This is a genomic window from Neisseria musculi, from assembly GCF_014297595.2.
Lineage (GTDB): Bacteria > Pseudomonadota > Gammaproteobacteria > Burkholderiales > Neisseriaceae > Neisseria > Neisseria musculi.
Map to the genome: position 1 here is coordinate 1,875,770 of NZ_CP060414.2, position 230,686 is coordinate 2,106,455.

The window sequence follows — 230,686 nt, forward strand, 5'->3', positions numbered from 1 at the left end:
ATCATTTCAGCGAAAACAAAAGCGGTATGGTATAAAAAGTATAAACAACCCAACCTTTTCCAACACTGATAGTAAGTGGATCCGCTTCATTTCCGTTACAGCACTGCTGTGCCTTGCCGTACTGCCCCCGGTGCCTGCGGCTTACTGATTACATACCGAAAATCAAAGCGGATCCACTACATATTCCTGCCGCAGTGAAAGCGGTTTTATTTCGATGGCAAGCCGCTTTTTAGAAATAAAGCCCTGCCCGTTACCTTCAGACGGCCGTCTGAAAAATATTTTTAACAAAATACCGCTTTAAGGGCTTGAATTTACCGCACGCAGCCCTATTTTGCCTTCCGTTCAAAGCAAAATACTGCGCACAATCTCGGCGCGCCGTATTTTTTTCTCAACAGCCTTATATTCAGGCATTTGTTTTTATTATCTATTTGGAGCATATACATGACTATCCGCCCCCTGCACGACCGTGTAGTCGTCAAACGCTTGGAAGCTGAAGAAAAAACCGCATCAGGCATCGTTTTGCCGGGTGCAGCCGCTGAAAAACCCGATATGGGAGAAGTTATCGCCGTCGGTGCCGGCAAAATCGGCCGCGACGGCAACCGCCGTCCGCTCGATGTAAAAGTCGGCGACAGAATCATCTTCGGCAAATACAGCGGCCAAACCGTGAAAGCCGATGGCGAAGAGCTGTTGGTGATGCGCGAAGAAGATATCTTCGGCATTGTCGAATAAAAGACAAAAGGCCGTCTGAAAACATTTTTCAAACGGCCGGTAACAGCCTATTTTAATTAATTAACGGAGTATTAGATTATGGCAGCAAAAGACGTACAGTTCGGCAATGAAGTCCGCCAAAAAATGATTAAAGGCGTAAATGTATTGGCCGATGCAGTAAAAGTAACCTTAGGCCCCAAAGGCCGCAACGTTGTGCTCGACCGCGCCTTCGGCGGCCCGCACATCACCAAAGACGGCGTAACCGTGGCCAAAGAAGTCGAACTGAAAGACAAATTTGAAAACATGGGCGCGCAAATGGTGAAAGAAGTCGCCTCCAAAACCAATGATGTAGCCGGTGACGGCACCACCACCGCCACTGTTTTGGCGCAGGCCATCGTAGCCGAAGGCATGAAATACGTTACTGCAGGCATGAATCCCACCGACCTGAAACGCGGTATCGACAAAGCCGTTACCGCTTTGGTGGAAGAGCTGAAAAACATTTCCAAACCATGCGACACTTCAAAAGAAATCGCCCAGGTAGGCTCTATTTCCGCCAACTCTGACGAGCAGGTGGGTGCCATTATCGCCGAAGCCATGGAAAAAGTGGGCAAAGAGGGTGTGATTACCGTTGAAGACGGCAAATCTCTCGAAAACGAGCTTGATGTCGTAGAAGGTATGCAGTTTGACCGCGGCTACCTCTCCCCCTACTTCATCACCGAGCCCGAGAAACAAATCGCTGCCCTCGACAACCCTTTCGTATTGCTGTTCGACAAAAAAATCAGCAACATACGCGACCTGCTGCCTGTTTTGGAGCAGATTGCCAAAACCAGCCGCCCGCTGCTGATTATTGCCGAAGACGTGGAAGGCGAAGCATTGGCCACCTTGGTGGTAAACAACCTGCGCGGTATTCTGAAAACCGTAGCCGTTAAAGCCCCCGGCTTCGGCGACCGCCGCAAAGCCATGCTGCAAGACATCGCCATTCTCACCGGCGGCACCGTGATTGCCGAAGAAGTCGGCCTGTCTTTGGAGAAAGCCACGTTGGAAGACTTGGGCCAAGCCAAGCGCATCGAAATCGGCAAAGAAAACACCACCATTATCGACGGCTTCGGCGATGCCGCTCTGATTGAAGGCCGGGTGGCCGAAATCCGCCAGCAGATCGAAACCGCTACCAGCGATTACGACAAAGAAAAACTGCAAGAGCGTGTGGCCAAACTGGCCGGCGGCGTGGCTGTGATTAAAGTGGGCGCGGCTACCGAAGTGGAAATGAAAGAGAAAAAAGACCGCGTTGATGATGCTCTGCACGCAACCCGTGCCGCAGTGGAAGAAGGCATTGTAGCCGGCGGCGGCGTAGCACTGCTGCGTGCCCGTGCGGCCTTGTCTAAAGTGGAAACTTCCAATACCGACCAAGACGCAGGTGTTCAAATCGTATTGCGCGCTGTAGAATCCCCGCTGCGTCAAATCGTGAAAAACGCCGGCGGCGAGCCGAGCGTGGTGGTGAACAAAGTGCTGGAAGGCAAAGGCAACTACGGCTACAACGCCGGCAACGACACCTACGGCGATATGCTGGAGATGGGCGTGCTGGATCCTGCCAAAGTTACCCGTTCGGCGCTGCAACACGCCGCTTCTATTGCCGGCCTGATGCTGACTACCGACTGCATGATTGCCGAAACCCCCGAAGACAAACCTGCCGCACCCGATATGGGCGGCATGGGCGGTATGGGCGGCATGGGCATGATGTAAGGCCGTCTGAAAATATAGAGTGGCACTATTCAAACACCCGTACGGCACAAACCGTGCGGGTGTTTTTCATGAAACCACACAGAATGGGGTAAGGTAGTAGAGCCGAAGGCAGGGCAGCCGGCCAATCCACTCAAATCAATATCAAGCAATCAGCCTGCACAGATGACAATACACACAAACAGCACAACAAACCGGCAAACTTTAAGCAGGCGACACACCACGGCTCTATTGCCGTTCCGGCTGCTCCGTTGCCTTGGTGCTCTTACATGGTTTTGCTATATTGCCGAACAGGTGTGGATAACAAGGTCTTGGTAATAAGATTCAAAAACTCAGGCCGTCTGAAAATTTTCAGACGGCCTTTGGCTTATATTTGTCTGTTGTAATATCGATAAGCCTCATCCATATTATCAAACCGGTACAGATGCCCGGCTTCCAGCACCATTGCATTATCGCAATACTGTTTCATCGCGCCCGGGCTGTGCGACACCAAAATAATCGAACGGTCATGCCGTTTTTCAAACAGTTCGTAACGGCATTTTTCGGAAAAACGCGAGTCACCCACGGCAATTACTTCGTCAATCAGATAACAATCGAACTCTACCGCCAGCGACAGTGCAAACGCCAACCGCGCTTTCATGCCTGAAGAATAGCGCTTTACCGGCTCATAAAGATATTGGCCCAACTCTGAAAACTCTTCAGTAAATGCTTTCACATAAGCCATATCGGCATGATAAATGCGGCAGATAAAGCGCAAATTATCCATGCCGGTGAGGCTGCCTTGGAAAGCGCCGCTGAATGCCAAAGGCCATGAAACACTCATGCTGCGCCTGATCTCGCCTTTAGTCGGCGGTTCTACACCGCTCATTAAGCGGATTAATGTGGATTTTCCTGCACCATTGCGGCCGAGAATGCCGATTTTCTCACCCTTTGCCAATGAAAAATTGATGTCGCTCAATACAGTCCGCATTCCGTTGCGGGTTTGATACTGCTTGTAAACATGTTTGATGGAAATCATTGCGGCTCAACCCCTTTGCTGAACTTGTCCACCATTGCCAAGCCTATCAGCAATAATGCCAAATCACACAACAGCAGATACCACGGGTTTTCCATCGTTACTGCCCCGCTGCCGAAATAGCCGTGGCGGAACATTTCCGAACCGTGCACCATCGGAACCCACAAAGCGTATTCCTGAATCTGCTGCGGCAGCGAAGATACAAAAAAGAAAGCGCCCGAAAGCGGCAGCATCACGAAACTCGCCGTATTCCACAGTTTTCCTACCGCATCAAATTTAAAGGCAACAGAACACATCACTAAACCCAACCCCAAGGCAAACAGAGCCATCAGCATCCACGCAAGCAGCATATAGAAAATGTCGGCAGGCATTTCAACCCAGCCTATCATCACCAACACGGCCACCATCACGATTTGCGCCACCGTGGCTCCCGCCGCCTCAAGCAATACCCGCGCAAAAATCGTATCCAACACCCGCACGTTGCGGTGATACAGCAGGCTTGCATTGGCCGAAATGGCACCGATGGCACGGTTGGAAGCATTGCGCCACATCATAGCCATCGGATAGCCTGTGAGCGCAAACGCCACAATATTCAATGCAGAAATCTCATCTGCACGCAGAAATTTCCACATCGACACGATAAATGCCGTCATCAGCATCGGTTCGACAAACAGCCATAAAAAACCGATGTTGCTGCGCCCGTAACGGGTGATGATTTCGCGCATCAAAAGCGCGCCGATTACCCGCCCTTGAATAACCAGCGATTCTTTAAATGAAGTTTCTTGCAGGGCTTTCATCAGTTTTTATGCTCTCTCACACTGGCTGCAAGCAGGCTGATAATGCCGTAAAGCATCAAACCGATAAAAAAAGTAGCAATGATGTTGTAAACACGGTGGGGTTTCAATGCCATATCGGGGCGGCTCGGCTGCGACACCACTTCGAGATAAAGCTGCTTGCGGTCGGCTTCCGCCTTGGCACTCTCCAGTGAGGCAATGGCCGCAGCCAGTTGTTTCTCGGCCAGCTCGTTTTCTAAAAACAAACGTTGGTAAGCGGCCGCCTGGGCAGTAATCGAATTGCCCGAGCCGCCTGAAATCATCTGCATTTGCTGTTTGATTTCCCGCTTCAGGCTCTTTTCACGCGCCTGCAAGCCCGGAATCTGAGGGTTTTCAGGAGTTACCGCACGCACTTGGTCAAGCTGGGTTTGAATCACAATCAGCTCATCCTGCAATTTAGACACCAAACCCATCTGCGCCTCTGATTGCGCTTTCAAATCAAAAATACCGTTTTGGGTACGGTAAACCGCCATCTCTCCTGCCGCTTCTTTAACCCGCTCTTCCGCCACGGCCACATTGTGCTCCGCTTGGGCGATTGTGTCTTTGCGCGCCCGCTCATTGAGCCTGTTAATCAGCTCTTCACCCCGATTCAGCAACGCCGCATTGATTTTTTGAGAGTCTCCGGCATCAAACGACTCCACACTCAAAGTAGAAATACCTGAAACGGCATCAAACGCAATATTAACCTTGCCTTTATAATATTGGTAAAAAGCCTCATGGGCACTGTATAAGCCAAACCCGTTGAAACGGCTGAAAATATCGCCTTTATCTTCATAAAACGAACGCACCGGAATAGCTTTTTCCAAAGCTGAAAGTGCCGATCTCGAGCTCATGTATTCACGCACGGTATAAGTGTCGTCCTGCGCACGCGAAAACCCTGCATTCTGCAACAGCGCCCCCAAACCGCCAGACGAAGCCTGATGGCTTGGCGAGCGTACCACAAAACTTGATTCAGACACATAACGGTCTGAAGCCCAGACCGAAAAATAAACCAGCGAACAAACCGTTGGAAGAATCACCGTAACCCAAAACAGCCTGCTGATTTTTTTCACCCGAAACCTTTTCCCTTGCTGCAGCATATCCGCCGCACAGACCGCCTTAGCAGCTGTTGCCTGTTTCACTTCTGCCGACACTTGAGTATTTTCCGTATCCACTTTTTGCTCAGACATTTTCACGCTTTCCGGTTAATTACCCAAATCATTAATGCTGTTCACACTACTGACAATCGGCGAGAATACAAATTGCAAAAATTTCTGAAGCTCTGCCACCGGCGCATTCGACACATACACAATATCTTTATCCCGCATCGAAAAACGCTGCATCCAAAACAGCGAGTTGGCATCTAAAAGATTGACACGGTAAACTGTCGGCACTTCCATTTCTGAAGCGTAGCCTTTACCCAACCATTTATCCTGCTCTCCCTTCGGCAGCGCAGAAACAGGCTGATAGCGGAACACAAACACTCCCTCCGGATTCGAACGCCGATCCTGCAAACCACCCACCACACCGATGGCCTCACCCAAATTCATGCCCTTGGCCGAAAACTGCACCTGCTGGTTGCGTCCCAACGCGCCCAAAGCCGTAAAACTCAAAGGCTTGGAAAGCAGGGTCAGCACATCCCCCGGGCGCAAGACAATATTTTGCCCCGCCTCTGCCGTAACGGTTTCCAATGCAGCCGTGCGCACTATACCGCCGCGCGTAAGCTGCACCGAAATATCCTGCACGCCGCTATCGGTACCGCCAACTGCCGCCACCGCATCCAAAACCCGCTCCCGGTGCCCGGTGAGCGGCATACGGATACTGCGACCGGCACGGATTACCGTTACATTACTCGAATTATTCTGCGCCACACGCACCATTGCCTGAGGCTGGTTGGCCATTTTTTTCAGACGGCCTACAATTTCCCTGCGTATCCTGTCCGGCGTTTTACCGCTCACCGCCACATCGCCCAAAAACGGCACAGACACCCTGCCCCGCGTGTCCACAATCTGCGGCGGCAGGCTTACTGTTTGAGCCGAACCCGAGCCCACAGAGTTCAATGCCCCGCCAAACAGCACCGCAGGCGCTGCTTCCCACAGCGTAATTTCCAGCACATCCCCCTCCCCCACCGCATCGGCAAAACCCGAATGGCGCGTTGCCAAATCAGCCAGCGACTGCCCTCTGCCTGCCGCATACAGTGTGGAAATTACCCGCTCGTCCACATCAACCACAGCAACATCAGGCACTGCCGCCTGGCGGCTTTGATTTTGCAAACTTATCACCTTGGTTTGATTCGGCCCTGAAGTAGGCAAAGCACCACACCCTAAAAGCAGCAATAGAATGCATCCGGCCGGCAACTGGAAACGCGTCATCAACAAACTTTCTCTATACAAATAGCCAAAAACAACAAATAGCCAAAAACAGACCAACACTTTTTATCGGAGTGTTGCGTATTGCAGCCAAATATTACTGCCTGCAATACGCAAAGCGGAGTTATTTTAACAAAACAAACCAAACAAACTCAAAAAAAAAAAAAAAAAAACAATTTTTTTCAAAAACTCACAAACTGAGTTATAATCCCTAGCAATTCAAAAACATATGACAAAGTTCTACCCGTGTAATACGAAAGGCTGTGCCGTGCAAAAAAACAATAACGCCGATAATAGTGCTCTGACATTGACAACATTCAACGATTCATTTGCTTTTAATCCCATAGCGGTATCCCCTCCCCCCGCACGTGCTAAAAAACTGCTGATTGTATTCGGCACCCGGCCGGAGGCTATCAAAATGGCCCCTTTAATTGAAGGTTTGAAAAAAAGAAAGGCAGATTTCCGTGTTTGCGTAACTGCCCAACACCGCCAGATGCTCGACCAAGTGCTTGACTTGTTTGAAATCATACCCGATTATGATTTGGACATTATGAGCAGCAAACAAACATTATCTACTGTAAATTCTGCTATTTTAGAAAAAATCCAGCCTATCTTAGACGACTACAAACCCGATGTTGTTTTTGTACACGGCGATACTGCCACCACCTTGGCAACTGCTTTAGCCGCCTATTACAACCAAATCGATATCGCCCATATCGAGGCAGGTTTGCGCACCAACGATATTTATTCCCCCTGGCCCGAAGAAGGAAACCGCAAACTTACCGGCGCTATCGCCAAATATCATTTCGCGCCCACCGAAAGCACCAAAAACAATCTGTTTCGTGAAGGCGTTCCCCTCTCAAGCATATATGTAACCGGAAATACCGTTATCGATGCCCTGTTTCTTACCTGCTGCAAAATCGACAGCAATAAAGAATTGATGCAGCAATATGCAGAGCGTTTCTCTTTTTTAGGCAGCGGTAAAATCATTTTGATTACCGGCCACCGAAGGGAAAATTTCGGAGAAGGTTTTGAAAACATCTGCCAAGCGGTTTCCAAACTGGCAGATCAACACACTGATGTGCAATTCGTTTACCCCGTGCACCTGAATCCCAATGTGCGTGAGCCCGTAAACCGCCTGCTTAGCGGCAAACACAACGTCCATCTGATAGAGCCTTTGGACTATTTGGCTTTTGTTTATCTGATGAGAATGTCGTATCTGATTCTTACCGATTCCGGCGGTATTCAAGAAGAAGCCCCTTCTTTAGGCAAACCTGTACTGGTGATGCGCGATACAACAGAACGCCCCGAGGCAGTGGCGGCAGGTACCGTTAAATTGGTCGGCACATCTCAAGAAGTGATTATCGAGCAAGTAAACCGGCTGCTTGCCGACTCTGCCGAATACGCAAAAATGGCCGATGCACATAACCCTTATGGCAACGGAACAGCTGCGGATCAGATTTTGTCGGTATTTACCCAACCGGCAGAAACCGAACAACAACTTGCCATTTAACGAGGAAAGCGCAATGCAACCTTTTCAAACTATTTCCGTTATCGGTTTGGGCTACATCGGCCTGCCCACTGCGGCTGCTTTTGCCGGCCACGGCGTAAAAGTTATCGGCGTAGATATCAACCAGCATGCAGTAGATACGATTAATCAAGGAAAAATCCACATTGTCGAGCCCGATTTGGACACTGCCGTGCACCAATGCGTCAGCAGCGGCACACTCAAAGCCACCTTATCCCCCGAGCCTGCCGAAGCATTTTTAATCGCCGTACCCACTCCGTTTAAAGGCAACAATTACGAACCTGATTTAAGCTATATCGAAGCCGCCTGCAACGCCATCGCTCCTGTTTTGAAAAAAGGCGACTTAGTGATTTTAGAATCCACCTCTCCCGTTGGCGCCACCGAACAAATGTCCGGCTGGCTGGCCGCAGAACGCCCGGATTTAAGTTTTCCCCAACAAAAAGGTGAAGACTCCGATATCCGAATCGCCCACTGCCCCGAGCGCGTACTCCCCGGCCAAGTGATGCGGGAATTGATTGAAAACGACCGCATTATCGGCGGCATGACTTCTAAATGTTCGGAACAAGCCGCAGCCTTATATAAAATTTTTGTAAAAGGCAGCTGCATTATCACCAATGCCCGCACGGCCGAAATGTGCAAACTGACCGAAAACTCGTTCCGAGATGTAAACATCGCCTTTGCCAACGAGCTTTCCATTATCTGCGACAAACTGGATATCAACGTGTGGGAATTGATCTCACTGGCCAACCACCACCCCCGCGTCAATATTCTGCAACCGGGCTGCGGCGTAGGCGGTCATTGTATCGCCGTTGATCCGTGGTTTATCGTGAATAAAACACCCGACCTGGCCAAACTCATCCACACCGCGCGTTTGGTAAACGATGGCAAGCCCGAATGGGTTATCAACAAAATCAACAACGCAGTAATTGAAGCCTTGCAGAAAAACCCCGGCAAAACCATAGCCGACATCAAAATTGCCTGCATGGGATTGGCATTCAAACCCGATATCGATGATTTGCGCGAAAGCCCTGCCTTAAAGATTACCGAGCAACTGGCCGAGAAATACCCCAATCAGATTTTGGCCGTCGAACCAAACGTTGAAACCCTGCCTGCCAAACTTGCGGCCAAAAACATCCGCCACACCAAACTGGACAAAGCATTGGCAGAAGCCGATGTTTTAGTGGTTTTGGTTGACCATAAAGAATTTAAAAACATTCAGACGGCCTCTGTAGATTCCGTGGTGGTTGATACTAAAGGTATTTGGTAGATTTTTGCCAATCGCAACATGCCAAACTCAGATTACCGCCAATCAAGCGATACCGGTATCCCTTGCCGCCGGAACCGCACGCCCTATTAAAGTTGCAGACAATAAAATAAAAATTATTCTAATGTTTAATAAATAGAATAATGCCGAGCCAGCCATATGAATAAAATAAATTTAGATGATTTGAAACGTTATTTCCAACAGGAAAATATACAGCTCGATGATGAACAGCTTGAGAAAACCATAAAATGGCTTGCAAAGTTTTCAGACGGCGTTCAAACAGATCAAGAAAAAAAAATCCATCAGCTGCAAGACGAGCTGTATCATTTGCGTATCGAAAAAAGCAAATACCAACTGCTGGTAACCCAACGTTTTCAAGACAGGCATAACCAAACGATTGCTTATCAATTCGGCCGTCTGATACTGGATTTTTTTAAAAACCCCATCCGCAACTTTATTACCCCCAATGCCCTATTGTCGATTTACATACAACATTTAAATCGCAAAGCGAGAAAAAATCCACTCAGCTCTTTTGAGCAAAAATGTAAAAAATGGTTTGGACACCTGGATGCTCCGAAACCGATAGATAATACATTTGAAGCTTTAATACACCCCGCTGCTTCCCTATTGAAACAACAGGATATTGCGGCAACAGTATCAACAACCGGCATACCGGCTGCACAACGCAAAATACTGAAACGCAATTTTGCCCACAAAAAAGCCAAAGAACTTAAAGTTGCCATTATTTTAGACGAATTCAGTTTCAACTCCTTTAAAGACGAATTTACGCCACTGATTATTACTCCGAATAATTGGAAAATCGTTTTTGCACAGCAAAAGCCCGACTTATTTTTCTGCGAATCTGCTTGGAGCGGCACAGACAGCGTAACCAGACCTTGGAAAGGAAAAATCTATGCCAGTGTGAATTTTCCAAAAGAAAACCGTAACGAATTGCTCGAAATCTTAGATTATTGCCATACTCACGGTATCCCGACCATATTTTGGAATAAAGAAGACCCGGCTCATTATTCCGACCGTATTCACGACTTTGTGAAAACGGCCTGCCTTTTCGACTTTGTTTTTACAACCGCCCAAGAATGTGTAGAGCAATACAAACAGGAATACGGTCTTGAGAATGTGTATGCGCTACCGTTTGCAACCAATCCGGCCATTTTCAACCCTATAGATAACCCTCAAACGCCCCGTACGGAAAAAATGGTGTTTGCAGGGAGCTGGTATGCGAACCATATCAATCGTTCCCAAACAATGCACCAACTGTTTGACAATTTAATCGACAGCGGCTACGAATTGGAGTTTTACAACCGTTACTACGGCAACGATGACCCAAACCATTTAATCCCCGAACAATATCGTCAGTATGAAAAGCCGAACGTTCCCAATGAAGAAACTGCCCGGCTATACAAATCCAGCCTGTTCGGCTTGAATCTGAATACGGTAACCGACTCCGAAACCATGTTTGCCCGGCGCGTTTTCGAGCTCATGTCCAGCAACACATTAGTCGTGTCCAACCATTCCAAAGGAATGGAAAAGATGTTTGGCAGCAATGTGGTTTTTCTAGACTCTGAACCCGGCCGTCTGAAAACCTTAAATCAAGAAGAAATCGAGCGGATAAGGGAAGAAAACCTCAATAATGTTTTAGCAAACCACACTTATCAAAAACGGTTTGAAAATATTTTGAATACCGTGGGTATTATTTATAACCAAGAGCAAGAAAAAGTTACTCTAACGGTAAAAATATCAGATGCAAGGCAATTGCAGGAAGAAATCCGCATATTCAAGCAGAAATTTGGCGGCGATAAATACCGTCTGCTTGCAATCTTGACAGATGCCATTTCCGATTTAGACGCAGCAGAGCTTTACTCAACATTCAATTATCAGAAAATCAATATTTTGGCAGAGTCTTATGTTTACCGCTACGGAAATGAGCATTCTCAATATTTGGAAACCCCATATTTTGCTTTAACCGACAGCTTGGAAAACTTACAACATGCTTTTATTGAAAAAGCACTATTACACAGCAGCTATATTCAAGACAATTATATTGCACTTACAGCCCATAAAAAACAAAAATATATATTTGAATCCAAAATGAAAATGAACCATATTTTTGCATCCGCACAAAAATTCACCGAAGCCATAACTCATTTCGGCCAAACAATGGATTACCCTATTTACTATATCAGCAAACAGGAGAATGAATGATGGATATCAGTATTATCATTCCTTGTTACAATGCTATCGGAAAAATAGAAGCATGTATTGCCTCCCTAAAGCAAATTGATTATCCCGACTCACAATATGAAATTATTTTTGTAGATGATTGCTCCAAAGACGGCACGTTGGCATACCTGAATGAGCAGGCGGCACAACATCCTAATTGGAAAATATTGCAAATGAGCCAAAATAGCGGCTCCCCTTCCGAACCCCGTAATCTCGGTGTTTCTCATGCCTTAGGTGAATACATTTTTTTTCTTGATTGTGATGATGAAATTTTTAGTGATACATTAGCTGTACATATACAGGCCTCACAGCAGAAAAATGCAGATATTGTACGCGGCTATCTTATTGTCAATGATGGTAACAAACGTTTTCCTGCCAATCGGATTTTAGAAAACCTCGATAGCCTGAATAAACGTGAAATCATTGAAACCATTATCCGCAAACAAAGTACAACCGTACCCAGCCTGATTAAACACAGCCTGCTGAAAAAGCATCAGATTACATGGCGTTCCGATCTCAAGATGGGGGAGGATACAATTTATTTGGCCGATGTATTATCTGTTGCGGATAATGTTATTTATATCGATCATCCAACATTTATTTATAACAAAAAAATTAATGAAGAAGCCTCTTCAACGCAGAGTTATGGTTCCCGCGAGCTAAAAAACCATTTAACCGTTTGGCAAACAGCCCAAGAGAAGCTCGCAAAGCAGGGCGTAGATTATTATGCAGTCCGCCTGCAAGTCGGTTTACAAACTGCAATCCAATCCATAATAGCCTATAACCGTTTTGACATTAGCAAAAAAGACTTTGCCGAACTTTCAGACTTTATCAATAAAAACAAAAAATTAATTGAAAGTTTCAACTACAATAAACGAGTTAAAGATATATTAAAAGAAATCTACCATAAAAACTATTTAGGTTTTCTTGAAGCAATCAAACTCAGAATGGTCGTAGCAGGTTATGACTTGAAATTTATCACCCCCGTTTTACCAAAATTGAAACAATACTACCAAATCCGCATAGACGAATGGGCAGGACACAACTCACACGATGAACAATACAGTGAAAACTGCCTAAAATGGGCTGAAATCATCTTCTGCGAATGGATGCTGGGTAACGCGGTATGGTATAGCCAACGGATTAAAGAAAACCAAAAACTTTTTATCCGTATGCACCGTTTTGAACTGACAACTCCTTGGTTCAAACAAATAGACTTTACAAGAGTCAACCGCGTGTTTGCAGTATCACTATATTTCTTTGAAAAATTGATAGAATATACCCGTATTCCCCGATCGCAAGCCTGCCTGCTGCCCAATTATTTAAACAGCAATGATTATGATCGTTCTGAAAATGAAGAAAAGCTCTTCAATCTCGGGATTATCGGCACCCTACCCTCTCGGAAAGGTTATCTGAATGCATTAAAATTATTGAATAATCTTGTGCAAAAAAATAAAAAATACCGTTTATACGTTTACGGAAAAATGCCTGAAGAATTGCCTTGGATAAAAAACAATCCAGAAGAAATGGCTTATTTTAATGAGTGTAAACAATTTATTAAACAAAACAATCTAAGCCAACACGTTATCATTAAAGGTTGGGTAAATGTTAAAACAGAATTAAAAAATATCGGTTTTATTCTATCCACCAGTGATAATGAAAAGATCCCGGAAAGCTTTCATATTGCTCCGGCAGATGGCTTTTCTGCAGGAAACCAAGGCGTATTATTGAATTGGAATGGCGCAGAATATATCTATCCCCCCAAATATATATTCGACTCACTTGAGCTCATGGCAGAACATATTTATGCCCAAAATACATTAAATAAATTCAACTGCTACAATCAACAAGGTTTAGAACTTATTCAAGATCGTTACTCCGTAGAGGCCTTTGTCAAGCAGCTTCGGCGACAGTTCCACATTTCTGCAACCTTGTTCCCGACTGCACCGGCACCAAAAGAGGAAGATGCAGTAAATCGTAACTGCCTTATAGAAATTAACAACCACAAGCTTACTTCCGAAGGTATTGTTATCGAATTGCCGAAAGAAGCGCAAAGCAACTGTAAATTAATCTTGGAATACCGCCTAAAGCTTTCTGCCAACACCAAAGTTAATGCCGCTTTAGTTGCCCTTAAATCAGCCAATACAGAACCTGTACCGGGATTTAAGCCGTCTGATCTTAAAGAAATCGGTCTGTACAAATATCTGAATACAACGGTCAGCGGACAAAGCCATTTTTTAGAAATAACATTATCTAAAGCCAACATAGTTGAGCAATTAAAATTAATTTTATGGCACAAAGATGCAGATATTGAATTAATAAATATTAATTTAATAAAACTTTAACTAATCAGTAGAGGTTGATATGTATTTTATTGGACAAACCAGATTTAGTTTATACATTCCGGGAAGCAATGCTTGGAATGTTTCTAATTTTACAGAAGAAGAATACATTGCCCATCTGTTTTCAGATGAGCGCATGTCTGTTAGAGTAAATATTTTTTCTGAAATATCAATACCTTTAATGAATAAAATGAGAAAGCAATACGATTTCCGTCATATTGTCTCTTATTCGTCAATCTTACCTCAAAAATGGAAAAATATACTATTTAATTTGCAGAAAAAATATCCTTTTCTGTATTTATGTGAAGTAGATTCGAAAAATGAAAACCCTTTATATTCAATTTTAAAAGGAAAGGAAAGTGGGGCAGTAGCTTTCTTTCGTTTAGATGATGACGATCTGCTATCTATAAACTATCTAGATAATTTAGCAAAATATAATAAATCAGCCTATAAAAACATGGCCGTTTCCTTTGGAAAAGGTATTGCTGCCCTCTATAAACAAAATAATTATATGGATTTTAGAAATGTCGTGCAACAGTATCCCTCTATGGGACAGGCCTATATAGGTTACTGGTCTGGTAAAAATTTAGAACTACCTCCAATGTATAGCCATCATAATTTAGATCAAAATATTCCTGTTATTGTAGACTCTGCAAATATAATGTATTTGCAAACGTATCACGAACAACAAGACTCTAACTATCGCTTCTCGAAAGCAACAAATATTCAAGAGGCTACTGTTGAAGCAGAGTTATCAAAATATCCAAAAAATAAAAATTCCGAACAACTAATAGCTTGTTTCCCTGTATTGGATATGAATATTAGAGAATTTTCAGATAAGAAAACATCTTATTTTTCTATATCCAATCTAGAAATATCCAAAAAAGATACATTGATAGCTATTCAGAAGAATAAAGATAAATGTTTATTTGAATTAGAATATGAAATTATTCTATCCAAACAATTGACCTCTCCCAAAGCTATAGTATTCTCTTTCAAATTTGATCAGAATGTAACAGTTCAATCAGGATTAACTTTTTCATCCTATAATGATATCGGTTGGTTTAAATATATTTGTGGATCTAATGGCACCGCCAATGGAACATTATCATTTATCTTGGACAAACCGGCACAGCTTACTGATTTTAGAATAATAATATGGGACGATAGATTTAAATCAATATCTATAAAATCTATTTCCATTTCTTAACTTTAAAGGCTATCTTAAATATCAAATGCATCCTACCTTTTTATTAAAGATAGATAAGTCAAGAAAATTATACTATGCTTTAAGATTGCCTGAAGATTCCAAAAATTCACGAATGGTTTTTTATTCTTCATAGTCAATGATTTAGCTAGACAAGAGAAAATTACACATTTTAAAAATAGTTTATGGAATTGAAATGAATAAATTATTTATTTTAGGATCGTGTGTCAGTAGGGATGCTTTCGCATTAGAGGAAGGAAATGTATACCACATAGTCTCTTATTTGGCTCGAACCTCTTTTGCCGGCACCTTCCACCATCAGCCTGTTAAAGATATAGACTTATCAAAAATACCATCTTCGTTTCAACAGAGAATGGTAGAAAACGATTTATCGAAACAAACTGCCCATGCCTTAACGCATAACGAATTTGATTGGCTGATTATTGATTTGATTGACGAACGTTTTAATATTTTCGTATCCGACAACGAAGAAGTATTTACACTCTCCCCGGAGTTTTCCAACAATTGTATCTTCGATAAACCCGGCAAGGTGCTTACTCCTAACAGCGATGAATTTCTTGAGCGTTGGAAAAAGGGGTGGGACAACTTTATCGATTTGGCAAAAAAACATCAATTTTTGCATAAAATTATTTTAAATAAGGTATTTTGGACTAACCAAACCAGCTCCGGCGGACAGGTTGTTTCAGATTTATACCAATCTTGGATTGATGAAAACAACCGCTGGTTACAAGAGCTTTACTCCCATATAGAAAAAACAGGGGGCATCAAGATATTGGAATACCCCCAAGAGCTGTTTAAAGCAGATTCCGACCATAAATGGGGTGTTCAGCCTTATCACTATGCCAAGCCGCTGTATCTGTATCTTTTGAACTATCTAGGCCGTCTGAAAACCTACCGGAAGGCGCTGGAAGACAATATTGTCCACACCGATTACCTGCCGCTGTTCATGGATACACTACCCATCAAAAGAAACCATTCAGCTTATCAGCCTTTGGTTTTTATAGGAGGAAACCAAAGCTACACGGTCAGCATCAAGATTACTCTCGCAGGAAACAAGCAGGCAGGGGAAAAAGATTTACTGCATACGCTGAAATACGAACCGGAAGAAACCGAGTGGTATGCCGGGCAAAAATACACCCTTTCCGCTGTAAAAGATATCGGCTATTTCAAGTATATCGCCACCCAAGCTTATACCGTTTATGAACGTGAAATCAGATTCTGCATACCCGCCGGTGCGCGTGCCGTTTTTTCCATTCAAGAATTTTATTCTAAAGGAAAAAATATAATCTTAGAAGCAGAGATCAACAAGGCCGGCAAATGAACATCTATTTAATCAGCGATAGCTTAACCCAAACATCTCTACAAAAAGAAGATATATCACTAAGCAGCAGTTGGTTTTCCCTCCGCAAAAACAACGGCTCGGTATTATTGGTCGAGTCTGCATGGAACGGCCGAAAAAACCGCTGGAAGTTCAAAATCGCCTCCTATCCCGACCATCCCAAACGCAGCAACGAAAAACTGGTGCGTTTGGTTCAGACCGCAAAAGATAAGGGGATTTCCACCGTTTTTTGGAATAAAGAAGATTCGGTTCATTTCGACCGCTTTATCGATTCTGCCAAACATTTCGACCATATTTTTACCGTGGATGAAAATTGTGTGGAGCGGTATCGGGAGGTTGTGCCTGCCTCAACCACGGTTGATGTAGCGATGTTTCCCGTCCAACCCCGTATCCATAACTATCAAGGGTTTAACTTTCGGCAGGTGGAAGCAAATTTTGTCGGCAGCTTCAGCAGGCATATTCACAACAAACGCCGCGAACGCCAGGAAATGCTGTTTTCTGCGGCTTTGAAGGCGGGTTTGCCGGTTACGGTTTTCGACCGAAATTCAAACAGAAAATCAAGAAACTACCGTTACCCTGAGCAGGAATTCGGCCTGAAAATCATGCCGGCTTTAGATTATGCCCAAACCGCCGATATCTACCGCCGTTTTGCAGTGTCGCTGAATGTAAACACCATTGAAGACTCACCCACTATGTTTTCACGGCGGGTAGTGGAAATTCTGGCCTGCGGCGGCATTTTGGTTTCCACCCCCGGCATAGCGATGGACAGGCTGTTTAAAGATTATTGCCATATCGTGAACCATGAAGATGAAGCGGCAGCTTTATTTGAACGTTTGAAACACGGGCCGTCTGAACATGATTTGGAAATGGCCAAGGCCGGGGCAGACTTTGTGTTAAACCATTTCACTTGGCGGAAATTTTTAGAAAAAATCCAATCTGTTATCCACTCAACAAAATAAAATGCTTTTCTCAAGTTTCGGGCTTTGGCGCCAACAAAAAACACTGCGCGCCCTCCTTCACCCTGCCGGGCAGGCTGGCGGAGAGGTTCTATTGTGGGGCAGAAAACATACCCGGCGGGAATATTGGATACGCTCGGTGTTGAAAAAAAACGTTATTTATCTTGAAGACGGCTTTCTGCGCTCGCTCGGCTTGGGCGTGGAAGGTTGGCCGCCGTTTTCTATGGTGGCAGACGATTTGGGCATCTATTACGACACCACCCGCCCCTCCCGCTTGGAGGCGTTGATTTTGGCAGCGGATCAGATGCCGTCTGAAACATTGGCCGATGCCCCAAAAGCGGCAGAATTAATCGTTGCCCACGGTTTGTCGAAATATAACCATGCGCCTGATTTTTCTTGGGATGTGTTTCAGGCCGAGCATTCCGATACCGCGTGCGTACCTGAATCCGCGTATGGCAAATCAAGCGGGGCAGAGACAAAGCGGGATACTCAGGTCAAGCCCGAGTATAACGGAAATAAACATCTCAGGCCGTCTGAAAAAGAAATCGTGCTGGTTATCGACCAAACCTACGGCGATATGGCGGTGCAATACGGTGCAGCCGATGCGCAAACCTTTGCGCAAATGTTTCAGACGGCCTCAGCCGAAAATCCCGATGCTGAAATTTGGGTGAAAACCCACCCCGATGTGTTAAACGGCAAAAAACGCGGCTACCTCACCGATTTGCCGCAAGCGCAAAACGTGCGCCTGCTGGCGGCCGATGTCAGCCCGCTCTCACTGCTCGCGCAAGTGGATAAAGTGTATTGCGTAACTTCGCAGATGGGCTTCGAGGCCTTGCTGCTGGGCAAACCGGTGGCAGTGTTCGGGCTGCCCTGGTATGCCGGCTGGGGCGTTTCAGACGACCGCCATGCGGGCGTGAAAACCCTGCAGCAGCAGAACCGCCGCGCCCCGCGCACGCTGATGCAGCTTTTTGCCGCAGCCTATCTGCAATACAGCCGCTATCTCAATCCCAACACGGGCGAAGCAGGCACGGTGTTTGACGTTATCGGCCATTTGGCCGCCGAGCGCCGCCGCAACGAAAAACTGCGCGGCAATCTTTACTGCGTGGGCGTGTCGCTGTGGAAACGGGCGGTGATGAAACCGTTTTTCCATGCTCCCGCCTGCCGCCTGCATTTTGTTTCATCGCTGAAAAAACTGCGCGAAATGCCGCTGCCTGCCGATGCGCGGCTGTTGGTGTGGGGCTGCGGCAGGCAGGAGCTGCTGGATTTTGCCGCCGAACGCGGCCTGCCCGTGCTGCATATGGAAGACGGCTTTATCCGCTCGGTGGGCTTGGGCTCGAATCTGGTGCCGCCGCTCTCGCTGGTTTGCGACCCTATGGGCATTTACTTTAACGCAGAAAAGCCCTCGCGCTTGGAGCATATCCTGCAAAACCAAACATTTACCCGGCGGGATTTTCAGACGGCCTCATCGCTGCAAAACGCGCTCACCGAAGCGGGCATCAGCAAATACAATGTCGGCGGCGGCGCGTTGGCCGTTCCGCCCGATGCCGGCAGGGTGCTGCTGGTGCCCGGCCAGGTTGAAGACGATGCCTCGCTGCGCCACGGCTCGCCCGCAATCCGCAAAAATCTGGATTTGCTGAAAAAAGTGCGCGCGCTCAACCCCGATGCCTACATTATCTACAAACCGCACCCCGATGTGGTGAGCGGTAACCGCACCGGCCACATCCCCCCCGAAGAGGCCGCGCGCTATGCCGACCAAACCGTAACCGAATGCGATATTGCCACCTGCCTGCAACACGCCCACGAAGTGCACACGCTCACCTCGCTTTCAGGCTTCGAAGCCCTGCTGCGCGGCAAAACCGTGCATTGCTACGGCCTGCCTTTTTATGCGGGCTGGGGTTTGACCCGCGACCACCTGCCGCTTCCCCGCCGCACACGCAAACTGGCTTTGTGGCAGCTGGTGGCAGGCACGCTGGTTTATTACCCCGATTATGTCTGCCCCGAAACCCGCCGCCCGGTCGATGCGCAAACCGCCGTCAATATTCTGCGCAGGCAGAAAACGCAGCAAGGCGGCGGCCGTCTGAAAAGAAGTTTTGCCGCCAAACAGTGGGGCAAACTCAAACAGCTGCGCGTGTTATTCAGGCCATAAAAGCCGGATTCAAAAAATCAATATATTGAATGCTTTATTTCAGCAACAGGCAGCAGGCCGCAAACAGTTGAAGATAACAGAGCCGAACTCTGCTGCCGCCCCGAAGCTGACAACCCGTTCTCTCTGCACCAAGCCGCAGCAACGCCTTACTGAAAGGAGATAAAGTGATTCACGATATAGACCACAAGGTTGAACCATTAAGGAAGTGTTGATGACAAACACCTTTATTCCCGGATCGCTGGAAGCACTCTGCCGCAGCAGCAGGCGCATTTTGCTGTTGCAGGGGCCGGTGGGGCCGTTTTTCAAAACCTTCTCGCAATGGCTCACCGAAAACCGCCGCAAAACCGTGTTCAAGCTCAATTTCAATTATGGCGATGAGGTGTTTTACCCGCTGCATATGCCGCGCACCTTTGCCTACCGCGACACCTATCAGGCCTTCCCGGCCTTTCTGGCCGCATTTGTGCAGGAAAACCGCATCGATGCCGTGGTGTGTTTCGGCGATTTCCGCCCCTACCACACCGCCGCCAGGCAGGTGGCCGAAGAACACGGCATCGATTTTTGGGTATTTGAAGAAGGCTATTTCCGCCCTTTCTACATCACGCTCGAAAAACACGGCGTAAATGCTTTTTCGCCGCTTCCGCGCGATGCCGCCTTTTTTCAGACGGCCTTTGCCAAGCTGCGCCGGCAAGAATACATTGAACCGCCCCCCGTGCGCGGCGGTTTTTGGCCGATGGCAAAATGCGCGGTGCGCTACTATTCTGCCGCCGCCCGGCAGCGCAGCCGCTATCCGCATTATATCCACCACCGCATCAACAGCTTAAGCCACTATATCCGCGCTTGGGCGCGCTCAGGTGTCAAGCGCGCCGTTTATATGCTGCAAGACCGCAAATTCGGCCGCGAAACAGCAAGCGGCCGCTACGGCAGGTTTTATATTCTGCCGCTGCAAGTGTTCAACGACAGCCAAGTGCGCATACACAGCGATTTTTCATCGGTGCAGAATTTTCTGCTGCACGTGCTCACATCGTTTGCCGCCCACGCGCCCGAACACACCAACCTGATTGTGAAACACCACCCGATGGACAGAGGCTTTACCGATTACCGCCGCGACATCAACCGCTTTATCCGGCAACACCCCAAGCTCAAAGGCCGCATTTTTTATGTGCACGATGCCCCGCTGCCCGTTTTTCTGCGCTACGGCGCCGGCATGGTTACGCTCAACAGCACCAGCGGTCTCTCCGCGCTGATTCACGGCATGCCGGTCAAAACCATCGGTCGCGCCGCCTACGATATTCCCGGCATCACCTTTCAAGGCAGCTTGGCCGAATTTTGGAAACACCCCGAGCCGCCCGATGAAGAATTATTCCATGCCTACCGTATGTATCACATCAACACCACCCAGATTAACGGCAGCTTCTACAGCGAAGTGCGCCTGCCCGCAACCGCAGGCAGCGGCACCCTGCCGCCTGAAAGCTGAAAAAACCAAGCAGAAACCAACCGCCCGGCAGCCGGCCTGCCGTCAAACCGCCAACCGTCTGAACAACCTTTTCAGACGGCCCAACCTTTTCAGACGGCCCAACCTTTTCAGACGGCCCAACCTTTCAGACGGCCAACCTTTCAGACGGCCAACCTTTCAGACGGCCAACCTTTCAGACGGCTTTTACGGCACCGCTCGACAGCACTGCCTGCCGGCCTTGTGCGCAAAACGGGTATCCGCTATAAAGCCGCTGTTTCCACTTCCAAACCGACCAACCGTTATGGCTTCTCCCCTTTCCGCTCCCAAAGACCCGCTCGGCTCGGGCTGGATGATTCTGGCCGCCCTCTGCTTCACCCTGATGAATTTCTGGGTGAAAACCGCTTCGCAAACCTTCGGCTTCGGCGCCGGCGAGCTGGTTTTCTGGCGTATGGCTTTTGCCGCGCTGTTTCTCGGCATCACCGCCAAAGTGCAAGGCAAAACTTTCGCCACACCGCATTGGCGTGCACATTTAAACCGCAGCATTTCCGGCACGCTGGGGATGTTTTGCATTTTCTATGCCGTGATGCACCTGCCGCTGGCCACCGGCGTAACGCTGGGCTACACCTCTTCGATTTTTCTGGCGGTGCTGTCGTTTGCCGTATTGAAAGAGCGGGTGTCGGCCTACACGCTGGCGGTGCTGCTGCTGGGCTTTGGCGGCGTGGTGTTGCTGCTCAACCCTTCTTTTCAAAGCGGGCAGGAACCGGCGGCTTTGGTAGGACTGCTTGGCGGCCTCTTGGCGGGCTGGGCTTATCTGCAGGTGCGCGGGCTTTCACTTTTGGGCGAGCCGGGCTGGCGGGTGGTGTTTTATCTCTCGTTAGTCGGCATGGCTTTATCGGCGCTGTGGGCAAGCCTCACCGGCTGGCACCTGCCCACCGCCGCCTCCCTGCCCTCCCTGCTGGGCATCGGCGCATCGGCGCTGGCCGCGCAGCTCTGCCTCACCCGCGCCTATAAAGTCGGCAACACATTCACCGTGGCCTCGCTCTCCTATCTCACCGTGGTGTTTTCTTCGCTGGCAGGCGCTTGGTTTTTGTCCGACAAAATCAGTTGGCAGGAAATGTTGGGAATGGGTATTATTGCGGCAAGCGGTATTTTGAGCAGCATCAAGCCGCCGCAGCGGCGTAAATCCCGACAACACTAAGGAGCAGCATCATGATTTCCATCAGAGAGCAGGCCTATGGTTTGAATGTGGCACTGTATAACGAATTCACGCTGGAAGATTTCTACCAATTCGAGCGCGCCGCTTTGGAATGCACGCAGAAAGTCCACCGCCCCGATATGCTGCTCGATTTAACCATGCTCAAAGATTTCACCATCGATATGGCGGTGGAACAGCTTAAATTTATGCGCCAACACGAAAACGATTTCGGCCGCATCGCCATTGTGGTCGATGATGTTTGGATCAAACTCGGCACCCGCCTCTCCGGGCTGATTACCCAACAGCACCCCAAATATTTTGAAGATACCGCTTCTGCGCAGGCCTGGTTGCAGGAATCGCAGCCGGCATAGCCCGGCAGCAAAGCCAATCAAAATAAAACGGTAAAACGGTGCGGCATTGCCCGTTGCGGCTTCACGCCGAAGCGGCAGTTCCTTTATTTTCGCCGCAATGCCGCAGACAGCATCAAACCATACGGAACCGGCTCTGTTGCCGAAGCGGCAGTTCCTTTATTTTCGCCGCAAGGCCGCAGACAGCATCAAACCATACGGAACCGGCTCTGTTGCCGAAGCGGCGGTAAAACCGTTCTCTTTGTGCTAAGGCGCGAGACCGTAACAGAGATGAAGGGGTAAGATAACCGGCTCCGCGCCATCTGCCGCTTTCGGTTTGCTGCATGGTTTTGCTTTGTTTTACCGCATTTTCAACGACAGGCCGTCTGAAACGCCCGACTATGCTTTCAGACGGCCTGAAACTTTTGCAAAATTCAAAAAACACAAGAAGTTTATCTGCCGTTGTTACCGCACAGGCGGAAAGCCGATTGTTTGCCGCCCAAGTATCTGTTTAAATAATACTGCAATATTTTCATAGATTTCCGCCTGCGCGGTAATGGCAATATTTAAGCCTTTCAGACGGCATTGGGATATTGTTGCAAAGAGTCTCTGCCTGTTTTCCCCTCTGTGAATATGCCGGAACTTTTACCGTTGCCAAACATCAGTAACTGATATAGCGGATCCGCTTTATTCCCGCTGCGGCCTGCCCGCTGCCGAAAATACAGCGGATTCACAATAAACAGGCTGTTACGGCCGGCAACAGCAAAGGAACAGCATGGATAAACATTATCCCCACATGCAGGTCAGCTATGACCCGCAGCACAAAGCCGCCTGGGTGGCGATGGCGGCACAACCCCTGCCGTGCTTCACGCCGGCGCTGCTGCACAGCCTGTTGGCGTATTTCGATGATGTGCGCACCGAAATCGACTCAGGCCGCCGCGAATACCGCTATATTGTCGGCACATCGGGCATACCGGGCGTATATAACCTCGGCGGCGATTTACACCTGTTTGCACAAGCGATTGCGCGCCGCGACCGCAGCACCCTGATGAGCTATGCCGCCGACTGCATCAAAGTATTGTACGAAGTGATGACCCATTTGAACCGGGAGCTGACCACCATCAATCTGGTCGAAGGCGATGCACTGGGCGGCGGTTTCGAGGGCGCACTGGCAGGCAACGTGCTGGTGGCCGAAAAAGGCACGCGCATGGGCTTGCCCGAAGTGCTGTTCAACCTTTTTCCCGGCATGGGCGCGTATTCGATGCTCTCGCGCAAAGCCGGCACGGGCGTGGCAGAAAAAATGATGATGGGCGGCGAAATCTACACCGCCGAACAGCTTTACGAAATGGGTGTGGTGGACATTTTGGCCGAAAAAAACTGCGGTCGGCAGGAAGTGCTGCGCTATATCGAGCGCGCTGAAAAATCCCCCAACAGCCACCGCGCCATGCGCCGGGTAAAAGATTACTGCAACCCCGTTTCCTATCAAGAGCTTGCAGACATCACCGCCATCTGGGTCGATGCCGCGCTCAAGCTGGGCGGGCGCGATTTGCAGGTAATGGCGCATCTGCTGCACAAACAGGGCAATAAATTCGCAAACTCCGCCAATCTGCCAAAATAAATACAAAACGGCAGAACCGGGCGGCAACCGGCCCGCTGTAAAGCAAACGCTGCCATGATGTGAAAACAAGCTGCGGTAAGGCGCAGCCCGCAATCTTCGCAGAGGCCGTCTGAAACCCCAATATTTTCAGACGGCCTCAAATACAGAAAACCCCGGCGTTGTGTACGCTTTCCGTTTTTTGCCTGAAGCGCATTTTAGAATTTTTGAAGCTTGCCGAGCATGCCCAAAGGCGCGGCAACGCCGTGCCTTTCCCAAGCCTGCCCCAAAACCACAAAGCCATTATTTCAGCAGAACAAAGCCGCGCGGCATAGAAAAAAGAAGCAACCCGCCTTTTCCGGCGTTGAGGCCGTCTGAAATGTTCAGACGGCCCCAAACTTGATATTGCGCCCCATACAGAGCGCATTTCTTACCAACGAAAAGCCCTTGCAAACCTATCCCCAGCCGTCTGAAAAACTATACAGCGCGGTTTTTCCCGCCCGCACAGAAATAACGGCAGACAAACTTTTTTGCGGAGCTTGTCCAATTCTGCCCGAGTTATCGGCCTTTCAACCGTATCTATTCCATAAAAACAGGCAGCCGCCCGCCGAAAAGCAGAAACAGGGCGGATAAACGCAAACGGTACAGCAAAGCGGTTAAAGCCATTATTAAGCAGCAGCCATAAACCAATCAAACCGTTAATCGCTATGACTCCAAGCCAAACCCTTCCCAAACGCCGGAAACACCAAGCAAATTAGACAAAAAGTATTATTTATTGGATTATTTTTCAAACGCAAACAAACTTTCTTTAAATTTATTGCCGTTTTGTCTGATTTATGTATAATCGCTACATATCCCACACTACCGAAACAAAATTAGACAAAGGCACCCCATGCAATTAGACATCGACCGCTTAATCGCCTATTTCGGCGGCGTAAACGCCCTGGCCGAAGCCCTGAAAGCACACGATCCCGAAAACGCCGCCAGCACGGCGGCCATCTACAAATGGCGCACCCGCGGTTCGCTGCCGCTGGCGCAGTTGCAAAAACTCACCGCCCTGGCCGAAGCGCAAGGCCGCCCTTTGGATTTGAACGCCTTTTTACAGCAACACACCACCCTGGAGAAACAAACCATGCCCCAAAACAACCGCGTTATCATTTTCGACACCACCCTGCGCGACGGCGAACAGTCGCCCGGTGCCGCCATGAGCAAAGAAGAAAAAGTGCGCATTGCCCGCCAGCTTGAAAAGCTGGGAGTGGATGTGATTGAAGCGGGCTTTGCCGCCGCCAGCCCCGGCGATTTTGAAGCGGTAAACGAAATCGCCAAAACGCTCACCCGCGCCACCGTCTGCTCGCTGGCGCGCGCGGTTGAAAACGACATCCGCAAAGCGGGCGAAGCCGTTGCCCCTGCCGCCAACCGCCGCATCCACACCTTTATCGCCACCAGCCCCATCCACATGGAACACAAGCTGAAAATGAAACCGGCCAAAGTGGTGGAGGCTGCCGTGAAAGCTGTGAAAACCGCCAAAGAATACACCGATGATGTTGAATTTTCGTGCGAAGACGCGCTACGTTCCGAAATCGGCTTTCTCGCCGAAGTCTGCGGCGCGGTGATTGAAGCAGGCGCCACCACCATCAACATTCCCGACACCGTAGGCTATTCGGTTCCCCACAAAACCGAAGAATTTTTCCGCGAGCTGATTGCCAAAACCCCCGGCAGCAGCAAAGTGGTGTGGTCGGCACACTGCCACAACGATTTGGGGCTGGCCGTTGCCAACTCGCTGGCGGCATTGAAAGGCGGCGCGCGCCAGGTAGAATGCACCGTTAACGGTTTGGGCGAGCGCGCCGGCAACGCTGCCATCGAAGAAATCGTAATGGCGCTGAAAACCCGCAGCGATGTTTTCGGCTTGGAAACCGGCATCGACACCACCCAAATCGTGCCTTCTTCCAAACTCGTGTCCACCATAACCGGCTACCCCGTGCAACCCAACAAAGCCATTGTCGGCGCCAACGCTTTCGCGCACGAATCGGGCATCCACCAAGACGGCGTGCTCAAACACCGCGAAACCTACGAAATCATGTCGGCCGAATCGGTGGGCTGGGCGGCCAACCGCCTGAGCCTGGGCAAACTTTCCGGCCGCAACGCCTTTAAAACCAAGCTTGCCGACCTGGGCATCGGGCTGGGCAGCGAAGAGGCCTTAAATGCCGCTTTCGCCCGCTTTAAAGAGCTGGCCGACAAAAAACGCGAAATCTTCGATGAAGACCTGCACGCGCTGGTTTCCGATGAAATGCACAGCCTTGCCCAAGATGCCTATAAATTTGTGTCGCAGCGCATCATCACCGAAACCGGCGAAGAGCCGCGCGCGCAAATCGTATTCAGCGTGAAAGGCGAAGAAAAACAGGCCGAAGCCACCGGCTCAGGCCCCGTAGATGCCATCTTTAAAGCCATCGAAAGCGTGGCAGACAGCGGTGCCGTCCTACAGCTTTATTCGGTGAACGCCGTAACCGAAGGCACCGAGAGCCAGGGCGAAACCAGCGTGCGCCTTGCGCGCGGCGGCCGCGTGGTCAACGGGCAGGGAGCCGACACCGATGTGCTGGCGGCCACCGCCAAAGCCTATCTTTCCGCCCTGAGCAAGCTGGAATTCGGTGCTGCAAAAGTGAAAGCACAAGGCGGTATTTAAACCGCCCGCTGCGCAATCCCGCCCGGCGCACCCACCGCATCACTCCGCTTGCCGACTTTGCCGTGCCTTAAACGGCAACCCCAAACGAGCAGTCATGCCCAAGGCCGTCTGAAACCTCTTTCAGACGGCCTGATATTTTATAACATTTTAAAATATAAACAGAAAAATAAATCAACCGCGCAAATGCCCCCCGGCGGCCATACTCCCGATATTGGCGGCAGACCCGCATGGTTTCGCCACAGGCAGGCCGTCTTCAAAAACCCGGGCTCCGCCATCAACTTTGCAAGCCTGCTGCGCTGCCCCCTGCAAGGCGGGAATCCGGTATGGGAACCGTCAATCATTGTATTTCCATAACTCACGAAATAACGGTCAAACTCCCGCCTGCGCAGGAATGACGGTATCCAAACATTTCAGACGGCTTTTTTCAGACGGCTTTTTAAGAGATTTCTGCAAAAGTATCAGGCCGTCTGAAAGCCTGATTGCAATGGTTTTCAGACGGCCTGATAACGCCCGGCAACGGTTTATGCCGGGCGGGGCTGAATACGATGCTTAAACAACGCTGGCGCGTGCCGCCAGGCTTTAGCCGCGCCCTCCACCGGCGGCGGCAGTTTTCCGCGCACTTGGACGTGATAGCGGTTGAGCCGTTGCCGAAACCGCAGGCTCTAAAAAACAGCAGGCTAAAGGCCGTCTGAACATTTTTTCAGACGGCCTTATTTTATTTTCATCAAGGCATGAAATATTGATTAAAGCAAATTCCAACCTGAACATATCTCCTGCGGCCGTCTGAAATTCTGATTCCGCCTGCTTTCAGACGGCCTAAATGAATTTTGCAAAAGTTTCTGCCTGACAACGGTTATGCGGGTTTGGCGGGTACGCGCGGCTCAAACGGCGGCGGTGCGCGCTTCCAACCAGGCTTTTGCCGCGCCCTCCACCAGCGGCAGCAGTTTTTCGCGCACTTGGGCGTGATAGCGGTTGAGCCATTCGGTTTCGGCAGCCGTCATCAAATCCTTATCCACCAGGCGGGTGTCGATCGGGCACAGGGTAACGGTTTCGAAACACAAAAAGCGGCCGAACGCAGCTTCGGCGGGGTTTTCCACCGGCTGGTTTACCACCAGGTTTTCAATGCGTATGCCCCATTGCTGCGGGCGGTAGAGGCCGGGTTCGTTGGAGCTGAGCATGCCGGCCTTCATGGCATGGCCGGGATTGGGGGCGGCATGATAGGAAATCACCTGCGGCCCTTCATGCACGTTGAGAAAATAGCCCACGCCGTGCCCCGTGCCGTGGCCGTAGTCGCATTGCGCCTGCCACAGCGGTGCGCGGCAAAGGGCATCAATCATCGGTGCGGGAATATTTTCGGGGAACACTGCCTGCGCCAGCGCGATATGGGCTTTGAGCACCAGCGTGAAATCGCGCTTTTGCGCGGCACTCGGCGTGCCGACAGGCATCACGCGGGTAATGTCTGTAGTGCCGCCCTGATATTGGCCGCCTGAATCAATCAGCAAGAGGCCGTTGCCGCCGATAACGGCATGGGCTTCGGGCGTGGCGCTGTAATGCGGCAGCGCGCCGTTGGCGTTGTAGCCGGCAATGGTGTTGAAGCTGGGCGAGACAAAATACGGGCGGCGGCTGCGGTGCGCCAGCAGCAGGGTGTCGATGTCCAACTCGGTAACGGTTTCGCCGTTTGCGAGCTTCTGCTCCAGCTCGGCAAAAAAGCCGCACAGAGCCGCGCCGTCTTGGCGCATGGTTTCACGGATATGGGCGATGTCGGCGGCGGATTTCATCGATTTAAACAGGGTGGAGGGGTTGGTGCTTTCGACCAGCCGCACGCTGTCGGGCAGTTGCGCCAGCGTGCTGACCGCCGTTTTGGCGGGATCAATCAGCAGGCTGCCGTTAATCTGCGACAAGGCGGCCGCCGCTTCATGGTAACCGGCAATATCGATAGCGGCTTCGGCCAATACGGCGCGGGCGGCGGGCGTTAAGGCTTCGGGCGCGGCAAACAGCACGGCCTGATTCTGCCCGATAAGTAAATAAGACAAAAACACGGGATTAAACGGCACATCGCTGCCGCGCAGATTGGTGAGCCAGGCGGTGTCGTCCAACGAAGAAACCAGGTGGTAATCCGCACCTTGCTCTTTCATGGCCGCGCGCACCCGCGCCAGTTTGGCGGCGGCACTTTCGTTCACAAAGACGGCATCGTGCGGGTAAACCGGCGATTGCGGCAAGGCGGCGCGGTTTTCCCAAACGGCGGCGAGAATATCGCCACTGTGAACCAGGCTGATGTTTTTTGCCGCAAACGCGCTTTTCAGACGGCGTTTGGCGGCCAGCGACAGCATATCGGGCGCTATGCCCACGCGGGCGTTTTCGGGCAGGCTCTCGGCCAGGTCTTCCACATGGGTTTTGCCCAAACCGAGTTTTTGCAGGGCGATACCGCTGCCGGCAAGCTGCTGCGCAGCCTGCTCCCAATAGCGGCTGTCTGCCCACAAATCGGCGCTGTCTTTTTTTACCACCAGCGTGCCGGCCGAGCCGGTAAAGCCCGAAACATACACCCGCGCCTGCCAGTGCTGCGGCAGGTATTCCGACAAATGCGGATCGGCCGAAGGGATAATCCACGCATCAAATGATTGTGTGTTCATAGTTTGGCGCAGAGCGGCCAAACGTTGGGAAGGCGTGTTCATACTGAAACTCTCCGAAAAGTGATATTGCTGTGATTCGTCCGGGGCGGTGTCAATCCACGCCTTCAAGCAGGCGGTTCAACACCGGCACCAACACCAGCAGCACCATGCCTGCCGCCAGTCCCACCGTGCCGATCAAGCGGTAAAACGCAGCGGCATTTTCAGCGGTGAAATATTCCTTAAACAATCGTCCTCCCAGAGTAAAGCCCAGTGAAAATGCCAAAAAGGTCAGCGCAACCATCTGGGTTTTGAAGTGGGGCGGCGCGATTTTGGTAGTCAGCGACAAAGAAATCGGCGAAATGAGCAATTCGGCAATGGTAATGCCCAAAATAACCAGTGCAAACACTGCCAGCGGCATAACCGTGCCCGATGTGATAAACGGCACGAAACACCAATACGATACGCCCAGCACAATCACCGACAACGCGAATTTCAACGGCGTTTTCGGCTGTTTTCTGCCCATTTTCGTCCACATTGCCGCCATCAGGCCGGAAAACAGTATCACCCACAAACTTTGCAGCGAATCTTTCCACGCCACGGGTATGGTAAAGCTGCCGATGCTGCGGTCGGCCGTTTCATCGAAATACACCGTAACCGCAGTAAACACTTGGAACCACAGCGCCCAAAAAATACAAATCGCCGCAAACAGCGGGATATAGGCGGTAATATGACGCTTGTTTTGCGCCTCTACGCCCGAGCCACCGAGCAGGCGCACAAAATAAACCAAAGCCGCCAGAATCACCGCAGCCAGCAGCAAGGTTGAAAAATTATCCAAATTGAGCCAACCCGACCATACCGCTGCCAGCAAAACCGCAACCACACCCGCGGCTGCCGCTGCCGCCGCTTTTCCCTTACCTGCGGGCAGCGGAAACGGCGCCGGCGTAGGCGGCAGCGCTTTGCGCCCGTACGCATATTGCAGCAGGCCCAAAGCCATGCCCACTGCTGCCGCCCCGAAGCCGTAATGGAAACCCAGATTGCTTTGCAGCAGGCCGGTCAGCAGCGGGCCCAAAAAACCGCCGATATTGATGGAAATATAAAAAATCGAAAACCCCGCATCGCGCAGCGGGCGCAACTCTTCGCTTTCATACAGCGATCCCACCATCGAACCTGCCGCTGCCTTCACCCCGCCGCTGCCCAGCGCAATCAGCACCAAGCCGCAAAACAAGCCGGCCACACCCGGGATCAAAGCCAGCACGATATGCCCGGCCATGACCATCATGCCCGCATAAAACAGCGTGCGCTCCGCCCCCCACAAACGGTCGGCCAGCCAGCCGCCCAAAATGGTGGAAAGATAAACGCTGCCGCCGTAAGTGCCGACAATACCGCCTGCCGCCGCCTTATCGATGCCCAAACCGCCTTCGGTGGTTTGATAGTAAAGATAGATCAGCAGGATACCCTGCATACCGTAAAACGAAAAACGCTCCCACAGCTCAATCTGAAACAGCGAGGAAAGCTGCCACGGATGCCCGAAAAACTTACGCTCTTTCTCTACAGGTTGATTCATTGCTTTTCTCCTTGAAACGGCTGCACAGCCGATTTGATTCCGTTTTTTTAATTTAGCAGATAATGCCCTTGCAGAACAGTTTGCCTGCGGGCGGATTCGGCCGTCTGAAACACCGGCAGACCTGCTTTGTTTTTCAGCGTGCCAACCATCCCGTGCACCTTCTGCCCTCATGCCGGAGCACCATACCACGGGCACAGCGGCACCGGAAACGGCACCGGGCCGTTTGAAAAACGGTTTCAGACGGCCAATCCCCGCCGCACCTTCGGCGGTTCCAACGCCCGCGCCCCGACCGCTTCTGCCCGGCATAGCGGCACTAGATAATCCCCAGCGATTTCAATCCGCTATACACGCCGTCTTCTTCTACTGTCGGGCAGATATAATCCGCCGCCGCTTTCAAATCAGGATGGCCGTTGCCCATTGCCACGCCAAACCCCACGGCTTTTATCATTTCTATATCGTTCAAACCGTCGCCGAACGCCATCACTTCCCGCATATCGATGCCCAACCCTGCCGCCGCCGCGCGGATACCGCGCGCTTTCGAACCCTCTATATCGAGTATATCCACCGCCGATTCGTGCCAGCGCACGGTTCTGCAACCGTGTTCCGCCGCTGCGGCCGCCATCTCGGCTTCACGCCCGGCAGCATAAAAACCGAGCATTTGAAACACTTCGTTGCGGCGGTAAAAATCTTTGTCCACAGGGTGATCGGGCAAAATATGCGCCATCGCCCCTTCCACCGCAGGCACGGACTCGGACACGGCGATGGTGTGGTCGGCCACAAACGCATAAGCAATTCCTTCGCGGTCGAAATAAGCACACAATGCTTCAACCTTGGCGGTTTCCAGCGGATATTTTTGCAGCACTTCGCCGCGATAGCGGACAAACTGACCGTTAATGGTGAGCAGCAAATCCATACCGGCCTCTGCCGCCAACGCGCGCACCTTGGCGGGCATGGCGGCATACGGGCGGCCGGTGGCAATGGCGGTGAGGATGCCGCGCGCCTTCAACGCTTTCACGGCCTCCGCCACCGATGGGCGCAGCGTGTCGGTGTATTTGCGGTAAAGCGTATCATCGATATCGAAAAAGATGATTTTGGGAGTTTGCATAGCATTTCTTTCTGAATAATGTCCGCAGGCTGCCGAAAACTGCCGGCATCGCGATACACCGCGCCCGTTTGCCCTCGGCAGCGATCGCGCGGATAAGGCCGTCTGAAAACGGCCGGAGCCGATATGGCCTGCTTTATTTCTGTTACAGTGTACCGGCCTTGTCTCAAAGAAAAAGGTTTTACAGGCCGCTGAAGCCGCAGCGGAACCGGCTCCACCATACCCGCACCGCCCACAGCCTGCTTTGTGCCGAAACAAAGGCATTCACTATACTTTTCCGTTGCCGGGCAAAACACGGCAGACCTCGGGCTGGTTCGCCTCAGCCGGCGGCTTCACAACCACCCGCCCACTGTTTGTGTCTGCCGCCCGATGCCTTGCCGTGGTTTCATCGAGCCGGCCATGCTGCCTTTTCAGACGGCCGCAGCATCCGAGTGTCGGAAAACGTGAAAAAATCAACAGTACAATCTTTTCAGACGGCCTCCAACACCTTCACCGCCGCCCCGCCCTGCTTGAATTTGGCTTTCAACAGCGGCGGCAGGGTTTCATCAAAATACCACCGGCCGCCGGGCAAGGCCAGCGCACCGCCTTCGCAGCGCAGCACCGCCGACCGCCCCGACAGGCAATCGGTTTCCACGATTTCGATTTTGCACGACCTTCCCCACCCCGCCACCGGCAGCCGCCCCGCCAGCAGCGCAATACGGTTGTTTTGCGCCTCGATGCCGCCCGCCGCGGCACAGCCGCCATCGCAGCACCCTGCCTCCTGCAGCGGACACGGCACGCCTTTGGCATGGGTTTGCGGCAGAATATCAAGCGGCAACGGACACAAACCGTGCGCCTGCGCCCATTGCACCAATGCACGCTTGGCCGCTTTTTTGTGCACAAACAAACCATTGGGCGGATTCTGCCTGCCGCCCTGCACCAACGGCACCACCCGCGCCTGCAAGCGCGCCTGCCCGTCCGGCACAAACTCAACCGTGAAATAACCGCCGGCGCTTTCAGACGGCCGGATGCCGTATTGTTCCGCCAATTGCACTTTCAGCCACAGCGCATGGAGCGGCCCCACCGCCGGGATAAAATCCAAACCGCCGGTTTCCGACACCAACGGCCGGTTTCTTTCAAGATGCAGCATCATCGCCACTTCGGCAAATGCCTTCTCATGCACGCAAACCTCCAGCGCACGCCCCCAGCCGTCCCGCCAAACCGACACGCCCGGGGCATCGGGCAGCGCATAAATCTGCTCCGCCAAACCCGCATTCAGCCAAACCGGCAGCAGCTTTGGATTCATCAGCTCTCGGCAATGGTTTTCCCATTCTGCGCCTTTTTCGGCCAAACTGGCTTCCAAAAAATCGGCCAACGCCAACACATCGGCCAACGCACGGTGGCGGTTGGCCGCCGAAATGCCGAAACGCTCGATAATGCTGTCAAGATTATGCTTGTGAAACTGAGGATACAGGCGGCGCGACAATTTCACGCTGCACAAAGCCGGCGCGGCAAAATCCACGCCCGCACGCCGGAACTCATGGCAAAGAAAGGTGTAGTCGAAGCGGCTGTTGTGCGCCACCAGCAGCGAACCGCGCAACAGCGGCAACAGCTCGCCCGCCAAATCGGCAAACGCCGGCGCAGCGGTCACCATCTCATTGCTGATGCCGGTGAGGCGGGTGATAAACGCCGAAACCGACCGTTGCGGATTCACCAGCCGCTCATACCGCTCTGCCCTACCGTTTTCAAAACGCAGCAGCGCCACCTCGGTGATGCGGTCCTCAAACAGATTGCCGCCGGTCGATTCGACATCCACCACAACCACCGGCACACCCAAACGGTCGAAACACGCCGCCAGCAGCGGCCAACGATTAGAGGCTAGCGCCATCATATTTCCGATTAAATTCAAATAACAGCCCGCTATTTTACACTTTTTCGCCAGCAATCGCTTGACAGCATTAACAGGCATTCATATAATACAAATCTTCCACGCACCCGTAGCTCAGTTGGATAGAGTATCTGGCTACGAACCAGAGGGTCGGGCGTTCGAATCGCTCCGGGTGCGCCACAGTTTATTTATCCGCGCCCATCGTCTAGCGGTTAGGACATCGCCCTTTCACGGCGGTAACCGGGGTTCGATTCCCCGTGGGCGTGCCATACAACCGAAGCCCTTGAAATATTCAAGGGCTTCGGCTTTTTCTACTCCCCGGCCGTACAGGCCGTCTGAAACCATTTTTCAGACGGCCTGTGAATTTTCAACTCAATCAAAACACTGTTCAGACTGCAGGAATCTTTCGAAAAATATCTTCAGGCCGTCTGAAAAGTTTAAACTCCCGCCCAAGTGGGCATACAGATGAAAATATTAATGTATTGCTTAAACAAATGTTTAAATGTTTAGATGCTCCCTAGATTCCCATCTGCACAGGAATGACGGAGGTTAAGCATTTTCAGACGGCCTTAAAGTAGTTTCACAAAGGTTTCGGCTGCACATATTGCAACCCAAATCAAAACACCTTTTCAGACGGCCGCAATATCCCTCCCAACCTTTCGGGCAGGCGGCAGACTTTCTGCGCGGCATAGTCGAAACACGCCATGCCCGTCTGCACTTTGGCAATACTGGAACCATCGCTTTCGCGGCTGATGTGGTAAAGCAGTGCAAAACCGCTGCGGCCGACATCTGCCGCGCCCATTTCCACCGCCGCATCCGTCATAATCAGCCCGACCCCGCCCGCATCCAACTCGCTGAAACCGTGCAGCACAAGCCGGCGCAAACGGCATTCATGACACAAACGCAACACCGCATCATTTAGACAAATGACCGCCGTAATTAATATCGCCGATTTGCACCGTTATGCCGGTGCGGAACAAAGCCGCTTCGGGCAAAGGCAGATGAATACACGGCATAACCCCTTCCTTAAGAAACAACCGCTTCAACCATTGCAAAGCCGCCGGCAGCCACACGATAACGACACGGCCTGCCTTCCTGAGGCTATGCGGCATTCCGTGATTCTAAGCGATTCCCCAAACAAACCGGCCGTACCGGCGCATACCTGCAGCACCGCCCCTGCCTGACGCAACTTTTTATTCAAACGGCTTGTTTTTGTTGTCGCGTGTAGTTTTCTGAGCGAACCTGATATAATCCGCCCGTTATCCAATATTTCACCCCAATCCGGAGGATGTTTATGGCACTCGTATCCATGCGCCAACTGCTTGATCATGCGGCTGAAAACAGCTACGGCCTGCCCGCTTTCAATGTAAACAATCTCGAACAGATGCGTGCGATTATGGAGGCCGCCGACCAGGTAAACGCACCCGTTATCGTACAGGCCAGCGCAGGTGCGCGCAAATATGCCGGCGCGCCGTTTCTGCGCCACCTGATTTTGGCCGCCGTTGAAGAGTTTCCGCACATTCCCGTGGTGATGCACCAAGACCACGGCACATCACCCGATGTGTGCCAACGCTCCATCCAACTGGGCTTCAGCTCGGTAATGATGGACGGTTCGCTGCTCGAAGACGGCAAAACCCCGTCCAGCTACGAATATAATGCCGAAGTAACCCGCAAAGTGGTGGAATTTTCCCATGCCTGCGGCGTGTCGGTCGAAGGCGAAATCGGCGTTTTAGGCAATTTGGAAACCGGCGAAGCCGGCGAAGAAGACGGCGTGGGTGCCGCCGGCAAGCTTTCCCACGAACAAATGCTCACCAGCGTGGAAGACGCCGCCCGTTTCGTGCGCGACACCGGCGTGGACGCGCTGGCGATTGCCATCGGCACCAGCCACGGGGCCTACAAATTCACCCGCCCGCCCACCGGCGATGTGCTGCGTATCGACCGCATCAAAGAAATCCACGCCGCCCTGCCCAACACCCATATCGTGATGCACGGCTCCAGCTCGGTGCCGCAGGAATGGCTGCAAACCATCAACGAATACGGCGGCAACATCGGCGAAACCTACGGCGTGCCGGTGGCGGAAATTGTGGAAGGCATCAAACACGGCGTGCGCAAAGTCAATATCGACACCGATTTGCGCCTGGCCTCCACCGGAGCCATCCGCAAATTTATGGTCGAGCACCCCGCCGAATTCGACCCGCGCAAATATCTGGCCAAAACCGTAGAAGCCATGAAGCAGATCTGCATCGACCGCTACACCGCTTTCGGCTGCGAAGGGCAGGCAGATAAAATCAAGCCCGTATCATTGGAAAAAATGGCCGTGAAATACGCCAAAGGCGAGCTGAACCAAATCGTAAAATAACGCCGCTCCCAAAGACAGAATACCGAGGCCGTCTGAATGTTCAGACGGCCTTTATGCCCGCCATCCGTCAGGCAGACACCAAGCCTGCTTTGTAAAAACAACGGTGAAAAACGCCGAGCCTGACGCTTGATAATTGGAACAGGCATCGCGGGCATAATCGGGCGTTTCACCGTGCTGTGTATGCAATTCGGCGTATTGCGGTTCCAACCCCGTCAAATCGCAGAAGCGGCGGCCGACACCCCGCGCCCCGCCGCCCGATAGGGCGCACATCGTTTGTTGTTACGCTCTATAAATCCCGTCTGAAAAAACAACGGCCGTCTGAAAATCTTTCAAACGGCCTTGATAATTGCCTGATCTCCCAACGTCTGCATATTATATAGTGAACCTACTGCGTTTCCATGACTGCGTTGCCGCGGCTCAACCCAAAGCAAACACTTTTACCGGCCGCCCAGGCAACAAAACCGGTTTCATGCCGCCCATACCCTCTGCGCTGGCTGCGGCTTGTTTTGTATCGAAAATGAAGCAAGATGCACCATAGTCGGCAAAAAGCCACATTGCCGCGTTCAAAAGTAAATTCACGTTAAACGGCATTGCCGCCCAAGCCGGCATTGATTAGCATCATTTACGGCAAAGCCGCCGTTGCAGCTTTGCCGGATTCACCAATTACACACTGATTCACTTTACTCAAGGAAAATACCCATGAAAACCAGATTCTGCCTGCTTGCTTCTACCGCACTGATGCTTGCCGCCTGCGCCGCCCCCAACACCCCCGAGCCTATGGAAAACAACCGCAGCAACCATGCACAAAGTATGCGCTACTCATGTGAAAACGGCTTGTCCGTTTCGGTGCGCCAACTGGGTACCGAGCGCATCGCACTGCAACTGAACGACAAAACCACCGTGATGGATCATGCCGTTTCAGGCTCCGGAGTACGTTATGTGAGCAAAAGCGGGCTGTTTGGTTCGGGCGCCCAATGGCATGAAAAAAACGGCACCGCCATCTTCAACTTCACCGACCCCTACGGCAATAAAGTAGAAACCGTTTGCAACGCATCATAAAAACTTCCGGCACTTCAATTCCAGCAGGCCGTCTGAAAGCCTTTCAGACGGCCTTTGGCATGGCAGTGCTTTATCCCGCGGGCTTATAGGTAGAATTTTTCAACCACTTTCAAATTATCATCGAGTTTATACACCAACGGTTGCCCGGTGGGGATTTCCAAACCCATAATGTCGTCATCTGAGATGCCTTCGATGTGTTTGGCCAGCGCGCGCAGTGAGTTGCCGTGGGCGGCCACCAAAACGCGTTTGCCGCCCAAAATAGCGGGAGCGATTCGGTCTTCCCAAAAAGGCAGCACGCGCTCCAGGGTTACTTTCAGGTTTTCGCCGTTGGGAACCACATCGGCCGGCAGCTCGGCATAGCGGCGGTCGTTGTGGGCGGAAAATTCATCGCTCGGGTCGAGTAGCGGCGGCAGGGTGTCGTAGCTGCGCCGCCAAATGTGCACCTGCTCATCGCCGTATTTTTCGGCAGTTTGTTTTTTGTCCAAACCCTGCAATTGACCGTAATGGCGTTCGTTCAAACGCCAGCTTTTTACCTGCGGCACCCAAAGTTGGCCGCTCTCTTCCAGCACGATATTGCAGGTTTTGATGGCTCGGGTTAATACCGAAGTGAAGGCGATGTCAAACAAATAGCCTTTCTCTTTGAGCTTTTTGCCGGCAGCGGCGGCTTCGGCCAAGCCCTGCTCGCTCAGCTTTACATCGCGCCAGCCGGTAAACAGGTTTTTGGCGTTCCATTCGCTTTGGCCGTGGCGGATAAATACTAATTCCATGTGTCTGCTCCAAATAACGGTGTTAAAAACCTGCTTTATAACATATTTTACTGCGGTCGTTGCGTGAAGCCGCTGCGGTTTTGACCGATATTAAACCCGATTCGCTTAACTTTCTTTAATGCGCGCTGCTGAGGCTTGCCGTGCGTAACGTCAATCTGCCCGGTTTCCGCCCCGCATTGCCGCATTTTGGCTTGAGGGGCGGTTTGACAAACCGCCCGACCGGCAACACAGCCGGCCGCTACCGTCTGCACGGCCTGCCGCCCGGTGCCGCAACAAAGCAGATGCGCCATTGTGCCTGCGTCCGGCCTTTATCTTCCAAACCAACCCGCTTCAGGATAAGCCTTTTTCAGACGGCCTGAACCTTTTATTGCGCAGGCCGTCTGAAAATATGTTAGTTTAACAACCCAAACCCATTTTCATAAGGACTGCCCATGCCCACGCTCACCGCCTACATCAACGGTGCCCGCACCGCCGCAAACCCCGCTGCCGAAACCTTTGCCGACATCAACCCCGCCAACGGTGAAACGCTCGCCCTCGTGCAGCAGAGTACGGCCGAAGAAATCGAAGCGGCAGTGGCTTCTGCCGCAGCGGGGCAGAAAATTTGGGCGTCGATGACGGCGGCAGAACGCAGCCGCATTCTTTTAAACGCCGTGGCAATACTGCGCGGGCGCAATGACGAGCTGGCGCGCATCGAAACGCTCGACACCGGCAAGCCTCTGAGCGAAACCCGGTATGTGGATATCGTTACCGGTGCCGATGTGATCGAATATTATGCCGGTTTGGCGCAGGCACTCGAAGGCCGCCAGATTCCGCTGCGCGAAAACGCGTTTGCCTACACGCGCCAAGAGCCGTTAGGCGTGGTGGCGGGCATCGGCGCGTGGAACTACCCGATTCAAATCGCCATGTGGAAAGCTGCGCCCGCGCTGGCGGCCGGCAACGCAATGGTGTTCAAACCCAGTGAAATCACGCCGATGGGCACGCTGAAGCTGGCGGAAATCTTCACCGAGGCCGGCCTGCCCGGCGGCGTGTTCAATGTGGTGCAGGGAGATTGGCGTGTGGGCGAAGCCTTGAGTACACACCCCGAAATCGCCAAAGTGTCGTTCACCGGCGGCGTGGCCACCGGCAAAAAAGTGATGGCGCAGGCGGCATCGTCTTCTTTGAAAGACATCACTATGGAGCTGGGCGGCAAATCACCGCTGATTATCTGCGAAGATGCCGATTTGGGCTTGGCGGCAGACATCGCGCTGGCGGCGAATTTTTACAGCTCCGGCCAAGTGTGCACCAACGGCACGCGCGTGTTTGTACCCGCCGGGCTGAAGGCGGATTTCGAAGCCGCCGTGCTGGAGCGGGTGGCACGCATCCGCATCGGCAACCCGCTAAACGAGAATGTGAATTTCGGCCCGCTAGCAAGTTTTGCCCACATGGAAAAAGTGCTTGCCTACATTGAACAAGGCAAAGCCGAAGGCGCGCGCCTGATTGCAGGCGGCGGCCGTCTGAAAGAAAACGGCCTCTCCGAAGGCGCCTATGTCGCCCCCACCGTGTTTACCGACTGCACCGATGAAATGACCATCTGCCGCGAAGAAATCTTCGGCCCGGTGATGGGCATTCTGACCTACGGCAGCGAAGAAGAAGTGGTGGCGCGCGCGAATCACACCGGCTACGGGCTGGCCGCCGGCGTGGTATCACCCAACCTCCAACGCGCCCACCGCATCATCGGCAGATTGCAGGCCGGCATCTGCTGGATCAACGCTTGGGGCGAATCACCCGCGCAAATGCCGGTGGGCGGCTACAAACAATCGGGCATCGGCCGCGAAAACGGCGTGCAGACCCTGATGCACTACACCCAAACCAAATCGGTACTGGTGGAGCTTGGGGATTTCCAACCGGTGTTTTAAGGCCGTCTGAAAAATATCAAGGAGCAACGATGGACTTAGGCAGCCTGGGAGAATGGTTAAACGCCCTGATTGCCGCCTGCGCCTTATTTTTGGCATGGCAGGCAGGCAAACAGGCCAAACAGCTTTATCAAAACGACAGGCGTAGGGAGCGGGAGCAGCAAGCCCTGCGGCAAAAACAGGATGCAGTCAGATTTTCGGTGTGGATTGCCGCCGAAAAAGGCAAAATCTATTCATGGGGCATCGTGCTCAATAATGTTTCGGAGCGGCCGCTGTATAACCTGGTGGTTTGCGGCGATTATGCCGGCAAGCACGGGGAGCGTGTGCCGTTTGCTTACAGCGAAACCCGTCTTTTGCCGCCCGGCCGCTTTTTTATTCCGAAAAACTGCGATGATACCCTGCCCTATGCGTTTAAATACCCCGAAATCTACGATGAAAATAAGATACAGCCCTTATTGGTAACCAAAAAACACCGCATCATCAGCGTTTCGTTTACCGACAGCGACGGCCTGCAATGGCAGGCAGACGACAAAGGCAATCTGCAGAGAACCAACCCGACATAACGCAAAACCGCAACGCGCCGGTTTGCTGCTCCAACGTTTTCAGACGGCCTCTAAGCCGACACAGAGCCTGCTTAGGCCGTCTGAAAACATGATGCACCGTTTCTGTATCTGAAACGGCACGGAATCTGAAACGGCACGGAATATCCGCCAACCCGCCCTACCACTGTGGGAAGCGGCCTGTTTTTTGCCCTGCCGGAAAAAGCAGGCAAAAAAGCGGCGGCGGCAACCGCTCCGCAATGCGGACAGCACCGCACAACGTGATTTTGCCGGGCGTGCAAACCCGATGTGCAAGCCCGCAACGCTTTACGCTACTTAGACAAGCGCACGCCTTTATCCGCCAAAACCATACCGTGCTTGGCTGTTGCAGCAGATTCCGCAGATTCAGGCACAGCCGTTCCGACAAAACAGCCGTTCAAACATTTTGACTGACGGCCCGGCCGCACCGAAAGGCCGTCTGAAAAACAAAAAAAAGGATTTTCGATGACCCACTCCCTCAAACCCGCCTACGACTACATCATCATCGGCGCCGGCAGCGCGGGCTGCGTTCTGACCGCCCGCCTGACCGAAGACGAAAACGTGTCCGTGCTGCTCCTGGAGGCCGGCCTGCCCGACTACCGCCTCGACTTCCGCACCCAAATGCCCGCCGCACTGGCCATGCCGCTGCAGGGCACCACCTACAACTGGGGCTACCAAACCGAGCCCGAGCCGTTTATGAACCACCGCATCATGGATTGCGGGCGCGGCAAAGGCTTGGGCGGTTCATCGCTGATTAACGGCATGTGCTATATCCGCGGCAACGCGCTCGACTTCGACCACTGGGCGCAAAAGCCCGGCCTGGCCGATTGGACTTATCACGACTGCCTGCCCTATTTCAAAAAAGCCGAACACCGCGATGCGGGCGAAAACGCTTATCACGGCAGCAGCGGGCCGATACACGTTACCACCGCCAAACCGGGCGCAAACCCGCTGTTTGAAGCTATGATTCAGGCCGGCGCGGATGCCGGCTACCCGCGCACCGATGATTTGAACGGCTATCAGCAGGAAGGCTTCGGCCCGATGGACCGCTTCGTAACCCCCAACGGCCGCCGCGCCTCTGCCGCGCGCGGTTATCTCGATATGGCGCGCCACCGAGAGCGACTCACCATACTCACCGGCACACTAACCGATGTGGTGCTGTTTGACGGCAAACGCGCGCGCGGCGTGCGCTTTCAACATCAGGGCCGTCTGAAAACGGTTGAAGCGCAGCGCGAAGTGATGGTGTGCGCCGGCGCCATTGCCTCGCCGCAGATTCTGCAACGCAGCGGCATCGGCCCCGGCTCATGGCTCAAAGAGGCCGGCGTGGCCGAAATACTCGACCTGCCCGGCGTGGGCAGCAACCTGCAAGACCATCTCGAGCTATACATACAATACGAATGCAGAGAGCCGGTTTCCATCGCGCCCGCCACCCGTTGGTGGAACCAACCCGCCATCGGCGCCGAATGGCTGTTTTGCGGCACTGGTTTGGGTGCCACCAACCATTTTGAAGGCGGCGGTTTTATCCGCAGCCACGAAAAATTTGCCTGGCCGAATATCCAATACCACTTTCTGCCAATTGCCGTGCGCTATGACGGCCGCAACGCCAGCAAAGCCCACAGTTTCCAGGCGCACGTCGGCTCGATGCGCTCGCCCAGCCGCGGCCGCGTGAAACTCAAATCGGCCGATCCTGCCGAACATCCGAGCATTCTTTTCAATTACATGAGCCACAATCAAGATTGGGAAGAGTTCCGCGCCGCCATCCGCATCACCCGCGAAATCATCAGCCAGCCCGCACTCGACCGTTACCGCGGCGCGGCGATTACGCCGTCTGAAAGCCTGCAAAGCGATGCCGAACTGGACGAATATGTGCGCAACCATGCCGAAACCGCCTACCACCCTTCCTGCACCTGCGCGATGGGCGAAGGCAACGAAGCGGTAACCGACGGTGAAGGCCGCGTACACGGCATCACCGGCCTGCGCGTGGTCGATGCCTCGATTATGCCCGACATCATCACCGGCAACCTCAACGCCGCCACCATTATGCTGGCCGAGAAAATCGCCGACAAAATCCGCGGCCGCGCCCCGCTGCCCAAGTCGGACGCGCCTTATTACCGTGCCGATGGCGCGCCGGTGCGCGGCGAACCGAAACGCGGCGGATAACGCAAGCAGGCCGAAACCGCCGCAAGCCGCTTTAGCCGTCTGAACACACCTGCATCATGCCCGGGCTTGGCCCGGATGTTTCGCTGTTTCAAAAGAAACGGAGCCTTTGCAACATCCGTTCAGGCCGTCTGAAAAACCTATTTCCCGCCATGCCCGCGCAGGAGAAAACCGAATCTTTTAAAAATCAAATGTTTTTGATTGCAATATTCTGTGAAAAATAAAATCAAACACCGCCTGCGTGGAAATGGCGACAGTGGGATATTTCAGACGGCCTGAATGAGTTTGGCAACGGTTTCGAAACAACAGATACGCGGATACGGCGGGCATAAACCATACAGGCTGTCTGAACGTTTTCAGACGGCCTGTATGGTTCGAAACCGTTCCGCTATCTTGCTCAATTCGGTATATTCAGCCCGCCGCCTGCCTTCTTCTCGCGGAAATAGTCGCGCATCGAGCCGCTGCTGCCGGCCGGCGCCTCCTGCTCGAATTTCCACACCGCATTGGTTGCGCCCCCGCCTATCGGGTGCAAACCGCTCAAGCCGATATAGCTGCCGAAATCGCTTACCGAAGCGCGGCTGCGGCTCTCGCTGCCTGTTTTGGTTTGCGACACTTCCACACCGCTGCGGATATTGCCGTAGAGCCGCACTTGCGCCGCCGCCACCGCCGGCAGCAGTGCCGCCAGCAGCCAAACCGTTGTTCTGTTCATGATTACACCTTTATCGCTCATCCGTTAAAATCAACACAGGGCGGCAGCTTGCCGCCCATACACGCCATACACACCGTTTCTATTGCCGTTTCAGCGGCCGGCAAAACCGCTCTCTGCCAGCCCAAGCAAGCCGCCGCCGTGATGGTTTCCAATAAGCTGCCGAGACTCCCCTTTGTTTCCGCCGCCAAGCCAAGCCGCGGCGGAAATGCAGAAAACCCGCCGTATCGGGTGTAAAAAGTGTAACAGATAGGCGGTAAATAAATCATAATGAACGCAAAGCCGCCCGGCCGTCTGAAACAGGAGACTCCCATGCACACTCTGCGCGCCGCCGCCGTCCAAATGGTATCCGGCACCCGTCCCGAAGAAAACATCCGCACCATGCAGCGTTTGGTGGAAAAAGCCGCCGATGCCGGCGCCGACTGGGTTGTATTGCCCGAATACTGGCCGCTGATGGGCGCCGGTGATGCCGATAAGCTCGCTGTGGCCGAGCCTTTGGGCAACGGCGTTTTTCAGACGGCCTTAAGCGAAACTGCCAAACAAAACCGTGTGGTGCTCTTCGGCGGCACGGTTCCGCTGCAAAGCCCCGACCCGGATAAAGTGTTCAACACCCTGCCGGTTTACGGCCGCAACGGCGAATGTATCGGCATTTATCACAAAATGCATCTGTTTGGCTATTCGGGTTTGGGCGAACGCTATGCCGAAGCCGACACCATTTCGGCCGGCGCAGGCGTGCCGCATTTCAGCGCAGACGGCATCAATGTGGCTGCAGGCGTGTGTTACGACCTGCGTTTTCCCGAATTTTTCCGCGCCCAACTGCCGTTTGAAGTGATGGTATTGCCCGCCGCCTTCACCTACACCACCGGCAAAGCGCACTGGGAGCTGCTGCTGCGCGCCCGCGCCGTTGAAAACCAATGCTATGTTATTGCCTCTGCGCAAGGCGGCACACACGAAAACGGGCGGCGCACCTTCGGCCACAGCATGATTATCGACCCGTGGGGCGGTATTCTCGATGTTTTGCCCGAAGGCGAAGGCATGGTAACGGCCGAGATTGATGCCCGCCGCCTGCAAAGCGTGCGCACCCGCCTGCCTGCGTTGGCGCACCGCCGCCTGTAAATGCCGGGCTATCAGGCCAAACCCGCATATGGCGCAGGTGTTGGCAAGATAGCGATAGATTCTGCTCCGCATACCCTTTATCAAAGCAAAGGCCGTCTGAAACATATTTTTCAGACGGCTCCAATGAGTTTGCAGTTAAGGTAGTTTTGCAAAAGCCCCTCGCGGCCGTCTGAAAACTTAACGCCAATACTCCTGCCCGCAATATCCGTCTTCCACCTGAGCGGCAGATGTTTGATTATCAGGCCGAGCCCGATAATCAAGCAGGTGTCTGTAAGATACCGATATAGGTTTTTGGCAACACCAAGGCCGTCTGAAACCGATTCTTTCAGACGGCCTTTTTAGGGAATACCCGCTGTAACGGCATCAAACCGTTTCCGACACCTAATCGGCCGCTGCTTGGGCTTGCAAAAACGTGCTCTTTGCGCCGATACCGGCACCGCAGCAAAACCACAAACCGAGCCCTGCCGACACGGCATTATACCGGCAGCCGGCCGGCAAGCCTGAAACGCCTGCGCCCGTTATGTTCACGGCCGGATGCCGGCCTGCATACCCTGCATCGAAGCCGGGGCCGTCTGAAAATCTGTTTCAGACGGCCCCGGATTTGGAAAATACCTGCTGCAACGGTATCAGACCACTTCCAGCACAAAATAGGCTTTCAGCTTTTCGTATAAATCATCGGTAACGTTGATGCAGCCGTTGGTCATCACGCGCTCCTTCACGTTAGAAGAAGCGATGCGCTCCATGCGGCGTTCCTCGGGCTTGAGTTTCCACACGCGGTGGACGGCAAACATAAAATCGCCGTCTTCTTTAAACTTCATCACATCGCCGCCATAGCCCCGCTGGGTGGTTTTCACGATATTCAGATCAAATGTGCCTTTGGGTGTGGTTTTGCCGATTAATACGGGATAGCAGCGGTTGTTTTCCAAACACAGCTCGGAGCGGTCGGTATAAACCACTGCTTTGCGTTTTTTCAAATGCTCAATGCTGCCGGCCCGGGCAGCTACACCCAAGCCGAGCAGCACGACAATCACTGCAAGTTTGTTCATTACAGTTTCTGCTGGTTGCGCACGCTTATTGGCGGATGCGTTTCGGAGAAGTTTCCACTTCGCGGATAATCACTTCGCGAACGGGCTCTTTCTCTTTCGGACCGCAGCCTTCGGGCAGCCAGAAGAAGCTTTGCGCGTTCATTTTCTTGTCGAACAAGATTTTGTATTGGCAAGTTTTGTGTTCGCCGTTTTCACGGTAGTTGAACAGATAATCCCACTCGCGCACGAAGTATTGGCCTTCGTTGAAATGCGGGCGGCCGATCAGGTTGTAGATTTGGTCTTTGTTCATGCCCGCTTCAATCTGGCGCACATTGTCCCAATTGGGCCAAGAGCCGTGTTGGCTGCCGCTGTGGCGGAAAGTGGTTTTTTCGGGATTCGGCCATACGGGGCTGTCGGTAGTGCCTTCTTTACTTACTTTGCTCAAATTGCCGCAGGCAGCCAAAGCAAGAGCGGCGGCCACGGGTAAAATCAATGCAGACAGTTTCATTATGATTTCCTTTCAATCATTCAATCTTTGAGAAAGGCCGCCGTTTTCAGACGGCCTCTGCCGTTATTACCACTGGTAACCCAGGCTGGCACCCCAATTGACATCTTTGCGGGTGTTTACACCCACGCCGAATTTGGTCGACCATTTGTTGTTGTCGGAGTTATGCGCATAACCCACGGCCAAAGCCTGTTGGTTTTTATAACCGCCCACAGCGGCAGAAACCAAGCTCTTGCCCGGCTCGTTGGGGCGTTGCAAAAAGCCGATGGCGGTGGCACCGGCGATACCGGCACGCAGATCTTTGTCCAAATCATTCACACGGTTGCCCAACGCATCGACACGTTGGTTATAGTTGTTGCTGATATTGGTAATCTGGTTGCCCAAGTTGGTGATGTTGGTGGTGTTGGTGTCCACCTGCTGTGCCACGCTGTAGAGCTGGCTGCCGTTGATGGCATCGGTGCTGGTGGCATTGATGCGGCCGGCGGCAACATTGCTCACGGTGCGCTCGTTACCTGCAGAACCCACACTCACGGTGCCCTTGGGCGAAGTACCCGCAAAGCCGCTGTAAGTGAGGTTGCCCACGGTGGCAGAGTTGGTGGAAACATAAGCCGAGGTGGTAGAGTTCGCGCCCAAGGCCACAGAATTTGCCAAAGAAGCATTGGCAAAGCGGCCTAAAGCCACGGAGTTTTCGGCCGATGCGGCAGCGTTGCGGCCCAAAGCCGCGCTGTCGTTGGCAGATGCATTGGCAGCCACACCCAAAGCCACACTGTTGGTGCCGCCGGCCTTGGCGGCATTACCGCCTGCAAATGAATTGACTGCAGAAGCCGCCGATCTCAAGCCCAAGGCTACGCTGCCGGTGCCGGAGGCATTGGCAGAAGTGCCGAAGGCAGCGCTGTTCACACCGCTGGCTTTGGAGCCTACACCGGCGGCAAGTGCATTAACGGCAGAGCTGTTGGAATGAAGGCCGATGGCGGTGGCATTTTGCCCCGAGGCAACAGAGCGGGTGCCGATGGCGTTGGAATGCTGGCCGCTGGCATTAGCCGCGCCGCCGAAAGCATTGGCATAGTTGCCGCTGGCGCGGGATTCTTGACCCAAAGCAGTGCTGGATCCGCCGCTGGCAATGGCTCTGCGGCCGATGGCAGTGTCGGCGTTTTTCTGCGCTTCGGCCAGATTGCCCAAAGCAGTGGCAGAAATACCGGTAGCTTTGGTTTGCGCACCCAGCGCAACCGAACCGTTTTGAGTGGATTGACTGATGGTGCCGATAGCCACCGAACCTTGATTGGTTGCGGTGGGGCCGTGGCCGATAGCTATCGCATAGCGGCCGCTGGCACCCAAGCTGTCTTTATTGTTGTTGGCCGAAGCGGTGTTTACACCCACAATGCCGCCCACACTCACATATTGAACATTTTGGGTTGTGCCTGCCACATAAGCCGCATTGGCATATGCGCCTGACGACACTGCCATCAGGCCGGCGGCAACAGAAACCGCCAACAGGCGGGGTTGTGCATTGATTTGAACATTTTTACGGTTCATGGTTATCTCCCGATATGAAAGAAGAGTATCGTTCCAGCCTGAATCATCTGGCTCGGCCACAAACAGCCGTATCCTGCTTTTGCAGAACCGGCTTTCCGATACGGTTGGTTGAAACAATTGAAACTCGGCCGAAGCCAATCAATGTTTGGCGGCCTTACTTCGTTTCTTGCTTCCAATAATATAACTTAACGGCATTTGACTAAAGTAAAATTTTAAAATGAAGTCTAAGTTTTTATTACTGTTTTTATCAATATTGGGTATATTTCTTACAAAAATAATAACTTTAGATAATAATTACAACATTATTTATTTACTGTTCTTGTTTTAATTTATATATAAATTTACATTTATTTAATAAATAATTTATAAAAACATATTTCTTTACTTATTTTATTCATAAAGCATTAAAACAAAGAAACCAATCGGAAACAACCTATGCAATATTCAATTTGTTTATTTATGAATATTGGATATTTTTACTTAAAATCCGCCACTTACCGCTATTGAAATAAAGTTTCAAAACTGTTGTATTTTTTACACTTCTATATAAAACAGCTGCAGAATCTATACTTTTCAACAACGCGGTAATCGCCATTCCGTGCGAAACCAATAACACATTGCCGCCTTTGGGCACGTTTTCAACCAGCTGGTTCATGCCCTTTTGCAAACGGCCGACAAACTGCCTTTCCGTTTCCGCCAATTTTAAAGGGTCGAGAATGCTGACACTCTCTGCCAATATATTATGCGTACCGTGGCGGTAACGGTTCAACCAGGCTTCCACATCAGCCTCGCCCTGATGTGCCGCCGCCATTTCATATACAGTTTGCCTTTTCTCACCTTCAAAACCCCCGAAACAATATTCGCACAATGCTTCCAATGGTGTTATTTGCAACGCGGCCTGATCCGCCGCCTGCAAAACCAAGCGCGCGGTTTCCAATGCGCGCGGGCTGGTGCTGGCAAATGCCGCATCAAACACCACCTCCCCCTTCAGGCTGCTGCCCAACGCCGATGCCGCTGCCCTGCCCTCTTGCGTCAACGGCGAATCGCTCCATCCCTGCAAACGTCCTACCGTGTTGAATACGGTTTTGCCGTGGCGCACCAAATAAAGTGTGATTTCCATGTTTTATCCTTAAAAACTTTCTGCTTTCAGACGGCCTGTTGTTTCGTTGCCCTCATAAAAAATCCAATTGTTAATATATTATGTTTTCAACATTATCAGAAGCCGCTGCAAAATTTATAAAATAATGCCGTCTATCGCCATTTTCTCCCAGAATAAACTTATATTAGGTTTTCATAAGCCATTAAAATAAAAAAATTTATTTTTTACGGTCTGTATTCCTCCTTACCCGGCAATGGCAATAATCGGGCATTTCAGACGGCCGCAACAGATTTTGCAAAGGCACCATTTGATAGCAGAACAACACAGAGCCAAACAAACCCAAAACGGTCGGGATACAGCGAATCCGTTTCAGTTCCGCTGCGGCATGGCTGCACTTTGATTCAAAGAAAACCGTTTTACAAGCCGCCCGGGCGGCAACAGAACCGTTTCTGTAATATCTGCAATCTCTGTGGCTTTTGCAGCCTTGTGCTGAAAATAAGCTGCCTACTCTAAAAGGCGGCACAGCCCGCCTTGTTGTGCTTTTTTCCGCCCATTCCTTATATTTAATATTTATTTTTGGAGCCGGCTATAGCCGTCTGACAGGCGGCAATACCGCAGCATTATTCTGTTTCGCCGTCATACAAAACCCGTCCTACGCAACATTAACGCCTCCTTCCGCCGCAGTTTGCCCTCTACTGCCTTTTGCGCCATCGCATACTCCCTATCCGAAACTGCCCGAAATATAGCCGTTCAGGTAAAATAACGCTTGACCGGCATTTATATTTCTTACTCGCTAAACGGCTTATTCATTATGTATTCTTTTCTACGTCCCTTTTTGTTCAAAACCGACCCCGAAAAAGCACACCACTTCACCTTGGCCGCGCTCGGCACCGCCTACCGGCTCGGGCTGCTGCCCAAAGTCAATAGCCAAACCCGCCCGACCCGCCTGATGGGGCTAGATCTGCCCAATCCCGTGGGGCTGGCCGCCGGCATGGATAAAAACGGGGAATATATCGATGCGCTGGCCGCACTGGGCTTCGGCTTTATCGAAGTGGGCACCATCACACCGCGCCCACAAAGCGGCAATCCGCAACCGCGCCTGTTCCGCCTGCCGGAGCACGAAGCCGTAATCAACCGCATGGGTTTCAACAACCACGGTATCGATGCGATGGTGAAAAATATCCAAAACAGCCGCTACAACGGCGTTCTCGGCATCAATATCGGCAAAAATGCCGACACCCCCATCGAAAAAGCGGCCGATGATTATTTGGCCTGTTTGGAAAAAGCCTATGTTCATGCAGGCTATATCGTAGTGAATATTTCTTCGCCCAACACCAAAAACCTGCGCGACCTGCAGGGAGGAGATGAATTGAGCCGGCTGCTGTTTACGTTGAAAAACAAGCAATCACGCCTGGCTGCCGTACATAACCGTTATGTGCCGCTGGCGGTAAAAATCGCCCCCGACTTAAGCGAGGCACAAATTGCCGACATCGCCCATATCGCCGAACAAACCGAAATCGACGGTATCATCGCCACCAACACCACCATTGACAAAACCGCTCTCGGCGGCCATGCGCTGGCAGGAGAGCAAGGCGGTTTGAGCGGCAGCCCCGTGCGCGGAAAAAGCAACCGGGTACTCACACAGCTCGCACAGCATCTCAACGGCAAAGTGCCGGTTATCGGCGTGGGCGGCATTCTCAGCGGGGAAGATGCAGCGGAAAAAATGCGCTTGGGCGCCACCGCCGTGCAACTCTACAGCGGCATGGTGTTTCGAGGCCCCGATCTGGTTCGCGACTGCTTGAAGGCCTGCGTTTAAGGCATAAAAAAAATCAAACCGCCGTCCGATTATTGGATTTTTAAAGTAACAAACAGCCTGAAAATCCTGCTTGTTTTTGATTTTATCCCAATATGAAAAACGGGGTTCCTTATCACCCATTCGAGATCAAAGGCAGTTTTGCGCTTGATAAACAAAGATGGAACTGCCTTACCTATCTTTTTAGGAGGACAGATGCTGCCGGATAACTTAGTGAACCGCTGTCGTGCCATCCGCACGGCCTATAGAGCGCTGGAAATCAAACACCATGGGGCAGAATGGTCTATTGAAGAGGACTTACTGGCCTTATCCAACGACATCGGCAATATGAACCGCCTGATCATGACCAAACAAGGCCGTTACTACGATGAAACGCCATATAGACTGGAACATAAACTTGCTGAGAATATCTGGTGGCTGATCGAGCTGGCCGACCGTCTTAACATAGATATTCAAAAAGAGATGGAAGCCTTTTTGGCGGAGAAAGAAAAACAATTCGGGATAACCGATAAGGGCTGAAACCCGCCCGGGCAGCCCGTAAAACCAACTCTTTAAGTACCCCGCTCCGCTTTAAAACAACCGCATGGGCTTACCGGTTCACATTATTGTGTGCGGCTTGCGCTGCCTGATGCTGATTTTACGGATTAGCCATACCACGGCCAAATCCGGGCATAGCGGCGGTTATACGGACAGCGGGCTCTTGTCCAATCCGCCTCAGGCCGTCTGAAATGCAAAGGCCCTCTGAAATGCAAAGGCCCTCTGAAAAACAAAAAAGCAGGGCTGCGTTTCTGCTCTTTTGTTTTTCAGACGGCCTTATTGGTTATTGCTAACTGTCGGGATGCCACAGCGTCAATATTCCGCCCCGGGCTTCCGGCATATCCGGGCTGCTTGCTTGCGGTTGCGCTTCGGCAGCCTGCTCTGTTGCGGGCGTATATTCCCGTGCCGGCGGCGGGCTGTTTTCATCGGAAACCAAATCATCGATGTCGATTTCTTCATCAGCACCCTGCGGCAGAGCAGAGCCGGTTTGGCGGGCGCGCATTTTCATAAAGAGATCACGGGTATAGGCATATTTGTCGATGGCAGCATCGTTCAAGCTGTCGGTCAAATCCAGATACTGCTCGCGGATGTTGGCAGCCCTCAGGCTTTGCAGTGCAATTCTTCCCGCAGGTTTGGGGAACACCACATTATCGATGGGGTAAAAGGTGGTGATGGTGCTGCCGATGCTGTCGCGCACGGTAGAAGGCCCGGTGAGCGGATAAACAAAATAGTTGCTGTTTTTCCAGCCCCAAGAAGCAAAAGTGTCGCCCAAAGTGTTTTTATTGTTGGGAACGCCGCCCGCATCGGCAATATTGATTAAGCCGCCCAAGCCGAAAGTGGAGTTGATGCCCACGCGCACAAAGTCTTCGCTGCTGCGCTTGATGTCCAGCCGCAACAGGTTGCTGCCCATGCTGACCACATCGCGCAGATTGTCGAAAAAGTTGGTTACGCCCGTCCGCACGGGTTTCGGCGTTACGGCACGGTAGCCCCGGGCTACGGGGGAGAGAACGTATTTATCGGCGGTGTCGTTCACTTTGAACATCACACGGTTGTAACGCTCGTAGGGGTCGGCCGGATTGCGTTCGGCCAGGGCGGGCCGGGCGGCGGTAAGGCTCAATACAATCAGGATAATGGCAGATTTTTTCACGGATTCACCCATTCGTTGATTTCATACAATTCGGCCAAGGCTTGAACCGAGGTGGGAATACCGCGCAAAAGCGGTGCTTCAGGCTTGGCACGCAAAGCACCCAACAGCAGCGATACACAGGCCGAATCGGCGCGCTCCACACCCGAAAAATCAACAGCGGCGGTTTCTTTCAGACGGCATTGCTGCTCAAAACGGCTGTAAACGGCCTGCGTAACGGTTTTCACCGTTACGTTGCCGCCCACATACAGCACGCCGTTGCGTACTTCTGATTCCATGGTTTATCTGCCGCCGTTTTTCGATTTCAATTCGGCAATCAGGCCATCTATGCCTTTGTTTTTAATGGTTTCGCCAAACTGGTTGCGGTATACCGTTACCAGGCTCGCACCCTCGATGGCCACGTTGTAGGCACGGTATTTGCCGCCGCTCTGATAGGTGCTGAAATCCATCATCACAGGCTTACCGCCGGGCTGGGTGATTTCGGCGCGCACCACCACTTCTTTGCCGCCACGGTTTACCACGGGGTTGTCTTTCACCACCACGTTGGCGTTTTTGTATTTCAACATCGTGCCGGAATAAGTGCGGATCAGCAGGGTTTGAAACTCTTTCGACAATACCTGTTTCTGCGCCGGTGTGGCCTCGCGCCACGGGTTGCCCACCGCCAGCGCAGTCATGCGTTGGAAATCGAAGTTGGGCAGAGCATGGCTTTCGGCTTTGCGGCGCACGGCGGCATCGTTGCTGCCGTTGGCTTCTTTCAAGATATCCAACACTTGGGTGGCATTGGTACGCACTTGGTTAACCGCTTCGGCCGGTGTGGCAAAAGCAAGGTTGATGCTCAGCAGGCCGATGCCAAATGCGCTGAATAAGGCTGATTTTTTCATGGTTGGTTTTCCTATCGGATTTCTTGTCGATGAATCGAAACAACAACTACTCGGCGGCAGAGCCGCTGCCTGCGGTTTCCGAACCACCCGAGCTTTTCTCGGCAAAGCCGGTCATAAATTTGCCGATCAGGTTTTCCAGCACCATAGCCGATGCGGTTACGGTGATGGTGTCGCCTGCGGTAAGGTTTTCTGTCTCACCGCCCTGTTGCAGGCCGATATATTGTTCGCCCAAGAGGCCTGAGGTGAGAATCTGCGCCGACACATCGGTGCTGAACTGATAGCGGCTGTTTAAATCAAGGCTCACTTTGGCCTGGTAGCTTTTCGGGTCGAGCTGTATGCCGCCCACACGCCCCACCAACACGCCGGCCGCTTTCACGGGGGCATTCACTTTCAGGCCGCCGATGTCGGTGAAATCGGCATACACCGTATAGGTTTGGCCGGATCCCCCGCCTACTGCCGCGCCGCCTGCCACGCGGAAGGCCAAAAAGCCCACGGCAGCCGCCCCCAGCAAGACAAACAAACCGACCCAAAGTTCCAAAACACTCTTTTTCATGGCAGTTACCCGGTAAACATCAATGCAGTCAAAATAAAATCAATCGCCAGCACGGTGAGCGCCGACGACACCACCGTGCGGGTGCTCGCGCGCAGAATCCCTTCCGATGTGGGCACGCAGTGAAACCCTTGATGTACGGCAATCAGCGTAACGGCCACACCGAACACGGCCGATTTAATCAAACCGTTTACCACATCATATTGAATGGAAATATTGCTCTGCATCTGCGACCAGAAAATGCCGCTGTCCAACCCCAAATATTGCACACCAATCAAATAGGCGCCGTAAATACCCGCCACATTGAAAATCGAAGCCAGCAGCGGCATCGAGGCTACGCCCGCCCAAAAACGCGGCACCACCACGCGGGCAACGGGGTTGACCGCCATCACATTCATCGCTTCGAGCTGTTCGGTGGTTTTCATCAGGCCGATTTCGCTGGTCATCGCGCCGCCCGCGCTGCTGGCAAACAGAATCGCCGCCAACACCGGGCCGAGCTCGCGCAGCAGGCTCGCCGCCACCATATAGCCCAGAATATCCGCCGATTTGAATTTGGAAAGCTGCGTATAGCCCTGCAAACCCAACACCATGCCCACAAACAGCCCCGACACCGCCACAATCAGCACCGAGAGCACGCCCGCAAAATACATCTGGCGCACGCTCAGCCGAAAGCGCAGCAAAGCCGTGCCCGATTTGGCGAGTATCTGCACAAAAAACAGACACACACTGCCGAGCGCGCGGATAAAGTTAAGGGTTTTCGCCCCTGTGGTTTGAATAAAATTCATGGTTTCTTCAATATGGGTGTTTTTTCAGACGACCAAACCCTCTGCCTGCATTATTCCGATATTCCAAATTATTCCAAATTGCTTTTTTCAGACGGCCGCTGCCGCAAGGCCGTCTGAAAGCACGGGTCAGCGACCCAGCAAATCCTGCTGCAAACCGGTGGCGGCCGGGTAGCGGAACGGCACGGGGCCGTTGGGCAGGCCTTCTACAAACTGCTTCACCCACGGCGAATCCTGCCGGCGCATGGCTTCGGGCGTGCCTGAAAACACGATTTCCCCATCGGCCAAAAAAACCACCTGGTTCACAATCGCCAGCGACTGCCCGACATCGTGCGTTACCATCACGCTGGTGGAGCGCAAGGCTTTGTTGATGCGGCTGATCAAATGCGCAATCACGCCCAGCGAAATCGGGTCGAGGCCGGTAAACGGCTCATCGTAAAGCATGATTTCCGGGTCGAGCGCGATGGTGCGCGCCAGTGCCACCCGCCTGGCCATACCGCCCGACAATGCAGACGGCATCAGTTTTTCCACGCCGCGCAGGCCGACTGCATTCAATTTCAACACCACCAAATCGCGGATAACCGCTTCGGGCAGGCGGGTGAGCTCGCGCATGGGAAACGCCACATTGTCAAACACCGTCAAATCGGTAAACAGCGCGCCGTGCTGAAACAGCACGCCCATGCGGCGGCGGTGTTCGTAAAGTTCGCCCGCCCCCATCTGCGCCAAATCGCGCCCCTCCACCAACACCTGCCCCTGCTGCGGGTGGAGCTGGCCGGTTATCAGGCGCATCAGCGTGGTTTTGCCGCTGCCCGAGCCGCCCATAATGGCCGCAAAATTACCCTGCTCGATGGTGAAGTTGATATTGTGAAGAATCGGGCGTTCGCCATAGGCAAACGCCACATTTTTCATTTCGATAAAAGGAGAAAGGCTCATGCAGGTGGAAGAGATTGAAATTTCGACATTTTAATTATTTACACAGCCGAGGGCAATTTTTCAGACGGCCTTTGCGTGCAAAAAATACACGAATGTATGTAAATTACTGAAATTATTCTACTTCACAGCCAACGAAAAACCCTGAAAAATACAACAGAACGGCCTAGACGGAAACTGTGGCCGTAATAATGTTACAAACAGCTTCCCCGAAATTTTGCAGCACAGCATCATCAGCCGTTTGCCCGGTTTCAGGCAGGTTTCAGGCCGAATGTTGCCGCTGCGGCATCGCAGGTTTACCGAACGGGCAACGGAATCCCGATGCCGTATCGCAGAAAGCGGGCAACGCTATGCACATTGTGAATCGGCTTCGGCCGGATTTTTAAGGATGCGCGAAATTTGCGCATGGGCGTTTACGGCAAGCAAGGCCGTCTGAAAAATGCTAAAAAATGCTTTTCAGACGGCCGTGTATATTTGAATCGGCTTAGGTATCAATCCGCACAAGGCGGGCACAGGGGTTGGCGGCAGCCCGCTGCCGGGCAGGTGCAGTTTGATGCGCCTGGAAGATTGGTTTTGCCAAATTGAAAATGCGCAGGGTTTGCGCATGGGCGTTTACGGCAGGCAAGGCCGTCTGAAAAATGCTAAAAAATGCTTTTCAGACGGCCATATATGTTGGAATCGGCTGAGATGTATCAATCCCACAAGGCGGGCGCAGGGGTTGGCGGCAGCCCGCTGCCGGGCGGATGCAGTTTGATGCGTTTGTCGGATCGGGGTTCGCTGCCCTGCCCTGCCGGAAAGGCACGCCGCTACAAACACGCCGTTTCGTTGGCCATTTGCTGTTCCCACGTTTCACGCCGGCGGATTAGGCGGGCTTCGCTGCCGTTTACCAGCACTTCGGCCGCTCTGTTGCGGGTGTTGTAGTTGCCGGCCATGCTGCTGCAATAGGCACCGGCATCGGCAACCAGCAGCAAATCGCCTGCTTCGCAGGCAAGCTCGCGCTCTTTGCCGAGAAAATCGCCGGTTTCGCAAATGGGGCCGACCACATCGGCAACAAACGGCTGCCGTTTTTTCTGCCCGACCACTTCGATGCGGTGGTAGGCATGGTAAAGCGCGGGGCGCATCAAATCGTTCATGGCGGCATCGACAATCACAAAGTTTTTTTCTTCGCCCTGTTTCACAAATTCAACCCGCGTCAGCAATGTGCCGGCGCGGCCGACCAGGCTGCGGCCGGGTTCGAGTACCAGCTTTTGGCGGCGGCCGGCCATCATGCGGGCAACGGATTGGGCATAGGCATTCAGATCGGGGGCATTTTCATCGCGGTAGACGATGCCGATGCCGCCGCCCAAGTCGATATGCTCCAACTCGATGCCTTCTGCGGCCAAGCGGTCGACCAGCAGCAGAATGCGTTCGCAGGCTTCGACAAGCGGGCTTAAATCGGTGAGCTGCGAACCGATGTGGCAGTCGATGCCGGTGATTTTCAGACGGCCCAACCCCGCAGCATAGCGGTAGGCAGCAGGGGCATCGGCGTAGGCAATGCCGAATTTGTTGGATTTCAGGCCGGTGGAAATATAGGGGTGGGTTTTGGCATCGACATCGGGGTTGATGCGCAGCGAAACGGGCGCGGTTTTGCCGATGCGTTCGGCCACGGCCTGAATGCGGTCAAGCTCGGGCAGACTTTCCACATTAAAACACAACACCCCCGCGTTTAAGGCGAACTCAATTTCGGCCTCGCTTTTGCCCACGCCCGAAAAAATCGTTTTGCCCGCATCGCCGCCTGCGGCCAGCACACGCGCCAATTCACCGCCGGAAACAATGTCGAAACCGCTGCCGAGCACGGCAAAATGTTTGAGTATGCTCAGATTGCCGTTGGCCTTCACGGCATAACACACCAGCGGGTTCAGGGTGGCAAAAGCATCGGTGTAGGCGCAGAAAGCACCGGTAAGTGCCGCTTGGCTGTACACATAAAGCGGCGTGCCGAATTCGCCGGCAAGGCGGCTGTAGGGGGTTTGTTCGCAATACAGGGTCATGGCTGTTTCGGGGAGTCGGCAGGTTTTTCAAAGGGCTGCCCGATGCCGGTTTGAATCACACCGAAGCGGGCATCATCGTTTTCTTTGGGCAGGTAGAGGTTGCCTTTAAAACCGCAGCTGCACAGCAGCAAAAAGGCGGGCAACAGCAGGATGGGTTTCATCATGAGTCTTCCGTAGGGTGCGTTAATGTGGCAAGATGCGGCATCTTAAACAAAAATATTCCGATACACAAAGCCATCATGACCGAAAGTGAATTTTTACAGCATTCCGATGCTTTATTTGCCCACATCGAAGACCGGCTGGACGAAGGCGGCTGGGATTTTGATTGCCGTTTGAACGGCAACGTGCTCACCATCGAAGCAGAAGGCGGCGCACAGATTATCATCAACCGCCACACGCCCAATCAGGAGCTGTGGATTGCCGCCAAAAGCGGCGGCTACCATTTTGCCGAAAACAACGGCCGCTGGCTCTCCGCCCGCGACGGCAGCGAATTTTTTGCCGTGCTCAATCAGGCATTAAGCGCTGCGGCGGGCGAAGAAGTGCGGGTGGAAGCGTTCGGTTAACGCCCGTTTTTGATTCTATGAAGGTTTGAGGCCGTCTGAAAACTTTTCAGACGGCCTCAAACATAAAAAATATAAAGAAAAATGAACCGACTCCGAATCATTGCCTACAGCTATTTGGAGCCGTTTGAATATTTTCGGCTGATAAAAAGGTGGGCGGCATAAAGCAAATCGGCAATATATGCCGTTGAAAGAATCAGCATCACAGTATATATGCCTTGTATATTTAACGGTTTGTATACCAAAAAATATGCAGCTGAAAAGCAAACCAGAATATATACCATTCTAATCGGGGGATTGTTTTGCATATCCGAGTTTCCGATTGAAGTAAATATTTTAGATAAAATCCGTTTTTATTTTTCTTTGTTTTTCCCAAACGCTTTTTGGTTAAAAGCCTTATTTAATAAGAAATTGACCGGCACAAAAATAAGTGTGGCAATAACGGTAAACTTAAGGGCTTCCCCAATTGTCGGATACATTAAAAAATAAGAGGACAACAACATAAATATAAAAAAGATACTTCCCGAAATCAATATAAATCTTCCAATATTCATAACAACTCCTATAATTATATCAATCAACCACATCGGCATAACAGATAGCTTAGATAAAACACACTAAGCTATCCTAATCTTGCTAATAATTAAGGATTGCCAAGCATCGCTGATTACTGCTGCGCCAAAACCGCCAACAAAACCACCAACCGCTCCCAAGCCTGCACCAACGGCAGTTGCCGTGCCTATTGCAGCAGCTCTGCCCCAATTGACCCTACCCCGATCCCAACCACCTGCAACCAAATCCAGTTCAGTCATGGTTAATTCCTGCATACCCATATTGTTCACGGTCAAAGCTGTCATAATAATACTCCTATCTTCTATAAAAAATTAATGAAACATAGATTTTCCGATAATAAATATCAAACAAATCTGGTTCGTATGAGTTCCATCGACTTAATTTTGTTTCGTTTAATTAAGTTTTTTTTGCAATAAAAATTTATAAAAAATTAACCATAAAATCATATTATTGATATAGGCTTGCAGAGTGATATATAAAATATGAATATATGGCATGATCCCACCATAAAACGGCATCTGAACCACCCGATATATGTTTTCCTAAAACACCGTCATGTATCAGTAGTTATTTTTCCTATATGCCGCCAAGATGTTAACGCTTTGTTTTTAATTTGATATTTTCCATAGTATTAACTTTTGAAAGTTTGTTGCTTTCCGCCGTTTATCCGATGAATGGGCTTTCCTGTTGAGGCCGTCTGAAAGTTTTCAGACGGCCTCAAACCATGCCGGATTAAATTTCCCAATAGGAAAAGATAAATCAACAAACGGCCTATTTATCAAACAAAATGGCAGGCTTATACTGACTGCCATTCCATGATACAGAGATACATAAAGGTTTTGCCATGAAACTGCCCGTTTTATTCCTCGGCCACAGCAGCCCGATGAACGCCATGCGCGACACGCCTTACAGCCGCAACTGGCGCAGGCTCGGCTCGGCATTACGGCAGCACTACCGCGGCAGAATCCGCGCCGTACTGGCCGTTTCCGCCCATTGGTGCACCGACGGCACCGCCGTAACCGCCATGCCCGACCCGCGCACCATCCACGATTTCGGCGGCTTTCCGCAGGAATTGTTCGCTATGCGCTATCCCGCGCCGGGCAGCCCCGGGCTGGCCGCCGAAATCCGCTCGCTACTGCGCGAACACGCCGTGACCGCCGATTTCGGCTGGGGCTTGGACCACGGCACTTGGAGCGTGTTGTGCCATCTGTTTCCCGAAGCCGATATTCCCGTGGTGCAGCTGAGCCTGAATGTGAATCTCGATGCACCTGCCCATTTCGCGCTTGCCCGCCGTTTGGCGCCGCTGCGCGAACAAGGCGTGCTGATTGCGGGCAGCGGCGACATCGTCCACAACCTGCGCCTGATGGACTGGCGCGCGCCCGACTCAACCGGCAACGCCTACGAATGGGCACAAAGCGCGCGCATTTTGGTGAACGGCTGGCTGGAAAACGGCAACACGCAGGCGCTCACCGATGAGGCAGCCTACCCGCCGGCGCTGCATCTGGCTGCGCCCACGCCCGAGCATTGGCGGCCGCTGCTGTATGCCGCCGGCGCCGCCGCTTCAGACGAACCGTTGCAGATTTTCAACGATGACATCATCGGCAAATCGCTGAGCATGACTTCGGTGGTGTTCGGACACGATGCGTTGTTTGAAGCGGCGTGAGGCATCATGATGCAGCGTAAAGGTTAGGAAGCCGATTCGGTTTTCCGCAAAATTTCAGGCCGTCTGAAACACCCGATCGCCGTCATACCCGGGCTTGTCCGAGTATCTGCCATTTTTTCGAAAACAATGAGATGACCCGGTCAAGCCCGAGCATGACGCAGGGGGCTAAAATCCGGCATAACCTGCAAAACTTCAGGCCGTCTGAAAACTGTTTTTCAGACGGCCTGAGTTCGTTCCAACCTTTATTCCACCACGATTTTTGGAAAACGGCTGCTGAAATCTCTGCCTTTGTCGGCCACTGCCAGCGCAATCTGCCAGGCGGCTTCGGTGTAGATTTCTGCAATCGCCGGCTGCGCCTGCTGCATGGCAAATGCCGTGCCATTGTCCATCGCCTCGCGCACGGGCAGGCTCAGCGGCAGTTGCCCCAGCAGCGGCACCCCCAGCTTGGCGGCCAGGTTTTTGCCGCCATCGCTGCCGAACACGGCTTCGGCATGGCCGCAATTGGAGCAGATGTGCACCGACATATTCTCTAACACACCGAAAATCGGGATATTCACTTTGTGAAACATATCCACCGCTTTGCGTGCATCGATTAAGGCGATATCTTGCGGAGTGGTCACCACCACCGAGCCGGTTACGGGGATTTTCTGCGACAGGGTAAGCTGGATATCGCCGGTGCCGGGCGGCAGGTCGATGAAGAGATAGTCCACACCGTTCCACTCGCTTTGGAACAGCAGCTGCTGCAACGCTTGGCTGAGCATGGGGCCGCGCCACACCACGGCCTGATCGGTATCGATCAGAAAGCCTATCGACATCACCTGTATGCCGCCTTCGGCCTCAACGGGAATCAATTTTTGGTCGGCCTGCGCAGGCTTGCCCCCGGCCACACCGAGCATGGTGGGCTGGCTGGGGCCGTAGAGATCGGCATCGAGCACGCCCACGCGCGCGCCCATGCGCGACATGGCGGCGGCCAAATTGGCGGCGGTGGTGGATTTGCCCACGCCGCCTTTGCCCGAAGCGATGGCGATGATGTTTTTTACCCCCTTGATGGTGGCCACGCCCGGCTGCACTTTATGCGTGCCGATCAGCACATCGATGCCCAAGTGAACCGGCGCGCCGCCGGCAAGCGGCGTTAAGGCCGTCTGAACGCGCTCGGCCAGCTCCTGCCTGATGTGGGCAACGGGAAAGCCAAACTGCAAACAGACATGCAGGCCGTCTGAACGCGCCTCTGCCTGCATCACGGCTTTGTCGCTGCCCAGCGTGCGGCTGCTGCGGGGGATTTCAACCGCATCCAATGCAGCCCTGATTTCTGAAATATTCATGTATGCACCCTTTTCGCGTATCAAGTTTGAGGCAACAAATAACAGGCCGCATTTTAGCAGAAGCCGGCACAACCGCGCCGCCCTTCAGACGGCCCCCTCTGCCTGCGCTTTCCTTTATAATCACAACCGCTTCACATCACAAAAGGATAGAAAATGACTAAAAAAGTAGGCAACAAAGTGGTGGTTGTCGGCACCGGCGCCGTGGGCATCAGCTACGCTTATTCGATGCTCAACCAAGGCCATTGCGATGATATGGTATTGATTGATCTCAACCGCAAGCGCGCCGAAGGCGAAGCGCGCGACCTGCGCCACGGCGTGCCCTATGCCCCCACCCCCACCCGCGTTTCAGTGGGCAGCTATGCCGACTGCTCCGATGCCGACATCGTCTGCATCTGCGCCGGCCTGCCGCAACGCCCGGGCGAAACCCGGCTCGATCTCATCGACAACAACCTCAAAGTGTTCCACAGCATCGTTACCGCCGTGATGGCCTCGGGCTTCAACGGCATTTTTTTGGTGGCCACCAACCCTGTGGACGTGCTCTCCTACGCCACCTGGAAATTTTCCGGCCTGCCCAAAGAGCGCGTTATCGGCTCCGGCACCATTCTCGACACCGCCCGTCTGCGCGTATGTTTGGGCAACGAATTCCAAGTTGCCCCCGTGAGCATCGATGCCATGATGATCGGCGAACACGGCGACAGCGTGATTGCCGCCTGGAGCACGGCCAACATCGCCGGCATGCCTCTGAAACAGATTCTCGAGCAGGAAGCAGACGGCAAAGCCCATATGGAAAAAATCTACCGCAACGTGCGCAACGCCGCCTATGAAATCATCGATGCCAAAGGCTCCACCAGCCACGGCATCGGCATGGGTTTAAGCCGTATTTCCAACGCTATTCTGCACAATCAGAGCGTGGTGCTCACCGTTTCGACCCTGCTCGAAGGCGAATTCGGCCAACACGGCGTATATATCGGCGTGCCCGCCGTGATCAACCGCCGTGGCGCGGTGCGCGTGATCAACAAACCGCTGGACGAAAGCGAATCGGCACTGTTTGCCGAGTCTGCCCGCCTGCTCAAAGGCTGCCAGCAGAAAGTGGACGAATTTCCGGCAGCCCGGGCCGTCTGAAAAAACGCAGGAAAACCATAAGGCCGTCTGAAATGCTTCTATCCCGTCATCCCGGCGCAGGCGGGAAGCCGGCTTTAAAACCATCAAGTATTTTATTTACAAAAAAACAACAAACAACCGGATTCCCGCCTGCACGGGGCAACACAGCAGACTTGCCGAGCCGACAGCGATGGCTGAATATTTCAGACGGCCTGAATAATTTTGCAAATAAATTTTGCAAAGGCTTCGGCCTTGTATATTTTACAAAGCGCAAAGCCTCACCGTCATCCCCCTGCCGGGGTTCGGGCGGGCTGTTTGGGCAGCCCGTTTTCCCGCCCCAGCAGCATGGCATCACCGTAGCTGAAAAAGCGGTATTGCTGCCGCACGGCATGGCAGTAAACGGCGCGGATGTGATCCATGCCCGAAAATGCGCCCACCAGCATCAGCAGGGTAGACTTGGGCAGGTGGAAGTTGGTAATCAGGCGGTCGGCCACACGGAAACGGTAGCCGGGGGTGATGAAAATATCGGTGTCGCCCTCTCCCGCTTTCAAACGGCCGGTTGCGCGTGCGGCCGATTCGAGCGCGCGCATCGAGGTGGTGCCCACCGCCCACACGCGGTTGCCGCGCTCTTTGGCGGCTTCAACGGCCGCCACGGTTTCGGGCGGCACGCTGAACCATTCGCTGTGCATTTTGTGTTCGGCGATGTTTTCCACCCGCACAGGCTGAAACGTGCCCGCGCCCACATGAAGCGTAACCTCGGCCGTGTGCACACCTTTACTGCGCAGGGTTTGCAGCAGCGCATCGGTAAAATGCAGGCCGGCGGTGGGAGCGGCCACCGCACCCTGATGTTTGGCATACACGGTTTGATAGCGTTCGCTGTCGCCATCATCGGCGGCACGGCCGATATAGGGCGGCAGCGGCAAATGGCCGCTTTGTTCGAGAACGTCATACACGCTCAGGCCGCTGTCGAAGCGCAGGCAAAACAGCCCGTCCGCCGAACGCGCTTCCATCACCGCACGGATGCCGCCGTCAAACATCAAAACGCCGCCCGCCTTGGGCGGCTTAGACGCGCGGATATGCGCCAGCGCGTGCCGGCGGCCGGTAACGCGCTCGATTAAAGCCTCGATTCTGCCGCCGCTTTCTTTGATGCCGAACAGCCGCGCCTTCATCACTTTGGTGTTGTTAAACACCAAAACATCGCCTGCCGCCGCATAATCGGGCAGCGCCGCAAACAGCGAATCCTCAAGCGGCCTGCCGGGCAGCGCGGCCAGCAGGCGGCTGCCGCCGCGCTCGGCGGGGGGGTGTTGGGCAATCAGGGTTTCAGGCAGCTCGAAATCGAAATCGGAAATACGCATGGCGGGCAAAAAACAAACTAACGGTTTGGGAAAACAGGATTGAAGGCAGGATTATAGTCTAATTCCATCCGCTTCCGATATCGGCCGGCGCACGCAGAGCGCGCGGCAAGGCAAGGGCAGCCGTGCCTGAACAAAGCAGGCGCAACCTGTTTTGTGCAGCCAGAAACCTGCCGGCAATCTTTGAATCAAAAAGGCCGTCTGAAAACCTGTTCAGACGGCCTGAATAGTCCGCATCAGCAATGCGCTTGCCCGCTGCCGCGTGTTCTGCACACAACCAGGGGAACAGCCTCGGTGCGGCACCGCAAAAGACGGAGCAGACTCTTCTGCATAATCAAGCAGACAAATAATTCTGCTGCGGCATTGCCGCCCCAAAAAGCAGCCCGACCGCTATACGTTTCAGCACCCGGGTGGAACAGCCGAAGCGGTGCTGCCCGAAATGCTGCGCTCCGGCAGGTTCAGGCCGTCTGAAAAAACGGCGGGGAAATGGCGCGGCATCGCAAAGTCGGTTGGGTTCTGATTGTTAGGGGCAGTCCGGATATCTGCCTTGATTGCGGTGAAGCCGCCCTGCCCCGCTGCGGCCTTGCCGCGCTATCCGGTTGTTTGCGGCTTGTTTGGGGTGAAAACAGTGAATCGACCGTTATCCGCCGGGCGGTTTATGCGCCCAAAAACCAGAATTTGGCCGCCCACGCCAGCGCGACCGCCCACACCATCGGCGGCACGTCTTTGGCGCGGCCGCACAAAAGTTTGATAACGGCGTAGCTGATAAAGCCCATGGCGATGCCGTCTGCAATCGAATAAGAAAACGGCATGAACACGATGGTTAAAAACGCGGGGGCGGCTTCGGTGATGTCGTTCCAGTCGATATCGGCGGCACTGCGCAGCATATGCACGCCCACATACAGCAGCGCGGGGGCGGTGGCAAATGCGGGCACGCTCTGCACCAGCGGCGAAAACCACAAACAGGCCAGCATTAACACACCCACGGTTACGGCGGTCAAACCCGTGCGCCCGCCTGCCGACACGCCCGCCGCGCTTTCAACATAGGGCGTGGTGGACGATGTGCCCAACGCCGCGCCCGCCACGATGGCGGTAGAATCGGCGAGCAGGGCTTTTTTCAGGCGCGGCAGTTTGCCGTTTACCAGCAGCCCGGCGCGGTGGGAAACGCCGACCAGCGTGCCGGTGCTGTCGAACAAGTCCACCAAGAAAAACACGAAAATCACGCTGATCATGCTGATGTTGAACAAACCGCTGAAATCCATCTGCATGAATGTAGGGGCAATGGCGGGAATTTGGCCGGCCACGCCTTTAAACTCGGTCAAACCCAGCGCGGCGGCAATGCCGGTTAAAGCCAAAATGGTGAGGATAATCGCGCCGCGTATGCGGAAATAATCCAACACAATCACCATTGCGAAGCCCAAAAAGGTGAGCAAAACCGGCCAGTTGGGCAGCTTTGCTCCGTTGTTTTCTACATAGAAATCGCCCATTTTCACCAGCGTGGCGGGGCTGTCGATAACAATGCCCGCACCTTTGAGGGCAATCAGGGCGAGAAACAGGCCGATGCCGGCGGCTATCGACATTTTCAGGCTCATCGGCAGCGCATTCACAATCGCTTCGCGCACTTTGAAAAAGCTGAATAAAATAAAGATGATGCCCGACACAAACACCGCGCCGAGCGCAACCTGCCACGACACGCCCATGCCTTTGACCACGGCAAAAGTGAAATAAGCGTTCAAGCCCATGCCGGGTGCCAGCGCAATCGGATAATTCGCCAGCAGCCCCATAACCAGGCAGCCGATGGCGGCGGAAATACAAGTGGCCACAAACACCGCGCCCATATCCATGCCGGTTTCCGACAGAATCAGCGGGTTGACAATCACGATGTAACACATCGCCAAAAAGGTGGTAAGGCCGGCCAGAAGCTCGGTGCGCACATCGGTGCCGTGTTTGTCGAGCTGAAACAGCCGCTCTAAAAGATGATGCTGCGGGTTGTTCATCAAAAACTTCCTTTAAGGTTGAAACCCCGCTGCGGCAGCGCACAAGCTGCACAATCGGGGCTGAAATAAAACAGCCGCATTATAGCGGATTTGCCCGCATATTTGACCCGATGGGGCGTGCTGCGGCCGGCAACAATGGTTCCGTTGTTTTGAGTATGCCGGAAAGCGGCACGGCACGGCCGTGCTTTCGGGCATCCCGGCAATATTTGAACATGCCCAAACGGGTATTCGGGCAAAAACAAAACGCAAACAACACCGGGGTTCCAACACTTTCAGGCCGTCTGAAAATGTTTCAGACGGCCTTGGGCATTAGTAGGGAAAAATCCAATCGGTATTGCGCTTCATTGCATTTGGGTCATCGAATTTGATACCCCATACCGCAGTGGCGCAGCAGCTTGGAAGCGGTCAAACAGCCAACCGCCCGACAGGCAGTTTGCAGCGACTGTCTGAAAAACAGGCATAGCGTGTTCCCGCATTCAGAAAATAGGTGGCGCGGCATCTTTCAGACGGCTGCTGTTTCACTTGCCGTATAGCGCGGCCTGAATGCAATCGTGAAACGGCTGCACTTTCGCTGCAACGCCACAGGTTTTGCTCCGCCAACGCCCGTCAACACGGGCAGACAGCCCGCAAGGCCGTCTGAAAATACCCCTGCCCCCGCAAATCTGCCCTGCTCGTGTGAAAATCCGAGTGAAACTACCAAATCAATCAGATGCAAAGTGCTTGGATTGCGTTTGCGCAGAAGCGGTGGGGCGATAACGGCATTTCTGATATTTTTTGGATGGTACAAAAGCAGATATTGGGAAAGGCTGAAAAAGTTTTCAGACGGCCTGAAAGTGTTGGAAAAGAGGGAGGTTTCACAATACAGCCCGCCCACTGAATAAGTTTCAAGAAAGTGCAGCCGCTTCACGGCGGCAACCGTTTTTGCCTGCACATAAGGCCGCAAACTCCCCCATCGCGGCCTGCCCGAGTTTTCGATGTATAAAAAACACCGGCTGCTTTTGCAACCGGTGTTCCGGCAGACCTTACGGCCTGCAATGCTGCGGCTTATTCGGCTTCTTTCACCTGCTCGGCCACTTCGGCTTCGTGATGCGCCTGCCATACCTGGCGGCGGGTGCGGTGGTAGGTCAACCCCGTGCCAGCAGGAATCAGACGGCCGACAATCACGTTTTCTTTCAGACCGCGCAGTTCGTCCTGCTTGCCCATAATGGCTGCTTCGGTGAGCACACGGGTGGTTTCTTGGAACGATGCGGCCGAAATGAAGCTGTCGGTTGAAAGCGAGGCTTTGGTAATGCCCAACAACACGTTATCATAGCGTGCAAGCTCTTTGCCCTCGGCTGCCGCTTTTTCGTTGGCCAGGGTAACATCGCTGCGCTCTACCTGCTCGCCGGTGATGAAGCCTGTTTCACCGCCGTCTGCGATATTCACGCGGCGCAGCATCTGGCGGATAATCACCTCGATGTGTTTGTCGGAAATCTTCACGCCCTGCAGACGGTAAACTTCCTGAACCTCCTGCACGATGTAGCGCGCCAATGCTTCAATGCCTTGCAGGCGCAGAATGTCGTGCGGATCGACTGCGCCGTCCACGATGGTTTCGCCGCGGTTTACCACTTGCCCATCGTGCACCAGAATCTGTTTCTCTTTGGAAATCAGAGTTTCGTAAGCCACACCGTCAACATCGGTGATAATCAGGCGCTGTTTGCCTTTGGTTTCTTTGCCAAACGACACGGTGCCGGTTACTTCGGCCAGCATGCCGGCATCTTTGGGTACGCGGGCTTCAAACAGCTCGGCCACACGCGGCAGACCGCCGGTGATGTCGCGGGTTTTGGAAGAAGCCTGCGGAATGCGCGCCAGCACATCGCCCTTGCCGATTTCCTGCCCTTCGCGCACGGTAATCACGGCACCGACTGGGAAAGCCATGGAAACAGCGGTGCTGGTTCCGGGAATGCACACTTCTTCGCCGTTTTCGTTGAGCAGTTTCACGGTGGGGCGCAGCAGTTTGGATGCGGAGGCCGAACGGCGTTTGCCGTCAATCACCACCAGTGTGGACAAACCGGTTACATCATCGGTTTGTTTGGCAACGGTTACGCCCTCTTCCACATTCTCGAATTTCACCAAACCGGCGTGTTCGGTAATCATCGGGCGGGTGTGCGGATCCCAGGTTGCCAGCGTTTGACCGGCTTTCACCGATGCACCGTCCTGCACCAGCAAAATGGCACCGTATGGCACTTTGTGGCGTTCGCGCTCACGGCCGATTTCGTCATGAATCACCACTTCGCAGGAGCGGCCGATAACCACCAGCTCGCCTTTGTTGTTGGCAACATAACGCATCTGGCTGCTGAAACGGGCGGTGCCGTTGGATTTGGCTTCCACTTGACTGGCGGCGGCGGCACGCGATGCGGCACCGCCGATGTGGAAGGTGCGCATGGTCAGCTGGGTACCCGGCTCGCCGATGGATTGGGCGGCAATCACGCCGACAGCTTCGCCGGTATTGACCAGTTTGCCGCGCGCCAAATCGCGCCCGTAGCAGTGGGCGCACAGGCCGTAGCGGGTTTTACAGGTAATCGGGGTGCGTACTTTCACTTCATCGATGCCGGACTGGTCGATTAAATCGACTAACTGCTCGTTCAGCAGTGTGCCGGCTTCCACCAGCGTTGCGCCGGAAGAGTCCACCACATCGGCAGCGGTTACCCGGCCGAGAATACGGTCGCGCAGCGGCTCGATAACATCACCGCCCTGCACCACGGCTTTCATCACAAAGCCGTCTGAAGTGCCGCAATCGTCTTCCACTACAACCAAATCTTGGGTTACGTCCACCAAACGGCGGGTCAGATAACCGGAGTTGGCGGTTTTCAAGGCGGTGTCGGCCAAACCTTTACGCGCGCCGTGGGTGGCGATAAAGTATTGCAATACCGTCAAACCTTCACGGAAATTGGAAGTGATCGGCGTTTCGATAATCGAACCGTCCGGCTTCGCCATCAGGCCGCGCATACCGGAAAGCTGTTTGATTTGCGCTGCCGAGCCGCGGGCACCCGAGTCGGCCATCATATAGATGGAGTTGAACGACTCCTGATCCACTTCGTTGCCTTCGCGGTCGATCACTTTTTGTTTGGAAAGATTGTCCATCATGGCTTTGGCGATTTTGTCGCCGGCACGCCCCCAGATATCGACCACTTTGTTGTAGCGCTCGCCGTTGGTAACCAAACCTTGGCGGTATTGGTTTTCGATTTCCTTCACTTCGCCTTGCGCTTCGGCCAACAGGGCGGCTTTTTCTTTCGGGATTTCCATGTCGTCCACGCAAATCGAGATGCCGCCTTTGGCCGCATAGGCAAAGCCGGTGTACATCAGGTGGTCGGCAAAAATCACGGTATCGCGCAGGCCGCACAGGCGGAACGAGGCGTTAATCAGCTTGGAAATCTCTTTCTTTTTAAGCGTTTTATTAATATATTCAAACGGCAGCCCTTTGGGCAGGATTTCACTCAGCAACGCACGGCCGACAGTAGTTTCGTAGCGTTTCAACACCGGCTCCTGCCCGCCTTGCCCATTGCGCTCCCACTCGCGCAGACGCACGGTGATTTTGGTGCCCAGTTCCACTTGATTGGTGTGGTAGGCGCGGTGCACCTCCCTCACATCGGCAAACAGGCTGCCTTCGCCCTTGCCGTTGATGCGGTCGCGGGTCATATAATACAGGCCCAATACGATGTCTTGCGAAGGCACAATAATCGGCTCTCCGTTGGCGGGCGACAACACATTGTTGGAAGCCAGCATCAATGTGCGCGCTTCCATTTGCGCCTCAAGACTCAATGGAACGTGAACGGCCATTTGGTCGCCGTCGAAGTCGGCGTTAAACGCGGCACATACCAAGGGGTGCAGCTGAATGGCCTTGCCTTCGATCAGAATCGGTTCAAACGCCTGAATGCCCAAGCGGTGCAGTGTCGGCGCGCGGTTGAGCATAATCGGGTGCTCTCGGATAACCTCTTCCAAGATATCCCAAACTTCAGGCACTTCCTGTTCCACCAGTTTTTTGGCGGCTTTCACGGTTGATGCCTGACCCTGCTTTTCCAGCTTGTGGAAAATAAACGGTTTAAACAGCTCCAATGCCATTTTTTTAGGCAGACCGCATTGGTGCAGGCGCAGATAAGGGCCTACTGTAATCACGGAACGGCCTGAATAATCAACCCGTTTACCCAGCAGGTTTTGACGGAAACGGCCGCCCTTGCCTTTAATCATGTCGGCCAGCGATTTAAGCGGGCGCTTGTTGGCGCCGGTCATGGCCTTGCCGCGGCGGCCGTTGTCGAGCAACGAATCCACAGCTTCTTGCAGCATACGTTTTTCGTTGCGCACGATAATGTCGGGAGCGTGCAACTCCAGCAGGCGTTTCAGGCGGTTGTTGCGGTTGATGACGCGGCGGTATAAATCATTCAGATCGGAAGTGGCGAAGCGCCCGCCGTCAAGCGGCACCAGCGGGCGCAAATCCGGCGGCAACACCGGCAGCACGTCCATAATCATCCATTCGAGCTTCATGCCGCTGCGCTGGAAAGCTTCCAGCACTTTCAGGCGTTTGGCAATTTTTTTGATTTTGGTGTCGGAGCCGGTAGATTCCAACTCTTGGCGCAGAATTTCTACTTCTGAAGCAATATTGAGCATACGCAGCAGCTCGCGGATACCTTCGGCACCCATTTTGGCATCGAAATCATCGCCGTATTCTTCGAGCTTGGCATAGTAGTCGTCTTCGGTCAGCAGCTGACCGCGTTGCAGCGGGGTCATGCCGGGTTCGGTTACCACATAGGCTTCAAAATACAGCACGCGCTCGATATCGCGCAGGGTCATGTCCAACACCATGCCCAAACGCGAGGGCAGCGATTTCAAAAACCAGATGTGCGCAACGGGCGCAGCCAGTTCGATGTGGCCCATGCGTTCGCGGCGCACTTTGGAAAGGGTAACTTCCACGCCGCATTTTTCGCAGGTTACGCCTTTGAATTTCAGGCGTTTGTATTTGCCGCACAAGCATTCGTAATCTTTTACCGGGCCGAAGATTTTGGCGCAGAACAAACCATCGCGCTCGGGCTTGAAGGTACGGTAGTTGATGGTTTCGGGTTTTTTCACTTCGCCGTAAGACCACGAGCGGATGGTTTCGGGTGAGGCAATACCGATTTTGATGGCATCAAATTCTTCTTCTATGCCGGCAGATTGCAACGGATTGAACAGGTTCATTAAATTCATTTTGGCTCCTTAGAAGGAAGTATTGTTGGCAGCAATGCGGATATTCGGTTCAGGTTGCATGGCAGGGCTTTTCAGACGGCCTGATATTGCCCGCGCGGTTTTATGCCGTTTTACAGACACCGCCGTCAGCTTGCCGGCTCTTGCCGGCGCAGCCCCTATGCCTTTTTCAGACGGCCCGGAACACACAGGCCGTCTGAAAACCTGTTGGTCAATAACGTTCCAAATCGATATCCAAGCCCAGCGAGCGGATTTCTTTAACCAATACGTTGAACGATTCAGGCATACCGGCATCGATTTTATGCTCGCCTTTCACAATATTTTCATACATTTTGGTGCGGCCTGTTACATCATCGGACTTCACGGTCAGCATCTCTTGCAAGGTATAGGCTGCGCCGTAGGCCTCAAGCGCCCATACCTCCATCTCACCGAAACGCTGGCCGCCGAACTGCGCCTTGCCGCCCAGCGGCTGTTGGGTAACCAGGCTGTAGGGGCCGGTTGAGCGGGCGTGCATTTTTTCGTCTACCAAGTGGTGCAGTTTCAGGTAGTGCATCACACCCACCGTTACTTTGCGGTCGAACGCTTCGCCGGAACGGCCGTCATACAGGGTAATCTGGGTTTTGCTGTCGTTGAAGCCGAGTTTCTGCACTTCTGCATCACTATCCGGATAGGCCAAATCCAACATACTGTAGATTTCGTTTTCTTTGGCACCGTCAAACACCGGCGAAGCAAAAGTGGCGCCGTGCTTCAAATTGGCGGCCAACTCTAGAATTTCATCATCGCTCAACTCATCGAGGTTTTCCCGCTTGCCGCTGCCGTTATACAGCTGGTTTAAGAAGGCGCGGATTTCGCCCGTTTTGCGCTGTTCGGCCAGCATACGCTCGATACGCTCGCCGATGCCTTTTGCCGCCCAGCCCAAATGCACTTCGAGAATCTGGCCAATATTCATACGGCTGGGTACGCCCAACGGATTCAACACGATGTCCACAGGACGACCGTCTGCCATGTAGGGCATATCTTCCACAGGCAGAATGCGCGATACCACGCCTTTGTTGCCGTGACGGCCTGCCATTTTGTCGCCTGCCTGCAGGCGGCGTTTGATGGCGATAAACACTTTCACCATTTTTTGCACGCCGGGCTGCAATTCATCGCCCTGGGTCAGCTTTTTCTTTTTAATCTCATACAGTTCTTCGGCTTCTTCGCGTTTTTGCTGCAGGCTGACTTTAATCAGCTCGAGCTGTTTGGCCAGCGGTTCATCGCTCAAACGGATATCAAACCAATCATGCTTGCTCGGCAACGAAGCCAGATATTCGGCAGTAATTTTGCTGCCTTTGGCCAACTTCAGCGGGCCGCCGTTGGCTTTCTGTCCGACTATCATGCGCTCGATACGGCTGAAAGCATCGTTGTCGAAAATACGCAGCTGGTCGCTCAGATCCTGGCGGTAGCGTTTGAGCTCGGCATCGATAATCGATTGGGCGCGTTTGTCGCGCTGGATGCCTTCGCGGGTAAACACCTGCACATCAATCACCGTGCCGCTCATACCGGTGGGCATACGCAGCGAAGTGTCTTTCACATCGGAAGCTTTTTCACCGAAAATGGCACGCAGCAGTTTTTCTTCGGGAGTAAGCTGGGTTTCGCCTTTGGGGGTAACTTTACCTACCAGCACATCGCCGGCCTCTACTTCGGCACCGATATACACAATACCCGATTCGTCCAAACGGTTTTGCATCCGCTCCGACAGGTTGGGAATATCGCGGGTAATGTCTTCCGCACCCAATTTGGTATCCCGCGCCACCACATTCAATTCTTCGATGTGGATGGAGGTGTAGCGGTCATCCGCAGCGACTTTTTCTGAAATCAGAATCGAATCTTCATAGTTGTAACCGTTCCACGGCATGAAGGCGATGGTCATATTTTGACCCAAAGCCAGCTCGCCCAAATCGGTGGATGCTCCATCGGCCACCACATCACCGCGCTGCAATACATCGCCCGCTTTCACCACCGGGCGTTGGTTGATATTGGTCGATTGGTTGGAGCGGGTGAATTTCACCAGGTTGTAAATATCCACCCCCACTTCGCCCGCCGTGGCTTCATCATCGTGTACGCGCACGACAATACGGTTGGCATCCACATACTCCACCACGCCGCCCCTGCGGGCCACAATGGCGGTGGCGGAATCGACAGCCACCGAACGCTCGATACCGGTGCCGACCATCGGTTTTTCAGGACGCAGGCACGGCACTGCCTGACGCTGCATATTCGCCCCCATCAAGGCGCGGTTGGCATCGTCGTGTTCCAGAAACGGAATCAGCGAAGCAGCCACAGAGACCACTTGGCCGGTCGCCACATCCATATATTGCACACGGTCGGCAGTGGCCATAATGGTTTCGCCTTTTTCACGGCAGGTAATCAAATCACCGGTCAAACGGCCGTCTGAATCCAATTCGGCATTGGCCTGCGCAATCACATAACGCCCCTCTTCAATGGCCGACAAGTAATCGATTTCATTTGTAACCCTGCCTTCCACCACCCGGCGGTAAGGGGTTTCCAAGAAGCCGTATTCGTTAGTGCGGGCAAATACCGACAGCGAATTGATCAAGCCGATGTTCGGCCCTTCGGGCGTTTCAATCGGACACACGCGCCCGTAGTGGGTCGGGTGTACATCGCGCACCTCAAAGCCTGCGCGCTCGCGGGTTAAGCCGCCCGGACCGAGCGCCGATACACGGCGTTTGTGGGTGATTTCCGAAAGAGGGTTGGTTTGATCCATAAACTGGCTCAGTTGGCTGGAGCCGAAAAACTCTTTAATCGCTGCAGAAACGGGTTTGGCATTAATCAAATCGTGCGGCATCAAGTTTTCTGATTCCGCTTGGTTCAAACGCTCTTTCACTGCACGCTCCACACGCGCCAAGCCGCTGCGGAACTGGTTTTCAGTCAATTCGCCGACCGAGCGCACGCGGCGGTTGCCCAAGTGGTCGATATCGTCCACTTCGCCGTGACCGTTGCGCAACTCTACCAAAGTGGCGATAGAAGCCACAATGTCTTCCACACTCAGCACATAGCCGCCCTTTTCGGCCGCTCCGGTAAAAGTTTGGTTCAACAGGCGGCCATACCATGATTCGGCCTGCGCTTCGCCCAACTTCTGCTCGTAAGTACGGGTGTTGAACTTCATACGGCCCACACGCGACAAATCGTAACTGTCTTCACTAAAAAACAGCCGGTTAAACAGCAATTCTACGGCCTCTTCGGTAGGCGGTTCGCCCGGGCGCATCATACGGTAAATCGCCACGCGCGCCGCCTGCTGGTCGGCGGTTTCGTCAGCACGCAAAGTATTGGAAATGTAACCGCCCTGCCCCAACTCATTAATATACAGGGTTTCAATTTTCTCAATAGCGTGAATATCGAATTTTGCCAGCAGTTCTTCGGTGATTTCGTCATTGGCAACTGCCAGCACTTCACCTGTGTCGGGTACGATTAAATCGGCAGCCAACACTCTGCCCAACAGGCTTTCCTGATCCACATCCAAACGGGTAAGACCCGCATTACCTATATCGCGGATATTTTTCGCAGTAATGCGTTTTCCCTTGACAACCAATACGTTGCCTTCTTTATCGACAATATCGAATTTGGCAGTTTCCCCTTTCAGACGGCCTGCAATCAAATCTGTTTGTACGCCGTTTTTAGACAAGTAAAATGTTTCTTTATCGTAGAAAGTATCGAGAATCTGCTCGTTATTGTAGCCTAAGGCTTTGAGCAGAATCGTTACCGGCATCTTGCGGCGGCGGTCAATACGGAAATACAGTAAATCTTTCGGATCAAACTCGAAATCCAACCAAGAGCCGCGGTAGGGAATGATACGGGCAGAAAAAAGCAATTTGCCGGAAGAATGGGTTTTGCCGCGGTCGTGCTCGAAAAACACCCCCGGAGAGCGGTGAAGCTGCGACACGATCACACGCTCGGTACCGTTAATCACAAACGAACCGCTGGGTGTCATCAGCGGGATTTCCCCCATATACACCTCGTTTTCACGCACTTCTTTTACTGTGGGCTTGGAAGCTTCTTTGTCTAAAATCACCAGACGGATTCGCGCACGCAACGGGGCTGCATAAGTGATACCGCGCAATTGGCACTCAGGAATATCGAACAACGGTTCACCCAAGGTGTAATGCACAAATTCCAAACGTGCGTAACCGTTGTGGCTAACAATCGGAAAAATTGAATTAAAGGCCGCCTGGAGACCTTCTTCGCTACGTTTGTCAAAAGGCTTGTCCAGCTGCAAAAATTTAGAATAAGAGTCCAGCTGGGTAGCCAACAAAAACGGCACCTCCAACACGTTAGCCCGTTTGGCAAAACTCTTACGGATGCGTTTTTTCTCAGTAAAAGAATAACTCATAAAAAACTCCAGGATAGGGAGGGCTTTTAAAAATTAAGAGATTGAAGCTGCCTTAAGCCTGACAGCGATTAGGAATCCGACTGGCGATGCCGTCATCGATTGTCTGCAAACTTCGCCATACTTCAAATATTTACATTTATTTTCAATAAATACAGAAAGAAATTGTCAATAAGTGTAAATATTCCGTTTTTTATCAATAAAAAGCAAAACAAGGCTGGCAGAGCCTGCCAGCCTTTATTCACCACAACGGATTATTTAATTTCAACTTTTGCACCGGCTTCTTCCAGCTGTTTCTGGATATCTTCAGCTTCAGCTTTAGAAACCCCCTCTTTAACAGCTTTGGGAGCACCGTCAACCATATCTTTAGCTTCTTTCAAGCCCAAGCCTGTAATGGCACGAACCACCTTAATCACGCCTACTTTCTGGTCACCGGCAGCAGCCAAGATAACGTCAAACTCAGTTTTCTCTTCAGCGGCGGCACCTGTAGCGGCACCGGCAGGGCCTGCAACAGCAACAGCAGCGGCAGACACACCGAATTTTTCTTCAAAAGCTTTAACCAAGTCGTTCAATTCCATAACAGTTAAAGAACCAACAGCTTCCAAAATGTCTTCTTTAGTAATAGCCATGCTATTCAAACTCCAAATTTATATTAAAAACTTTAATCGAAACAAAATACTTAAGCAGCTTCTTCAGCAACTTTTTTCTCAGCCAGAGCAGCCAAAGCGCGGGCAAAGCCTGAAACAGGTGCCTGCATAACGAACAGCAGTTTGGACAACAGCTCTTCACGGCTTGGAATGGATGCTAACTCGCTTACTTCGGCAGCATTCAATACATTGCCATTGTAAGACCCGGCTTTGATAATGATTTTGTCGTCTTTTTTCGCGAACTGATGCAGCACTTTTGCAGCGGCTACAGCATCTTCAGAAGCGGCGTAAACCAACGGACCTGTCATTTGGTCTGCCAAACCTGCAAATGAAGTACCTTCTACTGCGCGACGGGCCAATGTATTTTTCAGAACGCGCAAATACACGCCTTCTTTACGAGCATTGGCACGAAGCTCTGTCATGCTGGCAACACTGATACCGCGATACTCGGCAACCACCAAAGTTTGTGCATGAGCAATCGCAGCACTAATCTCTTCAACGGCCACCTTCTTGGTTTCAATATTGAGACTCAAGGTCTACCTCCCACTGTTAAACAAAGAAATACCAAAGTATTTCACCAGCGCGGCAACCTAAAAAGACATTTTACAAGAAATACTTGATTATTCGATTCAGGACTACCGTCTGCGTAGGGCAGTTATGATTAAATCTTGCGATCCCTACGGTCTTGGACATCTACTTAAAAAATTAAGTAGCCCACCCATTCAGACGGCCTATTCGGCACATCTCAATAGACCATCTGAAATTTTTTTAACTGCTTATGCTTGAAGTATCAACACGCACCCCCAGCCCCATAGTGCTGGATACAGCCACTTTGCGCAAATATTGCCCCTTCGCGGCGGCAGGCTTGGCTTTTATGATAGCATCTAACAAAGCATCGAAATTCTCTCGCAAATCAGCCTTAGCAAAAGAAGCTCGACCAATAGTAGCATGCACAATACCAGCCTTATCGGTACGATATTGCACCTGGCCTGCTTTGGCATTTTTTACCGCTTCGGAAACATTCGGGGTTACCGTGCCAACTTTAGGGTTCGGCATTAAACCGCGCGGGCCTAAAATTGTACCCAACTGGCCGACAATACGCATAGCATCAGGAGAGGCAATCACCACATCGAAATTTAGATTGCCTTTCTTCACTTCCTCAGCCAAATCTTCGAAACCCACCACATCCGCACCAGCCACTTTAGCTGCTTCGGCATTCGCACCTTGGGCAAACACAGCAACACGTGTTACCTTTCCAGTACCCTTAGGCAATACAACCGAGCCACGGATAACTTGATCCGACTTACGGGGATCCACACCCAAATTGAACGAAACATCAACAGACTCATCGAATTTTGCAGTTGCCGCCTCTTTTACCAAAGCAATTGCTTCATCAATCGCATACAGTTTGTTAGCTTCCACCGAGGCCTGCAATGTTTTCAAACGTTTAGAAATTTTAGCCATCACACACCCTCCACATCCAAACCCATAGAGCGGGCTGAGCCAGCAATCGTACGAACCGCAGCATCCAAATCGGCTGCAGTTAGATCAGGCTCTTTAGTTTTTGCAATTTCTTCCAGCTGGGTGCGGGTTACTTTACCCACTTTGTTGGTTAGCGGATTCGAGCTGCCTTTTTGCAAACCGGCTGCTTTTTTCAGCAAAATGGTAGCAGGCGGGGTTTTCATTACAAAAGTGAATGATTTGTCCGCAAATGCAGTAATCACCACAGGAATCGGCAAGCCCGGCTCCATGGATTGAGTAGCAGCATTAAATGCCTTACAAAATTCCATGATATTCAACCCCCGCTGACCCAAAGCCGGCCCCACGGGAGGAGAAGGATTTGCCTTGCCTGCAGGAATCTGCAGCTTGATGTAGCCAATGATTTTCTTTGCCACTTTACATAGCTCCTAATTAAGCGGGTATAACGCGAAAACTTCGCTCCCCAAAAATAGACCCGATATTATACTTTACACAAAACATAATATCAATTTATTTCTATTTGCTGCCAATTACTGAATTTTTTCCACTTGATTAAACTCAAGCTCAACAGGCGTTTCGCGACCGAAAATCTGTACCGAAACGCGCAGCTTATTGCGCTCATAATTGACTTCTTCAACAATCCCGTTAAAGTCGGCAAACGGACCGTCGTTCACACGCACCTGCTGACCGACCTCAAACTCGACCTTAGGCTTAGGTTTTTCAACCCCTGTCTGAACCTGTTGCAAAATTGCATCAACTTCTTTTTGAGAAATCGGCATCGGGCGATTGGCGGTTCCACCGATAAAACCAGAAACCCTGGGAGTGCTTTTTACCAAATGCCAAGAATCATCGGTCATCTCCATTTCAATCAACACATAACCAGGAAAAAACTTGCGTTCACTAATAGTTTTTCGGCCATTTTTAATATCTACCACCTCTTCGACAGGCACCAAAATCTGTCCAAAGCAATCACTCATATTTTCACGCGCAATACGCTCTTTTAAAGTTTTCTGCACGTTTTTTTCAAAACCGGAATAAGCCTGCACAACATACCAACGTTTAGACATTTTTATCCCCTCTTTAACAACAAATCAAAAAACAGCCATGAAATCAAACTGTCTACCGCATAGATAAACAACGACAACACCGCAACAAAGACCACAACAAAAAAAGTCATCCGAACAGCATCTTGACGGGATGGCCAAACAACTTTTTTAAATTCAACAACAGAGTCGCGAACATAAACCACCAAACGACGGCCAAAATCGCACCAATAAAATATAATCAACAAACCCACAATCACGCCGACTACAGGAAATAATGCCCGCACATATATTGATAGGTTTTGTACGTTATAGAAAGCCCACAATCCTGCCACAACCAGTGCAACCGCAATCGCTAACTTGAAAACGTCACCCCCCTTGGGACCAGAGCCATAACTACGCTCAGAGAACTTAGTTTCCGTCCGCACAAGCCGACCGGGCTTTTTTTCCTTATCCTGCGGTATATTTTCAGCCATCTTTTTTCCAATATGCAATGAAAGACTTCAATGCAGCCTAGCTACATTAAAAAAATAATTTAAATGAAGTAATAAAACTTAGCTACCTGAAATTATAAGGAATAAAATAATAATTGCTTGAAACGGTAAAAAATTAACCGGCACAAAGGCCGGTTAATTTTTTATTGGCAGGCCAGGAGGGTCTCGAACCCCCAACCCTCGGTTTTGGAGACCGATACTCTACCAATTGAGCTACTGGCCTCTAAAATAATCAAGCGATGATGGAAGATACCACACCGGCACCCACAGTACGGCCGCCCTCGCGAATCGCAAAGCGCAAACCGTCTTCCATTGCAATCGGCGCAATCAATTCTACCGTGATGGTTACGTTTTCACCCGGCATAACCATTTCCACACCCTCTTCCAAAGTTACCGCGCCGGTAACATCGGTGGTGCGGAAGTAGAACTGCGGACGGTAGTTGGCGAAGAACGGAGTATGGCGGCCGCCCTCTTCTTTGCTCAACACATACACTTCGGCTTTGAACTTGGTGTGCGGGGTAATCGAGCCGGGCTTGGCCAATACTTGACCGCGCTCCACTTCTTCACGCTTGGTGCCCCGCAGCAAAACACCCACGTTGTCGCCTGCCTGACCCTGATCCAGCAGCTTGCGGAACATTTCCACGCCGGTACAGGTGGTTTTTTGGGTGGCTTTCAGGCCTACGATTTCGATTTCATCGCCTACGTTGATGATACCGCGCTCCACACGGCCGGTTACCACAGTGCCGCGGCCGGAGATGGAGAATACGTCTTCAATCGGCAGCAGGAAAGGTTTGTCTACGGCACGCTCGGGTGTGGGGATGTAGCTGTCCAAAGCGGCGGCCAGTTCGAAGATTTTTTCTTTGTAGCCGGCATCGCCTTCCAAGGCGCGCAGGGCGGAACCTTGCACGATCGGGCAGTCGTCGCCGGGGAAGTCGTAGCTTGACAGCAGGTCGCGGATTTCCATCTCAACCAGCTCCAGCAGCTCGGCATCGTCAACCATGTCGCATTTGTTCATGAATACGATGATGTAGGGCACACCCACTTGGCGGGCCAGCAGGATGTGTTCTCGGGTTTGCGGCATGGGGCCGTCTGCAGCGGACACCACCAAAATCGCGCCGTCCATTTGGGCGGCACCGGTAATCATGTTTTTAACGTAGTCGGCGTGGCCCGGGCAGTCTACGTGGGCGTAGTGGCGGCCTTCGGTTTCGTATTCCACGTGCGAGGTATTGATGGTGATGCCGCGGGCTTTTTCTTCCGGGGCATTGTCGATTTGGTCGTAGCCTTTAGCCTGACCGCCGAATTTTTCTGCCAAAATGGTGGTCAGTGCGGCAGTCAAAGTGGTTTTACCATGGTCAACGTGACCGATGGTGCCAACGTTTACGTGCGGCTTGCTCCGCTCGAATTTCTCTTTAGCCATGGCAATTTCCTATTCCTAAAGATTTAAGTCCGGGTAAATAAATGAATTGGTGCCCATGGGCAGAATTGAACTGCCGACCTCTCCCTTACCAAGGGAGTGCTCTACCCCTGAGCTACATGGGCTGATTTTTTTTGGAGCGGGTGAAGGGAATCGAACCCTCACCGTAAGCTTGGAAGGCTTCTGCTCTACCATTGAGCTACACCCGCTTACTCTGTTTCTCTGCTCCAAGTTTGATTGGATTTTTTGGTGGAGGGAGAAGGATTCGAACCTTCGAAGCTTACGCAACAGATTTACAGTCTGCCCCCTTTGACCGCTCGGGAATCCCTCCAAAAAGAGAGATGCAATATTAGAGACTTCCCGCAACCCAGTCAAGATGATTTTTGCTTTTTTTTATTGATCAATCTTAATATGGTAATTTTAAATAAATTTATTTTATTCAGACGGCCTCTGAACGGCTTATCTCTCTGCAACAATACGTTCGTATTTTGCCTGCAGTTGCTCTTGGCTTTCGGGATTTTCTTCATCAATCAGAATGCAGTCTACCGGACATACCTGCTGACACTGGGGCTCATCGTAGTGTCCGACACATTGTGTGCACAGGTTGGGGTTGATTTCATAGATCTCCTCCCCTTGTGAGATGGCATCGTTAGGACACTCAGGCTCGCAGACATCACAGTTAATACACTCATCCGTGATAAAGAGCGACATTTTTTATTCCTTTAAAAATATTGAGTTCAAAACCGAAGGCGGATTATAACATAAACCGCTTTAAAACCATTGCCTTCCACTTCAGAATAAAACGCCGAAGGCCGTCCGGGTGTTTTCAGACGGCCTGATATATTGCCCCCGGTGAAAGGAGGCATTTTTACATTCTTTGGTGTGTTTATTTTTTAAAATCGGTAGCTGTATTGCAAACCTACGATATGGGCGTGGCTTTTATAGCCGGCAGATGATGAAACGTTACTGTCCACCGTGGTTACCTGTGCGTTGGAAGGTTTATCCTGCACAACAGCATCGCTCTTCTGGATATATATATAGCTGTATGCAGCGTTTAACGTATGATTTTTGCCGATATCGTATTTTGCACCCAGCGAATACCAAATGCGGTTGTTGTCGGGCATGGTAACCAACCGCTCGTTGGTATTGCGCACGGGGGATTGGTCATAAGCCATACCGAAGCGCAATTGCAGGGGGTTGCTGATTTGGTATGCTGCTCCGAGCGATACTTTATAAGTATCGCGCCAATTAGGTTCGATGACGGTTTGGTTGGACGGCCGACCGCTGACAGTCCGTTTGGCGTTTTCAAACTGTAATTCAGCACGGTTAAAGCGCGAATGGCGCGTCCATGTTACATCGCCGAACAAATCCCATTGTCTGCCCGCGCGATACATACCGTGTACCGACAAGGATTCGGGCGTGGTGATTTTCAGGCCGGCTTTTTCATGCGCCACATAGCCGGTTCCGCCGTTTTCCAATGTTTTGCCGATACGGGCAGCATACAGGCGCTGTGCTACAGCACCCTGCGCCGTCCAATCCGCCGATCCCGCCAAATGATGCTTGATGTGCGAACGGTAATTTACGCCCACACGGCTGCGGTCATTAATATCCCACATCCAAGCCAAATGGTAGCCGAAGCCCCAATCTTTGCCTTTAACTTCGGAGTAGCCGTCCATATTGCCGACCCCGGCAGGGTCAGGATTGAGCACAGTGTGCCGCACCGATGCCGCCCAATCTGCATATTTCCGCAACTCGGCCGTGCTGTATTGGGCAACGGCACCTATGGCAACCGAATGGTTTTCGTTTAATTTGAATGCCACGGCAGGCTCTACCGCAACAGAAGTCAATTCGGTTTTATTCAGGTTGTAACGCAAGGCAGAATCATGATCGTATTCGGTTTTGGAACCAAACGGTACATAAACACCCAAACCGGCAGCCACATCATCGTTTACTTTATAGGCACCGTAAAGATGCGGGGCAAATACCAAGTCTTTGGTGATTTTACCGCTGCTGCTGCTATTACTAACCGCCGTCCCCCCGTTATAAACTGCCCTGCCTTCACGATATTTCACACTGGGGGATACGAGGTTTAAGGAAGCGGAAATTTCAGAGCTTTCCAGCTTAACGAGGCCTGCGGGATTGTAAAACAAGGTTGATGCATCTGCAGCTTCGCCGGCGGCGGCATTGGCTGTGCTCTGCGCCGAAACGGACTGTGTGCCGAAATGATAACCGGAAGCGTATGCCTGCACGGCAAATGCCGCACCGACAATCATAGCAAGGTAATGCGGTGTGTATTTCATAGTTTCAAACCCATCAAAAAATTAAGACGGAACAATCTGTAAAAGCGTCCGATGTCGATGCCGCCCTACACGGTAGACTGCTGTTTTGCTGTTTTACATTAAAGTACCGCCTGCTGCATCGGTAGTGTTTTATTACAAAATTTAGTGTAGGCACTCGATTCTATAATAATTTTTTTCACTTTATGCTGTTTTTCTCACAAAACAGGCCGTCTGAACAATACTTTGTTGTTTTCTGCCTACCCTCCGCAAACATTTGTAATACGGAAAGGCTTAAAAAAAGCCGCTCAGGCCGTCTGAAAAATTTTCAGACGGCCTGAGCGGTTAAATCCATTTCATACTTATTCATCGGTGTTTTTATCACCGCCGCGGCGCGAAAAATTGATACCCAGCTGCTTCAGTTTGCGGTAAAGGTGGGTACGTTCCAAGCCCACTTTCTGCGCCACTCTGCTCATATTGTGGCTTTCCTGAACGATATGGTATTCGAAATAACGGCGTTCCAATTCTTCGCGCAATTCGCGCAACGGCATATTGAAGTTGAAACCGCCCACCATCTCCGACACCGGTGCCCGGTTCATCTGCCCGAGCACGGCACCTGCCGCCTGCTCATCCACTTCTCCGCCCTCCGCGCCCAATGCGAGATTTTTCACAACGCTGCGCAATTGCTCGAAATTGCCCGGCCAATCATATTGGCGCAAAACATTCAATGCTGCGGGGCTGAATTTTACCGGCGTGATTTTCTGCGTTTCGGCCAACCCGCTCAGAATCTGCCCAACCAAAAACACTATATCGTCGGGTTGGCTGCGCAGCGGCGGAATCTGAATTATATATGCCGACAGCGCCTCTTGCAGCCTGGCATCCGCAACCGGGTTTTCGGCTGCTTCGCTTTGCCGGCTGGCGGCGCAAACAATCCGCACATTGCTGCGCTCGGCTTTGCCCAATAAAAAAGCAATACCCTGTTGCAGGCTTTTGCTGTATTCGGAAATATCGCCGAGATACAATATGCCGCCTGCCGCTTTTTGCAGTAGTTCCATCGGGATATCAACGATATGCTCGGTTTTTCCCGGCTCCACCCACGGGCTGCCGGCCTTATGGAAATACCGCGCCACCATCTCAAACGGCGATCCGCCCTCACCGGTTAGCAGCACAGGCTTGTTTTGTTTGATTGCCGGCTCCAGCGCGCGGTTAAGCTCTTGAATCGATGGGCTGTTGCCGAGTTTGTCGAGCGAAAGCCCTGCAGCAGCCTGCATTTCGCCGTATTTCAGCGCGCGGTCAACCGTACTCAGCAGTTTTTGCAGCGCAATAGGCTTTTCAAGAAAATCCAACGCACCGATTTTGGTGGCCTCCACAGCCGTATCGATGCTGGCATGGCCGCTCATCATCACTACCGGCATAGTGAGCTGACCGTTTTTTGCCCACTCTTTCAAAAGAGTGATGCCGTCACAATCGGGCATCCAGATATCGAGCAGCACCATCGCCGGGCGGGTTTGGTGGCGGAGCTGGCGCGCTTCTTCGGCATTTTCGGCCAAGGTAACGGTGTAGCCTTCGTCTTGGAGGATTTCCGAGAGCAGGTCGCGGATACCGATTTCATCGTCCACAATTAAAATATCACTACTACGCATATGCTTCTACCAATCTGGGTAAGACTATTCTGACACACGCGCCGCCCTCTGCCGGATTGCTCAGGCCGATGCGGCCGCCGTGTTCTTCGATGATTTTTTTCACAACGGGCAAACCCAAGCCGGTGCCGGCGGGTTTGTCGGTTACATAAGGCTCGAACGCATGATGCAGCATTTCTTTGCTGAAACTTTTGCCGTTATTGGTTACGGTAAGCACCACATGTTTGCCGTCTTCGGCCGGCTGAGTACACACACGGACAACCGGCAGGCTTTCTTCTTCGGCCGCTTCGGCCGCATTTTTGAAAATATTGTGCAACACCTGCCGCATAGCGGTAGTGTCAGCCGCAACGAAAAGGGCTATATTACTTAAATCGGGGGTGAATGTACACTTACTGCCTTCATATAAAAACAGAATTTCTTCAATAATTTGGTTCAAATCAAGCGGTTCGAGTTTGAGCGAGGGCGCACGCGCATAATTGCGGAAGGCTTCCACCATTTCTTTCAACGCCGCCACCTGCTTGATAATCGTGCCGGTGGAACGCGTCAGAATCTGCGCATCTTGTTCGCCAAGTTTATCATGCAATTTCCATGCCAATCTTTCGGCAGAAAGCTGGATAGGGGTAAGCGGATTGCGGATTTCGTGTGCCAACCGTTTGGCCACTTCTCCCCAAGCCGCTTCTTTTTGCGCCCGCACCAGTGTGGTGATGTCGTCAAACACCATCACGATACCGTTGTCGTTGTCATCGGGCAGAATGGTGGCTTTGCCCAGCAGAATCCGCGCTTCATCGGGAGCGGCATAGCTCAGCTGCACGGCTTTGTCCACCGGCGCAGTTTCCACGATGGAAGCGAATGTTTCTGCCAATACAGCGTGCTGCGGCGACTGCTTCGGCCAATCATGCCAACTGGTGCCGGCCAAATCCTGCAATGAAACACCGAGTATATGCTCCGCACTTTCGTTATAGGCTTTCAGACGGCCTGTGTCGTCTATCGTTACCACGCCGGTGGTCAGGCTCGACAACACGCATTCGAGATAATGGCGGGCGGCTTCCTGCTGCACACGGTTGCGCTCGCTGGCCTCTTGGGCAATGCTCAGCTGCTCGGTCATGTGGTTGAACAAATGCGTAAGCCTGCCGAATTCATCGTTGCGGAAAACCGGCCGTTTCTGCGAAAAATCACCCTGCGCCACCGCCCGCGCGCCTTCTGCCAGCGACAACACCGGTTCGACAAAACGGCGGGCGAAATACAGCGCCATTACCAAAGCCAGCATAATCGCCAGCAAAGTGGTTACCAGCAGAGTGACCAGAAAAAACGTTTGCAGGCCTTGCTTGGCATAAGTCAGCTCGGCATATTTGGCGCGCGCCGCTTCAATCAGCGTGGCATCTTGCGCCACGTTTTCAGGGACAGCCTGCCGGAAAAACAGCGCACTGCTGCCGTTGTCGGTATTCACCGCCAGCCAACCTTGCGCATACAGCACACCGCCGACATTTTCGATACTCCGCGCCGATCCGGACTTTTCCAGCAGATCGCGTGTTACGTTATCCAACACCGGTGCCGGCAATTTGGCGGGGTTGCGCACCACCTCTAGTGCCTGCGTGTTCAGGTTGTACACCGCAAGCTGGCTGAATTGCTGTGTATCGGGTGCGCGCTCCAATGCACGGCTCAGGCTCCGCCCCAAAGATGCGCTGCTGATCAAGTCGATTTGCAGCGGGACGGCATTGCGCATACTGTTATCCAACGCCAGATTTAACGCCGATTTGCTTAAGTTTAACCCGCGCTCGAGCGCATCATGGGTATCGTTGCCAAACCATGAATTGATGCTGTTGGAAATAAACTGGGCCGACACGCCGAACAAAAACAACCCCGGCAACACCGCCACCAACGTAAACATACCTGCCAGGCGGCGGGCGATCTGCGAGCCGAACACGCCGCGCTGCACATCGCGCAGCAGCAGGCGGACATAACGCACCAGCACCGCCAGCAGCACCGCCACCAACACACTGCTTGCTGCGATAATCCACCAGAAATAGTCGCCCAAAATACTGTCGTTGCCGGTGGCCAGCGTGAGAATATAGAGCGAAACAAATGCAAGCACACCGGCAATAAAGAGGAAATAACGCATGGTTTATTCCTGCGAGATATTGAGCGGCTGCCAGCCCGAATCGAGCTGCCAGCTTTTCGATGTAAGCGCATTAATCTGAAACGGCTTGGGCAGCTGGGCGGTACTCAGCGCCAGGCGGATTTCAGCCTTGGATTCACGCGGGCCGACACCGCTGAGTGCCCCGCTGCCCAGCACCCGCCAGTTGGCCACCGCGCCCACGCCCCTGAGGGCGGTTTCCAAGCTGTTGTATTCGGTGGAAAACGTACCCACGGCAACGCGGTAGCGGTTGGTTAGCGGATGGTAGGAAAGTTTGTATTGAATCGAGCTGTCGCTGCCCACCAGTTGGCCGAATTTAAAGCGGTAGGCCGCTATCGTGGGGGCGGAAAGCTGGTAGTTCAGGGTAAATGTGAGCGGCACGCCTTGATTGAGTGCCTGTTTGAGCTGGTCGGGCAAATCGGTTTTGAAGCGGCTGCTCACCAGCATCTGCCCCGATGATGTGAGCACGGCCTGCATACGGATCGCGCTGATGCCTTCTGCGGCCGTCTGAAAAGACGCGGCCAGCAAAACAGGCAGCAACAGTAGTTTACTGTTTTTGAATAAGCGCGTAATAAAAGCCATCTTGCTGTTTGTTGGGTAAAAGCACCCTCTGCCCTACACATTCGGCATCGGGGTGGCGGTTGAGGAATTTTTGCAGCTGCTGCTCGTTTTCTTCGACAAAAACCGAGCAGGTAGCCAACAGCATTCTGCCGTTTTGCGTCAGGGTCTGCCACAGTGTGTCGAGCAGCTTTTCCTGCCTGCGGGCGGTTTTAGCGGCATCTGTGGGGCGGCGCTGCCATTTGATGTCGGGATTGCGCTTGAGCACGCCCGAGGCGGTGCAGGGCACATCGGCCAATACGGCATCGAAGGGGCGTCCGTTATACCATGCATTTAAATCCTGCGCATCGGCGCATTGCAAAGAGGCCGTCTGAAAACCCAGCCTGTGCAGATTATCCGCCACTCTTTTCAGACGGCCTGCATCTATATCCAAAGCGGTAACTTCGCAGTCGGCCAGTTCCAATATATGGCCGGTTTTGCCGCCGGGCGCGGCGCAGGCATCCAAAATACGTTCGCCCTGTTGCGGATTCAGAATATGGGCCGCCTGCTGGGCACCGAAATCCTGCACCGATACCAGGCCGTCTGAAAAACCGGGCAGCAGGGCAACCGGCACGGCTGTTTCAAGCATCACGGCGTAGTCGTCCAACACTTTTGCCGCCATGCCCGCCTGCGCCAACCCGGCCGCATAATCTCCGGCATTGCTGCGGCGGCGGTTGACCCGCAGAATCATCGGCGGATGCTGCTGCCAGGCGGCGGCCATGTTGTGCCAATGCACCGGATAGTGGTTTTTCAGATACTGTATCCACCACGCAGGCAGATTGTATTTCGCCACATCGTTGTGTTTGCAGGCCGCCGCCAGTTTGCCACGCTCGCGCAAAAAGCGGCGCAAAACAGCATTGGCAAAAGAACGGTATTGCCCTTTGCCGATTTTGGCGGCTTCTTCCACCGCTTCATTCACCACCGCATGGGGCGCGTTGCGGGTGTAGTGCAGCTGGTAGAGCGCGGCCAGCAGCAGGCTTTCGAGCTGCGGGTCGGCAATTGGTTTGGCGAGCATTTTGCCGAGCATGAATTTCAGGCTGCCCAAATAACGCTGACAACCATAGGCAATGTCTTGCAGCGTGCCGTTTTCCTGCGGGCTTAAATCAGGCTGCCCTGCGCGGATGGCGGCCAACACGTCTTGCAGGTTCTGCCCTGCCGCCACCGCCGCTATGCTTTGGGCGGCGAGTTTCTGCGCTAAAGCCATGCTCACAGCCGCTCCCCTGCCGCTATGCGGTTGCCGGCGGCAAAGGCGGCGATACTCATACGCCTGCTGCCGGCGGGCTGTAATTCGGTAATGTTCACAGCCTGCTCCCCGCAGGCCACAATCAGGCCGTCTGAGCCGCAATGCAGCACTTCTCCCGCCTCGCCGCTCTGCGCCACTATTTCGGCCCGCCAGATTTTCAGGGGTTTGCCCTGATATTCGGTCCAGGCACCGGGCACCGGGTTGAAAGCGCGGATTTTGCGCTCGACCACAGCGGCAGGCTCGCCCCAAACAATTCTGGCTTCTTCTTTGCTCAATTTCTGTGCATACGTTACACCGCTTTCAGGCTGGGGAATGCTTTTCAGACGGCCTTCCTGCTGCAAACGTTGTAAATCAGACACAATTGCCTGCGCACCGATTTCCGCCAAAGCGTCATGCATGTTTTGGGCGGTGTCTGCCGTTTTAATGGTATAGCGGTGTGCGCTGACCACATTGCCGGTGTCCAAGCCCGCATCCATCTGCATAATGCACACGCCGGTTTCGACATCGCCCGCCTCCAGCGCGCGCTGTATCGGTGCAGCACCGCGCCAGCGCGGCAGCAGCGAAGCGTGAATGTTCAAACAACCGTGTTTCGGGATATCGAGCACGGCCTGCGGCAGAATCAGGCCGTAAGCAGCCACCACCATCACATCGGCGTGTTGTCTGCGCAACAGCTCCTGCGCCTCTTCATTACGCAAACCCGGGGGTTGGGCAACGGCAAGCCCCAATGCTTCGGCAGCTTGCTTGACCGGGCTTGCCTGCAGCAGCATACCCCGCCCTTTGGGGCGGTCGGGCTGAGTCAGCACCAGCGGAATTTCAAAACCCGCCGCTGCAATGGCTTTCAGGGCGGAGGCGGCAAAATCGGGGGTGCCGGCAAAAATAACTTTCATGATGATAAAAAGGCCGTCTGAAAGATTAGAGATTGTGTTTCTGACGCTTCTTCAGCTTGGTTTTGATGCGGTTTTGCTTCAATTGCGACAAGTGTTCCACAAACACTTTGCCCATCAGATGATCGAGTTCGTGCTGTATGCAGATGGCCAGCAGGCCGTCTGCTTCGAGCGTGAATTTTTCACCGTTTTCGTTGAGAGCTTCAACGGTTACACGCTCGGCACGGGTTACGGTGTCGTAAATACCCGGCACGGAAAGGCAGCCTTCTTCATAAGAGGTTTCGCCGTCCTTGTGCGTGATTACAGGGTTGATAAACACGCGCGGTTCGCTTTTATCCTCGGTTAAATCCATCACCACCACCCGCTCGTGCACATCAACCTGTGTGGCGGCCAAGCCGATGCCGCGCGCTTCATACATTGTGTCGAACATATCTGCCACCAGCGTTTTAATGCGCCCGTCTATCTCGGCCACCGGTGCAGCAACCTTGTGCAAACGTTCATCGGGATACTGAAGAATGTTAAGTAATGCCATAATTTCATCTCAAATGTAAAAATATGTGTGTTTAATGCTATGATAACGGCAATATTAGGTGGTAAAATATCACCTATGATTCAATCGGGCTGCCAAGTCCAACCGTTAATCGTTAATTTCAAAGATAACCGATTCCGATTTCTAAGGGGAACAAGTCATGCAAAAACACATTATAACCTTGCTTTGCGCCGTAGGTTTGGCAATTTCCGGCCAAGCTTCGGCCGCAGCTTTAAAAGTGCGCCCCGATGCGCCCCGGCGCTATGTGGTGAAACCAGGCGACACATTATGGGGCATTTCGGGCAAATACCTTTACAGCCCGTGGCAGTGGAACCGCCTGTGGGGCGCCAACCGCAATGCCGTGCGCAACCCGCATATGATTTATCCCGGCCAGGTGTTGGTGTTGCGCTATATCAACGGCCGCCCCGTGCTGGGTTTCGACAAAGCCGTGTCTTACCGCGAAGGCGGCATTCCCGTGGTGAAACTTGCACCGCGTGTGCGCGAAATGTCGGCAGGTTACGGCATCCAAACCATTAACGTCAATTTCTACCGCATGTTTATGCAGCACCCGCAGGTGATTCCCCAGGAGCAAACCCAAAACGCACCTCGCTTAATCGACGGCCCCGACAGCCGCATCCTCTACAGCAAAGGCGACCGCGTATACGCTTACGGCATCACCGAACCCGGGCGCTACTTGGTTTACCGTGCGGTTAAAGACATCACCGACCCGGATACCAAAAAATATCTCGGCCAAGAAGTGGTGTTCGGCGGCATCGTGAGCACCCTGCCGCACACCAACAGCGCGCTGGATGCCCGCAGTGAAAAAGATGTCCGCTCGCTGCCGAGCAACGAATACTACACCCGCCTGCACCCTTTGGTGAAAGTGCCTACCCAAACCGCGCAGCCGATGGTGGTAGAAGAAGCCGTTTCCGAAGTGCGCAAAGGCGACTTCCTGCTGAAAATAACCGATGAAGCCGACAGCTTCCAAATCATGCCGCACGCACCCAGCCGCCATATCGATGCCAAAGTAGTATCCATTTTCAACGGTATCGGCGAAGCCGGCCAGTTCCAAACCATCACACTCAACAAAGGTGAAGCAGACGGTTTGGACAAAGGTACGGTATTGAGCCTCTACAAACGCAGCCGCCAAACAAAAGTAGAGTTGGAAAACGGCCGAAAAGGCAGCCGCAGCGTAGTGAAATACGTGTCGATTCCGGCCGAAGAAGCCGGCTTGGCCATGATATACCGCACCGGCCCGAATTTGTCTTCAGCCATTATTTTGGAGAGCTTAACCAGCATCAATATCGGCGATACCGCATCAGAACCCGGCCAAGATTTGGACAATATGGCCGATGATACCCCGCATGCGCCGAATGTACCGCAGGAGCCGCACGATACCGAATTAAACGAATACAACATCAACAGCAACATCACCCCCTGACAAACAGCAAACAGGTCTCATTCAGGCCGTCTGAAAAAGGCACGCCCTCACGCGTGCTTTTTTTGTTGCCGTTTTCACCACACATTCACCCTTCTGCCACACTTAAATGTAAATAAAACTTCAAAATGATTAACAAACCATTACAAAAAAGATAAAATCCTAAAAATAAAAAATATCACGGGCGTTATTAAATGCCCATGCAGACACAACGGGGTTTAAGCCATGAATGATTCAGAACGGCTCGCCTGGATACAGCTTGCCCTCACTCCTTATGTAGGCGCAGAAAGCTTTTTGGCATTGATCCGGCATTACGGCTCGGCCCGTGCCGCCTTAGCGGCACCGGCCGAATCCGTTCAGAAACTGGTTCGCCACAAACAGGCAGTTGCAGCATGGGACGGGGATAACGCACCAGCAACCGCCGCCGCAGAAGCCGCACTGGCATGGGAAACACAGGAACATTGCCGGCTGATGCTGCTGGGCGACAGCGACTTTCCCATGATGCTCACGGAAGGCATGACTCCACCGCCGCTGCTATTTTTACGCGGTCGCACCGAATTGCTGCACCGCCCCACTGTTGCCGTTGTCGGCAGCCGCCATGCCACACCGCAGGCAGCAAGGGTTGCCCGCGATTTCAGCCATGCACTGAGCGAAAAAGGAGTAACCGTCATTTCGGGGATGGCTTGCGGTATCGACACCGCAGCGCACCAAGGCGCATTGCAGGCCAGAGGCGGCACCATTGCCGTTTGGGGAACGGGAATAGACCGCATTTATCCGCAAACGAATAAAGCACTGGCCTACCAGATTGCCGAGCAAGGTTTGGTAATCAGCGAGTTTCCGTTGGGAACCCGCCCTCTGGCCGGCAACTTTCCGCGCCGCAACCGCCTGATTGCCGCTTTGGCACAAGCCGTTTTGGTGGTAGAGGCCGCCACCGAATCCGGGTCGCTGATTACCGCCAAACTGGCCGCAGAAATGGGGCGCGAAGTGATGGCTGTACCGGGCTCCATCGACAACCCGCACAGCAAAGGCTGCCACAAACTGATAAAAGAAGGTGCCAAACTGGTGGAATGCCTGAACGATATCATGCAGGAATGCCCGCAGTTATTGCAGCACACCCCGCCCGAACACCCTGCCCCGCAGGCGGTTCGAAACACCGCGCAACACGAGGAAAACGCCGTAGCGGCCGCACCTGCCGAACAGCCCGCCGAGCATCCGCTCCTAACGGCTTTAGGCTACAGCCCGGCACACCCCGACAGCCTGGCGCAGGCTTTAAACCTGCCCACCGCCGAAATCTACGCACAATTGCTTGAGCTCGAGCTGGAAAACCGGGTTGCCGCCTTGCCAGGCGGCCGCTACCAGCGGGTTAAATAACAAAAAACAAGGAACCACCATGGCTGATGTTATCGCCTTTTTAATCAAACACTTTTACGACTTAGACGCCTGCCCTGCCCCATCGGATCTGGAGCAGATTCTGGAAGACATCGGTTTCAGCGATTTGGAAATCAACCAAGCCCTGATGCTGCTCGAAGTGCTGGCCAACAGCCCCGAAGTTGCCGAAACCCGCTACCGCAGCGGTGCCATGCGCGTTTACCACCACGAAGAAACAGCAGCCCTGCCGCATGATGTGGTCAACCTGCTCTATTTCTTAGACCGCGCCGAAGCCATCAACGGCGAACAACGCGAATTTGTGGTGCACGCCTTGGCGCACCTGCCCGCCGAAGACATTACCGTTGATATGGCCAAAGTGCTCACTCTGCTGGTTTTGTGGGCGCATAAATCAGAGCTGCCCGCATTAATCGGCGCAGAGCTGATGATGGCACTGCGCGGCAAAGCCGTGATGCACTGAAACATGCAAAATATCGACAGCCGCGCTGTCGGTTTTTTGCGCAGGCAGCCGGACAACACGGCAATCCGCCCGCCTTGCCGCGCGCATTGCCGCAGCCGGACACGTTAAAGCAAAACCAAAAAAACCCGTGCGGCAACGCCCTTTGCCTCACGGCAATGAAAGAAGCAAACAGAAAGGCCGTCTGAAACCCGAAGTTATTCAGACGGCCTTCGGGCACCTGCCGCACCATAAAAATACCATAACCATAATTCAAACACTCATTATCGGTAACAGACACCGCCTGTACCACACGGAAAACCCAATCTCACTGCCGGCACCCGCCGTTGCCGCCAGCGTAAGCAGCCCGCCTGCGCGCAAGCACGCCCGAAACCGCCGCAGCACCGGTACCCGTTTCGTGCGCCGCGCCTGCCGCACGGTTTGCAGCCGGCTCCCTGCTTACATGTTTTGCAACACTTGATTAATACAAAACAGAGATTATGTTACGCATTCCGTTTATTTATTTACTTTATGCCTCCATATTTTCCATCGTACTGACCTCGGTGGTGATGAGCACGCAAGCCGGTGCCTGCATAGCCCGTATCACGCTGTTTTTGCTGCCCGGCCATCAAAGGCTGCTGCACTTGGGCATTTATCATTTCCACACCGTTTTACCGGTATTGTACGTCCACTTTTTGTGGGGGCTGGCAGCAGTTTATCTCTACTGCAAACAAACCAAGCCGGGCAAAAGGCCGTCTGAAACCGAAAAATAGTTTTGACAAGCCGCAAAGCCGCATCATATAAATAATAATAGACACAGGCGGCGCACCATTCAAACCGCCGCGCCGCACAACCCTAAAATATTTTTTCAGACGGCCTGCCGGAAACACGGCAGGCCGTCTGAAAACCCAAACCACTTTGCTTGTTTGACAACATTCAGGAAACCGACCATGGCAAAAAATCTTTTGATTGTGGAGTCGCCCTCCAAAGCCAAAACACTGAAAAAATATCTCGGCAGCGAGTTTGAAATTCTTGCTTCCTACGGCCATGTGCGCGATTTGGTGCCGAAAAACGGCGCGGTGGATCCCGACAACCACTTTGCCATGAAATACGAGCTGGTTGCCCGCAATGCCAAGCATGTCGATGCCATCGTAACCGCTGCCAAAAAAGCCGACAATCTCTATCTGGCCACCGACCCCGACAGGGAAGGCGAAGCCATTTCATGGCATTTGCAGGAAATCCTCAAAAGCAAACGCGGCCTGGGCAACATTCGACCGCAGCGCGTGGTGTTTCACGAAATTACCAAAAATGCCGTGCTCGAAGCCATCGCCCGCCCGCGCGGTATCGAAACCAACCTGGTCGATGCCCAGCAGGCGCGCCGTGCGCTCGATTATCTGGTCGGCTTCAACCTCTCGCCGCTGTTGTGGAAAAAAATCCGCCGCGGCCTGAGCGCCGGCCGTGTGCAAAGCCCCGCCCTGCGCCTGATTTGCGAACGCGAAAACGAAATCCGCGCCTTTGAAGCGCAGGAATACTGGACGCTCCATCTCGACAGCCACAAAGGCCGCAGCAGATTTACCGCCAAATTGGTGCAATATAAAGGCGAAAAGCTCGAGCAGTTCTCGCTGCCGTCTGAAACCTCGCAAGCCGAAGTGTTGGCCGCCCTGCAGGGCAAAAGCGCGCAAGTTGCCGCCATCGAAAAGAAAAAGCGCAGCCGCAACCCCGCCGCACCGTTCACCACCTCCACCATGCAGCAGGATGCCGTGCGCAAACTGGGCATGACCACCGACCGCACCATGCGCACCGCCCAACAGCTCTACGAAGGCATCGATGTCGGCCAGGGCGCCACCGGCCTGATAACCTATATGCGCACCGACAGCGTTACCCTGTCGCAAGAAGCCCTCACCGAAATCCGACACTACATCGAAAACAAAATCGGCAAAGACTATCTGCCTGCTGCGGCCAAACAATACAAAACCAAATCCAAAAACGCCCAAGAAGCGCACGAAGCCGTGCGCCCCACCTCGGTGTACCGCACACCCGAGAGCGTGAAGCCGTTTTTAACCGCCGACCAGTTCAAACTCTACCAAATGATTTGGCAGCGCACCGTTGCCTGCCAGATGGCACCCGCCAGATTCGACCAAACCACCGTGGATATCGCCGTGGGCGAAGGCATCTTCCGCGTAACCGGCCAAGTGCAGACCTTCGCCGGCTTCTTGAGCGTGTATGAAGAAAGCACCGATGAAGAAAACGAGGGCGGAGAAAACAAAAAACTGCCCGAAATGGCCGAAGGCGAAACCCTGCCTGTTGATAAGCTCTACGGCGAACAACACTTCACCACCCCGCCGCCGCGCTTCAACGAAGCCACGCTGGTGAAAGCACTCGAAGAATACGGCATCGGCCGCCCTTCCACCTACGCCAGCATTATTTCTACACTCAAAGACCGCGAATACGTTACCCTGGAGCAAAAACGCTTCGCCCCCACCGACACCGGCGACATCGTCAACAAATTCCTCACCGAACACTTCGCCCAATACGTTGATTACCACTTCACCGCCAAACTCGAAGACCAACTGGACGAAATCGCCGGCGGCAAACGCGAGTGGATACCGGTGATGGACAAATTCTGGAAAGGCTTTCACAAACAGGTTGAAGAAAAAGAAGGCATCGAGCGCGCCAAATTCACCACCGAAGAGCTCGATGAAACCTGCCCCCGGTGCGGCAACCACCAACTGCAAATCAAGTTCGGCCGCAACGGCCGCTTCGTTGCCTGCGCCGGCTACCCCGAATGCGGCTACACCCGAAACGTTGGCGAAACCGCCCAGCAGGCCGCCGAGCGCGCCGCGCAGGAAGCCGCCGAGCAGGCCGAGCTCGAAGGCCGCCAATGCCCCAAATGCGGCGGGCAGCTGGTTTACAAATACAGCCGCACCGGCAGCAAATTCATCGGCTGCGCCAACTACCCCAAATGCAAACACATCGAACCGCTGGAAAAACCCAAAGACACCGGCGTTGAATGCCCGCAGTGCAAAAAAGGGCATCTGGTAGAGCGCAAATCGCGCTACGGCAAGCTGTTTTACAGCTGCAGCACCTACCCCGACTGCAACTACGCCGTCTGGAACCCGCCCCTGTCAGAAACCTGCCCCCAATGCCGATGGCCGGTGTTAACCGTCAAAACCACCAAACGCTGGGGCGTGGAAAAAGTCTGCCCGCAGAAAGAATGCGGCTGGAAAGAGCAAATCGAGCCGCCCGCGCCGAAGGCGTGATGATTGGCTGCAATTGAACTAACAGAGGCCGTCTGAAAACTTTCAGACGGCCTGGCAGCAGAGCAACGACAAGCAAAACAAAGCGGCCAAACCGTCTGAAAACAAATGCTGCGCCGTGCTTGCGCCGCCAAACCTTTTCAGACGGCCTCTGCTTGATAACCCCCTTTCCCCCCACCTGAACACTATGAAACACGCCAAACACCAAAACCAGATCCGCATCATCGGCGGCAGCTGCCGGGGCAGGAAGCTGCATTTCAACGGTGCCGCCGGCCTGCGCCCCACGCCCGACAGCGTGCGCGAGCGTTTGTTTAACTGGCTGGGGCAGGATTTGGCCGGAAAGAGGGTATTGGATTTGTTTGCCGGCAGCGGGGCGCTGGGGCTGGAAGCGGCTTCGCGCCATGCGGCTTCGGTGGTGCTGGTGGAAAACAACCGCCGCACGCTGCAAACCCTTGCGGGCAATATCTGCGCGTTGGGTTTGAAACAGGTGCAAACCGTGTATTCAGACGGCCTGCTTTATCTGAAACACAGCCGTGAAATGTTTGACACGGTGTTGCTGGATCCGCCTTTCAACTGGCAGCAATGGCCGGATGTGTTTGCGCTGCTGCAAGGCCGTCTGAACACCGGAGCGATGGTTTATATTGAAGCGGGCAGGCTGCCGCCGTTTCCCGAGTGGCTCGCGCCGTATCGCGAAGGCAAAGCGGGAATGAGCAGGTTTGCGCTGGGGGTGTATGACGGCGGCGGCATTGCAGCTTGAGAAGCGTGAATCTGCCGGCCGCTGCGGCTTTTCGATAGGCTGCGAAGATTTGCCGATAGGTGTGTTTTCCCATTTCAGGCACAGCCGTTCCCGGAGAAAGCGGTGCCGGCACTCCCCTGCGGCTGTATGCCGGAAAACCGAGTATTTTAATCCTAATGACTGACAAAGTCAGCATTTGCAGCCAAGGGCTTTTTCTGCATCAAATAAATCACAGATTCCCGATTGGCCGTGTAAATAAATTTTATAATGCCGTCTGAAAAACCCAACCGGCATTACAAAGCTGCCGCTGCCGGGTTAAAAATCCGCCCCGGCCGCCGTGTTTTCCAACCTTTCTTTCAGCCTGCCCCAGGAGTGCCTTTTCATGAGCCCCCAACCCTCAAGCCTGCAACACACCCGCAAATGGAACAAATTCGACCTGCTTTGGATTCTCAACCTGTTTGGCACCGCCGTTGGCGCAGGAGTTCTGTTTCTGCCCATCAATGCCGGTATGGGCGGCTTCTGGCCGCTGGTGCTGATGGCTGCCATTGTCGGGCCGATGACGTATTTCTCCCACAGGGGGCTGGCGCGTTTTGTGGCCTCTTCCGCCAAGCCCGGCAGCGACATCACCGAAGTGGTTGAAGAGCATTTCGGCTCCGCCGCCGGAAAGCTGATTACCCTGCTCTATTTCTTTGCGATTTTCCCCATTCTGCTGATTTACGGCAACAGCGTTACCAACACGGTGGATTCCTTTATCGTCAATCAGATGGGCATGGCTTCTCCGCCGCGCGCGCTGCTCTCGCTGGTTTTGATTGCATCACTTATCGGCATTTTGCTGCTGGGCGAGCGCATTGTGTTGAAAGTAACCGAATGGCTGGTTTACCCGCTGGTGCTGATTCTGTTTTTTCTGTCGGTGTATCTGATTCCGCACTGGAACGCCGCCTCGCTTTCGGTAATGCCCGATGCCGGCATTTTTATCTCTACTTTGTGGATTACCATTCCGGTATTGGTGTTTTCGTTTAACCATTCTCCGGCCATTTCTTCTTTTGTGCTCTCGCAGCAGCGCGAATATCAAAACCCTGAAACAACCGACTATCATGCCTGCCGCACGCTGAAGGGCACTTCGACCGTGCTGCTGGTGTTTGTGATGTTTTTCGTGTTCAGCTGCGTGCTGACTTTAACCCCCTCCGAACTGGCGGCGGCAAAAGAGCAGAACATTTCGGTGTTGTCGTTTCTCGCCAACAAATTTGAAAACCCCTATATTTCGTATCTCAGCCCCCTGATTGCATTTTTAGCCATCACCAGCTCGTTTTTCGGGCACTACATGGGTGCAAAAGAAGGCTTGGAAGGGCTGTATATCAAAATGAAGCAAGGCTCGGGCTCTGATGCCGTCAACCGCAAAAAGCTGAATCTGGTTTCCGCCGTGTTTTTCCTGCTGACCCTGTGGGCGGTGGCCATTATCAACCCGAGCATTTTGGGCTTGATTGAATCGCTGGGCGGCCCCATCATTGCCATGATTCTCTTCATCATGCCCATGTATGCCGTGCGCAAAGTACCCGCCATGCGCCGCTTTCAAGGCAAAGCCAGCAATGTGTTTGTGGTGGTGATGGGCATCATGGCCATTTCCAATATTGTTTACAGCCTGATTTTTTAATACACCGCCAATATTTTGCACCCACACACAGGTAACACCATGATCAGCATATTCGATATGTTTAAAGTCGGCATCGGCCCCTCCAGCTCGCACACCGTAGGCCCGATGAAAGCCGGAAAGCAGTTTGTCGATGACTTGGCCGCCCGCAATCTGTTGCAGCAAACCGACCATATCCGCGCCGATGTTTACGGCTCACTCTCGCTCACCGGCGTGGGGCACGGCACCGACACCGCCATCATCATGGGGCTGGCCGGCTATCTGCCCGACACCGTAGATATCGATCTGATTGCCGGCTTTATCGCCGAAGTGAAGGCAGGCGGCCGTCTGAATATTGCACTGGGCACGCGAAACGTGCGCTTCGAATACCTGAAAGATATGGTGTTCCACAGCAGCTTTCTGCCGCTGCACGAAAACGGTATGACCCTCACCGCCTTTTCAGACGGCCTCGAAATCTACCGCCAAACCTATTATTCCATCGGCGGCGGCTTTATTGTCGATGAAGCGGGCTTCGGCGCGGCAAAAGAAACGCCCCCTGCCGTTCCCCACCCCTACCGCAACGCCGCCGACATCGTCCGCCACTGCAACAGCAACGGCATTTCGATTTCTTCGATGACCCTGCGCAACGAAGCCGCCCTGCGCAGCCGCGAAGAAGTCGAGCAGTATCTGCAATATATCTGGCAAACCATGACCGCCTGCATCGAGCGCGGCCTCGCCACCGAAGGCATCCTCCCCGGCCCGTTGAAACTGGCGCGCCGCGCCAACGGCCTTTACCGCTGGCTTTCGGCCAACCAAACCCTGCAAAACGACCCGATGCAGATTATCGACTGGGTGAATATGTATGCGCTGGCGGTAAACGAAGAAAACGCCGCCGGCGGGCGGGTGGTTACCGCCCCCACCAACGGCGCCTGCGGCATCGTGCCTGCCGTGTTGATGTATTACCACAAATTCGTTTCCCCGCTCACGCCCGACACCATCGGCCGCTATCTGCTCAGCGCAGGCGTTATCGGCTCGCTCTATAAAATGAACGCTTCCATCTCGGGTGCCGAAGTCGGCTGCCAGGGCGAAGTGGGCGTTGCCTGCTCGATGGCGGCGGCCGGGCTGGCCGAAATTTTCGGCGGCACGCCCGAGCGGGTCTGCTCCGCCGCAGAAATCGCCATGGAACACAACCTCGGCCTCACCTGCGACCCCGTGGGCGGCCAAGTGCAGGTACCCTGCATCGAGCGCAACGCCATCGGCGCGGTGAAAGCCATCAACGCCGCCAGAATGGCTCTGCGCCGCACCAGCGCACCGCAGGTGGATTTAGACAAAGTGATTGAAACCATGTATGAAACCGGCAAAGATATGAACGCCAAATACCGCGAAACCTCCAAAGGCGGGCTGGCCATCAAAATCGTGTGCAATTGATGCTTTGAGTGCTGTTGAAAACGCTGCAGGCAATACGGGGCCGTCTGAAAATATATTCAGACGGCCTGATTATCGTTTTGGACAAACGTTTGGCAGATTTCGATGATGCCGCTGCCGAACTTATCGATTTTGGCTTCGCCCATGCCGTAGATGCCGTGCAGGTCGTTGAGCGTGGCGGGCAGTTTTTCAACGATGTCGCGCAGGGTTTTATCGCCGAACACCATATAGGCGGGCACTTCTTCGGCCCGCGCCCGCGCCAGCCGCCAACTTCGCAATGCCTGCCAGATGCGCTCTTCGCGCTCGGTGCGCAGCCAGGTTTCTTTGGGCTTTTGCAAGGCGGCTTTTTCGCGTTTGAGCGGGCGCAGCCACACTTCCTCGCTGCCTTTGAGCACGGCTTTGGCCGCTGCGGTGAGCACCAGCGCCTGATGGTGCAGCGGATTGACGGTGAGATAACCCAAGCCGATACACTGGCGGATGATGCCCCGCCATTCTTTTTCGCTGAAGTCGGCGCCGATGCCGAACGTGGATAATTCATGGTGGCGGTTGCCGGCAATCCAAGCATCGTTTTTGCCGCGCAACACGTTAATCACATAACCTGCGGCAAACTGCTGGCCGACACGGTACACGCAGCTTAAGAGTTTCTGCGCATGAACGGTGCCGTTAAAGCGCACGGGCGGGTGCAGGCAGTTGTCGCAATGGCCGCAGGGCCGGCCTGCTTCGCCGAAATGCTGCAACAGCAGCACGCGGCGGCAGGCGGCAGTTTCGCACACGGCCAGCATGGCATCGAGCTTTTGCAGCTCCACCTGCTTTTGCTCTTGGCTGCTTTCGCCGCTTTGGATACGCTCGCGCAAAACCACCCAGTCGTTGAGGCCGTAACACAGCCAGCTGACGGCAGGCAGGCCGTCGCGGCCGGCTCGGCCGGATTCCTGATAGAAATGTTCGATGCTCTGCGGCATATCGAGATGGGCAACAAAACGCACATCGGGCTTGTCGATGCCCATGCCGAAGGCCACCGTGGCCACCACGATGATATTGTCTTCGCGGGTGAAGCGCAGCCGGGCGGCTTCGCGCGCCTCCATGCTCAAACCCGCATGGTAAACAACGGCATCGTGGCCGTTTCCGCGCAGAAAAGCAGCCGTGTCTTCCACTTTTTTGCGGCTCAGGCAATAAACGATACCGCTCTGCCCCGCCATCTGCCTGGTAATAAAATCAAGCAGTTGTTTTTTGCCGTTGTTTTTTTCGATAACCTGGTAATAAATGTTGGAGCGGTCGAAACCGGCGATAAATTCGGGGGCATCGCCCAAATGCAGATAATGTTTGATGTCGGCGCGGGTGGCGGCATCAGCGGTGGCCGTAAGCGCGATGCGGGGAACATGGGGATAGCGTTCGGCCAGAATGCCCAGCCGGCGGTATTCGGGGCGGAAATCATGCCCCCACTGGCTCACGCAGTGGGCTTCATCAATGGCAAACAGGCTGACGGTGTGTTGGTCGAGAAAACGCAGAAAACGCTCAGTAACCAGCCGTTCGGGGGCAACATAGAGCAGTTTCAGACAGCCGGATTCGATATCTTCGGCAATGCGGCGCGCTTCGTCCGGCGAAGTGCCGCTGTGTATACCGGCGGCCGCCACGCCTGCGGTGTGCAGGTTGGCCACTTGGTCGTTCATCAGCGCAATCAGCGGCGACACCACCACCGCCACGCCTTCGCGCATCAGCGCAGGAATCTGGTAACACAGCGATTTGCCGCCGCCGGTGGGCATCAACACCAGCAGGCTGCCGCCCGCCGCCAGCCTGTCCACAATCTCGGCCTGGCTTCCGCGAAACTCGGGGTAGCCGAACACATCGTGCAGGATTCGGGCGGCGGTTTGGGGCATGGGCAGCTTTCGCAAAGGCTCTGTGGGAAAGTGCGTATTTTAGCGTTTTTCGCCGGCGGCCGTCTGAAAATCCCAACACGGGTTATATCGCGGATCCCCTGATTTTCGGCACAACGGGCAAACCGCAGATTGTGCAGAACATGCCGAAACGGTTCCGATGCCGCCCGGGCAGCCTGCCCAAACATTCTCTTTCGGCCACGGCGCGGTAACACCGTAACGGCAACCGGGCGTCCCCCCCATCACGGCCGGGTTGGGTTGATTTTTTTGCCGCTTTCCATAAAAAGGCTTACCATTATGCGGTTTTAACCGAGCGGCTGTTTCGGCCGTCTGAAAGGAATTTATGAACACTTTGCGCTTTTTCTCCGCCGCAGCGGCCGCCCTGCTGCTGGCTGCCTGTGCCGGCACGTCCGGCCCTTCAGTGAGCGGCAGTTGGGAAAAAATCGGCACCACCTCCAACGGCAACATCCGGGCTTATGTAGACAAATCCAGCATCCGCAAAAACGGCAGCCTGGTTACTTTCCGCGACCGCAAAGTGGTGCAGAAAACCGATGAAGAACGCTATGTGAACACGCCCGAATACAAAACCGCCGTGGGCACTTGGGAAATGCACTGCACCAACAAAACCTACCGCTTAACCGCCCTGCAGCTGCTAAACGAAAAAGGCACGGTGCTGCTGAACCAAACCTACACCGCCGCCGGCATCCGCCCCATGAGCATCATCAGCGGCTCGATAAACGAAAAACAGTTTGAAATGGTGTGCGGGCAAAACCCGTAAACCGATGCGTGAACGGCCGTCTGCACGCATTCAGACGGCCTAGACTTCTGCAAAACCATACCGCTGCTCCAACACAAGGCAGCAAACCGCATACCGCACCGATACTGCCAAGCCGATTCCGTTGCCGCCCGGGCGGCCGGCAAAACCATTCTCTTCGAGCCGGGGCACCGCAACACCGTAACGGAAAACGGAGCCGCCTTACCGCCAATCTGCCGAAACCGGCACCGGCAGCGAACTGCAGGCCATGCAGGCCGCAGGAAGCCGCACACAATATTTTCAGACGGCCCAAACAGGCCGTGCAAGCAGTGCGCAACCCATGCCGATGCCGCTTTTGCGGCCGGCATAGCCATGCTGTTTGAACCAAGGCCGGCCAACGCCGTGATGGTGTGAAAACCGCCGGCAACGCTGAAATACCAAACAGGGCAAAACGATAAAACCGAATACAGCAAGCAGTGCCGAACCGTTCTTGATGCAAGCGGGCAAAGCCGTGCCGGCCGGCATGCAATCCGCCATACCCCGAAAACACCGCAAAAGCCTGCCCCTTGCCGCCATTGACACCACACCAAACTGCGCGCCGCCCGAAACCGCCACCGATACCCGCCCCGTGAAAAACCATTACAATAACCACACTGCCAATTTTTCAGACGGCCTATGACTGCTCAACCGATAACGCTGGTGTGGTTCCGCCGCAATTTGCGCCTCTTCGACAACACCTCCCTGCAAACCGCCATACGCCGCGGCCTGCCCGTGGCGGGCGCGTTTGTGTTCGACCCTGCCGGCGAAACCGCCGCCGCGCGCAATGTGCGCCGTTCCGGTTTTATTTATCACAGCGTGGCAGCCTTTCAAACGGCCTTATCGGCTCAAAACATGCCGCTTTATGTTTTGCACGGGCGTGCCGAACACGAAATCCCGCAACTGGCCGCCGCGCTGGCCGCCGACACCGTGGTGTGCGCCGAAAGCTACGAACCGCAAGGCAGGGAAGAAACCAATGCTGTCGGCCGCGCACTCGGCCGGCTGGGCTGTGAGCTTGTGCAGACCGATGATTTTGCCGTATTGCCCAAAGCCGCCGTGATGGCGCACACCGGCCGCCCCCACCCCGCTTTCCCACCCTATCAAACCGCCTGGCTGCAAACCTATGCCCAACGTTTCGGCACATGGAAACCGGCCGACAACCGTCTCGAACTTGCCGCACTGCAAACACGCCTGCCCGAACACATCCGCCGCGCCCCGCCGCTGCCCGAGCCCGCCGCCCTCGGCATGGCCGCCGGCTCCCCCCCCCTGTTTGCCGGTGGCGAAGCAGCCGCACAGGCGCAGTTAAACCGCTTTCTCGAGCGCATCGGCCACCACCGCCTCGAGCGCGATTTTCCCGCCAAAAACGGCACTTCCCGCCTTTCGCCCTATATCGCCCACGGCATGCTCTCGCCCCGCCATTTGGTCTATCTGGCGCGGCAGCACGGCAGCGAAGGCGCATCGACGTGGCTCAATAATCTGATTTTACGAGATTTTTTTCAGCAGACACTCTACCACCACCCCAACGCGGCGCAAGAAAGTTTCCGCCCCGAATACCGCAACCTGGCCTGGCCGGGCACAGCCGAATGGTTTGAACGCTGGAAAGCCGGTCAAACCGGCTATCCGATTATCGATGCCGCCATGCGCTGCCTGGCCGGCAGCGGCTGGCTGCACAACCGTTTGCGTGCGCTGGCGGCGGACTTTTTGGTGAAACACCTGCTCATCGACCCGCGCCTGGGCGAGGCATGGTTTGCCGAGCAGCTGACCGATTACGACTTGGCCGCCAACAACGGCGGCTGGCAGTGGGCGGCCGGCACAAGCGGCGGTGCGCCGCCCCATACCCACATTGCCAACCCCGTTTTGCAGTCGCAGAAATTCGACCCCGACGGCCGCTTTATCCGCCGCCACGTGCCCGAGCTGGCACACTTGGGCAAAGACCTGATCCACGCCCCGTGGTTGGCAAAAGAAAGCATACGCACCCACGGCTACCCTTCTCCCATCGTGAACCACAGCCAACAGCGTTTGCGGGCAGCGGCGTTTTTCAAGCAGCACGAACAAGCCGTCTGAAACCGCCCCAAACTTTTCAGACGGCCGCCTGCCCGATTTAACAGCCGCGTCCGCACCGCTTACAATTCCATATTTGCCCGCCGCTGCGCCGTTCCCCCATAATGAATCCGCTTGATTTCCGGCACAAAGCAGGCTGCCGCCCATCCCAAGGCTAATCAGTGTTGCCCGCCGCCCTACCGCCCGGTTTGCGGCAGCCAAGCAAAAAGAGAGGCAGGCATCTAACCGATCAGGCGCACGGCAAACCCGCTGATTCGGCGCAAGACAGCAAGCCGCAGACCATGCAGACACTACATAACCGGTTCGATACCGCTTTAGCCCCCACCCAACCACCCTCTTTGAGCCGAGGCACGACAGAGCCTTAACGGAAATACAGCAGATTCACGCTACAGACAAAAGTGTTTTCAGACGGCCTGAAAGCTTTGCAAAATTCATTTAGGCCGTCTGAAAATGCTTCAATGCCATCATTCCCGCACAGCAAAAACCCAGCCTGAAAACCATCAAGTATTTTTATTTCAATAACTTACAAAATCCGACTGGGTTGCTGCCTGCGCGGGAGAGCCGGCAGGCTTGCAAAGCTGATAAAGATGGTTGAATATTTCAGACGGCCTAAATGAATTTTGCAAAGCCCTCCGGCCTTGAAAACCGCCCCTAACCGCTGCGCCGCTTCAAAGCCGCCACCACCACTTCGCTCCGCAACGCTTGGCGGAACATCGTGCCAAACGGCATCACATCTTTATTCGCCACCACAATCACACATTTGCGGCTTTCAGGATTTTGCCAAATATCGAACCACAAACCGCAGGCATGGGCGGCCATACGCACCGCCTGCCTGGTTCTCTCGGGCTGCAAAGCCAGCCTGAATAGCGCGGGATTGCGGATAAAATAATCACCAAGCCGGTTTTTCGACACCGCATAATCGGCCCTGTCGCGGTCGATGGGCAGTACAGGCACAGGCAATTGATTGACAATGTTCATCATGGCATATTTTTCCTATTACGGCGACAGCCGGCCCGTGGTGAGTCTATGGTATTTTACAATCACCATAGCGCCGCTCCGCATGATACGGCTTATACTGCCCGCTTCCCGCCACCCTGCACGCATTTGAACGGTTTGGCCGCCACAGCCGGCAAAGGTTGCCTTTGTGGCACAAATCAAGCCGCCGCAAGACGTGTTGAATCAAAAACAGATACAAAAATGCCTACCGCCCACGGCCAAGCCAAAACCACTACCCAACCACCTGTTCATCGAAGAGGTTCAGGCAACAGGACTCAGGGATGCTTATATCAATAGCATTACAAAAAGCTGTCTGAATATTTCAGACGGCTTTTCCAATTCTTTCGTTGTTTCGAAGCAAAATCTTGTGCGGCAGGCTCAGGCTTTTTTACCTATTCCGGCTGTGTCTGCGCGGGCTGCACCGCCACTACGCTGGAGCGTTCGGGGGTGAGCAGGCGGGCGGCGGACTGCACATCGGCGGCGGTTACGTTTTGCAGACGGCGGCGGATTTCGGCTTCATCTCCGTGGCGGAAACCTCGGGTTTCGAGTCTGCCCATCAGCGAGGCTTGGGCACTCATCGAATCTTTGGCGTAGATTTCGGAGGCAGCCGCCTGCGCTCGCACCCGCTCCAGCTCGGTGCGGCTGATGCCGTTGCGGGCGATGTCGGCAATTTCACTGCGTATCATCTCGAGCAGCTCTTGTTCGCCCGTGCCGCCGGCGGGCATGGCGATAATGCTGAACAGCGGCATTTCGCGGCTGAACATATCGTAGTTCACGCCGATATCGAGTGCGGCCTGCCTGCCGCGCACCAGTTTTTTATCGAAGCGGCTGGAGGCGTTGCCGCCGAGCACATCGGAAAGCACATCAAGCGCGTAAGGCGTTTTATCATCGATGCGGTCGAGTTTGGGCACACGGTAGGAAAGGGCGAGCACGGGCTGGCGGGTAACGGCCGATTCGGTTTGCGCGCTCGCGGGGCGGGTTTCGGCGGCCTCGTTCACAATGTTGCGCGGCGGCAGGGGCTTGGCGGGAACCGCGCCGAACAGCCGGCCGGCGGTTTTGAGGGTTTGTTTTGCGTCCACATCGCCCACCACCACCAGCACGGCATTATTGGGGGCATACCATCGGCGGTACCACTGGCGCAAATCTTCGGCTTTGAGCGCGTGCAAATCGCCCATATAGCCGATAACGGGCGCGCGCAGGGCGGGGGTTTGGTAGCTGTTGAGATACACATGCTCCCACAGCTTGCCGAAGGGGTTGTCTTCGGTGCGCTGGCGGCGTTCTTCGCGTATCACGCTCATTTCGTTGGCGAACTCTTTGTCGCTGAAATTGAGGTTGGCCATGCGGTCGGCTTCCATTTTCAGCACTTCGGGCAGGTTTTGGGCGGCCACGTTTTCGTAATACACGGTTTCGCTGCGGTTGGTGTAGGCGTTATTCTGGCCGCCCAATGCCGACACGCGGCGGCTGAATTCGCCCGAAGGCACGGCAGGCGTGCCTTTAAACATCATATGCTCGAGCGCGTGGCTCAGGCCGGTTTTGCCTTCCTGCTCATCGATGCTGCCCACTTTATACCAAAGCTGCGACACAGCCACCGGTGCGCGGCGGTCTTCTTTCACAATCACTTTCATGCCGTTGGGCAGCGTTTGCGAAAGCGTTTGCGCCCATGCGGGGGCGGCGGCGAGCAGCATCAGGAAAACAGTTGGGCGCAGCATGGTTTCTCCTTCAAAACAGATTGCGGCAGATGATAACTTCCGCCCGCCGATTAAACAAGGTTTGAGGCCGTCTGAACGCGCTTTTCAGACGGCCTGCAAATGATGTCGGCTTCACCGTGCCTTGTGCTTTCGAAGCATAGCCATTACCTGAAAATACGTTACAATCAGGCCTTGAAACCATTTTGAAAACAAGGGAAACCCCATGTTCAGCTTTTTTAAACGCAAAAAAAACCAGAATAATGCCGAACCCGCCGCCGAGCCTGCGCAAACGGGCGCCGCGCCCGATGGGCAAAGCGCCTCCCCGCCGACAGAGCAAGCCTCTTCTTTGCCCGAAACACAGCCGCAAGCCGTTGGGGCACACCCGCCAAACCGTCCTGCCGCCCAACCGGCAGCAAACCCCGCCGACACCGAAACCGGCCTGCCCGGGCAAGACAACCCCAACGCGCCGGCGGCTGAAAGCCATATCAGGCCGTCTGAAAACGAAGCCGCGCCGGCGGCTGAAACCATACCGGCACCCGGCAGCAATGAAACAGCCGGAAGCCTGAAACAGCCCGGCGCCCTTACCGCCGCCGCCATGCCCGCCGCTCCGGCTGCCGCTGCTGCCGAAGCAGGCGAACCCGCTAAAACCGGCTGGGCGGCGCGCCTGAAAAAAGGCCTTGCCAAATCGCGCGACCACATGGCCAAATCGCTGGCGGGCGTGTTCGGCGGCGGGCAGATTGACGAAGATTTATACGAAGAGCTCGAAACCGTGCTGATCACCGGCGACATGGGCATGGAAGCCACCGATTATCTGATGAAAGACGTGCGCAAGCGCGTGTCGCTGCGCGGCCTCAAAGACGGCAGCGAGTTGCGCGGTGCCTTAAAAGACGCGGTTTACGATTTAATCAAACCGCTGGAGCAGCCGCTGGCCATCCCCGACAGCGGCCAACCGTTTGTGATTATGCTGGCGGGCATCAACGGCGCGGGCAAAACCACTTCCATCGGCAAGCTCGCCAAATATTTCCAATCACAGGGCAAATCGGTGCTGCTGGCCGCGGGCGACACCTTCCGCGCCGCCGCCCGCGAGCAGTTGCAGGAATGGGGGGCGCGCAACGGCGTTACCGTGATTTCGCAAACCACCGGCGATTCTGCCGCTGTGTGCTTCGATGCCGTTGAGGCCGCCAAAGCGCGCGGCATCGATATTGTGCTGGCCGACACCGCCGGCCGCCTGCCCACGCAGCTTCACCTGATGGAAGAAATCAAAAAAGTGAAGCGGGTGCTGCAAAAATCCCTACCCGATGCACCGCACGAAATCATCTTGGTGCTGGATGCCAACATCGGCCAAAATGCCATCGGCCAGGTTGCCGCCTTTGATGATGCGCTGGGGCTCACCGGGCTGATTGTTACCAAGCTGGACGGCACCGCCAAAGGCGGCATTCTTGCCGCGCTCGCCGGCAACCGCCCGATTCCCGTGCGCTATATCGGTGTAGGCGAGGGCATAGACGACCTGCGCCCGTTTAGCGCACAAACATTTATAGATGCTTTGTTGGATTAATCCGAACCTCCGCCCGCCCCCTGTTTTTTGCAGGCGGGCGCGGCAAAACCGTTTCAGGCCGTCTGAAAACCGTTTCAGACGGCCTGAGATTTAATGCCGCCAGCGGCTGCGGCAGAATGCGGCTTTGAATGTTAGAAGCGGTAGTTCACACCCAATACATACTCGCGGCCGCGTTCATAGAAGCTGATGCGGGTGGGGTCGTTGCTGAAGCGTTGGCCGTGGCTGCGGTATTTTTTATCACCGATGTTGTTGATGCCGGCGTTGATGTTGAGATTGTCTTTCCCGGTGGGTTTCCAGTTGGCAAAAATATCGTGAACGCCGTAGCCTGCTTTGTGGCCTTTGTTATACGGCGCGCGGCTGCCCGATGTGTAGGCAACGCGCTGGGCATAACGGCCGCGCCAGCCGATTTCGAGATTCGGGTGTGCGAAGCGGTAGGCAAGGCTGGTCAGCCATTGGCGGCCGGTATTCCAAAAGTAAAAAGAGCTTTCATAGTTGTCAGCATCAATCAGCTTCGAGCCGTCATACAGGGTACCGCCGATTTTCGGTTTGACGTAAGACACGCCCGCGCGTGCGGTCAGGCCGCCGTTGCGGTAAACGGCATCCAGCTCATAACCGTGGTTTTTGAGCCTGCCGCCGTTGAAAATGCGCCCCCGGCTGTTGATCGTGCCGGTGCTGTTGCTGATGCCTGCCCACTGGTAGGCGATAACGTCTTTGATGTTTTGTTGGAACAGGCTGCCTGCCACGCTGAAATTATCGTTGCGCCATCTGAAACCGACTTCGGCACGGCGCGCTGTTTCGGCTTTCAAGCCGGCATCAACATCGGCAGCGGCTCCGGCGCGCTCGTTGGCCAGCAGCACTTCGTTAAGGCGGGGCGAGCGGCTGGCTTGGTTGAGCGTTCCGAGCAGGGAGAATGTGGGCGTTACGTCCCAAATCACACCCGCACTTGGGTTGAATTGGCCGCCTGATACGCTCTGCCTGTTGGCTGAATCGAATTTAAAATGGTCATAGCGCAGGCCGGTGGTCAGCGTTACGGGAGCCCAATCCCAAATGCCTTCTATATACATTCCGTAGTCGGTTTTCTTTTCGTCTTGCCGGTCATACAGCCCCAGTATGTTGAGCCATGCACTTTTGTCGGAAGGCCGGGAAGACTCGCGGCGGTAATTGACACCGTATTTCAACGTGTGCCGGTTCCACAGTTCGCTGGCCAGATTAAGGTTGGCACCGGAGGCTTTGGATTGGCTCAACTCAAGCCTGCTGCTTTTCTCATTATCGTTGGGCGCGCCTTTGGGCGGTTTGTAGTCATCGGTTTTGATTTGGAAAATATTGGCATCGATTTTGCTTAAAAAACCGACATCCCGGCCCCGGTAGGCGAGGTTGAAGGTTTCTTCTTTCTGCTCGGTGCCCTCAAAGCCTTTATATTTCGACTGGCTGCCGTTGCCGGTGGAAACAAAGTTGTTGATATTCATAAATTCGGCTTTGTCGGTGCGGCTGCCCTTTTGGTCTTCCTGGCGGTAACTCAGGCGGATACCGTGGTTTTCGTTGAAATCATAACCGAGCTTGGCCAAATAGCTGCGCTGCTTCAGTTTGCTGCCTGTGTTTTTCAGGCCGCTGCCGTCTTTATAGTCATCGTTGTGCAGATAGTTCACGGCCGCCAGCGCATCGAAGCCGTTTTGATACATATAGGCAGCAGCATTACCGCTCCAGCCTTTGTTGCTGCTGACTGTCGAGCCCAGTTTGAAACCGAAAGGTTTGCCATCGAGCAGTAAATCTTTGGCATCAACCGTGGTGACCTTCACGGTGCCCCCCGTTGCGCCGATGCCTGCGCTGGCAGAGCCTGTGCCCTTTTCGACACTGATGGTTTTTACCGAAGCCGGATCAAGTTGAAACCGGCTTTGATGGTGGAAGATTTTGTTGGACTGGCTGGTGTTGTCCACATCCAAATTGATATTGTCCTCCCCCTGGCCGCGGATACTGTAATACTGTGCGACACCGTTGCCTGCGCCGACATTGATGCCTATCTGATCTTTCATAACCTGCTTCAGATCGGTAGCCACTTCTTTATCCAATTGGGCGCGGGAAATGCGGGTCGGCACGGCCGTGCCGACTACTCTAACGGTATTTAACTCAGCCTGTTCCGTGTCGGCATAGGCAAATCCCGAAGCAAGGGCAAGCGCCAGCACGCTCAAACGGAAGGATTTTGGTGCACACAGTTGCATAAACAGACCTTTCTCTATTTGGAACCTACATTAATAATAAAGTAGTAAAACTGCGATCAATCTCATAACCAAATAATTTACACCAAAACCTTATTTATTTAAATAATAATTATTATTATTTAAATTTTAAAAATTCAATAAATTGATTTTAAAATAAATTTACTTGAATTAAACCACCCAGCTAACAGAGCCAGTGATCAATATGGTCACCGGCTTAATGGAAAATCCAGCGTTGTTTACACTTTTCGTTTTTGCCTGAAGAACCATTTTCATATTTTTGAGGATTGCCGAGAATCCCGAAAGACACGGCAAAGCCGCGAAGTTTTTCAGCACACGCCAACATCACCCAACCATCGTTCCGGCAGAAAATAAAAAACTACCTTATAAAGTGTAGGCAATCCGACCCCTCCCCACACAACCATTCTTTAAAACAATAACCGCATCGGCCTCCTGACGACACTGCCAATGCCTGCGCTGCACCGCCTATGCTTATTTCCAACCCGCAGCCCCGGCCACCGCTGTATTGCCCACCACAGGCGTGTAGGCATTTCCCGCAGCGGCAGCCCGCCCGGCTGCTGCATACGGCTGAACCGAGCAACATTATTCGGTATAATCGCGCATAATCTTTCAGACGGCCTGATGCCGTCTGAAACCAACTTTGGCGGACAAACCCATGATTCGTTTCGAGCAAGTTTCCAAAACCTACCCCGGCGGCTTTCAAGCGTTGAAAAACGTCAGCTTCACTATCAGCAAGGGGGAAATGATTTTCGTGGCCGGGCATTCGGGCGCGGGCAAATCCACCGTGCTCAAACTGATTGCCGGCATCACCAAACCCACCCGGGGCAAGGTGTGGATTAACAGGCAGGACACCGGCACTTTAAACGATAACCAAATCGGCTTTATGCGCCAACACATCGGCATCGTGTTCCAAGACCATAAAATCCTCTATGACCGCAACGTGCTGCAAAACGTGCTGCTGCCGCTGCGCATCATCGGCTACGATGCCAAACAGGCCGACAAGCGCGCCCGCACCGCCATCGAGAAAGTGGGCTTGGGCGGGCGCGAGCTTGCCGATCCGATTACCCTCTCCGGCGGCGAACAGCAGCGTTTGTGCATCGCCCGCGCCGTGGTACACCAGCCCAGCCTGCTGATTGCCGATGAGCCTTCCGCCAACCTCGACCGCGCTTATGCCTTGGATATTATGGAACTGTTCAAAACTTTCCACGAAGCGGGCACCACCGTTATCGTGGCCGCGCACGACGAAACCCTGATGGCCGATTACGGCCACCGCATTCTGCGCCTGCAGGAAGGCAGATTCACATCATGAACCCATACCTGTTTCTCCACCTCGATGCCGCCGCCAACGCCGCCCGCCGCCTGCTGAAACAGCCTGTGGGCACGCTGCTGGTTCTGCTGATGCTGGCCGTGGCGATGACGCTGCCGCTGGTGCTTTATCTGGGCGTGCAAAGCTCGCAGGCCGTTATCGGCAAACTCAGCGAGTCGCCGCAGATTACCGTTTATATGGAGCCGGGTGCCGACACAGGCGACACCGAGGCCGTGAAAACCCTGCTCGCGCAAGACAGGCGCATTCAGAAAACCGAATTCGTGAGCAAACAAAAAGGGCTTCAGGAGTTGCAATCGAGCATGGGCGGGCAGGATTTGGTGCCGATGCTCGAGAGCAACCCGCTGCCCGATGTATTTATCGTTACCCCCGACCCCGCCACGCCGCCCGAAGCAATGAAGCTGCTGCAAAAAGATTTGGGCAACCTGCCGATGGTGGAAGAAGCCAGGCTCGACACCGAATGGATGCAGACACTCTACCGAATCAACGATTTCGCACACAAGGTTTTCCGGTTTCTCGCCCTCACCCTCGGGGCAGCTTTCGTTTTGGCGGCGCACAACACCATACGCCTGCAAATCTTAAGCCGCAAAGAAGAAATCGAAATCACCAAACTGCTGGGCGCACCCGCCTCGTTTATCCGCCGCCCCTTCCTTTATTTGGCGGCCTGGCAGAGCGTGTGTGCCGTGGCCGTGAGCCTGGGGCTGTGCGCCTGGCTGGTAGGCGTGTCGAAACAGCCGGTCAGTGAGATTTTCAAGCCCTACGGGCTGAACATCGAATGGCGTTTCTTCTATTTTTGGGAGATAGTGCTTGTGTTTGCCGCCGTGGCCGCCCTCGGCATTGCCGGCGCATGGCTGGCCGCGCAGCAGCATCTTCTGGGGTTTAAAGCCAAACGCTGAACCGCAGCAGCAACCGACACACAGGCCGTCTGAAACCCTTTTCAGACGGCCTTTCACAATAGCCCGCCCCCGTAAAATCCAGTACAATACGCCCCTTAAAGAAAGACCTTATAGCAAGAGAAAACCATGATTGAAGCCGAAACCGTCAACCAATTGAACGCCATGCTGGGCGACCTTGCCGGCCGCAGCAGCGACATCCGCGGCTATCTCGATTACGATGGTAAAAAAGACCGCCTCGAAGAAGTGGTCGGCCTCTCCGAAGACCCCGACCTTTGGAACGACCCCAAAAAAGCCCAAGAAATCGGCAAAGAGCGCAAAGTGCTCGAAGGCATCGTGCTCACGCTCGACAACATCGCCGCCGGCATCGACGATAACCGCGAGCTGCTCGAAATGGTGGTGGAAGAGAACGACGAAGCCGGCTTCGCCGCCGTGCAGGAAGACATCGCCAAACTCGATCAGATGATGGCCGATTTGGAATTCAAACGCATGTTCAACCAGCCTGCCGATGTGAACAACTGCTTTATCGACATCACCGCCGGCGCAGGCGGCACCGAAGCCGAAGACTGGGCGGGCATGCTCTACCGCATGTATCTGCGCTATGCCGAGCGCAAAGGCTTTAAGGTTGAAGTGCTCGAAGAAGACGAAGGCGACATCGCCGGCATCAACCGCGCCACCGTCAAGCTCGAAGGCGAATACGCCTACGGCCTCTTGCGCACCGAAACCGGCATCCACCGCCTGGTGCGCTATTCACCGTTTGATTCCAACAACAAACGCCACACCTCGTTTGCCTCGGTGTTTGTTTACCCCGAAGTGGACGACAGCTTCGAAATCGACATCAACCCCGCCGACCTGCGCATCGACACCTACCGCGCATCCGGCGCGGGCGGCCAGCACATCAACAAAACCGACTCCGCCGTGCGCATCACCCACAACCCCACCGGCATCGTGGTGCAGTGCCAAAACGACCGCTCGCAACACCGCAACCGCGATGAAGCCATGAATATGCTCAAAGCCAAGCTGTTCGAGCTGGAAATGCGCCGGCGCAACGAAGAAAAGCAGGCGCTGGAAGAGGGCAAATCCGATGTGGGCTGGGGGCACCAAATCCGCTCGTATGTGTTCGACCAGTCGCGCATCAAAGATTTGCGCACCTCCTACGAAGTGGGCAACATCAAAGCCGTGATGGACGGCGATTTGGACGGCTTTATCGAAGCCAGTTTGAAACAGGGCGTGTGATCAAGCCGCGCGCGCAGGATAGGCTGCACCAAGATTCAGGCCGTCTGAAAACCATTTTTCAGACGGCCTGAAATGTAGAAAACCCTGCACTTTGCGCTTTGCCGAAAACCACATGGTGAAATTATCAAGCATGGCCGAAAATAACGGCAGGCACAGCAAAACCGTATGGTTTTTGGGCATACGCCAACCCCGCAAGCCGCCGTTTCCGGCAGAAACAAAAAACGCTCAGCATCCATAAAGTGCAAACCCCAGCCTTTACACACCATTTTTAACATTCAACACGCTTCACAGAAATTTATCCGCCCCTCTTCTGCACCGGGCGTAAACCGAAAAAACAGATTGAAATACCGCTTAAACACCCGGATACCGAACATTCGGATTTGCCGCCTGCGCGGAAATCACGGCATTCAGGCCGTCTGAAAAACCATTTTTCAGACGGCCTGAAAAATATTCGGGCAGAGACTGCAGCCTCAATACCGGCCCGGGGTGGTGCGGCCAACATGCCAAGCGGTGAACCGCAAACGGTAAAAGCAATACGGAGCCGCTTTTGCCCGCCTGCCCAACCGCTCTTAAGCTGAAGCAGCGCAACGCCGCAACGGAAACCAAGCGGGCGGGTTTGCCGGCAAACCGGGAAGCCAACCGCCGTATGTTAACGCGGGCAGGCAGGCGTGCGCCCACAAGCACCGGCCGCAAACAGGCCGTCTGAAAAATGGTGTTCAGACGGCCTGAATCTGTGTATCCTGAATCTTTGCATCCCGAATCTTTGGTTACCGCTCCTTTTTTATTGCCGTTACGGCATTGCCGCACTTTTTTCACTGCCTGCCCGGTGCCGGAAAGCAACGGCCTCACGATAACCCGTTGCGGCAGAGCGCACTTTCAAACATTCCCGCTCAACGGCGTTTTATCGGGCGGTAACCAGCCGCAGCCTCAGTCTCCCCCTGCTCCGCGCCCACCACCACGATATTCATATTTTCTGCTTTCACGCGCCGCTGCCAGGCCGATTTGACCTGCCCGGCGGTCAGGGCGGAAACCGCCTTCGGATAGGCTTCGAGATAATCATCGGGCAGATTATAGAAACCGATCAGGCTCAGATAGCCCAGCAGCTTGGCGTTGGTGTCGAAACGCAGGGGAAAGCTGCCGGTGATGTTGGCTTTGGCCTGTTGCAGCTCGGCCTCGGTGGGGCCTTCGGCCGAAAAGTCGGCCAGCACTTTGCGGGCGGCGGCCAGCGCGGCAGATGTGTTGGCTTTTTGGGTGGAGAAACCTATGGTCAGCGGCCCGGCTTCGGAAGAAGGCTCCAAACTGCTCGATGCGCCGTAGGTGTAGCCGTGTTTGTCGCGCAATTCTTTCATCAGGCGGCTGTCGAAACCGCCGCCGCCCAAAATATAGTTGCCCGCCACCAGGGCATAATAATCGGGATCATTGCGTTTGATTAAGGGCATACCCATCACGATTTGCGCCTGTTCGCCGGCAAACGGAATATTCTGCTGTCGGGGCAGATGCTCGGGAACCGCAGGCACGGTGCCGCTTTGGCTGCTGTGCGCGGGTAAACCGTTGAGCGCCTGCCTCACCAAAGCCTCGGTTTGGCGGCGGTCGATGTCGCCCACCACCGCCACCACGGCGTTGTTTTTACCGTAGCGGCTGCGGTAAAACGCGCGGATGTCGTCAAGCGTTATGCGGCGTATGCTGTCCACACTGGTTTGCGCAGGGCGGCCGTAGGGGTGGCTGCCATAATTCAGACGGGCGAGTGCGCGTTCGGCGATAAAGCCCGGGTCGGTTTCCTGCTGTTGCAGCGCGGTGATGCTCTGTTTGCGTATGCGCTCGAACACGGCGGCATCGAAACGCGGCTGCGCGAGCGCCTGGTTGAGCAGGCTCAAGGCCGGTTTGAGTTTGCCCGGCCGGCTCAGGCTGCGCAGGGTAACGGCGGTGCCCTCGCTGCTGCTGTCGCTGCTGATGGCGGCGGCCAAACTGTCGGCCTGCTCTTTAAAGGCTTCTTCGTCAAGCCGCTGCGTGCCGCCCGTCAGCAGCGCGGCGGCAAACCCGGCAACCTCGCCTTTGCCTTCGGGGCTGAAAGCACTGCCCGCCCCTTTGAAACTGATCTGCACATCGACAATCGGATTCTGATGCCGCTCCACCAGCAGCACCTGCGTGCCCTCAGGCGTGTACCAACGCTGGATATCCACGGCGGCATAAACCGCAAGCGGCAGGATTGCCGCAAAGAGAGCGGCGGCGGGTTTCAATAACATGGCGTGCTTTCTGAATCTCTCGGAAAAATGCAAGGTTAAACGTTTTTGAATGCGGCTGTAAAGGCAGAGGCCGTCTGAATACCAACAATAAAACGGCACCATATTGCCGCCGGCATCTTTGCAGCAACCCGCAAACGCGGTACATTTACGGCTTCCGTTCCACAAAGCAAGGCCGCAACATGAACCCCATTCCCAAATCCGCCAAGCTCGACCAAGTATGCTACGACATCCGCGGGCCTGTGCACAAAGAAGCCGTCCGCCTCGAAGAAGAAGGCCATAAAATCTTAAAGCTCAATATCGGCAATCCCGCGCCTTTCGGTTTTGAAGCGCCCGATGAGATTTTGGTGGACGTTATCCGCAACCTGCCCGCCGCGCAGGGATATTGCGATTCCAAAGGCCTGTTTTCGGCGCGCAAAGCCATTGTCCACTATTACCAAACCAAAGATTTGCGCAGCATCACCGTAAACGATGTGTATATCGGCAACGGCGTATCCGAGCTGATTACCCTGTCGATGCAGGCACTGCTCAACGAGGGCGATGAGATTCTGATTCCCGCGCCCGATTATCCGCTGTGGACGGCCGCCGCCACCCTCGCCGGCGGCACCGCCCGCCATTACCTGTGCAGCGAAGAAAACGGCTGGCTTCCCGACACGGCCGACATCGAAGCAAAAATCACCCCCCGCACCAAAGCCATCGTGGTGATCAACCCCAACAACCCCACCGGCGCGGTGTACAGCAAAGAAATCCTGCTCGAAATCGCCGAGCTGGCGCGCCGGCACAACCTGATGATTTTTGCCGATGAAATCTACGACAAAATCCTTTATGACGGCGCGCAGCACCACCACATTGCCGCACTTGCCCCCGACTTGCTCACCATCACCTTCAACGGCCTCTCCAAAGCCTACCGTGTGGCCGGCTTCCGCATGGGATGGATGGTACTCAACGGCCCCAAACACCACGCCCAAAGCTATATCGAAGGGCTGGATATGCTCGCCTCGATGCGCCTGTGCGCCAACACCCCCATGCAGCACGCCATTCAAACCGCGCTGGGCGGCTATCAGAGCATCAACGAGCTGGTGCTGCCCGGCGGCCGCCTGCTGGAGCAGCGCGACCAAGCCTACCAGATGCTCACCCAAATCCCCGGCATCAGCTGCGTCAAACCCCGGGGCGCGATGTACCTTTTCCCCAAAATCGACACGGAAATGTATAACATTCAAGACGATGCCAAATTTATCTACGACCTGCTGCTGCAGGAAAAAGTATTGCTGGTGCAGGGCAGCGGCTTCAACTGGATACGCCCCGACCACTTCCGCGTGGTAACGCTGCCCCATATCCACCAAATCGAAGAAGCCATGGGCAGGCTGGCACGCTTTTTACGGCACTACCGCCAATAACCCCTCAGCGGCGTGCGGAGCAAAGGGCCGGTTTCCCGGCTCTTTTCAATTTTTAAAGCACCGCCGCCGCCCGCTTTGAAAGATGCAACACCGCTTGTTCACAAACAGCATCGCCACCGGTTTGGCGCACGCTCCCCTCCCCCCGCCTGATGGTTTGGTTTGATACGGCAACCCCGCTTTATCTGAAAATCAAAATATGGCGATGATAAAAGGCCGTCTGAAAAATATCTTTCAGACGGCCTGATTATTACTGTCTGCCGATAGCTTTTACCTGCCCGATAGTTTTTACCTGCCCGATAGTTTTCACGGCGTGGCAGCACCCGCCAACGGCATCCGGCAGGACAAACAGGGCCGGCAACGTACCGCAACCACCCCAGCAGCGCAGAGCAGATGCGGCAAACCACGCCCCGCCGCTGCACACCTACCTGATGTTTGATACGGGACAACCCCGCTTTATCTGAAAATCAAAACACGGCAATGATAAAAGGCCGTCTGAAAAATATCTTTCAGACGGCCTGAGGCTCTCTACAGCCCATCAAAAAGCATCGTAAAGTTTAAAAGCCTACCCGCCACCATGCTGGTGCAGGCGTAAATCATACGCTGGTTTCCGCTATGGGCATCGCCGCTGCTACGGGGTCAGAGTTTGAATCGTGCAGTTGGCCACGCTTAAATGCTTCATAGTGGCGTTGGCCAACTCAATCCGGCAATGCCAAGCCCCATCGGTATCGCGGTTGAGCTTGATATTGGTGCCGTTTAACACCGCATTCACATTGCCGCCGAGTGTGGCTTCAATGCCGCCAAACCGCCCGCCGCCTGCATCGATGGTTGCTAAGTTGATGATATTGGAAGCAGGGTTGTCGCCGTTGATGCCGATATATTCGTAGATGCCACCTTGCGGATAAGATTTGCCGTTGTCGGCAGGATTAACCGTGGGGAAACCGCCGCTGGCAAGAATGGTTTCAATAGCGGCTTTGGTAGATGAAAGCTCATACACCGCCCGGGTAAGCTGTGTTTTGGCGGTGTAGTTTTGATAAATGGGCAAAGCAATAGCCGAAATGATGCCGATAATTGCCACTACAATCATCAGTTCGATTAGTGTAAACCCGCGCATTGTGTTGTCAGCCATTTTTTATCCTTAAAGTTAGGGGCTGTCCTAGATAACTAGAATAAATCCTGCTTTACTAATTGTTTTAAAATAGAAATTTGAAATTTTATCTCACTGTTGTTAAAACGCCATTCACACTCTTTCAAATACAGTTCAAAATGCTCTTTGGGAATGCCGTTAAACTTGCGTAAATGGCGTTTTGCTTGGTTCCAAAAGTTCTCAATTCCGTTAATGTGATTTTGTCGCTCAGCAAAATGTGTGCTGTGATTGATCCGAAAATGTGAAAATTCGCTCACATCAAGAACGTCATAACTTTTGTAACAATCGGTATAAACAATGCTGTCAGGCTTCACTTGCTCGCGGATAATTGGCAATAAAGTCGCAGTTTGTGTATTGGGTACGGCAACGGTGTAAACCTTACCATTACGCTTCAAAAGCCCGAATACAGCCACTTTGCCAGCCGCACCGCGACCACGTTTGCCTTTGCGTTGTCCGCCAAAATAGCTTTCATCAACTTCTACTTCACCATCAAGCATTTCCAGATGCGGGCTGTTGTGATAGATAAGTAAGCGCAAACGGTGGAAGTAATAGGCAGCGGTATTTTTATTGACGCTAACTAATTGCGCCGCTGTGCGGGCGGTAACACCTGCAACAAATAGTTCAATCAGTTTGTTTTGCTTGTACTGACTTAAACGACTTTTTCTCATAGGGATTATTCTAACCTGAAGTTAAATTTCCCTAGTTATCTAGTACAGCCCCTAAAGTTAAGCCTGCCGTGTTTCAAATGCGGCATACGCTTTATCGGCGTTTCTGCCAGAATTTCCCGAATGTTTCACTCTTGCCGCTGCATCGGCAGCGTTGTTTTATTTTGTGTATTTAGGTGATACCTTCCAATAAGGCATCAGTCCAAACCCTGTGCGGTAGTTGCCTGTATCGGATAAAAGCGCACCATATTGCTATAGTGCGCTTTTCGGTTAAACCTTAAAAGTTATTAAGGTTGTTGATTAAGGAGTAGCAGTAGCAGAAGTGGCAGAACAACCTGAAGCTCTGTATTTTTCTTTAACAGATGTTGAGCAAGTCCAAGTACCATCGGTGCTACGTGTCCAAGTTAAAGTTTCCTTCTGCAGGTCGGCGGCAGCATTGTTTCCGAATTCGGCAACAATGGTTGCTGTACCGTTATTATTAAGCGTAACCTGCGGCACACCGGTTCCAGTAGCCAGCGTTTCACTGCTTTGGGCGGCACCGGTCAGCAGATTGGAACCGGTCGCGCCGATGTGGCAATTTCCTGCTGCCGATCCTACTGTAAATTTACCGTCTAAAACGCAGGTTTCTGCAACGGTTTTCAGATTGCCTGATTCACCCATCACACGCGCCACTTGAGAGCGGGCGATATAGTTTTGATACATCGGCAGGGCGATGGCGGCCAGAATACCGATAATCGCAATAACGATCATCAACTCGATCAGGGTAAAGCCTTTTTGAATAGCTTTCATGTTAAAACTCCAGTTTAAAAGTGAATAAAATTTATATAGTTGTAAAACCGTAATGTGCTTGGCACGTTGTACTGCAATCAAAAGAAGAAGGAATTTACAGCTTGCCGCTTTTGGCTGCTGCTTCTGCCTGGGCTTGGGCTTGGGCTTGGCCTCTCGCGGTTGCCAGGTATCAAGCAATGCTTGTGCCAAATTATGAAAACGGGGTTTGATATTTTAATAAATAGTTGATAATTAATATTTAAATTTTGTTTCCTTGCTGTGTTAATGCCAAAGAAATTATTCAAACAAATTTCTAACCTAATTTAACATGACGATTTTCGGCAGCAGAATGCCGAAATTGCGAACATAAGGTTTATTTTTTTGTCATGCGCCGTTTTTTGTCAGCGGGCCGGCCTGCACCGGCAGAAATAAGCCGGCAGAAAAAGAGAAAGGCCGTCTGAACATATTTTCAGACGGCCTTGTGTTTCAGACGGCCTTGCCTTCGGCGGAATAACGCAGCCCGGGGTTTCAGACGGCCTGAGCCGGTTTTGCCGGGATTCTGCCTGTCGATAACCCCGCCGTGTTACGCCACGCCGTAGCGTTGGCGGTAGGCGCGCACGGGGTTGAGATATTCGCCGAGTTCGGCATGGTCTTCGAGCAGCGAAAGCAAATCGCGCAGGTTGGCGATGGCCACCACGGGCAGGCCGTATTGCTGCTCCACTTCCTGCACCGCCGATTGCTCGCCCGTGCCTTTTTCCATGCGGTCGAGCGCAATGGCAACGGCGGCGGGGGCGGCACCTTCGGCTTCGATTAATTTCACGGATTCGCGCACGGATGTGCCGGCAGAAATCACATCATCGATAATCAGCACGCGGCCTTTGAGCGGTGCGCCCACCAACACGCCGCCTTCGCCGTGGTCTTTGGCTTCTTTGCGGTTGTAGGCAAACGGCACGTTGATGCCTTTTTCGGCCAGCATCATGGCAGCGGCGGCGGCAAGAATGATGCCTTTATAGGCGGGGCCGAACAGCATATCGAATTGAATTTTGCTTTCGATAATGGCTTGGGCGTAGAAACGCGCCAGCGCAAGGGTGGAAGCGCCATCGTTAAACAGCCCGGCGTTGAAGAAATACGGCGATTGGCGGCCGGCTTTGGTAGTGAATTCGCCGAATTTCAATACTTTCTGCTCAAGCGAAAACTTGAGAAAATCTTGTCGGAAATCAGACATTTGCAAACTTTCTATCACAAAAAAACCGTAAGGATTATAGCAGAGCCGCCGCCGTGCCGGCAGCCCGCGCCTGCGCTCTGATAGCCCGCTTTCGGGCAGGCCGCTCTACAGTCTGAAAAGTGCTTCTACCCGTACAGCCGCAGTTGGTGGTTTCCGGTATGAAAAATCGGAAATTGCCGGAGTGGAAGCCGACCCGGCCGCTGCAAAAGGCGGTTTCTGCACAACCGCGCAGCCGAACCGGGGCGGTTTTAACCACGGCGGCACTCTGTTGGGACAAGCCATCAAAGCCGTTATGGCGTTTTTCTCCACAGCGCGTTCCAACGAATCCTCAGGCCATCTGAAACCAAGCGTTTCAGCGGGTGTTTCAGACGGCTTTTCTTTTTTCAGACGGCCGGAAATTGGGCTACAATCGCGCTTTATCCAACACACCTCAAACCCTATCATGCTGAAAATTATTTCTGCCAATGTAAACGGCATCCGCTCTGCCTATAAAAAAGGTTTTCTCGAATATATCGCCGCCTCGGGCGCAGATATGGTGTGCGTGCAGGAGCTCAAAGCCCAAGAGCCTGATTTGTCGGAAGATATGAAAAACCCGCACGGTATGTACGGCGTGTGGCATTGCGCCGAAAAGCGCGGCTACAGCGGCGTGGCAATATACAGCAAACAGAAGCCCGACAGCGTGCAATACGGCATGGGCATCGAAGAATTCGACCGCGAAGGCCGTTTTGTGCGCGCCGATTTCGGCAATCTGAGCGTGATTTCGCTCTACCTGCCCTCAGGCACCAGCGCGCCGGAGCGGCAGGCGCTCAAATACCGCTTTCTCGATGCTTTCTACCCCATGCTGGCCGAGATGAAAGCGGCGGGGCGCGATATCGTGGTGTGCGGCGACTGGAACATCGCCCACCAAAACATCGATCTGAAAAACTGGAAAGGCAACCAGAAAAACTCGGGCTTCCTGCCCGAAGAACGCGCCTGGATCGGCAAAGTTATCAATAATTTGGGCTGGACGGATATGTGGCGCACGCTCTACCCCGAAGAGCCGGGCTACACCTGGTGGAGCAACCGCGGGCAGGCCTATGCCAACAATGTGGGGTGGCGCATCGATTATCATATGGTAACGCCGGATCTGGCGGCCAAAGCCGTTTGCGCCCATGTTTATAAAGACGAGAAATTTTCCGACCACGCGCCGCTGGTGGTGGAATATGATTATGCCCTTTGATATTGAAAACAACGCGGCCGGCGCAGATTCGGGCTTGAAATCCGGATACCGCGTTAAAAAAACAAGAGGCCGTCTGAAAACGCGTTAAACCCCATGAGCCCGCCATGAACACATTTTTTGCCGCCCTGCCCGTTGCCGCCGCTCCGCCCGTTTGCGCACAAACCTGCCGCAGCCAAAACCCCTACACTTCAGACGGCCACCCCAACCGCAGCCGCTTTGAAGCCGCCGCCCAAACCGGGCGCTGCTTTCAGACGGCCTGCCGCAGCCGGCATTACTCCGGTGCCGCCAAAATCAAACAGCCATATCCAAACCGCTGCAGCAGCTTCCTGCGCATCACCGGGCAGATGCACACACGCAGCGGTTTGGCCGCGAGCCGCAACAACGCCGGCAGCCCGGCAGCCTCTTTGGCCGGGCATATGGTCGATGCCGGCGGCTTTGCCGCGCCGTATGTCTATCGCGAAAGCTACAAACGCGGGCGGCAACACGCCCGCTCCAACCTGAAAGCCTGCGGCGGGTAAACCATGCAAAGCCACGAGCTCGAAGACTTAACCCTGTTGCTGGTACGCGATGCCGATGAAGCCGAAATGTGGATAGACCGCTGGGCGCTGAGCTACCCCACCGTGCGCACGGCAGCGGTTTCGCGCAGCCGGCCTATCGCCGAATGGCAGCAGGCCGTGGGCGCGGCAGTGGGCAGCATCCACAGCCGCAATATTGCCGCCGTTGCCCACGGAGCGGGCATTTCGGGCTGGCTGTCATGGCTTTATCTGGCCGATGTGAATATGCAGAAGCGGGTAAAAAACATGATATTGGTGTCGCCCCGCCAAGATGCGTTTCCCGATGATGCCGACCACACCCTGCAACGGGTGCGCTGCCACTGCCCCAGCGCGCTGGTTATCGGCAGAAACGACCGTGAATGCCCGCAAAAATGGGCGCAACAGCAGGCGCAGCTTTGGGGCGCACGCCTACTGGCCGCCCCGCAACCCGGCCGTCTGAACGGGCATCTGAACGGCTGGCAGTGGGGAATGAAATTGTTGCAGGAAATGTTGCTGAAATAAACGGATATTTTGTACAAACAACAGGCAGAGGCTTTTCAAAGCTTATTTAGGCCGTCTGAAATAACCAATTGTCGTCATACTAATCTCCAACTGCCCTCATACTCGGGCTTGATCCGAGCATCTGTTATTTCTCTCACAACAAAAAGATACTCGGGTCAAGCCCGAGTATGACGCAGATGCTTTAATTTGAAAGAATCAGGACGTCTGAACAATATTTTTCAGACGGCCTTTCGCCACCATTATGTTGTTATTTTCAAATAAAGTGAGTTTCCCTATGAAATCAAATAATAAGGTGGGGGTTGGAACGGCAGCGGGACGTGGTTTGCTGCATCTGCTCTACGCTATTGTAATGGTTGAGGCACACGCTGCCCGTTTTGTTTGTCCTGCCGAATGCCGTTGGCGGATGCTGCCACGCCGCCAAAACCATTGAGCCGGCAAAGAATCAGGCCGTCTGAAAAATATTGTTCAGACGGCCTGATTCTTTGCCGTTGCTATTTAGGCGGCAAGCGTGGTTATCAGCGCAATTCGGTGTGCAGACGGCCCAACCATGCAGAAGCATCGCTGCCCCGGTAGGCGCTGCCGTCGCGGTTGAGCAGGCGGATGCGGGTGCCGTTGTTTAACGGCTCTGCATACACAATCAGCTCGGGGCGGGCGGCCGCAGCCGAGGCAGCTTGGGTTTCGCCTTTACCGAACAGGCGTTTGAAAAAACCGGTTTTTTTGGCAGAAACGGCCGTGCCTTCCTGCGGCGCGGGCTGCACCAAAAATGCGTGGCGTTCGGCATTTTGGCCGAGCACGGTCAGGCCGATGCGGTCGAGCGCCAGCGCGATGCGGCGCCAGTTGCGGTTGTGGTCGCCGCTTACCAAAACGGCATCACCGCTGACGGAAGCCAAATCGCTGCTGCTGCGGGCTGCGGGGGCAACACTGCTGCCCAAGGCGTTTTCGGCCTGCCGGGCATCTATGCCCAAATACTGCATGAAGCGGGCGAGAAAGGCCGCTTCAAGGTTGGGATCGTTGGGGCGCGGCTGCCACATGGTGGTGTCTTTGTTTTTGTCGCCATACACCTCCTGCATACCTTTATGGGCGAAGAAGATGTCGGTGGTGCCGTTGCGGCCGTGTTCTACACGGATAATGAATTTGTCGCGCTCGCTGGTGGAATAAATGCCGCCCAAGCCCACTTTTTCAAACAGGCGGCGCAGGCCGTCGCCGGCGATTTTGGCGCGGTTTTCCGCCCATTCGGTTTCCATTTGACCGATGGCGGGCTCTTCCGATTTGATTTCAAAGCCGTTTTCCTGCCAAAACACTTTCAGCAGCGGCCAGATTTCGGCAGGCTGCTTACCTTCCACTACCAGCCAGCGCTGGCTGCCGTCGCGCTCGAGGCGCACGCCTTTCACACCCTGCAGCACGGCTTGGCCGGCAGGCTGCTGTGCGCCGCTGCGGCGCGCTATATCGCTGGCGCGCACGGCACCCGAGCCGGCAGGAATCTGATACAGATTGCCTTGGTCGGGGTTGGTTAAATCGGGCGGAACTTCAAGGTTCACCACTTTGCGGTTTTGGGTTTGATAATCGAATTTGGGCTGCTCTCTGCTGCCCGAGCAGGCGGCCAGGCCGGCCAAAGCAATCAGGGATATTGCCGTTTTGATGCGGTTCATTCGCGGGATTCCTCCGGTTAAATCAGTTGGGCGCTTTTCAGCGCGCTGTGTACTTTGGCTTGGCCGTCTGAAGAAAGTTCAACAATCGGCAGGCGCACATGGGGTTGGCACAATCCCATTGCAGACAACGCCCATTTGGGGGCGGCGGGGCTGGGTTCGCAGAACATCACGTCATACACGGGAATGAGCTTTTTATTCAGCGCACGCGCGGCGGTGGTATTGCCGGCAATGGCTTCGCGGCACATATCGGCAAACAGTTTGGGGGCAACGTTGGCGGCCACCGAAATCACGCCGTCTCCGCCGCAGAGCATAAACGCCAAACCTGTGGGGTCATCGCCCGAATATACTGCAAAGCCTTCCGGCACACGGTTGATCAGGTCGGTTTCGCGGGCGATGTCGCCGCTGGCTTCTTTCACGCCTACGATATTGGGAATTTCGGCCAGGCGCAGTATGGTTTCGTTGCCCATATCCACCACCGTGCGGCCGGGCACGTTGTAAACAATCATGGGAATGCTGCAGGCTTCGGCGATGGCTTTGAAATGGCGGTAAATGCCTTCCTGCGAGGGTTTGTTGTAGTAGGGGACGACCGACAGGGTGTAGTCGGCTCCCAAACGCTCGGCACCTCTGGAAAGCTCGATGGCTTCTTCGGTGTTGTTGGCACCGGCTCCGGCAATCACGGGCACGCGTTTGCCGGCATATTTGACGGCGGCTTCCACCACGGCCAAGTGTTCTGCAACCGGCAGGGTGGCGCTCTCGCCGGTGGTGCCTACGGCCACGATGCCGTCGGTTCCGTTTTCGATGTGCCAGTCGATTAAGGTGCGCAGCCCGCCGTAATTGATGCTGCCGTCTTCATTCATGGGGGTAACCAGGGCAACCAAACTGCCTTTTAACATGGTAAAACCTTATTTCTCGAACATTCGGTTAAAGTGTAACGGGTTCATTTTCAACACCGCGCAACAGGCCGAAAACAGCAGAAACAATATGCGGCCGCTTCAATCTGCCGCCTGCGCGGCCTGCAGAATCTTCTCTTTGCGCCGGGGTGCGGCAACGTTTCAGCGAAGCCCGTGAATCCGTTAACGGGCGATTGTAGCCTACTTTGAAATAGATGGGAAATGCTGATTATGCGTGCCCTGCAAAGGTTTGCAAAGGTTTTTCAGGCCGTCTGAAAACGTTTCGGCGGCTTTTCAGACGGCCCGGTTTTTATGCGGTTATGCTGGAGGGCGTGTTTTTCCCAACGGGAGCCGCCGCTTTGAAATTGAAGTCGGCACTTGGATTGTTTACAATCTGCGCTTACAAATTTTATCGTTCGGTTACACAAGGAATATACGATGTCAGCCCCTCCCCGCAAAAGCGATGCCCCCGACTTGGTTTACCGCCTGGAAGACAAACCGCCCTTCGCCAACGCACTCTTAAGCGCAACCACCCACCTGTTGGCGATTTTCGTGCCGATGATTACGCCGGCGCTGATTGTGGGCGGTGCGCTGAAACTGCCGCCGGAAATGACGGCTTATTTGGTGTCGATGGCGATGGTGGCCTCGGGCATCGGCACTTATCTGCAGGTGAACCGCCTCGGGCCTGTCGGCTCGGGCATGTTGTCGATTCAGTCGGTCAATTTTTCGTTTGTGGGCGTGATGATTTCACTGGGCTTGGGCATGAAGGAGCAGGGCTTGGACGAACACGCCATGCTCTCCGCGCTGCTCGGCGTGGCGTTTGTGGGCGCGTTTTTGGTGGCCGGCTCGGCATGGCTGCTGCCCTACCTGAAAAAAGTCATCACCCCCACCGTGAGCGGTGTGGTGGTAATGATGATCGGCTTGAGCCTGATCAGCGTGGCCATCACCGAATTCGGCGGCGGCTATGCAGCCATGGGCAACGGCACCTTCGGCGCTTGGCAGAATATTGCGTTGGCAGCGTTTGTGTTGGCGGTGGTGCTGTTTTTCAACAGCCTGAAAAATCCGCTGCTGCGCATGAGCGGCATTGCCGTGGGCATGGTTTCGGGCTATGTGGTGGCGCTGTTTTTGGGCATGGTGGATTTTTCGGTGTTGGAAAACCTGCCGCTGTTTACCGTGCCTGTGCCGTTCAAATACGGCTTTGATTTTCAATTTGTTCCGTTTCTGGTGGCCGGCCTGGTGTATCTGCTGAGCATCTTTGAAGCGGTAGGCGATTTAACCGCCACGGCGATGGTGTCCGGCGAAGACTATGAAGGCGGTGAATTTCAAAAACGCCTGCGCGGCGGTGTGTTTGCCGATGGTTTGGTGTCGGTGATTGCCACCGCGCTGGGGTCACTGCCGCTCACCACTTTCGCCCAAAACAACGGTGTGATTCAGATGACCGGCGTGGCTTCGCGCCATGTGGGCAAATATATTGCGGCCATTTTGGTGCTGCTGGGGCTGTTTCCCGTGGTGGGCCGCGCGTTTACCACCATTCCCAGCCCGGTTATCGGCGGCGCGATGGTGCTGATGTTCGGCCTGATTGCCATCGCCGGTGTGCGCATTATCATGACCAACGGCATCGACCGCCGTGAAGCCGTGATTGCCGCCACTTCCATCGGTTTGGGCTTGGGTGTGAGCTTCAAGCCCGAGGTGTTTGCCCTGCTGCCCGTGAAAGAGCTGTTTCAAAACCCCATCTGCATGGGCGGCACCGCCGCGCTGCTGATGAATCTGATGATGCCGCACGATAAAGGCGGTAAAGTTTATCTGAGCGATGAATTAGACGTTTGACACGGCGAATCCCCGGTTCTCTATAGCATTTCCGGCTTTGCCCCTCGGGGATAAAGCCGCTTCGTTTTCAACACAGGGCGCGGCTGCGGGCAATATTGATTATGGTTCAGCTGCGCCATACCTGCCCTGAGGCCGTCTGAAACATTTCCAAGCGATAAAACAAGGCAAAACGGCAGGCTTCAGGATATACAAACATTGCGAAAGCACGCGGTTGCCGCTGCAGCAGTCTGCACAACCGCTCTCTTTCAACCGGGCAGGCGCTGTGATGGTTTCAAAGCAGGCGGTCATCGCCGCCGCAAGCAATAAGCCGCAAGCAATAATAAGATTAAATTGAAATGAAAAGGACTGAATCCTGTTGAGTGGAGTGTAGGATTCAGTCCTTGCCAACCGCTTGGTTAATCTGCCCGGCTTTTGGGAGCCTTTCAAAACGGGCGGTTGGTGTTTGCCGCTCTGCATTGTTATTTGGCTTTTTTGGCTTCCAGCCAATGCTCCAAATAGTGAATGCTCACCCCGCCTTCTTGGAAGTCGTGGTCGTTAAACAAATCACGGTGCAGCGGGGCGTTGGTTTTGATGCCCGTAACCGCCAGCTCGGCCAGCGCCACCCGCATTTTGGCCATAGCCTGCTGGCGGGTTTTGCCGTGAACGCAGATTTTGCCGATTAAGCTGTCGTAGTTGGGCGGAATGCGGTAGCCCTGATAAATATGGCTGTCCACGCGTATGCCCAAACCGCCGGGCAGATGGCAGCTTTCAATCAGGCCGGGGCTGGGAATGAAGTTGTAGGGGGCTTCGGCATTAATGCGGCACTCGAATGCGTGCCCTTCCAGCACGATGTCTTTCTGACTATATTGCAGGGGCAGGCCGCCGGCAACGCGGATTTGTTCCTGCACGATGTCGATGCCGGTGATCAGCTCGGTAACGGGGTGCTCCACCTGCACGCGGGTGTTCATCTCGATAAAGAAAAATTCGCCGTTTTCATACAGAAATTCAAATGTGCCCGCACCGCGGTAGCCGATGCGCTTGCAGGCGGCCACGCAGGCTTCGCCGATTTTTTTGCGCTCTTTGTCGGTGATGCCGGGGGCGGGGGCTTCTTCAATAACTTTTTGGTGGCGCCGCTGCATGGAGCAGTCGCGCTCGCCCAGATAAACGGCGTTGCCGTGTTCATCGGCCAACACCTGAATTTCGATGTGGCGCGGTTTTTGCAGATAGCGTTCCATGTAAACCATGGGGTTGCCGAAGGCCATGCCGGCTTCGGTTTTGGTCATTTCCACCGCTTTGAGCAGGTCTTCTTTTTTCTCGACCACACGCATACCGCGCCCGCCGCCGCCGCCCGATGCTTTGATAATCACAGGAAAGCCCACTTGTTCGGCAATTTTGACGATTTCGGCATCGTTGTCCGGCAGCGCACCCTCAGATCCCGGCACACAGGGCACACCCGCCTCAATCATAGCGTGTTTGGCCGACACTTTATCGCCCATCAGGCGGATAGTGGCAGGCCTGGGGCCGATAAACACAAAGCCCGACTGCTCCACCTGCTCGGCAAAATCGGCATTTTCGGCTAAAAATCCGTAACCCGGATGCACGGCATCGGCTCCGGTGACTTCGGCAGCGGCGATTAGGGCGGGGATATTGAGATAGCTCTGCGGCGAAGGCGGCGGGCCGATGCACACAGATTCATCGGCCAATTTCACGTGCAGGCTGTCTTTATCGGCTTCAGAATGCACGGCAACGGTGGCAATGCCCATTTCGCGGCAGGCACGTAACACACGGAGCGCGATTTCGCCGCGGTTGGCAATCAATACTTTTTTCAGCATAGGGATACTTTCAGAAGAGGTTTCAAGCACGCGGCCCGATTCTGAATACGGCGGGGGTTTCAGACGGCCTCCAACGCAACCAAAGGCCGTCTGAAAAGATTATTCGATGATAAACAGCGGCTCGCCGTATTCTACAGGCTGGCCGTTTTCAACCAGAATTTCTTTGACAACGCCGGATTTCTCGGCTTCGATTTCGTTCATCAGCTTCATCGCCTCAATGATGCACAGGGTTTCACCGGCTTTGACGCTTTGGCCGACCTCTACAAACGGCGGGGAAGACGGGCTGGGGGCGCGGTAAAACGTGCCGACCATCGGGGATTTCTGCGCGGCCGACAAATCGCGTGCGGCGGGAGCCTGCGCGGCAGGGGCGGCGGCAGCGGGAGCCGGGGCAGCAGCGGGCGCGGCATGGTGCACGGGCACTGGAGCGGCATAAACAGCCTGTTGCGCAGTGGAGCGGGTGATGCGCACTTTTTCTTCGCCTTCGGTTACTTCGATTTCGGCAATACCCGATTCTTCAACCAGGTCGATTAATTTTTTCAGCTTGCGTAAGTCCATCGTGATTCCTTTTGCTCATGACGGTAGATGAAATTCCAACTGATACAGCGTTGCCCCGCCCTGCTGCACTGTCTGCGGCCCGCCTTCGTTTCAGCCCAAACTTAATCCACTCACTGTAAACCGCCCAACGGGCGCAAACCACCGCATTGCGCCGCAAGAATGCGGCACCGTTTTACAGGCGGTAATAAAAAAAGATATTTGGCTATTTTTACCAACTTGCTGTTAAATGTCCAGCAAAATATCAAAAAATACCGTTTTTTATGCAAATATCCGGGTTTCGGGCGGTATGGCGGAACGGCCGGAAAGCCAAGCGAGCATTTATTCTAAGGCGGGTTTGCGCACATAAATTTCCATACAGATAAAAACCTGCAAAGCGGGCGCAAAAGCAGGGTGTTATCCTGCCGCGACAGACGCAGAGCCGTTTTAAAGCGATTTTTCAGACGGCCTGCCGCCTGCCGCACCGGCTGCATTATCATGATGGTTTTCGATAAAGGCCGATGGGCCGTCTGAAAAAGGGAAAACATATGAGCAGACCGCTGCCGCCCAAACTGCAGAAAACACAGCAGCAGCTCGATCGGATTTCTGCCGAGTTCAAACAGCATATGGCCGCCGGACGCTACCGTGAAGCCGTGTGCGAAGCCGTCAAAGCCCACGCTTTGATTCCCAAAGCCGTTGCACCGCTGAGCGATGCTGCCACCGCAGCCGTGAAAGGCGGCCTGTGGCAGGAGGGCATCGGCTATGCCGAAAAAGCCCTGCAGCGCAACCCGCAGCATATCAATTCGCTCGATGCGCTTGCCCATGCCTACGGTGCGCTCGGCGATTGGGAAAACTGCCGCACCTACGGCCTGCAGGCCTTGCAGCTTCGCGATAAAAGCATTGCCGCGCAGGTTGCGCCGCCGCAAACCCGTGAACGCCCCGGCGGCAAAAACATCATTGCGTTTTCGCTGTTCGGTGCGGGCTCCGAATACATTGAACCGGCGGTGATGAACACCGAATTGGCCGGCGAAATCTACCCGGGCTGGACGTGCCGCTTCTATATCGATGGCAGCGTGCCTGAAACTGCGGTTCAGCGGTTGCAGGCCAACGGTGCCGAAATTGTGCGGGTGCGCGGCAGCGTGGAAAACTGGCCGGGCGCGATGTGGCGGTTTCTGGCGATGGACGATCCCGAAGCCGCGCGGGTGGTTTTCCGCGATGCCGATTCGGTGGTTTCGCAGCGCGAAGCCCGCGCGGTGCGCGAATGGATAAGCAGCGGCAAGCTGTTTCACACCCTGCGCGATGCCGGCACCCACACCGAGCTGATATTGGCCGGGCTGTGGGGCGCCGTGGCAGGCAGCGTGCCCGATATGCGCGGCAGAATCGAAGCCTTTCTGGCCGTGCCGCCGGCTTCACGCCATTTCGCCGACCAATTGTTTTTGCGTGAAAACGTGTGGCCTTATGCCCGCCAAAGCCTGTGTGCGCACGACCGTATTTTCGGTTTTGCCGGCGCGGTGCCGTTTCCCGGCCATGCCCCGTCCGACTACAACCGTTTCCATGTGGGCTGCAACGAAGGCAACACCCGTTTTCAGGCGGCCTTCGGCCTGCCGGACGGCAGCCGCGTGCTGTGGCGTTTGTTCAGCCGCATTTCGCCGCTGCTCAACGCCGATTACTCGCTGAACGTTTTGCCTGAAGAGCGACTGGTGTGCGCCTATGAGGCCGTGGTGCAAAACGGTAAAGTAAGCGGCCTGATTCCCTACCGCTATGCCAAAGGCTTTTCAGACGGCCTCTCTAAGATTACCGTGGCCGCGCTGGAATAATCAGACAGAAGAGCCCTGCGCGGTTTGCAAAGTCAAACCGAATATAATATTCAGACTTCAGGCCGTCTGAAATCTGCTTGAACCGAAAGAACAAACAAGCGGTTAATGATGGATGCTCCCGCATGGTTTGAATTTCCGGCTTTTGCGCTGGTAGAATCTGACCGATATGAGAAAGGACTGCCCAATGAAACCCCTTACTTTATTTGCAGCTTTGCTGCCGGCGGCCTGCGTTGCCGCCCCTTCTGCCGCCCCTTCTGCCGCCCCTTCTGCCGCCCCTTCTGCCGGCCTGGCAGGCAAATGGCAGGTGCAGGAGGCCGATTCCGCCGCCATGCCCGAAGGGGTAAGCATCACCTTGCTGGCAGACGGGTATTTCCACACCGACGGCGGCTGCAACAGGCTTTTCGGACGCTACCGCCAAAGCGGCAACCGCCTGATTTTTTCAGATGCCGCCAGTACCCTGAAAGCCTGCGCGGACGGGCAGCATATGGAAATCGACAGCCGCCTCGGCACCGCTGTCGGCACACACCGAACCTACCGCATCAGCGGCACGCAGTTGGAATGGTTCAACGATAACGGCAAAGTGGTGCTCAAAGCAGTGAAGAGCGAACCATAAACGGCGTAAAAGGCCCAGATGCGCAATGCGCCGCCACTTCCGGCAGGCATTGGCGGCCGTCTGAAAATACGCACCCGCCGTTGTTTGCGCCGGGCGGAAACGGCGGCAATACTTTCGAACGCACCATCCGACCTGTCTGCCAACGCCCCGCAGACAGGCTTTTTGTGATGACGGGGTTGGTTATCCTGCTACCGTCTTTTTGTAAGCTTTGGTAAACTGTTGATTCAAGATAATCATCATTTTGCCTACCGCTTTTTCAGACGGCCTTTAGAGCGTGTGGTCAGGAAGCATTGCGGCGGTATTTTTGGTCAAAATCCTCATCTGCCGCGTTAAAAATGCGCGCAAGACAGTTCAATCTTGCTGTGCTTTTTGCCCTGCATCTGCCGATTTTCCCTCAAAAAACCGCTTCGCAAGCATGATGACTGCACACTCTGAAGCAAAGGCCGTCTGAAACAAAAACAACGGAGAAAAATATGTTTCACTTTGCCCATCCGCAGCAAACCGCTCTGCGCCAAGCCGTTACCCAAGCCTACCGCCGCGATGAAACCGAAGCGGTGCAGGATATGCTCCAGCGCGCGCAAATGAGTGCCGCCGAGCAAAACGGCGCTTCGCAACTGGCGCGCCGTCTCGTTACCCAAGTGCGCGAAAACCGCAAAAAAGCCAGCGGCGTAGATGCGCTGATGCACGAATTTTCGCTTTCCAGCGAAGAGGGCGTGGCGCTGATGTGCCTGGCCGAGGCGCTGCTGCGCATTCCCGACAACGCCACCCGCAACAAGCTGATACAAGACAAACTTTCAGACGGCAATTGGAAAAGCCATCTCAACAACAGCCCCTCGCTATTCGTGAACGCCGCCGCATGGGGTCTGCTGATTACCGGCAAACTCACCGCCCCCGCCGGCCGGCAGGGTTTGGGCGCAGCATTAACCCGTATGCTGGGCAAGGGCGGCGAACCGCTCATCCGCAAAGGCGTGGATTACGCCATGCGTATGCTGGGCAGGCAGTTTGTTACCGGGCAAACCATAGAAGAGGCGCTGCAAAACGGCAAAGAGCGTGAAAAATCGGGCTACCGTTTTTCATTCGATATGCTGGGCGAGGCGGCAATGACGCAGGCCGATGCCGAGCGTTATTATCAGGATTACGCGAACGCCATCCACGCCATCGGCAAAGATGCGCAAAACGCGGGCGTGTATGAAGGCAACGGCATTTCAGTGAAGCTTTCCGCCATCCATCCGCGCTATGTGCGCGCACAGCACAAGCGTGTAATGAGCGAGCTGCCGCCCAAGCTCAAACAATTGTTTATGCTGGCGAAATCTTACAATATCGGCCTGAACATCGATGCCGAAGAAGCCAACCGGCTGGAATTGTCGCTCAATTTGATGGAGGCGCTGGTATCCGACCCCGATTTGGCAGGGTTTAACGGCATCGGCTTTGTGGTGCAGGCTTATCAGAAACGCTGCCCGTTTGTGATTGATTATCTGGTGGACTTGGCGCGGCGCAACCAGCAAAGGCTGATGATACGCCTGGTAAAAGGCGCGTATTGGGACAGCGAAATCAAATGGGCGCAAACAGACGGCCTGAACGGCTATCCCGTTTACACCCGCAAACTGCACACCGATATTTCCTATCTGGCCTGTGCGCGCAAACTGCTTGAAGCGCAAGACGCGGTGTTTCCGCAGTTTGCCACCCACAACGCCTACACGCTGGCGGCGGTTTACCAAATGGGCGAAGGTAAAGAATTCGAATTCCAATGCCTGCACGGCATGGGCGAAACGCTCTACGACCAAGTGGTCGGCGCGCAAAACCTCGGCCGCCGCGTGCGCATTTACGCGCCGGTGGGCACACACGAAACCCTGCTGGCCTATCTGGTGCGCCGCCTGCTCGAAAACGGCGCCAACTCGTCTTTCGTAAACCAAATCGTTGATGAAAAAATCAGCATCGAAACATTAATCCGCAGCCCGCTCGACACCATCGCCGAGCAGGGGGTGCGCCGCCACAGCGCGCTGCCGATGCCGCGCGAGCTTTACGGCGCCGGCCGTCTGAATTCCCTCGGTGTGGATTTGAGCAATGAAAACGTGTTGCAGCAATTACAAACCTCAATGAACGAAGCTGCCGGCCAAAGTTTTCAGACGGCCTCTTTAATCAACGGCCGAAGCCGCGAAATGCAGCCCGCCCGCCCCGTGCATAATCCCGCCGACCACAGCGATATTGTCGGCAGCGTATCGTTTGCCGATGCCGCGCTGGTGCAGGAAGCCGTTGGTGCCGCCGTGGCCGCACAAAGCCTTTGGGGCAGCACGCCCGCCGCCGAGCGCGCCGCCTGCCTGCGCCGTTTTGCCGGCCTGCTCGAAGAACATACCGCCGCGCTGATGATGCTGGCCGTGCGCGAAGCGGGCAAAACGCTGAACAACGCCGTTGCCGAAGTGCGCGAAGCGGTGGATTTCTGCCGCTATTATGCCGATGAAGCCGAGCACACCCTGCCTCAAGATGCCGAACCTTTGGGCACGGTGGCAGCCATCAGCCCGTGGAACTTCCCGCTGGCGATTTTCGTGGGCGAAGTGGCGGCGGCGCTGGCGGCAGGCAATACCGTAGTGGCCAAGCCTGCCGAGCAAACCGGCCTGATTGCCCATTATGCCGTGCGCCTGCTGCACGAAGCCGGCGTGCCGCCCGAAGCCCTGCAACTGGTGTTGGGCGCGGGCGATGTCGGCGCGGCACTCACCCAAGATGCGCGCATCAACGGCGTGATTTTCACCGGCTCCACCGAAGTGGCGCGCCTGATTAACCAAACTTTGGCCAAACGCAGCGACAATCCCGTGCTGATTGCCGAAACCGGCGGCCAAAACGCCATGATTGCCGACAGCACCGCGCTGACCGAGCAAGTGTGCGCCGATGTGCTCAACTCTGCTTTCGACTCGGCCGGCCAGCGCTGCTCGGCACTGCGCATTCTGTGTGTGCAGGAAGAAGCCGCCGAGCGCATGGTGGGCATGATTAAAGGTGCAATGAACGAATTGCGCGTGGGCAATCCGCGCGGGCTGGACACCGACATCGGCCCCGTGATTGATGCCGAAGCGCAAGCCAATCTGTCGGCACATATCGACACCATGAAAGCCCGCGCACGCGCCTGCCACCAAATCAGGCCGTCTGAAAACGCCGGCAACGGCACGTTTGTGCCGCCCACGCTGTTTGAGCTGGACAATCTCAACGAATTGCAGCGCGAAGTGTTCGGCCCCGTGCTGCACGTTATCCGTTACCGGCCTGAAAATCTCGATGATTTAATCAATCAGATCAACAGCAAAGGCTACGCCCTCACCCACGGCATCCACAGCCGCATCGATGGCGCCGTAGAACGCATCAAAGGCCGTATCGAAGCGGGCAATGTGTATATCAACCGCAATATCGTGGGCGCGGTGGTGGGCGTGCAGCCTTTCGGCGGCCACGGCCTTTCCGGCACCGGCCCCAAAGCGGGCGGCCCGTTCTACCTGCAGCGCCTCACCCGCCTGCAACAATGGAAAGTGCCGCATTTGAGCCGCATCGGCCAAGCCGATGAAGCCGCACTCAAGCAGTTGGAAAACCTGCTGCACAGCCTGCCGCTGCCGCAAGAATCCAAACTGAAGCTGGCCGCCGGGCTGGGCACCGCCAGAGTGCTGACCCTGCGCCGGGCAGAAGTGGTGCTGCCCGGCCCCACCGGCGAGCGCAACACCCTGGGCTGGCGCGCGCCGGCACGGGTGTGGCTCTACGGCGGCAGCCTGGAGCAGGCATTTGCCGCGCTGATTGCGCTGGCGGCCAACGGCATCCGCGCGGTGATCGAGCCCGACCACCCGCTGGCCGCCTATGCCGAGCCGCTCGGCGGCCTGCTGGAAATACACACACGCCCCGAGCAGAGCGGCATCCGCCACGTGGCTGCACTTTCCCCGCTGCCGGCGGAATACAAACAGTCGCTGGCCGCCTCGGAAGGCGCGTTGATTAAAGTGCTGCCGTCTGAAAACGGCTTGGATATTTACCAAGTGTTTGAAGAAATTTCGTGCAGCACCAACACCGCCGCCGCCGGCGGCAATGCGGGCCTGATGGCGATGGCTGATTGGTAGCCCCCAAGCCGCTCCGAAAATAAACGGCAGCGAACCAACCCGGTTCAAGCAGTTTGAGCAAGCGGCTGCCTTCTCAGGGCTGAATCCCGTGTTAAGCAGGGTTCGGCCCTTTTCATTTCCACCCCGCCCCATCGCGGCGGCACCACGAATCCACTCACTCCGCAGCTTTTCTACACCTTGGTCGCTCTAATGCATCCACTTTATTTTCGGCACAAGGGGCAGGCGGCAGACAATACGACAAAACGCCGTAACGGAAATAAAGCGGATTGGCTGCGCCTGTAATGCCTGCACTCCGCTCCCTGATATGTTTTGTTCCGTGGGTATCCCACGGAGCCCGCCTGCACACTGCCGCCCCGCCTAAGGAAAACCCTCCGGCTGCCTGCTTTGCGCCCTACCCCTGCAGGCACTGCCTCTTTTGCAACCTGCCTCTGCCTGTGTACGCCGCTATAAAAAGCCGCAGCCCCGAGACCGGCTGCCCGAGGGGTGCGGTTTATTGCGTGTTTCCCAAAGCAACAGCCCGAAACCTCTGTCAAAACGCCTTCGGCCGTCTGAAACGCTTCAATACCGCCATATCCGAGCTTGAAACGGGCATCTCGTTTTCCCGAAAGCCATTGAAAAAAGATGCCCGGTTCAAGCCCGGGCATCACTCAGATTTAGGCAGAAAACGGCTTGCAACGCTTCAATCTTCATGCAAAGCAAACTCTGCCGCTGCCAGCGCATGGATTTCGGCGCTGTCAAACACCGGCAGCGGGCAGTCTTGCGGTTTCAGCAGCAGGCCGATTTCGGTGCAGCCGAAAATCACGCCTTGCGCGCCTTCGTTCTGCAGCTCCCCGATCACGCGCAGATAATCACGTTTTGCCGCTTCGGTAAAACGGTTGCGGCACAATTCTTCAAAAATCACGCGGTGGATTTCGTGTTGCCCGCTTTCAGACGGCACCACGGTTGTGATGCCCGATCTGCGCAGACGGTCGGTATAAAAACCATCGCTCATGGTAAAGCGCGTGCCCAACAGTGCCACTTTTCGCAGCCCCGCCGCCCCAACGGCCGCAGCCGTTGCATCCACCACATGAATCAGCGGAATCTCCACTGCCGCTTCGATGGCGGGCGCAACTTTGTGCATGGTGTTGGTGGCCAACACCAGCGCCTGCGCCCCCATGTTTTCCAGCCTGCGCGCACTCTGCGCCAGCATTTCGCCCGCTCCCTGCCAGTCGCCCGCGCGCTGCATGGCGGCAATGGTTTCAAAGTTCACGCTGTGCATCAATATATCGGCGCTGCTGTTGCCGCCCAAACGGCAGTTGGCTTCGCGGTTGATAATCTGATAATACGATACGGTGCTCTCGGGGCTCATGCCGCCGATAATGCCGAGGGTTTTCATGGTTTCAGACGGCCTTCGCAAAGGTGGTATCGAAGCGCTTTATTTCCGTTGCGGCACAGCCCGAAGAAAACGGCTTTGCCGGCTGCCGCCGGCAGCAGAACCGATGGTGTGCTGCCCGTGCTGCCAGATGCCGGAAATGAAGCGGGTTTGCGATATGCAACGGCGCGCGGTATTGCCCGATTGCTACCCACCCGAAAATATCTTGTTAAAATAAAAAGATACCCGAATCGAGCCCGAGTATCATGCAGTTTCTGAAACGGCGTGGAAAGGCCGTCTGAAAAAATTTCCACAGCAAAAGTTTCAGACGGCCGACAGGTTTAACCGATTTCTGCGGCGTATTGCTCGGCACTCAGCAGGCCGTCCAAATCGGCGGCATTAGCGGGTTTGATTTTGAAAAACCAGCCCGCGCCGTAAGGCTCGCTGTTGGTGGTTTCGGGCGCATCGGCCAGCGCATCGTTCACGGCCACGACTTCGCCCGCAATCGGCGCGTACACATCGGAAGCGGCCTTCACCGATTCCACCACGCCCGCCTGCTCTTCGGCAGCCAGATCGGCGCCCACTTCGGGCAGCTCCACAAACACGATGTCGCCCAGCAACTCTTGCGCGTGTTCGGTGATGCCCACGGTTACCGTGCCGTCGGTTTCCAAACGCAGCCATTCGTGGCTGGACACATATTTCAATTCGGCGGGAATATTGCTCATGGTTTGATTCTCCTGGTTGGAAAGGTTTGAACAAGCCGTTATTTTTCGCACTGCTTGGTGGCTTCATTATACCTGCCGCCTTGGTCGAGGCAGGTATCTTTGGCATCGCAGCCCGTCAGAACGAGCATAAACGACACAATAGGCAGCAATAATTTTTTATACATCATCATTCTTCCACTATATTGATTGAAACCTATCTGCTTTGCCGATAAGGCCGATGCCGCGCAAAACGCCTGTTCAGACGGCCGCAGGCGGATTGTGCAGAACCGCAGGCCTGCGGTTTGAACACGCCGCAGGTTCGGCCGTCTGAAACAGCTTGACCGCTTATTGTAAAACAAGGGCGGGAAATTTGCATTCCCGCCCCGTGTTTCAAACTGCCTGCGGTAGAAAACCTTAACGCACAGGTGTCATTTTCACAGCCACGGCTTCTATGATTAAACGCAGGATGCAGTGAACCACTCTGTTTCCGTTACGGCGTTGCGGTGCTTTGCCATACTGTCTGCGGTTCGGCATCGGAAATCAATTTAAAATCAAGTGGATTGGCCGTCAAAGGCCGTCTGAAAGCCTGCTTTTGGTTATTCGAACTGCTTTTTGCCGTTGCGCACAAACGGCAGCTTCAACACCCGCACGTTCACTTCTTTGCCGCGCACCAGCACTTTGGCTGCTTCGCCGTTGAAGTTTTTCGGCACGCGGGCGATGGCGATGGACTGTTTCAGGCTGGGCGAAAACACACCGCTGGTGGTGATGCCTTTGCCGGCATCGGTAATCACTTCCATATGGTCGCGCAACACGCCGCCTTTATCCAACAACAGGCCGACCTGTTTCACGGCAACGCCTTTTTCTTTCAAAGCCAGCAACGCGGTTTTGCCGACAAAATCGCGGCTTTCGTCTTTCAAATCCACCGTCCAGCCCATGCCGGCTTCGAGCGGGCTGGTGTTGTCGTCCATATCGTTGCCGTAAAGGTTCATGCCCGCCTCCATGCGCAGCGTGTCGCGTGCGCCGAGGCCGCAGGGCTGCACGCCGGCTTCGCGCAGGGTAGTGAAAAAGGCACCGGCTTCGCTGCCGGGCAGAATCACTTCCACACCCTCTTCGCCGGTGTAGCCGGTGCGGGCGACAAACCAGTCGCCGCCCAAATCGGCGCCCTGGAAAACGGCAAGGTTGTTCACGGTTTGGGCCCATTCGGGCTTCACTTTCAAGAGCTTTTCAACGGCTTTGGGGCCTTGCACGGCCAGCATAGCCAAATCGCAGCGGGGGGTCAGCGTGATGCCGAACGCTTGGCCGATTTTGGCAAACTGGGCGGAATCTTTCTCACGGGTGGCGCCGTTAGATACGATGCGGTATTGGGTTTCGGCTTCGTTGGTGCGGTAAACGATCAGATCATCGATAACGCCGCCGTTGTCGTTGAGCATGGCCGAATACAGTGCCTTGCCCACAAAACCGAGCTTGGCCACATCGTTGGCAATCAGTTTGCGGAAAAAGGCTTTGGCCTGCTCTCCGGTTACATCGGTAACCAGCATATGCGATACGTCAAACATACCGGCATCGGTGCGCACGGCTTCGTGTTCTTGGATTTGCGAGCCGTAGTGAATCGGCAGCTCCCAGCCGGCGAAATCGATTAATTTGCCGCCGGCATCTTGATGGGCTTGGTGGAAAGGGGTGGTTTTGAGGGCGGTCATCGGGTTTCTCCATAGATTGAACTGCGGCATGGGTTATGCGCGCGGCCCTATCTGTCCTTCGACCTGAGATTTTCGGCGGCAGGCCGTCTGAAAACTGCCCGCACACGCCTGAACACTTTCAGACGGCCTTCGCCCCTTCGGTGGGCGCAGCCGCGCCGCTCTCCAGATGTTGCGATAATGTGCACAGTCCTTTTGCCTGAGCGATTTAAGGGTGTCTGCGCCTTCGGCGGCTGCGGCATCACCGGCCGCAACACTCTCCTGCACACTTTTTGGATTATGGCGTTAATCCCGCTGCGGGGCAAGGGCATTGTTTACATTGCTTCGATAAAGCAGCCGCGCCGTTTTTATTCAGACGGCCTAAAACAATAATGCCGTATGAAACAGCAGATATTCTCACAGATTATTTTAAAATAATATATTTTTTAAACTATTGTGCGTTAAGTTAAATTATCTTATATTAAGGCCGTATTTCAAGCGGAAACTCCGACACAACCACTGCGATAAGAAGAAAGGGCCGGCATGGCGCAAATCAATTTAGACAAAACCGATCTCAAAATCCTACAGGTGCTGCAGAAAAACGGCCGCCTGACCAATGTGGAACTCTCCGAACGCGTGGCGCTGTCGCCCTCTCCCTGCCTGCGCCGTTTGAAGCAGTTGGAAGACGCCGGTATCATCCGCCAATACGCCGCGCTGCTCTCGCCCACATCGGTAAAGCTCGGCCTGCAGGCGTTTATCCGCGTGTCGATTGATAAAGCGGTAGAAGCCCGCGATGATTTCTCCGCCGCCGTGCAGAGCTGGCCCGAAGTGCTCAGCTGCTTTGCACTCACCGGCGAAACCGATTATCTGCTCCATGCCTTTTTCACCGATATGAATGCGTTTTCGCATTTCGTGCTCGACACCCTGCTCTCGCATCCGGGCGTGCAAGATGCCAAATCGAGCTTTGTACTGAAAGAAATCAAAAACACCACCGCGCTGCCGCTGGGGCATTTGCAGCAGGATTAAACAGCACCGCAATCATCAGCCAATCACACCGACAGGCCGTCTGAAAACGTTCAGACGGCCTGTTTTGCTTTAACGCCCGTTCACACCGGCAGCAAAAAACCTTATGATTGCAGGCTGTTTTTAATCAAACACCGCAACCATGCCTGCCTGCAACGAAACCGTTATCGCCCACACCCGCCTGTGGCTCGAAAAAGCCGTTATCGGCCTGAACTTATGCCCTTTTGCCAAAGCACCTTATGTGAAAGGCCTGGTGCGGATAAGCGTCAGCCGCGCCAAACACCTGGACGGCTTTTTAGAAGACTTAGACCGCGAGCTGCAACTCATCGGCAGCACGCCGCCCGACAAAATCGAAACCACGCTGCTGGTCTGCCCCGGTTTGTTTGGTGATTTTCTGGTGTTTAACGATATGCTCGATTCAGCCGACCGGGCCGTTGCCGACAATCATTTGGAGGGCGTTATCCAAATTGCGCCGTTCCACCCCGACTTCCGCTTTGAGGGCACCGAAGCCGGCGACATCACCAACTACACCAACCGCTCGCCCTACCCTACGCTGCACCTGATACGCGAAAGCAGCATCAGCAAAGCCGCCGAAGCGTTTCCCGATGCCGAAGCCATTTTCGGGCGCAACATGGCGCTGCTGGAGCAAATAGGGCAGCAGGGTTGGGACGATTTGCAGATTCCGCGCGGCCCGCACCATAAGTGAATTTGCCCCATTCCGCTGCAGCTTTGCTGCACTTTGGCTCAAAGAAAGCGGTTTTATCTGCCGCTTGTACTGCCTTAGGGCTTGCTGCCCGGTGTCGAAGCCATGAAATCCACCATATATAAAAATAGGGAAAACATGATATTACGCTCATTTTTTTGGCTGCTCGGCGCAATTGCCCTGCTACTGGGCATTATCGGCATTTTTCTGCCCGTGCTGCCCACCACACCGTTCGTTATACTCGCCGCCGCCTGCTGGGCGCGCGCTTCGCCGCGCTTCCACCACTGGCTGCACCACCACCGCATTTTCGGCTCTATGGTGAAAAATTGGGAAACGCGCCGTGCCATACCCCGCCGTGCCAAATACCTGGCCTTTGCGATGATGATGCTTTCGTGCGGCTGGCTGCTTTATCGCTTTCCTGCCCAATGGTGGTGGAGCGCTGCCTCGGCATCGTTCTGCCTGACCGTAGCCCTATGGATGTGGCGGCTGCCCGATGCCTGAACTGCAAAGATTCCGGCCCGCCGCAAACCGCCGGCAATCAAGGCCGTCTGAACATTCAGACGGCCTTTCACCAGCAACCCTGCCTTAACGGCGCTTATCGGGGCGCGGTGCCGGTTTGTGCTGCACGGGCGGTTGTTTGGCTTTTTTCACATTTTGGTTTGGCTTGGCTTTTTGGGGCGGATTCGGCCGCTCTGCCCGTTTTGCTTTGCGCAGCTCGGGTTTGGATTGCTCTGCTTTGTGCGGTTCGGCAGATTTATGCGGCCGAACCGCCTGCGCAGGCTCGCTGCGCTGCTGCCCTTCCCGCAGGAGAGCAGCCTGCGCAGCCAGCGGCATTGCAGCCGGGCCGGCTGAAATCATCAACAGTGAAGCGGTCTTAATCAGTTGCTTCATAACGGGTTTGCGCTTTCAGAAAAAGGTTATGGAACCAAAATATCAGACTAACCGTTATTCCGGTTTGCTCTGTTTGAAGGCGCCATCTTAGATTGCTTCGATGTGAACGGGCGTTGCCTGTGCATAAAAATATCGGTTTCCCCGATGATGAATCCGCAACCGTTTGTAATGAAAAAACACCCGCCCATTTGGGGCAGGTGTTGCATCAAACCTGATTTAAAGTTTCAGAATAACCAGCACACCGTCTTAACGGCGGCTGTTATTCCGAAACTTAACGGCTTACTGAATGCCGCTGGCGGATTTCACACCCGAGGCATCAAAAGTAGCAGCGGCTGCGCCGGTGCCGGCCGTTTCGGTGGAAGCTTTGGTTTTAGCAGACTTAGCGGTTTTGGCCGTGCTCACTTTGTCTTCCACTTTTTTGTCGGCCTTATCCGCCGGAGCGGCTGTTACGGCGGCAGACATCATGACAGCCGATACGAGTACGATAAACTTTTTCATCTGTATATCCTTTTTTGAAGTTGGTAAAAAAACACCATGTTGTGAAACATGTATCAGTGAGAAAGCAGAGAAAAAGAAAAGTTCGAACGGGCAACCATTTTAAGCAGTAAAAAAATTTTAAATTTATTCAATGATATAAACATATAGATACACTTTTTTCAGGATAGATTCCGTATGCCGTAAAACCAAACGCCGCCGCCAAACAGCATTCCAAGCAGATGAATCATTCCGCCGCCCATGCCTGCCCGCTTAACATTCGAACCGAAAAGGCCGCCTGAAAACGCAGTTTCTGGAAGGCTAAAACGCAGCCGGGCATCGCCGCAAATCTGTTTTCAGACGGCTTGAAACTGTGCAGGCAATTTACGCAAACGCCCGTTTTCCGATAAGATTACGGCCAATCAAAAAACTGTAACCTTATCTGCCACGCTGCACGCCGGTTTGCCGCAGGCGGATTCAAGCCCAAAGGAACGCGCACAATGAATAACAAACAACAATTGCAAGAAGGCTTGCAGGCACTCGGCCTCACACTCACCCCATCCCAACAATTGCTGCTGCTCGAATACGTTGCCCTACTCACCAAGTGGAACACCACCTACAATCTGACCGCCCTGCGCGATGAATCATCGATTATCAGCCACCACATTCTCGACAGCCTGACCCTGCTGCCGTTTGTGAAAGACGCAAAAACATTGATGGATGTCGGCTCCGGCGGCGGTATGCCCGGCATTCCCACTGCCGTCTGCCGACCCGATCTGCAGATTACCCTGCTGGATTCCAACACCAAAAAAACTTCCTTTCTGCAACAGGCCGTTATTGAGCTGGGGCTGGATAATATAACCGTTGCCGCCGGCCGCGTGGAAGCGGTACACGATAAAAAGGTGGACGTGGTTACCAGCCGTGCGTTTGCCGAGCTGGCTGATTTTATTTCGCTCACCAAACACCTTTTGAACGAAAACGGTTATTGGGCGGCCATGAAAGGCGTGTATCCTTATGAGGAATTGGAGCATATCCCTGCCTCGGTGGCAGTGGTGAAAGTAGAAAAACTCCATGTGCCCATGCTTGATGCCGAACGGCATATGGTGGTGATGAAGCCGAAAAAATGAGCTTTATCGTTTCACACCTCTTACCATACCCGGGCTTGGCCCGGGTAACTTTTTCCCGGGAAAAAAACGGCAGAGATTCTGCGCAACGCCTTTGCCAAATTCACCGGCCGTCTGAAAAGGCCGTCTGAAATGATGAAACCCCGTTATCGGTTATGCAGGCCTGCAAAGCTGCTCCGCGCCGGCAGAATAACGGCGGCAAATATTTTCAGACGGCCTGAGTGGGTTGCTCAAAGGTTGCGGGGCACAAATCTGAAGCCCGAAACGCAGAAAGGGCGCTTTTTCAAGCGCCCTCGCCTACCGGCCATTAAGACTAGTCTTTCTTGTCTTTTACTTCTTCAAACTCGGCATCCACCACATCATCGTTGCCGTTGGCTGCGCTGCCTGCCGCCTGCTCCGCGCCGGCATTATTGGCTTCGGCTTGGGCTTGGGCTTGGACATAAACCAATTCCCCCAGTTTTTGGCTGGCGGCGCCCAAGGCTTCGGCCTTGGCGTCGATATCGGCTTTGTCTTCGCCCTTCACGGCTTCTTCGGCGGCTTTCAAAGCGTCTTCGATTTTGGTTTTTTCACCGGCATCAAGTTTGTCGCCGTATTCGTCCAGTGATTTTTTCACGGAGTGAATCAGTGCTTCGGTTTGGTTGCGCGAAGCCACCAGTTCGGTCAGTTTTTTATCCTCCTCGGCATTGGCTTCGGCATCTTTCACCATGCGTTCGATTTCTTCCTCGCTCAAACCCGAAGAACCCTGAATAGTGATTTTGGCTTCTTTGCCGGTGCCTTTGTCTTTGGCCGACACATGCAGGATACCGTTGGCATCTATATCGAAGGTTACTTCGATTTGCGGCATACCGCGCGGTGCCGGTGCAATGTCGCCCAAATTGAAATTGCCCAGCGATTTGTTGGCCGAGGCGCGCTCGCGCTCGCCTTGCAGCACATGGATGGTAACGGCGCTTTGGTTGTCTTCGGCGGTTGAGAACACTTGCGATGCTTTGGTCGGAATGGTGGTGTTTTTGCTGATGAGCTTGGTCATCACACCGCCCATGGTTTCGATACCGAGCGACAGCGGGGTTACATCGAGCAGCAATACATCGCTGCGGCCGCCGCCCAACACTTCGCCCTGAATCGCGGCACCGAGCGCCACGGCTTCATCGGGGTTCACGTCTTTGCGCGGCTCTTTGCCGAAGAAAGCTTTAACGGCTTCCTGCACTTTGGGCATACGGCTTTGGCCGCCCACCAAAATCACATCATCGATATCGCCCACGCTCAAGCCCGCATCTTTAACGGCCACTTTGCACGGCTCGATGGAGCGTTCGATTAAATCTTCCACCAGGCTTTCGAATTTGGCACGGGTGATTTTCATCGCCAAGTGTTTCGGGCCTGCGGCATCCATGGTGATGTAGGGCAGGTTGATTTCGGTTTGCTGGCTGCTGGAAAGCTCGATTTTGGCTTTTTCGGCGGCTTCTTTCAGGCGTTGCAGCGCCATCACATCGTTTTTCAGGTCGATGCCCTGTTCTTTTTTGAACTCGGCGATGATGTAGTCGATCAGGCGTTGGTCGAAATCTTCGCCGCCCAAGAAGGTGTCGCCGTTGGTGGCCAGCACTTCAAACTGTTTTTCGCCGTCAATATCGGCAATTTCAATGATCGAAATATCGAAGGTGCCGCCGCCCAAATCATAGACGGCGATTTTGCGGTCGCCTTTGGTGTTTTTATCCATACCGAAAGCCAGGGCGGCGGCGGTCGGCTCGTTGATGATGCGTTTTACGTCCAAGCCGGCGATACGGCCCGCGTCTTTGGTGGCTTGGCGCTGGCTGTCGTTAAAATAGGCCGGCACGGTAATCACGGCTTCGGTTACCGGCTCGCCCAAATAGGCTTCGGCGGCCTGTTTCATTTTGCGCAGCACTTCGGCGGAAACCTGCGGGGGCGACAGCTCTTTGCCCTGCGCTTTCACCCAGGCATCGCCGTTGGCGGCTTTCACAATGTCGAAAGGCATCAGGTCGATGTCTTTCTGAATTTCTTTGTCTTCGAATTTGTGGCCGATCAGGCGTTTTACCGCATAAATGGTGTTTTTTGCATTGGTTACGGCCTGACGTTTGGCCGGTGCGCCGACCAAAATTTCGCCGCCGTCCAAATAGGCGATAACGGAAGGCGTGGTGCGCGCGCCTTCGGCATTTTCAATCACTTTGGTTTGGCCGCTTTCTGAAATAGCCAAGCATGAGTTGGTTGTACCTAAGTCGATACCGATTACTTTTGCCATTGTGTTATTGCTCCTTAAATGATTTCTGAAATTCTATCCGGGCCTCTGCCCTGTCGGGTTGGTAAATAAGGTGTGTTTTTCACTTTTCAAGTATGCACGCTTAAATTTTTTGACGAAATAATTATTTTTAATTCAATTATTTGATTTACTTATCCACAAGCCCGTCCTTACGCTTTGCTTTCAGACGGCCATTGATGCCCCAACCCTTAAGGCCGTCTGAAGTTGCTGCCTGCAAAACGGCTGAAACGGTGCTTTCAGTTGCCGCCCTCACCGCCTTCGGCCACGGTTACCATGGCGGGACGCAATACGCGGTCGGCCAGCCGGTAGCCTTTTTTCATCACGCCGACAACGGTATTGGGTTCTTGACCGCTTTCCACCACCTGCATGGCTTGGTGGAGGTGGGGGTCGAGTTTGTCGCCCGGCTGCGGGTTGATTTCGGTGATTTGGGTATGCTCGAAGACTTTGTTTAATTCGTTCAATGTCATCTGCACGCCCGTTTTCAGCGCATCGAAATTGCCGCTCTGATCGAGCAGCGCCATTTCCAGATAGTCTTTCACCGTGAGCATTTCGGTAGCGAATTTCTGGCCGGCGTATTTGTGTGCGGCTTGGATTTCCTCAGTATGGCGGCGGCGCAGATTCTGCTCGTTGGCCAAACCGCGCAGTTGCTCGTCTTTCAATATACCTTCCAGCTCTGTGATTTTGGCTGCCAAATCTTCGTAAGAAGGCTGCTCCTGCACTTCTTCCTGCTCTGTTTGCGGCATTTCTGCGGCTTCTCTGTTTTCTACGGTTTGGTTTTGTTCGCTCATTTGGGTGAATCCTTTGCGGTTGGTTATTTCGACAGGGCTTTAATATAAGGCCGCCGGCAGCTTATTCAAGCCGCAATCTTTACGAAATCGTACAGGGGTTCAGGCCGTCTGAAAACAATGCCGGAATTCTCTACAGCTCTTTTCCACAATAAAAAACTGAGCTCTGTTGATCACAGAACTCAGTTTCAGACGGCCTTTGTTTCTCTATTTCAAAGGCCCGGCATTATTCGGCCGCCAGCTCGGCGCGCAGTTTTTTGGTAACGGCCATCATCACTTCCAATTGCTCGGCGGTTTCTTTCCAGCCCCGGGTTTTCAGGCCGCAGTCGGGATTGACCCACAAACGCTCCACCGGCACCACTTCCATCGCTTTGCGCAGCAGATGCTCGATTTCGGCAGCAGTCGGTACGCGCGGGCTGTGGATGTCGTACACGCCCGGACCGATGTCGTTGGGGTATTTGAAATCGCCGAACGCGGTCAGCAGTTCCATATCGGAGCGTGAAGTTTCAATGGTGATCACATCGGCATCCATAGAGGCAATGGCCGGCAGAATATCGTTAAACTCCGAGTAACACATATGGGTGTGGATTTGGGTGCTGTCTTCGGCACCGCTGGACGACAGACGGAAAGATTCGCAGGCCCAGGCCAGGTATTCGCTCCATTGCGCTTTTTTCAGCGGCATGGCTTCGCGGATGGCAGGCTCGTCAATCTGAATCACTTTGATGCCGGCTTTTTCCAAGTCCAACACTTCATCATTCAAGGCCAGCGCGATTTGTTTGGCCACCAGGCTCAGCGGCACATCATCGCGCACAAACGACCATTTGAACATGGTAACCGGGCCGGTGAGCATGCCTTTCATCGGGCGTTTGGTCAGCGTTTGCGCATAAGAAGACCAGTAAACGGTCATCGGCTCGGGGCGGGAAACATCGCCGAAAATGATCGGCGGTTTCACGCAGCGGCTGCCGTAGCTCTGCACCCAGCCGAACTGGGTGAAGCAGTAGCCCGCCAGTTGCTCGCCGAAGTATTCCACCATGTCGTTACGCTCGGCTTCGCCGTGCACGGGCACGTCCAATTCCAGTTTTTCCTGCACTTCCACGCAGTAGGCGATTTCTTTTTTCATCGCGGCATCGTAATCGGCGGCGCTCAACTCACCTTTTTTGAAGGCGGCGCGCGCTTGGCGGATTTCGGCGGTTTGCGGGAAAGAGCCGATGGTGGTGGTGGGCAGCACGGGCAGGCTCATCCAAGCCTGTTGGGCTTTGATGCGCTCGGCAAACGGTGATTTGCGCCGGTCGGCGCCTTCGGGCAGACCTGCCACGCGTTTTTGCACGGCTTCGTTGTGGATTTTTTTGTTGGTGGCGCGGTCGGCAGCGGCGGCATCGGAAGCGGAAACGGCTTCTTTCACACTGTCTTTGCCGTGGGCCAGGGCTTGTTTCACCACGCCCAGCTCAACCAGTTTTTGCGCGGCAAACGCCATCCACGATTTGATTTCGGCATCGAGTTTTTCTTCAACGGCCAAATCTTGCGGGCTGTGCAGCAGCGAGCAGGAGGGCGCGATCCACAGGTTGTTGCCCAGTTTGCCGGCAACGGGTTTGAGGGTGTCGATGACTTTGCTCAGATTGGCGCGCCATACGTTGCGCCCGTCTATCAGGCCGACCGACAGCACTTTGTTTTCCGGCCAGGCATCGGCAAACACCGCAAGTTGCTCGGGGGCGCGCACGGCATCGATGTGTACGCCGTGAACCGGCAGGTTTTTCAGCAGGTTGAGATGTTCGGCAACCGAGGCGAAATACGTGCCGATGATGATGCGCACGCCGGTGTTGGCCAATTCTTTATAGGTGCCGGCAAAGGCGTTCAGCCAGTTTTGATCGGCATCCACCGCCAGAATCGGCTCATCAATCTGAATCCAGTCCACCCCTTCAGCGGCCAGCTCGCGCAACAATTGGGCGTAAACCGGCAGCAGTTTGGGCAAGAGGCTCAGGCGTTTGAAGCCTTCTTCTTTGGATTTGCCCAGCCACAGCAGGGTGATGGGGCCGATGAGCGTGGGCTTGATGTCGTAGCCCTGCGCTTTGGCTTCTTTGATTTGGGCAATCAAACGGCCCGCATTAACCGAAAATTCGGTGTCGGCGTGCCATTCGGGCACGATATAGTGGTAGTTGGTGTCGAACCATTTGGTCATTTCCATCGCAAACTGGGTGGCGTTGCCGCGCGCCAGTTGGAAATATTCGGACAGGGTCAGCCCGGCGGCATCGAAACCGAAGCGTTTCGGAACCGCGCCCAGTGTACACAGCAAATCGAGCACATGGTCGTAAAAAGAAAAATCGCCTACGGGCAGCAAATCGGCACCGGCGGCTTTTTGGGCAGCCCAGTTGGCGCGGCGGATTTCGGCGGCAACGGCCTCGACTTCGGTTTCGGTTTTCGCGCCTTTCCAAAAGGCTTCTACGGCAAATTTCAGTTCGCGCTTCGCGCCGATGCGCGGATAACCGGACAGGTGAAAAGTATTCATAAGGTATCCTTTGCGGAAATATTCGGTGGAACAATTTGTCAATGCTGGATATTGACTGTTTTTACGCCGTATGGCAAACGCTAAATTTGCATGGGTTGATGAATGAAACTCATAAAGGCCGTCTGAAACTTTTTCAGACGGCCGCGAATCAAACATGGCTGTACCGCCAGCTTTCTGCCTTAAAAAATCAAACAGCCCCACTCAGCTGAAATACTCCCTCCTCCGACAGGCAGTCAAACAGCACAAACGATGCAGGCCGGCGGCAAACAGGCAGAATGCAGAGCCGCTATTTCAAATAAGCCGCCATCCTAGGCAGGCACACCAGCAATAGTCTGTCCAGCAGCCAAACCGCAGCAACAGCGGCAGCAGCAGTGGGGAAAACCACCGCCGATACCAGCAAAACAACAAGCAGCGTCTTGGGAGCGGCAACGTTTTTCTGCGGCGGCGGCAACAGCCCTGCGGCATTTTTGGGGCGGCGCTGCCACCACATTATCCAGCCGCTGACGCACATACCCACCACCGCCAGGCAAAACACCATGTTGAGTACCACGCTCCACCAACCCATCGTCCCCATATGAAAAGCAACGCCGGCGGCCATAAATTTGCCGAACGCGCTGTAATCGTTAAAGCGGATGTCGGCCAACACTTTGCCGCTGTAGCGGTCGATGTGTACGGTCCGGTCGGCCGTGGGGCTGGGGCTGTCGTAACTCATCGAATCGCGGTTGAGCGTCCACACACCGGTTTTGCCTTTGGGGAAATACAGGTGGTAGCGGCCTTGAAATCCGCTTTCACGGGCGAAGCGGTCCACCGTATCCAGCGTTGGCGGCAGGCCGGGCGCAATACCTCCCACTCCTACCGTTGTGCCCGACTGCGGCATAGGGGTCAGCTCAAGAACCCAAGGGATTTCTTTGGTTTCGCCGTCATTGAGATCCCCATGTACAGGCACAACAGACTCAGGATCGGGTACCACACCCCATTTTCCGGCCGGAAACTGATTCCACGCCTGCACCGCCTTACCGCCCCAAATCCCTGCCCAAGCCATGCCCGACACACAAAACACCAGCAGCATCAAGCTGATCCACGTCCCAACCGAACCGTGCAGGCTGCGCCACCACGAACGTTTTTTGCCGAACGGCGAAACCAGCATCCTCGGCAGACTGCCCTGCTTCTGGTACCACAACCACCAGCCGCTGATAACCAGCAGAACCGTGAGTGCCGCTGCAGTTTCCAAAATATAGTCGCCAACACCGCCCAACAGCATATCACTGTGGATATTGTCCATCAGGTAATAAAAACCCTTGTTGCGCGGATAAGCGGCGGCCACTTCGGCGGTGTAGGGATCGACTGCCACCATCGTGGCTTTGCCGCTGCCGTCATTAACACGGAAAACGGCTACTGTATCAGCGGCACGCGGAGCAATATACTGCACCACCATACCCTGTGCCTTGTCAACGGCGTCCAGCGCTACCTGCGCCTGTTGCGACAACGGCTTGGCAACCGTCTGAACGGCAACCTTCATCCTTTCGCCGTCTTTGCCGTAAATATTGGCGGTAAAAATCATGCCCAAGCCGGTGAGTGCCAACAAAATTAAAAAAGGTGTAACGAATACGCCCGCATAGAAATGCCAGCGCCAAACTGTAAAATAACGCTGTGCATCAGACTGGTCGCCGCAGCTTCGGCCTACGGGCTGCATGGTATTTTGCATTCTGCGCTCCTTAGGAAGCCCCGCACCGGCTGCCGGTGCAGGTTTTTCTCTTGATAGTGTCAGTAGAGATACAGATAAAGCACAAGCATCATACCAAAAGCGGGGCATTACGTTTTTGACGTAGCACAGATAGCGCAGCCCGGCGGCCCGGCAACCACTGCCTAGCGCACGGTTGCGAAAATGCTCCGCACACAGGGTCGGCCAAGTACGCCTTTTCGGAAGCTTCTTTTACTTGGTTGGCCGCACCCGGCAACTCCTGCACAATACCGCCGGATGGGTTTCCGGCACCAGATACACACTTGGTCTTTTTCCAAAGCAATGACCTCCACTGCCAGCGGGCTGCCCTATACCTCTCCGGCCGCCCGTCCTTCTCCACCGATGGTAGTGCTGCGAAACAAACGCAGAAAAATTTACACGAAGCCCAAACAAACGCAGCGTTTGTTTTCAGACGGCCTGCTGCCGAAAAATGCTATGATTCGGGTTTGCTGCAATTTTCCAAAGGAACGATGATGCCGCTGCTCGACAGTTTTAAAGTGGACCATACCCGTATGCACGCGCCGGCGGTGCGGGTGGCCAAAACCATGCGCACGCCCAAAGGCGATGATATTACCGTTTATGATCTGCGCTTTTGTGTGCCCAATCGGGAAATCCTGCCCGAAAAAGGCATACACACGTTGGAGCATCTGTTTGCCGGTTTCATGCGTGAGCACCTGAACGGCGCCGGTGTGGAAATTATCGATATTTCGCCGATGGGCTGCCGCACCGGCTTTTATATGAGCCTGATCGGCGCGCCCGATGAAGCCCGCGTGGCCGATGCGTGGCTCTCTTCGATGCAGGATGTGTTGGATGTGAAAAGCCAAAACGAAATCCCCGAGCTGAACGAATATCAGTGCGGCACTTATCAAATGCACTCGCTGGCCGAGGCGCAAAACATCGCCCGCAATGTAATCGAACGCAGAGTCGGCGTAAACAAAAGTGAAGACTTAACGCTGGACGAAAGCCTGCTGGCCGATTGACGGCTGCGGAGCAGCATCAGGCCGTCTGAACATGGTTCAGACGGCCTGTTGTTTTTATACCGCCTGCCACTCCAACCAACACAAGGCAGACCGGGAACCATACGAAAACCATACCGCAGCGCGGGTTGGTGCCGTCATGATTCAAGGCAGCCGGCATGACGATATCGGTTGGTTTAAAATACAGGCCTGTGCTTGCCGGGAACGGCGGCAGGGGCATTCAGACGGCCGCAGACCTTAGGGGCAGAACCCGCCCCTGCCGTCTGAAAAGATGCTTGCCGCTGCCATAATCGGGTTGCGCCTGAATAGCCTTTTCTCTATAAAAAGAAACTTGGAACCAAGCCCGAGTATGGCGTTGAAGCAAGAAACGCGCTTGAGGTTTCGGCCGGTTGCGGTAAAAGCAGCAGTGTTACCGGCAAGTATATGGCAGCCGTTAAAACATTTTTTGAGAATCCAGCAGCAGTGTTACCGGCCCGTTGTTGCACAAATCTACCTGCATATGGGTTTGAAAGCGGCCGGTTTCCACCGCAATGCCGTGTCTTCGCAACATGGCGGCCACCTGCCCGTAGAGTGCGCCGGCCTGCTGCGGCGGGGCGGCTTCCGAAAAAGACGGCCGTCTGCCGTTGCGGGCATCGGCATAAAGCGTGAATTGCGACACCAGCAAAACCGCACCGCCGGTGTCTTTTAATGAAAGGTTCAATTTGCCCGCACCGTCTTCAAAAATGCGCAGGTTGGCGGTTTTATCGGCAATGTAGCGGGCATCGCCCTCGGTGTCGCTGCGGCCTACGCCGAGCAGCACCACCAGGCCGTGTCCGATACTGCCTACGGTTTCGCGCCCGCTACCGTTTACCACATCTACGGCGGCACGGGTAACTTTCTGGATAACGGCCCTCATAATCTAAACAGTATTCTCCGGCAGTCAAACCTAACAGCCTGATATTTGTAAAATTTAAAAATACCGCCAAAGCTTTATTTGCCTTCATTCCCGCGCAGCCGGAAACCCCGGCCTTCGGCATCCAATGATTTGCTTCGCCAATATTTTTATTCGGACTTCTGTTTGCGCGGGAATGCGGTATTTCTGTTTTCAGACGGCCTCAAGATTTTGCAAAGGCCTCGGCCTGCATCAGACGGCTCAGCCAAACTCTGCTGCGGCTTGCAGCAATACATCGGCGGCCAGTATGCCCAAGTTGTTGGCTGCCAGCGGGCTGTCGCCGGTGAGCAGCTCACGGTCGCGGCATACTTCGCCGCTGATGCCGCTGTTGACCACGTTCATGCCCAGCTGCTGCAAACGCTCGGCCACCAGCCACGGCAGGCGGCCGGGCATATAGCCGATGTCGATATTGGCGCCTTCGTCAAGCGCATCGGGGAACACGGCCAGATTGTAGCCGGCAAAGGGAAACGCGCCGTGTTCGGCAGCAGCAACCAGCGCGGCGGGGCCGTGGCAGAGTGTGATGATGCTGCGCTGCTGCGCCACGGCCCAGTTGAGAACCTGCGCCACTTCGCGGCTGTGGGGGATGGCGGTAAACGCGCCGTGTCCGCCGGGTATCAACACACCGATATAGGGCGAATCGGAGGCGGTGGCGCGCTCCAGCACATCGGCCAGTTTCAGCGGCTTTTGGAATTTGGGCAGATAGGTTGCAAAAATCTTCTGCACCGCTTCGTCTTCTTGGGGCATCGCCCACATTTCGAATTTGACCGAATTGCCCGAAAGGGTGCACACATCGATTTCAAAGCCCGCTTCGTGAATGTGCAGCATCGGCAGCAGGGTTTCTACAGGGTGGTTGCCGGTGGAAAACAGTTTGCCGTTCTGCATTTGCAGATAACGCTCATCAGTGCCTATCATCAAAACCCTGTATTTGCCGCCGGTGTAGGGTTGGTCGAACCGAAGGCCGGCAAAATCGGTTTTCGGCGCGGTGTAGCGGCTCAGGGAGTAAGGGGAGGGGAAATAAGCATTGTATTCGGCGTGGTCGGGTGTGGGGGCTTTGCTCGGTTCGCTCATGGTAAAACTCCTGATATGGGTAGAAATATCCTGATATGGGTAGAAGTTTTGTCATGCCTTGGGCAGACGCAGTATCAGGCATTGTCCGGTTTGGCGGGCGCACTCCCGCCAAAAGGCGGTAAGGCGGTAAGGCGGTAAGGCGGTAAGGCGGTATTATACCCCTAAACAAAACTGCCTGCCGTTCAGACGGCCTATATTGCGAATCCTCCCTATATTCCGGCACAAGGCAACAGGCTGCAAACCATACGGAGCCGACTCTGCTGCTGCTCGGGTGGCCGGCAAAACCGTTCCCTTTGAATCAAGGCGCAGCAACGGAGATTAAGCGGTTCACGATAGCGGTGCCTGTAAAGGGAACCCTGCAACACCAAGCAAACAGTGGCTTTCGGCGATGGCAAAACCGGGCGGCAAAACTGCCCCGCTTGGATTTTCAGGCACAACGCCCGCACCGGATTTTTCCTGAACAATCATCAGTTTGTATATTTTTCAACACAGATTTGCCGCCGCCCTTGCAGGTACGCCGCATCAGTTTGCCGCTTTTTCAGACGGCGTATCCCCGGCTGGTTTTTTCGGAGGGCTTCCACCGCATCCGCCACCGCTGCAATGCTTTCAGACGGCCGCAGGCCTGATGGGCGCAACCTGCCGAAACGGCCGCCCGTCTGCCCGATAAAACCGCTCAGGGTAAAAGCCGCTGCATCACAGCCCGCAGACCACCTCGCCCAGCCTGCGGTGATTGTTTGCCGCCGCATTTTTCTGCATAATTGAAAAATTCTGTAAACAGGAACATAAAACTATGTCTGCCAAACCCCCAACGCTGATAGGCGGCGCGCTGATTATCACCGGCACGGTGATCGGTGCAGGTATGTTTGCCAACCCCACGGCCACCGCCGGCATTTGGTTTGCCGGCTCGCTGGTGGTGCTGGTTTACACCTGGTTTTCCATGCTTGCCTCCGGCCTGATGCTGCTCGAAGTAAACACACACTATCCACACGGCGCAAGCTTCGATACCATGGTGAAAGACTTGCTCGGCAAAAGCTGGAACACGGTCAATAATCTGGCCGTGGCGTTTGTACTTTACCTGCTCACCTATGCCTATATTTTTGTGGGCGGCGACCTGACCACCAAAGCTTTGTCGCAGCTGGCGGGAGAAAGCGTGGGCGCGGCGGCGGGGCAACTGGTGTTTTTTGCCGCACTGGCACTTTGCGTGTGGCTCTCCACGCGGCTGGTGGACAGAATCACCGGCATTTTAATCGGCGGCATGATATTAACGTTTTTCTGGGCAACGGGCGGCCTCTTGGGCGATGTGAAACTGCCGGTTTTATTCGACACTCAGGCCGCCGAAGACACGCGCTACTGGATTTATGCCGCCGCCGCGCTGCCGGTGTGCCTGGCCTCATTCGGCTTTCACGGCAATGTGTCGAGCCTGCTGAAATATTTCAACGGCGATGCGCCGAAAGTGGCGCGTGCGCTCAAAGCAGGCACCCTGATTGCGCTGGCGGTGTATGTGCTGTGGCAGTTGGCGGTGCACGGCAACCTGCCGCGCCATGCTTTCTCGCCGGTGATTGAAGCAGAAGGGAAAGTATCGGTGCTGATTGCGGAGCTTTCGCGCTTTACCGACACGGGCAGCATGGAAACCGCGCTGTCGTGGTTTGCCTATATGGCCATTGCCACTTCGTTTCTGGGCGTTACCCTCGGCCTGTTTGATTTTCTGGCCGATATGTTCAAATGGGGCGACAACGCCCCCGGGCGCGCCAAAACCGCCGCGCTCACCTTTCTGCCGCCGCTGGTCTGCTGCCTGCTTTATCCCACGGGCTTTGTAACCGTTATCGGCTATGTGGGGCTGGCCGCCACCGTGTGGACGGCGTTCACGCCCGCGCTGCTGCTGTGGCGTGCCCGCCGTAAGTTTCCCAAACCGGCAAGCTACCGCATCGGCGGCGGCAGGTTGCTGATTGTCTGGGTGCTGCTGTTTGGCGCAGCCAATATTGCCGCACAACTGCTGAGCCGTTTCGAGCTGGTTCCGGTGTTCCTGGGCTGACAATGCAGGCAGTTTGGCTTTTGCCTGTCTTACACGTTTCTGATAGCGGCTCCCTTTCATTTTCGAGGCACAAGGCAACAAACCGAAAACCGTACAGACAATACAAACCGGCTCTGCTGCCGCTTGGGTGGCCGGCAAAACCGTTCTCTCGAACCCGGCGCAGTAATGCTGCAACGCAAATAAAGCGGGCTCACCCTATACGGTACGCCCGGCTTGCCCGTATTCTTGTACTCTGATGCCTTTGCAAAAACATCTTAAGGCCGTCTGAAAAGCTTATTTGCCGTTATTCCCGTGCAGTCAGAAATAACGGCAAATCACTTGAATATTTTTAAATGATTTCGGCCTCTATAAATAAACGGCTGCATTTTCAGACGGCCAAAGTATGCAGAAACACCATACCGCTCCGCTACCCTTTCACCAGCCGGCAAAGCCCCAGATAAGCCGTCAGAACCACATTCATCATCAGCGCATAGATCACCGCCGGCAGCGCAAACGCCTCATTGTTTAACACAAACGGGCTGCCGGCAACGGCAATCGCCTGCGCCGCATTCTGCATCCCCACCTCAATCACAATCGTGCGCCGCTGCCTGCCCGGCAGCCCCAACCCTGCCGCCAACAGCCCGCCCAGCCCCATCGCCGCCACAATCAACAGCGACACCATGCCCGCCAGCGCGGCAAAATGCTGCACGATAATCTGCCGGTTCGCCGCAAAAAACACCGCCGCCAACACCACCAACGCCGGAAACGCCGCCTTATCCAAACCCTTTTTCGCCTTTTGCGCGAAATCAGGCCGGGCATAGCGCACCACCATACCCAAAAGCAGCGGCAGCAGCACCAACACCACGTTCTGCACCAAAAGCTGCCCCACCGGCAACTTCACCGCCGCACCGCCCAACCCTGCCGCATCCAGCGCATACAGCAGCACCGGCGGAATAGTAAACACCGTGATGATGCTGCTTGCCACCGTGAGCACAATTGAAAGCGGCACATCGCCTTTGGCCAGCGCCGTGAAAATATTCGATGACGAACCGCCCGGCGAGCAGGCAATCAGCACCAGCCCCACCATCAGATAAGGCTCAGGCTGAAACAGCCACACCACCATCCCGGCCAGCAGCGGCAGCAGCACAATCTGCGCCGCCACCCCCGCCAACACCGCCTTCGGCTGCTTCACCGGCACCGCAAAATCCGCAGGCTTGAACGACAAGCCCAAGCCGAACATCAGCAACAGCAAAACCGGCAACACAATAAAAACAGTGTTCATAACATTCCGCTTAAATTTAAAAACAGGATTTTTTCGGGATTTGCAATATGCAGAACCACAATTTTAGCATTGACCGAAACCGCAAAACGGCCACGGCCTTAAGGCTCCAATCCCTAAAAAACTGCCTGAAAGCATTGCAGATATCCGTATTCCGCCACATCCGTCTCTGCCTCACTGTATCTCATAGCCAATCCACTTTATTTCCTGATGTGCCTTAGTTTAAAGAGAACGGTTTTGCCAGCCGCCCAAGCGGCAACAGAACCCGTTCCGTACACTCTGCCGCCTGCTGCACGGCACCAACAATCAAGCGGATTTACCATACTTGCTGCCTATAAAATAAAAATGCCCGAGTCAAACCCAGACATGGCACCGCCGTTTTAAACGTTTCATCTGAAAATACAGGTTTTGCAAAGAATTTTTTTGCATACTACCCAGTGCCGTTAAGGCCGTCTGAAAGCCAGCTTCCAGACGGCCCGAGGGATTTGAATCTGAATTGAAGTTTGAAAAAGTTACAGCCTGGTATATTTGAATTTCAAGGCCATAACAACTCTATTTTAATTGACAGGATTTAAAATACAGTTGCCACAAGGAATACGCTTACTATTTTTCAATTTTAACCGGAGATACCAATCCCATTAAATTTTGCAAATCCCCCGCTTGAAATTGTATGCACTTTTGCCTTACCTCCTCAGCTTTTATATCTATCGGCGAGTATTTATCATTAAATTTATCAGGAGGGCAGATAATTTTGATTTTTGTTGAATTAACCCATAATTTTCCGTATAGAAATACATCATCTCCGGTTCGCACCAAGTTTACATTACGAATATCTGAAAATTGGTTTTCTTTATCTTTTAAATATTTAACAGGCAAACCAGTTCTTTCAAAATAAGTATTATTTACTTTAAACCAAGAATAATCCGATTGGCTAAACCCTATCACTCTCAACACATTGTGCAGCCTAAAATATACAGGGTAATCAAGCCCTTTAATAATGGAGGACATTGTAAAAATAAAAATAGGAAGGAACAAAACAACAATTCCAAAAAATTTAACCCCTCTCCCGACTTCTCTTATCTGTAGAGATTTTTTATATGATCGAGATATTAATATTATAAAAATATGCCAAAAAATTGCAGCAGCAAGAGAAAAGTATTCATTATAAAATATATAAAATCCCACTACCGATATCACAATAGAAACTAAATAAAAAAATAAAATGTAAAGTACATCTATATTTTTTCTATTTTCACTTTGAGAAAACACGATGATACATGGACTTAATAATTGAGTAAGAAAAATAGTACCTCCAAGTGCGATAGAAAACCATATTCCCCCATCAACGGCTATCTCCATAAAATACAAAGTTGAATCAATTTGATTTAGATAAATCAATAAGGTAAAAAGTCCAAGTAAAGATAAAATCGGCAGACTTCCTAAAATAATTGCCCCTGTAAAATATAGTCTCTCCAGTAATGATTTTTGATTTACAAGCAATTCTTTTAACATTAGTGTATTTATAGATAACTCTAATTTATCCACTTCCTCTTTTTTAAATTTTAATATTTCTTTTTTTAAATTTTTGCATTTATTTTCAGGATCTTCTGAATAAAATTTATAGTTATTTTTTATATCAAATTCATCATATTGAGAAATAAGTCTATATAAATCTAAGTCTAGATGTCGGTTTTGGCATCGTAATATAATTAAAATTTTGTCAATTTTCTCAATAGATTTTTTAGCTTCACTAAACAGCTCTTTTTTTAGTTCATCAATTTCATTTTTTATGGCAGCAATTCGAATCAAAGAAGCTCTTGCAGAAAGAATTTCTCTTTTTTTGTTAAAAACACTCATTCTGTCATGCAGCTTATTAACTTTCTTTTGATATCTTTCAAAGAAATTCATTATATTTTCCTATCAATGCGCCTCTTCCCAATTCCCCCCCACGCCCACTTCGGCGGCCAGCGGCACGTTTAGCCGGCCGTCTGCCACGCCAGCCATGATTTCGGGCAGTTTCTGCTTCACCAATTCCAATTCCGCTTCAGGCACTTCCAGCACCAACTCATCGTGCACCTGCATAATCAGGCGGCTTTGCAGGCCGTCTGAAACGAGCCAGTTGCGCACGTTTATCATGGCGCGTTTGATGAGGTCGGAGGCGGTGCCCTGCATGGGGGCGTTGATGGCAGCGCGTTCGGCGCCGGCGCGCTGGTTGGCGTTGGCGGCGCGGATGTCGGGCAGGTAGAGGCGGCGGCCGAACAGGGTTTCTACATAGCCCTGCGCGGCGGCCTGCTCTTTGGTGCGCTGCATATAGTCGGCCACGCCGGGGTAGCGGGCGAAGTAGCGGTCGATAAAGTTTTTGGCAGAGAGATTATCGATGCCCAGCGATTTGGCCAGCCCGTATTGCCCCATGCCGTAGATCAGGCCGAAGTTGATGGTTTTGGCGTAGCGGCGCTGCTCGCTGCTGACGCTTTCGTGAGCCACGCCGAACACTTCGGCGGCGGTGCGGCGGTGCACGTCTTCGCCGTTTTGAAAGGCGGCCAGCAAGGTTTTGTCGCCGGAGAGGTGCGCCATGATGCGCAGTTCGATTTGCGAATAGTCGGCGGATACGATTACGCTGCCGGCAGGGGCGGTGAAGGCGCGGCGCACGCGGCGGCCTTCGGCGGTGCGGATGGGAATGTTTTGCAGGTTGGGGTTGCTGCTGGCGAGCCGGCCGGTGATGGCAACGGCCTGGGCATAAGTGGTGTGTACGCGGCCGGTTTGCGGGTTGATCATCTCGGGCAGTTTGTCGGTGTAGGTGGATTTGAGTTTGGCCAGGCCGCGGTTTTGCAGAATGATTTTCGGCAGCGGGTAGTCGGGCGCGAGCTGTTCGAGCACGGCCTCATTGGTGGAAATGCCGCCGGAAGCGGTTTTTTTCAGCCCTTTGGTGGGAATGCCCATGATGTGAAACAGAATTTCCTGCAATTGTTTGGGCGAGTTGAGGTTGAAAGGCTGGCCGGCGATTTGGTAGGCCTGCTGCTCGAGCTGCAACAGTCCGCTGCCGAGTTCGCGGCTTTGGCGGGCGAGTTCGCCCGGGTCGATCAATACGCCGTTGCGCTCCATCTCAAACAACACCTGCGCCACCGGCAGCTCCATATTTTCATACATTTCAAGCTGTTCGGCATCCATGCGCGCTTTGAGCCAACTTTCGATGCGCAGGGCGAAATCGGCATCTTGGGCGGCATATTCGGCGGCCTGCTCCAACGCCACATCGGCAAAAGAAATCTGCTTCGCGCCTTTGCCGCACAGCGATTCATAAGTGATGGTGGGCAGGCCGAGCCAGCGGGAGGCCAATTCATCGAGGCCGTGCCCCAAATGGCTTTCGAGAATATAAGAGGCGAGCATGGCATCGCCGGCAATGCCGTTCAAGGCAATGCCGTAGTTGGCGAAAATATGTTGGTCGTATTTAAGGTTTTGGCCGGTTTTTTTGAGCGCGGCATTTTCCAGATGCGGTTTCAGGCGGCTTAAAACATTATTTAAATCAAGCTGCTCGGGCGCAGCGGTGGGGTTGTGCCCGAGCGGGATATACACCGCATCGCCCGGCACAAAAGCAATGCTGATGCCCACCAGCCGCGCATCCATCGGGTTGAGCGAGGTGGTTTCGGTGTCGATTCCGATGGATTCGGCTTGGGATAATCTGTCCAGCAGGGCGGCGAACTGGGCTTCGGCGGTAACCGCTTGGTAATCCAACACGGCAGGCGCGGGGGCAGTTTGCGGCAGGCCGTCTGAAAGGTTTTCAGACGGCCTCTCAGCCGCCAACGCTGCCTGTCCGCCGATATGGGCGGTGTCAAACAAATCTCCGCTGCCTTCGTGCATACGCTCTTGGGCTTCTTTCAGCCAGCTGCGGAAATTCAGGCGTTTGAATTCCACCGCCAGCTGCGCCCATTGCGGCGGGCGGCGGCGCAGGCTTTCGAGGCCGTCTGAAAGCTCGGCGTGCAGATCGACATCGGTTTTGATGGTAACCAGCCGGTAAGACAAGGGCAGTTGCGGCAGCGCGGCTTGCAGGTTTTCGCCCACTTTGCCTTTGATTTCGCCCGCGTGCGCCATCACGTTTTCGAGCGTTCCGTATTGCTCCAGCCATTTCGCCGCCGTTTTCGGGCCGCATTTCTCCACCCCCGGCACGTTGTCCACCTTGTCGCCCATCAGCGCGAGATAGTCGGTGATTTGGCCCGGGTGCACACCGAATTTGGCTTTTACGCCGTCAATATCCAGCGTTTCGTTGCTCATGGTGTTCACCAGCGTAACGTGTCCGCCCACCAACTGCGCCATATCTTTATCACCGGTGGACACCACCACGTTCCAGCCCGCTGCTTCTCCCTGTTTGGCCAAGGTGCCGATAACATCATCGGCTTCCACATCGGGTACCACCAGCACCGGCCAGCCCATCAGCCGCACCATTTCCGGCAGCATTTCCGCCTGCGGGCGCAACTCATCGGGCATCGGCGGGCGGGTGGCTTTGTAGTCGGGAAACATTTGGTGGCGGAAGTTTTTTCCTTTAGCATCAAACACCACCGCGCAATAGTCGTGCGCATAATCGGCGCGCAGGCGGCGCAGCATATTGAGCACGCCGTAGAGCGCGCCGGTGGGCGTGCCGTCAGGTGCGGTTAAGGGCGCCATCGCGTGAAAAGCGCGGTAGAGATAGGAAGAACCGTCAACGAGAAGCAGGGTTGGAATCATGATATTCAGGCCGTCTGAAAAATAGAAAAAACAGAGGGGATTATAAAGGAAAAGGCCGTCTGAAAGGTTTCAGACGGCCTGTAACCTTGCATCAGGCAGGGTTTTTCGGCCTTGAGCCTCCGCGCAGGCCGCCTTATAATCCGCCCTGCGCAAGCGCCTGCCGCCTGCGCCATCCCTTAAGGGAGTAGCCATCCGGCCCGTTCAGGCGGCCGGAACCGCTGTCAACACAATTGCCTTGCAGGCGTGGCAGCGGTATCTCCGCCCGCAACCGGAGACAGGAAAGACTTAAGGCACGCAAACCCCCGCGCGGGCGGTGTTTGCCGTGCTTTCGGTCTGCCCGCAACGGTTTGGGGTGTTTCAATGGAAGCCTTTTTCTCTTCTGCCCTGGGCGTGGCCATCGCCGAAATCGGCGATAAAACCCAACTGCTGGCCTTGTTTCTCGCCGCCCGTTTCGCCCGCAAAAACACGATTGCGGCGGGCATTTTCACCGCAACCCTGCTCAACCATGCCGTTTCTGCCGTGTTCGGCGTGTGGCTGGCACAAACCGTGCCGCCCGAAGTGATGAAATGGATTGTCGGCCTGAGCTTTATTGCGGTCGGCCTGTGGCTGCTTTTGCCCGACCCTCCCGGCGGCCCCGACAACCGCTGGCTGAAATACGGCGCGTTCGGCGCCACTGCGGCGCTGTTTTTTCTGGCCGAAATCGGTGATAAAACGCAGATTGCCACCGTGCTTTTGGCTGCCCGATACCAAGAAATGTTCGGGGTGGTGGCAGGCAGCACACTCGGCCTGATGCTCGCCAGCCTGCCGGCGGTGTATCTGGGCGAAACACTGATGAAAAAAATCCCTCCCAAAGCCGTGCGCCTGTCTGCCTGCGCCCTTTTCTGCATTTTGGGCGCGGCAACCCTGGCCGGCGGCGGCATTTCCCTGCAATAAAGGCCGTCTGAACAATATTTTCCTGATGATTGCCGGTTGCGCCCTCAATTTTGCCCCCTGCCGAACACATAGTGTTGCCCTTCTCCGCCGAATGTTTCAGACGGCCCGTGCGCCTGATTGTAAAAACTTTACATCACTATAGGGGCGGATCAAACCGCTCAGAGCGGAATTGCCGCCGTTTGTTGGCCGCCAACCGGCCATAAAACACTTTTACAGACAATATGGTTATAATCCGCACCCTGCTGTTTCCGTATTCCATCACAACACATTACATGAAACCGTTTCTCTGCTGCATCGCCGCAGTTTTCACTGCATCGGCCGCCCTTCCCGCGCAGGCGGCAACCTATATCTGCAAAGACGGCGGCCGCGCCGTTTACTCCACCATACGGCTCAATGCCGGCTGCACACTCTCGCAGATGGACGGCACCGTAACCCTGCCCGCCGGCGGCATCGCGCTCCCCGGCCAATCCGAAAACGCTTGGGAATCCGAGCAGCCTGCCCACGACATCAAAATCGCGCCTTCCGCGCGCGACACCACCGTTACCAACACTGCCGAAGCCGCTTCGCCTTCGCTGCAGGTGAAAATCCGCAACAATAAAGCGAAAAAGCAGACGCCGCGCAAACCGATTGTGGTGCCGCACATTACCGCCGCCCCTGCCAAACAGCAGCTTTCGCGCCATCAGATTCTGCAAAACGAAATCCGTAATGAGCAAGCCGCGCTGGTGCGCGCCAACGCCCAGTTGAGCATTGCCAAGAAAAAAGGCGACAAAGCCAAAACCACACGCCTGCAGCAGGAAATCCGCGACCGCGAAGCCAGCATCCGCGCCATTCAGGCCGAGATGAAACGCTGATGCGCGGTTGGTTTGACAAACCGTCAGGCCGTCTGAAAACATTCAGACGGCCTGACGGTTGATAAAGGCTTGGAAACACAGCAGCACTGCCCTATTGCCGCAAACCACCTGCTCCGTTACAGTTCGGCTGCATCTTAATGCCGGCCTGCAGCCTGCCTGATGCCGGTTTCAACAACCGTCCGCTCCCCCCCTTTCGGGCTCCTTATTCTGCGTCTTTAAAACCGCGCTTCAAATGCACCATCAATAATGCCACCGCTGCGGGGGTTACGCCGGAAATGCGGCCGGCCTGCCCCACGGTTTCGGGGCGGTGCAGGTTGAGCTTCTGCTGCACTTCTGCCGAGAGGCCTTTCACTTTGCCGTAGTCGATATGTGCGGGCAGCCTGAGCTGCTCCAAATCTTTACGGCTGCCGATTTCTTCGTTTTGGCGGTCGATATAGCCCTGGTATTTCACTTGGATTTCCACCTGCTCCGCCACATCGGCGGCCAGGTTTTCAGACGGCCGCGCGCCCGCCAGCGTCATCAGATCGGCGTAACCGATATTGGGGCGGCGCAGCAGATCGTGCAGGCTGGCCTCGCGCGACAGTGTTTGGCCGAACACGCGCAGCTGCTCGCTTTCGGGCAGTTTCTGCGGCGTGTACCATGTGTTTTTCAGCCGCTGGATTTCGCGCTCGAGCTGTTCGCGCTTTTCGTTAAACGCCCGCCACTGGGCTTCGCAAACCAGCCCGAGGCGGCGGCCGGTTTCCGTGAGCCGCATATCGGCATTGTCTTCGCGCAACTGCAGGCGGTATTCGGCGCGGCTGGTAAACATGCGGTAAGGCTCGTTTACGCCTTGGGTAATCAAATCGTCCACCAACACGCCCAGATAAGCCTGCCCGCGCTGCAGCAGCAGCGGTTCTTGTTCGCGCACATACTGCACGGCGTTTGCGCCGGCCAGCAGGCCTTGTGCCGCCGCTTCTTCGTAGCCTGTGGTGCCGTTGATCTGGCCGGCGAAAAACAGGCCGGCAACGGTTTTGGTTTCCAGGCTGGCTTTGAGGTTGCGCGGGTCGAAATAATCGTATTCGATGGCGTAGCCGGGGCGCAGGATATGGGCGTTTTCCAAGCCTTTCATGCTGCGCACCAGCGCCAGTTGGATGTCGAACGGCAGGCTGGTGGAGATGCCGTTGGGGTAGTATTCGTGAGTGGCGAGCCCTTCGGGCTCGAGAAAAATCTGGTGGCTTTCTTTATCGGCAAAGCGGTTGATTTTGTCTTCTATCGAGGGGCAGTAACGCGGCCCGGTGCCTTCGATTTTGCCGGTAAACATCGGGCTGCGGCTGAAACCCGAGCGGATAATCTCGTGGGTGTGCAGATTGGTGTGGGTAATCCAGCAGGAAACCTGGCGCGGATGCATGGCAGCGCTGCCGCGCACGGAAAACACCGGCACAGGCGTATCACCGGGCTGTTCGGCGAGTTGTGAGAAATCGATGGTGCGCCCGTCTATGCGCGGCGGCGTGCCGGTTTTCAGACGGCCCTGCGGCAGGCTAAGCTCTTTCAGACGGCCCGACAACCCCTGCGCGGCAGGGTCGCCGGCGCGGCCGCCGGCATAGTTTTGCAGGCCGATATGGATTTTGCCGGCCAGAAACGTGCCGGCGGTCAATACCACCGCGCGGGCTTTGAATTCCACGCCCATCTCGGTTTTCACGCCCGCTGCGTGGCTGCCCTCCAGCGTGATGTCTTCCACCGACTGTTGGAAAATTTCGAGATTCGGCTGGTTTTCGAGCATACCGCGTATGGCCGCTTTATAGAGAATGCGGTCGGCCTGCACGCGGGTGGCGCGCACCGCCGAGCCTTTGCTGGCGTTAAGGCGGCGGAACTGGATGCCGCTCTTATCGGCAGCCAGCGCCATTGCGCCGCCCAGCGCATCGACTTCGCGCACCAAATGGCCTTTGCCGATGCCGCCGACAGAGGGGTTGCACGACATTTGGCCGAGGGTTTCGATATTGTGGGTGAGCAGCAGGGTTTGCGCGCCCATGCGGGCGGCAGCCAGCGCGGCTTCGGTGCCGGCATGGCCGCCGCCGACCACGATTACATCGTAGGTTTTGGGGTAAATCATGATGTCGGATACGTTGAAAAAACAGTATGGTTATATGATGCGCTTTCAAGGCCGTCTGAACCTTTCAGACGGCCTTGTCTGTAAAAACAACGGCAGGCCTGCCCGCTTATTCGAAATTCAACACGGCAGAAGTGTAAACGTTTTGCACATCGTCCAAATCTTCGAGCGCATCGATGAGCTTCTGCATTTTATCGGCATCTTCGCCGCTCAGCTCGGTTTCGTTTTGCGCGCGCATGGTAACGTCGCCGTCTTCCGATTGGAAACCTGCCCCTTCGAGCGCGGCTTTCACGCCCGCCCAATCGTTGGGGGCGGTGATCACTTCGATGGAGCCGTCGTCGTTGGCCACCACGTCTTGCGCACCGGCTTCCAGCGCAGCTTCCATCAGCGCATCTTCGTCTGTTTCCGGCGCAAACAGCAGATAGCCCTGATGCACGAAATTGAAGGCCACGCAGCCGTCTGTGCCGAGGTTGCCGCCGTTTTTGTTGAAAGCATGGCGCACATCGGCCACGGTACGGGTTTTGTTGTCGGTGAGGCAGTCCACCATCAGCGCGGCACCGCCGATACCGTAGCCCTCGTAGCGCAGCTCGGTGTATTCCACGCCTTCCAGATTGCCGGTGCCTTTGTCGATGGCGCGTTGGATGTTGTCTTTGGGCATATTGTTGCCGGTGGCCTTGTCCACCGCCAGGCGCAGGCGCGGGTTGGATGCAGGGTCGCCGCCGCCCATTCTGGCGGCAACGGTGATTTCTTTGATCAAGCGCGTGAAGATTTTGCCGCGTTTGGCATCCTGACGGCTTTTACGGTGTTGGATATTCGCCCATTTGCTGTGGCCGGCCATGATTTTCCTTTCAGTTTCTCAATTTTTGCAACCGGCCGGTGGCGGCCGGTTATTTTTAAAGGCCGCTATTTTAGCATAACCGTGAATCTGCATATTTCCGATAAGGCCGGGCAATGCCGTCCGGTACGCAAAGTGCAGCACCCGCAGCAAAAACGTGCGGCTTCACCGGGCTGGAGCGCATGTTCAAGCACCGGCCTTGATTTCAGACGGCCTGTAACCATATTGGAGCCATCTGAAAAACCGATCAGGAAACGTTTTTATGACAACCCTACCCTCTGCCGCAAGCGCCCGCAGTGCCGATTGCCGCACCCGTTTTATTTTCGACAATATGCCCGTGCGCGGCCAGCACGTGCGCCTGGAAGGCGTATGGCGGCACATCGCCGGCCAGAAACGCTACCCTGCCGCCATCCGCCGCGCCTTGGGCGAGCTGCTGGCTGCCGGTGCGCTGCTTTCGAGCAACCTGAAAACCGAAGGCACGCTGATTATGCAGGTGCAGGGGCAGGGCCGTCTGAAAATGCTGGTGGTGGAAGCCACATCTGCCGGCACCTGCCGCGCCACTGCCCGATGGGACACGCAGTCGGTCATCAACGATGATGAAAACCTGCACAGCCTGCTGGGCGGAAACGGCATTTTTGCGATTACCCTGCAACCGCAAGAGGGCGAACCGTGGCAGGGGGTGGTTCCGCTCGAGGGCGAGGGCATTGCGCAAATGCTGATGAACTATATGAAACGCTCGGAACAGCTCGACACCCGCATCACGCTGGCCGCTTCCGATGAAGCCTGCGGCGGCCTGCTGGTGCAGCGTCTGCCCGAGTCCGCCCCCGATCCCGAATCTTGGGAACACGTTGGCACGCTCGTGCAAACCGTGAGCGCAAAAGAGCTGGTACAGTTAGACGCGCACAGCCTGCTTTACCGCCTGTTCCACCAAACCCCGCCGCGCGTGTTTGATGCCGAGCCCATCGAATTTGCCTGCACCTGCTCGCGCGGCAAGGTCAGCGATATGCTGCTGATGCTGGGCGGCGAAGAAGTCGGCTCGGTTTTGGAAGAACAAGGCAGCGTGGAAATCGACTGCGATTTCTGCAGCGCCCGCTATGTGTTTGACGAAACCGACATCAGCGCGCTGTTCGGCACGGATCCTGCCGCCGCCGTGTGCAGCGGAGGGGCGCGGGTTCAATAATGCCAAAAACCGTTGGGGGTCGTCTGAAACAGCTTTCAGACGGCCTTTGCCTTTCAAGTCAACTTGTCGCCTGAGATCTTTGCAAAATCCCTTTCAGCATCTTAAAACCTCTGCGCCATGCTCGGGCTTGACCCGAGCATCTTTTCGTTTCAAAAGAAATAACAGATACCCGCGTCAAGCCCGGGTATGACGGAACATAAATCAATTCAGGATGAAAACGTATTTTCCCAAGGCCTCCGGCTGCGTGGCTTTCAGACGGCCTTCTCCTGTTTATCGGCGGCATCCAGCAATACAAACACCAGCAAAGCCGACAACATCAGCCCCGCCGTGAGTACCATCGCGCTGTCGTGGTTTTCTGCGCCCGCCGTACCGAGATAGCGGTAAATCAGGGTGGTGAGCGTTTGCCATTCGGGGCGCGACAGAAACAGAGTGGCGGCAAATTCGCCCACACAGGTGGCAGCGGCCAAAGCCAGCCCTCGCCTTAAAGCGGGCAGCAGCAGCGGAGCGGTAACGGTTAAGGCCGTCTGAAACGGCGTGGCGCCCAAGCTGCGGGCGGCGGCGGCATAACCTGCAGGCAGTGCGTCCCACGCGGCGAGCAGGTCTTTGGCGATAAAGGGATAGGCCAGCAAGGCATAAGCGGCCACCAACAGCGGCAGCGATGCCGTCCATTCGGGGTAAAGCAGCAGCAGCCCGAAGGCCACGCACACGGGCGACACCATAAACGGCAGAAACGTCAGCGTGCGCACCCATGCGGCGCGGCGGGCCAAAGCCGCGTGCAGCACGCCCAGCAGCAAGGCCGACAACATTGCGCCGAAAGTGAAGCGCAAAGTGTTCCACAACGCGTGCAGCGTGTCGGCCAGCCGCCACACCTGCCAGGCATCCCCTGCCTGCGCTGCCCGCCACCACACGGCCACCAGCGGCAGGGCGCAGCAGACGGCCAAAAGCAGCAGCGAACCTGCCAGCAGGGCTTTGGCAGCCGGCGTGCGCGGCGGAGAGGGCGGCAGCGGCCGGATGGTGCGGCCCGAAGCAGTCAGGCGGCTGAAACGCGCATACAGCACCCCCGCCAGCGCAGTAACCGCCAACACCAGCCACACCAACACCGAAGCCTGCGCCATATCGAGCTCATAGGCAATCAGTTGGTAGATTTCCACTTCTACCGTGGCATAACGGCTGCCGCCCAGCAGCAGTGCCAGCCCGAAACCCGAAAAACAATATAAAAACACCAAACACACGCCGCCTGCCAGCCACGGCTGCAACACGGGGCGTTCGACATGCCAAAAACGCTGCCATGTGTTTGCACCCAAAGTCTGCGCCGTGTACAGCCGCGCCGCAGGCACCTGCACCAACCCCTGATACGCCGCGCGCACCAGCACGGGCAGATTGAAAAATACATTGCCGTAAAGCAGCAGATAGGGCGTGTCTTCCCAGCCCGCCCACAACAGGCCGTGCGGGCCGAACAACGCCAGCACGCCCATGCCGGCCACCAGCGTGGGCATCACAAACGGCAGCATCAGCAGGCGCAGAATCCAAAGCCGCCCGCGAAATTCCAGCCGTGCCAAAACCCAAGCCGCCGACACCCCAGCCGGCAGCACCAACGCGCAGGTAGCCGCCGCCTGAAGCGTGGTCCAGCCGATACGCCACTGTATGTATCCGTCCTGCAGCACCTGCCATGCCGCCGCGCCGCCTTCATAAAACGCCAAGGCAAACAAAGGCGCAACCACCATCACGGCAAGAAAACCGAGCGGCAGCACAAGCAACAGAGCAGCAATAGGTTTAGACAAATTCATAGCAATAAAACGGAGTGGAAAACGTTGCGGCACGGTAAAGGAAAACAGCAGATTGCCCTTTGCAGAATCCGAAAACACCCAAAAAGGCCATTTTACGTTGGTAACTGCACCGCCGCAGCACATTTGCGCAAGCCGATGACAGCAGGCATGTTCAGACGGCCTGTTTCCATATACGGAACCTCTGCAAATTCACCATAATCACCGCGAAATATCTGTATCCCGTATCAAACGGACGGGTTGATTGGCGGGGCAACCACTGTTTTGCTGTTGGCGCGGGGGTAAAAAATCACCCACATTCAGCATGATTCCGCGCCGGCAACTGCAAAAGATAAAAATAATTTATCTGGCCCGCCAGGAGAAACTGCCGATTTGGGCAATAGGCCGTCTGAAAAGCCCGCAACCGACCCTACCGATTCCGCCCTCGGAGTATTCCGCCCGACAAAAGCCCGTATCACATCACGGGTTCATTATGGCGGCACGGCCGATACGGCAGAAAAATTTATACCATTACGCTGCCTTGTCAGGCGGTGCCGGCCTCGGTTTCGGCACAAATCCGGCACACCCCGGAACAGGCAATGGCAAAGAAAAAAGCCTAAACACTTGTTTAGGCTTTGGAAATTTGGTGGGTCGTGAAGGATTCGAACCTTCGACCAACGGATTAAAAGTCCGCTGCTCTACCAGCTGAGCTAACGACCCGAAGAACGCGCATTTTAATCATGCGCAGTTTTCCTGTCAAGTGTTTTTGGGCGGTTTTGTGGATTTTATATAGAAACTGCCGTAATAATTCATTTCACCGGCAGTAGATATGCTATTATTCTCTACATTCCGGCAAATGATGCCGGTGGACTCTGATATTTCACACACGAGGATAAATCTGAAATGAAAAAATTGTTGATTGCTGCTTTAGCCGCGGCTGCTTTGGCCGCATGCTCGCAAGAGGCCAAACAAGAAACGAAAGAAGCCATGCAGGCCGTGGCTTCTGACGTGAAAACCGATGCCGCCGCCGCCCAGGCCGAAGCAGCTTCTGCCGTAAACAGCGTGGTTGAGGCGGCCAAAGAAGCAGGTGCAGAAATGGAAAACGCGGCTTCCCATGCAGCAGAAGCCGGAAAAGAAGCGGCTGAAGCGGGCAAAGATATGGCGGCCGATGCGGTAAGTGCGGTTAAAGAAGCTGCCGAGGACGCGGCAACTGCGGCCAAAGAAGCAGCAGCCAAAGTGAAAGAGGCGGCGCAATAAGCAGTAACTGCCTGATAAAAGGGTGGGCGCGGCTGCCTGCCCTTTTGCCGTTTTAAGGCCGTCTGAAACCTATTTAGCGGATTCATACTTCGATACAAGACAGCAAGCCGCAGACAATACAAGTCGTACGGCAAGGCGCAGCAACGCCGTGGCTAAAGTTCAGTTAATCTGCTATCGCGTGCTTTCATTTCTGTTGCGGCGTTGCCGTGCTGCTTTATTGCCTGCAGCTTGCCGCCTTACCGGAAATAAAGTGGATTCGCTATATGCCCCAAGACTTTGCGGCCGGGATTCGGTATGGCCGCCTTACCGGTGCGCCGTATAAATCCTGTACAATTGCCTTTCTTATCCCCTCCCGCCCGATGCGGATTCTGTTATGCGTACGCCTGCCGTCAATCCTAAAATCATTGCCACGCTGCCGGTTTTTTTCAGCGTGCTCATTGCCACTGTGTTTATTTGGTATTTCAATGTGCCGAAGCTCACCACGCCGTTTGTGCTGGGCATTATTGCCGGCGGTTTGGTGGATTTGGACAACCGTCTGACCGGCCGTCTGAAAAATATCGTGATAACGGTGGTGCTGTTTTCGATTGCTTCGCTTTCGGCACAAATCACTTACGGCTCGGGCCTGCCGTTTATTCTCGCGATGACGCTGCTTACCCTGGTGTTTACGCTGATGGGGGCGGTGGGGCTGCGTTACCGCACGCTTGCATTCGGCGCGCTGGCGGTGGCTACTTACACCACTTTGTCGTACACGCCCGGTATGCCGTGGGGGGTCAATCCGTTGATGATTTTGTGCGGCACCCTGCTCTACAGCGTGATGACGCTGATTCTGCATATTGTGTTTCCGCACCGTCCCGTACAGGAAAATATGGCGGCCGCCTATTCGGCTCTGGGCGGTTATCTGGATGCCAAAGCCGAATTTTTCGACCCCGATGAAACCGAGCAGTTGGAAAACCGCCAAATTGATTTGGCAATGAAAAACACCGCCATCATCGAAGCATTCAACCGCTGCCGCAACGCGCTGTTTTACCGTATGCGCGGGCAGCACCGCCACCCGCGCACCAGCCGTATGCTGCGCTATTACTTCACCGCACAGGATATTCACGAGCGCATCAGCTCCACCTATATGGATTACCGCGAGCTGGCCGAAACCTTAAAAAACACCGACTTGATTTTCCGCATCCACCGCCTGCTCGAATTGCAGGCGCAGGCCTGCCGCGATGTGGCCGAAAGCCTGCGCAGCGGGCAGCCCTACCAATACAGCAAACGCCTGCAGCGCGCCATCGAGGGCTGCCGCCAATCGCTGAAACTGTATGCCGCAGCCCACGGCGGCGGCGGGGTACACACCCTGCAGAGGCTGCTGGAAAACCTGTTCAGCGTTGACTACCAGCTCAGCCACATCGAAAGCGGCAATCAAGAAGAGGAAGAGATGCCGTCTGAAAAACACCGCATTGCCGGCATGGAAGGCGGCGGCCTGCGCAATGTTTGGCGCACTGTGCGCAGCCAGCTTAATTTTGAATCGGCGGTATTCCGCCACGCCGTGCGTCTGGCCGTTGTGGTGTTTACTGCCTGCACCATCGTTGAAGTGTTCCATATCCACTTCGGCTATTGGATTCTGCTCACAGCGGTGTTTGTGTGCCAACCCAACTATTCTGCCACCAAAAGCCGCATCAACCAGCGCATCGCCGGCACGGTGCTGGGGGTATTGGCCGGCTCGCTGGTGCCCTATTTCACGCCTTCGGTTGAAACCAAACTGTGGATTGTGTTGGCGGCCACCACGCTGTTTTTCTTTTTCCGCACCTTTAAATACAGCTTTTCCACCTTTTTCATCACCGTGCAGGCGCTTACCGCGCTGTCGCTGGCGGGCGAAGACGTGTTTTCGCTCACCTGGCACCGTATGGCCGACACCTTGATCGGCTCGGCCATCGCCTGGGGCGCGGTGTCGTATCTGTGGCCCGATTGGCACTATCTCACCCTCGAACGCACTGCAGCACAAGCCGTGAGCCGCAACGGCGTTTACCTGCGCCATATTCTCGGCCAGCTGCAAAACGGCGGTTCGGACGACATGGCCTACCGCGTGGCCCGCCGCCGCGCCCACGAAGCCGCCGCATCGTTGAGCAGCACACTTTCCGACATGAGCGGCGAGCCGAAAAAATACGCAGCCAAACTGCAAGACGGCTTTACCCTGCTCAAAACCAGCCATGCCCTGATCGGCTATATTTCCGCCCTCGGCGCCTACCGCAACCAAATAACGCAAGGGTGTGCCCCCGAGTTCGGCGGAAATTTCTACCGAACCGCCTATCAAGCGGCAGATATGCTGGAAAATCTGGCTGCACAGCCGCCCGAAGCATTTCAGACGGCCTCGGAACAGATAAGGCAAGAGTTGGCGCAGCTGCACGGCATGATTGGCAGCGACCGCCAAAGCAGCATACTCTGGCAGCAGTTGAACCTTATCGCCCGCCAACTCGAACCCTGCTACCGTATGCTTCACAATACGCAGGCAGGCGGCCTGGAGGCGGCATCAGCCTGATAACCGGTGTTTTGCCCGATTGTGCCGGTTTTCGCTTTATCCGCCCTCCCGGGCGGTAACCATGCAGACAGCCGTTTGAAGATATTTGTGCCGCGTTCCATCCGGCCGTCTGAAAAATAAAAAAATAAAAACCGGTATGGCCGGTTCGCCGTGATGACACATAAGCCGCCGAACCGAAAGCCGTACCACAGACCCGGGCGGCGCAGCCGTTATCTGAAAATGGGGCTGTTATGGCAGAAAGTATCATCTTTTCCTTCTTCTGACACGCTCTCTTTCCAACAGCCTGCTGCGCGGCCGTTATTGTTCAGACGGCCGCGCAATTAATTTATGATGGAAAACAACCATATCGGGCAGATATGTTAAAATGCCGCCTTTTTCGCACCCTCACGTTTTTTTAGGAAAGCAACCATTATGGTCGGACATCCCTCAGTCGGCACCCCCTTGTTTTACGGGATATTTTTTGCTGCCATTTTAGTGATGATTGCCGTTGATATGCTGTCGCTCAAAAAAACCGGCACACATAAAGTCGGCCTGAAAGAAGCACTGGCATGGTCTGCCGTGTGGGTGGCGGTATCGTGCGCCTTTGCCGGCTGGCTGTATTTCGAGCTGGCGGGCAATCCGCTCTACGGGCACGATGTTGCGAAACAGAAAACGCTGGAGTTTTTCACCGGCTATGTGTTGGAAAAATCGTTGGCGGTAGATAATATCTTCGTGTTTTTAATGATTTTTTCCTATTTCAAAGTGCAGCCGCAATACCAACACCGCGTGTTGCTCTACGGCGTGTTCGGCGCCATCGCGCTGCGCATGATCATGATTTTTATCGGCGCGGCACTGGTGAGCCGTTTCGAGTGGATTTTATATGTGTTCGGCGCCTTTCTGCTCTACACCGGCTTGAAAATGATCAAACCGGGCGGTGATGACGATGAGGATTTGTCGGGCAACAAACTGCTCAACTGGGTAAAAAGCCATATTCCGGTGAGCAAAGATTTCCACGGCGAAAAATTCTTCACCGTTGAAAACGGCAAACGCATTGCCACCCCCATGCTGCTGGTGCTGGTGATGATCGAAATGAGCGATGTTGTCTTCGCGGTGGACAGCATTCCGGCGGTTTTCGCTGTTACCACCGACCCGTTTATCGTGCTCACGTCCAACATTTTCGCCATTCTCGGCCTGCGCGCCATGTATTTTCTGCTGGCCGACATTGCCGACCGTTTCGTATTTTTAAAATTCGGCCTGGCCTTCGTATTGGGTTTTATCGGCATCAAAATGCTGATTATGCACTGGGTGCATATTCCCGTGGGCGTGTCGCTTTCCGTGGTGTTCGGCGCGCTGGGCGTGTCGGTGTTGATTTCGCTGATGCACAGCCGCAAAGAAAGCCCCCCCGCAGACCCGCTGTAAAACCTAAAAAGCAGATGTTTCAAGCATCTGCTTTTTTTCGATATCAGGCAGCAAACCAAACAGACAGCAGGCAGCCGGTTGCGTTATTGCCCGGGCGGTTTAAAACCTTTCCCTTTAAGCAAAGCGCGGCAATGCCGTAACAGAAATCGAGCGGATTCATTATAGGCAGACGCCTTTGCAAAATCCGCTTAGGCCGTCTGAAACCAGAAAACCACCTTAACGGCTGCAACTTTATTGCCAGCCAATCCGTTTTATTCGATACTGCCCTGCACCGCCTTACCGCACCATACCCCACGCGCACCGCCACGGCAGCATCACACACCACTGCACCTGTCATCCCCGCAAGCTCGGCAGGACGGCAGATTATCTTTCGCTCAGCCAAACACACCGCACACCAAACGCAAGCCAACGGCTTGGGTCAGGCGGGAAAACCGCAGCCATTCCCCGGCCGCCGCATGGCAGATGCCGAAACGGGGCGCAAACTGCCGATTGTCGCACCGCATTTGACAACAGCATTTAACAGGCCTATTGTTTCCGCACCGTTGAAATGCCCCCAAGTCTGCACAGAAAACACCGCCGCCCCGCCGCACCGGCAGAAACCGGACACCTGTGGATAATTTGCAGCATCGCCGCGGCAAAAGTCTGCCCGCCGGCTCCAAACCGGCAATGTGGAAGCTTTTTTTATTTCAGACGGCCTTAACGGATTGAATAGCTAAGATTAACACGGTAAACTTAGGCCCATTAAATTTTTTTATAACTGTCTTACCGAAAATGAAACCAGCTTTTGATGTGAAATCAGCACGCTTAGACGTGCTTTCAGCGCAGTTGCATACTGCTGATTTAGGGGAATTGGAAGAATTTTTACAACAGCGCGTAAGCCAGCACAAAGAGCTGGGCAGCATGTTGTTTTTATTGGACGTGCAGGAATTTGCCAACCCGGGCGAATTAAGCATTGCCGCCGTTGTGTCGCTGTTTGCCCGCTACGGTTTGCAAATCATCGGGCTGCGCCATGAAAACGAAGCCTGGGCCACCTATGCCGAGGCCTATCATTTAACGTTCAGCCGCAACGATCCGAAACCGGAACCCCCGGCCAAACCGGCACCGCCCCCCGAACCTGCGGCCACCGTAATCAGCAAACCAACCGTACTCATCAACACTCCCATCCGCACCGGCCAACAGGTATATGCCGAACATGCCGATCTCATTGTAACCAGCATTGTCAATGAAGGTGCGGAAATCATTGCCGATGGCAATATCCACGTTTACGGCACCATGCGCGGCCGTGCGCTGGCCGGCGCCACCGGCAACCGCAAAGCGCGGATATTCATCCAGTCGATGCAGGCGGAGCTGGTATCGGTGGCAGGAATTTACCGTAATTTCGAACAAAGCCTGCCTGCACACCTCAACAAAAAAGCCGTGCAGGTATCGCTTCAAGAAAACCGTCTGGTTATCAGCGCTATTGACGGAGACTAACCGCTTTGGTTTTAAACGATTTGATTTTTAAAAGGAAACACTGTGGCAAAAATTATTGTAGTAACTTCAGGTAAAGGCGGCGTAGGCAAAACCACCTCCAGTGCCAGCATCGCCTCGGGTTTGGCCATACGCGGCCACAAAACCGCCGTTATCGACTTCGATGTAGGCTTGCGCAATCTCGACTTGGTTATGGGTTGCGAACGCCGCGTGGTCTATGACCTGATTAACGTTATCCAAGGCGAAGCCTCTTTAACCCAGGCTCTGATTAAAGACAAACACTGCGACAATCTCTTTATTCTGCCGGCCTCGCAAACCCGCGATAAAGATACACTGAACCATGAGGGCGTAGGCCGGGTACTCAAAGAACTGACCGATGAAATGAACTTCGAATACGTTATCTGCGACTCACCTGCAGGTATCGAGAAAGGCGCGCTGATGGCTCTGTATTACGCCGATGAAGCCATCATCACCACCAATCCCGAAGTATCCAGCGTGCGCGACTCCGACCGTATTTTGGGCATTCTGCAAAGCAAATCGCTCAAAGCCGAAAAAGGCGAAACCGTGAAAGAACACCTGCTGATTACCCGCTATTCACCCGAGCGTGTCGAAAAAGGCGAAATGCTGTCGGTGCAGGATATCTGCGATATTCTGCGCATTCCGCTGATCGGTGTGATTCCCGAGTCGCAAAACGTATTACAGGCCTCCAACTCCGGCGCCCCCGTTATCCACCAAAACGATGTAGCCGCCGCAGAAGCCTATAAAGACGTGGTATCCCGCCTGCTGGGAGAAAACCGCGAAATGCGTTATCTCGAAGCCGAGAAAAAAGGCTTCTTCAAACGCCTGTTCGGAGGTTGATCATGTCATTGATTGATTTATTGTTCGGCAGAAAAAACAAAACCGCCGCCGTTGCGCGCGACCGCCTGCAGATCATCATCGCCCAAGAGCGTGCCAAAGAGCAGGCTCCCGATTACCTGCCCACCCTGCAAAAAGAGCTGCTGGAAGTGTTGTCTAAATATGTGCATGTATCTTTGGAAGACATCCGCATCTCCCAAGAAAAACAGAACGGCTTGGACGTGCTTGAACTGAACATCACCTTGCCGGAGCAAAAGAAGGTTCAAGAAGTATGACCCTGACCGAGTTGCGCTACATCGTTGCAGTGGCACAGGAACGCCATTTCGGACGTGCCGCCCGCCGCTGCTTCGTAAGCCAGCCCACCCTTTCAATTGCCATCAAAAAATTGGAAGAAGAACTGGCCGTATCGCTGTTTGACCGAAGCAGCAACGACATCATCACAACCGAAGCGGGCGAGCGCATCATCGCCCAGGCACGCCGCGTATTGGAAGAGGCCGATTTAATCAAACACCTGGCCAATGAAGAGCAAAACGAATTGGACGGCGCATTCAAGCTCGGCCTGATTTTTACCGTAGCACCCTATCTTCTGCCCAAGCTGATTGTGTCGTTGCGCAGCACTGCTCCGAATATGCCGCTGATGCTTGAAGAAAACTACACCCAGATTCTTACAGAATCCCTCAAACGCGGCGATTTGGATGCCCTGATTGTTGCAGAGCCTTATCACGAGCCGGGCATCATCACCGACCCTCTGTATGACGAACCGTTTTTTGTGATTGTCCCCAAAGGCCACCACTTCGAAGAGCTCGACACCGTAACCCCCGCCATGCTGAGCCAAGAGCAGGTGCTGCTGCTCACAGAAGGCAACTGTATGCGCGATCAGGTTTTGGCGAGCTGCTCCGAGCTGGCCTCCCGTCAAAAAATACAGGGGCTGACCAACACCTTGCAAGGAAGCTCCATCAACACTATCCGCCATATGGTGGCCAGCGGCCTTTCCATCAGCGTACTGCCTGCCACCGCCCTCACCGAAAACGACCATATGCTGTTCAGCATTATCCCGTTTGAAGGCAGCGCCCCGCACCGCCGTGTGGTGCTGGCCTACCGCCGTAACTTTGTGCGTCCCAAAGCCCTTTCGGCCCTGCGCAATGCCATATTGGCATCGCAGTTGAACGGCGTGAGCTTTATAGAACCCCAGGCCGTCTGAAACCGGCTTCTGCACACTGCAAACAGCCCCGCTGTTTCAGACGGCCGTATATTGCAGCTCAGCCGTTTTGCTTTCAAAAACCACTCATGTTTACAGTTTGATACAGAAAATTTAAACACAAAACGTGCAAACCCCAAATCCGGCTTCTACGCAGCACTCCGCAGCCCCGCACTGTATTCTTACTTACTTAACCAAATAAATATATTAAACAAAACCAGAAATAACACAGCATCAGCCTATTTTGCCTATACGCCGTATATAGCGGGCACACATTTCAGGCACAAAAAAGCAGGCCGCAAACCATACCGATAATACAATACGGCTCCGATTCTGTTGCCGCTTCAGCGGTTTACAATCGTTCTCTTGAATTGAAAGAGCAAAATGCCGTAGCGGATTAAGCGGACCCTCCAAGTTTGTAACAGTATGCGGCTTGCCGCCTGATGTTTAAAGGCCGTCTGAAAACACCGATTGATGTTTCAGACGGCCCGAGATGCAGAAAAATCCAGCATGGTTGATACGGCAGATTGTGAACGGGACCTGTACCTTGCAAAAGAAATTCTCGTTTCACGATGCCGTGCGGCCTGACCGTATCCCCTTCTCTCAACCAATTCCGCAACGACCTTGGCCGGCGTTCAAAATCTTTACCCGGCACACTGCATTTCTATCGGCATGAATCCGCCTTGCTTCGCCTCCGGCTTGCCGGCGGTTGGGTTTAATCGTCCTTACGGCGCACCAGCAGCACCGGCACATGCGATTTACGCACCACCCCCTCGGCAACGGAACCCATCAGCAGGTGCATCAGCCCCGAAAAACCGTGGGTACCCATCACGATTAAATCACAGTTTTCTTCTGCCGCCTGCGCCACCAGCAGATCAGCGGTTTTGTCGCCCGCGCTTTCCATAATCAGGCTTTCGTGGCGCACGCCTGCCGCTTCGAGCACTGTGCGGTTTTTTTCCAAAACCTGGATGCCGGCAGCTTCCACCGCCTTGCGCACAGCAGTAGTGTCGCTGAAAGCGGGCGAGCCCCAGTCGAATTGGGCAACATCAACCACATGCACAGCCAAAATAGCGGCATCAAGCTGCTTGGCCAGCTTGCAGGCTTCTTTCAAGGCATACAGGGCTGCGGTGCTGTCGTCTACGGGAACAAGAATACGTTGATACATGGGCATCTCCTCAGGTTTGCGGTGAAAAGTTGGTTAGCTTTGGCGGTGGTTTGTGTTTGCGGTTTACTCTGAATAGACTGCACAAAATATTTGGAGCAGCATTCATTGGCAAAATCCCCCTTTTTCCGGCAAGGATTGCACAAGGTTAAACATTGCCCGGGCAGTATATCAAATTTGATGTAAAGAATCGGGATAATCGCGGTTTCTTTCTAACCGGCAGAATCTGCCAGACAAAAAACGGGGGGCTGTAAAAAGCAGCGAAAATACTTTACTGCTTTTATGGTTTCCAACAAGAAAAAGCAATGCAGCCAACCATAAATTTCAAACAATTTTATTAATTGAAATGCTACTGCATTCCGATAACACCGTATATTGATTTTTAAATTATCGTATTATTATAAATTATCGTATTATTATAATACTCTTTTAGCTTGAGAGATATTTTATGAAACAAGGAATAAGTGTAAAAAAATTGCGCCATAAAGCAGAGCTTCCTATATTGGTATTGACAAATCTCTGACGCACACCCAAGAATGGACGGCCGACCGTTGCGCTTATTGCTACGCACCCGAAGGAAAGCGGTCTATGATGGTTTTGTTTGCCGGTAAAAACCTATATTCCCAAGTTGATTTTGATGAATATATCAGAAGTGTGCGCAATTATAAGAATGGTTTTTGGTTAAAACTTTCCAATTTTTTGGCCGGCGATGCTGTGGGATTCCGCAGAATGGAGGCCATTAAAGAAACTGAGGAAAAAGGTTGGGATGTCCACGGGAAAATGTTATAGCGGGTATGGTTTATAGTTGCTACATTAGACTTCCCATTAAGGAAAGATATAAAATATGTAGGAATTTTTAATATTTTTCTCAGAAAAATTTAAACCGTATATTATAAATGTTAAAGCAGTAAAGTCGTCTTTACTGCTTTTATGGCTTCCAAAATAAAGTTGCCCGGCCGGAAAGGCTGTTTGCTTTGTGTCAAGTTAAAGTGAGGCCGTCTGAATATCGAGAAAGCCTATCTGTGGTTTTCAGACGGCCAAACCCTTGAATGACCGGTTACCGCTTCACCCAGCCTGCACTCAGCGCCCATTCGGCGGGGGTATAGTATTTGGGCTGGCGCGCGGGTATGCCTAAGGTGTTGCGGTACACCACACGGTAGCGGTCGGTATACCAGTTAGGCACCACGATATATTGATGGCGCAGCACACGGTCGAGTGCGCGCGATGCGGCCACCAGCTCCGTGCGGGTTTCAAAGCTCTCGAAATGCTTAAGCAGGGCTTCTACGGCAGGGTCGCACACACCCGCCCAATTGTGGCTGCCTTCGGCTTTGGCAGAGGCGCAGCTGAAATAGTCGAACTGCTCGTTGCCGGGGCTTTGGCTGTTGGCATACACCACAACGGTCATATCGAAATCGAAGCTGCCTACCCGTTTGCGGTAAACCGAAGGGTCGGCCATACGCACATTCATGCGCACACCGATTTTGGCCAAGTCGTTGCGCCATTTGGCGGTTACGCGCTCATAGGTTTTGCTCGGGCTGAGAAACTCCACCACCAGCGGCCTGCCTTGCGGGTTTACCAACACGCCGTTGCGGTAGCGGTAGCCTACCTGCTCGAGCAGGGCGCGCGCTTTGCGCAGATTGGGGCGTATGCCGTGCACAGGGTCGGTTTTGGGCGGTTCGGGCGCGTTTTGGGCGAACACGGCAGCCGGCAGGTGGCGGCGGACGCGCTCGAGCATGGCCGCTTCCATGCCCGAAGGCTTGCCCGATGCAGCCATTTCGCTGTGGGTGAAAAAACTGTTGCTGCGCCGGTAGAGGCCGTAAAACAGGCGTGCATTGGTGTTTTCAAAGTCGAAACTTTCCACCAGCGCCTGCCGCACGCGGATATCGTTAAACGGCGCACGGCGCAGGTTCATCACAAAGCCCTGCATACCGGCGGTGTTGCTGTGCCGCCATTCGTGTTTGCGCAAACGGCGCTTGGCCAGCAACTCTTCAGGATAAGCCCGCGCCCAATTGCGGGCGGAATTTTCCTGCATGAAGTCGTATTGCCCGCCTTTGATGCCCTCGAGGCGCACGGTGTCGTCTTTATAATATTTGAAACGCACGGTGTCGAAGTTATACATGCCTTTGCGCACGGGCAGGTTTTGCGCCCAATAATTTTTATCGCGCACAAATTCGCTCAGACGGCCGCTGTCAGCCTTATTGAAACGGTAGGGGCCCGAGCCGATGGGCGGCGTGTTGGGTGCCGCAGCCAAACCTTCGGGGTAGCTTTTGTGCGAAAACACCGGCAGCTCGCCCAAAGTCATATGCAGCTCGGCGTTGCGCTTTTTGAAGCGGAACACCACCGTGCGCGCATCGGGGGTTTCTACGCGCGCCACATCGGCCCAATAAAAGCGGTACATGGGCGCGGCGGCTTTGTCGCGGGTGAGGATGTTAAACGAGGCGGCCACGTCTTTGGCCTGCACGGGGTCGCCGTTGTGAAAGCGTGCTTTAGGGTTGATTTTGAACGTTACCGAAAGGCCGTCTGAAGCCGGGGAGATGTCTTGTGCCAGCAGGCTGTATATGGCAAACGGCTCGTCTTTGCCTTTCTCGGCGAGCGTGTCGAGCGTGAGCATGGCCATGCCGGCTTCGCGGCTGCCCTTGAGGGTGAACGGGTTGAACGTGTCGAAGCCGCCTGCCGCAGGCAGCGTGAACGTGCCGCCTTTGGGAGCTTCGGGATTCACATAATCAAACGATTTAAAACCGGCAGGATACCGCACCGGCTGACCCAAAGCCAAACCGTGGGCGGCATAGGCATGAGCGGCGGCAAAAAGCAAAATCAGGGCGGAAAAAATTTTCATCTTGAAACGCTTAACAAAACATGCGGTATTTATTGTAGCCTATCGGCAGGGTTGTCCACACACCGTTTTGGCACGGGGCGGTTTATTTTCTGCCGCGATATTCGAAACACCGACCCGCCGCTTAATTGTGAAACGCTTCATTTCCGACACCAGGCAGTAAGCCGCAGACGGTAATGACCCCGCCCGGGCGGCTTATACAACCATTCTCTTTGAGCCGGGGCTCGGCAATGCTGTAGCGCAAACGAAGTGATTCACGATAGGCCGAAGCCTTTGAAACATATCTTAAGGCCGTCTGAAAAAAGGCCGTCTGAAAGGCTTAAATATCATTAATTCCCGTGCGGGCGGAAAGCCAAATGAAAATATGGAAGTATAGGTTAAACAAATACCGGAATGGCAAACGATCGGGTTTCCGTCTGCGCGGAAATGGCGGCAAATAAACTTCTTAACGTTTTTTGAGTCCTGCAAGGCGTTCAGGCCGTCTGAAAACCGCATTCCCATTTTGTGAGCCTGCTTTATCACAACGGCCTGCCATTTCCACAGCCAAGCACTTTAAAATAACAACAACATTGATTTGCCTGATTGTGCAGCCCGCACTATCTCCGCCCGCTGCTTTATGCTTATTTTTTGCTATTTGGAGCAGGTGGGTTATCACACCTATCCGCCCGAAACGGTTTGTTTTGATAAAAATATAAAAACACAACGTTCACCACTATAATACGGATACACCCCCACCCAACCCGACAGCCTAAACATGAAATTCGCCTTCTTTATTTTATATTTAATCCAACTGCTGCCGTTTCGCGCCATTCACAAGCTGGCCGACTTTATCGGCTTACTGGCCTATTATGCCGTCAAACCGCGCCGCAGGGTAGGCGAAATCAATTTGCAGAAATGCTTTCCCGAATGGAGCGAAAGCAAGCGCACCTCCGTGTTAAAGCACCATTTCCAACACATGGCCAAGCTGATGCTCGAATACGGCCTCTATTGGTATGCCCCTGCCGAACGCCTGCGCCGCTTCGTGCGTTACCAAAACAAACACCATCTCGACAATGCGCTTGCCGCAAGCGAAAAAGTGATTCTGCTCTACCCCCATTTCACCGCATTCGAAATGGCGGTTTATACCCTCAACCAAGACGTGCCGCTTACCAGCATGTATTCCCACCAGAAAAACCGGGCGGTGGACGAGCAGATTCTCAAAGGCCGCCACCGCTACAACAACGTATTTCTCATCGGCCGCAACGAAGGATTGCGGGCCATCATCAAACAAATCCGCAAAAGCGGCGCCCCTTTTCTTTATCTGCCCGACCAAGATTTCGGCCGCAACGATTCGATTTTCGTTAACTTTTTCGGCATTCCCACCGCCACCATTGCCGGTTTGGGCCGCATTTCAGGCCTAACCGGCGCCAAAGTTATTCCCGCCATTCCCATCCGCGAAGCCGACAATACCGTAACACTGCGTTTTTATCCCGCCTGGGAAAACTTTCCCACCGAAAGCGCAGAATCCGACACCCAGCGCATGAACGACTTCATCGAAGCACGCACACGCGAACACCCGGAGCAATATTTCTGGCTGCACAAACGCTTCAAAACCCGCCCGGAAGGCGAGCCGGGTTTTTACAGTTAGTTTTTTACAGTTAATTGTAAATGTTTCAGACGGCCTCTAAATAATACAAACAATACAAACCGCCTTTCTTAATAACGTATTAAAGAAAGGCGGCATTTTTTATCGCCAAACACCGGATTACATACCGCTACCTATCAAGCTTTCGGCATAACCGATACCGTACGGCAACAACACCGCCCAAAATAAACCTCTGAAATTCAAACCACTACACTATTGCCATTGCTAGAAAACCATCATGCGACACCCCAAACCCCGATAATAAATATCCAAAAAACAGCAGATTTCCCCAAAAAAATATAAAAAACTGCCAAACAACAGCCATAAAGTTCCAAAAACACCAACTGTCAACTTCTCAAAACCCGCATAAAAATCAAAAACTTTGCAACAAGGGCTTGGCAAAGCGGAAAAAAACAGGTAAATTCAAACTACATCCCACTACACGAAATCAATAACGTGTAAACGGTATTCCAAAAATCAAGCGAGAACAAAGGAGTTAATAGAGATGGCAAATTACCAAAGCGAAATCAAAGAAGCCGCGGATCTGAAACAACAGATGGGTTCGGGCTGGAGCGCGATTACCCCGGAATATGTTGCGCGTATGCGGCTGCAAAACCGCTTCAAAACAGGCTTGGATATCGCCAAATACACCGCCGCCATTATGCGCCGCGACATGGCCGAATACGATGCCGACCCCGCAAACTACACCCAATCGCTCGGCTGCTGGCACGGTTTTGTCGGGCAGCAAAAACTGATTTCTATTAAGAAACACCAAAAAACCACCAACAAACGCTACCTGTATCTCTCCGGCTGGATGGTGGCCGGTATGCGTTCCGAATTCGGCCCGCTGCCCGACCAATCCATGCATGAAAAAACCAGCGTTCCGGCTTTGATTGAAGAGCTTTACACTTTCCTGAAACAAGCCGATGCCCGCGAACTCGACCTGCTGTTTACCGCACTGGATGCCGCCCGCGCCGCCGGCGACAAAGCCAAAGAGCAGGAAGTCCAAAATCAGATCGATAACTTCGAAACCCACATCGTGCCGATTATCGCCGATATCGATGCCGGTTTCGGCAACGCCGAGGCCACCTATCTCTTAGCTAAAAAAATGATCGAGGCGGGTGCCTGCTGTATCCAAATCGAAAACCAAGTTTCCGATGAAAAACAATGCGGCCACCAAGACGGCAAAGTAACCGTTCCGCACGTTGATTTCTTGGCGAAAATCAACGCCGTCCGCTACGCATTCTTGGAGTTGGGCGTGGACGATGGCGTGATTGTCGCCCGTACCGACTCTTTGGGCGCCGGCCTAACCAAACAGATTGCCTACTCATTGCAGCCGGGCGATTTGGGCGACCAATACAACAGCTTCTTGGACGGCGAAGAAATCACCGATCTGAGCCAAATCAAACCGGGCGATGTGATTGTGAACACCAACGGCAAAACCATCAAACCCGTACGCCTGCCGAGCAACCTGTTCCAGTTCCGCAAAGGCACCGGCATTGACCGTGTTGTGCTCGACTGCGTAACCTCGCTGCAAAACGGTGCCGACTTGCTGTGGATTGAAACCGAAAAACCACACATCGGCCAAATTAAAGAAATGGTGGATAAAATCCGCGAAACCATTCCGAACGCCAAGCTGGTATATAACAACAGCCCCTCGTTCAACTGGACGCTGAACTTCCGCCAACAAGTGTTCGATGCCTGGCAGGAGACCGGAAAAGACATATCGGCCTATGACCGCGCCAAACTGATGAGCGTGGATTACGATGACACCGATTTGGCCAAAGAGGCCGATGAACGCATCCGCACCTTCCAAAAAGATGCGTCTGCTCAAGCCGGCATCTTCCACCACCTGATTACCCTGCCCACCTACCACACCGCAGCCCTCTCCACCGACAATCTGGCCAAAGGCTATTTTGCCGATCAAGGCATGCTGGCCTATGTGAAAGGCGTGCAGCGTGAAGAAATCCGCCAAGGCATCGCCACTGTGAAACACCAAAACATGGCCGGCTCCGATATCGGCGACAACCACAAAGAATACTTTGCCGGTGAAGCCGCCCTGAAGGCGGGTGGGAAAGACAACACCATGAACCAATTCTCGTAAGAGACCGTTTCAGACGGCCTCAACGAAAGGCCGTCTGAAACCGACTTCTTTATCTGCATAGAGTTGAGCTGTGCGGATAAAGTGCAGGCGCAAGCCTGTATTGTTTGTGAAGCGTAAATCTCTGATTTGAGGTATTTCGGGCAATCCTTACAGATTGCCCGCTTTTTTGCTACCAAAAACTCCAAACCATGCAGCAGCATACAGTCAGATAACATATCCACTGTTGAGAAGCATTCAGTTGGAAGATTCTTATGATGAGCAATAGGAGTTTTAAAATGTCAAATGACTATCAGCAGCTTAAGAGTAAAGACTCCAGCCGCATCATTAGCCTACCACAGATATACGCTGGATAGATTATCTAAACTGGAACAATGTCAAGTTTATTTTAAACAATAATGAGATATGACTATACTGCAGTGATTTAGCTGCTCTGCGTACATGGAGCGATACCCCGAACACGAAATGAACTATTAATTCCCTTCCAAAGCCAAAGCCGTTTAAGCCACTACAGACAAAACAAACTCATCGAACTGTGTGCAGCAGGCGTTACAGCACGGACTGCCGAACCGGCTGGTGTAAACAAAGACACTGCCGCCTATTATTTTCAGCTCTGCGCTTACTTAGCTTCCACAACAGCCCGCATTTGGAAATGCTTGAGGGCGGAGTAGAAATTGATGAAAGCTGTTTCGACAGACGGCGCAAAGGACAGCGCAGACGCGGGGCGGTAGGAAAGGTAGTGGTTTTCGGTATTATGAAACGGAACGACAAAGTCTATACGGTGGTTGCAAACAATGCCGAATCAGACACCTTGATGCCTGTAATCAAACAGAAAATCATGCCGGACAGTATTGTTTATACAGACAGCCTGAGCAGCTACGAGACGCTGAATGTCAGCGGTTTTATCCATCACCGTATCAACCATTCCAAAGCGTTTGCCGACCGTCAGAACCACATCAACGGTATTGAGAATTTTTGGAATCAGGCCAAGCGCTTGCTACGCAAATACAACGGAATCGACCGAAAGTCTTTTCCCCTATTCTTGAAAGAATGCGGGTTTCGGTTTAACTTCGGTACACCGTCTGAGCAGCTTAAAATCCCGCAAGATTGGTGTGGAATTTAGGGATAATCTACTTCAGCCCCTAATATTTTTCCCGGGAAATGGAAAAGCGCTATGGCGCAATGATTAACGAAATTTTTACCCCGGAAGAGTTGTTTGCAGAAAAAATCAAGCGAACCGACAGCCTGCCCAAGTCCAAACTGGATAATGACGAGCTTATGCTCCGCATTTGGCTCGACAATGCCTTACCGCCCTACAGCCCGCCCGGGCATATCCGCAAAGTTTTGAAAGCGTTTAAACGGCACACCGATGAGGAAGGCTTTGAATCCGTCAAATATCTGTTGAAACGGCGCGGCATCAAGGCGGAAGACTATCTGGCCGACTGAGGTTTTGTCCCTCCTTTTGCGCATACTTATCAGGCCGTCTGAAAACACCTTTCCCGTTTTCAGACGGCCAATTTATTTATAAAGCCTTATACCTCGATCCATGAAAAAATCAAAATATCTCGACTTTCACGCTTCCCTGTCTATATCTGTTTTGTTCGGTTCCTTGCTCTTTTCCCTGCATCCTCCTTCAGGGGGCAATGTTCCGGCAGATTTTGGAGAAAAGCTGATGGCTTTTGGCTTTGCATTGGCTGTTGTTATCCGATTTGCTCCTTTGCTGATGAAAGGAAAACTCAGAGAATGGTTTTGCTGGACGGATGTGTTTTACTCAGAAAATGTTAATCCGATCAAAATCGGGAATTTAAGAGGGTATGTGAAAGAATTAAAAAAGACGGAAATACGCTTCCGTCTTTTTTCTTATTTGTACCGCTATTTAGGACTTTTTGTCGTTTTATCCATGTGCAGGGAATTAACAGAAAATATCACTCATTCCTACGCCATTTTGCCTATAGTTACAGCAGTCTTATTCTACATAGGCACTATCGGATTAATACTGTGCCTGATTTTGATGGCAATACACTACAACCGCCCAGAGTAGTTTATTTAGCTTTCCCTCATCATCATTGCAACCAGTGTCCCCAGGGTACCGAGTCCGAGTGTAACGGGTAATTTAAACCACCATGTTGCATACCACATGACTTTACCGTGATGAATACTGGAAAAAGACGGAAAACTATTTGCTGACCAATAATTTAATGCCGGGAAAAAACACACCCATAAAGCCACCGCCGCAATCGGCAGTAAAAACCATGAGCGATTTAAATCAAAGGCAACACCAAAAACAGTAACCCATAAGAAAAGATTAAGCAGTAATTTTGAGCCGGTTTCAACATCCAATCCCATCATATTGGAGAAAAAATAAATGCCGCACAAAATGATTGCGGCAGCGATGAGAACCAAGGCAACTTCAAATTCACTGTTTTTACTCATATCTAATCCTTTTTCAGATACATATTTATATCAAGTATATTAACCATTTAAGGAGACGTAAACCATGAGCAACTACAACGAAATCCGCAACGCTTTAAGCCATATCGACTCCCATGACCGCGACACCTGGATACAGGTCGGTGCCGCCCTGAAAGACGAAATGGGCGAGGACGGTTTCAATCTTTGGGATAACTGGTCTCAAAGTGCCGACAACTACAATGCCCGCGATGCCAAAACCGCTTGGAAGTCGTTCAAGCCCGGCCGCGTCCATATCTCCACATTGTTTTACCATGCGCGCCGAAACGGTTATACCCCGTCCCAACCCTACACGCCGCCGACACCCGAACAGCAGGCGGTGCGGGCTGCCGAACTGGCTGCGCGGCGGCAGGCCGAAGAGCAGGCACAGGCCGAGGCACAGGCCAAAGCGAAAGAAACGGCACGGGGGATTTGGAACCGCTCCGCCCCCGCCCGTGCAGACCATCCCTACCTGGCGGCCAAAGGCATCACCTCGGCGGCGGCTGTTGCCGGATTGCGGCAGAACCGTTACCGCGGCGACGATAATTTGGTGGTGCCGCTGTATTACGGCGGCGAAATCGTCAATGTGCAGTCCATCAACCAAGACGGGCATAAGCGTTTCCTCTCCGGCGGGCAGGTTAAAGGCGGTTACGCCGTGGTAGGCAACGCCGGGCAGCTTTCAGACGGCCTGGTGATTGCAGAGGGCTACGCTACTGCCGCCAGTATCCATCAGGCAACGGGCAAGCCCGTGATTGTGGCGTTTAACGCCGGCAATATGGTGGCGGTGTCGGAGCGGCTGGCGCAAAACCTGCCTGCCGGTGTGCCGGTGGTGCTGGCGGCGGACAACGACGCATCGCAAACCGGCATTCACAAGGCGCGGCAGGCGGCGGCATGGTTCGGCGGCCATGCCGTGGCGGTGCAGCCCGAATTCACGATGACGCAGATTCAGGCTTATCAGAACACCAACGGGCCGAACCTGCCCAGCGACTTCAACGACCTGCACCAACTGGCCGGCACCGAAGCCGTGCGCGGACGCATCGAAGCGGCTTTCAGACGGCCGCAGCACATCATCCCATGTGCTGCGGCAGGGCTTTTTTGTTTTTGGCAGATGCAAAGCGTATCATTTTCAACAGATTAGTCGTATATGGTATAATCAGCGCCCGTAAAACTTTGCAACAGGAGAACCAGTTATGTGCACCTTGATGCAAAAAGACGCACTGATCGAACGTGTGGCGTCGGTGCAGGCTTTGATTGCCCGCAAAACCCCGCGCACCGGAAAGCGTTCCGCAGACCAAGACAGAATCGTTTCGCTACGCCGTTTCCTTTATGCTTCGGCTCCCGAAAGCATAAACTTTGAGGCTGTGGCAGATGAATGTAACGCTCTCCATCAAAAATATTCGGCGTTGCCAAAACTGGAGGCGGTCGCGTAAATGATGCCCGCACGGGAAACGGTTGCATTTGAAATGATTTGGGACGACCTGATTTCCGAAAGCCAGCTCTTCTTTGCCTAAAGGATTCGTGCTGGGCGGGCAGCCCGGCGCAGGAAAATCCAACCTTGTCCGTAAAATCAATGCGGAGCTTGGTGGTAATCTGTTAGTGGTAAACGGCGATGAATTCCGCCGCTACCACCCCGATTTTGACGAAATCCAAGCCAAATACGGCAAAGATGCCCCCAAACATACTGCTGCATTTTCTGGCGCGATGACGGAAAAAGTAATAGCCAAAGCGTTATCCGAAGGCTACAACATCAGCGTCGAAGGCACATTCCGCACCGCTGAAGTACCGATGGGCACCTTAGACCAAATGCGTGCCCACGGATATGAAACGGCCGTCTATATCCAAACCGCCCCTGCCGAAGTGAGCTGGCAAAGCACCATCGAACGCTACAAATATATGGAAGATTTGGGGGAAACACCCCGCGCCACACCAAAAGAACACCATGATTTAGTTGTAAAACTGCTGCCGAAAAACGCCGATACCGTGTTTGCATCCGGCAAAGCCGACCACTTCAGGGTGTACAGCAGGGAGGGTTTGATTTTTGACGACCGCATCCACATCGGGCAGATGCCCGGTGCGGCCATCGACAACGAACTGCACCGTAACAGCCGCCTTCTTGAAAAAATCCAAACCGACTTCCGGGCGAATGCCCACCTGCTTTCCGCTGCCCAAAAACAAGTTGTTCAGGCGGGAGAAGACATTATCAAAGGGCTTTCTCCTGTCGAACAGATGCAGGCACCGATTAATCTGTATGGAAGTTTGCTGGCCCAGATTCGAGAGCGGCATCCGTCATTGGACGGCTCCGAACCCGAACGTTGAAAGCTGCCAAACCGCTTCAGGCAGCTTTCTTCACTTCATATGCTTCAATAAACAAAGTGTTGGTAATAACAACAATCCTCCCGCAGGAGGGGGCAAGTCGGGCTTGGACTTGCCGGTGGCGGAGATGGCCGAAGGTATCGGAGCGGCCGGCATGGTCAAGTCCGGCTTGGGGGTGTGGGGCCGTTTTGGGCGAACCTGTGAGCCGGAAACGGGGCTGCTGCGGGGTGGTTTTATGCTTTCAAAAAAGTTTTTCATGCCGTCCGAAATGGTTTCGGACGGCATGAATGCGGTCAGCGGGCAATGACTGTGGCTATCTTCCATCGGCTGCCGATATATTTTTTCTTAAAATCATCAGCTAAAGTTTGAATTTCTTTACCATATTTATCTATTTTGTAAATATATTTACCATCAAAGCACAGTGAAAACTGTTCCTCTTTCGCAACATTCAGCAAAATCACGTCCAAACTCCCCACATTTTGCCAGCTCAAAAGGTTGGTCATTGCTTCTGTATCCAACTCTGCCACGTCTGGAATTTCCTCTTTCAGACACTCGGAAAACAGTTGCTCATACGCTTCGCGCGGCAGTAAGGCGAATGTTTCCGTGATGGTGCCCACATCGTAATCGTCAAAGGTATCTTTCAGCAAATCGTAGGTAAAATCCGAACTGCCCTTTAAGGCCGAAGCAAAAATTTCTATGCAGTCGTCTGCCGTCAAGCCCTCGTTTAAACCGTCCGAACTCCGCCATAACGTCATAAAAACTTCCCGTATCTCTTTCGGCTCGAGTTTTTCTGTCAGGGAAACTATCCGCTCTGCCCTATCGTGTGCATGATTCATTTCACACCCCGCTTTCTTCATCATTTTGAATGCCCTTTGCTGCAATTTCCCGCTCAAACCATGCGGCGGGGTCGGCGTAAAATTCGGGCGGGAATATCAAAGCCACATTAAAATCAATGTTGGTATCCTGCCAAAACCAATGCGCCTCAACATCCGTACAGCCGTACCAATAAATTTCCAAACAGCACCCCAACAGCGCATGAACAAACGAGCCGCTTTGACTGCGTATAACGGCATCCATATAAACCTTGAGTGAGCGGCGGTCTTCGGCGGTTATGCCGTGCAAAAGCGTATGCAGACGGATATAGCGGTCAACATCAAAGATAACGGTCATATCGCGGTAATATTCGCCCAAACAGTCCAAATCTTCATCGGTGCAGTTGATGTTGTCCAATTCATCGTCCATTTCAGCTACCATCAGGCGGCGGCCGTTGCGGCCGTAAATAAAGCGGCATTGCATATTTTTCCTTTCATTGGTTTTTTCAGACGGCCTTCAGGCCGTCTGAAACCGTCAAAACAAAACAAGCTGTTGTTCAAGCGTGATGGGTTCGGCCGGCACGGCCGCCGCTGTTTCTCCGCCGCGTTCGGATGCGATTTTTTCCGCCATCGCCCGGCCGAAGCCGCCCGAAATCCAATCTGAAGTACACCACGCCGACCAAAACTCGCGGGTTAAGCTGTTGCCGTGTACGATTTTTGCGGGTATGCGGTACAGTTGGCATTGAATGAAACACATCTGCACGCATAAAATATCGATGTCCGCGCCTACCGCTGCCATGTGCCGCGCGGGGGTGTAACCCGCCTCCCGCACCTGCCCGGCAAATGCAATCAGGTTGGCGCCGCTGCCTCAGGCCGGTTCCAAAACGCTGACAAACGGTTCGGTTTTCAGTTTTTCATCCAAGTCCTGATTCACAATGGCGGCCATTAGCCTGCTGACACAATACGGGGTGAAATACTGCCCGCTGCTGTCGTTGCCCAACCCCAAATCCATATACAGACGGCCTGACACGTCATCAAATGCCCCCTGCTGCTGCGCCTTATTAACGGCAAGCATCAACATGCCCAGCATTTCGGGAAAGCGGCAAAAATCCGCTGCGGGGTATTTTTTGCGTATTTCGTGATAGCGGTTTTCCCTTTGCTCCCACTCCGCATCAAATGCGTATCGGTTGATTAAGGCAACGGCGGCCAACTCGATAAAATCTCTGAGTACGTCTGCTACACGGAAAGCCGCACCGAAAGATTGGAACCCCTTGATTAATTCATGGTGGATATTTTCCATTCCGTCTTTCCTTTATCGTTGTTCAGACGGCCTCAAGGCCGTCTGAATCAGGGTTACAAATCCCTACCACCAACTGTCGTAAAAGACGGCCAAACCGTTAGCCAAAGCCGCGCGGGCGGCGGCAATGAATTTCTCGGTTTCCGTGATATCTTCGGGGTAAATCTCCTTCCCGCCGAAGAAACAGCCCGGCGTATATTCCAATTCGTTGTTTGCCAAAGCCCGCTCCAACCGTTCCAAGTCGTCAAGCTCCAGCCTGACGGTGCGGCAGTTAAACACCTCAACCCCGCCTTTTTCCCGATACAGCTTTTCCATCCACCCGTGCAGGTGGTTGAACTTGCGCCAATAGGCAATATCGGCAAGCTGCGCTTGTTCGCGCTCTTCTTCGGTGGCCGGCATCACATCGGTTTGCCGCTCGCCCGCAAACTCTGCGCGCATGGTATAGCCGTACATGTCCAATCCCATAGTCATTCCTTTCATGCGAAATAATTAACAACACACAACCATCGGGGGCGGTAGCCGCCGTGTTGTGATGTCGTTAAAAATTTCAAAGCGCCCAAAGTCCAGACTGGCTTTGTGCGGCTTTCATCTTTGTCCGGTGCGCCCTCTGCGGCGTGGTGGAAAAGGTGGAAGACGTGCAAAGACACTCGTCTTGGTCTGGACTTTGGGCGCTTTGAAATTTAGACATCACGAAACAACGCGGCGGCTACCGCCCCCGATGGTTGTTGACGGGACAGCCGCTTGGCGGCGTTTCCGCCTGTTGGGCGGAATTTCGGCGGGGTCGCTTTGTCGGCTCCCGCCTATCCTGCGTCTAGCTTTAAAATAGGTTTTTTAGTGGAGATTTGACGTTTTTTTCAGGGGTGGGTACGCGTGGAGGAGACAGTAACATTAGGATGCTTAGGTAATGTTAGTTACAGATAGATATAAATAGATGTTTAAACAATTGATATTGAATAAACTTAGATTAAAATCAGATGATGGATTAAAAGAATTAGACTTTATTAGATATATATTTTATAATTTTTAGATAAAAATAAGATTTTATTAAATTTAATCAGATAAAAATTAGATAGGAGTGATATGCCTAAAATATCGGCCGCCGAGTTTATTAAAACCCATCAGAAAAACGGCAGAAGCTCGAAATTGGAGCCGTACCGTGAAGATATTTTACTGCTGAAATCCAAAGGTTATACGCAGCAGCAGATTTTGGAGTTTCTGAAACTGAACGGTATTACCGTGGGCATGACGACACTAAACTGGTTTATCCGCAGCCGGCAAAACAAACCCAAGCCTACCGCCGGTGTTCGGAAACAATCCGTGAAACCGGCTCCTGCCGAAACCGGCAGTACTGCCGGGAATACGCCGCAAAAAGATCCGGATGAAGCCGGCAAACCGAGAAAATTCCAATGGGGTCCGCCCCCCTCCGATAACGAACTGTTCGGCTCTGCCGAAAACGGCGAATCTTAAATGCCCGGGGCTGCTAACGGCAAAAAGCCGTCTGAATTTTTCAGACGGCCTCAAAACCTGCTAGCGGGTTATTCCATAAAAATTTCTTGGAGTACAGACAAAATATCGAACAGCACCGCATCGCTCAAATGTCCCATTGACTTGACCAACCGGCGTTTATCGACAACGCGGATTTGATCCAACAAAACCAATCCGTCTTTACCTCCAAATGTTACCGGAACACGAAAAGGAGCCGGGCGCCCGGCAGAAGTGAGCGGCGCAATGATGACTGTTTTCAAATGATCGTGTATTTCAGACGGTGAAACAATTACACACGGTCGCGTCTTCTGTATTTCGCTGCCCACGGTCGGATCTAATTGAACCCAAAACACTTCACCACGCTTTACCATTGCCACTCTGCAACCTCATCTTCCCGGAAGTTTTCCCAAGCCAAACCGTCTTCTCCGTGTCGTACCAAATCTTCAGCCGCCGCTGCCCAACCGTTGCGCACGGTAGGTTTGGGTTTGCTCAAAACAATAGTGCCGTCCACAACGGACATTTCAACACAATCATTAAAGCCAAGCTGATTTATAAGGGTTTTGGGAATAATTACCCCCTGAGAATTGCCCATTTTTCTAATCACAGTTTTCATGGCGGGACTTCCAGTTATTGCTATGAATGTAATAACAATGTTATTACATAAATTAATTTATGTCAAACCCCGCTTATCCACAAAAAACGTGCATATCTCTCTGCTCAAAACACCCAAACGCCTATCTGCCCATAAAAAATCAAATTGCCCAAAAAAGCATCAGGCCGCACGGCCTTAAGGTATTTGCAGATGGCCTCTGCGGTGCTCTCTGTATAGAAAACGGCTTCGGCGGACAAAGCACTTCGGCGTTTTGTGCGCTGTACTTTGTCCGTCATGTACAAAGACATGATTTGGCAAGGTTTTTCAAACATCCCAAACAGGCCGTCTGAAAACGGAAAAACGGGGTTTCAGACGGCTTCAAACGCCCAAAACGGCTATCGGGGCATCAAAACAGCGGCCGTTTCGGTATCTCAACGGTGAAAACCGCCGAAACCGGGGCGGCGGCCTTATGGCGCGGTGGGTTTTTTCGGGGCTGATGCCGGCATTTTTGAGAACGGCCTGCCGCAGTTTTTCGATCGCCGCCTTGTCGGGCTTGTCGGGCGGCGGCTTGGCCGGTTTTTCGCGCTCGGCAGCCAATGCTGCCAGTTCGCGCAACACTTTCTGCTGTTGGGCTTTGAGATCGGCTTCAGACGGCCTGCCGTTGGGTTTGCGGTCGGGCGGGAAAAAAAACCAGCCAGCCTTTGAGAATACTCGCCTCCATAATCGGGCGCAGATCGAGATTTTGGTTGTGAAATTTGGCCAGTTGTTTTACGGCGGCTTTTTTCGCGCCGTTTCCTGCTTTTTTGCCGGCTTGCGCGCGCATATCCAAATAGGCGTGCCACAAATCGAGCGGGATAAATTTCGGCAGGCGGAAATTGTCGCGGTCGTGGTGATGACGGCTGTCGGCGGCAGGAACGGGTATGCCCCTTAATTCACAGAGCTTGGCCAACAGCACTTCGCGGTTCAGATACCAGTGCATCTTGCCGTGCACGCCGCCGCGCCGGTATTGCACCAAGCCCAGGTTCAGCAGAATGCGGCGCACTTTTTCGTAACCGCGCCGTTTTAAGCCTAGCTCTTGCTTCAGATGGGCGGCGGTTTTATAAATCCAGCCGCATTTTTTGGGTTCTTTGTCGGCCACGTCCGACCACCAAAACAGATTGCCCAGAAATGCCGCCGCCTGAAAATCGTGCCCGCAAAGGGGCATAAATTCGTCATAGATTTGGACGAATTTGTCGGAAAGGTGCGGGCGCAGGTCGGCGATGAGCATTTGTATTACTTGTACTCTTTTACTTTTTGAACCCGTACTGTCTGATATAAGCGTGGGTTCATTTTCAATTTACCGCCAGTAAGTATTTGGATTCGATAAGCTTGCTTTTCCGGAACCATTTCCTGCCATTGTGTTACAGCCGATGGACTGATACCTAGAGCCCTTGCAACCGCTATTTTTGTTCCGTAAAAGGCAATAACATTTCTTGTTCGCATATATGGGTATTTCTTTGTTTAAGTTTGCTTAAATTATAGGTGTAAAGAATACTTAAATCAATATGAGTTAAGATAACTTAAATTAGAGAAATTTAAGATGGAATGAATTGTGGAAGCGAAAACTATCGGAGAGCGAATCCGAAAAATGCGAAAAGAGAGGAATTTGACTCAGCAAGATTTGGCAAGAAAGCTGAAAGATGTATCACACGTTGCCATTTCACAATGGGAGTCAAATACAACCAAACCAAATGCAGAGAATCTGTATGAGCTGTCAACTTTATTTGGTTGTGATTTTGGGTGGTTGCTAAAAGGTGAAGATGGGGGATCTACGAATGTCAAAATAATTCCAAATGTTTTTGCTGTACAAATTCCCATCTTGCGCTATGAAGATATCCGAGAGTTTGATGTGGCTCATCCTCTTATATCAATAACAGGAGAGTACATCATGACTGATATTCAAAGTTCGACATCCACCTTTGCTCTTAAACTCAAAGATGATTCAATGAGACCTGCATTTTCAGACGGAGATGTTATTATCATCGATCCTTTAGAAAATCCCGATCCGGGGGAGTTTGTACTGGCGCAAGTTGGAAACGATATTCTGTTTAGAAAGTACAGGATTGACAATCTTGATAAATTCAGCCTTCGACCACTTGATTCAGATTATCCGGTAATTTCATCAAGTGAAGCCAAAATTAAAATTATCGGTACTTTAGTTGAACATAGAATCTACAGAAGGAAGCGCTAACAGATAAGGCCGTCTGAAATTTCAGACGGCCTTTTGACAATTGCAGATTATGAATCTAATTTAATTTACTCATCTGGCCATTTTTGCCATTGGGGTAGTACAGCAACAACGGTCAGGTGTTTTTCTGATACCGTGTAAACGATGCGGTAGCGCAACGGATAAAGCTCGCGGGTGTTTTCAATCATACCCGGCTTGCCCATGTACGGTTGCGAAGCGGCCAAATCCAACAGCCGCTCAATCTCCTGAAAAGCTTTTTGTGCGGAATACATACCTGCAAAATCTTTTCGGGCATCCAATAACTTGTCCAACTGCCCAGATGCCTGCCCTGACCAAATGATTTTCACTCAGACGCCTCCTCGGCAGCCCATCGGGCAAATTTGTCTTCTATTTTTTTACAAACTTCCGAATGCTCAAACACCCGTCCGGCAGCAATATCGGTCAACCCTTTCTCGACTTCGGCGCGGACATAAGCCTCATATCGCTGACGCTCGATAAAATCGCGCATAAATTCCCGCACCAACTGGGAGGCATTGCGATCAGATAAGCGGGCAGCTTCCATAAATGCTTCTTTTTCTGCGTCTGGTACATTCATTATAAATTGAGCCATTTCAATCTCCTTTCATTTTTTGGATATATATTCAATATATATCAAATGGTTTTCTGAATCAACTAAAAATATTTATATTATTGAATATCAATATGTCAAGTTTAAATTTTAATTAAACTTAACATAATACTTGAGTTAAAATTTAAGTTATCTTAAAATCCAAGCCGTGGGTAGCCATTAGCAAAGCAATTACCCTGAAGATATATCAAAGTTCTTTAACAACTCGAATCGTAGCAACCGGCCTTCGGAACCCTGTCGTTCCCGATTTTAAAAAGCATATGCAGGCTTCGCCCGGAAACAACACGGCACACGCAGAAAAGGCTTCAAGCCTTTGGGTAAACCGCACAAACGGTTACGGACGGCATTCAACACGCCACCAAAAGAAAAACCGCTCATCCGGGGAGCGCAGCAGCGTCCGGTAACAGGCGGTTGTCGAACGTATAAACAATCGGGGCGTATCCCGATGCAGGAGCGATAATCTGCGGACAAGCTCCAAACTGCAGTTTGATTTTTTTGAGGCGGCCTCTTTGCAGGCAGATTCAGGGCTGAGTGCCCTTTGGTGTGCCGGTGATGCACACTCTTTATAAGACGGTCCCGCACACCGTCTTACGGTCTGTACCCGGACCCAGGCCCGTTTGCACAAGCGGGTTTCCGTGTAGGTACCGTTGTTTTACACGGATTGCGCCGTGAATGTAACAACGGTTGTTTTTATGACGGGCCAAGCCAACCGGATAAAGCCGTAAGCCCGTTGATTTTTATAAATATGCTATGATTGGGCGGTATGGAACTGCTGATTAATAAGGAGTGAAAGATGACGACTTCTTACGACACCGATTTTGCCGCATGGGCCGCCGAACAGGCAGGGCTGCTGCGCGCCGGTTTGGTGGACAAAATCGACTTTAGAAACTTGGCCGAGGAAATCGAAGATATGGGCAAAAGCGAGCAGCGGGCTTTGGAAAGCCGTTTGCAGGTTTTAATCTGCCATCTGCTGAAATGGAAGTTCCAGCCGGAGCGGCGGGGCAACTCCTGGAAAGCGACTATTAAAGAACAAAGATCAAGGGTGAGCGATCTTTTTGACGAATCCCCCAGCTTAAGGGGAAAAATCAATCAAGATGCTTTTTTTGCGAAAGTTTGGAAGTATGGCGTTACCTCTGCCGTAAAAGAAACCGATTTGGAAGAGTCTGTTTTCCCCGAATCGCCCGTTTGGAGTATTGTCGATGTTCTCAACAACGATTTTCTGCCCGACTGATTTCAGACGGCCGCAACACCAATCCCGCCCGCTTCAAACAAGCGGGCTTTTTTATATGCAAAACGGAGGATAAAACTATGAATACCCAACCTAAACAAATCTGTGAAATGGTGCCGGATAAAAACGAAACCGCAAAGTGCGGGACAAAGCGGCCGAAACCGCAGAACATTTCACCAACAGAGCCGATTTTTATGTGCGCTCGGGAAGCGGGATTTTCAATCTGAATCACAATGATTTTTCAGACGTGTTCACAGCGCAGAAGGTTGTGGAACGATATCTGCAAACGTTCCAATGGTATTTGGACGATTCGCCGCTGATTGGAGAGCTTGGAATCGATATTGGAAAAGAAGCCGCCGGTTTTAAAGAGCGGTTTGCCGCTTTTTTTGAAGAACAACCACGGGGTTAAGGCCGTCTGAAAACGCCGTTTCCGAAAAGAAACCGGTTTCTGCAGAGCTAAAAAACCGTTCCAGACGGCCTTTGTTTACCCCAACAATTTTTTAACCGTTGATTGTCTGATAGTCAGAAAGGACAGCCGTCATGCTCAATGCCCACCCGCAAACCCGCGCCGGTATCCGCATCGGCACAGACGACCCGGTGATGGCGGTGCTGTTGATGCAGCAGCGGATGTTCAACGAAGCCTTCTCCGAACACGCCGCCCGTCAAACCGAAATAAGCGGGGCTTTTTACGAGCGCATAAGCACGCACGAGCAAAACATCACGGACGCGGCGGCGAAGCTGGAAAAATACCGCGAGCAGTTGCCGGCCGAATTGGCGCAACACGCCGGCAGCCGAGCCCAAGAGGCGGAGCCGCGTATTGATGCAGCGGTATCCGCCCGTATTGCCAAAGATACCGCCGAGGCCAACGAGGCCTTTTTAGGCCGTCTGAAAAAGCTGCCGGCAATTGCATTTGCGGCGGTTTTGGTATTGATGATGCTGTTCGTTTTATTGGTAACTTGAGGGTTCTCCAATGGAATTCTTTCTTAGACGTTTTGTGGTTGGTTTTATCCTCAATCCTGTTCGGTTATTTTGTTATGGAAAATCTTTCTAATAATGAATGCTGACCTTGGTACTTGTCTTTGGCGGCTGCATTACTTTGCCGGCACTTAAAGAGTGATTAGGAGGATAGTAATGGATGAATTAAGAAAAAATTTTTAGGGGCTGTCCTAGATAACTAGAACAAATCCTGCTTTACTAATTGTTTTAAAATAGAAATTTGAAATTTTATCTCACTGTTGTTAAAACGCCATTCACACTCTTTCAAATACAGTTCAAAATGCTCTTTGGGAATGCCGTTAAACTTGCGTAAATGGCGTTTTGCTTGGTTCCAAAAGTTCTCAATTCCGTTAATGTGATTTTGTCGCTCAGCAAAATGTGTGCTGTGATTGATCCGAAAATGTGAAAATTCGCTCACATCAAGAACGTCATAACTTTTGTAACAATCGGTATAAACAATGCTGTCAGGCTTCACTTGCTCGCGGATAATTGGCAATAAAGTCGCAGTTTGTGTATTGGGTACGGCAACGGTGTAAACCTTACCATTACGCTTCAAAAGCCCGAATACAGCCACTTTGCCAGCCGCACCGCGACCACGTTTGCCTTTGCGTTGTCCGCCAAAATAGCTTTCATCAACTTCTACTTCACCATCAAGCATTTCCAGATGCGGGCTGTTGTGATAGATAAGTAAGCGCAAACGGTGGAAGTAATAGGCAGCGGTATTTTTATTGACGCTAACTAATTGCGCCGCTGTGCGAGCGGTAACACCTGCAACAAATAGTTCAATCAGTTTGTTTTGCTTGTACTGACTTAAACGACTTTTTCTCATAGGGATTATTCTAACCTGAAGTTAAATTTCCCTAGTTATCTAGTACAGCCCCAATTTTTATTTCTTTTGCCGGGGTATTTTACATTTGGTCGGAAGTTTGCCGTCATGGGGCAAATCTTTTCTTACCCGCGCCCGGTATATTGTTTCTTTAATGAGCAGGCTGGTTTTGGCTTTTGTGCTGCCGGTGTTTTTTCTCAAATCGTTAAAAAAAGAAATGGAAATGATCGAAAAAGCAGCCGGTGAATCGTTGGCAGGCTTGGCGGCAATGCTGTTCTGTCTGTTTTCCTTTTCTTTTCAAATTGCCGCCGCAGTCTTTGCTTTTTCGCACCAAGCGTGGCGCCATGTTGCAGATTGCGAATGGCGCACCGCCGGTGCCTGTCTGATTGTTGGGTCATTATGTCGTGTTTTTTATGTGTTGGAGTATCAAAAAAGTGATAACGATAGGGAAAAACACGGGAGAAATCGGATGCTGATTGAAGCTGCCCCCGCCGTCCGCACCGTCAAAGTCTCTGCGGGATACACCCCGCCGCCAAACCGGCTACCCGCATTACCGGCTGTTACCGGTACAGACAGAAGCAGGCAGATTCCACTGCCTGCTTTTTTACGTTTCTGCCGCAGACTATCTGATAATCGAGCCGAAAATCAAACGGCATTTGGCGGTCAGAAAGCTGGCGGAGTTTCTGAAAACCGCCACCTACCCCGTGTATGAAACCGTATATGGAGCATCACTGTGAAAACCTACGATGTAACCGAAGCGGCGGCCTACTGCAAATGCCATCCCGAAACGATACGGGAGCATATCCGCGCAGGCCGTCTGAACGCCTCAAAGCCCGGGCGGAAATACTGCATTACCCAGCCTGCCCTTGACGCTTTTCTGCATGATTCGGAAAATGATGCCGTGCAGGCATCGCTCGGAAACAGGAGTGAAGAACAATGCCGATTTACAAACGCAACAACGGCATATGGTATGCCGATATCTATTCGCCGGACGGTAAGCGCATTAGATGCTCGACTGGAACAAAATGTGAAAAGGAGGCACAAGAGTATCACGATAAACTGAAATACGACCTGTGGCGGGTAAAGCACTTTGCCGAAAAGCCCAAAATACTGTGGGATGAAGCCTGCCTGCGCTGGCTTCAAGAACGGCGCGACAAAAAGAGCCTGATCGACGATGAAACCAAAATCCGCAGGCTTACTGCCTTCAGGGGGCTGTATCTGCACCAACTGAACAAAAGCCTGATTATGGCCGAAATCGCCAAGATTAAAGGCAGCAATGCCACCAAAAACCGCTATCTCTCGTTTGTCCAAGCATTGCTCAACAAATGCGTCAGAGATTGGGGTTATTTGGATTCCGCGCCAAAGTTGGCAAGATATAAAGAGAGCAAACGGCGCGTCCGCTGGCTCAGACCCGATGAAGCGGAAAAGCTGGTTGCGGCACTGCCCGACTATATCGCCGAGATGGCAGTATTCAGCCTGAACACGGGCTTGCGCAAATCCAACGTATTGAATCTCAAATGGAAGCAAATCGACCTGGAACGCAAAGTCGCATGGCTGCATCATGACGAAACCAAATCAGGCCATGCCTTAGGTGTGGCACTGAACGATGCGGCATTATCCGTTTTATTCAAACAACGCGGAAAACATCCCGACTATGTGTTTGTCAACAGGCGCGGGCAGCCGGTGCGCGACATACAGAAGCCGTGGAAAAAGGCGTTGGAAGCGGTCGGCATCGAAGATTTCCGCTGGCACGACCTGCGCCACACATAGGCAAGCTGGCTGGTTCAGACCGGTGTTCTGCTCGCTGCTTTGCAGGAAATGGGCGGATGGGAGAGCGTGAGCATGGTGCAGCAGTATGCCCATCTTGCGCCCGAACACTTATACGAACATGCCGCATTATTGGACGGTGTCGGCCTGAATCATGGCACAAATTTGGCACACCACAAAATAGGCGGCAGCAAAGAAAAAAGCCTAAACACTTGTTTAGGCTTGGAAAACTTGGTGGGTCGTGAAGGATTCGAACCTTCGACCAACGGATTAAAAGTCCGCTGCTCTACCAGCTGAGCTAACGACCCGGAAGAGTGCGCATAATATGAAAACTATACCGTATTGTCAATAGCTGCATCTCATCATTTGATAAGTATGAGTTTAGAAGATTTCTCTCCAGCTGATGCGTCGTATGCCGCAGTTGCGGCCATCGACTGCAAAACTATTACCGCTACCTTTCACAATAAAATGGTCGCCTTTGCCGGTAAAGCATTGGTTCCTAGGGATGGGGTTGTTTGTGCTTAACAGGCCATCGGTTCCTGAGCCGCCATTATCGCCGTCAAGTGTAACAGGGGTGTTGGCGGCATGTTGGGCTGTGTTAACGTAAGTAGTGCCGTCAATACCGCTGTGCATTTGCCCGTTTGCAAAAAAGCCGTTGTTCAAAATGGGCGTGCCGTCTTGCTTCAAGTATCGGATATGTGCATGGGCCTTTGACAGTGCGCCGCCGGTGTCGGCATGCATAATGAGATCCCAGTTGCTGCTTTCCGTTTTGGTTTCAGTAGTTTCGGGAATACATACATCGTCTGTCGAATTAATAGTTTGGGTGGTTTTGTAAATGCGGGTATTTACAAACGCGCTGCGCAAAATCATAGTGGGTTTTACAACAACACGTTCGCCGTCGGTTGCGCCTAAATCGATTTTCCAGCCTTTATGTTCAGGCTTTATCAGGTTGTTTGTTAAAAAGCGGTATTGTTTACCTTCAATCGTTTTTGCAGTTAATGTTTGTTGTAACAAATCGCCGGCAGTTGCTACTGCTTTTGTTGTGGCAGTATTTGTTTCAGACGGGGTCAAATCATCGAAAATGCCGAAAATTGCCTGCTGGGCTTTGCTGGCGGCATCGCTTTGGTATATGTCGCTGCCCGTTCCGAAAATGACTACATATTTATTGAGAGATTGGCGGGAAACGGCAGGGGCGGCGGTAATCGGTTGGGATGCCGAACCGGCGTAGATACGTTCAACTTTCCAGTTGCCGGGTTTTTCTCCGCGCAGATCAAAGCGGTACATATTGCCGCCGTAATCGCCTGCATAGGCCACATCGGTAATGCCGTCGAAATCGGTGTCCAACAGGGTGGGGCTGGATAATCCGCCTACGCCGTTTGGAACTGGGATTTTCTTGATCAGATCGCCTGCCTTGGCTCCTTTTACTTCTCCCGTTGCGGCTTCCTGTCCCAGTAAATCGTAAACATAGAGGGCGGTTTCGTTGGCAGCATCATTGATATCCTGTTTGCGGTAGCCACTGGCAAGAAATGCTGCATAGCGTACATTTTCAGAGATTTTTACGGCCTCTCGGCTGCCTGCGGCGGGGCGTTGGATAGAAATGCGGCCGATTTGCGGCGTACCGATGGTGTAGCCCAATGTATTGTTTGCGCCTTTTTCAGTTTCAAATAAAGGCACTTGGGTGTTCCAGCTTCTGTCGGCGGCATTCAAGCCGATTGCCGTGCCGCTTTTGCGGTTGGTTCCGCCGACATTCAACGCATAAGCACCGCGCCCGCCCTGACCCATGGCACCAAACATGACTGTTTGCTGGCCTTTAACCTCACCTGCGGGGGCAGGCGTTTGGCGCACGACAAATCCGCCGTTAACCATATAGCGGTGCGGGGTGGACGCTCCATAGCCTTCAACGGCGAGTTCTTTCAGAGTCTTGCCCAAAGTTTCACCGCCGTTGCCGCTGTCGCGTTCCATCCCCGCAGGGATGTAGCTGAGTTTCAGGCTATACGGGTGGTTGGCATCGCTGCTGCTTTGAAACAGATGCACCATGCCGTCGTTGGCGGCAGTTAATAAAAATTCTTGGCGGCCATTAACGGTTTTACCGATAGTGGCGATGCCGCTGTCTAAAATATCGCCCAAATCGCGCTTGCCGCTCACCGGATTGCCTGAATTATCAAAATTGCGGTCACGATAGGTTTGGCTGTATCGATTGTTGGCAGCCTCGGCCTTAATCACGGAATCGGCCTTGTTTCCGCGTACGGTCCACGGTATCAGCGCGTTTTTCCATTCGTCTGCTGTAGTGCTTGAAATACCGAAATCCGTATTACTGCCGTTAAGCGTATCTGCCCAAAAAACACCGTTGGGCATTCCCGTGTTGATAAGCGTTTTGCGCCCGGCAAAAGAGGGCAGTTTAAAGCTGTTTTTAAATGACCCGTCTTGTGCCAGTTCATAGAAACGCAATTGACTGCTCCATGTTTGCGGGTCGACATATACCGACAGAGCCGCTCTCGGTTCTTTATCGGTTCCGTTGCCTGTTACGGCAGGGGCAGCCGTGCCGACGCTTTCTTGTGAATTATTCTGGTTGTTGTGCTCAATGTTGTCGAAGATTTCGCCGATTGCATTAACCAGTTCGTCTGCATTTCGGGCATTGAAAAATATTTTATCCGTAGGTTTGCGGGTCGTGCTTCCGGCTGCACCTTTTTTAAGGTATTCCTTGCCGGCATCAGTTAATCCCTCGCCAAAACCGATAGTGAATGTTTCTGCGATTTGTTTTGCATACTGGCTTTGCCCATCAGAGCCTTTGGGATCTGCGGGATCTCCGTTCCAACTTTTGCCTGTGTTGTCTGTGCCGCTTGTTTTAAAATCTTTGGTGGCCAAAGTTTGGCTGAAAAATGACAGTCCTGTGTTTCTATCCCAAAAAGAATGGAAATTTCCATCTATTTTTCTGACACATTGCCCTACGGCAGGAGGCCGGCCAAAATAATCATCGCCGGAAAAATTGAAAATTAAGGAATTGGTCCATGAACAGCTTAAATTTGCATCGCCGTCGGACATCAGCAGAATAAAGTTTTTTTGACACCTGTATCGGGTATTGTTTCTGACAACTTTCGACAGCTCGTAAAACCGACGTGTTGTGGGCGTCCCGCCCTTAGATGACATTTTATTGATTGTTTTAATAACGGATTGCCAATCATCGGTATAGGCAGACATATTTACCGAGTTGTTATTGTTCAGAGTCTGTATGTTCCAATTGATTTACGATTGGTATTTGCCGACGACGGAAGTCAAGGCCTCTTTTGCAATAGACATACGGCTGCGTTCGGGCCAAACTGCCGGTGATTGCACGTTGCGGGGAGGGTACTCCATACTGCCCGAGTCATCGACAAACAGCATGACATTCGGCTTTACCTTACCCGCTCCGCCTCGAATTTCGGTTTTGTTTTGAAGACGGATGGGCGTATCGGCAAAATTTGCAGATGCCGTTCCGGTTGCCAATAATGCAAAAGCCGAAGATAAGCTGTAAATCATCGGGCGAACTGTTGTGCAGAATCGCAAAGGTGTTTTTTTCATAATGTGCAGTCTTTCATAATCGTCCGAAAAAGCTTGAACAGCTGATGCGGGATACTGAATGTAATTTTTGTATGGAAATGCGAGTGATTTTATCATGCCGATTGGTTTTTTTGCATTTTTTAGAGCAGAGAGAGGCATGAAATTCTCTTAAAATGCAACAGATTGACAAGATACTGTCAATCTGTTTTTGAAACGGCGGGTGCACTTGCCGGCCGGCAACGTTTTATTTCTGCTTGAGCCCGTGCGTCATTTCGCTTAAAATATCTTGCTTCTACAGCATAGAGTTATGCCCTGAAAGGCACGTAACACGGTTTTTAAAAACCGTGCGGCGTGTTTTTTTTTAGCCGGATTCTTTCAGACGGCCTTGTGCTGCTTCATAGCCCGGCCCTCACAGGATACCCATCATGACCACACCCGCAATTTTAGTGCTCGCCGACGGCAGCGTGTTTCACGGCACCTCGGTGGGATTTCACGGCACGACTTCCGGCGAAGTGGTGTTCAACACTTCGATGACCGGTTATCAGGAAATCCTTACCGACCCCTCCTACTGCAAACAAATCGTTACCCTCACCTACCCGCACGTCGGCAACACCGGTGCCAACGGCGAAGATGCGGAAAGCCGCGCCGTGTATGCCGCCGGGCTGATTATCCGCGACCTGTCGCTCTTGCACAGCAATTTCCGCAGCAGCGAAAGCCTGCAAGATTATTTGGTGAGCAATAAAACCGTGGCGATTGCCGATATCGACACCCGCCGCCTCACCCGCATCCTGCGCGACAAGGGCGCGCAGGTGGGCGCGATTCTTACCGGCGCGCAAGCCGCCGAAGAAAAGGCGCACAAACTGATTGCCGAGTTCGGCAGCATGGTGGGCAAAGATTTGGCCAAAGAAGTGAGCTGCACCGAGCCTTATGAATGGCGCGAAGGCATGTGGCAGCTCGGCAGGGGCTTTGTGAGGCCGTCTGAACAGCCTTACCACGTTGTTGCCTACGATTTCGGCATCAAAACCACCATTCTGCGCATGCTGGCGGAACGCGGCTGCCGCGTAACCGTGGTGCCGGCGCAAACCCCTGCCGCCGATGTATTGGCTTTAAACCCCGATGGTGTGTTTCTCTCCAACGGCCCGGGCGACCCCGAGCCTTGCAGTTACGCGATTGATGCCGTGAAAACATTGCTGGCAAGCAAAAAACCGCTGTTCGGCATCTGCCTGGGCCATCAATTGTTGGGGCTGGCGGTGGACGGCAAAACCCGCAAAATGGCATTCGGCCATCATGGCGCCAACCACCCGGTGCAGGATTTGGCCGGCGGCAAAGTGATGATTACCAGCCAAAACCACGGCTTTGAAGTGGACGCCGAAAGCCTGCCGGCGCACGTTAAAGTAACCCACCGCTCGCTGTTCGACGGCTCGCTGCAAGGCATCGAGCTGGCCGACCGACCCGCATTCAGCTTCCAAGGCCACCCCGAAGCCAGCCCCGGCCCGCACGATGTGGCTTATCTGTTCGATAAGTTTATCGACAGCATGAAAGCCGCCAAAACCGCCTGATAACGCCCCGGCGGCAACAGATTGGGCGATAACAGACAGCGGCGGGATTTTTAAATTAAAGCAGAGAGGGGCGGATTCAGGCTATACCTGAAAAACCTGCCGAACCCGGCCGTTTCGCGCAACAGCGCAACCGCCGCACAGTCTGCGGCTCTTACCGCCCTGCCCGGCCCCACCCGCAATACGGCAGCGTTTACGGCTGCATTTTCCAAACCCGATTTTCAGAAAGTTTTTATCATGCGTTTGCTTTTAGCCATTATCTTGCCGTGGTTGCAGTTTTTCACCATCGGCCGCCCATTTGCCGGCATCATCTGCCTGATTCTGCAACTGACTGTAATCGGCTGGGTGCCTGCCGCCATATGGTCGGTTTACGCGCTGAGCCAATATAAAACCGATCAGAAAATCCGCGCCGCCGTCAGCCAAGGCCGTCTGAAAGCATAACACTCGGGCTGCCTTAAAGAAGCATATTGCAGACGGCGTTTGCCGGCAGAAACACGGGGGCTGTGTGGGGCGCGCTTCGGCAGACAGGCTGCAATAAGGCCGTATAACCTTAATCCCGCTTTCAGACGGCCTCGAAAGAAAACACCGGCACTGCCGGTGCAGATAGAACAGCACAGTGGTTGCAGAGCCTGTATGCGCCGCCCCGGTAAATGAATACGGTGAAATCATGAACATTACCGCGCTTGATCGTTTGGTGCTGACGGTAGCGGATATTCCGCGCAGCATCGCGTTTTACACGCAAGTGTTGGGTATGCGGGAAACCACTTTCGGCGAAGGCCGCAAAGTGCTGTTGTTCGGCCGCCAGAAAATCAACCTGCACCGGCTCGGCGCCGAAATACCGCCCCATGCGCAAAACGCCGGCTGCGGCACGGCAGATTTGTGTTTGCTCACTGACACCCCGCTGGATCAGGTGCTGGCTGAGCTTCGGGCGCACGGCATCGAAACCTTAAGCGGTATTGTTCCCCGCACGGGCGCAGCCGGCGCAATCGAATCGGTTTATCTGCGCAACCCGGACGGCAATCTGCTGGAAATCAGCCGCTATATTTGAATGGATATTTTCAGACGGCTCCGCCTGCCGCAGGCCGTCTGAAAAGACAAAAAACGCAAAAACAAACAATAGAAGCTTTAAAAGGATTTCAAACGGCTCCGCCCGATACAGGCCGTCTGAAAGGCAAAAAAACAAAACAAACAATAAAAAATTTAAAATCAGAGAATAATCATGCCGTTTAACGACAAGCAAATCCGCATTTTATCCATCGTTGCCACCATGATGGCGGTGGGTATATTGCCTACATTCCGCAGATCCAAATGAATCTGGCCGGCCAGAAAGGCACATGGCTGCAACCTTTGGTGGCTGCCGTCAATTGCACCTTGTGGGTGGTTTACGCCCTGTTTAAAAAAACCGCGATATTCCCGTGGCGCTGGCCAACGCGCCCGGCATTTTTCTCGGCCTGGCCACCTTTGCCACCAGCTTTTAACGCGCAGCCGTTGCGCTTTGATACGGCAGCCTGCGGCCGTCTGAATGATTGCCGGACACCATATAAAAACCCGACTGAATATATTCTGTGAGAAAGTAAAATCATGCCCAAACGTACCGACCTGAAATCCATCTTAATCATTGGCGCCGGCCCTATCGTGATCGGCCAGGCTTGTGAGTTTGACTATTCCGGCGCGCAGGCGTGCAAGGCTTTGCGCGAAGAGGGCTATAAAGTCATTCTCGTCAATTCCAACCCCGCCACGATTATGACCGACCCCGATATGGCCGATGTTACCTATATAGAGCCGATTATGTGGCAGACCGTGGAAAAGATTATCGCCAAAGAACGTCCCGATGCGGTGCTGCCGACCATGGGCGGCCAAACCGCACTCAACTGCGCGCTCGATTTGGCGCGCAACGGCGTGCTGGCGAAGTATAACGTTGAATTAATCGGCGCCACCGAAGATGCCATCGACAAAGCCGAAGACCGCGGCCGCTTTAAAGAAGCCATGGAGAAAATCGGCCTGAACACGCCGAAATCGTTTGTCTGCCACACCATGAACGAAGCATTGGCCGCACAGGAGCAGGTAGGCTTTCCCACCCTTATCCGCCCCTCTTTCACCATGGGCGGATCGGGCGGCGGCATTGCCTATAATAAAGACGAATTTACCGCCATTTGCGAACGCGGTTTCGATGCCTCGCCCACACACGAGCTGCTGATCGAGCAGTCGGTGCTGGGCTGGAAAGAGTATGAAATGGAAGTGGTGCGCGACAAAAACGACAACTGCATCATTATCTGCTCGATTGAAAACTTCGACCCGATGGGCGTGCACACCGGCGATTCGATTACCGTTGCACCCGCGCAAACGCTCACCGACAAAGAATACCAAATCATGCGCAACGCCAGCCTGGCGGTGTTGCGCGAAATCGGCGTGGACACCGGCGGCTCCAACGTTCAGTTTGCCGTCAATCCCGCCAACGGCGAGATGATTGTGATCGAGATGAACCCGCGCGTGTCGCGCTCTTCCGCGCTGGCCTCCAAGGCCACAGGCTTTCCGATTGCGAAAGTGGCGGCCAAACTGGCGGTGGGTTTCACTTTGGACGAATTGCGCAACGACATCACCGGCGGGCGCACCCCCGCATCGTTCGAGCCTGCGATTGACTATGTGGTAACGAAAATCCCGCGTTTCGCCTTTGAAAAATTCCCCGCCGCCGATGACCGCCTGACCACACAGATGAAATCGGTGGGCGAAGTGATGGCGATGGGGCGCACTCTTCAGGAATCGATGCACAAAGCCCTGCGCGGTTTGGAAACCGGCCTGTGCGGCCTCAATCCGAAAACCGATAACCAAGACGAAATCCGCCGCGAGCTGGCCAACCCCGGCCCCGAACGCATTCTCTATGTGGCCGATGCCTTCCGCGCCGGTTTCAGCAGAGAAGAAATCCACCAAATCTGCGCAATTGACCCGTGGTTTCTGGCACAGATTGAAGATTTGGTTCAAGAAGAACAGAAAATTTCAGACGGCCGCCTGAACGGTCTGGACTACCCCACCCTGCGCCGTCTGAAACGCAAAGGCTTTTCCGACAAGCGTTTGGCGCAACTGTTGGGCGTGGGCGAAACAGAAGTGCGCAAACACCGCTATGATTTGAATCTGCACCCGGTTTACAAACGGGTGGACACCTGTGCGGCCGAATTTGCCACCGACACCGCCTATCTCTATTCCACTTATGAAGAAGAATGCGAAGCCCGGCCGTCTGAAAGCAGAAAAGTGATGATACTCGGCGGCGGTCCCAACCGCATCGGCCAAGGCATCGAGTTTGATTATTGCTGCGTACACGCCGCCCTGGCATTGCGCGAATCAGGCTTTGAAACCATTATGGTGAACTGCAACCCCGAAACCGTGTCCACCGACTTCGACACCAGCGACCGTCTCTATTTCGAGCCGCTCACCTTAGAAGACGTGCTCGAAATCGTGCGCACCGAAAACCCGTGGGGCGTGATTGTGCATTACGGCGGCCAAACCCCGCTGAAACTCGCCAACGCACTGGTGGAAAACGGCGTCAACATCATCGGCACTTCGGCCGACTCCATCGATGCCGCCGAAGACCGCGAACGCTTCCAACAAGCGCTCAACAACCTCGGCCTGCGCCAACCGCCCAACCGCACCGCGCGCACCGAAGAAGAAGCCCTGGTATCGGCCGAAGAAATCGGCTACCCGCTGGTGGTGCGCCCGTCTTATGTGTTGGGCGGCCGCGCCATGCAGGTGGTACACACCCAAGAACAACTCAAAACCTATATGCGCGAAGCCGTACAGGTTTCCGAAGACAGCCCCGTATTGCTCGATTTCTTTTTGAACAACGCCATCGAAGTAGATGTGGACTGCGTTTCAGACGGCCGCGATGTGGTAATCGGCGGCATCATGCAGCATGTGGAACAGGCCGGCATCCACTCCGGCGATTCCGGCTGCTCGCTGCCGCCGTATTCCCTAAGCGAAGACATACAAAACGAAATCCGCCGGCAAACCAAAGCAATGGCCTATGCACTGAACGTGGTCGGCCTGATGAACGTGCAGTTTGCCGTACAAGACGGCATCGTGTTCGTACTCGAAGTGAACCCGCGCGCATCACGCACCGTGCCGTTTGTGTCGAAAGCCACCTCCGTGCCGCTGGCCAAAGTGGGCGCACGCGCAATGGCCGGCATCAGTCTGAAAGAGCAAGGCATTGAAAAAGAAGTGGTTCCCGACTTTTACGCCGTGAAAGAAGCCGTGTTCCCGTTTATCAAATTCCCCGACGTAGATACCATTCTCGGCCCCGAAATGCGTTCCACCGGCGAAGTGATGGGCGTGGGCGCCACCTTCAGCGAAGCCTATCTGAAATCACAACTGGGTGCCGGCGAGCGCCTGCCCGAAAGCGGCAAAGTGTTTCTTGCCGTGCGCAACGAAGACAAACCGCTGGTAGTGCAAACCGCGAAAAACTTCCAACAACTCGGCTACAGCGTGGTTGCCACACGCGGCACCGCAGCCTACCTGAAAGAGAACGGCGTGGCCGATGTGGCCGTGGTAAACAAAGTACGCGAAGGCCGCCCACATATTGTGGATGCTATCAAAAACGGCGAAATCGCCGTGGTGGTAAACACCGTGAGCAGCGATGCACAATCGGTGGCCGACAGCCACAGCATCCGCCGCACCGCACTCACCCAGCGCATACCGCAATACACCACCATCGCCGGCGGCGAAGCCATGAGCGAAGGCGCCAAAAGCATCAATACACTGGGCGTGTACAGCCTACAGGAACTACACGGGCAGCTGAAGAAGTAATCAGGCAACAGCCGGACTTGCCGCAGCCAAACACCAGAAAGGCCGTTTGAAATGCTGAACAGCACCTTTGAAAGTTAAACACTTCCTCCAATTTTAAAAGGTGCTGTTTTCTTATGTTCAAATATACACCCAACTTCAAATACCAAGCCGCACCCTATTATCACCAAGTGCACAGCCAACAGCGCACCAAATGGTACTTCAACGTCTCACGCACACATCTACGCCGTTGGATAGCCGCTTATCGGCAAGGCGGTATCGCCGCACTTCAACACCTACAGGCTGCCTCTATGAAGACTAAATGCAAAAACCCGTTTATCACCGATAAACCCGAGCACAACTGATTGAAGAGTTGGGGTACATGAGGGTGTAGAACGACTGCCTAAAACACATGAAAGCCCTCAACGAAAAGGAGGGGACGCTGCCAAAGCTGACAAACCGTTTAAACGTTGAGAGCGGAACACCCGCTGAAATATCTGACGCACAGTGCCTACATTCCCAAAAGCAGCTTTCATTACCCTATCGGCAAAGCCGATCCCGATGCAGCGACCAAAAACCGCAGTGAGTGAAGCCTATCGCCGACACAAAGGCCGCCCGGGTCATCGGCAAATTGCTGCAGTATTGTCGCGGAATAAAAAGAAAGTGCAGCGCATTATGGGTTTATTGAAACCAAAAGCTAAAGGCCGCAGCAAAAAATCCTACCGCCTGCAGGCAATAGGAAAGAAGGCTTCGGACAATATTCCCAATCGTGAATTTACTGCCGACAAACCGGCAGATAAATGGCGGATCAATGTTACGGAGTTCAAATGCACAGACGGGAAACTGTATTTATCGCCGATAATTGGATGTGTTTAATCGAGAGATTGCGGCCTATTGTTTAGGCCGCAGAGCGGACAGTAAAATGGTAACGCGAATGCCGGGAAAAGCATTTAGTCGTCTGAAAGGCAAAACCCTGCTATTGCATTCCGCCCGGGGTGTGCCGTACCGGACAAATGCTGATCGGGTAAAACCGGCTGGGAAAGGAATGGTGCAAAGCATGTCGCGAAAAGGCAATAGTTGGGACAATGCGCCGATGGAGGGTTGCTTCGGTATGCTGAAAACGGAAAGCTTCTATAAAGAAGGCGCACTATCAGTGGCGTAACTGGCAATTGTAATAGATGATTACATACATTACTACAATCATGAACGGATTAGTTTAAACTTAAAAAAAGCCGGGTTCTGTCGGCTACAGAATCCGGCTTGAAAAGGCTGTTTGAGAAAGATTCTTAACTTATCTAAGTATTGGGGGACAGTTCACCCGTTTTCAAACGGCCTTTGCTGCATTCAATGCCGAAGCAGTGGGTTTAACCCACCTTATCCCCCGGCTGCGCGCCTTCGTGTACATCGAGCAGCCGCAGTTTGCCGTCTGTGCCGGCGGCGGAAAGAATCATGCCTTCGGATACGCCGAATTTGGCCATTTTGCGCGGGGCGAAGTTAGCTACGGCAACCACCATGCGGCCATTGAGTTCGGTAGGGTTGGGGTAGCTGCCGGCGATGCCGGAGAAAATCACGCGCTGCTCGAAGCCGAAGTCGAGGTCGAATCTCAGCAGTTTGGTGCTGCCTTCTACGGCTTGGCAGTTCAATACTTTGGCCACGCGCATATCGATTTTGAGAAAGTCGTCAAAACCGGCCTGAGCGGCCACTTTTTCATAGCGGCCATCAGGTGCGGCGGCGGTATCGGGGTTGGCGGCCGTCTGAATGCTTGGTTTGTTGGCTTTGATTAGGTTGTCCACTTGTTTTTGCTCCACGCGCTGCATCAGGTGTCGATAGGGGTTGATGGTGTGGTTTTCGGGCAGGAGCCCGCGGGTGTTGTCCCAGGTGATTTCGGGCAGGTTGAGGAATAGGGCGGCGTTTTGCGCGGTTTGCGGCAACACGGGCGCGAGGTAGGCGGTGAGCATGGCGAAGGCGTTAATCAACTCGCTGCACACTTGGTGCAGGCGTTCGCCCTGCCCTTCCTGTTTGGCCAGATCCCACGGTTTGTTGGAATCAACATATTCGTTTACGGCATCGGCCAATGCCATGATTTCGCGCAGGGCGCGGGCGTATTCACGGGTTTCGTAATCGGCGGCGATGGTTTCTGATTGGGCGGCCAATTGTTGCAGCAGGGGGCTGCCGGAAACGTTTTTCAGACGGCCTTCGAAGCGTTTGGCGATAAAGCCGGCGGCGCGGGCGGCGATGTTGATGTATTTACCGACCAAATCGCTATTTACGCGGGCGGTAAAGTCGTTAAGATTCAAATCGATATCTTCGATGCGGCTGTTGAGTTTGGCGGCGATGTAGTAGCGCATCCATTCGGGGTTGAGGCCTTGCTCGAGATAGGAGCGGGCGGTGATGAAGGTGCCGCGCGATTTCGACATTTTTTGGCCGTCCACGGTTAAAAAGCCGTGGGCAAACACGCCGGTAGGGGTGCGGTGGCCGGAAAATTCGAGCATGGCCGGCCAAAATAAGGCGTGGAAATAGAGAATGTCTTTGCCGATAAAGTGATACATCTCGGTTTGGCTGCCGGCTTGGAAATATTCGCCGTAATCCAAACCGATGCGGCTGCACAGGTTTTTAAACGAGGCCATGTAGCCGACCGGGGCATCGAGCCACACATAGAAATATTTGCCGGGCGCACCGGGGATTTCAAAGCCGAAATAGGGGGCGTCGCGGGAAATATCCCAGTCGGCAAGGCCGCCTTCGCCGTTTTCGCCGGGGTGCAGCCATTCTTTCATTTTGTTGAGTGCTTCGGGTTGCAGATGCGGCCGGGTGCGGCCGTCTGAAAGGGTGGTGCTGCCGGCCGTCCATTGTTTCAGAAAGTCGGCACACTCGCCGAGTTTGAAAAAGAAATGCTCGGATTCTTTCAACACGGGCGCGGCACCCGACACGGCAGAATAGGGGTTAATCAGCTCGGTGGGGGCGTAGGTGGTGCCGCACACTTCGCAGTTGTCGCCGTATTGGTCGCGGGCGCGGCATTTGGGGCATTCGCCTTTCACGAAACGGTCGGGCAGAAACATGTGTTTTTCGGGGTCGAAAAGCTGCGCTATGGTGCGGCTTTCGATTTTGCCGTTTGCTTTCAGGGCGAGATAGATTTGCTCTGAAAGCTGTTGGTTTTCAGGCGAGTGGGTGGAGTAATAGTTGTCGTAGCCGATATAAAAGCCGCCGAAGTCGGCCAGATGTTCAGCGTGCACTTTTTCAATCAGGGCTTCGGGGGTGAGGTTTTGTTTTTCGGCCGCCAGCATGATGGGGGTGCCGTGGGTGTCGTCTGCGCAGCAATAGTGGCATTGGTGGCCGCGCAGTTTTTGAAAGCGCACCCAGATGTCGGTTTGGATATGCTCGACCATGTGGCCGAGGTGGATGCTGCCGTTGGCATAAGGCAGGGCGGAAGTTACGAGAATTTTGCGTTGAATCATGTTTTGTGCTTGAAAAAACGGGGAATTTGTCGAAGTGTGGGATTATAGCGTAAAACGCATAAGGGGCCGTCTGAAAAGTTTTCAGACGGCCTGTGAAACTGTTTCTCAAGTAAACAGTCCAATATTGTGCCATGCGGCTTTTTTGTTGGGAAAGCCGCTTTGCCGCATCTTTCGACAATAAAACTCAAGGTGGGTTCTTATGAAAAACCTCGGTATCAAACTTGCACTGTTTATCAATTATTTTGTGTTTGCCATATTGCTCAACAGTGTCGGCATTGTAATCAAACAATCGCTGGCCAATTATGGCGTTACGGAAACGGAAGCGAGCATTCTGGAGGCGTTTAAAGACTTGCCGATTGCCATCGTTTCTTTTTTCGTGGCTTCTTTCCTGCCGAAATTCGGCTATAAAAACAGTATGCTGCTGGCGCTGGCTTTGGTGTTCGGCGCGTGTTTGTATATGTTTTTCGGCAACAGCTTCGATGCGTCTAAGGTTTTATTTTTGTGTATCGGCGTGTCGTTTGCCTTTATCAAGGTGTCGGTTTATTCGATGATCGGCCTGTTTACCGAAACCAAAGAGCAGCACAACAGCTTTATGAGTTCGATCGAAGGCTTTTTCATGATCGGCATCGCTTCGGCTTATTTTCTCTTTCCCGCGTTTTTCGATGCGGCAAACCCCGATGCCTGGCTGCGCGTGTATCTGCTGCTGGCCGGCCTGATTGCGGTGGCGTTTTTGCTGCTGCTGTTTACCAAAGTGGATGTGGATATCCCCAAATCCGAAGGCAGCCTGGCCGATGATTTTATGGGCATGCTGAAGCTGGTGGCGCTGCCGCTTACCATCTTCTTTATCTTGAGCGCGTTTTGCTTTGTGATGGTGGAACAGGGCATCATGACCTGGCTGCCCACGTTTAACGAACGCGTTTTGTCGCTCAACGACACCCTGAGCGTTCAGATGGCCAGCATTTTGGCCTTGTCGCTGGCTGCGGGGCGTTTCTTGGCCGGGCAGGCGGTGAAAAAAGTGCCTTGGCTCGCTCTCTTAACCGCGTGCCTGCTGGCGGCGGCGGCCATTGTGGCGTTTGTATTGCCGCAGGCCTTAAACACCCCGGCGCAAACCATTCATTCTTTCAGCGAAATCCCCGCCATCGGCTTTATCTTCCCCTTAATCGGCCTGTTTATCGCACCGGTTTACCCCTTAATCAGCTCGGCCACGCTCTCGGCACTGCCGCAGCGCATGCACAGCTCGATGACCGGCCTGATTGTGATTTTCTCTGCGCTGGGCGGCACGCTCGGCTCGCGGATTATCGGCATGCTGTTTGAGCATGTGGGCGGCGCGCAGGCGTTTTACTTTATGCTGGTTCCGATTGCGATTTTGATAGTTGCCCTGTTCTTATTGAACAAATTCATCAAGGATTACGAAAATGCACATCAACAAAGCTGAAACCCTGGCCGCCCTGCTTGCTCAGGAAGACACCGACCGCAGCAACACCATCACCATTGATGATCAAGGCCCGAAACATTTTACGGTCAAAGGAGAAAACGGCGAAACGCTGGAAGTGAAAGGCACTTATTATCTGGCCAACCTGTTGCAGGAAGTATGGCTGGGCAACGGCCGTCTGAACCCCGAAAACGTGCAGATGAAGCCGCTGGAGCGGGTGGATTATTTAATGAACACCCACTATTGGCACACCCTCAGCCGCCGCATAGATGCCGGCAATATCCTCGCCACGCTGGCCGATGAAAAGCGCAGCAGCAACAAAGCCTATCTATATGTGCCCGCCGCCGATTCAGACGGCCTCGAATACTACCGCCGCATCAGCGCCGATTATCCGCAAATCGAAATCATCGAGCTGCCCGCCCCGCCGTTTTCAGACGGCCTCTTGGCCGAAATCGACAAAAAACCCGGCCTGCTGGCATTGAAATACGACAAAACCGCCGGCACACCGCTGCCTTATGTGGTGCCCGGCGGGCGTTTCAACGAAATGTACGGCTGGGACAGCTATTTCATCGCGCTGGGGCTGATGGCGCACAACCAATACGATTTGGCCAAAGGCATGCTCGAAAACACCGCCTACCAAATCAAGTATTACGGCAAAATGCTCAACGCCAACCGCAGCTACTACCTCACCCGCTCGCAGCCTCCGTTTTACACCCCCTATTTAAGCGCGTTTTACCGCCGCTATGCCGGGCGGCTGCCGCAAAACTGGCTGGCCGAACACCTGGCCGTTGCCATCGATGAATACCAAAACGTGTGGATGAACCCGCAAACCCACCTTTTTGCCGACATCGGACTGAACCGCTATTTCGATGAAGGCTGCGGCCGCCCCAAAGAAACCGAACCCGGCCATTTCAACTTTATTTTGCAGCAATACGCCGCCAAACACGGCGTAGGCACCGCAGAAATGGAACGCGCCTACGGTGCCGGCGAAATCCAAGATGCCGATCTCGACCGCTATTTCATACACGACCGCGCCATGCGCGAAAGCGGCCACGACACCACCACGCGGCTCGATGATGTGTGCGCCGACACCGCCTGCGTTGATTTGAACGCGATTATGTACCGCATCGAAACCGACATCGCCGCCCTGATTGCCGACTATTTCCCGCAAGGCTTCGATCACAACGGCACACGGCACACCGCCGAGGGCTGGCGCGCCAAAGCGCAGGCACGCTGCGATGCCGTGCAGCAATATTTGTGGAACGAAGCAGACGGCACGTTTTACGACTACAACGTTGCCACCAAAGCGCAAAACCGCTTCGTTTCCGCCACCAACCTGCTGCCTTTGTGGGCGGGGTTGTGCAGCCGGGAGCAGGCAGAGCGGCTGGTTAAATCGCAACTGGGCGCGCTGTTGTGCGCAGGCGGCATCGCCTCCACCGCCCCCATCGGCGCAGAAATCCGCGGCCCCGAACGCCAGTGGGATTACCCCTACGGCTGGGCGCCGCACCAGATTCTGATTTGGGAAGGGCTGGAGCGTTACGGCTTCGAGCGCGAAATGCGTGAAGCCGCCTATGCCTGGGTGCAGATGATTATCCGCGCCACAGTGGAATACAACGGCCTGATTCCCGAAAAATTCAACGTGGTCGAAGGCTCGCACAAAACCGATGTGGAATACGGCAATGTCGGCACCGTGTTCGACTATGTGCCCGCCGGCGGCTTCGGCTGGACCAACGCCTCGCTCGTTTTAGGCATTGCCAAACTCACCGAAGCGCAAAAAGCCGCATTAAACGCGCTGGCCGACTCCACGCCCTAAGCCGTTTGGGCTTTGCCCAACCCGGGCCGCCCCGCTTTAAAACCACGGCAACGCCGGTTTGCCTTTGCGGCCGGTACCACCGGCAGCCCGCAGCCCCGTATTTATGGCAGATTCAACTACTTCGATACAAGGCCGCAGGCAATACGGCAAGGCGCAGCAACGCTGTAGTGGAAGTTAAGGCAATCCGCTGTCTTTAGCAAACAGGCCGGCCGGGCAAAGGCCGTCTGAACGTTTCAGACGGCCTTGAATGCTTGCTGCAAACGGCCCGGCAACGGCTCAAGCCTTTGTTGGACAATCCAACCGTGCCGAAACGGCCCGGCGCAGGCTGACGGTCATGCCGTTACGGCAGCAAATTTAAAACCGCTTTCAACACTTCAAGCACCGGCGGGCACGGCCGCCCGTTGCAGCAACCGCCACAGCTCTTTCAATGCGGCGGCTGCAACACACCATCAACACCCTGCCCACTATTTGGAGCCGGGGCGAATCGGCAGCCGTAACCAACCTCAGGCCGTCTGAAATAATATTTCAGACGGCCTGAGGTTGATGTATACCTATATTTTCAAATTGAAAACAATCAGTTGGTTTCTCGCTTCCAAACCCTTGCTCTCCCCCGCCCTGACTTTCCGCCCCGTTTGTTGGAAATATTTAGCTTAAGTCATAAAAAACTGTAATTTTCCGACAGGCAAACCTCTTTCGGGTTACAATTTCAACCTTATTCAAATCAACAACTTCATTGATACCCCACCGGGTTCCATCTCCTATCCAAACGAAAGGCTATCCCCCATGAGTGCTTCCAAACGCGATTTAACCCGCATCCGCCACAACACCAAAATCGTGGCCACGCTCGGCCCGGGCAGCAACAATATCGAATTGTTGAAAGATATGATTGCCATCGGCGGCCTGAATGTGGTGCGCTTCAATTTCAGCCACGGCACCCCCGAGTTTCATCAGGAAAATGCCCGCATCGTGCGCGAGGCGGCCAAACTGGCCGGCCGCGAAGTGGCGATTATGGCCGATTTGCAGGGGCCGAAAATCCGCGTGGGCAAACTCGAAGGCGGCAGCGTCCGGCTCGAAGCGGGCGAAAAACTGCTGCTCGATGCCGCGCTCGAAGGCGAGGGCAGCCGCAACCGCGTGGGCTTGGACTACCGCGATCTGCCCAAAGACGTTCAGGCAGGCGATGTGCTGCTGCTGGACGACGGCCTGCTCACGCTGATTGTGGACAGCGTAAACGGCAGCGAAATCCTCACCACCGTGCAAAACAGCCACACACTCAAAAGCAATAAAGGCATCAACAAACAGGGCGGCGGCCTCTCTGCGGGCGCGCTCACCGAAAAAGACTTCCGCGACCTGAAAACCGCTGTGGGCATCGGCTGCGACTATCTGGCCGTGAGTTTTGTGAAATCGGGCGAAGACATGAAAACCGCCCGCGATTTGGTCGAGCGTGAAATGCAGGGCAGCAGCGCGGTGCGCCCCGGTTTGGTGGCCAAAATCGAGCGCGTGGAAGCCATTGCCAATCTCGATGAAATCATTCTGGCTTCAGACGGCATCATGGTGGCGCGCGGGGATTTGGCCGTAGAAGTGGGCAATGCGGCCGTGCCCGCGCTGCAAAAACGCATGATACGCCGCGCACGCGAACTGCGCCGCTTCAGCATCACCGCCACCCAAATGATGGAAAGCATGATTACCAACCCCGTGCCCACCCGCGCCGAAGTGAGCGATGTGGCCAACGCCGTGCTGGACGGCACCGATGCCGTGATGTGTTCTGCCGAAACCGCCATCGGTGCTTATCCGTTTGAAACCGTCCGCTATATGGCTTTAATCTGCGCCTCTGCCGAGGCTGAACAGGATTCGCTCAACGGCGTGAGCGAAGAGCATCCCGAAGCACCGGTGAGCGGCAATCTTGCCATCGCCGGCGGCGCGGTGCAGGTGGCGCGTGCCGTCAATGCCAAAGCCATCGTGGCCTTAACCGAGAGCGGTTCCACCGCATTTGAAATCAGCCGCCACAGCATCCAGCTGCCGATTTATGCGCTCACCCCCAGCCGGTCGGCGCAGCGCCGTATGGCGATGTACCGCGGCGTGCGCCCGCTGATGATTGCCACCAGCGCCGATCACGACACTGCAGTCGATGAGGTGGAAAACATGCTGCTCGAGCGCAAGGTGCTCGATGCGGGCGACCAATACATCATCACCAGTGGTTCGCGTATGCGCGAGTCGGGCTCCACCAATATGCTGCAAATCTTCACCGTGCGCGGTTGATAGCAGCCTGCAAAGGCTTTGCCGCACAAAAGGCCGTCTGAAAAAAATATTTTCAGACGGCCTTAAGGTATTTTTGCAAAGTTCACAAGATGTTTGTCTTCCACCATATTCTGGATTGATTTGATTATCTTTTTTCTCTTAAGACCATAACAGATACCCGGGTCAAGCCCGAGTATGACGGAAGTGTTTTAAAACCGGCACGGGTTTTGCCAACATATCAGGCCGTCTGAAAATATTTTTTTCAGACGGCCTTTACCGTTTCAAATGCCTGAACCGGCGATTACTGGCGGATACGCTTGGCAGAGGTTTCTACTTCGCGCACAATAATCTGCGGCTCGGGCTCGGGAGCGGCAACCGGGCAGGAAGCGGTTTCGGGATCAACCGCTTTCCAATGGAAGCTGCGGGCATATTTTTTGCTGTCGTAAATAATCTTAAACTGACAGGTGGTTACGTTATCGGTGCCCTGCCCCGGCGTGTGGAAGTGAAACACATAATCCCATTCGCGCACATTAAACATGCCCTCGTTGAAATGCGGACGCCCCAGCAGTTTGTAAAACTGGTCTTTGGTCATGCCCGCTTTGATTTGCGCCAGCTCATCGGCGGTGGGGAAAGTGCCTTTGTTGTGTTTGAACGAGGGCGACACTTTATGCACCGGCGGGAATACGGGGTTGTCGGTGGTGCCGTCTCTGCTCACATTGCTTTTGGTGGCGCAGGCCGATAAAGCCGCCGCCAAGAGCAGGCTTGCGCCTGCCTGAATGATGGTTTTTGTTTTCATATCGTTTTCCTTGTTGTTTCAGACGGCCTGCACCAACAGGCCTTCTGAAAGCCTTGTTACCACTGATAACCTACGCCTGCGGTTGCACCGTAATGGCCGCGCGAGTTGCCGGTGGCGGAGCCTTTGATTACCCAGTTGCCGTTGTCGGAAATGCTGGAATAGCCCACGGCATAGCCGCTTTCACCCCGGTATGTACCGCCTGCCACGGCTACCATGCTCTTACCGGGCAGATAAGCCTGCGGCAGCCCGGCTACGGCCATGGCGGTTGCCGTGCCCGCATTGGAGCGGTTTTCTACATCATCGATGCGGCGGTTGAGCTGGTTGCCCATGTTCACCGTGTAGTTGGCCACATTGTTGATGGCTTCATTGGTGTAATACAGCTGGCTGCCGTTGATGGCATCGGTGGAAGCAGCAGATATCTCACCATCGGCTACATTGGTGATTTTCTTACCGCCTGCATCCACACCATCTACGGTAACGCTCGGGCCGCCGGCAATGCTCAGGCCGTTGCCGTTAACGGTAGTACCGCCTGCTTTCACGGTTTCAACCGTCAAATCTTTGGCTGTGGCGACTTTATAGTTGGTGCTGCCGTCCGCGTTGCTGCTTTGCTCTACGACAATATTATCGCCTGCACTAACAGTGGTTTTAGCTTTCACCGCTGCTTCGTTCACCGCGGCGATGGCATCGTGGATGCTGCCTTTACCGGTGCCGCCGATATTACTCATCCCTACACTGCCGTCAGGGGCAACCTTAGCATCACCGCCCAACACACCGGCCACAGAAGTTACAGTGTTGTAAAGCTGGCCGCCGTTCACGGCTTCTTTGCTGTCTTCAGCAATGCGGCCTGCGGCCACATTGGTAACGGCTTTGTTGTTGGCGTTCAATCCGTCTTTATCGATATAGGTGTTACCGCCTACCTTAACGCCGTCATTACCCAGCACTACTTGGCTCTCGCCGCTGCCGGCGGTTACTTGGTCGAAGTTTACCTCTTTGGCAGTAGCGACTGTGTAGTTAGCGCTGCCATCTGCATTCTGGCTTTGCTCAACCACAATGTTGTCGCCCGCACTTACAGTGGTTTTAGCTTTCACCGCTGCTTGGTTCACTGCGGCGATGGCGTCGTGGATGCTGCCTTTGCCGGTGCCGCCGATGTCGGCGTTGGTGAATGCGCCGGTGTCGGGATCATAAGCGGTGGTGCCGCCGATGATGTTTTTCACCCCTTCGCCTTGGGCATACAGCTGGCCGCCGTTTACGGCTTCTTTGCTGTTTTGCGAAACTTCGCCTTTTTCCAGCCCGGTAATCTTGCCGTTGCTGCCCACTTTCAGACCGCCTGCTGTGAGGCCGTCTGAAGTCAGTGCCACATCGTCGCCGACTTTCACGCCGTCTTTGTTCAGCACGGTATCGCCCGAGGTGACGCTGTCGAAGTTTACGTCTTTGGCGGTGGCAACGGTGTAGGTGGTGCTGCCGTCCGGGTTCTGCTCTTCGGCCACGGTGATGTTCTCGCCCGCTTTCACCTTATTGGCGGCAGCAGCCGCGGCTTTCTTCAGCTGCGCTACGTTGGCGGCATCGGTGTCGGCGGTTCCTTCGGCTACGTTGGCTATCTTGTTGCCGCCGTTGTCCAACCCGCCCGCGGTGAGGCTGACGGGGCTGCCTGATGCGGGGGTGATGGTCAGCCCGCCGTTGTCCAGCACGCTGTTGCCGGCGGTGACTTTGTCGATGCTGATTTCTTTGGCCAGCTTCACGGTGAGGGTGTCGCTGCCGTCTGAAACTACGCCGATGTTGTTGTCGGACAGTTTGGCCGCATCGGTTAGGCCGCCTTTGATGTTGGCGGTGGTGCCCAGTTTGCGCTCGAAGCTGCTGCCGCTGTCGCCTGCAAAGGTGAGCGGTTTTTGGATTTCGGTGCCGATATTGTCCAGCGCGCCCTGGATGGTGCTGGCGCCGGCATACTGGCTGCCGTCTGCTTTGGTTACGGTGAACACCGGGGCGGCAACGGTGCCGTTGGCATCAACCGTTGTGCCGAGGGCGGCGGCAATCGGGCTGAGCTGCGATACGTTCACGGCATCGGTGCCGGCTTTGCCTGCGGCGACGTTGGTTACGGCTTTATTGCCGGCGTTGATGCCGTCTTTGTTAACGGCTACATCGCCTGCTTTGAGGCCGTCTGAAGTCAGTGCCACATCGTCGCCGACTTTCACACCGGCGTTGTTCACGGTGGTGTCGCCTGCTGTGAGGCTGTCCACGGTAACGGCTTTGGCCAAGTCGAAGGTGACGTTGTCGCTGTCGTCTGTTTTGCTGATCACGATGTTGCCGTCGCTGTTGTTCAGATCAACGGTTTCGCCCGGTTTCACGTTGCTGCTGTTTTTGCCGTTGGCGCTGAGGTTCCAGCCTTGGTCGGCGGTGCCTTTCACTGCGGCGATGGCGTCGTGGATGCTGCCTTTGCCGGTGCCGCCGATGTCGGCGTTGGTGAATGCGCCGGTGTCGGGATCATAGGCGGTGGTGCCGCCGATGATGTTTTTCACCCCTTCGCCCTGGGCATACAGCTGGCTGCCGTTTACGGCTTCTTTGCTGTTTTGCGAAACTTCGCCTTTTTCCAGCCCGGTAATCTTGCCGTTGCTGCCCACTTTCAGACCGCCTGCTTTAAGGCCGTCTGAAGTCAGTGCCACATCGTTGCCGACTTTCACGCCGTCTTTGTTCAGCACGGTATCGCCCGAGGTGACGCTGTCGAAGTTTACGTCTTTGGCGGTGGCAACGGTGTAGGTGGTGCTGCCGTCCGGGTTCTGCTCTTCGGCCACGGTGATGTTCTCGCCCGCTTTCACCTTATTGGCGGCAGCAGCCGCGGCTTTCTTCAGCTGCGCTACGTTGGCGGCATCGGTGTCGGCGGTTCCTTCGGCTACGTTGGCTATCTTGTTGCCGCCGTTGTCCAACCCGCCCGCGGTGAGGCTGACGGGGCTGCCTGATGCGGGGGTGATGGTCAGCCCGCCGTTGTCCAGCACGCTGTTGCCGGCGGTGACTTTGTCGATGCTGATTTCTTTGGCCAGCTTCACGGTGAGGGTGTCGCTGCCGTCTGAAACTACGCCGATGTTGTTGTCGGACAGTTTGGCCGCATCGGTTAGGCCGCCTTTGATGTTGGCGGTGGTGCCCAGTTTGCGCTCGAAGCTGCTGCCGCTGTCGCCTGCAAAGGTGAGCGGTTTTTGGATTTCGGTGCCGATATTGTCCAGCGCGCCCTGGATGGTGTTGGCGCCGGCATACTGGCTGCCGTCTGCTTTGGTTACGGTGAACACCGGGGCGGCAACGGTGCCGTTGGCATCAACCGTTGTGCCGAGGGCGGCGGCAATCGGGCTGAGCTGCGATACGTTCACGGCATCGGTGCCGGCTTTGCCTGCGGCGACGTTGGTTACGGCTTTATTGCCGGCGTTGATGCCGTCTTTGTTAACGGCTACATCGCCTGCTTTGAGACCGTCTGAAGTCAGTGCCACATCGTTGCCGACTTTCACGCCGTCTTTGTTCAGCACGGTATCGCCCGAGGTGACGCTGTCCACGGTAACGGCTTTGGCCAGATCGAAGGTAACGTTGTCGCTGTCGTCTGTTTTGCTGATCACGATGTTGCCGTCGCTGTTGTTCAGATCAACGGTTTCGCCCGGTTTCACGTTGCTGCTGTTTTTGCCGTTGGCGCTGAGGTTCCAGCCTTGGTCGGCGGTGCCTTTCACTGCGGCGATGGCGTCGTGGATGCTGCCTTTGCCGGTGCCGCCGATGTCGGCGTTGGTGAATGCGCCGGTGTCGGGATCATAGGCGGTGGTGCCGCCGATGATGTTTTTCACCCCTTCGCCTTGGGCATACAGCTGGCCGCCGTTTACGGCTTCTTTGCTGTTTTGCGAAACTTCGCCTTTTTCCAGCCCGGTAATCTTGCCGTTGCTGCCCACTTTCAGACCGCCTGCTGTGAGGCCGTCTGAAGTCAGTGCCACATCGTCGCCGACTTTCACGCCGTCTTTGTTCAGCACGGTATCGCCCGAGGTGACGCTGTCGAAGTTTACGTCTTTGGCGGTGGCAACGGTGTAGGTGGTGCTGCCGTCCGGGTTCTGCTCTTCGGCCACGGTGATGTTCTCGCCCGCTTTCACCTTATTGGCGGCAGCAGCCGCGGCTTTCTTCAGCTGCGCTACGTTGGCGGCATCGGTGTCGGCGGTTCCTTCGGCTACGTTGGCTATCTTGTTGCCGCCGTTGTCCAACCCGCCCGCGGTGAGGCTGACGGGGCTGCCTGATGCGGGGGTGATGGTCAGCCCGCCGTTGTCCAGCACGCTGTTGCCGGCGGTGACTTTGTCGATGCTGATTTCTTTGGCCAGCTTCACGGTGAGGGTGTCGCTGCCGTCTGAAACTACGCCGATGTTGTTGTCGGACAGTTTGGCCGCATCGGTTAGGCCGCCTTTGATGTTGGCGGTGGTGCCCAGTTTGCGCTCGAAGCTGCTGCCGCTGTCGCCTGCAAAGGTGAGCGGTTTTTGGATTTCGGTGCCGATATTGTCCAGCGCGCCCTGGATGGTGCTGGCGCCGGCATACTGGCTGCCGTCTGCTTTGGTTACGGTGAACACCGGGGCGGCAACGGTGCCGTTGGCATCAACCGTTGTGCCGAGGGCGGCGGCAATCGGGCTGAGCTGCGATACGTTCACGGCATCGGTGCCGGCTTTGCCTGCGGCGACGTTGGTTACGGCTTTATTGCCGGCGTTGATGCCGTCTTTGTTAACGGCTACATCGCCTGCTTTGAGACCGTCTGAAGTCAGTGCCACATCGTTGCCGACTTTCACGCCGTCTTTGTTCAGCACGGTATCGCCCGAGGTGACGCTGTCCACGGTAACGGCTTTGGCCAGATCGAAGGTAACGTTGTCGCTGTCGTCTGTTTTGCTGATCACGATGTTGCCGTCGCTGTTGTTCAGATCAACGGTTTCGCCCGGTTTCACGTTGCTGCTGTTTTTGCCGTTGGCGCTGAGGTTCCAGCCTTGGTCGGCGGTGCCTTTCACTGCGGCGATGGCGTCGTGGATGCTGCCTTTGCCGGTGCCGCCGATGTCGGCGTTGGTGAATGCGCCGGTGTCGGGATCATAGGCGGTGGTGCCGCCGATGATGTTTTTCACCCCTTCGCCTTGGGCATACAGCTGGCCGCCGTTTACGGCTTCTTTGCTGTTTTGCGAAACTTCGCCTTTTTCCAGCCCGGTAATCTTGCCGTTGCTGCCCACTTTCAGACCGCCTGCTGTGAGGCCGTCTGAAGTCAGTGCCACATCGTCGCCGACTTTCACGCCGTCTTTGTTCAGCACGGTATCGCCCGAGGTGACGCTGTCGAAGTTTACGTCTTTGGCGGTGGCAACGGTGTAGGTGGTGCTGCCGTCCGGGTTCTGCTCTTCGGCCACGGTGATGTTCTCGCCCGCTTTCACCTTATTGGCGGCAGCAGCCGCGGCTTTCTTCAGCTGCGCTACGTTGGCGGCATCGGTGTCGGCGGTTCCTTCGGCTACGTTGGCTATCTTGTTGCCGCCGTTGTCCAACCCGCCCGCGGTGAGGCTGACGGGGCTGCCTGATGCGGGGGTGATGGTCAGCCCGCCGTTGTCCAGCACGCTGTTGCCGGCGGTGACTTTGTCGATGCTGATTTCTTTGGCCAGCTTCACGGTGAGGGTGTCGCTGCCGTCTGAAACTACGCCGATGTTGTTGTCGGACAGTTTGGCCGCATCGGTTAGGCCGCCTTTGATGTTGGCGGTAGTGCCCAGTTTGCGCTCGAAGCTGTTGCCGCTGTCGCCTGCAAAGGTGAGCGGTTTGTTGGCGGCGTTGCTCAAGTTGGTGATGGCATCGCCCACGTTATTGGCGGTAGTGGTGTTGCCGGTAGCCGGGTCGGTAACGGTGTAGGCCGGCCTGCTGACGAGGCCGTCTGCATTCACTGCCGAGCCGCCGCCCAAGGCTTTGGCAACGCTGTCGGCAATGCCGAAAATCTGGCCGCCGTTTACGGCTTGTTTGCTGTTGGCCGCAATGCTGCCCGGTGCCACGTTGGCGATGGTTTTATCGTTGGCATTCAGGCCGTTATTATCGATATAGGTGTTGCCGCCCACCTGCACGCCGTCGTTGCCCAACACAACCTGGTTGCCGCCGTTGCCGGCGGTAACTTTGTCGAACACCACTTCTTCTTTGGTGGCTACTGATATGGTATTGCCGTTTTGGGTGAGTTTG

199 protein-coding genes, 8 tRNA genes, 7 pseudogenes and 1 riboswitch (1 of these 215 only partly in view) are annotated in these 230,686 nt (G+C 53.7%); of the genes and pseudogenes, 104 read left to right on the top strand and 110 right to left on the bottom strand.

Annotated features, from left to right (window positions below):
- Positions 1–162 precede the first annotated feature (162 nt).
- The gene (locus H7A79_RS09900; protein ID WP_255518792.1) at positions 163–288 is read right to left on the bottom strand and encodes a hypothetical protein; all 126 of its coding nucleotides are present in this window, start codon (positions 286–288) and stop codon (positions 163–165) included.
- Positions 289–441: 153 nt separating this feature from the next.
- Between H7A79_RS09900 and groES the strand changes: the two genes are divergently transcribed.
- Together groES and groL are read left to right on the top strand one after the other, a co-directional pair.
- Positions 442–729, top strand: coding sequence for a co-chaperone GroES (gene groES / locus H7A79_RS09905; protein ID WP_135034425.1), 288 nt, complete (start codon positions 442–444; stop codon positions 727–729).
- A gap of 78 nt (positions 730–807) precedes the next feature.
- The gene (gene groL / locus H7A79_RS09910) at positions 808–2,448 is read left to right on the top strand and encodes a chaperonin GroEL (protein WP_187000131.1); all 1,641 of its coding nucleotides are present in this window, start codon (positions 808–810) and stop codon (positions 2,446–2,448) included.
- 364 nt (positions 2,449–2,812) lie between these two features.
- On the opposite strand, the gene H7A79_RS09915 is transcribed toward groL, so the two are convergent.
- The 4 genes from H7A79_RS09915 to H7A79_RS09930 all read right to left on the bottom strand — a co-directional run bounded on the left by H7A79_RS09915 (position 2,813) and on the right by H7A79_RS09930 (position 6,644).
- The gene (locus H7A79_RS09915; RefSeq protein ID WP_187000132.1) at positions 2,813–3,463 is read right to left on the bottom strand and encodes an ABC transporter ATP-binding protein; all 651 of its coding nucleotides are present in this window, start codon (positions 3,461–3,463) and stop codon (positions 2,813–2,815) included.
- A complete protein-coding gene (locus H7A79_RS09920; protein WP_135034428.1) occupies positions 3,460–4,257 on the bottom strand; it encodes an ABC transporter permease in 798 nt (265 codons plus the stop codon). The genes H7A79_RS09915 and H7A79_RS09920 overlap by 4 nt, the downstream gene beginning before the upstream one ends.
- Positions 4,257–5,372: a capsule biosynthesis protein gene (locus H7A79_RS09925; protein WP_246408144.1), complete on the bottom strand. Its 1,116-nt coding sequence runs from the start codon at positions 5,370–5,372 to the stop codon at positions 4,257–4,259. Before H7A79_RS09925 ends, H7A79_RS09920 begins: the two co-directional genes overlap by 1 nt.
- Before the next feature lie 105 nt (positions 5,373–5,477).
- Positions 5,478–6,644 carry a polysaccharide biosynthesis/export family protein gene (locus H7A79_RS09930; RefSeq protein WP_187000134.1) on the bottom strand — a complete coding sequence of 389 codons (1,167 nt, stop codon included), beginning with the start codon at positions 6,642–6,644 and terminating at the stop codon, positions 5,478–5,480.
- A 415-nt stretch (positions 6,645–7,059) separates the two neighbouring features.
- On the opposite strand from H7A79_RS09930, the gene wecB reads away from it, so the two are divergent.
- The 14 genes from wecB (at position 7,060) to H7A79_RS10000 (ending at position 27,507) form a co-directional block, all read left to right on the top strand.
- Positions 7,060–8,154, top strand: coding sequence for a non-hydrolyzing UDP-N-acetylglucosamine 2-epimerase (gene wecB, locus H7A79_RS09935; protein ID WP_246407872.1), 1,095 nt, complete (start codon positions 7,060–7,062; stop codon positions 8,152–8,154).
- Between the two features lie 13 nt (positions 8,155–8,167).
- A complete protein-coding gene (wecC, locus tag H7A79_RS09940) occupies positions 8,168–9,436 on the top strand; it encodes a UDP-N-acetyl-D-mannosamine dehydrogenase (RefSeq protein ID WP_187000136.1) in 1,269 nt (422 codons plus the stop codon).
- Between the two features lie 156 nt (positions 9,437–9,592).
- Entirely contained in the window at positions 9,593–11,656 is a 2,064-nt protein-coding gene (locus tag H7A79_RS09945; protein WP_187000137.1) for a CgeB family protein, read from the top strand.
- On the top strand, positions 11,653–14,019 hold the full coding sequence (locus tag H7A79_RS09950; RefSeq protein WP_187000138.1) for a glycosyltransferase: 2,367 nt from the start codon (positions 11,653–11,655) through the stop codon (positions 14,017–14,019). The genes H7A79_RS09945 and H7A79_RS09950 overlap by 4 nt, the downstream gene beginning before the upstream one ends.
- Positions 14,020–14,038: 19 nt before the next feature.
- The gene (locus H7A79_RS09955) at positions 14,039–15,226 is read left to right on the top strand and encodes a glycosyltransferase (protein ID WP_187000139.1); all 1,188 of its coding nucleotides are present in this window, start codon (positions 14,039–14,041) and stop codon (positions 15,224–15,226) included.
- A 193-nt stretch (positions 15,227–15,419) separates the two neighbouring features.
- On the top strand, positions 15,420–16,565 hold the full coding sequence (locus H7A79_RS09960; protein WP_187000140.1) for a DUF6270 domain-containing protein: 1,146 nt from the start codon (positions 15,420–15,422) through the stop codon (positions 16,563–16,565).
- Positions 16,562–17,542 carry a CgeB family protein gene (locus H7A79_RS09965; RefSeq protein ID WP_187000141.1) on the top strand — a complete coding sequence of 327 codons (981 nt, stop codon included), beginning with the start codon at positions 16,562–16,564 and terminating at the stop codon, positions 17,540–17,542. The genes H7A79_RS09960 and H7A79_RS09965 overlap by 4 nt, the downstream gene beginning before the upstream one ends.
- Positions 17,543–17,585: 43 nt before the next feature.
- A complete protein-coding gene (locus H7A79_RS09970; RefSeq protein WP_434968552.1) occupies positions 17,586–19,685 on the top strand; it encodes a capsule polysaccharide biogenesis protein in 2,100 nt (699 codons plus the stop codon).
- 211 nt (positions 19,686–19,896) lie between these two features.
- Entirely contained in the window at positions 19,897–21,159 is a 1,263-nt protein-coding gene (locus tag H7A79_RS09975; protein WP_187000143.1) for a capsule polysaccharide biogenesis protein, read from the top strand.
- 280 nt (positions 21,160–21,439) lie between these two features.
- The gene (locus H7A79_RS09980; protein ID WP_187001684.1) at positions 21,440–22,336 is read left to right on the top strand and encodes a DMT family transporter; all 897 of its coding nucleotides are present in this window, start codon (positions 21,440–21,442) and stop codon (positions 22,334–22,336) included.
- Positions 22,337–22,347: 11 nt separating this feature from the next.
- Positions 22,348–22,704, top strand: a complete 357-nt coding sequence (locus H7A79_RS09985; protein WP_135034441.1) for a SpoIIAA family protein — start codon at positions 22,348–22,350, stop codon at positions 22,702–22,704.
- 751 nt (positions 22,705–23,455) lie between these two features.
- The gene (locus H7A79_RS09990; RefSeq protein ID WP_187000144.1) at positions 23,456–24,298 is read left to right on the top strand and encodes a crotonase/enoyl-CoA hydratase family protein; all 843 of its coding nucleotides are present in this window, start codon (positions 23,456–23,458) and stop codon (positions 24,296–24,298) included.
- A gap of 868 nt (positions 24,299–25,166) precedes the next feature.
- The gene (locus tag H7A79_RS09995; protein ID WP_187000145.1) at positions 25,167–26,954 is read left to right on the top strand and encodes a 2-isopropylmalate synthase; all 1,788 of its coding nucleotides are present in this window, start codon (positions 25,167–25,169) and stop codon (positions 26,952–26,954) included.
- A gap of 391 nt (positions 26,955–27,345) precedes the next feature.
- The gene (locus tag H7A79_RS10000; protein WP_187000146.1) at positions 27,346–27,507 is read left to right on the top strand and encodes a hypothetical protein; all 162 of its coding nucleotides are present in this window, start codon (positions 27,346–27,348) and stop codon (positions 27,505–27,507) included.
- Between the two features lie 328 nt (positions 27,508–27,835).
- Here the strand turns inward: H7A79_RS10000 and H7A79_RS10005 are convergent, their stop codons facing one another.
- The 4 genes from H7A79_RS10005 to H7A79_RS10020 all read right to left on the bottom strand — a co-directional run bounded on the left by H7A79_RS10005 (position 27,836) and on the right by H7A79_RS10020 (position 34,096).
- Positions 27,836–29,626: an aminopeptidase P family protein gene (locus tag H7A79_RS10005; RefSeq protein WP_187000147.1), complete on the bottom strand. Its 1,791-nt coding sequence runs from the start codon at positions 29,624–29,626 to the stop codon at positions 27,836–27,838.
- 49 nt (positions 29,627–29,675) lie between these two features.
- Positions 29,676–31,127, bottom strand: a complete 1,452-nt coding sequence (locus H7A79_RS10010) for an oligopeptide:H+ symporter (RefSeq protein WP_187000148.1) — start codon at positions 31,125–31,127, stop codon at positions 29,676–29,678.
- A 313-nt stretch (positions 31,128–31,440) separates the two neighbouring features.
- Positions 31,441–32,232 (bottom strand): Cof-type HAD-IIB family hydrolase, encoded by a 792-nt coding sequence (locus H7A79_RS10015; RefSeq protein WP_187000149.1) that lies wholly within the window; start codon positions 32,230–32,232, stop codon positions 31,441–31,443.
- A 466-nt stretch (positions 32,233–32,698) separates the two neighbouring features.
- Positions 32,699–34,096 carry a 3'-5' exonuclease gene (locus H7A79_RS10020; RefSeq protein WP_187001685.1) on the bottom strand — a complete coding sequence of 466 codons (1,398 nt, stop codon included), beginning with the start codon at positions 34,094–34,096 and terminating at the stop codon, positions 32,699–32,701.
- 103 nt (positions 34,097–34,199) lie between these two features.
- Here H7A79_RS10020 and H7A79_RS10025 point away from each other — a divergent pair.
- Together H7A79_RS10025 and H7A79_RS10030 are read left to right on the top strand one after the other, a co-directional pair.
- Positions 34,200–34,276, top strand: a tRNA-Arg gene (locus H7A79_RS10025).
- 14 nt (positions 34,277–34,290) lie between these two features.
- Positions 34,291–34,365: transfer RNA gene (locus H7A79_RS10030), tRNA-Glu, on the top strand.
- A gap of 347 nt (positions 34,366–34,712) precedes the next feature.
- Here the strand turns inward: H7A79_RS10030 and H7A79_RS10035 are convergent.
- Positions 34,713–35,112: pseudogene (locus H7A79_RS10035) on the bottom strand (acyl-CoA thioesterase).
- A gap of 278 nt (positions 35,113–35,390) precedes the next feature.
- Between H7A79_RS10035 and fba the strand changes: the two are divergent.
- The 3 genes from fba (at position 35,391) to H7A79_RS10050 (ending at position 37,514) form a co-directional block, all read left to right on the top strand.
- Complete coding sequence (gene fba / locus H7A79_RS10040) at positions 35,391–36,455, top strand: class II fructose-bisphosphate aldolase (protein WP_187000150.1); 1,065 nt, start codon at positions 35,391–35,393, stop codon at positions 36,453–36,455.
- 126 nt (positions 36,456–36,581) lie between these two features.
- Complete coding sequence (locus H7A79_RS10045) at positions 36,582–36,716, top strand: hypothetical protein (protein ID WP_281384898.1); 135 nt, start codon at positions 36,582–36,584, stop codon at positions 36,714–36,716.
- Positions 36,717–37,154: 438 nt separating this feature from the next.
- Positions 37,155–37,514 carry an MliC family protein gene (locus tag H7A79_RS10050; RefSeq protein WP_135034449.1) on the top strand — a complete coding sequence of 120 codons (360 nt, stop codon included), beginning with the start codon at positions 37,155–37,157 and terminating at the stop codon, positions 37,512–37,514.
- Positions 37,515–37,597: 83 nt separating this feature from the next.
- Here H7A79_RS10050 and H7A79_RS10055 read toward each other — a convergent pair whose 3' ends face one another.
- A complete protein-coding gene (locus H7A79_RS10055) occupies positions 37,598–38,281 on the bottom strand; it encodes a 2,3-diphosphoglycerate-dependent phosphoglycerate mutase (RefSeq protein WP_135034450.1) in 684 nt (227 codons plus the stop codon).
- A gap of 431 nt (positions 38,282–38,712) precedes the next feature.
- Between H7A79_RS10055 and betB the strand changes: the two genes are divergently transcribed.
- The 3 genes from betB (at position 38,713) to betA (ending at position 42,911) form a co-directional block, all read left to right on the top strand.
- On the top strand, positions 38,713–40,176 hold the full coding sequence (gene betB, locus H7A79_RS10060) for a betaine-aldehyde dehydrogenase (RefSeq protein ID WP_187000151.1): 1,464 nt from the start codon (positions 38,713–38,715) through the stop codon (positions 40,174–40,176).
- A 29-nt stretch (positions 40,177–40,205) separates the two neighbouring features.
- Positions 40,206–40,736, top strand: a complete 531-nt coding sequence (locus H7A79_RS10065; protein WP_135034635.1) for a hypothetical protein — start codon at positions 40,206–40,208, stop codon at positions 40,734–40,736.
- A gap of 480 nt (positions 40,737–41,216) precedes the next feature.
- The gene (betA, locus tag H7A79_RS10070) at positions 41,217–42,911 is read left to right on the top strand and encodes a choline dehydrogenase (protein WP_187000152.1); all 1,695 of its coding nucleotides are present in this window, start codon (positions 41,217–41,219) and stop codon (positions 42,909–42,911) included.
- 394 nt (positions 42,912–43,305) lie between these two features.
- On the opposite strand, the gene H7A79_RS10075 is transcribed toward betA, so the two are convergent.
- The gene (locus H7A79_RS10075) at positions 43,306–43,617 is read right to left on the bottom strand and encodes a porin (protein WP_187000153.1); all 312 of its coding nucleotides are present in this window, start codon (positions 43,615–43,617) and stop codon (positions 43,306–43,308) included.
- A gap of 48 nt (positions 43,618–43,665) precedes the next feature.
- Between H7A79_RS10075 and H7A79_RS10080 the strand changes: the two genes are divergently transcribed.
- A complete protein-coding gene (locus H7A79_RS10080) occupies positions 43,666–43,851 on the top strand; it encodes a hypothetical protein (RefSeq protein ID WP_187000154.1) in 186 nt (61 codons plus the stop codon).
- Positions 43,852–43,884: 33 nt separating this feature from the next.
- Positions 43,885–44,730, top strand: a complete 846-nt coding sequence (locus H7A79_RS10085; RefSeq protein ID WP_377057793.1) for a carbon-nitrogen hydrolase family protein — start codon at positions 43,885–43,887, stop codon at positions 44,728–44,730.
- Positions 44,731–45,356: 626 nt separating this feature from the next.
- Here the strand turns inward: H7A79_RS10085 and H7A79_RS10090 are convergent.
- The 4 genes from H7A79_RS10090 to H7A79_RS10105 form a co-directional block, all read right to left on the bottom strand.
- A complete protein-coding gene (locus tag H7A79_RS10090; RefSeq protein ID WP_187000155.1) occupies positions 45,357–45,776 on the bottom strand; it encodes a murein L,D-transpeptidase in 420 nt (139 codons plus the stop codon).
- Positions 45,777–45,801: 25 nt separating this feature from the next.
- Positions 45,802–46,263 carry an outer membrane protein assembly factor BamE gene (locus H7A79_RS10095; protein WP_135034630.1) on the bottom strand — a complete coding sequence of 154 codons (462 nt, stop codon included), beginning with the start codon at positions 46,261–46,263 and terminating at the stop codon, positions 45,802–45,804.
- 66 nt (positions 46,264–46,329) lie between these two features.
- Positions 46,330–47,793, bottom strand: a complete 1,464-nt coding sequence (locus H7A79_RS10100; protein WP_246407876.1) for a YadA family autotransporter adhesin — start codon at positions 47,791–47,793, stop codon at positions 46,330–46,332.
- 457 nt (positions 47,794–48,250) lie between these two features.
- Positions 48,251–48,913: a histidine phosphatase family protein gene (locus tag H7A79_RS10105; RefSeq protein WP_187000156.1), complete on the bottom strand. Its 663-nt coding sequence runs from the start codon at positions 48,911–48,913 to the stop codon at positions 48,251–48,253.
- Positions 48,914–49,703: 790 nt separating this feature from the next.
- Between H7A79_RS10105 and H7A79_RS10110 the strand changes: the two genes are divergently transcribed.
- Positions 49,704–50,708 (top strand): quinone-dependent dihydroorotate dehydrogenase, encoded by a 1,005-nt coding sequence (locus H7A79_RS10110; protein ID WP_187000157.1) that lies wholly within the window; start codon positions 49,704–49,706, stop codon positions 50,706–50,708.
- 144 nt (positions 50,709–50,852) lie between these two features.
- Positions 50,853–51,224: a nucleoside triphosphate pyrophosphohydrolase family protein gene (locus H7A79_RS10115; RefSeq protein WP_246407878.1), complete on the top strand. Its 372-nt coding sequence runs from the start codon at positions 50,853–50,855 to the stop codon at positions 51,222–51,224.
- A gap of 307 nt (positions 51,225–51,531) precedes the next feature.
- On the opposite strand, the gene H7A79_RS10120 is transcribed toward H7A79_RS10115, so the two are convergent.
- The 6 genes from H7A79_RS10120 to H7A79_RS10145 form a co-directional block, all read right to left on the bottom strand.
- Positions 51,532–52,401: an MlaA family lipoprotein gene (locus H7A79_RS10120; protein ID WP_135034627.1), complete on the bottom strand. Its 870-nt coding sequence runs from the start codon at positions 52,399–52,401 to the stop codon at positions 51,532–51,534.
- On the bottom strand, positions 52,386–52,664 hold the full coding sequence (locus H7A79_RS10125; protein WP_187000158.1) for an STAS domain-containing protein: 279 nt from the start codon (positions 52,662–52,664) through the stop codon (positions 52,386–52,388). The genes H7A79_RS10120 and H7A79_RS10125 overlap by 16 nt, the downstream gene beginning before the upstream one ends.
- Before the next feature lie 3 nt (positions 52,665–52,667).
- Complete coding sequence (locus tag H7A79_RS10130; RefSeq protein WP_187000159.1) at positions 52,668–53,267, bottom strand: MlaC/ttg2D family ABC transporter substrate-binding protein; 600 nt, start codon at positions 53,265–53,267, stop codon at positions 52,668–52,670.
- Positions 53,268–53,313: 46 nt separating this feature from the next.
- Positions 53,314–53,820 (bottom strand): outer membrane lipid asymmetry maintenance protein MlaD, encoded by a 507-nt coding sequence (mlaD, locus tag H7A79_RS10135; protein ID WP_187000160.1) that lies wholly within the window; start codon positions 53,818–53,820, stop codon positions 53,314–53,316.
- Between the two features lie 5 nt (positions 53,821–53,825).
- Positions 53,826–54,602, bottom strand: coding sequence for a lipid asymmetry maintenance ABC transporter permease subunit MlaE (gene mlaE, locus H7A79_RS10140; protein WP_135034623.1), 777 nt, complete (start codon positions 54,600–54,602; stop codon positions 53,826–53,828).
- Positions 54,603–54,728: 126 nt separating this feature from the next.
- On the bottom strand, positions 54,729–55,532 hold the full coding sequence (locus H7A79_RS10145; RefSeq protein ID WP_187000161.1) for an ABC transporter ATP-binding protein: 804 nt from the start codon (positions 55,530–55,532) through the stop codon (positions 54,729–54,731).
- 550 nt (positions 55,533–56,082) lie between these two features.
- Between H7A79_RS10145 and H7A79_RS10150 the strand changes: the two genes are divergently transcribed.
- Entirely contained in the window at positions 56,083–56,283 is a 201-nt protein-coding gene (locus H7A79_RS10150) for a hypothetical protein (protein WP_187000162.1), read from the top strand.
- Between the two features lie 52 nt (positions 56,284–56,335).
- Here H7A79_RS10150 and lysA read toward each other — a convergent pair whose 3' ends face one another.
- Complete coding sequence (lysA, locus tag H7A79_RS10155; protein ID WP_187000163.1) at positions 56,336–57,556, bottom strand: diaminopimelate decarboxylase; 1,221 nt, start codon at positions 57,554–57,556, stop codon at positions 56,336–56,338.
- Positions 57,553–57,717, bottom strand: a complete 165-nt coding sequence (locus H7A79_RS10160; RefSeq protein ID WP_434968553.1) for an LPS translocon maturation chaperone LptM — start codon at positions 57,715–57,717, stop codon at positions 57,553–57,555. The genes lysA and H7A79_RS10160 overlap by 4 nt, the downstream gene beginning before the upstream one ends.
- A gap of 75 nt (positions 57,718–57,792) precedes the next feature.
- On the opposite strand from H7A79_RS10160, the gene cyaY reads away from it, so the two are divergent.
- The gene (gene cyaY, locus H7A79_RS10165) at positions 57,793–58,119 is read left to right on the top strand and encodes an iron donor protein CyaY (RefSeq protein WP_135034638.1); all 327 of its coding nucleotides are present in this window, start codon (positions 57,793–57,795) and stop codon (positions 58,117–58,119) included.
- Positions 58,120–58,469: 350 nt separating this feature from the next.
- On the opposite strand, the gene H7A79_RS10170 is transcribed toward cyaY, so the two are convergent.
- Positions 58,470–58,709, bottom strand: coding sequence for a hypothetical protein (locus H7A79_RS10170; protein WP_135034620.1), 240 nt, complete (start codon positions 58,707–58,709; stop codon positions 58,470–58,472).
- Positions 58,710–58,733: 24 nt separating this feature from the next.
- Complete coding sequence (locus H7A79_RS10175; protein ID WP_187000165.1) at positions 58,734–58,973, bottom strand: hypothetical protein; 240 nt, start codon at positions 58,971–58,973, stop codon at positions 58,734–58,736.
- 560 nt (positions 58,974–59,533) lie between these two features.
- Between H7A79_RS10175 and ygiD the strand changes: the two genes are divergently transcribed.
- Positions 59,534–60,352, top strand: a complete 819-nt coding sequence (ygiD, locus tag H7A79_RS10180) for a 4,5-DOPA-extradiol-dioxygenase (protein WP_187000166.1) — start codon at positions 59,534–59,536, stop codon at positions 60,350–60,352.
- A 242-nt stretch (positions 60,353–60,594) separates the two neighbouring features.
- Here the strand turns inward: ygiD and apbC are convergent, their stop codons facing one another.
- Positions 60,595–61,674: an iron-sulfur cluster carrier protein ApbC gene (apbC, locus tag H7A79_RS10185; protein ID WP_135034617.1), complete on the bottom strand. Its 1,080-nt coding sequence runs from the start codon at positions 61,672–61,674 to the stop codon at positions 60,595–60,597.
- Between the two features lie 153 nt (positions 61,675–61,827).
- Between apbC and H7A79_RS10190 the strand changes: the two genes are divergently transcribed.
- Positions 61,828–62,796, top strand: a complete 969-nt coding sequence (locus H7A79_RS10190) for an L-lactate dehydrogenase (RefSeq protein ID WP_187000167.1) — start codon at positions 61,828–61,830, stop codon at positions 62,794–62,796.
- Between the two features lie 263 nt (positions 62,797–63,059).
- On the opposite strand, the gene queA is transcribed toward H7A79_RS10190, so the two are convergent.
- From queA to def, 24 genes are all read right to left on the bottom strand, one after another.
- Complete coding sequence (gene queA, locus H7A79_RS10195) at positions 63,060–64,130, bottom strand: tRNA preQ1(34) S-adenosylmethionine ribosyltransferase-isomerase QueA (protein ID WP_187000168.1); 1,071 nt, start codon at positions 64,128–64,130, stop codon at positions 63,060–63,062.
- 653 nt (positions 64,131–64,783) lie between these two features.
- Entirely contained in the window at positions 64,784–66,124 is a 1,341-nt protein-coding gene (locus H7A79_RS10200) for an NCS2 family permease (RefSeq protein WP_187000169.1), read from the bottom strand.
- 502 nt (positions 66,125–66,626) lie between these two features.
- Positions 66,627–67,031: a hypothetical protein gene (locus H7A79_RS10205; RefSeq protein ID WP_187000170.1), complete on the bottom strand. Its 405-nt coding sequence runs from the start codon at positions 67,029–67,031 to the stop codon at positions 66,627–66,629.
- Positions 67,032–67,168: 137 nt separating this feature from the next.
- Complete coding sequence (rpoC, locus tag H7A79_RS10210; protein ID WP_187000171.1) at positions 67,169–71,344, bottom strand: DNA-directed RNA polymerase subunit beta'; 4,176 nt, start codon at positions 71,342–71,344, stop codon at positions 67,169–67,171.
- A 208-nt stretch (positions 71,345–71,552) separates the two neighbouring features.
- Positions 71,553–75,731: a DNA-directed RNA polymerase subunit beta gene (rpoB, locus tag H7A79_RS10215; RefSeq protein WP_187000172.1), complete on the bottom strand. Its 4,179-nt coding sequence runs from the start codon at positions 75,729–75,731 to the stop codon at positions 71,553–71,555.
- Positions 75,732–75,982: 251 nt separating this feature from the next.
- Positions 75,983–76,357, bottom strand: coding sequence for a 50S ribosomal protein L7/L12 (gene rplL, locus H7A79_RS10220; protein WP_135034611.1), 375 nt, complete (start codon positions 76,355–76,357; stop codon positions 75,983–75,985).
- A 50-nt stretch (positions 76,358–76,407) separates the two neighbouring features.
- Positions 76,408–76,908, bottom strand: coding sequence for a 50S ribosomal protein L10 (gene rplJ / locus H7A79_RS10225; protein ID WP_135034610.1), 501 nt, complete (start codon positions 76,906–76,908; stop codon positions 76,408–76,410).
- 235 nt (positions 76,909–77,143) lie between these two features.
- On the bottom strand, positions 77,144–77,839 hold the full coding sequence (gene rplA, locus H7A79_RS10230; RefSeq protein ID WP_187000173.1) for a 50S ribosomal protein L1: 696 nt from the start codon (positions 77,837–77,839) through the stop codon (positions 77,144–77,146).
- The gene (gene rplK / locus H7A79_RS10235; RefSeq protein ID WP_135034608.1) at positions 77,839–78,270 is read right to left on the bottom strand and encodes a 50S ribosomal protein L11; all 432 of its coding nucleotides are present in this window, start codon (positions 78,268–78,270) and stop codon (positions 77,839–77,841) included. The genes rplA and rplK overlap by 1 nt, the downstream gene beginning before the upstream one ends.
- Before the next feature lie 114 nt (positions 78,271–78,384).
- On the bottom strand, positions 78,385–78,921 hold the full coding sequence (nusG, locus tag H7A79_RS10240; RefSeq protein WP_135034607.1) for a transcription termination/antitermination protein NusG: 537 nt from the start codon (positions 78,919–78,921) through the stop codon (positions 78,385–78,387).
- Positions 78,922–78,923: 2 nt separating this feature from the next.
- Positions 78,924–79,373, bottom strand: coding sequence for a preprotein translocase subunit SecE (secE, locus tag H7A79_RS10245; protein ID WP_187000174.1), 450 nt, complete (start codon positions 79,371–79,373; stop codon positions 78,924–78,926).
- 165 nt (positions 79,374–79,538) lie between these two features.
- Positions 79,539–79,614: transfer RNA gene (locus tag H7A79_RS10250), tRNA-Trp, on the bottom strand.
- Between the two features lie 9 nt (positions 79,615–79,623).
- Positions 79,624–80,808 carry an elongation factor Tu gene (gene tuf / locus H7A79_RS10255; RefSeq protein ID WP_187000175.1) on the bottom strand — a complete coding sequence of 395 codons (1,185 nt, stop codon included), beginning with the start codon at positions 80,806–80,808 and terminating at the stop codon, positions 79,624–79,626.
- 47 nt (positions 80,809–80,855) lie between these two features.
- Positions 80,856–80,930 (bottom strand) — tRNA-Thr (locus H7A79_RS10260).
- A 10-nt stretch (positions 80,931–80,940) separates the two neighbouring features.
- Positions 80,941–81,014: transfer RNA gene (locus H7A79_RS10265), tRNA-Gly, on the bottom strand.
- Between the two features lie 38 nt (positions 81,015–81,052).
- Positions 81,053–81,136, bottom strand: a tRNA-Tyr gene (locus H7A79_RS10270).
- Positions 81,137–81,264: 128 nt separating this feature from the next.
- On the bottom strand, positions 81,265–81,516 hold the full coding sequence (locus tag H7A79_RS10275; protein WP_135034603.1) for a YfhL family 4Fe-4S dicluster ferredoxin: 252 nt from the start codon (positions 81,514–81,516) through the stop codon (positions 81,265–81,267).
- A 182-nt stretch (positions 81,517–81,698) separates the two neighbouring features.
- Entirely contained in the window at positions 81,699–83,105 is a 1,407-nt protein-coding gene (locus H7A79_RS10280; protein ID WP_187000176.1) for an OmpP1/FadL family transporter, read from the bottom strand.
- A gap of 338 nt (positions 83,106–83,443) precedes the next feature.
- Positions 83,444–84,724 (bottom strand): sigma-54-dependent transcriptional regulator, encoded by a 1,281-nt coding sequence (locus tag H7A79_RS10285; RefSeq protein ID WP_187000177.1) that lies wholly within the window; start codon positions 84,722–84,724, stop codon positions 83,444–83,446.
- Positions 84,717–86,840, bottom strand: coding sequence for a sensor histidine kinase (locus H7A79_RS10290; protein ID WP_187000178.1), 2,124 nt, complete (start codon positions 86,838–86,840; stop codon positions 84,717–84,719). The genes H7A79_RS10285 and H7A79_RS10290 overlap by 8 nt, the downstream gene beginning before the upstream one ends.
- Before the next feature lie 3 nt (positions 86,841–86,843).
- Positions 86,844–87,437 (bottom strand): DUF4390 domain-containing protein, encoded by a 594-nt coding sequence (locus tag H7A79_RS10295; RefSeq protein ID WP_187000179.1) that lies wholly within the window; start codon positions 87,435–87,437, stop codon positions 86,844–86,846.
- The gene (rsmB, locus tag H7A79_RS10300) at positions 87,403–88,662 is read right to left on the bottom strand and encodes a 16S rRNA (cytosine(967)-C(5))-methyltransferase RsmB (protein WP_135034598.1); all 1,260 of its coding nucleotides are present in this window, start codon (positions 88,660–88,662) and stop codon (positions 87,403–87,405) included. The genes H7A79_RS10295 and rsmB overlap by 35 nt, the downstream gene beginning before the upstream one ends.
- The gene (gene fmt, locus H7A79_RS10305) at positions 88,659–89,582 is read right to left on the bottom strand and encodes a methionyl-tRNA formyltransferase (protein ID WP_187000180.1); all 924 of its coding nucleotides are present in this window, start codon (positions 89,580–89,582) and stop codon (positions 88,659–88,661) included. Before fmt ends, rsmB begins: the two co-directional genes overlap by 4 nt.
- Positions 89,583–89,607: 25 nt before the next feature.
- Positions 89,608–90,111 (bottom strand): peptide deformylase, encoded by a 504-nt coding sequence (gene def / locus H7A79_RS10310; protein WP_135034596.1) that lies wholly within the window; start codon positions 90,109–90,111, stop codon positions 89,608–89,610.
- A gap of 157 nt (positions 90,112–90,268) precedes the next feature.
- On the opposite strand from def, the gene H7A79_RS10315 reads away from it, so the two are divergent.
- The 10 genes and pseudogenes from H7A79_RS10315 to H7A79_RS10355 all read left to right on the top strand — a co-directional run bounded on the left by H7A79_RS10315 (position 90,269) and on the right by H7A79_RS10355 (position 100,416).
- A complete protein-coding gene (locus H7A79_RS10315; RefSeq protein ID WP_187000181.1) occupies positions 90,269–91,549 on the top strand; it encodes a LysM peptidoglycan-binding domain-containing protein in 1,281 nt (426 codons plus the stop codon).
- A 222-nt stretch (positions 91,550–91,771) separates the two neighbouring features.
- A pseudogene (dprA, locus tag H7A79_RS10320) lies at positions 91,772–92,663 on the top strand (DNA-processing protein DprA); the annotation flags it as partial.
- Between the two features lie 98 nt (positions 92,664–92,761).
- Positions 92,762–92,917, top strand: a pseudogene (locus H7A79_RS15310) (DprA-like winged helix domain-containing protein); the annotation flags it as partial.
- Between the two features lie 19 nt (positions 92,918–92,936).
- Positions 92,937–93,392 carry a Smg family protein gene (locus tag H7A79_RS10325; RefSeq protein WP_187000183.1) on the top strand — a complete coding sequence of 152 codons (456 nt, stop codon included), beginning with the start codon at positions 92,937–92,939 and terminating at the stop codon, positions 93,390–93,392.
- A 142-nt stretch (positions 93,393–93,534) separates the two neighbouring features.
- The gene (locus tag H7A79_RS10330; RefSeq protein WP_187000184.1) at positions 93,535–93,849 is read left to right on the top strand and encodes a hypothetical protein; all 315 of its coding nucleotides are present in this window, start codon (positions 93,535–93,537) and stop codon (positions 93,847–93,849) included.
- A 19-nt stretch (positions 93,850–93,868) separates the two neighbouring features.
- Positions 93,869–94,141, top strand: a complete 273-nt coding sequence (locus tag H7A79_RS10335; RefSeq protein WP_187000185.1) for a hypothetical protein — start codon at positions 93,869–93,871, stop codon at positions 94,139–94,141.
- A gap of 177 nt (positions 94,142–94,318) precedes the next feature.
- The gene (gene topA, locus H7A79_RS10340) at positions 94,319–96,628 is read left to right on the top strand and encodes a type I DNA topoisomerase (RefSeq protein WP_187000186.1); all 2,310 of its coding nucleotides are present in this window, start codon (positions 94,319–94,321) and stop codon (positions 96,626–96,628) included.
- Between the two features lie 184 nt (positions 96,629–96,812).
- A complete protein-coding gene (gene rsmD / locus H7A79_RS10345) occupies positions 96,813–97,382 on the top strand; it encodes a 16S rRNA (guanine(966)-N(2))-methyltransferase RsmD (RefSeq protein WP_377057689.1) in 570 nt (189 codons plus the stop codon).
- A 361-nt stretch (positions 97,383–97,743) separates the two neighbouring features.
- Positions 97,744–99,012 carry an HAAAP family serine/threonine permease gene (locus H7A79_RS10350; RefSeq protein WP_187000187.1) on the top strand — a complete coding sequence of 423 codons (1,269 nt, stop codon included), beginning with the start codon at positions 97,744–97,746 and terminating at the stop codon, positions 99,010–99,012.
- A gap of 39 nt (positions 99,013–99,051) precedes the next feature.
- Positions 99,052–100,416 (top strand): L-serine ammonia-lyase, encoded by a 1,365-nt coding sequence (locus H7A79_RS10355; RefSeq protein WP_187000188.1) that lies wholly within the window; start codon positions 99,052–99,054, stop codon positions 100,414–100,416.
- A 59-nt stretch (positions 100,417–100,475) separates the two neighbouring features.
- Here H7A79_RS10355 and recQ read toward each other — a convergent pair.
- Positions 100,476–102,287, bottom strand: a pseudogene (gene recQ / locus H7A79_RS10360) (DNA helicase RecQ); the annotation flags it as partial.
- 340 nt (positions 102,288–102,627) lie between these two features.
- Between recQ and H7A79_RS10365 the strand changes: the two are divergent.
- The 3 genes from H7A79_RS10365 (at position 102,628) to H7A79_RS10375 (ending at position 105,138) form a co-directional block, all read left to right on the top strand.
- Positions 102,628–103,062: a surface-adhesin E family protein gene (locus tag H7A79_RS10365; protein ID WP_187000189.1), complete on the top strand. Its 435-nt coding sequence runs from the start codon at positions 102,628–102,630 to the stop codon at positions 103,060–103,062.
- 469 nt (positions 103,063–103,531) lie between these two features.
- Complete coding sequence (locus tag H7A79_RS10370) at positions 103,532–103,717, top strand: hypothetical protein (protein ID WP_187000190.1); 186 nt, start codon at positions 103,532–103,534, stop codon at positions 103,715–103,717.
- Complete coding sequence (locus H7A79_RS10375) at positions 103,714–105,138, top strand: cryptochrome/photolyase family protein (RefSeq protein WP_187000191.1); 1,425 nt, start codon at positions 103,714–103,716, stop codon at positions 105,136–105,138. The genes H7A79_RS10370 and H7A79_RS10375 overlap by 4 nt, the downstream gene beginning before the upstream one ends.
- 648 nt (positions 105,139–105,786) lie before the next feature.
- Here the strand turns inward: H7A79_RS10375 and H7A79_RS10380 are convergent.
- Positions 105,787–106,116 carry a hypothetical protein gene (locus tag H7A79_RS10380; RefSeq protein WP_135034584.1) on the bottom strand — a complete coding sequence of 110 codons (330 nt, stop codon included), beginning with the start codon at positions 106,114–106,116 and terminating at the stop codon, positions 105,787–105,789.
- A 407-nt stretch (positions 106,117–106,523) separates the two neighbouring features.
- Positions 106,524–107,840, bottom strand: coding sequence for a M16 family metallopeptidase (locus tag H7A79_RS10385; RefSeq protein WP_187000192.1), 1,317 nt, complete (start codon positions 107,838–107,840; stop codon positions 106,524–106,526).
- 202 nt (positions 107,841–108,042) lie between these two features.
- On the opposite strand from H7A79_RS10385, the gene ftsY reads away from it, so the two are divergent.
- A complete protein-coding gene (ftsY, locus tag H7A79_RS10390; RefSeq protein WP_187000193.1) occupies positions 108,043–109,374 on the top strand; it encodes a signal recognition particle-docking protein FtsY in 1,332 nt (443 codons plus the stop codon).
- 131 nt (positions 109,375–109,505) lie between these two features.
- On the opposite strand, the gene H7A79_RS10395 is transcribed toward ftsY, so the two are convergent.
- A complete protein-coding gene (locus tag H7A79_RS10395; RefSeq protein WP_187000194.1) occupies positions 109,506–111,590 on the bottom strand; it encodes a TonB-dependent receptor in 2,085 nt (694 codons plus the stop codon).
- Positions 111,591–112,263: 673 nt separating this feature from the next.
- Here H7A79_RS10395 and ftsE point away from each other — a divergent pair.
- The 3 genes from ftsE to prfB all read left to right on the top strand — a co-directional run bounded on the left by ftsE (position 112,264) and on the right by prfB (position 115,061).
- Positions 112,264–112,917: a cell division ATP-binding protein FtsE gene (ftsE, locus tag H7A79_RS10400; RefSeq protein WP_135034579.1), complete on the top strand. Its 654-nt coding sequence runs from the start codon at positions 112,264–112,266 to the stop codon at positions 112,915–112,917.
- Complete coding sequence (gene ftsX / locus H7A79_RS10405) at positions 112,914–113,828, top strand: permease-like cell division protein FtsX (RefSeq protein ID WP_377057686.1); 915 nt, start codon at positions 112,914–112,916, stop codon at positions 113,826–113,828. The genes ftsE and ftsX overlap by 4 nt, the downstream gene beginning before the upstream one ends.
- 129 nt (positions 113,829–113,957) lie before the next feature.
- On the top strand, positions 113,958–115,061 hold the full coding sequence (prfB, locus tag H7A79_RS10410; protein WP_187001693.1) for a peptide chain release factor 2: 1,104 nt from the start codon (positions 113,958–113,960) through the stop codon (positions 115,059–115,061).
- Here prfB and H7A79_RS10415 read toward each other — a convergent pair whose 3' ends face one another.
- The 3 genes from H7A79_RS10415 to H7A79_RS10425 all read right to left on the bottom strand — a co-directional run bounded on the left by H7A79_RS10415 (position 115,062) and on the right by H7A79_RS10425 (position 117,298).
- The gene (locus H7A79_RS10415; RefSeq protein ID WP_187000195.1) at positions 115,062–115,241 is read right to left on the bottom strand and encodes a hypothetical protein; all 180 of its coding nucleotides are present in this window, start codon (positions 115,239–115,241) and stop codon (positions 115,062–115,064) included.
- A 171-nt stretch (positions 115,242–115,412) separates the two neighbouring features.
- A complete protein-coding gene (locus H7A79_RS10420) occupies positions 115,413–115,910 on the bottom strand; it encodes a hypothetical protein (protein ID WP_187000196.1) in 498 nt (165 codons plus the stop codon).
- 41 nt (positions 115,911–115,951) lie between these two features.
- Positions 115,952–117,298, bottom strand: coding sequence for a M16 family metallopeptidase (locus H7A79_RS10425; RefSeq protein ID WP_377057691.1), 1,347 nt, complete (start codon positions 117,296–117,298; stop codon positions 115,952–115,954).
- 185 nt (positions 117,299–117,483) lie between these two features.
- Between H7A79_RS10425 and H7A79_RS10430 the strand changes: the two genes are divergently transcribed.
- Positions 117,484–118,698, top strand: coding sequence for a pyridoxal phosphate-dependent aminotransferase (locus tag H7A79_RS10430; RefSeq protein ID WP_187000198.1), 1,215 nt, complete (start codon positions 117,484–117,486; stop codon positions 118,696–118,698).
- A gap of 628 nt (positions 118,699–119,326) precedes the next feature.
- Here H7A79_RS10430 and H7A79_RS10435 read toward each other — a convergent pair.
- The 4 genes from H7A79_RS10435 to pyrE all read right to left on the bottom strand — a co-directional run bounded on the left by H7A79_RS10435 (position 119,327) and on the right by pyrE (position 122,500).
- Positions 119,327–119,824, bottom strand: coding sequence for a pilin (locus tag H7A79_RS10435; protein WP_281384902.1), 498 nt, complete (start codon positions 119,822–119,824; stop codon positions 119,327–119,329).
- Positions 119,825–119,859: 35 nt separating this feature from the next.
- Positions 119,860–120,510, bottom strand: coding sequence for an IS1595 family transposase (locus tag H7A79_RS10440; RefSeq protein WP_186999880.1), 651 nt, complete (start codon positions 120,508–120,510; stop codon positions 119,860–119,862).
- Between the two features lie 297 nt (positions 120,511–120,807).
- Positions 120,808–121,485 carry a pilin gene (locus tag H7A79_RS10445; protein WP_281384903.1) on the bottom strand — a complete coding sequence of 226 codons (678 nt, stop codon included), beginning with the start codon at positions 121,483–121,485 and terminating at the stop codon, positions 120,808–120,810.
- Between the two features lie 373 nt (positions 121,486–121,858).
- Positions 121,859–122,500 (bottom strand): orotate phosphoribosyltransferase, encoded by a 642-nt coding sequence (gene pyrE / locus H7A79_RS10450; protein WP_187000199.1) that lies wholly within the window; start codon positions 122,498–122,500, stop codon positions 121,859–121,861.
- Positions 122,501–122,942: 442 nt separating this feature from the next.
- Between pyrE and H7A79_RS10455 the strand changes: the two genes are divergently transcribed.
- The 3 genes from H7A79_RS10455 to H7A79_RS10465 all read left to right on the top strand — a co-directional run bounded on the left by H7A79_RS10455 (position 122,943) and on the right by H7A79_RS10465 (position 124,774).
- A complete protein-coding gene (locus H7A79_RS10455) occupies positions 122,943–123,719 on the top strand; it encodes an exodeoxyribonuclease III (RefSeq protein WP_187001696.1) in 777 nt (258 codons plus the stop codon).
- A gap of 104 nt (positions 123,720–123,823) precedes the next feature.
- The gene (locus tag H7A79_RS10460; RefSeq protein WP_187000200.1) at positions 123,824–124,237 is read left to right on the top strand and encodes a hypothetical protein; all 414 of its coding nucleotides are present in this window, start codon (positions 123,824–123,826) and stop codon (positions 124,235–124,237) included.
- A 3-nt stretch (positions 124,238–124,240) separates the two neighbouring features.
- Entirely contained in the window at positions 124,241–124,774 is a 534-nt protein-coding gene (locus tag H7A79_RS10465; protein ID WP_187000201.1) for an alpha/beta hydrolase, read from the top strand.
- Positions 124,775–125,289: 515 nt separating this feature from the next.
- On the opposite strand, the gene H7A79_RS10470 is transcribed toward H7A79_RS10465, so the two are convergent.
- On the bottom strand, positions 125,290–126,423 hold the full coding sequence (locus H7A79_RS10470; protein WP_187000202.1) for an NlpB/DapX family lipoprotein: 1,134 nt from the start codon (positions 126,421–126,423) through the stop codon (positions 125,290–125,292).
- Between the two features lie 17 nt (positions 126,424–126,440).
- On the bottom strand, positions 126,441–127,316 hold the full coding sequence (gene dapA, locus H7A79_RS10475) for a 4-hydroxy-tetrahydrodipicolinate synthase (protein ID WP_135034524.1): 876 nt from the start codon (positions 127,314–127,316) through the stop codon (positions 126,441–126,443).
- A gap of 435 nt (positions 127,317–127,751) precedes the next feature.
- Between dapA and H7A79_RS10480 the strand changes: the two genes are divergently transcribed.
- The gene (locus tag H7A79_RS10480; RefSeq protein WP_135034523.1) at positions 127,752–129,140 is read left to right on the top strand and encodes a nucleobase:cation symporter-2 family protein; all 1,389 of its coding nucleotides are present in this window, start codon (positions 127,752–127,754) and stop codon (positions 129,138–129,140) included.
- A 99-nt stretch (positions 129,141–129,239) separates the two neighbouring features.
- Here H7A79_RS10480 and H7A79_RS10485 read toward each other — a convergent pair whose 3' ends face one another.
- The 3 genes from H7A79_RS10485 to accB all read right to left on the bottom strand — a co-directional run bounded on the left by H7A79_RS10485 (position 129,240) and on the right by accB (position 131,506).
- Positions 129,240–129,596 (bottom strand): hypothetical protein, encoded by a 357-nt coding sequence (locus tag H7A79_RS10485; RefSeq protein ID WP_187000203.1) that lies wholly within the window; start codon positions 129,594–129,596, stop codon positions 129,240–129,242.
- 2 nt (positions 129,597–129,598) lie between these two features.
- Entirely contained in the window at positions 129,599–130,951 is a 1,353-nt protein-coding gene (accC, locus tag H7A79_RS10490) for an acetyl-CoA carboxylase biotin carboxylase subunit (RefSeq protein WP_187000204.1), read from the bottom strand.
- Between the two features lie 99 nt (positions 130,952–131,050).
- Entirely contained in the window at positions 131,051–131,506 is a 456-nt protein-coding gene (gene accB / locus H7A79_RS10495; RefSeq protein WP_187000205.1) for an acetyl-CoA carboxylase biotin carboxyl carrier protein, read from the bottom strand.
- Positions 131,507–132,030: 524 nt separating this feature from the next.
- Between accB and H7A79_RS10500 the strand changes: the two genes are divergently transcribed.
- The 3 genes from H7A79_RS10500 (at position 132,031) to putA (ending at position 137,991) form a co-directional block, all read left to right on the top strand.
- Positions 132,031–133,299, top strand: coding sequence for a tetratricopeptide repeat protein (locus H7A79_RS10500; RefSeq protein WP_187000206.1), 1,269 nt, complete (start codon positions 132,031–132,033; stop codon positions 133,297–133,299).
- A 184-nt stretch (positions 133,300–133,483) separates the two neighbouring features.
- The gene (locus H7A79_RS10505) at positions 133,484–133,912 is read left to right on the top strand and encodes an META domain-containing protein (RefSeq protein WP_187000207.1); all 429 of its coding nucleotides are present in this window, start codon (positions 133,484–133,486) and stop codon (positions 133,910–133,912) included.
- 473 nt (positions 133,913–134,385) lie between these two features.
- Positions 134,386–137,991: a bifunctional proline dehydrogenase/L-glutamate gamma-semialdehyde dehydrogenase PutA gene (gene putA / locus H7A79_RS10510; protein ID WP_187000208.1), complete on the top strand. Its 3,606-nt coding sequence runs from the start codon at positions 134,386–134,388 to the stop codon at positions 137,989–137,991.
- Positions 137,992–138,670: 679 nt separating this feature from the next.
- Here putA and H7A79_RS10515 read toward each other — a convergent pair.
- The 3 genes from H7A79_RS10515 to gcvT all read right to left on the bottom strand — a co-directional run bounded on the left by H7A79_RS10515 (position 138,671) and on the right by gcvT (position 141,743).
- On the bottom strand, positions 138,671–139,366 hold the full coding sequence (locus tag H7A79_RS10515) for an aspartate/glutamate racemase family protein (RefSeq protein WP_135034531.1): 696 nt from the start codon (positions 139,364–139,366) through the stop codon (positions 138,671–138,673).
- Between the two features lie 317 nt (positions 139,367–139,683).
- Positions 139,684–140,067 carry a glycine cleavage system protein GcvH gene (gene gcvH / locus H7A79_RS10520; protein ID WP_187000209.1) on the bottom strand — a complete coding sequence of 128 codons (384 nt, stop codon included), beginning with the start codon at positions 140,065–140,067 and terminating at the stop codon, positions 139,684–139,686.
- Between the two features lie 575 nt (positions 140,068–140,642).
- On the bottom strand, positions 140,643–141,743 hold the full coding sequence (gene gcvT / locus H7A79_RS10525) for a glycine cleavage system aminomethyltransferase GcvT (RefSeq protein ID WP_187000210.1): 1,101 nt from the start codon (positions 141,741–141,743) through the stop codon (positions 140,643–140,645).
- A 35-nt stretch (positions 141,744–141,778) separates the two neighbouring features.
- Here gcvT and H7A79_RS10530 point away from each other — a divergent pair, with 35 nt between their 5' ends.
- The 4 genes from H7A79_RS10530 to H7A79_RS10545 all read left to right on the top strand — a co-directional run bounded on the left by H7A79_RS10530 (position 141,779) and on the right by H7A79_RS10545 (position 143,946).
- Positions 141,779–141,943, top strand: a complete 165-nt coding sequence (locus tag H7A79_RS10530; protein WP_167743049.1) for a hypothetical protein — start codon at positions 141,779–141,781, stop codon at positions 141,941–141,943.
- A riboswitch (glycine riboswitch) is annotated at positions 141,918–142,014 on the bottom strand. Its footprint overlaps the gene before it by 26 nt.
- Positions 142,015–142,262: 248 nt before the next feature.
- Positions 142,263–142,745 (top strand): Lrp/AsnC family transcriptional regulator, encoded by a 483-nt coding sequence (locus tag H7A79_RS10535; protein WP_187000211.1) that lies wholly within the window; start codon positions 142,263–142,265, stop codon positions 142,743–142,745.
- Between the two features lie 139 nt (positions 142,746–142,884).
- Entirely contained in the window at positions 142,885–143,448 is a 564-nt protein-coding gene (locus tag H7A79_RS10540) for a DUF1415 domain-containing protein (RefSeq protein ID WP_187000212.1), read from the top strand.
- A gap of 135 nt (positions 143,449–143,583) precedes the next feature.
- A complete protein-coding gene (locus H7A79_RS10545) occupies positions 143,584–143,946 on the top strand; it encodes a YbaN family protein (protein WP_187001697.1) in 363 nt (120 codons plus the stop codon).
- 84 nt (positions 143,947–144,030) lie between these two features.
- Here H7A79_RS10545 and H7A79_RS10550 read toward each other — a convergent pair whose 3' ends face one another.
- Positions 144,031–144,336 (bottom strand): hypothetical protein, encoded by a 306-nt coding sequence (locus tag H7A79_RS10550; RefSeq protein ID WP_187000213.1) that lies wholly within the window; start codon positions 144,334–144,336, stop codon positions 144,031–144,033.
- Positions 144,337–144,615: 279 nt separating this feature from the next.
- Entirely contained in the window at positions 144,616–144,834 is a 219-nt protein-coding gene (locus H7A79_RS10555; RefSeq protein ID WP_135034511.1) for a hypothetical protein, read from the bottom strand.
- Between the two features lie 476 nt (positions 144,835–145,310).
- Between H7A79_RS10555 and rsmG the strand changes: the two genes are divergently transcribed.
- On the top strand, positions 145,311–145,937 hold the full coding sequence (gene rsmG, locus H7A79_RS10560) for a 16S rRNA (guanine(527)-N(7))-methyltransferase RsmG (RefSeq protein WP_135034510.1): 627 nt from the start codon (positions 145,311–145,313) through the stop codon (positions 145,935–145,937).
- Positions 145,938–146,247: 310 nt separating this feature from the next.
- Here rsmG and dnaK read toward each other — a convergent pair whose 3' ends face one another.
- The 4 genes from dnaK to H7A79_RS10580 form a co-directional block, all read right to left on the bottom strand.
- Positions 146,248–148,185, bottom strand: coding sequence for a molecular chaperone DnaK (gene dnaK, locus H7A79_RS10565; RefSeq protein ID WP_187000214.1), 1,938 nt, complete (start codon positions 148,183–148,185; stop codon positions 146,248–146,250).
- A gap of 254 nt (positions 148,186–148,439) precedes the next feature.
- Entirely contained in the window at positions 148,440–148,991 is a 552-nt protein-coding gene (gene grpE / locus H7A79_RS10570; protein WP_187000215.1) for a nucleotide exchange factor GrpE, read from the bottom strand.
- Between the two features lie 223 nt (positions 148,992–149,214).
- The gene (gene metE, locus H7A79_RS10575; RefSeq protein ID WP_187000216.1) at positions 149,215–151,491 is read right to left on the bottom strand and encodes a 5-methyltetrahydropteroyltriglutamate--homocysteine S-methyltransferase; all 2,277 of its coding nucleotides are present in this window, start codon (positions 151,489–151,491) and stop codon (positions 149,215–149,217) included.
- 286 nt (positions 151,492–151,777) lie between these two features.
- Positions 151,778–153,184: a PepSY-associated TM helix domain-containing protein gene (locus H7A79_RS10580; protein ID WP_187001698.1), complete on the bottom strand. Its 1,407-nt coding sequence runs from the start codon at positions 153,182–153,184 to the stop codon at positions 151,778–151,780.
- A gap of 521 nt (positions 153,185–153,705) precedes the next feature.
- Between H7A79_RS10580 and luxS the strand changes: the two genes are divergently transcribed.
- Entirely contained in the window at positions 153,706–154,212 is a 507-nt protein-coding gene (gene luxS, locus H7A79_RS10585; RefSeq protein ID WP_187001699.1) for an S-ribosylhomocysteine lyase, read from the top strand.
- Between the two features lie 16 nt (positions 154,213–154,228).
- Here the strand turns inward: luxS and H7A79_RS10590 are convergent, their stop codons facing one another.
- The 4 genes from H7A79_RS10590 to H7A79_RS10605 form a co-directional block, all read right to left on the bottom strand.
- Entirely contained in the window at positions 154,229–154,369 is a 141-nt protein-coding gene (locus H7A79_RS10590) for a hypothetical protein (protein WP_187000217.1), read from the bottom strand.
- A 273-nt stretch (positions 154,370–154,642) separates the two neighbouring features.
- On the bottom strand, positions 154,643–155,104 hold the full coding sequence (dtd, locus tag H7A79_RS10595) for a D-aminoacyl-tRNA deacylase (RefSeq protein WP_135034506.1): 462 nt from the start codon (positions 155,102–155,104) through the stop codon (positions 154,643–154,645).
- Positions 155,105–155,341: 237 nt separating this feature from the next.
- Positions 155,342–156,208, bottom strand: coding sequence for a glyoxalase III HchA (gene hchA / locus H7A79_RS10600; protein ID WP_187000218.1), 867 nt, complete (start codon positions 156,206–156,208; stop codon positions 155,342–155,344).
- A 467-nt stretch (positions 156,209–156,675) separates the two neighbouring features.
- Entirely contained in the window at positions 156,676–156,954 is a 279-nt protein-coding gene (locus tag H7A79_RS10605) for a hypothetical protein (protein ID WP_135034504.1), read from the bottom strand.
- 44 nt (positions 156,955–156,998) lie between these two features.
- On the opposite strand from H7A79_RS10605, the gene H7A79_RS10610 reads away from it, so the two are divergent.
- Complete coding sequence (locus tag H7A79_RS10610; RefSeq protein ID WP_187000219.1) at positions 156,999–158,240, top strand: aromatic amino acid transporter; 1,242 nt, start codon at positions 156,999–157,001, stop codon at positions 158,238–158,240.
- A gap of 406 nt (positions 158,241–158,646) precedes the next feature.
- Here H7A79_RS10610 and H7A79_RS10615 read toward each other — a convergent pair whose 3' ends face one another.
- The 3 genes from H7A79_RS10615 to polA all read right to left on the bottom strand — a co-directional run bounded on the left by H7A79_RS10615 (position 158,647) and on the right by polA (position 164,214).
- Positions 158,647–159,501 carry a bile acid:sodium symporter family protein gene (locus H7A79_RS10615; protein WP_187000220.1) on the bottom strand — a complete coding sequence of 285 codons (855 nt, stop codon included), beginning with the start codon at positions 159,499–159,501 and terminating at the stop codon, positions 158,647–158,649.
- A gap of 600 nt (positions 159,502–160,101) precedes the next feature.
- Positions 160,102–161,406, bottom strand: coding sequence for a hypothetical protein (locus H7A79_RS10620; RefSeq protein WP_187000221.1), 1,305 nt, complete (start codon positions 161,404–161,406; stop codon positions 160,102–160,104).
- A gap of 12 nt (positions 161,407–161,418) precedes the next feature.
- A complete protein-coding gene (gene polA, locus H7A79_RS10625; protein WP_187000222.1) occupies positions 161,419–164,214 on the bottom strand; it encodes a DNA polymerase I in 2,796 nt (931 codons plus the stop codon).
- 360 nt (positions 164,215–164,574) lie between these two features.
- Between polA and H7A79_RS10630 the strand changes: the two genes are divergently transcribed.
- Both H7A79_RS10630 and H7A79_RS10635 read left to right on the top strand, forming a co-directional pair.
- Positions 164,575–165,147 carry a TMEM165/GDT1 family protein gene (locus H7A79_RS10630; RefSeq protein WP_187000223.1) on the top strand — a complete coding sequence of 191 codons (573 nt, stop codon included), beginning with the start codon at positions 164,575–164,577 and terminating at the stop codon, positions 165,145–165,147.
- Positions 165,148–165,368: 221 nt separating this feature from the next.
- Entirely contained in the window at positions 165,369–165,998 is a 630-nt protein-coding gene (locus H7A79_RS10635) for a hypothetical protein (protein WP_187000224.1), read from the top strand.
- Between the two features lie 202 nt (positions 165,999–166,200).
- Here H7A79_RS10635 and mnmG read toward each other — a convergent pair whose 3' ends face one another.
- Positions 166,201–168,087, bottom strand: coding sequence for a tRNA uridine-5-carboxymethylaminomethyl(34) synthesis enzyme MnmG (gene mnmG / locus H7A79_RS10640; RefSeq protein WP_187000225.1), 1,887 nt, complete (start codon positions 168,085–168,087; stop codon positions 166,201–166,203).
- Positions 168,088–168,193: 106 nt separating this feature from the next.
- Positions 168,194–168,922, bottom strand: coding sequence for a YebC/PmpR family DNA-binding transcriptional regulator (locus tag H7A79_RS10645; RefSeq protein ID WP_187000226.1), 729 nt, complete (start codon positions 168,920–168,922; stop codon positions 168,194–168,196).
- 259 nt (positions 168,923–169,181) lie between these two features.
- Between H7A79_RS10645 and hslO the strand changes: the two genes are divergently transcribed.
- Complete coding sequence (gene hslO, locus H7A79_RS10650) at positions 169,182–170,099, top strand: Hsp33 family molecular chaperone HslO (RefSeq protein WP_187000227.1); 918 nt, start codon at positions 169,182–169,184, stop codon at positions 170,097–170,099.
- Positions 170,100–170,350: 251 nt separating this feature from the next.
- Here hslO and H7A79_RS10655 read toward each other — a convergent pair whose 3' ends face one another.
- Positions 170,351–171,886: an ABC transporter permease gene (locus H7A79_RS10655; protein WP_187000228.1), complete on the bottom strand. Its 1,536-nt coding sequence runs from the start codon at positions 171,884–171,886 to the stop codon at positions 170,351–170,353.
- Positions 171,887–172,506: 620 nt separating this feature from the next.
- Positions 172,507–172,582 (bottom strand) — tRNA-Lys (locus H7A79_RS10660).
- Between the two features lie 183 nt (positions 172,583–172,765).
- Between H7A79_RS10660 and H7A79_RS10665 the strand changes: the two genes are divergently transcribed.
- From H7A79_RS10665 to H7A79_RS10675, 3 genes are all read left to right on the top strand, one after another.
- Positions 172,766–173,119, top strand: coding sequence for a lipoprotein (locus H7A79_RS10665; RefSeq protein ID WP_135036752.1), 354 nt, complete (start codon positions 172,766–172,768; stop codon positions 173,117–173,119).
- A 373-nt stretch (positions 173,120–173,492) separates the two neighbouring features.
- Complete coding sequence (yccS, locus tag H7A79_RS10670; protein ID WP_187000229.1) at positions 173,493–175,646, top strand: YccS family putative transporter; 2,154 nt, start codon at positions 173,493–173,495, stop codon at positions 175,644–175,646.
- 411 nt (positions 175,647–176,057) lie between these two features.
- Positions 176,058–177,044: a TerC family protein gene (locus H7A79_RS10675; RefSeq protein ID WP_187000230.1), complete on the top strand. Its 987-nt coding sequence runs from the start codon at positions 176,058–176,060 to the stop codon at positions 177,042–177,044.
- A 374-nt stretch (positions 177,045–177,418) separates the two neighbouring features.
- Here the strand turns inward: H7A79_RS10675 and H7A79_RS10680 are convergent, their stop codons facing one another.
- Positions 177,419–177,547 carry a hypothetical protein gene (locus H7A79_RS10680; RefSeq protein ID WP_281384905.1) on the bottom strand — a complete coding sequence of 43 codons (129 nt, stop codon included), beginning with the start codon at positions 177,545–177,547 and terminating at the stop codon, positions 177,419–177,421.
- Positions 177,548–177,815: 268 nt separating this feature from the next.
- On the opposite strand from H7A79_RS10680, the gene minC reads away from it, so the two are divergent.
- The 4 genes from minC to H7A79_RS10700 are packed head-to-tail and all read left to right on the top strand — an operon-like array spanning position 177,816 to position 180,570.
- Complete coding sequence (gene minC, locus H7A79_RS10685; protein WP_135036740.1) at positions 177,816–178,517, top strand: septum site-determining protein MinC; 702 nt, start codon at positions 177,816–177,818, stop codon at positions 178,515–178,517.
- A 42-nt stretch (positions 178,518–178,559) separates the two neighbouring features.
- Complete coding sequence (gene minD / locus H7A79_RS10690) at positions 178,560–179,372, top strand: septum site-determining protein MinD (protein ID WP_135036738.1); 813 nt, start codon at positions 178,560–178,562, stop codon at positions 179,370–179,372.
- A gap of 2 nt (positions 179,373–179,374) precedes the next feature.
- Complete coding sequence (minE, locus tag H7A79_RS10695; RefSeq protein WP_135036733.1) at positions 179,375–179,644, top strand: cell division topological specificity factor MinE; 270 nt, start codon at positions 179,375–179,377, stop codon at positions 179,642–179,644.
- On the top strand, positions 179,641–180,570 hold the full coding sequence (locus H7A79_RS10700; protein ID WP_135036731.1) for a hydrogen peroxide-inducible genes activator: 930 nt from the start codon (positions 179,641–179,643) through the stop codon (positions 180,568–180,570). Before minE ends, H7A79_RS10700 begins: the two co-directional genes overlap by 4 nt.
- A gap of 712 nt (positions 180,571–181,282) precedes the next feature.
- Here the strand turns inward: H7A79_RS10700 and H7A79_RS10705 are convergent.
- Positions 181,283–181,732 carry a universal stress protein gene (locus tag H7A79_RS10705; protein WP_135036728.1) on the bottom strand — a complete coding sequence of 150 codons (450 nt, stop codon included), beginning with the start codon at positions 181,730–181,732 and terminating at the stop codon, positions 181,283–181,285.
- Between the two features lie 585 nt (positions 181,733–182,317).
- Between H7A79_RS10705 and H7A79_RS10710 the strand changes: the two genes are divergently transcribed.
- The gene (locus H7A79_RS10710; RefSeq protein WP_187000231.1) at positions 182,318–182,518 is read left to right on the top strand and encodes a hypothetical protein; all 201 of its coding nucleotides are present in this window, start codon (positions 182,318–182,320) and stop codon (positions 182,516–182,518) included.
- 268 nt (positions 182,519–182,786) lie between these two features.
- On the opposite strand, the gene H7A79_RS10715 is transcribed toward H7A79_RS10710, so the two are convergent.
- On the bottom strand, positions 182,787–184,565 hold the full coding sequence (locus H7A79_RS10715) for an extracellular solute-binding protein (protein WP_187000232.1): 1,779 nt from the start codon (positions 184,563–184,565) through the stop codon (positions 182,787–182,789).
- Positions 184,566–185,316: 751 nt separating this feature from the next.
- Between H7A79_RS10715 and H7A79_RS10720 the strand changes: the two genes are divergently transcribed.
- The 5 genes and pseudogenes from H7A79_RS10720 (at position 185,317) to H7A79_RS10740 (ending at position 190,328) form a co-directional block, all read left to right on the top strand.
- Entirely contained in the window at positions 185,317–186,189 is an 873-nt protein-coding gene (locus H7A79_RS10720) for a lipid A biosynthesis lauroyl acyltransferase (RefSeq protein WP_187000233.1), read from the top strand.
- Positions 186,190–186,691: 502 nt separating this feature from the next.
- Positions 186,692–188,290, top strand: coding sequence for an isocitrate lyase (locus tag H7A79_RS10725; protein ID WP_187000234.1), 1,599 nt, complete (start codon positions 186,692–186,694; stop codon positions 188,288–188,290).
- A gap of 473 nt (positions 188,291–188,763) precedes the next feature.
- A pseudogene (locus H7A79_RS10730) lies at positions 188,764–189,410 on the top strand (IS1595 family transposase).
- Positions 189,411–189,448: 38 nt separating this feature from the next.
- Entirely contained in the window at positions 189,449–189,733 is a 285-nt protein-coding gene (locus H7A79_RS10735) for a hypothetical protein (protein WP_187000235.1), read from the top strand.
- A gap of 100 nt (positions 189,734–189,833) precedes the next feature.
- Positions 189,834–190,328 carry a hypothetical protein gene (locus tag H7A79_RS10740; RefSeq protein WP_187000236.1) on the top strand — a complete coding sequence of 165 codons (495 nt, stop codon included), beginning with the start codon at positions 189,834–189,836 and terminating at the stop codon, positions 190,326–190,328.
- Between the two features lie 5 nt (positions 190,329–190,333).
- Here the strand turns inward: H7A79_RS10740 and H7A79_RS10745 are convergent, their stop codons facing one another.
- The gene (locus H7A79_RS10745; RefSeq protein WP_187000237.1) at positions 190,334–190,720 is read right to left on the bottom strand and encodes a hypothetical protein; all 387 of its coding nucleotides are present in this window, start codon (positions 190,718–190,720) and stop codon (positions 190,334–190,336) included.
- A 64-nt stretch (positions 190,721–190,784) separates the two neighbouring features.
- Between H7A79_RS10745 and H7A79_RS10750 the strand changes: the two genes are divergently transcribed.
- The 4 genes from H7A79_RS10750 (at position 190,785) to H7A79_RS10765 (ending at position 193,355) form a co-directional block, all read left to right on the top strand.
- Positions 190,785–191,873 (top strand): PriCT-2 domain-containing protein, encoded by a 1,089-nt coding sequence (locus H7A79_RS10750; protein ID WP_187000238.1) that lies wholly within the window; start codon positions 190,785–190,787, stop codon positions 191,871–191,873.
- 52 nt (positions 191,874–191,925) lie between these two features.
- Entirely contained in the window at positions 191,926–192,165 is a 240-nt protein-coding gene (locus tag H7A79_RS10755; protein WP_246407881.1) for a hypothetical protein, read from the top strand.
- A gap of 73 nt (positions 192,166–192,238) precedes the next feature.
- Positions 192,239–193,051: a zeta toxin family protein gene (locus H7A79_RS10760; RefSeq protein WP_246407883.1), complete on the top strand. Its 813-nt coding sequence runs from the start codon at positions 192,239–192,241 to the stop codon at positions 193,049–193,051.
- A 124-nt stretch (positions 193,052–193,175) separates the two neighbouring features.
- A complete protein-coding gene (locus H7A79_RS10765; protein ID WP_187000239.1) occupies positions 193,176–193,355 on the top strand; it encodes a hypothetical protein in 180 nt (59 codons plus the stop codon).
- Here H7A79_RS10765 and H7A79_RS10770 read toward each other — a convergent pair.
- From H7A79_RS10770 to H7A79_RS10790, 5 genes are all read right to left on the bottom strand, one after another.
- Positions 193,342–193,908, bottom strand: coding sequence for a hypothetical protein (locus H7A79_RS10770; protein WP_187000240.1), 567 nt, complete (start codon positions 193,906–193,908; stop codon positions 193,342–193,344). The two genes, H7A79_RS10765 and H7A79_RS10770, sit on opposite strands and share 14 nt — an antisense overlap.
- Positions 193,886–194,344, bottom strand: a complete 459-nt coding sequence (locus H7A79_RS10775) for a hypothetical protein (protein ID WP_187000241.1) — start codon at positions 194,342–194,344, stop codon at positions 193,886–193,888. Before H7A79_RS10775 ends, H7A79_RS10770 begins: the two co-directional genes overlap by 23 nt.
- A gap of 51 nt (positions 194,345–194,395) precedes the next feature.
- On the bottom strand, positions 194,396–194,692 hold the full coding sequence (locus H7A79_RS10780) for a hypothetical protein (protein WP_246407885.1): 297 nt from the start codon (positions 194,690–194,692) through the stop codon (positions 194,396–194,398).
- Between the two features lie 36 nt (positions 194,693–194,728).
- Positions 194,729–195,160, bottom strand: a complete 432-nt coding sequence (locus H7A79_RS10785; protein ID WP_246407888.1) for a hypothetical protein — start codon at positions 195,158–195,160, stop codon at positions 194,729–194,731.
- A gap of 63 nt (positions 195,161–195,223) precedes the next feature.
- The gene (locus H7A79_RS10790; RefSeq protein WP_187000242.1) at positions 195,224–195,622 is read right to left on the bottom strand and encodes a phosphoglycerate kinase; all 399 of its coding nucleotides are present in this window, start codon (positions 195,620–195,622) and stop codon (positions 195,224–195,226) included.
- 615 nt (positions 195,623–196,237) lie between these two features.
- On the opposite strand from H7A79_RS10790, the gene H7A79_RS10795 reads away from it, so the two are divergent.
- On the top strand, positions 196,238–196,624 hold the full coding sequence (locus H7A79_RS10795) for a hypothetical protein (RefSeq protein ID WP_187000243.1): 387 nt from the start codon (positions 196,238–196,240) through the stop codon (positions 196,622–196,624).
- Positions 196,625–196,692: 68 nt separating this feature from the next.
- Here H7A79_RS10795 and H7A79_RS10800 read toward each other — a convergent pair whose 3' ends face one another.
- The 5 genes from H7A79_RS10800 to H7A79_RS10820 form a co-directional block, all read right to left on the bottom strand.
- A complete protein-coding gene (locus H7A79_RS10800; protein ID WP_135033485.1) occupies positions 196,693–197,013 on the bottom strand; it encodes a type II toxin-antitoxin system PemK/MazF family toxin in 321 nt (106 codons plus the stop codon).
- Positions 197,007–197,255, bottom strand: coding sequence for an AbrB/MazE/SpoVT family DNA-binding domain-containing protein (locus tag H7A79_RS10805; RefSeq protein WP_187000244.1), 249 nt, complete (start codon positions 197,253–197,255; stop codon positions 197,007–197,009). Before H7A79_RS10805 ends, H7A79_RS10800 begins: the two co-directional genes overlap by 7 nt.
- A 357-nt stretch (positions 197,256–197,612) precedes the next feature.
- Positions 197,613–197,849 carry a hypothetical protein gene (locus H7A79_RS10810; protein ID WP_246407890.1) on the bottom strand — a complete coding sequence of 79 codons (237 nt, stop codon included), beginning with the start codon at positions 197,847–197,849 and terminating at the stop codon, positions 197,613–197,615.
- 31 nt (positions 197,850–197,880) lie between these two features.
- Positions 197,881–198,501 (bottom strand): phage replication initiator YdaU family protein, encoded by a 621-nt coding sequence (locus H7A79_RS10815; RefSeq protein WP_246407893.1) that lies wholly within the window; start codon positions 198,499–198,501, stop codon positions 197,881–197,883.
- A 5-nt stretch (positions 198,502–198,506) separates the two neighbouring features.
- Positions 198,507–198,716: a Cro/CI family transcriptional regulator gene (locus H7A79_RS10820; protein ID WP_187000245.1), complete on the bottom strand. Its 210-nt coding sequence runs from the start codon at positions 198,714–198,716 to the stop codon at positions 198,507–198,509.
- A gap of 109 nt (positions 198,717–198,825) precedes the next feature.
- Here H7A79_RS10820 and H7A79_RS10825 point away from each other — a divergent pair, with 109 nt between their 5' ends.
- A complete protein-coding gene (locus H7A79_RS10825) occupies positions 198,826–199,464 on the top strand; it encodes a LexA family protein (protein WP_135037386.1) in 639 nt (212 codons plus the stop codon).
- A 65-nt stretch (positions 199,465–199,529) separates the two neighbouring features.
- Here the strand turns inward: H7A79_RS10825 and H7A79_RS10830 are convergent, their stop codons facing one another.
- Together H7A79_RS10830 and H7A79_RS10835 are read right to left on the bottom strand one after the other, a co-directional pair.
- Complete coding sequence (locus tag H7A79_RS10830) at positions 199,530–199,772, bottom strand: type II toxin-antitoxin system RelE/ParE family toxin (protein ID WP_187000246.1); 243 nt, start codon at positions 199,770–199,772, stop codon at positions 199,530–199,532.
- Between the two features lie 32 nt (positions 199,773–199,804).
- Complete coding sequence (locus H7A79_RS10835) at positions 199,805–200,071, bottom strand: hypothetical protein (RefSeq protein ID WP_135037392.1); 267 nt, start codon at positions 200,069–200,071, stop codon at positions 199,805–199,807.
- 811 nt (positions 200,072–200,882) lie between these two features.
- On the opposite strand from H7A79_RS10835, the gene H7A79_RS10840 reads away from it, so the two are divergent.
- From H7A79_RS10840 to H7A79_RS10850, 3 genes are all read left to right on the top strand, one after another.
- Entirely contained in the window at positions 200,883–201,320 is a 438-nt protein-coding gene (locus H7A79_RS10840) for a DUF29 domain-containing protein (RefSeq protein ID WP_187000247.1), read from the top strand.
- 136 nt (positions 201,321–201,456) lie between these two features.
- Positions 201,457–201,726 (top strand): hypothetical protein, encoded by a 270-nt coding sequence (locus H7A79_RS10845; RefSeq protein ID WP_187000248.1) that lies wholly within the window; start codon positions 201,457–201,459, stop codon positions 201,724–201,726.
- Between the two features lie 131 nt (positions 201,727–201,857).
- Positions 201,858–202,277 (top strand): hypothetical protein, encoded by a 420-nt coding sequence (locus H7A79_RS10850; RefSeq protein WP_187000249.1) that lies wholly within the window; start codon positions 201,858–201,860, stop codon positions 202,275–202,277.
- Positions 202,278–202,491: 214 nt separating this feature from the next.
- Here H7A79_RS10850 and H7A79_RS10855 read toward each other — a convergent pair whose 3' ends face one another.
- Complete coding sequence (locus H7A79_RS10855) at positions 202,492–203,142, bottom strand: IS1595 family transposase (protein WP_186999880.1); 651 nt, start codon at positions 203,140–203,142, stop codon at positions 202,492–202,494.
- A gap of 166 nt (positions 203,143–203,308) precedes the next feature.
- Between H7A79_RS10855 and H7A79_RS10860 the strand changes: the two genes are divergently transcribed.
- The 3 genes and pseudogenes from H7A79_RS10860 to H7A79_RS15245 form a co-directional block, all read left to right on the top strand.
- Positions 203,309–203,851 (top strand): hypothetical protein, encoded by a 543-nt coding sequence (locus H7A79_RS10860; protein ID WP_246407831.1) that lies wholly within the window; start codon positions 203,309–203,311, stop codon positions 203,849–203,851.
- A 21-nt stretch (positions 203,852–203,872) separates the two neighbouring features.
- On the top strand, positions 203,873–204,202 hold the full coding sequence (locus H7A79_RS10865; RefSeq protein ID WP_187000250.1) for a helix-turn-helix domain-containing protein: 330 nt from the start codon (positions 203,873–203,875) through the stop codon (positions 204,200–204,202).
- A pseudogene (locus H7A79_RS15245) lies at positions 204,118–204,957 on the top strand (site-specific integrase); the annotation flags it as partial. The gene H7A79_RS10865 and the pseudogene H7A79_RS15245, both read left to right, overlap by 85 nt.
- A 181-nt stretch (positions 204,958–205,138) precedes the next feature.
- On the opposite strand, the gene H7A79_RS10875 reads toward H7A79_RS15245, so the two are convergent.
- From H7A79_RS10875 to H7A79_RS10885, 3 genes are all read right to left on the bottom strand, one after another.
- Positions 205,139–205,214, bottom strand: a tRNA-Lys gene (locus H7A79_RS10875).
- 73 nt (positions 205,215–205,287) lie between these two features.
- Positions 205,288–207,771, bottom strand: coding sequence for a PilC family type IV pilus tip adhesin (gene pilC, locus H7A79_RS10880; protein ID WP_246407897.1), 2,484 nt, complete (start codon positions 207,769–207,771; stop codon positions 205,288–205,290).
- Between the two features lie 378 nt (positions 207,772–208,149).
- The gene (locus H7A79_RS10885) at positions 208,150–208,602 is read right to left on the bottom strand and encodes a vWA domain-containing protein (RefSeq protein WP_246407899.1); all 453 of its coding nucleotides are present in this window, start codon (positions 208,600–208,602) and stop codon (positions 208,150–208,152) included.
- A 266-nt stretch (positions 208,603–208,868) separates the two neighbouring features.
- On the opposite strand from H7A79_RS10885, the gene carA reads away from it, so the two are divergent.
- From carA to H7A79_RS10930, 9 genes and pseudogenes are all read left to right on the top strand, one after another.
- The gene (gene carA / locus H7A79_RS10890; protein ID WP_187000251.1) at positions 208,869–210,002 is read left to right on the top strand and encodes a glutamine-hydrolyzing carbamoyl-phosphate synthase small subunit; all 1,134 of its coding nucleotides are present in this window, start codon (positions 208,869–208,871) and stop codon (positions 210,000–210,002) included.
- Between the two features lie 234 nt (positions 210,003–210,236).
- Positions 210,237–210,440 carry a YqaE/Pmp3 family membrane protein gene (locus H7A79_RS10895; RefSeq protein ID WP_135033431.1) on the top strand — a complete coding sequence of 68 codons (204 nt, stop codon included), beginning with the start codon at positions 210,237–210,239 and terminating at the stop codon, positions 210,438–210,440.
- 226 nt (positions 210,441–210,666) lie between these two features.
- A complete protein-coding gene (locus tag H7A79_RS10900) occupies positions 210,667–211,047 on the top strand; it encodes a VOC family protein (RefSeq protein ID WP_187000252.1) in 381 nt (126 codons plus the stop codon).
- A 171-nt stretch (positions 211,048–211,218) separates the two neighbouring features.
- Positions 211,219–211,477 (top strand): annotated as a pseudogene (locus H7A79_RS10905) (SemiSWEET family transporter).
- A 103-nt stretch (positions 211,478–211,580) separates the two neighbouring features.
- Entirely contained in the window at positions 211,581–214,793 is a 3,213-nt protein-coding gene (carB, locus tag H7A79_RS10910) for a carbamoyl-phosphate synthase large subunit (RefSeq protein ID WP_187000253.1), read from the top strand.
- Positions 214,794–214,906: 113 nt separating this feature from the next.
- Positions 214,907–215,134, top strand: coding sequence for a helix-turn-helix domain-containing protein (locus tag H7A79_RS10915; RefSeq protein WP_228068234.1), 228 nt, complete (start codon positions 214,907–214,909; stop codon positions 215,132–215,134).
- 196 nt (positions 215,135–215,330) lie between these two features.
- Positions 215,331–215,645: a hypothetical protein gene (locus tag H7A79_RS10920; protein WP_187000254.1), complete on the top strand. Its 315-nt coding sequence runs from the start codon at positions 215,331–215,333 to the stop codon at positions 215,643–215,645.
- Between the two features lie 58 nt (positions 215,646–215,703).
- Positions 215,704–215,931: a hypothetical protein gene (locus H7A79_RS10925; protein ID WP_353663617.1), complete on the top strand. Its 228-nt coding sequence runs from the start codon at positions 215,704–215,706 to the stop codon at positions 215,929–215,931.
- Positions 215,932–215,955: 24 nt separating this feature from the next.
- On the top strand, positions 215,956–216,033 hold the full coding sequence (locus H7A79_RS10930; RefSeq protein ID WP_353663645.1) for a hypothetical protein: 78 nt from the start codon (positions 215,956–215,958) through the stop codon (positions 216,031–216,033).
- Positions 216,034–216,133: 100 nt separating this feature from the next.
- Here the strand turns inward: H7A79_RS10930 and metG are convergent, their stop codons facing one another.
- Positions 216,134–218,218: a methionine--tRNA ligase gene (gene metG, locus H7A79_RS10935; protein WP_187001701.1), complete on the bottom strand. Its 2,085-nt coding sequence runs from the start codon at positions 218,216–218,218 to the stop codon at positions 216,134–216,136.
- A gap of 202 nt (positions 218,219–218,420) precedes the next feature.
- Here metG and H7A79_RS10940 point away from each other — a divergent pair, with 202 nt between their 5' ends.
- From H7A79_RS10940 to pyk, 3 genes are all read left to right on the top strand, one after another.
- Positions 218,421–219,656: an MFS transporter gene (locus tag H7A79_RS10940; protein WP_187000256.1), complete on the top strand. Its 1,236-nt coding sequence runs from the start codon at positions 218,421–218,423 to the stop codon at positions 219,654–219,656.
- Positions 219,637–221,466: a trehalase family glycosidase gene (locus H7A79_RS10945; protein ID WP_187000257.1), complete on the top strand. Its 1,830-nt coding sequence runs from the start codon at positions 219,637–219,639 to the stop codon at positions 221,464–221,466. The genes H7A79_RS10940 and H7A79_RS10945 overlap by 20 nt, the downstream gene beginning before the upstream one ends.
- A 783-nt stretch (positions 221,467–222,249) precedes the next feature.
- Positions 222,250–223,722, top strand: a complete 1,473-nt coding sequence (gene pyk, locus H7A79_RS10950) for a pyruvate kinase (protein ID WP_187000258.1) — start codon at positions 222,250–222,252, stop codon at positions 223,720–223,722.
- A 280-nt stretch (positions 223,723–224,002) separates the two neighbouring features.
- On the opposite strand, the gene H7A79_RS10955 is transcribed toward pyk, so the two are convergent.
- Positions 224,003–224,497, bottom strand: a complete 495-nt coding sequence (locus tag H7A79_RS10955; protein ID WP_135036545.1) for an outer membrane protein assembly factor BamE — start codon at positions 224,495–224,497, stop codon at positions 224,003–224,005.
- Positions 224,498–224,553: 56 nt separating this feature from the next.
- Positions 224,554–230,686: the 3' portion of a YadA-like family protein gene (locus H7A79_RS10960; RefSeq protein ID WP_353663646.1), read on the bottom strand. 5,351 nt of this gene lie beyond the right edge of the window; 6,133 of the gene's 11,484 nt are visible here — the last part of the coding sequence; its start codon lies beyond the right edge, outside the window; the stop codon is at positions 224,554–224,556.

Excerpts from the sequence above, each read along its gene's own strand:
- H7A79_RS10855 (WP_186999880.1), bottom strand. The coding sequence starts at position 203,142 with ATGAGAAAAAGTCGTTTAAGTCAGTACAAGCAAAACAAACTGATTGAA.
- H7A79_RS10100 (WP_246407876.1), bottom strand. The coding sequence starts at position 47,793 with ATGAACCGTAAAAATGTTCAAATCAATGCACAACCCCGCCTGTTGGCG.
- def (WP_135034596.1), bottom strand. The coding sequence starts at position 90,111 with ATGGCATTACTTAACATTCTTCAGTATCCCGATGAACGTTTGCACAAG.
- H7A79_RS10785 (WP_246407888.1), bottom strand. The coding sequence starts at position 195,160 with ATGGAAAATATCCACCATGAATTAATCAAGGGGTTCCAATCTTTCGGT.
- H7A79_RS10895 (WP_135033431.1), top strand. The coding sequence starts at position 210,237 with ATGCGTTTGCTTTTAGCCATTATCTTGCCGTGGTTGCAGTTTTTCACC.
- H7A79_RS10655 (WP_187000228.1), bottom strand. The coding sequence starts at position 171,886 with ATGAATTTGTCTAAACCTATTGCTGCTCTGTTGCTTGTGCTGCCGCTC.
- hslO (WP_187000227.1), top strand. The coding sequence starts at position 169,182 with ATGACAACCCTACCCTCTGCCGCAAGCGCCCGCAGTGCCGATTGCCGC.
- H7A79_RS10840 (WP_187000247.1), top strand. The coding sequence starts at position 200,883 with ATGACGACTTCTTACGACACCGATTTTGCCGCATGGGCCGCCGAACAG.
- H7A79_RS10940 (WP_187000256.1), top strand. The coding sequence starts at position 218,421 with ATGAAAAACCTCGGTATCAAACTTGCACTGTTTATCAATTATTTTGTG.
- H7A79_RS10620 (WP_187000221.1), bottom strand. The coding sequence starts at position 161,406 with ATGAATTTCTTTGAAAGATATCAAAAGAAAGTTAATAAGCTGCATGAC.
- gcvH (WP_187000209.1), bottom strand. The coding sequence starts at position 140,067 with ATGAGCAATATTCCCGCCGAATTGAAATATGTGTCCAGCCACGAATGG.
- H7A79_RS09990 (WP_187000144.1), top strand. The coding sequence starts at position 23,456 with ATGGATAAACATTATCCCCACATGCAGGTCAGCTATGACCCGCAGCAC.
- H7A79_RS10540 (WP_187000212.1), top strand. The coding sequence starts at position 142,885 with ATGCCTGCCTGCAACGAAACCGTTATCGCCCACACCCGCCTGTGGCTC.
- accB (WP_187000205.1), bottom strand. The coding sequence starts at position 131,506 with ATGGACTTACGCAAGCTGAAAAAATTAATCGACCTGGTTGAAGAATCG.
- H7A79_RS10775 (WP_187000241.1), bottom strand. The coding sequence starts at position 194,344 with ATGCAATGCCGCTTTATTTACGGCCGCAACGGCCGCCGCCTGATGGTA.
- H7A79_RS10485 (WP_187000203.1), bottom strand. The coding sequence starts at position 129,596 with ATGCAGAGCGGCAAACACCAACCGCCCGTTTTGAAAGGCTCCCAAAAG.
- pyrE (WP_187000199.1), bottom strand. The coding sequence starts at position 122,500 with ATGTCTGATTTCCGACAAGATTTTCTCAAGTTTTCGCTTGAGCAGAAA.
- H7A79_RS10005 (WP_187000147.1), bottom strand. The coding sequence starts at position 29,626 with ATGAACACGCCTTCCCAACGTTTGGCCGCTCTGCGCCAAACTATGAAC.
- H7A79_RS10170 (WP_135034620.1), bottom strand. The coding sequence starts at position 58,709 with ATGCCGATGTGGTTGATTGATATAATTATAGGAGTTGTTATGAATATT.
- H7A79_RS10715 (WP_187000232.1), bottom strand. The coding sequence starts at position 184,565 with ATGAAAATTTTTTCCGCCCTGATTTTGCTTTTTGCCGCCGCTCATGCC.
- H7A79_RS10795 (WP_187000243.1), top strand. The coding sequence starts at position 196,238 with ATGCCTAAAATATCGGCCGCCGAGTTTATTAAAACCCATCAGAAAAAC.
- pyk (WP_187000258.1), top strand. The coding sequence starts at position 222,250 with ATGAGTGCTTCCAAACGCGATTTAACCCGCATCCGCCACAACACCAAA.
- H7A79_RS09975 (WP_187000143.1), top strand. The coding sequence starts at position 19,897 with ATGACAAACACCTTTATTCCCGGATCGCTGGAAGCACTCTGCCGCAGC.
- H7A79_RS10110 (WP_187000157.1), top strand. The coding sequence starts at position 49,704 with ATGTATTCTTTTCTACGTCCCTTTTTGTTCAAAACCGACCCCGAAAAA.
- H7A79_RS10710 (WP_187000231.1), top strand. The coding sequence starts at position 182,318 with ATGATGGTTTTGTTTGCCGGTAAAAACCTATATTCCCAAGTTGATTTT.
- polA (WP_187000222.1), bottom strand. The coding sequence starts at position 164,214 with ATGATTCCAACCCTGCTTCTCGTTGACGGTTCTTCCTATCTCTACCGC.
- rpoB (WP_187000172.1), bottom strand. The coding sequence starts at position 75,731 with ATGAGTTATTCTTTTACTGAGAAAAAACGCATCCGTAAGAGTTTTGCC.
- H7A79_RS10055 (WP_135034450.1), bottom strand. The coding sequence starts at position 38,281 with ATGGAATTAGTATTTATCCGCCACGGCCAAAGCGAATGGAACGCCAAA.
- H7A79_RS10435 (WP_281384902.1), bottom strand. The coding sequence starts at position 119,824 with ATGGCTGACAACACAATGCGCGGGTTTACACTAATCGAACTGATGATT.
- H7A79_RS10615 (WP_187000220.1), bottom strand. The coding sequence starts at position 159,501 with ATGAACACTGTTTTTATTGTGTTGCCGGTTTTGCTGTTGCTGATGTTC.
- H7A79_RS10765 (WP_187000239.1), top strand. The coding sequence starts at position 193,176 with ATGGCCGAAGGTATCGGAGCGGCCGGCATGGTCAAGTCCGGCTTGGGG.
- nusG (WP_135034607.1), bottom strand. The coding sequence starts at position 78,921 with ATGTCTAAACGTTGGTATGTTGTGCAGGCTTATTCCGGTTTTGAAAAA.
- carA (WP_187000251.1), top strand. The coding sequence starts at position 208,869 with ATGACCACACCCGCAATTTTAGTGCTCGCCGACGGCAGCGTGTTTCAC.
- H7A79_RS10735 (WP_187000235.1), top strand. The coding sequence starts at position 189,449 with ATGGAAAAGCGCTATGGCGCAATGATTAACGAAATTTTTACCCCGGAA.
- betB (WP_187000151.1), top strand. The coding sequence starts at position 38,713 with ATGCCCACGCTCACCGCCTACATCAACGGTGCCCGCACCGCCGCAAAC.
- H7A79_RS10555 (WP_135034511.1), bottom strand. The coding sequence starts at position 144,834 with ATGAAAAAGTTTATCGTACTCGTATCGGCTGTCATGATGTCTGCCGCC.
- accC (WP_187000204.1), bottom strand. The coding sequence starts at position 130,951 with ATGCTGAAAAAAGTATTGATTGCCAACCGCGGCGAAATCGCGCTCCGT.
- H7A79_RS10755 (WP_246407881.1), top strand. The coding sequence starts at position 191,926 with ATGTGCACCTTGATGCAAAAAGACGCACTGATCGAACGTGTGGCGTCG.
- H7A79_RS10915 (WP_228068234.1), top strand. The coding sequence starts at position 214,907 with ATGTTCAAATATACACCCAACTTCAAATACCAAGCCGCACCCTATTAT.
- H7A79_RS10355 (WP_187000188.1), top strand. The coding sequence starts at position 99,052 with ATGATCAGCATATTCGATATGTTTAAAGTCGGCATCGGCCCCTCCAGC.
- H7A79_RS10415 (WP_187000195.1), bottom strand. The coding sequence starts at position 115,241 with ATGCCCAAAAACCATACGGTTTTGCTGTGCCTGCCGTTATTTTCGGCC.
- H7A79_RS10535 (WP_187000211.1), top strand. The coding sequence starts at position 142,263 with ATGGCGCAAATCAATTTAGACAAAACCGATCTCAAAATCCTACAGGTG.
- H7A79_RS10200 (WP_187000169.1), bottom strand. The coding sequence starts at position 66,124 with ATGAACAACCCGCAGCATCATCTTTTAGAGCGGCTGTTTCAGCTCGAC.
- dapA (WP_135034524.1), bottom strand. The coding sequence starts at position 127,316 with ATGTTAAAAGGCAGTTTGGTTGCCCTGGTTACCCCCATGAATGAAGAC.
- H7A79_RS10740 (WP_187000236.1), top strand. The coding sequence starts at position 189,834 with ATGAAAAAATCAAAATATCTCGACTTTCACGCTTCCCTGTCTATATCT.
- H7A79_RS10335 (WP_187000185.1), top strand. The coding sequence starts at position 93,869 with ATGTTACGCATTCCGTTTATTTATTTACTTTATGCCTCCATATTTTCC.
- H7A79_RS10105 (WP_187000156.1), bottom strand. The coding sequence starts at position 48,913 with ATGGAAATCACACTTTATTTGGTGCGCCACGGCAAAACCGTATTCAAC.
- H7A79_RS10190 (WP_187000167.1), top strand. The coding sequence starts at position 61,828 with ATGACTAAAAAAGTAGGCAACAAAGTGGTGGTTGTCGGCACCGGCGCC.
- H7A79_RS10745 (WP_187000237.1), bottom strand. The coding sequence starts at position 190,720 with ATGAGTAAAAACAGTGAATTTGAAGTTGCCTTGGTTCTCATCGCTGCC.
- apbC (WP_135034617.1), bottom strand. The coding sequence starts at position 61,674 with ATGAATATTTCAGAAATCAGGGCTGCATTGGATGCGGTTGAAATCCCC.
- H7A79_RS10805 (WP_187000244.1), bottom strand. The coding sequence starts at position 197,255 with ATGAAAACTGTGATTAGAAAAATGGGCAATTCTCAGGGGGTAATTATT.
- H7A79_RS10815 (WP_246407893.1), bottom strand. The coding sequence starts at position 198,501 with ATGCTCATCGCCGACCTGCGCCCGCACCTTTCCGACAAATTCGTCCAA.
- minE (WP_135036733.1), top strand. The coding sequence starts at position 179,375 with ATGTCATTGATTGATTTATTGTTCGGCAGAAAAAACAAAACCGCCGCC.
- minC (WP_135036740.1), top strand. The coding sequence starts at position 177,816 with ATGAAACCAGCTTTTGATGTGAAATCAGCACGCTTAGACGTGCTTTCA.
- wecC (WP_187000136.1), top strand. The coding sequence starts at position 8,168 with ATGCAACCTTTTCAAACTATTTCCGTTATCGGTTTGGGCTACATCGGC.
- rsmG (WP_135034510.1), top strand. The coding sequence starts at position 145,311 with ATGAATAACAAACAACAATTGCAAGAAGGCTTGCAGGCACTCGGCCTC.
- H7A79_RS10580 (WP_187001698.1), bottom strand. The coding sequence starts at position 153,184 with ATGCAGCCCGTAGGCCGAAGCTGCGGCGACCAGTCTGATGCACAGCGT.
- H7A79_RS10350 (WP_187000187.1), top strand. The coding sequence starts at position 97,744 with ATGAGCCCCCAACCCTCAAGCCTGCAACACACCCGCAAATGGAACAAA.
- topA (WP_187000186.1), top strand. The coding sequence starts at position 94,319 with ATGGCAAAAAATCTTTTGATTGTGGAGTCGCCCTCCAAAGCCAAAACA.
- H7A79_RS09980 (WP_187001684.1), top strand. The coding sequence starts at position 21,440 with ATGGCTTCTCCCCTTTCCGCTCCCAAAGACCCGCTCGGCTCGGGCTGG.
- betA (WP_187000152.1), top strand. The coding sequence starts at position 41,217 with ATGACCCACTCCCTCAAACCCGCCTACGACTACATCATCATCGGCGCC.
- H7A79_RS10605 (WP_135034504.1), bottom strand. The coding sequence starts at position 156,954 with ATGCGGCGGCAAACAATCACCGCAGGCTGGGCGAGGTGGTCTGCGGGC.
- H7A79_RS10325 (WP_187000183.1), top strand. The coding sequence starts at position 92,937 with ATGGCTGATGTTATCGCCTTTTTAATCAAACACTTTTACGACTTAGAC.
- mlaE (WP_135034623.1), bottom strand. The coding sequence starts at position 54,602 with ATGAATTTTATTCAAACCACAGGGGCGAAAACCCTTAACTTTATCCGC.
- H7A79_RS10145 (WP_187000161.1), bottom strand. The coding sequence starts at position 55,532 with ATGAGCCTTTCTCCTTTTATCGAAATGAAAAATGTGGCGTTTGCCTAT.
- H7A79_RS10380 (WP_135034584.1), bottom strand. The coding sequence starts at position 106,116 with ATGATGAACATTGTCAATCAATTGCCTGTGCCTGTACTGCCCATCGAC.
- H7A79_RS10315 (WP_187000181.1), top strand. The coding sequence starts at position 90,269 with ATGCAAAAACACATTATAACCTTGCTTTGCGCCGTAGGTTTGGCAATT.
- fba (WP_187000150.1), top strand. The coding sequence starts at position 35,391 with ATGGCACTCGTATCCATGCGCCAACTGCTTGATCATGCGGCTGAAAAC.
- H7A79_RS10000 (WP_187000146.1), top strand. The coding sequence starts at position 27,346 with ATGACGGTATCCAAACATTTCAGACGGCTTTTTTCAGACGGCTTTTTA.
- H7A79_RS10545 (WP_187001697.1), top strand. The coding sequence starts at position 143,584 with ATGATATTACGCTCATTTTTTTGGCTGCTCGGCGCAATTGCCCTGCTA.
- H7A79_RS10835 (WP_135037392.1), bottom strand. The coding sequence starts at position 200,071 with ATGGCTCAATTTATAATGAATGTACCAGACGCAGAAAAAGAAGCATTT.
- H7A79_RS10175 (WP_187000165.1), bottom strand. The coding sequence starts at position 58,973 with ATGACAGCTTTGACCGTGAACAATATGGGTATGCAGGAATTAACCATG.
- H7A79_RS10455 (WP_187001696.1), top strand. The coding sequence starts at position 122,943 with ATGCTGAAAATTATTTCTGCCAATGTAAACGGCATCCGCTCTGCCTAT.
- H7A79_RS10500 (WP_187000206.1), top strand. The coding sequence starts at position 132,031 with ATGAGCAGACCGCTGCCGCCCAAACTGCAGAAAACACAGCAGCAGCTC.
- ftsY (WP_187000193.1), top strand. The coding sequence starts at position 108,043 with ATGTTCAGCTTTTTTAAACGCAAAAAAAACCAGAATAATGCCGAACCC.
- H7A79_RS10725 (WP_187000234.1), top strand. The coding sequence starts at position 186,692 with ATGGCAAATTACCAAAGCGAAATCAAAGAAGCCGCGGATCTGAAACAA.
- gcvT (WP_187000210.1), bottom strand. The coding sequence starts at position 141,743 with ATGACCGCCCTCAAAACCACCCCTTTCCACCAAGCCCATCAAGATGCC.
- mlaD (WP_187000160.1), bottom strand. The coding sequence starts at position 53,820 with ATGAAAAAGAGTGTTTTGGAACTTTGGGTCGGTTTGTTTGTCTTGCTG.
- H7A79_RS10955 (WP_135036545.1), bottom strand. The coding sequence starts at position 224,497 with ATGAAAACAAAAACCATCATTCAGGCAGGCGCAAGCCTGCTCTTGGCG.
- H7A79_RS10130 (WP_187000159.1), bottom strand. The coding sequence starts at position 53,267 with ATGAAAAAATCAGCCTTATTCAGCGCATTTGGCATCGGCCTGCTGAGC.
- H7A79_RS10820 (WP_187000245.1), bottom strand. The coding sequence starts at position 198,716 with ATGCGAACAAGAAATGTTATTGCCTTTTACGGAACAAAAATAGCGGTT.
- H7A79_RS10900 (WP_187000252.1), top strand. The coding sequence starts at position 210,667 with ATGAACATTACCGCGCTTGATCGTTTGGTGCTGACGGTAGCGGATATT.
- rpoC (WP_187000171.1), bottom strand. The coding sequence starts at position 71,344 with ATGAATTTAATGAACCTGTTCAATCCGTTGCAATCTGCCGGCATAGAA.
- H7A79_RS10925 (WP_353663617.1), top strand. The coding sequence starts at position 215,704 with ATGCCGGGAAAAGCATTTAGTCGTCTGAAAGGCAAAACCCTGCTATTG.
- H7A79_RS10365 (WP_187000189.1), top strand. The coding sequence starts at position 102,628 with ATGAACACTTTGCGCTTTTTCTCCGCCGCAGCGGCCGCCCTGCTGCTG.
- H7A79_RS10125 (WP_187000158.1), bottom strand. The coding sequence starts at position 52,664 with ATGGAATCAGAAGTACGCAACGGCGTGCTGTATGTGGGCGGCAACGTA.
- H7A79_RS10550 (WP_187000213.1), bottom strand. The coding sequence starts at position 144,336 with ATGAAGCAACTGATTAAGACCGCTTCACTGTTGATGATTTCAGCCGGC.
- yccS (WP_187000229.1), top strand. The coding sequence starts at position 173,493 with ATGCGTACGCCTGCCGTCAATCCTAAAATCATTGCCACGCTGCCGGTT.
- H7A79_RS10610 (WP_187000219.1), top strand. The coding sequence starts at position 156,999 with ATGTCTGCCAAACCCCCAACGCTGATAGGCGGCGCGCTGATTATCACC.
- H7A79_RS10460 (WP_187000200.1), top strand. The coding sequence starts at position 123,824 with ATGAACACATTTTTTGCCGCCCTGCCCGTTGCCGCCGCTCCGCCCGTT.
- H7A79_RS10430 (WP_187000198.1), top strand. The coding sequence starts at position 117,484 with ATGAACCCCATTCCCAAATCCGCCAAGCTCGACCAAGTATGCTACGAC.
- grpE (WP_187000215.1), bottom strand. The coding sequence starts at position 148,991 with ATGAGCGAACAAAACCAAACCGTAGAAAACAGAGAAGCCGCAGAAATG.
- H7A79_RS10275 (WP_135034603.1), bottom strand. The coding sequence starts at position 81,516 with ATGTCGCTCTTTATCACGGATGAGTGTATTAACTGTGATGTCTGCGAG.
- H7A79_RS10015 (WP_187000149.1), bottom strand. The coding sequence starts at position 32,232 with ATGCAAACTCCCAAAATCATCTTTTTCGATATCGATGATACGCTTTAC.
- H7A79_RS10370 (WP_187000190.1), top strand. The coding sequence starts at position 103,532 with ATGCAAGCGGGCAAAGCCGTGCCGGCCGGCATGCAATCCGCCATACCC.
- H7A79_RS10160 (WP_434968553.1), bottom strand. The coding sequence starts at position 57,717 with ATGAAACCCATCCTGCTGTTGCCCGCCTTTTTGCTGCTGTGCAGCTGC.
- H7A79_RS10395 (WP_187000194.1), bottom strand. The coding sequence starts at position 111,590 with ATGCAACTGTGTGCACCAAAATCCTTCCGTTTGAGCGTGCTGGCGCTT.
- rplL (WP_135034611.1), bottom strand. The coding sequence starts at position 76,357 with ATGGCTATTACTAAAGAAGACATTTTGGAAGCTGTTGGTTCTTTAACT.
- H7A79_RS10850 (WP_187000249.1), top strand. The coding sequence starts at position 201,858 with ATGCTCAATGCCCACCCGCAAACCCGCGCCGGTATCCGCATCGGCACA.
- H7A79_RS10285 (WP_187000177.1), bottom strand. The coding sequence starts at position 84,724 with ATGCGTAGTAGTGATATTTTAATTGTGGACGATGAAATCGGTATCCGC.
- rplA (WP_187000173.1), bottom strand. The coding sequence starts at position 77,839 with ATGGCTAAAATTTCTAAACGTTTGAAAACATTGCAGGCCTCGGTGGAA.
- H7A79_RS10590 (WP_187000217.1), bottom strand. The coding sequence starts at position 154,369 with ATGCCGGCTGCCTTGAATCATGACGGCACCAACCCGCGCTGCGGTATG.
- H7A79_RS09955 (WP_187000139.1), top strand. The coding sequence starts at position 14,039 with ATGTATTTTATTGGACAAACCAGATTTAGTTTATACATTCCGGGAAGC.
- H7A79_RS10010 (WP_187000148.1), bottom strand. The coding sequence starts at position 31,127 with ATGAATCAACCTGTAGAGAAAGAGCGTAAGTTTTTCGGGCATCCGTGG.
- carB (WP_187000253.1), top strand. The coding sequence starts at position 211,581 with ATGCCCAAACGTACCGACCTGAAATCCATCTTAATCATTGGCGCCGGC.
- H7A79_RS10470 (WP_187000202.1), bottom strand. The coding sequence starts at position 126,423 with ATGAACCGCATCAAAACGGCAATATCCCTGATTGCTTTGGCCGGCCTG.
- H7A79_RS10530 (WP_167743049.1), top strand. The coding sequence starts at position 141,779 with ATGCGCGCGGCCCTATCTGTCCTTCGACCTGAGATTTTCGGCGGCAGG.
- luxS (WP_187001699.1), top strand. The coding sequence starts at position 153,706 with ATGCCGCTGCTCGACAGTTTTAAAGTGGACCATACCCGTATGCACGCG.
- H7A79_RS10150 (WP_187000162.1), top strand. The coding sequence starts at position 56,083 with ATGCGCCTGGAAGATTGGTTTTGCCAAATTGAAAATGCGCAGGGTTTG.
- H7A79_RS10480 (WP_135034523.1), top strand. The coding sequence starts at position 127,752 with ATGTCAGCCCCTCCCCGCAAAAGCGATGCCCCCGACTTGGTTTACCGC.
- H7A79_RS10700 (WP_135036731.1), top strand. The coding sequence starts at position 179,641 with ATGACCCTGACCGAGTTGCGCTACATCGTTGCAGTGGCACAGGAACGC.
- tuf (WP_187000175.1), bottom strand. The coding sequence starts at position 80,808 with ATGGCTAAAGAGAAATTCGAGCGGAGCAAGCCGCACGTAAACGTTGGC.
- secE (WP_187000174.1), bottom strand. The coding sequence starts at position 79,373 with ATGGCTGAAAATATACCGCAGGATAAGGAAAAAAAGCCCGGTCGGCTT.
- H7A79_RS10440 (WP_186999880.1), bottom strand. The coding sequence starts at position 120,510 with ATGAGAAAAAGTCGTTTAAGTCAGTACAAGCAAAACAAACTGATTGAA.
- ygiD (WP_187000166.1), top strand. The coding sequence starts at position 59,534 with ATGAAACTGCCCGTTTTATTCCTCGGCCACAGCAGCCCGATGAACGCC.
- wecB (WP_246407872.1), top strand. The coding sequence starts at position 7,060 with ATGGCCCCTTTAATTGAAGGTTTGAAAAAAAGAAAGGCAGATTTCCGT.
- H7A79_RS10020 (WP_187001685.1), bottom strand. The coding sequence starts at position 34,096 with ATGGCGCTAGCCTCTAATCGTTGGCCGCTGCTGGCGGCGTGTTTCGAC.
- H7A79_RS10465 (WP_187000201.1), top strand. The coding sequence starts at position 124,241 with ATGCAAAGCCACGAGCTCGAAGACTTAACCCTGTTGCTGGTACGCGAT.
- groL (WP_187000131.1), top strand. The coding sequence starts at position 808 with ATGGCAGCAAAAGACGTACAGTTCGGCAATGAAGTCCGCCAAAAAATG.
- H7A79_RS10630 (WP_187000223.1), top strand. The coding sequence starts at position 164,575 with ATGGAAGCCTTTTTCTCTTCTGCCCTGGGCGTGGCCATCGCCGAAATC.
- H7A79_RS10705 (WP_135036728.1), bottom strand. The coding sequence starts at position 181,732 with ATGTATCAACGTATTCTTGTTCCCGTAGACGACAGCACCGCAGCCCTG.
- H7A79_RS10945 (WP_187000257.1), top strand. The coding sequence starts at position 219,637 with ATGCACATCAACAAAGCTGAAACCCTGGCCGCCCTGCTTGCTCAGGAA.
- H7A79_RS10515 (WP_135034531.1), bottom strand. The coding sequence starts at position 139,366 with ATGAAAACCCTCGGCATTATCGGCGGCATGAGCCCCGAGAGCACCGTA.
- H7A79_RS09995 (WP_187000145.1), top strand. The coding sequence starts at position 25,167 with ATGCAATTAGACATCGACCGCTTAATCGCCTATTTCGGCGGCGTAAAC.
- H7A79_RS10750 (WP_187000238.1), top strand. The coding sequence starts at position 190,785 with ATGAGCAACTACAACGAAATCCGCAACGCTTTAAGCCATATCGACTCC.
- dnaK (WP_187000214.1), bottom strand. The coding sequence starts at position 148,185 with ATGGCAAAAGTAATCGGTATCGACTTAGGTACAACCAACTCATGCTTG.
- ftsE (WP_135034579.1), top strand. The coding sequence starts at position 112,264 with ATGATTCGTTTCGAGCAAGTTTCCAAAACCTACCCCGGCGGCTTTCAA.
- H7A79_RS10800 (WP_135033485.1), bottom strand. The coding sequence starts at position 197,013 with ATGGTAAAGCGTGGTGAAGTGTTTTGGGTTCAATTAGATCCGACCGTG.
- H7A79_RS10290 (WP_187000178.1), bottom strand. The coding sequence starts at position 86,840 with ATGCGTTATTTCCTCTTTATTGCCGGTGTGCTTGCATTTGTTTCGCTC.
- H7A79_RS10635 (WP_187000224.1), top strand. The coding sequence starts at position 165,369 with ATGGTTATAATCCGCACCCTGCTGTTTCCGTATTCCATCACAACACAT.
- lysA (WP_187000163.1), bottom strand. The coding sequence starts at position 57,556 with ATGACCCTGTATTGCGAACAAACCCCCTACAGCCGCCTTGCCGGCGAA.
- H7A79_RS09985 (WP_135034441.1), top strand. The coding sequence starts at position 22,348 with ATGATTTCCATCAGAGAGCAGGCCTATGGTTTGAATGTGGCACTGTAT.
- H7A79_RS10375 (WP_187000191.1), top strand. The coding sequence starts at position 103,714 with ATGACTGCTCAACCGATAACGCTGGTGTGGTTCCGCCGCAATTTGCGC.
- H7A79_RS10280 (WP_187000176.1), bottom strand. The coding sequence starts at position 83,105 with ATGAAATACACACCGCATTACCTTGCTATGATTGTCGGTGCGGCATTT.
- H7A79_RS09945 (WP_187000137.1), top strand. The coding sequence starts at position 9,593 with ATGAATAAAATAAATTTAGATGATTTGAAACGTTATTTCCAACAGGAA.
- H7A79_RS10885 (WP_246407899.1), bottom strand. The coding sequence starts at position 208,602 with ATGCCTCTCTCTGCTCTAAAAAATGCAAAAAAACCAATCGGCATGATA.
- H7A79_RS10090 (WP_187000155.1), bottom strand. The coding sequence starts at position 45,776 with ATGAACAAACTTGCAGTGATTGTCGTGCTGCTCGGCTTGGGTGTAGCT.
- H7A79_RS10645 (WP_187000226.1), bottom strand. The coding sequence starts at position 168,922 with ATGGCCGGCCACAGCAAATGGGCGAATATCCAACACCGTAAAAGCCGT.
- H7A79_RS10385 (WP_187000192.1), bottom strand. The coding sequence starts at position 107,840 with ATGCTGCGCCCAACTGTTTTCCTGATGCTGCTCGCCGCCGCCCCCGCA.
- fmt (WP_187000180.1), bottom strand. The coding sequence starts at position 89,582 with ATGAAAGTTATTTTTGCCGGCACCCCCGATTTTGCCGCCTCCGCCCTG.
- H7A79_RS10065 (WP_135034635.1), top strand. The coding sequence starts at position 40,206 with ATGGACTTAGGCAGCCTGGGAGAATGGTTAAACGCCCTGATTGCCGCC.
- H7A79_RS09950 (WP_187000138.1), top strand. The coding sequence starts at position 11,653 with ATGATGGATATCAGTATTATCATTCCTTGTTACAATGCTATCGGAAAA.
- H7A79_RS10665 (WP_135036752.1), top strand. The coding sequence starts at position 172,766 with ATGAAAAAATTGTTGATTGCTGCTTTAGCCGCGGCTGCTTTGGCCGCA.
- H7A79_RS09915 (WP_187000132.1), bottom strand. The coding sequence starts at position 3,463 with ATGATTTCCATCAAACATGTTTACAAGCAGTATCAAACCCGCAACGGA.
- H7A79_RS09960 (WP_187000140.1), top strand. The coding sequence starts at position 15,420 with ATGAATAAATTATTTATTTTAGGATCGTGTGTCAGTAGGGATGCTTTC.
- groES (WP_135034425.1), top strand. The coding sequence starts at position 442 with ATGACTATCCGCCCCCTGCACGACCGTGTAGTCGTCAAACGCTTGGAA.
- H7A79_RS09965 (WP_187000141.1), top strand. The coding sequence starts at position 16,562 with ATGAACATCTATTTAATCAGCGATAGCTTAACCCAAACATCTCTACAA.
- H7A79_RS10075 (WP_187000153.1), bottom strand. The coding sequence starts at position 43,617 with ATGAACAGAACAACGGTTTGGCTGCTGGCGGCACTGCTGCCGGCGGTG.
- rsmD (WP_377057689.1), top strand. The coding sequence starts at position 96,813 with ATGAAACACGCCAAACACCAAAACCAGATCCGCATCATCGGCGGCAGC.
- H7A79_RS10720 (WP_187000233.1), top strand. The coding sequence starts at position 185,317 with ATGAAATTCGCCTTCTTTATTTTATATTTAATCCAACTGCTGCCGTTT.
- H7A79_RS09920 (WP_135034428.1), bottom strand. The coding sequence starts at position 4,257 with ATGAAAGCCCTGCAAGAAACTTCATTTAAAGAATCGCTGGTTATTCAA.
- H7A79_RS10095 (WP_135034630.1), bottom strand. The coding sequence starts at position 46,263 with ATGAAACTGTCTGCATTGATTTTACCCGTGGCCGCCGCTCTTGCTTTG.
- H7A79_RS10770 (WP_187000240.1), bottom strand. The coding sequence starts at position 193,908 with ATGATGAAGAAAGCGGGGTGTGAAATGAATCATGCACACGATAGGGCA.
- hchA (WP_187000218.1), bottom strand. The coding sequence starts at position 156,208 with ATGAGCGAACCGAGCAAAGCCCCCACACCCGACCACGCCGAATACAAT.
- mnmG (WP_187000225.1), bottom strand. The coding sequence starts at position 168,087 with ATGATTTACCCCAAAACCTACGATGTAATCGTGGTCGGCGGCGGCCAT.
- putA (WP_187000208.1), top strand. The coding sequence starts at position 134,386 with ATGTTTCACTTTGCCCATCCGCAGCAAACCGCTCTGCGCCAAGCCGTT.
- queA (WP_187000168.1), bottom strand. The coding sequence starts at position 64,130 with ATGCGTATTTCCGATTTCGATTTCGAGCTGCCTGAAACCCTGATTGCC.
- H7A79_RS10295 (WP_187000179.1), bottom strand. The coding sequence starts at position 87,437 with ATGGCTTTTATTACGCGCTTATTCAAAAACAGTAAACTACTGTTGCTG.
- metE (WP_187000216.1), bottom strand. The coding sequence starts at position 151,491 with ATGAATACTTTTCACCTGTCCGGTTATCCGCGCATCGGCGCGAAGCGC.
- ftsX (WP_377057686.1), top strand. The coding sequence starts at position 112,914 with ATGAACCCATACCTGTTTCTCCACCTCGATGCCGCCGCCAACGCCGCC.
- H7A79_RS10505 (WP_187000207.1), top strand. The coding sequence starts at position 133,484 with ATGAAACCCCTTACTTTATTTGCAGCTTTGCTGCCGGCGGCCTGCGTT.
- dtd (WP_135034506.1), bottom strand. The coding sequence starts at position 155,104 with ATGAGGGCCGTTATCCAGAAAGTTACCCGTGCCGCCGTAGATGTGGTA.
- H7A79_RS10920 (WP_187000254.1), top strand. The coding sequence starts at position 215,331 with ATGCAGCGACCAAAAACCGCAGTGAGTGAAGCCTATCGCCGACACAAA.
- H7A79_RS09925 (WP_246408144.1), bottom strand. The coding sequence starts at position 5,372 with ATGCTGCAGCAAGGGAAAAGGTTTCGGGTGAAAAAAATCAGCAGGCTG.
- H7A79_RS10680 (WP_281384905.1), bottom strand. The coding sequence starts at position 177,547 with ATGCGGTGCGACAATCGGCAGTTTGCGCCCCGTTTCGGCATCTGCCAT.
- H7A79_RS10085 (WP_377057793.1), top strand. The coding sequence starts at position 43,885 with ATGAACGCAAAGCCGCCCGGCCGTCTGAAACAGGAGACTCCCATGCAC.
- H7A79_RS10675 (WP_187000230.1), top strand. The coding sequence starts at position 176,058 with ATGGTCGGACATCCCTCAGTCGGCACCCCCTTGTTTTACGGGATATTT.
- H7A79_RS10050 (WP_135034449.1), top strand. The coding sequence starts at position 37,155 with ATGAAAACCAGATTCTGCCTGCTTGCTTCTACCGCACTGATGCTTGCC.
- H7A79_RS10790 (WP_187000242.1), bottom strand. The coding sequence starts at position 195,622 with ATGGGATTGGACATGTACGGCTATACCATGCGCGCAGAGTTTGCGGGC.
- H7A79_RS10120 (WP_135034627.1), bottom strand. The coding sequence starts at position 52,401 with ATGGGTGAATCCGTGAAAAAATCTGCCATTATCCTGATTGTATTGAGC.
- H7A79_RS09930 (WP_187000134.1), bottom strand. The coding sequence starts at position 6,644 with ATGACGCGTTTCCAGTTGCCGGCCGGATGCATTCTATTGCTGCTTTTA.